At 35.5% G+C, this 230,686-nt stretch carries 246 protein-coding genes, 1 tRNA gene and 2 pseudogenes; 109 read left to right on the top strand and 140 right to left on the bottom strand.

The genetic code is table 11. From position 1 onward, the window contains the following. Window positions 1-86: 86 nt before the first annotated feature. The 14 genes from FOL89_RS07085 to FOL89_RS07020 all read left to right on the top strand — a co-directional run bounded on the left by FOL89_RS07085 (window position 87) and on the right by FOL89_RS07020 (window position 15,549). Window positions 87-1,058, top strand: coding sequence for a toprim domain-containing protein (locus FOL89_RS07085; protein ID WP_144282121.1), 972 nt, complete (start codon window positions 87-89; stop codon window positions 1,056-1,058). A gap of 260 nt (window positions 1,059-1,318) precedes the next feature. Further along, window positions 1,319-1,792 carry a plasmid mobilization protein gene (locus FOL89_RS07080; protein WP_144282120.1) on the top strand — a complete coding sequence of 158 codons (474 nt, stop codon included), beginning with the start codon at window positions 1,319-1,321 and terminating at the stop codon, window positions 1,790-1,792. Continuing rightward, a complete protein-coding gene (locus tag FOL89_RS07075; protein ID WP_144282119.1) occupies window positions 1,785-2,696 on the top strand; it encodes a relaxase/mobilization nuclease domain-containing protein in 912 nt (303 codons plus the stop codon). The genes FOL89_RS07080 and FOL89_RS07075 overlap by 8 nt, the downstream gene beginning before the upstream one ends. 1 nt (window position 2,697) lies before the next feature. Next, window positions 2,698-3,297 carry a hypothetical protein gene (locus FOL89_RS07070; RefSeq protein ID WP_144282118.1) on the top strand — a complete coding sequence of 200 codons (600 nt, stop codon included), beginning with the start codon at window positions 2,698-2,700 and terminating at the stop codon, window positions 3,295-3,297. Between the two features lie 206 nt (window positions 3,298-3,503). Continuing rightward, window positions 3,504-4,178: a ComEC/Rec2 family competence protein gene (locus FOL89_RS07065; protein WP_144282117.1), complete on the top strand. Its 675-nt coding sequence runs from the start codon at window positions 3,504-3,506 to the stop codon at window positions 4,176-4,178. A 181-nt stretch (window positions 4,179-4,359) separates the two neighbouring features. Continuing rightward, window positions 4,360-5,469 carry a type ISP restriction/modification enzyme gene (locus FOL89_RS17540; RefSeq protein WP_228444876.1) on the top strand — a complete coding sequence of 370 codons (1,110 nt, stop codon included), beginning with the start codon at window positions 4,360-4,362 and terminating at the stop codon, window positions 5,467-5,469. 143 nt (window positions 5,470-5,612) lie between these two features. Then, window positions 5,613-6,545: an endonuclease domain-containing protein gene (locus tag FOL89_RS07055; protein ID WP_144282116.1), complete on the top strand. Its 933-nt coding sequence runs from the start codon at window positions 5,613-5,615 to the stop codon at window positions 6,543-6,545. A gap of 21 nt (window positions 6,546-6,566) precedes the next feature. Beyond that, window positions 6,567-9,155, top strand: coding sequence for a KAP family P-loop NTPase fold protein (locus FOL89_RS07050; protein ID WP_185146939.1), 2,589 nt, complete (start codon window positions 6,567-6,569; stop codon window positions 9,153-9,155). Window positions 9,156-9,186: 31 nt separating this feature from the next. After that, window positions 9,187-11,232 carry an McrB family protein gene (locus FOL89_RS07045; protein WP_144282114.1) on the top strand — a complete coding sequence of 682 codons (2,046 nt, stop codon included), beginning with the start codon at window positions 9,187-9,189 and terminating at the stop codon, window positions 11,230-11,232. 4 nt (window positions 11,233-11,236) lie between these two features. Continuing rightward, window positions 11,237-12,475 carry an McrC family protein gene (locus FOL89_RS07040; RefSeq protein ID WP_144282113.1) on the top strand — a complete coding sequence of 413 codons (1,239 nt, stop codon included), beginning with the start codon at window positions 11,237-11,239 and terminating at the stop codon, window positions 12,473-12,475. A gap of 205 nt (window positions 12,476-12,680) precedes the next feature. Beyond that, the gene (locus FOL89_RS07035) at window positions 12,681-12,989 is read left to right on the top strand and encodes a helix-turn-helix domain-containing protein (protein WP_144282112.1); all 309 of its coding nucleotides are present in this window, start codon (window positions 12,681-12,683) and stop codon (window positions 12,987-12,989) included. Further along, window positions 12,986-14,215, top strand: coding sequence for a type II toxin-antitoxin system HipA family toxin (locus FOL89_RS07030; RefSeq protein WP_144282111.1), 1,230 nt, complete (start codon window positions 12,986-12,988; stop codon window positions 14,213-14,215). Before FOL89_RS07035 ends, FOL89_RS07030 begins: the two co-directional genes overlap by 4 nt. Before the next feature lie 93 nt (window positions 14,216-14,308). Next, entirely contained in the window at window positions 14,309-15,241 is a 933-nt protein-coding gene (locus tag FOL89_RS07025; protein WP_144282110.1) for a helix-turn-helix transcriptional regulator, read from the top strand. 11 nt (window positions 15,242-15,252) lie between these two features. Then, window positions 15,253-15,549 (top strand): cyclic-phosphate processing receiver domain-containing protein, encoded by a 297-nt coding sequence (locus FOL89_RS07020; protein ID WP_144282109.1) that lies wholly within the window; start codon window positions 15,253-15,255, stop codon window positions 15,547-15,549. 99 nt (window positions 15,550-15,648) lie between these two features. Here the strand turns inward: FOL89_RS07020 and FOL89_RS17535 are convergent, their stop codons facing one another. Continuing rightward, window positions 15,649-15,822: a hypothetical protein gene (locus tag FOL89_RS17535; RefSeq protein ID WP_185146938.1), complete on the bottom strand. Its 174-nt coding sequence runs from the start codon at window positions 15,820-15,822 to the stop codon at window positions 15,649-15,651. 112 nt (window positions 15,823-15,934) lie between these two features. Between FOL89_RS17535 and FOL89_RS07015 the strand changes: the two genes are divergently transcribed. After that, complete coding sequence (locus tag FOL89_RS07015; RefSeq protein ID WP_144282108.1) at window positions 15,935-17,023, top strand: hypothetical protein; 1,089 nt, start codon at window positions 15,935-15,937, stop codon at window positions 17,021-17,023. Beyond that, window positions 17,020-17,934: a WG repeat-containing protein gene (locus FOL89_RS07010; protein WP_144282107.1), complete on the top strand. Its 915-nt coding sequence runs from the start codon at window positions 17,020-17,022 to the stop codon at window positions 17,932-17,934. Before FOL89_RS07015 ends, FOL89_RS07010 begins: the two co-directional genes overlap by 4 nt. On the opposite strand, the gene FOL89_RS07005 is transcribed toward FOL89_RS07010, so the two are convergent. From FOL89_RS07005 to FOL89_RS06985, 5 genes are all read right to left on the bottom strand, one after another. Continuing rightward, window positions 17,931-18,188, bottom strand: coding sequence for a beta propeller repeat protein (locus FOL89_RS07005; protein WP_144282106.1), 258 nt, complete (start codon window positions 18,186-18,188; stop codon window positions 17,931-17,933). The two genes, FOL89_RS07010 and FOL89_RS07005, sit on opposite strands and share 4 nt — an antisense overlap. Then, window positions 18,181-18,681, bottom strand: a complete 501-nt coding sequence (locus FOL89_RS07000; RefSeq protein ID WP_144282105.1) for an RNA methyltransferase — start codon at window positions 18,679-18,681, stop codon at window positions 18,181-18,183. The genes FOL89_RS07005 and FOL89_RS07000 overlap by 8 nt, the downstream gene beginning before the upstream one ends. 89 nt (window positions 18,682-18,770) lie before the next feature. Next, complete coding sequence (locus tag FOL89_RS06995; RefSeq protein WP_144282104.1) at window positions 18,771-19,406, bottom strand: metallophosphoesterase family protein; 636 nt, start codon at window positions 19,404-19,406, stop codon at window positions 18,771-18,773. 48 nt (window positions 19,407-19,454) lie between these two features. Next, window positions 19,455-19,688, bottom strand: coding sequence for a hypothetical protein (locus FOL89_RS06990; RefSeq protein WP_185146937.1), 234 nt, complete (start codon window positions 19,686-19,688; stop codon window positions 19,455-19,457). Window positions 19,689-19,699: 11 nt separating this feature from the next. Next, window positions 19,700-20,980 carry a hypothetical protein gene (locus FOL89_RS06985; protein WP_144282102.1) on the bottom strand — a complete coding sequence of 427 codons (1,281 nt, stop codon included), beginning with the start codon at window positions 20,978-20,980 and terminating at the stop codon, window positions 19,700-19,702. Between the two features lie 450 nt (window positions 20,981-21,430). Here FOL89_RS06985 and FOL89_RS06980 point away from each other — a divergent pair, with 450 nt between their 5' ends. Beyond that, window positions 21,431-21,604 carry a hypothetical protein gene (locus tag FOL89_RS06980; RefSeq protein ID WP_317130097.1) on the top strand — a complete coding sequence of 58 codons (174 nt, stop codon included), beginning with the start codon at window positions 21,431-21,433 and terminating at the stop codon, window positions 21,602-21,604. Here FOL89_RS06980 and FOL89_RS06975 read toward each other — a convergent pair. After that, the gene (locus FOL89_RS06975; protein ID WP_185146936.1) at window positions 21,601-22,533 is read right to left on the bottom strand and encodes a helix-turn-helix transcriptional regulator; all 933 of its coding nucleotides are present in this window, start codon (window positions 22,531-22,533) and stop codon (window positions 21,601-21,603) included. The genes FOL89_RS06980 and FOL89_RS06975 overlap by 4 nt on opposite strands. Before the next feature lie 111 nt (window positions 22,534-22,644). Here FOL89_RS06975 and FOL89_RS06970 point away from each other — a divergent pair, with 111 nt between their 5' ends. Together FOL89_RS06970 and FOL89_RS06965 are read left to right on the top strand one after the other, a co-directional pair. Further along, on the top strand, window positions 22,645-23,817 hold the full coding sequence (locus FOL89_RS06970; protein ID WP_144282100.1) for an FAD-dependent monooxygenase: 1,173 nt from the start codon (window positions 22,645-22,647) through the stop codon (window positions 23,815-23,817). Window positions 23,818-23,820: 3 nt separating this feature from the next. Next, the gene (locus tag FOL89_RS06965; RefSeq protein ID WP_144282099.1) at window positions 23,821-24,222 is read left to right on the top strand and encodes a hypothetical protein; all 402 of its coding nucleotides are present in this window, start codon (window positions 23,821-23,823) and stop codon (window positions 24,220-24,222) included. Between the two features lie 468 nt (window positions 24,223-24,690). Here FOL89_RS06965 and FOL89_RS06960 read toward each other — a convergent pair whose 3' ends face one another. The 5 genes from FOL89_RS06960 to FOL89_RS06940 form a co-directional block, all read right to left on the bottom strand. Next, window positions 24,691-25,518 (bottom strand): GLPGLI family protein, encoded by an 828-nt coding sequence (locus FOL89_RS06960; protein ID WP_144282098.1) that lies wholly within the window; start codon window positions 25,516-25,518, stop codon window positions 24,691-24,693. A gap of 31 nt (window positions 25,519-25,549) precedes the next feature. Next, window positions 25,550-26,194, bottom strand: a complete 645-nt coding sequence (gene lepB / locus FOL89_RS06955) for a signal peptidase I (protein WP_144282097.1) — start codon at window positions 26,192-26,194, stop codon at window positions 25,550-25,552. Then, window positions 26,191-26,751, bottom strand: a complete 561-nt coding sequence (locus tag FOL89_RS06950) for a redoxin domain-containing protein (RefSeq protein WP_144282096.1) — start codon at window positions 26,749-26,751, stop codon at window positions 26,191-26,193. The genes lepB and FOL89_RS06950 overlap by 4 nt, the downstream gene beginning before the upstream one ends. A gap of 2 nt (window positions 26,752-26,753) precedes the next feature. After that, window positions 26,754-27,833 (bottom strand): BF3164 family lipoprotein, encoded by a 1,080-nt coding sequence (locus FOL89_RS06945; protein WP_144282095.1) that lies wholly within the window; start codon window positions 27,831-27,833, stop codon window positions 26,754-26,756. 88 nt (window positions 27,834-27,921) lie between these two features. Next, complete coding sequence (locus FOL89_RS06940; RefSeq protein WP_144282094.1) at window positions 27,922-28,155, bottom strand: hypothetical protein; 234 nt, start codon at window positions 28,153-28,155, stop codon at window positions 27,922-27,924. A 125-nt stretch (window positions 28,156-28,280) separates the two neighbouring features. Between FOL89_RS06940 and FOL89_RS06935 the strand changes: the two genes are divergently transcribed. From FOL89_RS06935 to FOL89_RS06870, 14 genes are all read left to right on the top strand, one after another. Then, window positions 28,281-28,685 (top strand): helix-turn-helix domain-containing protein, encoded by a 405-nt coding sequence (locus FOL89_RS06935; RefSeq protein WP_144282093.1) that lies wholly within the window; start codon window positions 28,281-28,283, stop codon window positions 28,683-28,685. 317 nt (window positions 28,686-29,002) lie between these two features. Then, window positions 29,003-29,395 carry a GNAT family N-acetyltransferase gene (locus FOL89_RS06930; RefSeq protein ID WP_144282092.1) on the top strand — a complete coding sequence of 131 codons (393 nt, stop codon included), beginning with the start codon at window positions 29,003-29,005 and terminating at the stop codon, window positions 29,393-29,395. A gap of 51 nt (window positions 29,396-29,446) precedes the next feature. After that, complete coding sequence (locus FOL89_RS06925; RefSeq protein ID WP_228444875.1) at window positions 29,447-29,773, top strand: hypothetical protein; 327 nt, start codon at window positions 29,447-29,449, stop codon at window positions 29,771-29,773. Window positions 29,774-29,785: 12 nt separating this feature from the next. Next, window positions 29,786-30,337: a DUF1572 family protein gene (locus FOL89_RS06920; protein WP_144282091.1), complete on the top strand. Its 552-nt coding sequence runs from the start codon at window positions 29,786-29,788 to the stop codon at window positions 30,335-30,337. Window positions 30,338-30,742: 405 nt separating this feature from the next. Then, on the top strand, window positions 30,743-31,375 hold the full coding sequence (locus tag FOL89_RS06915; RefSeq protein ID WP_144282090.1) for a Crp/Fnr family transcriptional regulator: 633 nt from the start codon (window positions 30,743-30,745) through the stop codon (window positions 31,373-31,375). A gap of 167 nt (window positions 31,376-31,542) precedes the next feature. Then, entirely contained in the window at window positions 31,543-32,337 is a 795-nt protein-coding gene (locus FOL89_RS06910) for a sulfite exporter TauE/SafE family protein (RefSeq protein WP_144282089.1), read from the top strand. 285 nt (window positions 32,338-32,622) lie between these two features. Next, window positions 32,623-34,035, top strand: a complete 1,413-nt coding sequence (locus FOL89_RS06905; protein WP_144282088.1) for an MBL fold metallo-hydrolase — start codon at window positions 32,623-32,625, stop codon at window positions 34,033-34,035. A 319-nt stretch (window positions 34,036-34,354) separates the two neighbouring features. Then, window positions 34,355-34,918 carry a YeeE/YedE family protein gene (locus tag FOL89_RS06900; RefSeq protein WP_144282087.1) on the top strand — a complete coding sequence of 188 codons (564 nt, stop codon included), beginning with the start codon at window positions 34,355-34,357 and terminating at the stop codon, window positions 34,916-34,918. Window positions 34,919-34,927: 9 nt separating this feature from the next. After that, entirely contained in the window at window positions 34,928-35,410 is a 483-nt protein-coding gene (locus FOL89_RS06895; RefSeq protein WP_144282086.1) for a DUF6691 family protein, read from the top strand. 28 nt (window positions 35,411-35,438) lie between these two features. Further along, window positions 35,439-35,675: a hypothetical protein gene (locus tag FOL89_RS06890; RefSeq protein WP_144282085.1), complete on the top strand. Its 237-nt coding sequence runs from the start codon at window positions 35,439-35,441 to the stop codon at window positions 35,673-35,675. Window positions 35,676-35,685: 10 nt separating this feature from the next. Further along, entirely contained in the window at window positions 35,686-35,982 is a 297-nt protein-coding gene (trxA, locus tag FOL89_RS06885; protein WP_144282084.1) for a thioredoxin, read from the top strand. A 1-nt stretch (window position 35,983) separates the two neighbouring features. Continuing rightward, window positions 35,984-36,697, top strand: a complete 714-nt coding sequence (locus tag FOL89_RS06880; protein WP_144282083.1) for a thioredoxin domain-containing protein — start codon at window positions 35,984-35,986, stop codon at window positions 36,695-36,697. A 4-nt stretch (window positions 36,698-36,701) separates the two neighbouring features. Beyond that, window positions 36,702-37,304 carry a TlpA family protein disulfide reductase gene (locus FOL89_RS06875; protein ID WP_144282082.1) on the top strand — a complete coding sequence of 201 codons (603 nt, stop codon included), beginning with the start codon at window positions 36,702-36,704 and terminating at the stop codon, window positions 37,302-37,304. 69 nt (window positions 37,305-37,373) lie between these two features. Continuing rightward, complete coding sequence (locus FOL89_RS06870) at window positions 37,374-38,291, top strand: acyltransferase family protein (RefSeq protein ID WP_144282081.1); 918 nt, start codon at window positions 37,374-37,376, stop codon at window positions 38,289-38,291. Window positions 38,292-38,417: 126 nt separating this feature from the next. Here the strand turns inward: FOL89_RS06870 and FOL89_RS06865 are convergent, their stop codons facing one another. From FOL89_RS06865 to rbfA, 3 genes are read right to left on the bottom strand one after another with little or no spacing between them, the layout of a single operon-like run. After that, on the bottom strand, window positions 38,418-40,187 hold the full coding sequence (locus tag FOL89_RS06865) for an endonuclease (protein ID WP_144282080.1): 1,770 nt from the start codon (window positions 40,185-40,187) through the stop codon (window positions 38,418-38,420). Between the two features lie 49 nt (window positions 40,188-40,236). Beyond that, window positions 40,237-41,442, bottom strand: coding sequence for an ABC transporter permease (locus tag FOL89_RS06860; RefSeq protein WP_144282079.1), 1,206 nt, complete (start codon window positions 41,440-41,442; stop codon window positions 40,237-40,239). 6 nt (window positions 41,443-41,448) lie between these two features. After that, window positions 41,449-41,808 (bottom strand): 30S ribosome-binding factor RbfA, encoded by a 360-nt coding sequence (gene rbfA / locus FOL89_RS06855; RefSeq protein ID WP_144282078.1) that lies wholly within the window; start codon window positions 41,806-41,808, stop codon window positions 41,449-41,451. 145 nt (window positions 41,809-41,953) lie between these two features. On the opposite strand from rbfA, the gene mce reads away from it, so the two are divergent. Further along, entirely contained in the window at window positions 41,954-42,349 is a 396-nt protein-coding gene (mce, locus tag FOL89_RS06850; RefSeq protein WP_144282077.1) for a methylmalonyl-CoA epimerase, read from the top strand. Window positions 42,350-42,413: 64 nt separating this feature from the next. After that, window positions 42,414-42,487, top strand: a tRNA-Ile gene (locus tag FOL89_RS06845). Window positions 42,488-43,626: 1,139 nt separating this feature from the next. On the opposite strand, the gene FOL89_RS17795 is transcribed toward FOL89_RS06845, so the two are convergent. Continuing rightward, window positions 43,627-43,839: a transposase gene (locus tag FOL89_RS17795; RefSeq protein WP_394344714.1), complete on the bottom strand. Its 213-nt coding sequence runs from the start codon at window positions 43,837-43,839 to the stop codon at window positions 43,627-43,629. Window positions 43,840-44,234: 395 nt separating this feature from the next. On the opposite strand from FOL89_RS17795, the gene FOL89_RS06830 reads away from it, so the two are divergent. Continuing rightward, window positions 44,235-45,533 carry a T9SS type A sorting domain-containing protein gene (locus FOL89_RS06830; protein WP_144282074.1) on the top strand — a complete coding sequence of 433 codons (1,299 nt, stop codon included), beginning with the start codon at window positions 44,235-44,237 and terminating at the stop codon, window positions 45,531-45,533. Window positions 45,534-45,701: 168 nt separating this feature from the next. On the opposite strand, the gene FOL89_RS06825 is transcribed toward FOL89_RS06830, so the two are convergent. Next, window positions 45,702-47,309 (bottom strand): helix-turn-helix domain-containing protein, encoded by a 1,608-nt coding sequence (locus FOL89_RS06825; protein WP_185146934.1) that lies wholly within the window; start codon window positions 47,307-47,309, stop codon window positions 45,702-45,704. Between the two features lie 385 nt (window positions 47,310-47,694). Here FOL89_RS06825 and FOL89_RS06820 point away from each other — a divergent pair, with 385 nt between their 5' ends. The 13 genes from FOL89_RS06820 to FOL89_RS06760 all read left to right on the top strand — a co-directional run bounded on the left by FOL89_RS06820 (window position 47,695) and on the right by FOL89_RS06760 (window position 61,557). After that, the gene (locus FOL89_RS06820) at window positions 47,695-48,297 is read left to right on the top strand and encodes a hypothetical protein (RefSeq protein WP_144282072.1); all 603 of its coding nucleotides are present in this window, start codon (window positions 47,695-47,697) and stop codon (window positions 48,295-48,297) included. Window positions 48,298-48,499: 202 nt separating this feature from the next. Then, on the top strand, window positions 48,500-50,905 hold the full coding sequence (locus FOL89_RS06815) for a hypothetical protein (protein WP_144282071.1): 2,406 nt from the start codon (window positions 48,500-48,502) through the stop codon (window positions 50,903-50,905). Between the two features lie 18 nt (window positions 50,906-50,923). After that, a complete protein-coding gene (locus FOL89_RS06810) occupies window positions 50,924-51,850 on the top strand; it encodes a hypothetical protein (RefSeq protein WP_144282070.1) in 927 nt (308 codons plus the stop codon). Between the two features lie 9 nt (window positions 51,851-51,859). Beyond that, window positions 51,860-52,723, top strand: a complete 864-nt coding sequence (locus FOL89_RS06805; protein ID WP_144282069.1) for a hypothetical protein — start codon at window positions 51,860-51,862, stop codon at window positions 52,721-52,723. 10 nt (window positions 52,724-52,733) lie between these two features. Further along, window positions 52,734-53,651, top strand: coding sequence for a hypothetical protein (locus FOL89_RS06800; protein ID WP_144282068.1), 918 nt, complete (start codon window positions 52,734-52,736; stop codon window positions 53,649-53,651). Between the two features lie 116 nt (window positions 53,652-53,767). Further along, a complete protein-coding gene (locus tag FOL89_RS06795; protein WP_144282067.1) occupies window positions 53,768-54,040 on the top strand; it encodes a hypothetical protein in 273 nt (90 codons plus the stop codon). Next, a complete protein-coding gene (locus tag FOL89_RS06790; protein ID WP_144282066.1) occupies window positions 54,016-54,246 on the top strand; it encodes a hypothetical protein in 231 nt (76 codons plus the stop codon). Before FOL89_RS06795 ends, FOL89_RS06790 begins: the two co-directional genes overlap by 25 nt. Window positions 54,247-54,593: 347 nt before the next feature. After that, window positions 54,594-58,433 (top strand): hypothetical protein, encoded by a 3,840-nt coding sequence (locus FOL89_RS06785; RefSeq protein WP_144282065.1) that lies wholly within the window; start codon window positions 54,594-54,596, stop codon window positions 58,431-58,433. A 78-nt stretch (window positions 58,434-58,511) separates the two neighbouring features. Continuing rightward, window positions 58,512-59,144: a hypothetical protein gene (locus FOL89_RS06780; RefSeq protein WP_144282064.1), complete on the top strand. Its 633-nt coding sequence runs from the start codon at window positions 58,512-58,514 to the stop codon at window positions 59,142-59,144. 292 nt (window positions 59,145-59,436) lie between these two features. Further along, entirely contained in the window at window positions 59,437-59,739 is a 303-nt protein-coding gene (locus tag FOL89_RS06775) for a hypothetical protein (protein ID WP_144282063.1), read from the top strand. 255 nt (window positions 59,740-59,994) lie between these two features. Continuing rightward, window positions 59,995-60,369 (top strand): hypothetical protein, encoded by a 375-nt coding sequence (locus FOL89_RS06770; RefSeq protein ID WP_144282062.1) that lies wholly within the window; start codon window positions 59,995-59,997, stop codon window positions 60,367-60,369. 65 nt (window positions 60,370-60,434) lie between these two features. Then, window positions 60,435-60,875, top strand: coding sequence for a transposase (locus FOL89_RS06765; protein WP_394344712.1), 441 nt, complete (start codon window positions 60,435-60,437; stop codon window positions 60,873-60,875). 355 nt (window positions 60,876-61,230) lie between these two features. After that, window positions 61,231-61,557 carry a helix-turn-helix domain-containing protein gene (locus FOL89_RS06760; RefSeq protein WP_144282061.1) on the top strand — a complete coding sequence of 109 codons (327 nt, stop codon included), beginning with the start codon at window positions 61,231-61,233 and terminating at the stop codon, window positions 61,555-61,557. Between the two features lie 309 nt (window positions 61,558-61,866). Here the strand turns inward: FOL89_RS06760 and FOL89_RS06755 are convergent, their stop codons facing one another. Both FOL89_RS06755 and FOL89_RS06750 read right to left on the bottom strand, forming a co-directional pair. Next, entirely contained in the window at window positions 61,867-63,093 is a 1,227-nt protein-coding gene (locus FOL89_RS06755) for a hypothetical protein (protein WP_144282060.1), read from the bottom strand. 416 nt (window positions 63,094-63,509) lie between these two features. After that, on the bottom strand, window positions 63,510-63,728 hold the full coding sequence (locus FOL89_RS06750; protein WP_185146933.1) for a hypothetical protein: 219 nt from the start codon (window positions 63,726-63,728) through the stop codon (window positions 63,510-63,512). Between the two features lie 302 nt (window positions 63,729-64,030). Here FOL89_RS06750 and FOL89_RS06745 point away from each other — a divergent pair, with 302 nt between their 5' ends. Then, the gene (locus FOL89_RS06745) at window positions 64,031-65,629 is read left to right on the top strand and encodes a helix-turn-helix domain-containing protein (RefSeq protein ID WP_185146932.1); all 1,599 of its coding nucleotides are present in this window, start codon (window positions 64,031-64,033) and stop codon (window positions 65,627-65,629) included. 97 nt (window positions 65,630-65,726) lie between these two features. On the opposite strand, the gene FOL89_RS06740 is transcribed toward FOL89_RS06745, so the two are convergent. The 13 genes and pseudogenes from FOL89_RS06740 to FOL89_RS06690 all read right to left on the bottom strand — a co-directional run bounded on the left by FOL89_RS06740 (window position 65,727) and on the right by FOL89_RS06690 (window position 75,280). Further along, window positions 65,727-66,470 (bottom strand): hypothetical protein, encoded by a 744-nt coding sequence (locus FOL89_RS06740; protein ID WP_228444874.1) that lies wholly within the window; start codon window positions 66,468-66,470, stop codon window positions 65,727-65,729. A 13-nt stretch (window positions 66,471-66,483) separates the two neighbouring features. Further along, the gene (locus tag FOL89_RS06735) at window positions 66,484-67,500 is read right to left on the bottom strand and encodes a bestrophin family protein (RefSeq protein ID WP_144282057.1); all 1,017 of its coding nucleotides are present in this window, start codon (window positions 67,498-67,500) and stop codon (window positions 66,484-66,486) included. Next, the gene (locus FOL89_RS06730) at window positions 67,501-68,178 is read right to left on the bottom strand and encodes a potassium channel family protein (RefSeq protein WP_144282056.1); all 678 of its coding nucleotides are present in this window, start codon (window positions 68,176-68,178) and stop codon (window positions 67,501-67,503) included. 99 nt (window positions 68,179-68,277) lie between these two features. Next, window positions 68,278-68,598 (bottom strand): nuclear transport factor 2-like protein, encoded by a 321-nt coding sequence (locus FOL89_RS06725; protein WP_228444873.1) that lies wholly within the window; start codon window positions 68,596-68,598, stop codon window positions 68,278-68,280. Between the two features lie 172 nt (window positions 68,599-68,770). After that, the gene (locus tag FOL89_RS06720; protein ID WP_144282055.1) at window positions 68,771-69,118 is read right to left on the bottom strand and encodes a DoxX family protein; all 348 of its coding nucleotides are present in this window, start codon (window positions 69,116-69,118) and stop codon (window positions 68,771-68,773) included. A gap of 199 nt (window positions 69,119-69,317) precedes the next feature. Continuing rightward, window positions 69,318-70,691: an aldehyde dehydrogenase family protein gene (locus FOL89_RS06715; RefSeq protein ID WP_144282054.1), complete on the bottom strand. Its 1,374-nt coding sequence runs from the start codon at window positions 70,689-70,691 to the stop codon at window positions 69,318-69,320. Between the two features lie 157 nt (window positions 70,692-70,848). After that, window positions 70,849-71,148: an SDR family NAD(P)-dependent oxidoreductase gene (locus tag FOL89_RS17690; RefSeq protein ID WP_262710787.1), complete on the bottom strand. Its 300-nt coding sequence runs from the start codon at window positions 71,146-71,148 to the stop codon at window positions 70,849-70,851. Beyond that, window positions 71,141-71,284: a hypothetical protein gene (locus tag FOL89_RS17685; RefSeq protein WP_228444871.1), complete on the bottom strand. Its 144-nt coding sequence runs from the start codon at window positions 71,282-71,284 to the stop codon at window positions 71,141-71,143. Before FOL89_RS17685 ends, FOL89_RS17690 begins: the two co-directional genes overlap by 8 nt. 141 nt (window positions 71,285-71,425) lie before the next feature. Beyond that, window positions 71,426-72,181, bottom strand: a pseudogene (locus tag FOL89_RS06705) (SDR family oxidoreductase). 720 nt (window positions 72,182-72,901) lie between these two features. Then, the gene (locus FOL89_RS17530) at window positions 72,902-73,051 is read right to left on the bottom strand and encodes a hypothetical protein (protein ID WP_185146931.1); all 150 of its coding nucleotides are present in this window, start codon (window positions 73,049-73,051) and stop codon (window positions 72,902-72,904) included. 391 nt (window positions 73,052-73,442) lie between these two features. After that, window positions 73,443-74,006, bottom strand: coding sequence for a hypothetical protein (locus FOL89_RS06700; RefSeq protein ID WP_144282053.1), 564 nt, complete (start codon window positions 74,004-74,006; stop codon window positions 73,443-73,445). Window positions 74,007-74,022: 16 nt separating this feature from the next. Beyond that, window positions 74,023-74,934, bottom strand: a complete 912-nt coding sequence (locus FOL89_RS06695) for a TIGR01777 family oxidoreductase (protein ID WP_144282052.1) — start codon at window positions 74,932-74,934, stop codon at window positions 74,023-74,025. Between the two features lie 7 nt (window positions 74,935-74,941). Beyond that, on the bottom strand, window positions 74,942-75,280 hold the full coding sequence (locus FOL89_RS06690; RefSeq protein ID WP_144282051.1) for a hypothetical protein: 339 nt from the start codon (window positions 75,278-75,280) through the stop codon (window positions 74,942-74,944). Window positions 75,281-75,812: 532 nt separating this feature from the next. Between FOL89_RS06690 and pnuC the strand changes: the two genes are divergently transcribed. Together pnuC and FOL89_RS06680 are read left to right on the top strand one after the other, a co-directional pair. Then, window positions 75,813-76,406 carry a nicotinamide riboside transporter PnuC gene (gene pnuC, locus FOL89_RS06685; protein ID WP_144282050.1) on the top strand — a complete coding sequence of 198 codons (594 nt, stop codon included), beginning with the start codon at window positions 75,813-75,815 and terminating at the stop codon, window positions 76,404-76,406. 269 nt (window positions 76,407-76,675) lie between these two features. Then, entirely contained in the window at window positions 76,676-77,686 is a 1,011-nt protein-coding gene (locus FOL89_RS06680) for an acyl-CoA dehydrogenase family protein (protein WP_144282049.1), read from the top strand. Between the two features lie 448 nt (window positions 77,687-78,134). Here the strand turns inward: FOL89_RS06680 and FOL89_RS06675 are convergent, their stop codons facing one another. The 6 genes from FOL89_RS06675 to FOL89_RS06650 form a co-directional block, all read right to left on the bottom strand. Continuing rightward, window positions 78,135-78,617 carry a hypothetical protein gene (locus FOL89_RS06675; RefSeq protein WP_228444870.1) on the bottom strand — a complete coding sequence of 161 codons (483 nt, stop codon included), beginning with the start codon at window positions 78,615-78,617 and terminating at the stop codon, window positions 78,135-78,137. Window positions 78,618-78,854: 237 nt separating this feature from the next. Continuing rightward, a complete protein-coding gene (locus tag FOL89_RS06670) occupies window positions 78,855-79,358 on the bottom strand; it encodes a hypothetical protein (protein ID WP_144282047.1) in 504 nt (167 codons plus the stop codon). Between the two features lie 170 nt (window positions 79,359-79,528). Further along, window positions 79,529-80,818, bottom strand: coding sequence for a hypothetical protein (locus FOL89_RS06665; protein WP_144282046.1), 1,290 nt, complete (start codon window positions 80,816-80,818; stop codon window positions 79,529-79,531). A gap of 194 nt (window positions 80,819-81,012) precedes the next feature. Beyond that, window positions 81,013-81,612 carry a hypothetical protein gene (locus tag FOL89_RS06660; protein WP_144282045.1) on the bottom strand — a complete coding sequence of 200 codons (600 nt, stop codon included), beginning with the start codon at window positions 81,610-81,612 and terminating at the stop codon, window positions 81,013-81,015. Between the two features lie 219 nt (window positions 81,613-81,831). Continuing rightward, entirely contained in the window at window positions 81,832-82,512 is a 681-nt protein-coding gene (locus FOL89_RS06655) for a hypothetical protein (RefSeq protein WP_144282044.1), read from the bottom strand. A gap of 166 nt (window positions 82,513-82,678) precedes the next feature. Beyond that, window positions 82,679-83,194: a hypothetical protein gene (locus tag FOL89_RS06650; RefSeq protein WP_144282043.1), complete on the bottom strand. Its 516-nt coding sequence runs from the start codon at window positions 83,192-83,194 to the stop codon at window positions 82,679-82,681. Between the two features lie 246 nt (window positions 83,195-83,440). On the opposite strand from FOL89_RS06650, the gene FOL89_RS06645 reads away from it, so the two are divergent. The 6 genes from FOL89_RS06645 (at window position 83,441) to FOL89_RS06620 (ending at window position 88,476) form a co-directional block, all read left to right on the top strand. Then, window positions 83,441-83,773 carry a single-stranded DNA-binding protein gene (locus FOL89_RS06645; RefSeq protein WP_144282042.1) on the top strand — a complete coding sequence of 111 codons (333 nt, stop codon included), beginning with the start codon at window positions 83,441-83,443 and terminating at the stop codon, window positions 83,771-83,773. A gap of 26 nt (window positions 83,774-83,799) precedes the next feature. Next, the gene (locus tag FOL89_RS06640; RefSeq protein WP_144282041.1) at window positions 83,800-84,258 is read left to right on the top strand and encodes an HRDC domain-containing protein; all 459 of its coding nucleotides are present in this window, start codon (window positions 83,800-83,802) and stop codon (window positions 84,256-84,258) included. A gap of 233 nt (window positions 84,259-84,491) precedes the next feature. Next, window positions 84,492-85,859, top strand: coding sequence for a histidine--tRNA ligase (gene hisS / locus FOL89_RS06635; RefSeq protein WP_144282040.1), 1,368 nt, complete (start codon window positions 84,492-84,494; stop codon window positions 85,857-85,859). A gap of 135 nt (window positions 85,860-85,994) precedes the next feature. Then, window positions 85,995-86,987, top strand: a complete 993-nt coding sequence (locus FOL89_RS06630; protein WP_144282039.1) for an aldo/keto reductase — start codon at window positions 85,995-85,997, stop codon at window positions 86,985-86,987. Between the two features lie 246 nt (window positions 86,988-87,233). Then, window positions 87,234-87,617, top strand: a complete 384-nt coding sequence (locus FOL89_RS06625) for a hypothetical protein (protein WP_144282038.1) — start codon at window positions 87,234-87,236, stop codon at window positions 87,615-87,617. Window positions 87,618-87,876: 259 nt separating this feature from the next. Beyond that, window positions 87,877-88,476 (top strand): hypothetical protein, encoded by a 600-nt coding sequence (locus FOL89_RS06620; RefSeq protein ID WP_144282037.1) that lies wholly within the window; start codon window positions 87,877-87,879, stop codon window positions 88,474-88,476. Between the two features lie 170 nt (window positions 88,477-88,646). On the opposite strand, the gene FOL89_RS06615 is transcribed toward FOL89_RS06620, so the two are convergent. Continuing rightward, on the bottom strand, window positions 88,647-89,054 hold the full coding sequence (locus FOL89_RS06615; RefSeq protein ID WP_144282036.1) for a hypothetical protein: 408 nt from the start codon (window positions 89,052-89,054) through the stop codon (window positions 88,647-88,649). Between the two features lie 23 nt (window positions 89,055-89,077). Continuing rightward, window positions 89,078-90,343 carry an NAD(P)/FAD-dependent oxidoreductase gene (locus tag FOL89_RS06610; protein WP_144282035.1) on the bottom strand — a complete coding sequence of 422 codons (1,266 nt, stop codon included), beginning with the start codon at window positions 90,341-90,343 and terminating at the stop codon, window positions 89,078-89,080. Window positions 90,344-90,610: 267 nt separating this feature from the next. On the opposite strand from FOL89_RS06610, the gene FOL89_RS06605 reads away from it, so the two are divergent. Continuing rightward, window positions 90,611-91,222 (top strand): DUF4142 domain-containing protein, encoded by a 612-nt coding sequence (locus FOL89_RS06605; RefSeq protein WP_144282034.1) that lies wholly within the window; start codon window positions 90,611-90,613, stop codon window positions 91,220-91,222. A 67-nt stretch (window positions 91,223-91,289) separates the two neighbouring features. Here the strand turns inward: FOL89_RS06605 and FOL89_RS06600 are convergent, their stop codons facing one another. From FOL89_RS06600 to FOL89_RS06565, 8 genes are all read right to left on the bottom strand, one after another. Beyond that, complete coding sequence (locus tag FOL89_RS06600; protein WP_144282033.1) at window positions 91,290-91,937, bottom strand: MarR family winged helix-turn-helix transcriptional regulator; 648 nt, start codon at window positions 91,935-91,937, stop codon at window positions 91,290-91,292. Window positions 91,938-92,056: 119 nt separating this feature from the next. Further along, window positions 92,057-92,755, bottom strand: a complete 699-nt coding sequence (locus FOL89_RS06595; protein WP_144282032.1) for an SDR family NAD(P)-dependent oxidoreductase — start codon at window positions 92,753-92,755, stop codon at window positions 92,057-92,059. Between the two features lie 7 nt (window positions 92,756-92,762). Next, window positions 92,763-93,044 (bottom strand): TIGR03643 family protein, encoded by a 282-nt coding sequence (locus tag FOL89_RS06590; RefSeq protein ID WP_144282031.1) that lies wholly within the window; start codon window positions 93,042-93,044, stop codon window positions 92,763-92,765. 146 nt (window positions 93,045-93,190) lie between these two features. Continuing rightward, window positions 93,191-94,666 (bottom strand): cryptochrome/photolyase family protein, encoded by a 1,476-nt coding sequence (locus FOL89_RS06585; RefSeq protein ID WP_144282030.1) that lies wholly within the window; start codon window positions 94,664-94,666, stop codon window positions 93,191-93,193. Beyond that, a complete protein-coding gene (locus FOL89_RS06580) occupies window positions 94,651-95,949 on the bottom strand; it encodes a DASH family cryptochrome (protein ID WP_144282029.1) in 1,299 nt (432 codons plus the stop codon). Before FOL89_RS06580 ends, FOL89_RS06585 begins: the two co-directional genes overlap by 16 nt. After that, on the bottom strand, window positions 95,901-96,056 hold the full coding sequence (locus FOL89_RS06575; protein ID WP_143883645.1) for a DUF2256 domain-containing protein: 156 nt from the start codon (window positions 96,054-96,056) through the stop codon (window positions 95,901-95,903). Before FOL89_RS06575 ends, FOL89_RS06580 begins: the two co-directional genes overlap by 49 nt. A 143-nt stretch (window positions 96,057-96,199) precedes the next feature. Next, window positions 96,200-97,516 (bottom strand): ABC1 kinase family protein, encoded by a 1,317-nt coding sequence (locus tag FOL89_RS06570; protein WP_144282028.1) that lies wholly within the window; start codon window positions 97,514-97,516, stop codon window positions 96,200-96,202. A gap of 158 nt (window positions 97,517-97,674) precedes the next feature. Next, window positions 97,675-98,334, bottom strand: coding sequence for a TetR family transcriptional regulator C-terminal domain-containing protein (locus FOL89_RS06565; protein ID WP_144282027.1), 660 nt, complete (start codon window positions 98,332-98,334; stop codon window positions 97,675-97,677). A gap of 97 nt (window positions 98,335-98,431) precedes the next feature. Here FOL89_RS06565 and ribA point away from each other — a divergent pair, with 97 nt between their 5' ends. Further along, window positions 98,432-99,022, top strand: a complete 591-nt coding sequence (gene ribA, locus FOL89_RS06560) for a GTP cyclohydrolase II (protein ID WP_144282026.1) — start codon at window positions 98,432-98,434, stop codon at window positions 99,020-99,022. A 47-nt stretch (window positions 99,023-99,069) separates the two neighbouring features. Then, window positions 99,070-100,500, top strand: coding sequence for an SDR family oxidoreductase (locus tag FOL89_RS06555; RefSeq protein WP_144282025.1), 1,431 nt, complete (start codon window positions 99,070-99,072; stop codon window positions 100,498-100,500). Window positions 100,501-100,567: 67 nt separating this feature from the next. Here FOL89_RS06555 and FOL89_RS06550 read toward each other — a convergent pair whose 3' ends face one another. The 13 genes from FOL89_RS06550 to FOL89_RS06485 all read right to left on the bottom strand — a co-directional run bounded on the left by FOL89_RS06550 (window position 100,568) and on the right by FOL89_RS06485 (window position 119,792). Further along, a complete protein-coding gene (locus tag FOL89_RS06550) occupies window positions 100,568-101,452 on the bottom strand; it encodes a Ppx/GppA phosphatase family protein (protein ID WP_144282024.1) in 885 nt (294 codons plus the stop codon). Between the two features lie 481 nt (window positions 101,453-101,933). After that, window positions 101,934-102,650 (bottom strand): abortive infection family protein, encoded by a 717-nt coding sequence (locus tag FOL89_RS06545; RefSeq protein ID WP_144282023.1) that lies wholly within the window; start codon window positions 102,648-102,650, stop codon window positions 101,934-101,936. Between the two features lie 1,033 nt (window positions 102,651-103,683). Continuing rightward, window positions 103,684-104,811, bottom strand: coding sequence for an SAVED domain-containing protein (locus tag FOL89_RS06535; RefSeq protein ID WP_144282022.1), 1,128 nt, complete (start codon window positions 104,809-104,811; stop codon window positions 103,684-103,686). Between the two features lie 16 nt (window positions 104,812-104,827). After that, window positions 104,828-105,280 (bottom strand): hypothetical protein, encoded by a 453-nt coding sequence (locus FOL89_RS06530; RefSeq protein ID WP_228444869.1) that lies wholly within the window; start codon window positions 105,278-105,280, stop codon window positions 104,828-104,830. Then, the gene (locus tag FOL89_RS06525; RefSeq protein WP_144282021.1) at window positions 105,258-106,544 is read right to left on the bottom strand and encodes a nucleotidyltransferase domain-containing protein; all 1,287 of its coding nucleotides are present in this window, start codon (window positions 106,542-106,544) and stop codon (window positions 105,258-105,260) included. The genes FOL89_RS06530 and FOL89_RS06525 overlap by 23 nt, the downstream gene beginning before the upstream one ends. Before the next feature lie 384 nt (window positions 106,545-106,928). Next, window positions 106,929-110,411, bottom strand: coding sequence for a DEAD/DEAH box helicase family protein (locus FOL89_RS06520; RefSeq protein ID WP_144282020.1), 3,483 nt, complete (start codon window positions 110,409-110,411; stop codon window positions 106,929-106,931). A gap of 30 nt (window positions 110,412-110,441) precedes the next feature. Further along, window positions 110,442-111,569, bottom strand: coding sequence for a PDDEXK nuclease domain-containing protein (locus FOL89_RS06515; protein ID WP_144282019.1), 1,128 nt, complete (start codon window positions 111,567-111,569; stop codon window positions 110,442-110,444). Window positions 111,570-111,768: 199 nt separating this feature from the next. Then, complete coding sequence (locus FOL89_RS06510) at window positions 111,769-112,953, bottom strand: restriction endonuclease subunit S (protein WP_144282018.1); 1,185 nt, start codon at window positions 112,951-112,953, stop codon at window positions 111,769-111,771. Continuing rightward, window positions 112,954-114,591, bottom strand: a complete 1,638-nt coding sequence (locus FOL89_RS06505; protein ID WP_144282017.1) for a type I restriction-modification system subunit M — start codon at window positions 114,589-114,591, stop codon at window positions 112,954-112,956. It abuts the gene before it with no gap. 18 nt (window positions 114,592-114,609) lie between these two features. Then, window positions 114,610-115,791, bottom strand: a complete 1,182-nt coding sequence (locus FOL89_RS06500; RefSeq protein ID WP_144282016.1) for a hypothetical protein — start codon at window positions 115,789-115,791, stop codon at window positions 114,610-114,612. A gap of 2 nt (window positions 115,792-115,793) precedes the next feature. Next, window positions 115,794-118,319, bottom strand: coding sequence for an N-6 DNA methylase (locus FOL89_RS06495; protein ID WP_144282015.1), 2,526 nt, complete (start codon window positions 118,317-118,319; stop codon window positions 115,794-115,796). A gap of 60 nt (window positions 118,320-118,379) precedes the next feature. Continuing rightward, entirely contained in the window at window positions 118,380-119,369 is a 990-nt protein-coding gene (locus tag FOL89_RS06490) for a helix-turn-helix transcriptional regulator (RefSeq protein WP_144282014.1), read from the bottom strand. A 180-nt stretch (window positions 119,370-119,549) separates the two neighbouring features. After that, entirely contained in the window at window positions 119,550-119,792 is a 243-nt protein-coding gene (locus tag FOL89_RS06485; protein ID WP_144282013.1) for a helix-turn-helix transcriptional regulator, read from the bottom strand. Between the two features lie 364 nt (window positions 119,793-120,156). On the opposite strand from FOL89_RS06485, the gene FOL89_RS06480 reads away from it, so the two are divergent. The 8 genes from FOL89_RS06480 (at window position 120,157) to FOL89_RS06445 (ending at window position 128,792) form a co-directional block, all read left to right on the top strand. Then, on the top strand, window positions 120,157-120,969 hold the full coding sequence (locus FOL89_RS06480) for an RNA polymerase sigma factor (RefSeq protein WP_144282012.1): 813 nt from the start codon (window positions 120,157-120,159) through the stop codon (window positions 120,967-120,969). Between the two features lies 1 nt (window position 120,970). Further along, a complete protein-coding gene (locus FOL89_RS06475; RefSeq protein ID WP_144282011.1) occupies window positions 120,971-122,065 on the top strand; it encodes a hypothetical protein in 1,095 nt (364 codons plus the stop codon). Between the two features lie 424 nt (window positions 122,066-122,489). After that, window positions 122,490-123,335, top strand: coding sequence for an RteC domain-containing protein (locus FOL89_RS06470; RefSeq protein WP_144282010.1), 846 nt, complete (start codon window positions 122,490-122,492; stop codon window positions 123,333-123,335). Between the two features lie 249 nt (window positions 123,336-123,584). Beyond that, the gene (locus FOL89_RS06465; protein ID WP_080779245.1) at window positions 123,585-123,938 is read left to right on the top strand and encodes a helix-turn-helix domain-containing protein; all 354 of its coding nucleotides are present in this window, start codon (window positions 123,585-123,587) and stop codon (window positions 123,936-123,938) included. Between the two features lie 26 nt (window positions 123,939-123,964). After that, entirely contained in the window at window positions 123,965-124,255 is a 291-nt protein-coding gene (locus tag FOL89_RS06460; protein ID WP_074745793.1) for a helix-turn-helix domain-containing protein, read from the top strand. Between the two features lie 98 nt (window positions 124,256-124,353). Then, a complete protein-coding gene (locus tag FOL89_RS06455) occupies window positions 124,354-125,820 on the top strand; it encodes a DUF3945 domain-containing protein (RefSeq protein ID WP_144282009.1) in 1,467 nt (488 codons plus the stop codon). A 6-nt stretch (window positions 125,821-125,826) separates the two neighbouring features. Then, the gene (locus FOL89_RS06450; protein WP_144282008.1) at window positions 125,827-127,911 is read left to right on the top strand and encodes a type IA DNA topoisomerase; all 2,085 of its coding nucleotides are present in this window, start codon (window positions 125,827-125,829) and stop codon (window positions 127,909-127,911) included. Then, entirely contained in the window at window positions 127,911-128,792 is an 882-nt protein-coding gene (locus tag FOL89_RS06445; RefSeq protein WP_144282007.1) for an ORF6N domain-containing protein, read from the top strand. The genes FOL89_RS06450 and FOL89_RS06445 overlap by 1 nt, the downstream gene beginning before the upstream one ends. Window positions 128,793-128,825: 33 nt before the next feature. Here FOL89_RS06445 and FOL89_RS06440 read toward each other — a convergent pair whose 3' ends face one another. Next, the gene (locus FOL89_RS06440) at window positions 128,826-130,439 is read right to left on the bottom strand and encodes a hypothetical protein (RefSeq protein WP_144282006.1); all 1,614 of its coding nucleotides are present in this window, start codon (window positions 130,437-130,439) and stop codon (window positions 128,826-128,828) included. Between the two features lie 180 nt (window positions 130,440-130,619). Here FOL89_RS06440 and FOL89_RS06435 point away from each other — a divergent pair, with 180 nt between their 5' ends. Next, the gene (locus FOL89_RS06435) at window positions 130,620-131,057 is read left to right on the top strand and encodes a DUF1896 domain-containing protein (RefSeq protein WP_144282005.1); all 438 of its coding nucleotides are present in this window, start codon (window positions 130,620-130,622) and stop codon (window positions 131,055-131,057) included. Then, a pseudogene (locus FOL89_RS06430) lies at window positions 131,044-136,486 on the top strand (N-6 DNA methylase). Before FOL89_RS06435 ends, FOL89_RS06430 begins: the two are co-directional and overlap by 14 nt. 3 nt (window positions 136,487-136,489) lie before the next feature. Here FOL89_RS06430 and FOL89_RS06425 read toward each other — a convergent pair. The 37 genes from FOL89_RS06425 to FOL89_RS06245 all read right to left on the bottom strand — a co-directional run bounded on the left by FOL89_RS06425 (window position 136,490) and on the right by FOL89_RS06245 (window position 159,558). Further along, a complete protein-coding gene (locus FOL89_RS06425) occupies window positions 136,490-137,314 on the bottom strand; it encodes an RteC domain-containing protein (protein WP_144282004.1) in 825 nt (274 codons plus the stop codon). Between the two features lie 67 nt (window positions 137,315-137,381). Further along, a complete protein-coding gene (locus FOL89_RS06420) occupies window positions 137,382-138,122 on the bottom strand; it encodes a DNA alkylation repair protein (RefSeq protein WP_144282003.1) in 741 nt (246 codons plus the stop codon). Between the two features lie 241 nt (window positions 138,123-138,363). Further along, window positions 138,364-138,738: a DoxX family protein gene (locus FOL89_RS06415; protein WP_144282002.1), complete on the bottom strand. Its 375-nt coding sequence runs from the start codon at window positions 138,736-138,738 to the stop codon at window positions 138,364-138,366. 3 nt (window positions 138,739-138,741) lie between these two features. Continuing rightward, complete coding sequence (locus FOL89_RS06410; RefSeq protein WP_144282001.1) at window positions 138,742-139,182, bottom strand: YdeI/OmpD-associated family protein; 441 nt, start codon at window positions 139,180-139,182, stop codon at window positions 138,742-138,744. Window positions 139,183-139,215: 33 nt separating this feature from the next. After that, on the bottom strand, window positions 139,216-139,881 hold the full coding sequence (locus FOL89_RS06405) for a DUF2306 domain-containing protein (RefSeq protein ID WP_144282000.1): 666 nt from the start codon (window positions 139,879-139,881) through the stop codon (window positions 139,216-139,218). A gap of 100 nt (window positions 139,882-139,981) precedes the next feature. Then, complete coding sequence (gene arr / locus FOL89_RS06400; protein ID WP_228444868.1) at window positions 139,982-140,404, bottom strand: NAD(+)--rifampin ADP-ribosyltransferase; 423 nt, start codon at window positions 140,402-140,404, stop codon at window positions 139,982-139,984. A gap of 102 nt (window positions 140,405-140,506) precedes the next feature. Next, a complete protein-coding gene (locus FOL89_RS06395) occupies window positions 140,507-140,896 on the bottom strand; it encodes a hypothetical protein (protein WP_144281999.1) in 390 nt (129 codons plus the stop codon). Between the two features lie 215 nt (window positions 140,897-141,111). Next, window positions 141,112-141,567 (bottom strand): VOC family protein, encoded by a 456-nt coding sequence (locus FOL89_RS06390; protein ID WP_144281998.1) that lies wholly within the window; start codon window positions 141,565-141,567, stop codon window positions 141,112-141,114. Window positions 141,568-141,579: 12 nt separating this feature from the next. Continuing rightward, window positions 141,580-141,957 carry a VOC family protein gene (locus FOL89_RS06385; protein WP_080780697.1) on the bottom strand — a complete coding sequence of 126 codons (378 nt, stop codon included), beginning with the start codon at window positions 141,955-141,957 and terminating at the stop codon, window positions 141,580-141,582. Between the two features lie 201 nt (window positions 141,958-142,158). Beyond that, window positions 142,159-143,181 carry an alpha/beta fold hydrolase gene (locus FOL89_RS06380; protein ID WP_144281997.1) on the bottom strand — a complete coding sequence of 341 codons (1,023 nt, stop codon included), beginning with the start codon at window positions 143,179-143,181 and terminating at the stop codon, window positions 142,159-142,161. Between the two features lie 4 nt (window positions 143,182-143,185). Then, complete coding sequence (locus tag FOL89_RS06375) at window positions 143,186-144,094, bottom strand: DinB family protein (protein ID WP_185146930.1); 909 nt, start codon at window positions 144,092-144,094, stop codon at window positions 143,186-143,188. A 31-nt stretch (window positions 144,095-144,125) separates the two neighbouring features. Then, window positions 144,126-144,857 (bottom strand): bifunctional demethylmenaquinone methyltransferase/2-methoxy-6-polyprenyl-1,4-benzoquinol methylase UbiE, encoded by a 732-nt coding sequence (gene ubiE, locus FOL89_RS06370; RefSeq protein ID WP_144281995.1) that lies wholly within the window; start codon window positions 144,855-144,857, stop codon window positions 144,126-144,128. A 417-nt stretch (window positions 144,858-145,274) separates the two neighbouring features. Then, window positions 145,275-145,724, bottom strand: coding sequence for an LIC_13387 family protein (locus FOL89_RS06365; RefSeq protein WP_065719276.1), 450 nt, complete (start codon window positions 145,722-145,724; stop codon window positions 145,275-145,277). 53 nt (window positions 145,725-145,777) lie between these two features. Next, window positions 145,778-146,221, bottom strand: coding sequence for a carboxymuconolactone decarboxylase family protein (locus FOL89_RS06360; protein ID WP_065719275.1), 444 nt, complete (start codon window positions 146,219-146,221; stop codon window positions 145,778-145,780). A 191-nt stretch (window positions 146,222-146,412) separates the two neighbouring features. Then, complete coding sequence (locus FOL89_RS06355) at window positions 146,413-146,625, bottom strand: hypothetical protein (RefSeq protein WP_144281994.1); 213 nt, start codon at window positions 146,623-146,625, stop codon at window positions 146,413-146,415. Window positions 146,626-147,010: 385 nt separating this feature from the next. Beyond that, window positions 147,011-147,829 carry an AraC family transcriptional regulator gene (locus FOL89_RS06350; RefSeq protein WP_228444867.1) on the bottom strand — a complete coding sequence of 273 codons (819 nt, stop codon included), beginning with the start codon at window positions 147,827-147,829 and terminating at the stop codon, window positions 147,011-147,013. 131 nt (window positions 147,830-147,960) lie between these two features. Beyond that, a complete protein-coding gene (locus FOL89_RS06345) occupies window positions 147,961-148,782 on the bottom strand; it encodes an RteC domain-containing protein (RefSeq protein WP_080779269.1) in 822 nt (273 codons plus the stop codon). Window positions 148,783-148,835: 53 nt separating this feature from the next. Next, window positions 148,836-149,357 carry a glycosyl-4,4'-diaponeurosporenoate acyltransferase CrtO family protein gene (locus FOL89_RS06340; protein ID WP_144281993.1) on the bottom strand — a complete coding sequence of 174 codons (522 nt, stop codon included), beginning with the start codon at window positions 149,355-149,357 and terminating at the stop codon, window positions 148,836-148,838. 12 nt (window positions 149,358-149,369) lie between these two features. Further along, window positions 149,370-149,720 carry a YciI family protein gene (locus FOL89_RS06335; RefSeq protein ID WP_144281992.1) on the bottom strand — a complete coding sequence of 117 codons (351 nt, stop codon included), beginning with the start codon at window positions 149,718-149,720 and terminating at the stop codon, window positions 149,370-149,372. Between the two features lie 4 nt (window positions 149,721-149,724). Further along, the gene (locus FOL89_RS06330; RefSeq protein WP_185146929.1) at window positions 149,725-150,153 is read right to left on the bottom strand and encodes a DUF1761 domain-containing protein; all 429 of its coding nucleotides are present in this window, start codon (window positions 150,151-150,153) and stop codon (window positions 149,725-149,727) included. A gap of 71 nt (window positions 150,154-150,224) precedes the next feature. After that, entirely contained in the window at window positions 150,225-150,791 is a 567-nt protein-coding gene (locus tag FOL89_RS06325) for a Crp/Fnr family transcriptional regulator (RefSeq protein WP_099365238.1), read from the bottom strand. A 35-nt stretch (window positions 150,792-150,826) separates the two neighbouring features. Then, on the bottom strand, window positions 150,827-151,393 hold the full coding sequence (locus tag FOL89_RS06320; protein ID WP_144281990.1) for a dihydrofolate reductase family protein: 567 nt from the start codon (window positions 151,391-151,393) through the stop codon (window positions 150,827-150,829). Between the two features lie 97 nt (window positions 151,394-151,490). Then, window positions 151,491-151,841: a DUF4180 domain-containing protein gene (locus FOL89_RS06315; protein WP_144281989.1), complete on the bottom strand. Its 351-nt coding sequence runs from the start codon at window positions 151,839-151,841 to the stop codon at window positions 151,491-151,493. A gap of 47 nt (window positions 151,842-151,888) precedes the next feature. Beyond that, a complete protein-coding gene (locus FOL89_RS06310; protein WP_394344713.1) occupies window positions 151,889-152,239 on the bottom strand; it encodes a nuclear transport factor 2 family protein in 351 nt (116 codons plus the stop codon). Between the two features lie 35 nt (window positions 152,240-152,274). After that, on the bottom strand, window positions 152,275-152,787 hold the full coding sequence (locus tag FOL89_RS06305; RefSeq protein WP_144281987.1) for a GNAT family N-acetyltransferase: 513 nt from the start codon (window positions 152,785-152,787) through the stop codon (window positions 152,275-152,277). Window positions 152,788-152,799: 12 nt separating this feature from the next. Further along, window positions 152,800-153,159: an MmcQ/YjbR family DNA-binding protein gene (locus FOL89_RS06300; RefSeq protein ID WP_144281986.1), complete on the bottom strand. Its 360-nt coding sequence runs from the start codon at window positions 153,157-153,159 to the stop codon at window positions 152,800-152,802. A gap of 6 nt (window positions 153,160-153,165) precedes the next feature. Beyond that, a complete protein-coding gene (locus tag FOL89_RS06295) occupies window positions 153,166-153,546 on the bottom strand; it encodes a nuclear transport factor 2 family protein (RefSeq protein ID WP_144281985.1) in 381 nt (126 codons plus the stop codon). A gap of 72 nt (window positions 153,547-153,618) precedes the next feature. After that, the gene (locus tag FOL89_RS06290) at window positions 153,619-154,401 is read right to left on the bottom strand and encodes a MerR family transcriptional regulator (RefSeq protein WP_144281984.1); all 783 of its coding nucleotides are present in this window, start codon (window positions 154,399-154,401) and stop codon (window positions 153,619-153,621) included. Between the two features lie 317 nt (window positions 154,402-154,718). After that, on the bottom strand, window positions 154,719-155,561 hold the full coding sequence (locus FOL89_RS06285; RefSeq protein ID WP_144281983.1) for an alpha/beta hydrolase: 843 nt from the start codon (window positions 155,559-155,561) through the stop codon (window positions 154,719-154,721). 11 nt (window positions 155,562-155,572) lie between these two features. Then, window positions 155,573-155,995, bottom strand: a complete 423-nt coding sequence (locus FOL89_RS06280; protein WP_144281982.1) for an SRPBCC family protein — start codon at window positions 155,993-155,995, stop codon at window positions 155,573-155,575. A 67-nt stretch (window positions 155,996-156,062) separates the two neighbouring features. Next, a complete protein-coding gene (locus FOL89_RS06275) occupies window positions 156,063-156,434 on the bottom strand; it encodes a hypothetical protein (protein WP_144281981.1) in 372 nt (123 codons plus the stop codon). A gap of 11 nt (window positions 156,435-156,445) precedes the next feature. After that, complete coding sequence (locus tag FOL89_RS06270; protein ID WP_144281980.1) at window positions 156,446-156,829, bottom strand: VOC family protein; 384 nt, start codon at window positions 156,827-156,829, stop codon at window positions 156,446-156,448. Window positions 156,830-156,852: 23 nt separating this feature from the next. Beyond that, on the bottom strand, window positions 156,853-157,293 hold the full coding sequence (locus FOL89_RS06265) for a class I SAM-dependent methyltransferase (protein WP_144281979.1): 441 nt from the start codon (window positions 157,291-157,293) through the stop codon (window positions 156,853-156,855). A gap of 17 nt (window positions 157,294-157,310) precedes the next feature. Then, window positions 157,311-157,754 carry an SRPBCC family protein gene (locus FOL89_RS06260; protein ID WP_144281978.1) on the bottom strand — a complete coding sequence of 148 codons (444 nt, stop codon included), beginning with the start codon at window positions 157,752-157,754 and terminating at the stop codon, window positions 157,311-157,313. Window positions 157,755-157,759: 5 nt separating this feature from the next. Further along, window positions 157,760-158,170: a cupin domain-containing protein gene (locus tag FOL89_RS06255; protein ID WP_144281977.1), complete on the bottom strand. Its 411-nt coding sequence runs from the start codon at window positions 158,168-158,170 to the stop codon at window positions 157,760-157,762. 67 nt (window positions 158,171-158,237) lie between these two features. Next, window positions 158,238-158,768 carry a GNAT family N-acetyltransferase gene (locus FOL89_RS06250; protein ID WP_144281976.1) on the bottom strand — a complete coding sequence of 177 codons (531 nt, stop codon included), beginning with the start codon at window positions 158,766-158,768 and terminating at the stop codon, window positions 158,238-158,240. 16 nt (window positions 158,769-158,784) lie between these two features. Beyond that, a complete protein-coding gene (locus FOL89_RS06245; protein ID WP_185146928.1) occupies window positions 158,785-159,558 on the bottom strand; it encodes a PD40 domain-containing protein in 774 nt (257 codons plus the stop codon). Between the two features lie 52 nt (window positions 159,559-159,610). Here FOL89_RS06245 and FOL89_RS17525 point away from each other — a divergent pair, with 52 nt between their 5' ends. Then, the gene (locus FOL89_RS17525; protein WP_185146927.1) at window positions 159,611-159,766 is read left to right on the top strand and encodes a hypothetical protein; all 156 of its coding nucleotides are present in this window, start codon (window positions 159,611-159,613) and stop codon (window positions 159,764-159,766) included. A 19-nt stretch (window positions 159,767-159,785) separates the two neighbouring features. Here the strand turns inward: FOL89_RS17525 and FOL89_RS06240 are convergent, their stop codons facing one another. The 3 genes from FOL89_RS06240 to FOL89_RS06230 form a co-directional block, all read right to left on the bottom strand. Beyond that, window positions 159,786-160,244 (bottom strand): SRPBCC family protein, encoded by a 459-nt coding sequence (locus FOL89_RS06240; protein WP_144281974.1) that lies wholly within the window; start codon window positions 160,242-160,244, stop codon window positions 159,786-159,788. Further along, window positions 160,237-160,752, bottom strand: a complete 516-nt coding sequence (locus tag FOL89_RS06235; protein ID WP_144281973.1) for a DinB family protein — start codon at window positions 160,750-160,752, stop codon at window positions 160,237-160,239. The genes FOL89_RS06240 and FOL89_RS06235 overlap by 8 nt, the downstream gene beginning before the upstream one ends. 151 nt (window positions 160,753-160,903) lie before the next feature. After that, on the bottom strand, window positions 160,904-161,380 hold the full coding sequence (locus tag FOL89_RS06230) for a hypothetical protein (RefSeq protein WP_144281972.1): 477 nt from the start codon (window positions 161,378-161,380) through the stop codon (window positions 160,904-160,906). 251 nt (window positions 161,381-161,631) lie between these two features. On the opposite strand from FOL89_RS06230, the gene FOL89_RS06225 reads away from it, so the two are divergent. Continuing rightward, on the top strand, window positions 161,632-162,279 hold the full coding sequence (locus tag FOL89_RS06225; protein ID WP_144281971.1) for a CGNR zinc finger domain-containing protein: 648 nt from the start codon (window positions 161,632-161,634) through the stop codon (window positions 162,277-162,279). 124 nt (window positions 162,280-162,403) lie between these two features. Here the strand turns inward: FOL89_RS06225 and mobC are convergent, their stop codons facing one another. The 6 genes from mobC to mobA form a co-directional block, all read right to left on the bottom strand. Further along, window positions 162,404-164,398 carry a conjugal transfer protein MobC gene (mobC, locus tag FOL89_RS06220; protein ID WP_144281970.1) on the bottom strand — a complete coding sequence of 665 codons (1,995 nt, stop codon included), beginning with the start codon at window positions 164,396-164,398 and terminating at the stop codon, window positions 162,404-162,406. 197 nt (window positions 164,399-164,595) lie between these two features. Next, window positions 164,596-164,802, bottom strand: a complete 207-nt coding sequence (locus FOL89_RS06215; protein WP_069796431.1) for a GDCCVxC domain-containing (seleno)protein — start codon at window positions 164,800-164,802, stop codon at window positions 164,596-164,598. Between the two features lies 1 nt (window position 164,803). Further along, on the bottom strand, window positions 164,804-165,403 hold the full coding sequence (merTP, locus tag FOL89_RS06210) for a mercuric transport protein MerTP (RefSeq protein ID WP_144281969.1): 600 nt from the start codon (window positions 165,401-165,403) through the stop codon (window positions 164,804-164,806). Continuing rightward, complete coding sequence (locus tag FOL89_RS06205) at window positions 165,400-165,774, bottom strand: ArsR/SmtB family transcription factor (RefSeq protein ID WP_002978466.1); 375 nt, start codon at window positions 165,772-165,774, stop codon at window positions 165,400-165,402. Before FOL89_RS06205 ends, merTP begins: the two co-directional genes overlap by 4 nt. 128 nt (window positions 165,775-165,902) lie before the next feature. After that, entirely contained in the window at window positions 165,903-167,180 is a 1,278-nt protein-coding gene (mobB, locus tag FOL89_RS06200; protein ID WP_144281968.1) for a conjugal transfer protein MobB, read from the bottom strand. A gap of 8 nt (window positions 167,181-167,188) precedes the next feature. Continuing rightward, window positions 167,189-167,620, bottom strand: a complete 432-nt coding sequence (mobA, locus tag FOL89_RS06195; protein ID WP_034727191.1) for a conjugal transfer protein MobA — start codon at window positions 167,618-167,620, stop codon at window positions 167,189-167,191. Window positions 167,621-168,305: 685 nt separating this feature from the next. On the opposite strand from mobA, the gene FOL89_RS06190 reads away from it, so the two are divergent. The 3 genes from FOL89_RS06190 to FOL89_RS06180 are packed head-to-tail and all read left to right on the top strand — an operon-like array spanning window position 168,306 to window position 170,161. Then, the gene (locus tag FOL89_RS06190; protein ID WP_144281967.1) at window positions 168,306-169,073 is read left to right on the top strand and encodes a ParA family protein; all 768 of its coding nucleotides are present in this window, start codon (window positions 168,306-168,308) and stop codon (window positions 169,071-169,073) included. Between the two features lie 6 nt (window positions 169,074-169,079). Continuing rightward, a complete protein-coding gene (locus FOL89_RS06185) occupies window positions 169,080-169,514 on the top strand; it encodes a DUF3408 domain-containing protein (protein ID WP_144281966.1) in 435 nt (144 codons plus the stop codon). 11 nt (window positions 169,515-169,525) lie between these two features. Next, complete coding sequence (locus FOL89_RS06180; protein ID WP_144281965.1) at window positions 169,526-170,161, top strand: conjugal transfer protein TraD; 636 nt, start codon at window positions 169,526-169,528, stop codon at window positions 170,159-170,161. A 13-nt stretch (window positions 170,162-170,174) separates the two neighbouring features. On the opposite strand, the gene ubiE (FOL89_RS06175) is transcribed toward FOL89_RS06180, so the two are convergent. After that, on the bottom strand, window positions 170,175-170,912 hold the full coding sequence (gene ubiE, locus FOL89_RS06175; protein ID WP_144281964.1) for a bifunctional demethylmenaquinone methyltransferase/2-methoxy-6-polyprenyl-1,4-benzoquinol methylase UbiE: 738 nt from the start codon (window positions 170,910-170,912) through the stop codon (window positions 170,175-170,177). Window positions 170,913-171,168: 256 nt separating this feature from the next. Here ubiE (FOL89_RS06175) and FOL89_RS06170 point away from each other — a divergent pair, with 256 nt between their 5' ends. The 21 genes from FOL89_RS06170 (at window position 171,169) to FOL89_RS06065 (ending at window position 187,836) form a co-directional block, all read left to right on the top strand. After that, window positions 171,169-171,600, top strand: a complete 432-nt coding sequence (locus FOL89_RS06170; protein WP_144281963.1) for a carboxymuconolactone decarboxylase family protein — start codon at window positions 171,169-171,171, stop codon at window positions 171,598-171,600. A 3-nt stretch (window positions 171,601-171,603) separates the two neighbouring features. Continuing rightward, on the top strand, window positions 171,604-172,044 hold the full coding sequence (locus tag FOL89_RS06165) for an LIC_13387 family protein (protein WP_144281962.1): 441 nt from the start codon (window positions 171,604-171,606) through the stop codon (window positions 172,042-172,044). A 57-nt stretch (window positions 172,045-172,101) separates the two neighbouring features. Next, window positions 172,102-172,755 carry an ankyrin repeat domain-containing protein gene (locus FOL89_RS06160; protein ID WP_144281961.1) on the top strand — a complete coding sequence of 218 codons (654 nt, stop codon included), beginning with the start codon at window positions 172,102-172,104 and terminating at the stop codon, window positions 172,753-172,755. Between the two features lie 349 nt (window positions 172,756-173,104). Then, window positions 173,105-173,410, top strand: coding sequence for a DUF4134 domain-containing protein (locus FOL89_RS06155; RefSeq protein ID WP_144281960.1), 306 nt, complete (start codon window positions 173,105-173,107; stop codon window positions 173,408-173,410). Between the two features lie 11 nt (window positions 173,411-173,421). Then, window positions 173,422-173,751, top strand: a complete 330-nt coding sequence (locus FOL89_RS06150) for a DUF4133 domain-containing protein (RefSeq protein WP_013632619.1) — start codon at window positions 173,422-173,424, stop codon at window positions 173,749-173,751. Further along, the gene (locus FOL89_RS06145; RefSeq protein ID WP_144281959.1) at window positions 173,748-176,252 is read left to right on the top strand and encodes a TraG family conjugative transposon ATPase; all 2,505 of its coding nucleotides are present in this window, start codon (window positions 173,748-173,750) and stop codon (window positions 176,250-176,252) included. The genes FOL89_RS06150 and FOL89_RS06145 overlap by 4 nt, the downstream gene beginning before the upstream one ends. Before the next feature lie 26 nt (window positions 176,253-176,278). Continuing rightward, a complete protein-coding gene (locus FOL89_RS06140) occupies window positions 176,279-176,911 on the top strand; it encodes a DUF4141 domain-containing protein (protein WP_002978496.1) in 633 nt (210 codons plus the stop codon). Window positions 176,912-176,913: 2 nt separating this feature from the next. Then, window positions 176,914-177,909, top strand: a complete 996-nt coding sequence (gene traJ, locus FOL89_RS06135; protein ID WP_002978499.1) for a conjugative transposon protein TraJ — start codon at window positions 176,914-176,916, stop codon at window positions 177,907-177,909. 19 nt (window positions 177,910-177,928) lie between these two features. Next, window positions 177,929-178,552 (top strand): conjugative transposon protein TraK, encoded by a 624-nt coding sequence (traK, locus tag FOL89_RS06130; RefSeq protein WP_013632616.1) that lies wholly within the window; start codon window positions 177,929-177,931, stop codon window positions 178,550-178,552. A 12-nt stretch (window positions 178,553-178,564) separates the two neighbouring features. Further along, window positions 178,565-178,993, top strand: coding sequence for a hypothetical protein (locus FOL89_RS06125; RefSeq protein ID WP_013632615.1), 429 nt, complete (start codon window positions 178,565-178,567; stop codon window positions 178,991-178,993). Window positions 178,994-179,011: 18 nt separating this feature from the next. Continuing rightward, on the top strand, window positions 179,012-179,296 hold the full coding sequence (locus FOL89_RS06120; protein ID WP_013632614.1) for a hypothetical protein: 285 nt from the start codon (window positions 179,012-179,014) through the stop codon (window positions 179,294-179,296). Then, a complete protein-coding gene (gene traM / locus FOL89_RS06115) occupies window positions 179,283-180,623 on the top strand; it encodes a conjugative transposon protein TraM (protein ID WP_144281958.1) in 1,341 nt (446 codons plus the stop codon). Before FOL89_RS06120 ends, traM begins: the two co-directional genes overlap by 14 nt. Window positions 180,624-180,648: 25 nt before the next feature. After that, a complete protein-coding gene (traN, locus tag FOL89_RS06110; protein WP_144281957.1) occupies window positions 180,649-181,548 on the top strand; it encodes a conjugative transposon protein TraN in 900 nt (299 codons plus the stop codon). A gap of 20 nt (window positions 181,549-181,568) precedes the next feature. Next, a complete protein-coding gene (locus FOL89_RS06105; RefSeq protein ID WP_013632611.1) occupies window positions 181,569-182,129 on the top strand; it encodes a conjugal transfer protein TraO in 561 nt (186 codons plus the stop codon). Window positions 182,130-182,141: 12 nt separating this feature from the next. After that, entirely contained in the window at window positions 182,142-182,591 is a 450-nt protein-coding gene (locus tag FOL89_RS06100) for a DUF3872 domain-containing protein (protein ID WP_144281956.1), read from the top strand. Between the two features lie 133 nt (window positions 182,592-182,724). Next, on the top strand, window positions 182,725-182,997 hold the full coding sequence (locus FOL89_RS06095) for a molybdenum ABC transporter permease (RefSeq protein WP_066436434.1): 273 nt from the start codon (window positions 182,725-182,727) through the stop codon (window positions 182,995-182,997). A gap of 473 nt (window positions 182,998-183,470) precedes the next feature. Next, on the top strand, window positions 183,471-185,642 hold the full coding sequence (locus FOL89_RS06085) for a TonB-dependent receptor (RefSeq protein ID WP_144281955.1): 2,172 nt from the start codon (window positions 183,471-183,473) through the stop codon (window positions 185,640-185,642). Between the two features lie 4 nt (window positions 185,643-185,646). Beyond that, window positions 185,647-186,441, top strand: a complete 795-nt coding sequence (locus FOL89_RS06080) for a cation transporter (protein WP_013632606.1) — start codon at window positions 185,647-185,649, stop codon at window positions 186,439-186,441. Window positions 186,442-186,599: 158 nt separating this feature from the next. Further along, window positions 186,600-186,911: a helix-turn-helix domain-containing protein gene (locus tag FOL89_RS06075; RefSeq protein WP_144281954.1), complete on the top strand. Its 312-nt coding sequence runs from the start codon at window positions 186,600-186,602 to the stop codon at window positions 186,909-186,911. A 22-nt stretch (window positions 186,912-186,933) separates the two neighbouring features. Continuing rightward, complete coding sequence (locus FOL89_RS06070) at window positions 186,934-187,179, top strand: helix-turn-helix domain-containing protein (RefSeq protein ID WP_430807834.1); 246 nt, start codon at window positions 186,934-186,936, stop codon at window positions 187,177-187,179. A gap of 279 nt (window positions 187,180-187,458) precedes the next feature. Continuing rightward, window positions 187,459-187,836: a response regulator gene (locus FOL89_RS06065; protein WP_144281952.1), complete on the top strand. Its 378-nt coding sequence runs from the start codon at window positions 187,459-187,461 to the stop codon at window positions 187,834-187,836. A 38-nt stretch (window positions 187,837-187,874) separates the two neighbouring features. On the opposite strand, the gene FOL89_RS06060 is transcribed toward FOL89_RS06065, so the two are convergent. The 22 genes from FOL89_RS06060 to FOL89_RS05950 form a co-directional block, all read right to left on the bottom strand. Beyond that, complete coding sequence (locus FOL89_RS06060) at window positions 187,875-188,864, bottom strand: hypothetical protein (protein WP_144281951.1); 990 nt, start codon at window positions 188,862-188,864, stop codon at window positions 187,875-187,877. Window positions 188,865-188,917: 53 nt separating this feature from the next. Further along, window positions 188,918-189,604, bottom strand: a complete 687-nt coding sequence (locus tag FOL89_RS06055) for a hypothetical protein (RefSeq protein ID WP_144281950.1) — start codon at window positions 189,602-189,604, stop codon at window positions 188,918-188,920. A gap of 23 nt (window positions 189,605-189,627) precedes the next feature. Further along, the gene (locus FOL89_RS06050; protein WP_144281949.1) at window positions 189,628-192,036 is read right to left on the bottom strand and encodes an NACHT domain-containing protein; all 2,409 of its coding nucleotides are present in this window, start codon (window positions 192,034-192,036) and stop codon (window positions 189,628-189,630) included. Window positions 192,037-192,382: 346 nt separating this feature from the next. After that, window positions 192,383-193,189, bottom strand: a complete 807-nt coding sequence (locus tag FOL89_RS06045; protein WP_144281948.1) for a PRTRC system ThiF family protein — start codon at window positions 193,187-193,189, stop codon at window positions 192,383-192,385. Continuing rightward, window positions 193,189-193,902, bottom strand: coding sequence for a PRTRC system protein B (locus FOL89_RS06040; RefSeq protein WP_144281947.1), 714 nt, complete (start codon window positions 193,900-193,902; stop codon window positions 193,189-193,191). Before FOL89_RS06040 ends, FOL89_RS06045 begins: the two co-directional genes overlap by 1 nt. 10 nt (window positions 193,903-193,912) lie before the next feature. Next, window positions 193,913-195,067, bottom strand: coding sequence for a hypothetical protein (locus FOL89_RS06035; RefSeq protein ID WP_144281946.1), 1,155 nt, complete (start codon window positions 195,065-195,067; stop codon window positions 193,913-193,915). A 17-nt stretch (window positions 195,068-195,084) separates the two neighbouring features. After that, window positions 195,085-195,303 carry a PRTRC system protein C gene (locus tag FOL89_RS06030; RefSeq protein WP_125202218.1) on the bottom strand — a complete coding sequence of 73 codons (219 nt, stop codon included), beginning with the start codon at window positions 195,301-195,303 and terminating at the stop codon, window positions 195,085-195,087. Between the two features lie 30 nt (window positions 195,304-195,333). Continuing rightward, window positions 195,334-195,858 carry a PRTRC system protein E gene (locus FOL89_RS06025; protein ID WP_144281945.1) on the bottom strand — a complete coding sequence of 175 codons (525 nt, stop codon included), beginning with the start codon at window positions 195,856-195,858 and terminating at the stop codon, window positions 195,334-195,336. After that, window positions 195,855-196,064, bottom strand: coding sequence for a hypothetical protein (locus FOL89_RS06020; protein ID WP_047478781.1), 210 nt, complete (start codon window positions 196,062-196,064; stop codon window positions 195,855-195,857). The genes FOL89_RS06025 and FOL89_RS06020 overlap by 4 nt, the downstream gene beginning before the upstream one ends. Window positions 196,065-196,069: 5 nt before the next feature. Then, window positions 196,070-196,537 (bottom strand): DUF1281 family ferredoxin-like fold protein, encoded by a 468-nt coding sequence (locus FOL89_RS06015; RefSeq protein WP_144281944.1) that lies wholly within the window; start codon window positions 196,535-196,537, stop codon window positions 196,070-196,072. 52 nt (window positions 196,538-196,589) lie between these two features. Further along, complete coding sequence (locus FOL89_RS06010; protein ID WP_144281943.1) at window positions 196,590-197,663, bottom strand: DUF932 domain-containing protein; 1,074 nt, start codon at window positions 197,661-197,663, stop codon at window positions 196,590-196,592. A gap of 34 nt (window positions 197,664-197,697) precedes the next feature. Continuing rightward, window positions 197,698-198,075 (bottom strand): single-stranded DNA-binding protein, encoded by a 378-nt coding sequence (locus FOL89_RS06005; RefSeq protein WP_059136894.1) that lies wholly within the window; start codon window positions 198,073-198,075, stop codon window positions 197,698-197,700. Window positions 198,076-198,710: 635 nt separating this feature from the next. Beyond that, window positions 198,711-199,961: a site-specific integrase gene (locus tag FOL89_RS05995; RefSeq protein ID WP_144281941.1), complete on the bottom strand. Its 1,251-nt coding sequence runs from the start codon at window positions 199,959-199,961 to the stop codon at window positions 198,711-198,713. A gap of 448 nt (window positions 199,962-200,409) precedes the next feature. Beyond that, complete coding sequence (locus FOL89_RS05990) at window positions 200,410-201,570, bottom strand: hypothetical protein (RefSeq protein WP_144281940.1); 1,161 nt, start codon at window positions 201,568-201,570, stop codon at window positions 200,410-200,412. 278 nt (window positions 201,571-201,848) lie between these two features. Beyond that, window positions 201,849-202,832 (bottom strand): toprim domain-containing protein, encoded by a 984-nt coding sequence (locus FOL89_RS05985; RefSeq protein ID WP_144281939.1) that lies wholly within the window; start codon window positions 202,830-202,832, stop codon window positions 201,849-201,851. Window positions 202,833-203,053: 221 nt separating this feature from the next. Further along, the gene (locus FOL89_RS05980; RefSeq protein ID WP_144281938.1) at window positions 203,054-204,283 is read right to left on the bottom strand and encodes a primase-helicase family protein; all 1,230 of its coding nucleotides are present in this window, start codon (window positions 204,281-204,283) and stop codon (window positions 203,054-203,056) included. Further along, window positions 204,280-204,657 carry a helix-turn-helix domain-containing protein gene (locus tag FOL89_RS05975; protein WP_144281937.1) on the bottom strand — a complete coding sequence of 126 codons (378 nt, stop codon included), beginning with the start codon at window positions 204,655-204,657 and terminating at the stop codon, window positions 204,280-204,282. Before FOL89_RS05975 ends, FOL89_RS05980 begins: the two co-directional genes overlap by 4 nt. Before the next feature lie 122 nt (window positions 204,658-204,779). After that, window positions 204,780-205,562, bottom strand: coding sequence for a mobilization protein (locus FOL89_RS05970; protein WP_144281936.1), 783 nt, complete (start codon window positions 205,560-205,562; stop codon window positions 204,780-204,782). Continuing rightward, entirely contained in the window at window positions 205,559-206,806 is a 1,248-nt protein-coding gene (locus FOL89_RS05965; protein WP_144281935.1) for a site-specific integrase, read from the bottom strand. Before FOL89_RS05965 ends, FOL89_RS05970 begins: the two co-directional genes overlap by 4 nt. Further along, window positions 206,803-207,372, bottom strand: a complete 570-nt coding sequence (locus FOL89_RS05960; protein WP_144281934.1) for a helix-turn-helix domain-containing protein — start codon at window positions 207,370-207,372, stop codon at window positions 206,803-206,805. Before FOL89_RS05960 ends, FOL89_RS05965 begins: the two co-directional genes overlap by 4 nt. Window positions 207,373-207,610: 238 nt before the next feature. After that, window positions 207,611-209,503 (bottom strand): molecular chaperone DnaK, encoded by a 1,893-nt coding sequence (dnaK, locus tag FOL89_RS05955; RefSeq protein WP_144281933.1) that lies wholly within the window; start codon window positions 209,501-209,503, stop codon window positions 207,611-207,613. Window positions 209,504-209,690: 187 nt separating this feature from the next. Beyond that, entirely contained in the window at window positions 209,691-211,067 is a 1,377-nt protein-coding gene (locus FOL89_RS05950) for a M43 family zinc metalloprotease (protein WP_144281932.1), read from the bottom strand. Between the two features lie 192 nt (window positions 211,068-211,259). On the opposite strand from FOL89_RS05950, the gene ppk1 reads away from it, so the two are divergent. Together ppk1 and FOL89_RS05940 are read left to right on the top strand one after the other, a co-directional pair. Beyond that, the gene (gene ppk1, locus FOL89_RS05945) at window positions 211,260-213,344 is read left to right on the top strand and encodes a polyphosphate kinase 1 (protein WP_144281931.1); all 2,085 of its coding nucleotides are present in this window, start codon (window positions 211,260-211,262) and stop codon (window positions 213,342-213,344) included. Window positions 213,345-213,478: 134 nt separating this feature from the next. Then, window positions 213,479-213,700, top strand: a complete 222-nt coding sequence (locus FOL89_RS05940) for a hypothetical protein (RefSeq protein ID WP_144281930.1) — start codon at window positions 213,479-213,481, stop codon at window positions 213,698-213,700. Between the two features lie 115 nt (window positions 213,701-213,815). Here the strand turns inward: FOL89_RS05940 and FOL89_RS05935 are convergent, their stop codons facing one another. After that, window positions 213,816-213,986: a lmo0937 family membrane protein gene (locus FOL89_RS05935; protein WP_144281929.1), complete on the bottom strand. Its 171-nt coding sequence runs from the start codon at window positions 213,984-213,986 to the stop codon at window positions 213,816-213,818. Between the two features lie 216 nt (window positions 213,987-214,202). On the opposite strand from FOL89_RS05935, the gene FOL89_RS05930 reads away from it, so the two are divergent. The 6 genes from FOL89_RS05930 (at window position 214,203) to FOL89_RS05905 (ending at window position 218,276) form a co-directional block, all read left to right on the top strand. Beyond that, window positions 214,203-214,799: a Crp/Fnr family transcriptional regulator gene (locus FOL89_RS05930; RefSeq protein WP_144281928.1), complete on the top strand. Its 597-nt coding sequence runs from the start codon at window positions 214,203-214,205 to the stop codon at window positions 214,797-214,799. A 105-nt stretch (window positions 214,800-214,904) separates the two neighbouring features. Next, window positions 214,905-215,357, top strand: coding sequence for a ferritin-like domain-containing protein (locus FOL89_RS05925; RefSeq protein ID WP_144281927.1), 453 nt, complete (start codon window positions 214,905-214,907; stop codon window positions 215,355-215,357). A gap of 111 nt (window positions 215,358-215,468) precedes the next feature. Then, the gene (locus FOL89_RS05920) at window positions 215,469-215,726 is read left to right on the top strand and encodes a hypothetical protein (RefSeq protein WP_144281926.1); all 258 of its coding nucleotides are present in this window, start codon (window positions 215,469-215,471) and stop codon (window positions 215,724-215,726) included. 47 nt (window positions 215,727-215,773) lie between these two features. Next, window positions 215,774-215,983 carry a hypothetical protein gene (locus FOL89_RS05915; RefSeq protein ID WP_144281925.1) on the top strand — a complete coding sequence of 70 codons (210 nt, stop codon included), beginning with the start codon at window positions 215,774-215,776 and terminating at the stop codon, window positions 215,981-215,983. 293 nt (window positions 215,984-216,276) lie between these two features. Continuing rightward, entirely contained in the window at window positions 216,277-217,740 is a 1,464-nt protein-coding gene (locus tag FOL89_RS05910; protein WP_144281924.1) for an OmpA family protein, read from the top strand. Between the two features lie 158 nt (window positions 217,741-217,898). Continuing rightward, window positions 217,899-218,276: a response regulator gene (locus FOL89_RS05905; protein WP_144281923.1), complete on the top strand. Its 378-nt coding sequence runs from the start codon at window positions 217,899-217,901 to the stop codon at window positions 218,274-218,276. Between the two features lie 56 nt (window positions 218,277-218,332). Here the strand turns inward: FOL89_RS05905 and FOL89_RS05900 are convergent, their stop codons facing one another. Genes FOL89_RS05900 through FOL89_RS05890 form a run of 3 tightly spaced genes read right to left on the bottom strand, consistent with a single transcriptional unit; the run spans window position 218,333 to window position 219,685 of the window. Continuing rightward, complete coding sequence (locus tag FOL89_RS05900) at window positions 218,333-218,920, bottom strand: YciE/YciF ferroxidase family protein (RefSeq protein WP_144281922.1); 588 nt, start codon at window positions 218,918-218,920, stop codon at window positions 218,333-218,335. A 55-nt stretch (window positions 218,921-218,975) separates the two neighbouring features. Beyond that, window positions 218,976-219,200: a hypothetical protein gene (locus FOL89_RS05895; RefSeq protein ID WP_144281921.1), complete on the bottom strand. Its 225-nt coding sequence runs from the start codon at window positions 219,198-219,200 to the stop codon at window positions 218,976-218,978. A gap of 20 nt (window positions 219,201-219,220) precedes the next feature. Then, complete coding sequence (locus FOL89_RS05890; protein WP_144281920.1) at window positions 219,221-219,685, bottom strand: PA2169 family four-helix-bundle protein; 465 nt, start codon at window positions 219,683-219,685, stop codon at window positions 219,221-219,223. Between the two features lie 429 nt (window positions 219,686-220,114). Here FOL89_RS05890 and FOL89_RS05885 point away from each other — a divergent pair, with 429 nt between their 5' ends. Then, window positions 220,115-220,330, top strand: coding sequence for a hypothetical protein (locus FOL89_RS05885; protein WP_144281919.1), 216 nt, complete (start codon window positions 220,115-220,117; stop codon window positions 220,328-220,330). 175 nt (window positions 220,331-220,505) lie between these two features. Next, complete coding sequence (locus tag FOL89_RS05880; RefSeq protein ID WP_144281918.1) at window positions 220,506-222,647, top strand: catalase; 2,142 nt, start codon at window positions 220,506-220,508, stop codon at window positions 222,645-222,647. 116 nt (window positions 222,648-222,763) lie between these two features. Here FOL89_RS05880 and FOL89_RS05875 read toward each other — a convergent pair whose 3' ends face one another. The 3 genes from FOL89_RS05875 to FOL89_RS05865 all read right to left on the bottom strand — a co-directional run bounded on the left by FOL89_RS05875 (window position 222,764) and on the right by FOL89_RS05865 (window position 224,446). Continuing rightward, window positions 222,764-222,997, bottom strand: a complete 234-nt coding sequence (locus FOL89_RS05875) for a hypothetical protein (protein ID WP_144281917.1) — start codon at window positions 222,995-222,997, stop codon at window positions 222,764-222,766. Between the two features lie 162 nt (window positions 222,998-223,159). Next, window positions 223,160-223,726 (bottom strand): GNAT family N-acetyltransferase, encoded by a 567-nt coding sequence (locus FOL89_RS05870; protein ID WP_317130095.1) that lies wholly within the window; start codon window positions 223,724-223,726, stop codon window positions 223,160-223,162. Between the two features lie 30 nt (window positions 223,727-223,756). Continuing rightward, window positions 223,757-224,446, bottom strand: coding sequence for a GNAT family N-acetyltransferase (locus tag FOL89_RS05865; protein ID WP_144282199.1), 690 nt, complete (start codon window positions 224,444-224,446; stop codon window positions 223,757-223,759). 292 nt (window positions 224,447-224,738) lie between these two features. Here FOL89_RS05865 and FOL89_RS05860 point away from each other — a divergent pair, with 292 nt between their 5' ends. Next, window positions 224,739-224,915 (top strand): histone H1, encoded by a 177-nt coding sequence (locus FOL89_RS05860; protein WP_089744483.1) that lies wholly within the window; start codon window positions 224,739-224,741, stop codon window positions 224,913-224,915. Between the two features lie 61 nt (window positions 224,916-224,976). Here FOL89_RS05860 and FOL89_RS05855 read toward each other — a convergent pair whose 3' ends face one another. Both FOL89_RS05855 and FOL89_RS05850 read right to left on the bottom strand, forming a co-directional pair. Beyond that, a complete protein-coding gene (locus FOL89_RS05855) occupies window positions 224,977-225,561 on the bottom strand; it encodes an RDD family protein (protein WP_144281916.1) in 585 nt (194 codons plus the stop codon). A 10-nt stretch (window positions 225,562-225,571) separates the two neighbouring features. Beyond that, the gene (locus FOL89_RS05850) at window positions 225,572-227,695 is read right to left on the bottom strand and encodes a Tex family protein (protein ID WP_144281915.1); all 2,124 of its coding nucleotides are present in this window, start codon (window positions 227,693-227,695) and stop codon (window positions 225,572-225,574) included. Between the two features lie 389 nt (window positions 227,696-228,084). Between FOL89_RS05850 and FOL89_RS05845 the strand changes: the two genes are divergently transcribed. Further along, window positions 228,085-230,686, top strand: a 2,602-nt coding sequence (locus FOL89_RS05845) for a fibronectin type III domain-containing protein (RefSeq protein ID WP_144281914.1), incomplete at its 3' end; no start/stop codon positions are given.

Below are 230,686 nucleotides of genomic sequence, written 5' to 3'. Positions count from 1 at the left end.
CAACACTTTCTGCTAAAGGCTTAGGTAAGAAGGTAGGTAAAAACACCAAAAAACTTTATAAAACAAAACACAAAAATCCCAACATTATGAATTGCAAACAAGCCAACGAAAATATCAGTATCAGGGAAATCTTGGAGAGCTTTTCTCTTTTCCCGAGCAAAGACAACCGAAGAACCGCTTTTTATCTTGCATTTGACCGTGAAGAAAAAACGCCAAGTCTTTCGGTGAATTTTGAAAAGAACACCGCATTTGATTTTGGAACAGGAGCGAAATACGATAATGTTTCCCTAGTTCAAGGCATCAAAAAATGTTCAGTTTCCGAAGCGTTGGAATATCTGAAGAGATTTGATTATTCAATTCCAACAATGAAGAAAATCGAAAATGAAGATTTTAAACCAAAATTAGGATATCAGATTTTGGAAATGAAAGAAGTGGAACATCCAAGTTTGATTGAATATTTAAAAACAAGAAAACTTGCTTCCCTGAAATCCGAACTCAAAGAAATCCATTACGAACTGAACGGAAGGAATTATTTCGGTTTGGGATTCAAAAACGATTCGGATGGATATGAAATTAGAAATCCATACATCAAACTTTGTCTTGGTAAAAAAGACCTCACTTCGATAAATAATCAATCCAATATGTTAAGAATTTTTGAAGGATTTGCAGATTATCTTTCATTCAAAATTTTGGAAAAATCACTCGAAAAAGAACCTTCGGATTACATCATATTGAATTCCGTTACGATGATTTCAAAGGTCAAAAATCAACTCGAATATTATCAAAATATTGAACTCTTTTTGGACAATGACAGGACAGGAGATTCTGTTACCGAAATCCTCAAAAAACAAAATTCCAAGGTTTCTGACGAACGGATTTTATTCAAAAATCACAAGGACTTAAATGAGTTTTTAATCAATGGGAACTTGCGCAAAAGAGATACAGGTGGCATGCTCAAAATAGATACAGGTATAGAGGAAACAGACCTGCGTAAAATAGATACAGGTGTCGAAAGTGAAGAGGTCGGTAAAATAACTACGCGCAAAATCGGCAGATAGTTAGTGCAAAAAGTACCCAATGTTTACAATAAGCGTGTCCGATCATCGTAAAATTGGAACATTTTGGTTTTCTCCTATCGTCGAAAACTATAAAACAGAACGCTGATTTAGGAAAAAAAATCAGACAAAATTTCAGTTGAAATTCAGGGGAATTTTCAATCAAAATTCAAAGAGAATCTCAATAAATAATCAGACAAAATTCAAAAAATATTAACAGCAAAAAATAGAAATTTTTGCTTCAGAAAAGAAAAAAATATCAAATGGAAAATGATCAAATAAAACAATTTGTACAGCAAATTTCAAGAGAACAAGAAAAGAAAATTGCACAGGAAAAACGAAGAAATTACTTCAAAGAAATTGGCAGAAAAGGTGGGTTGAAAAAGAAGACTTCCAACCAATTCACCAAAGTGGTTTCGACGAGATTGACCCAAAAAGAGTTTGATGAAGCCATACAAGAAGCGAAGCGATACAATCTCAAATTTTCAAAATATACTCGACTAAAAATTACAAATGGCGAACTAAGGATAAAAGAGTTTGTGGATGACAAAACTTTGCTCGAATATGGAAATAACTTCATCAGAATAAAAAATATGTTTCGGCGCAGTGAGTTTTCACAATTGGATCACACCAAAGTGATTCTAAGAGAAGTTGAAATTGTTACGAAACTGATTTACGATTATCTCTACAATAAAATGAACGCAAGAACGGAAGCGGAATTTCAAGAAGATGAATAACAGTGCAACCACAAGACGAATTTCCAAAATCGCTGTGGAATACAACGGAAACGACAAAGGAACTGCGGAGATGGTTTACGGCAATAATCTTTTGAGCGAGGATCCCGAAATACAATTCAAGGAAATGAAAGCAGTCGCCAACAGAAATAAAAATGTAAAAAATTGGGCATTAACAGGATATATCTCTCCGGAGAAATCTATTGGCGATAAGCTGACAAATGAAGAACTGACTGATTTAGCCTTGAGAGCATTAAAAAAAGTCGGAGTTACGGATGATAATCAAATTCGTTTGGATATTCATTCTTCCACGAAGCAAAAGCACATTCACTTCATTGTAAACCGAGTGAACACTTTTGGCGAGAACACGATTACCGCACACAAAATCGGAGAAAACTTTGGTAAAGCAGTCCGAGAAGTTTGTCAGAAACTGAATCTGAAAACAGATATCGAGATTGGAAAAGAGAAGAAACAGATGATGTATTATGCTTTGACAAACTCTTTGAAATACGCTAAAAACTTCGATGATCTTGTAATGAAAATGCATCTAAAAGGTTATCGAGTAACTCTTTCACAAAATGTGAAAGACGGAATTTCGGGAATGCGGATTGTGCGATATGAAGACATCAACTACCAAACCGAACGACAATACAAACCCGGCTATAAACTTTCAGAAATTACCAACAAACTGAAAATTGCAGATATCAAGACAACTTTGAATTCCAACTTCGAGAGGGCTGAACATATTCAAACCTTGCTTGAGCAAATGCGAGAAAATGAAGAAACGGAAATTTCAAGAACCAATATCTCCAAAGAGATTGGAAAAACGGTTGATGAGTTTTTAAAACCAACGTACACCGCTCCCGACGATGAATTATTAAAACGAAAAAAACGAAAATTTAGATAAAATGGAACATCAAAACACAGCACCAAACGAACCACAAATCGATATTTATGAACTGCTGAAAAAGGTGGTTGAAACAAATGAAGAAAGCATTAAATCTGCTAATCAAGCAGAGACAATTCATTTAGAAGCACGTAATTTTTATCAATCTGCACAGAATGCGATTATTGGTTCAACCAATATGATGCAGAAAGCGATTCAGTTTGTTAGAACAGAACTTGATTCTATTTGGGATTACAAAACATCAATTCCTGAAAGCATTCCTGCGCATCTGTCGGAAACCACGGTCAACTTTTTTGAAAGAATTGAAAAACACATCAAATTTATTTTTCCAGGAAGCATCGGTATTTTGTCCTTGGCGGGAATTATTACATTTGGTTCTGGACATATTGCATTCAAATGGTACTCCGAAAGCATCCGAGCCAAAAGTGAAATTCGGCAGGAAATTTTGGATGAAATCAAGAAAGATGGAAAAGTTATTTTCGAAATCAGAGACTATGACCAATTGAAGTACAATACAGATTTAATGAACAAATGGATGAAGAAGAATCCAAAAGATGGTGAGAAATTTATGAAATTTAAGGAGGGGTTTGAGAGTAAATAACTTCGCCAAAGTTTTATTATCTTTACAAAACATTGACGCACTGCTAAGCTTGGCAACGAGTATTGAATGAGAACAAAAGTTCTCATTCTTTTTTTGCTTTAATTTAAGTATTAGAATTCCCCATAATCATTTTGTTTTCTTTAAGTAGTGCTGAAAGTATTGAACAAGGAGATATACTTTACAACTATTTAAAAAGTATCGACAAAATGCCAAGTTTGGATTATACAAACTATTCTGAGCAAATAGATATTGCAGGTATGAAAATTACTTTTCTATCTCCTACGATTGGCAAACTTAAAAACTTAAGAGATAAATATAATATTGTCACTTCAAAACCTTTTGAATTAATAGAAGATGAATCAATAAGTGAAGCTGTAGGGGTAGTTAAAAATGATTATCAGACAAAAATAATTGATTTTGATATAGATAAATGGAAAGAAGACGTAAATATTGAAAATGGTAGTAGTATTTCATTTATAACAGAAATGGGAGGAAAAAAAGTTTTATGGCTTGCAGATTCCCATCCATCAGATGTAGTGAAGTCTCTTCTTAACTTTGGATATTCGTCTGAAAATAAACTCAAATGTGAATTAGTAAAAGTAACTCATCACGGCAGTAAGGGAAATAATAGTAATGCATTGTATGAATTAATTGATTGTGATAATTACATATTCAGCGCAAATGGAGAGAATAAATCTAAACTTCCAACAAAGGAATCTATAGCACGGATATTGAGAAGCAAAAATAGAAGTATTACAAGAAAATACAAATTGTACTTTAATTATGACAATGATACATTACGAAGTATTTTTACTTCAGAAGATAATACCATATTTGACCTTCTAAATTTTAAAGTGTTTTTTTGTAATGACCCCGAATGAAATTTAATATTTATTAATAAAATAATATTAAAAATTTTAATGACTTATTCTCAGTTACCACAGTCATTGAACCTAGACACAAAAAACAACAAACAAATATGGGTGTAAAAATGGGTGGCTTATATTTAATTATTTGATATTCAACATGTAATTAAGTTCATTTAAGAAGTATGATGCAGGAATAAATCCAACCGAATTATTTAAGGTTAATGTAATGGGATTCCAAACTCATAGAGACCATTTCTGTATGGACGATGATAAAACAGTTCTTGAAAAGCGATTATCAAATTTTTCATCATCAAGCGAGAGCGAGAGCGAAATTTCATTGAAATATGGAGTTAAATCTTCATCAGATTTTAATATTAATGATGCGAAAAATTTCATTTCTAAACTTTCAATTAAGGATGAAATTTCAATTTGTTCTTATCGTCCGTTTGAAAACAAATACATTTTATTTGATAGAATAGTTGTTGATAGACCTCGAAAGGAATTAATCAATCATTCAAAAAATAGAGATAATTTACTTTTGGGTATGGGAAGACAAGGACTTGCCGTTGGTGATATTGAATGGTGTTTGGCAACTGTATCTAGAAATCCAACTGATGCAAATATGTTTAGACGAGGTGGCGTTAATTTATTTCCACTATACTTATACCCTGAAACAAAAGGACAGATTTCCGACGAAATTTTAGAAAGAGTTCCAAATCTAAACATGGAAATTGTGGACAAAATTGCAAATAGTCTTGGATTATACTTCGCACCGGAACGACCAAATTATTCTGAACAAACAGAAGAGACCAATCAATTTTATCCTGAAGATATTCTAGATTACATTTATGCTGTTCTTCATTCGCCGTCATACCGCGAGAAGTACAAAGAATTTTTGAATATTGATTTTCCGAGAATTCCATATCCAACCGATAAGAAATCTTTTTGGATATTAGTAGAATTAGGAAAACAGATAAGGGAAATTCATCTGCTCGAAAGTCCAAATGTAGAGCAATTTATTACACAATATCCCATAGATGGAGATAATGTTGTTGAAAAATCTATGTATAAAAACGGAAATGTTTATATTAACGCAAATCAATATTTCGCCAACGTTCCCGAAATTGCTTGGAATTTTTACATAGGAGGTTATCAACCCGCACAAAAATGGCTGAAAGACCGAAAAGGAAGAGCCTTAGATTTTGAAGACATACTGCATTATCAAAAAATTATTGTGGCTTTGACGGAGACGGATAGGTTGATGAAGGAGGTGGATAATGTAGTTGAAGGTTTTCTTAATTAAAAGTTTTTACCAGAAAAGTGATTACGAATCGACCGGAATTCCTAATTAGGAACTTGCCTCACTATAAAAATTTCCCAAAAAGGAAAAGCCTTAAAGTAGATTTAAGTAATCTTCCTTTACTGTTGAATCTTGACTTTAATTATTTGGATGGTATTCAGCCAATTACAAAATCAAGAATAAATTATTTGTTAAGTCACAACGTTCCTCCGATTATTCATGCAAATCCAAGTGAAACTGAACTTGAATATTATGAAAGTATGGGAGTAAAGGAATTTCAATGCGTCAAAATCGTTCTAAATTTTTATGTAATAAAAGACATTGATGAAAATACGATTGAAGGGATTCCTTATAATGTGTCACTAATGCCAATGCTTAAAAGAGGTAAAATTGATACGTTTTCGATTGAAAATTTTAAAATTTTTGATTTGCAAAAAGTCAATGAAAACTCAAATTTGGTATATACCGAATTCAATCCATTTCAAAAGTGGAATCAAGGAATGGGCATGAGCTATGAGATCTTTGCAGAAATAGGATATAACAACTTTATTGATTCATTAGGCTTCAATTGGGGGATGTTCTTTTTGTCACCAATTTTCGATAAAAGAGATGTTCAATTACCAGAAAATGAAGATTACACTAATGAAATGAACGCAAAGTTTAGAAGATATAAAACCAATTTATATTTCAAAAACTTCAAAAATTCAGTTCCACGTAGAGTATTTGGTTGTGGATCTCCAATAGAATTATTTTTATTACAAGGTTTATATGTTAAAAATCTTACACCAAATATGCAAACAAGTATTTTTAAAACGGGTGAAATAGTTTCAAATTATTTTGATATGCAAAGAGATGAACTTTGGTTAGGTCAAGAGCGACTGATTACCGAGGTAGATCTGTATTTTCCTGAAAAAAAACTCGCAATTTTTTGTGATGGCAAAGAATTTCATGATGCTGAAAAGGATCGAAGAATTGTTAAAGAATTGGAGCAACTTGGCATTCAGAGTCTAAGATTTAGCGGAAAACAAATCACCGAAAATTTGGAAGCGGTTTTAAATTCTATTGAAAGACAATATTGACATTGATTAAATAATTAAATGATGGACACAAAAGAAGTAGGTAAATACAGAGATTTTCTATTATTTCTAATTTTCGTAATTGTTTTGACGGCACTTACTCCCTTAATTGAGAAGTTTTTCTTAGAGCATTTAGTTCATAATACTATGGATCAAGTGAAATCTACTTTTTTTCTTGATTTTATCTTAATCGTTGCGGTGATAATTTATAGTGCTCTACAGATGAATTTTTGTAATTCTGTAAAGCCAAAAGCCACAATGACTTTTGTTTTACTGCTTTTGACTGGTTTGTATACTTATGAAAGAGCGTTTAATGATTTTTTTACTTTTATAACCTTCAGATTAAGTAGCAGTATTGCGTATCTTGATACAATTTTTTTAGTTTTAATGTTTCATTTGGGAGGTTATCTAAAATTTTTGCAGACTAAGAAAACTATACAAAAACATAATCAACTATTTGAAGATGCTCCAATTTCTGATCCTGTAGATGATAAGTTAGACGGATTGTTTGATCTGGCATCTAAAAAAATAGCAAAGATTATCTCTAAAAATAGTTTTGAGACATCATTTACAATAGGCTTAAATGGAGAATGGGGAGATGGTAAAACTTCAGTCCTCAATTTTGTAAAAAATAATTTAGAGGGAGAAAATACAATTGTTTTTGACTTTAATCCATGGATGGGATATGACAAAAAAGTTTTAATAAAAGATTTTTTTAATTCCTTTTCGGATGCATTGGGTAGAGATTTATCTGATGATTTTTCAATCTATTCGGAAGAATTATTAGATAATGGGAACAGTTTGACTTTTTACCGTTTCTTTCGTAATATTTTCTATAGAAAGCAGAGTATACAAACTATTTTTGAAAAACTAAATGAAAAAATAGGTCTTGTAAATAAAAAAATTATTGTTTTTATAGATGATGTAGACCGATTGGATAAAGAGGAAATCTTTGAACTTTTAAAGTTGATTAGAAAAACCGCAAATTTTAAAAATACATTCTTCGTACTGGCATATGACCGTAATTACGTAAATGAAAGTATTAAAGGTCAGAGTGCGGAGTCCACAATAAAATATCTTGATAAAATTATTAATGTAGAAATAAATTTACCATATTTTGAGAAAAATATATTAAAAGATTATTTTCAAGAAAGTTTGCGTGAGGTTTTGCCTGCAAACGTTTCTTTTAAAATAGATAATTTCTTGAGAAGTTACGATCAAGATCCTACAATCTGGGATTTAGGATTTAGAGAAAATGACCTCTTTTTATTTTGGCTCAATAATTTTAGAGAAATAAAGAAAGTAATTAATTCCATTATTGTAAACTATGAAGGAATATATTTAAATCTAAATTTCTTAGATGTAGTTCACCTGGAAATTCTAAGATTAAAGCATCCTTATCTTTATAGACTTTTATTTACAAAGAAAGACGAACTCTTTAAAGAAGACACCAATACCGGAGTCTATTATTTTAGGCCGATAGATGAAACCAAAGCAGCGGCTAAACAATTTGCAAAATTTTTAGAGAGAAATAATAAATCTGGAATGGATAGTTCCGAAAAAGAAATTACAGTATTAGATTACTACTTGTCTGAATATGTTGAAATAAATTGTATCGACGATATTGAAAAGGAAAAGATTAATGATTTAATTCATCGCCTTTTTCCTAGATATGAAAATAATTCATTTAGTTATGATGTTGATAGCAAAATTTTGGAAGGAGAACTGTCTGTGAGATATGCCACCAAATTCGAAAGATATTTTTCTCAAACGATTTTCAGGAATAATATTGATGAAAAAACCTTTTTGGATTTTATTGAAGGAGATTATATGCAAATAGATTCTCAAATCCATAAATGGATTGAAGAGAAAAAAATCAAAGATTTATCAACAAGACTTAACAAGATTACTCATTTCAAAAATGGAAAAGCATATGAAAACACAATAAAAGCCTCGTTGGAGATTTTGGGCAAAGACGTTAAAGGTAATCTGATTGATTTTCAGAAACTTTCCTATAAATTGATGGAATGGGAGGATGTTGCTAAATTTTACAGCAATGTTACTGATGGGAAGAACTTCTTAATATCAGTATTTGAAGAAGATTCAGGAAATATTCAAAGTAAGGCCAACCTTCTTCATGATCTCAAATTAAAAAATAGAAGAAGGGGAGAAACTGTGAACAAATTCCCTCTCACAGAGGAGGAGATTTACGGAATTCAGAAAGGCTATCTTTTGAAATTTATAGGAGAAGAAACTGAATTTACCGAAGGGTTTTGGAATTTGTATTTCAAAAATGTAAAACAAAAAGATGATGGCGAAAAATATGTTGATGCTGATATTAATGAAAAAGTAAAGTCAATATTAAATTCTTGTAATTCAAAAGAAAATTTTTTACTAAGTCTGATAAATAATGTTGGATACTACGAAACCTCGATAAAGAAAGAGGGGATTAAGTTGCTATTTGGCAAATCTGAAGATTTTGAAGATTTTTTCTTTAGAGAAATTTGTTCTGATATATTACAAGAGTTCGCCGATTTTTATGAAAAAGTTAAAGGGAATAGTTGGAATTCTGTAGATTTTCAGTTTTCACATATTAAATTACCTCATGATTAATATAATTTGAATAAATTTAGAAAAATAAACTATGAACAAAATCAACTATAAAGCATTACAGCAGGAAGTTTTTGACTGGCTAAAATCAAAGTACGACAAAAACCACAACTTTACTTTTTCGGTAAGGCAGAAAGCAAATAAAGGTGCGGAACTGAATTATTTTATTGGAACGGAAAAATCAAAATACTTTTCCACAACGTTTTGGTTTATTCCGGTTGCATATCCCGGTTCTTCGGGGGATTTAATTAACCTTGTTTTTGATTTACGCCCAAAGTCGGGAATGGAATTTTTCATTCAGTTCAATCAGACAAAAAAACCTCACGATGAACAGAATGCTTTAGCACTTGAGTTAATCCGAAACATTAAAAAAAGGGTTGAAGGGAAGTTTGAACATATGTACATTGGTTCCGATACCAATAAAATGGAATTTTTTGGAGTGTATTCCACACCTAAATTTCAGAGTTTTGATGAAGCAAAAGAAGAACTGGAAATAATGATGAATGCAATTATTCCAATTGTTGATGAGGAAATTACTTTGCTGAAATCTCAACATCCCGAATTTATTGCACATCGTTTTACTGCGGATGAGCAGGAGAAAATGTTCCAGAAAATGGAAGAACGATTCAATAAATATAAAATTGTAGAGCAGTTGGATGAAGAACTTGATGCTGAAGAAGAAACAATTTTTATTTCTGCGGAAACAGAAGATTTTCGTCCTCCTTTAAACCAAATTCTGTTTGGCCCTCCCGGAACCGGGAAAACATACAGCACGATTACAAAAGCAGTCCGCATCGCAAACCCTCAATTTAATATCAATCTGGATAGATCTAAAATAAAGGAAGAATATCAAAGGTTGGTGAACGCGGGGCAGATAATGTTTACGACTTTTCATCAAAGTATGTCTTATGAAGATTTTGTTGAAGGGATAAAACCACTTGTCGAAGAAGACGAAAAAGGCGAAAAGAAAGTAATTTATGAAGTTCAGAAAGGATTATTTAGAAAAATTTGTGACCAAGCGAAAAAGCAACATTATGAGGTATCAGAAGTAGTTCAGGAATACAGTTTTGAAGATGCTTATCCCCAACTTATTTCAGAGGTTTTGGAACATCTGGAAGAAAATAATCCACTTGTTTTGCCATTGCGAACTTCAGGCATGGGTATGAAGTGTGTGGATGTGTCCAGCAACGGAAATTTAATTGTCCAGCCAGCAAATACGGTAGATGCCAGAGAATATACTGTTTCCTATTCAAGAGCGGAAAAACTGCAAAAAGCATTTCCGGATCTAAGCATAGTTAGAAATATCGATAAAGAATTTCGGGAAGTAATTGGAGGTTCTAATTCATCGGCATATTGGGCAGTAATAAACTATATTAATCAGAAAATTAAGCACAACAATTCGACAAAAACTGAGAATAAACTTTTACCACAAAAACCTCATGTCCTGATTATTGACGAAATAAACCGTGGCAATGTTTCGCAAATATTTGGAGAACTGATTACACTCCTCGAAGAAGATAAAAGAAAAGGAAATGACGAAGAACTTGAGGTCGTTTTAGCTTACAGTAAGGAAACATTTAGTGTTCCTGCGAATCTGCATGTTATTGGAACAATGAATACCGCTGACAGAAGTGTTGAAGCTTTGGATTCGGCATTGAGAAGGAGATTTGTGTTTGAAGAGATTGCACCAGATTACGACTTACCAGAGTTAGATTACAAGCTTTATGACTTTAAAGTAGCTGAGGTTTTAGAAAAAATAAACTTGCGAATTGAAAAATTATTAGATCAGGAACACATAATTGGTCATGCCTATTTCATAGGAAAAGATGAATCCACAATTATAGATTCTTTTTACAGAAATATTATTCCATTACTTCAAGAATATTTCTTTGGTGATTTTGGTAAGATTGGTTTGGTTTTAGGAAAAGGTTTCGTATCCCGGAAAACGCAAAATTCTGTTTTTGCTTCGTTTGATTACGATAATTCGGCACAATATGACGAAACTGAAATTTTTGAAATAACTGATTTAAGAGACAATCACGCCGGTTTTAGTGAAGCACTTCAATTGCTGATGAACTAAATTAATGAAAATAGATAATAATAGAATAGTAACTTTCGAACATTGCAAGTTAGTTTTTGACCTTTCAAACAAGGATCAAAAATTAATTCATGATGCTTTAGAAAACTATTATGGAAGTTACTCACCGTATTTCAGTTTGATAAAAAATGGCGTTCAGTTTAATTCTTTTGTTGGAGTGCTTCAGGTGGGAAAAACAACCATTGAAGTCTTGCCAAAAGCAGATTATAATAATGAAATCGTTTGGCGGAATATTCTTATTGATATGCTGAGAACTGTTTGGGGATTCAATGTTCACAGTACAGGAAATTCATCGTTAAAACTAAAAAGTAATTCCTTGCTCGATCTTTACATTGAAATTTTTATTACTGAAATTGAAACCTTACTCAGAAAGGGTTTAGTAAAAAAATATATTATAAAAGAGGATAATTGCAATGCTTTAAAAGGCTCCATTCATTTTGCAAAGCATATCACAAAAAACTGTATTCATCACGAAAAATTCTATGTTAGGAAAACAGAATACAATAAAGAACATAAAATCCATCAAATACTCTATAAAGCGGTAAAATTTCTTCCGAGGATTAATTTTAATTTAAGATTGAAAAGTAGAATTTCAAATCTTCAATTATCTTTTCCGGAAATGCAGGATATTAGAGTTAGAGAATCTGATTTTGAGCAAATTCATTATGATCGTAAGAATAATCCCTACAAAACTTCGCTTGACATAGCAAAACTGATTCTTTTGAATTATCATCCAGATGTTACCAAAGGAAAAAACGATGTTTTAGCTCTGATGTTCGATATGAACGATTTGTGGGAGCGGTTTATATTAGTTACTCTAAGAAAAAGAATGGTAAATTATACGGTATCTGCACAAATACCTAAACAATTTTGGAAACCTGAGTTTGGAAAAAATTCTACAATGCGACCGGATATCATTTTGAAAAATAATACAACACAGGAAATTGCAGTTTTAGATACCAAATGGAAAAACCTGAATGGCTACAATCCTTCTCCTGAAGATTTACGACAAATGTATGTATATCACAAATTTTATAGAGCAAAGAAAACTGCACTACTTTATCCTGGCATTGAAAGTTATACCACAAAAGGAAAATATTTTTCGTCGATTGATAAAGAGTTGCTTTCTGCAAAAGAATGTTCGGTTATTCAACTTAGAACAAATAAAAACATACAGAATTGGCAAAGTGATATTTGCTCGGAGGTCAGTAATTTTCTTAACTAGATAAGGGTATCAGGTTTAATTAATTAAATATTATATGTTGAGTCGTTCAACATGTAAATCTCTTTATGCTCTCTTCTAACTTTACTGAAAATAACGAAATTACTTTAAAAATCAAAAGTAACAGGAACATCATATTTGAATGATTTTAGTATATTTGTAATACAATAATACTAATTAGATAGAAAAAATATAATTAAATACTATCATGATGTTATTTATTTCTCTTTCAAAAGCACACCAAAAACTCGTAGAGAATATCCGTGAACGAAGATTGCAGATGGATCTTACTCAGGAAGGTTTAGCAGAAAGGTGCGGTGTTCCATTATCAACTTTGAGAAAGTTTGAACAGACTGGAATGGTTTCTTTAGAGTCTTTTTTGAAAATTCTTTCTATTGTTGGTGGCTTAGAAGAGATGATTGAAGGTTTAAAGCCAATTACACCTGCTTTTAAATCGATAGGCGAAGTCTTAAAGAGTGATGAAAAATCTGTAAAAAAAAGAGGAAGTAAGAAATGAGAACATCAATTAAAGAATTAAAAGTAGGATTGAATTTGGGATCAGAAATTCAAAAAGTAGGACGATTAGCGATTCGTGATGGAATCATCTATTTTGAATACGACAATGCTTTTCTTGAAACTAATTTAGAAATTTCACCAATAAAACTTCCACTACAACGTGGAGTAATAGAACTTCCTAGAACACCTTTTGAAGGATTGGCAGGAGTTTTCAATGACAGTTTGCCCGACGGTTGGGGAAGATTACTTTTTGACAGGATGTTGAGAGCTGAAGGCATTTTACCGAATGAAGTTACTGCTTTAGATCGCTTAGCGTACGTTGGATTAAATGGAATGGGAGCTTTGGTTTATGAACCAGATGAAAGTCCTAACCATTACGATGAAAAAATTAACCTTGACGTTTTGGCTTCGCAAACTGAGCGAGTTTTGGAAGGCGAATCTGGAGAAGTCATAAATGAACTTTTGGCATTGAACGGATCTTCTGCCGGAGCGAGACCAAAAGCATTAATTGGGGTTGATTCAGAAAGGAAAAACATTTCTCACGGTACAGGTGAATTGAGCGAAGGTTTTGAACATTGGATTGTGAAATTTCCGAACACCCAAGATGGAAACGATTCAGGAGCTATTGAGTATGTTTACTCGATTATGGCGGCAAATGCAGGATTAGAAATGCCTGCAACACACTTATTTCCTTCACAAAAAGGGAGTGGATATTTTGCCGTAAAAAGATTTGACAGAGATAAAAATAAGCGCTTCCACATGCACACTGTAAGCGGATTGATCCATAGTAATTACAGGTTTCCATCTCATGATTATGAAGATTTATTGGCTTTAACTAGTGCGATTACCAAAGATATTCGAGAGGTTGAAAAAATGTTTCGATTGGCTGTTTTCAATGTAATGGCACACAATCGAGACGACCATGCTAAAAATTTCAGCTTCTTAATGGATGAATCTGGCGAATGGAAATTGTCACCCGCATACGATCTCACATTTTCAAATGGACCAGGTGGAGAACAAAGTACGATGGTTATGGGAGAAGGACGAAATATTACTCGAACTCACATTGAAAAATTAGGTTTGGAAGCAAAACTTTCAAAGGCATTTATAGATGAAGTCATTCAAAATACAATTGCTGCATTGGGAAATTGGAAAAATTTAGCGAAGGGAAATGGTGTTAAGATTGAAAATATTGAGTTGATTGAGAAGCGTTTTCTAATGTTTTAGATGTCCGTTAGTATGAAAATTTATAATCGCATCAATTAGATAGTCATCATTTGTCCGTTTGCTTGTTTATCTTTGACCTATAAAATTTAAACAATGGCAAAAAGAGACCAAATGTTGCGTTTGATTCATATTTCAAACTTGCTACAATCCAAGAAAAATGTAGGTGCGACTTATGATGAAGTACTTAATTACTTGGAAGAAAAACATTATTCAAATGGTTTCGATAATGATTTGGCGTTCAGTGAAAAAACATTCAAGCGTGATAGGGATTTACTTTGGGAACTTTTCGGAATTGAAATCCAATTCAAGCGATCGACCATGACTTACCAAATTGTTGAAGATGAAAACTTGGAGCAATCCAAAGGTGTTTTCGATAATTTACTGTTAGTAAACGCTTACCGACAAACCGCTGATCATTCTAAAATAATGCTTTTTGAAAAGCGTCAAGCATCTGGATTACACAATCTAGAGGGACTTATTTATGCGATTAAGAACTCGAAACTCATCAGTTTTAATTACACCAAATATTGGGATGGAATTCCTCAAAGAAAAGTCGTAGAATCTTATGCAGTGAAAGAATTCCGAAATCGCTGGTATTTGTTGGCGAATGAAAATGAAGGAAAAGGTTTTTTCATAAAAACCTACGGTTTAGATCGACTCACCGATTTGGAAATTCATAATAAAACTTTCAAAAATATTGAAACAGATATTGAAAAACTCTTTGTTAACTCATTCGGAATTGTTTCTACACCTGGTGAAACACCAAGGAAAATTGTTCTTTCATTTGATCCGTGGCAAGGAAAATTTGTAAAGTCGCTGCCAATCCATCATTCACAAAAAACATTGGTTGAAAACGACGAAGAATTTCGAATTGAATTAACATTAGTTCCCACCTACGATTTCTATCAGGAATTGCTTACACATGCGGAAAGATTGCGAATTATGGAACCGAAAAGTGTTAGGGAAGAATATTTGAAATTTCTTTCTGTGGCGCTGGAAATGAATGAAAAAGATAAGAAATTTTGAGCAAGAAAATTATGAATCTATATCTGGATGACCTTCGTTCTACTCCTGAAAATTTTGAAAGAGTTTATGACTATGATGAATTTGTAAACTTCATCAACAAAAATGGTGTTCCTGAGTTCATCAGTTTCGATCATGATTTAGGAGAAGGAAAAACAGGTTTCGATTGTGCGAAGTTTTTGGTTGAATTCTGTTTGGACAATGGAGTTTCGGACATCAATTTTCAAGTCCATAGCCAAAATCCTGTGGGAAAAGAGAATATTGAGAAATTGCTTGATAATTTTAACAGATTAAAAAATCAGAATCATTAAAAGATGAAAATTTTGTCGCAAAATTAGTAGATATTTGCGACAAAATTTCGTTTTTTTCCATTTTGACAATCGTTAAACTGATGATTCTTATTAATTTCATCAGACCGGAATATCAAGTGATAAAATAAAAGCGACGATAAAAACTACGACTAAAAATAGCAGACTAAAACCTAATCGCTTCAAAATTATTTTTCTTTCTTCATAATGTTTCTTTTCAATTTCTTCTGTAACTTCTTCGAAGAAATGATTTCTAATTTTTATTAAAATGCTCATATTTTTTTTCAAAGATAAGTGCTGATGAAGACAAACCGCGACTATGAAAAATATTTTTGAGGGACTTGTTTTGACGGTTTAATGGACTAAATTTGTATGAAATATAAATTATATGAAAGAAAAATATCCGAAAAAATTGATTGATTGGGCTGAAAAAGTTATCAATTTATGTACGCCAATCGCACAAAAATTTAATTTAGAATATTATCCCCTACAGTCAAAAGCAAAATTAAATCCTGATATACTTTTTATTGGATTAAATCCAGGAGGAGGATATGGTTATGAATGTCAGATAAATAATCCTGATTGGGAATTTGACAAGATAAATTCAAGATTAACCGCTGATAGAATCTTAAATGGGAATCCTTCATTTGATAGAGAATTTTTAGCAGGCAAATGGAAATATGGAAATGGATTAAGAAAAATAGATTTTTTTAAAAATTCAATTGATAAGTATGATTTTGTATTTACAAATTATGTTTTTTATAGTTCAAGGAGATTCTCTGAAATAAACAAAAATGAATTTAAGGAAGCGATTCAAGAAAATATTAAACTTACACTTGAGTTAATTGATATTATTAATCCAAAGAACATCATAATCTTGGGAACAGGTAGTGGCATAGATCAAATTTCAAAAAAAAATAAATTAATACTTCAAGGTTTCCGAAAGAGATTGCTTGTTCAGGGTGAGATTAATGGAAAAATCGTTTATGGAATTCCGCATCCTTCTTATAATAATTTTTCTGAAGAAGATGAAGCAATTAGTGATACTCTAGAAAAGCTTTTGAATGGTGAACCTATTGAACCTTTTTCTCTTTCCACAATGCATCCACAAAAAAATATTATTCATTCAAAAAAATCAAACTTTGACACTGATGAATTTTTAAAGCATTTTGCGAAATACAACCCAAAAAAACATAAAAAATGGATTGATATTAATGTTGATGGAATAGGCAATGATGAAATACTAATCAGAATAAATCCTAATTACAAGGAATTTGGTGTTAGAAATATGCAAAAAGATAAGTTTAAAACATTCGAAAATGAAATGGTTTATGACCAGTTTTTTGATAATTCTTTTGATCGAACAAATAACAGTTGGTTTATAAGAAAAGAATTTAAGTATTTTACTAATTTAAATACTGAAATTATAGAGGCTGTAGAAGGGTTTTTATTACATATAGAATCAGAAAGAAAATGAAAAAAATCCACCCTTGGCAAGCCAATGATTTAGCCGGAGATTACGAAGAAAGAGGTTTCCATCCAACTGATTGGGAAGAAGTAACAGATTTTGATGAAGAAGGATATGGTTGGGTTTGTACCGATGATGGTTTTGGCTTTGTAAACAGAGAGGGATATCTTATTATTCCCGATGAATACCAAAGTATTTCCTATCCTTTCTTTCAAAACGGATATTGTGTAGCAAGGAAAAATGACAAATATGGAATTTTCGACCGCCAAAATAATCCTCTAATACCGTTTATTTACGACAATATTTCTGCTGACCTTTCATCCGAGAGTCCACGAATTGCACTTTGCTTTGATGGAAAGTGGAAAATCATCGACATTGATGGAAACCTTATTCTGCATTTGAATTATGATGATTTTTATAGTTTCAACGAAGATTTGATCATTGTTGGTAATGACGATAAATACGGAATAATTGATTTTGATCAAAATGTTATCATGGATTTTGAATGGGATCATTTGGAGTTTGTTGGTGACAATTTTTGTGCAGGAAAAACTGTGGATGTATTCTTTGATAGAGAAAAATTGGAATTAGAAGGCGTTCATTATAATAATTATTTCAAATACTTTAACAAAAATTTTCAGAAAATAAAGTTCGGAATTATCGACATTCATAAGAATATCCTTTTCCCTTTTGTTTCTGATTCACCAGTTCGAGAATTCAATCCCAAAAATGGTCGAGCAAGAATCATAAAAAATTATTGGGAAAATCCTGATTTGGATGATGATGATTTGTGTTTTGTTGCAGATTCTGAAGGAAACAAAATTCCTTTTTCACCATCTTTGACGAAAGAAGAAAGAAGCAAAAACTTTCATAAAAGATGCCACGAACTTATCTTTGGAGAAGGAACATTCCCATATTAAATCTGCATCCAATACGAACCAGAATCCACCGACCGAAACCTTCCTTTTGAAGTCGTTGCATAAATTGTTTCGCCTCTTCGGAAAATATCCCAAAATTCTCCTACTTCGGTCGAGCCATTAAATCTGATTTGCCAAGAAATCCCTGCGTTATCAGAAATTTCGAGCAAAAAAGGATTGGATTTTGAAATGCGGATGAGTTTTATTCCCATCGAAATAATTTGAGCCATAATGAGTTTTTTTGAAAATTCAGACATTCTGTTTCATTTTTGATAATATATCCTGCTTCATCAAACGATCATACATAACGATTGAACCAGCAACTGAAACATTCAGCGATAGTTTTCCAGGCAATTGCACAATTTGATCACAGTGATTTTTTGCATCCTCGGATAAGCCTTTTAATTCAGACCCTAATAAATAAACGGCTTGGTTCGGATGTTTGAAATCACTAATCGGAATGCTATTTTCAGCCAATTCAATTCCGATAAGTTTACTTTCCATCGGAAGCGATTTGTAGAAATCTTCAAAAGTTTCAAAGTAGAACAGAGGAATATGGCGATAGGAAGCAATGGTGTCGGTCTTCATTCTTTTATACTGACCACCAATGACAAAAATAAAATCAGCTCCCATAATTTGTGCTGAACGCCAAATAGTTCCGATGTTTTGGGTTTGCATTGCAGTTTCAATTCCGATTCCGAAAAACCCTTTTGTTTTCGGATAATCAATCGCATTAGGATAATCTTTCATTGTAATTTTTGTAAAAATAAACAGGCAATGCGACAAAAGATGTCCGTTTATTGTTTCAAAAAAAAAATTATAAATACGGCGATTGAGGGTTATTTTTCGATATCAAAAACAATCGGAGCGTTCACAAGTTCATAGCGCTCATTAAGAACACTTCCATTAATGAAAGTAGTTTGTCCATTTTTGAAAATGCCATAATCTTCATGAATATGACCGAACAAGTGGTATTTCGGTTTTACTTCTTCAATCTTTTTTATTAATTCTTCGCAACCAACATTTAAACCCGAAATTGTTCTGTCTAAAACTCCAAATGATGGACCGTGCGTTACTAAAATATCGGTATCAATCGGAATGTTCTTCCAAACTTCGGAAATGTCTTTTCCACGGTCAAGATTAAATGCCCAATTGAAAAATGTTGGAGTATATGGAGATCCCCAAATTTTAATGCCTTCAATTTCAACAGAAGAATTATGAAGATAAATCGTATTTTCATTTAGAAAACGCTTGATGCTTTTAGGGGTTTCGTTTTCAAAAAAGAAATCGTGGTTACCTGCAATAAATATTTTGTGAGGATTATCCAACGCACAAAACCACCGCATGAAATCCTCCACTTCATGATCTCTTCCCATTTTTGAAATATCTCCACTATGAATTACAATATCTGCATTCGGCAAATCTTTCAGTTTTCGGTGCTGACTATGAGTGTCGGATAGAAAGAGGATTTTCATTTGGTTATATAAAGAAGTGAAATTAATTCAAATTTTTCAAATCTCCTGTTAATCTTTAGACTTTTCAAACATTCTTGCAAATGGATTGTACACAACTTGACAAGTAATTAATCCTTCTTCCTCCTGAATTAGTGTTGTGTGATTTTCAGTAACCAGTTCTGCAGGTTCTTCAATTAAATAAGTTTCGTTGATTAAATCAAGGTTGATTACTTTTTTTGTCTTTGTAATAAAGTGTCCATTGTTTGAAGATGGAGCGATGTTAATTTTCATTTCAGTTTTCATGATATAAATTTTTAGAATTCGTAAGTCATTTTTGCAAAATATTCATCACCAGAAATTTTGGAATATTCAGTGATTTCTTTTAGAGATTTTAGCTTTTGATAACCTTCTTCAGTAAAAGTGGTAAAGAATCGCTCACCTTGTCTTGAGATGCTTTTTATATCGTTTTTCACTATTGTTGGAATTTGATACAATGAAGCAATTGCATTTTTTGCCGATTTGTATTTTGGCTCAACTCCAAGAAAAAACATTCTGTCAGTTGAAGGGCAGTAACATTGAACAAAAGCAACACTGATTCGATTGATTTTCCCTCTGTAAAGCGTGTAAACACCGATGTTCATTCCTTTGGTTGTTCCTTCTAAAAAACTATCTTTCTTTTTATCAATGTAAACATCAGTTTCAGTAAGATAAGACTTGAAAAAATTACAAATTCCGATTTCACCATCTCTTTGCTGAATGAAAGAAATAATTGCTGACTTAATTTCTTCGTTCTTTTCATTGGCAAAATCTTCCAAAGTATATTTTCTTTCTTTTATTTTAATGTATAAATCTTCAGGCAATTCAATGCCGTTGATGTAATAATGTCCTGTTCCATCAATCCACTCAAAAGCTTTTCCAGAAATTGAATTTAGTCTTCCTTGATTGTCTCTACAAATATTTTTGGGAGGGTGAATTGCAAGAACGAAATTTCCACAATCGTAAACTTGGAAAAATCCAGAATTTATTAATTTTTTGAAATTTCCAAAAATATCATTTTCAAAAGTTTCAATTTTCTCTAAAAAATCTGATCCTATTAATAAATAAAAATATAATTGGATGTTCTCGAACTGAGATTCTTTTCTATGAAAATCGAGAATGTTAGTTTCAAAGTTTTGATCAATTCCAGAAATGCGATAAGATTTCCAAACGGTACGCCAAGTTTGATTAATTATTGAAATATTTACCGACTCTTTAATTATTTCTCGAATACACTTCTGGACAGATGTGTCAACAGAATTTTTTAAAGTTTCATTAAAATGCCTTGTAAGAAAAGTCCATAGAGAAGGAGATATAGTATTCTCATATGAATTTTCTTGATGCTTTAATTTATCAATTTTAGAAAGTGCATCGAACCAACTGTTGCAATAAATTATTTCAGGATTATCCCTTTTCAAAATTTCGGAATAAAGCCAATTAATTCCTCCTTCAAAATGAGTTATATTTATTTGTTGAGAAAAAAGGAATTTTTCAATTCTTTTTTGAACTATGTTAGACAATAATTCTGTTTGCGCTTGATTTAACTTTTGAATTTTCATTTTGATAATTTTTTAAAGATAAAACAAAAGTAAGCAGCTAATAAGACGAAAGATGTCTGTTTAAAATAGTGATTATGAAATGTTCCTGAAGATTACTAAATTTGGAACTAATTCGTCGGGAAGTATTAATTTCAAAAAGTTCGTCGGGAAGTATTATCTGATTGACTATTAATGAAATACATTGTTTTCTGGGTACAAAAGTAGTACAAAAGTGTTAAAATTTTCAATTATTTCACTACTTCAAAATGAAAAAACCTTTGTTAATGGTGCTTTGCAAAGACGAAAATGTTGACGGTATCTACACCCAAAAGATGTTGCAGCACCTTGGAACTGTACTACTTTAGTACTACATGATTTAACGTAAAAGCTTATTAATAAAGGAAAGTTAAGATACTGCATCGGGAAGTAGTTTTCCTATATTTGTGATAATATCAAATGATACTATCATAAATGAGACCACCTTATACCATTACCGATAAAATTGTAGCGTTAGTTGCTTCTATTTCAGAAAAGATAGGAGAAATTAACGCTACTCATTTATATAAACCCGCTACTGAATTACGAAAGAAAAATAGAATCAAAACCATTCAATCATCTTTAGAAATTGAGGGCAATACTTTTTAGATTCTATTTTTATCACTCCACTTCTTTGGTTTTAATCCAAAGTGTTTTTCAAATAACCTCCCGAAATAACTCAAATTGCTAAATCCTAATTGATAGCCGACTTCTGAAACTGATAGATCTCCTTGTCTTAATAGTCTTGCCGCCTTTTGCATCCGTAAATGATTATAATATTCGTAAATTCCCTTGCCAAAAACTTGTGTAAATATCCTTCTTAGTTTTAGCTCATTCATTCCACTAAGTTTTACCAGTTCATCTTTTGTAAGTGGTTTTTCCAGATTTGATTCTATCATATTTCGAACCAAATAAACTGCATCAATTTCAGCATTGCTAAGATGATGGTGCTCTGTTTTTTCTCTTTTTAATAAATTGCTGAAAAGCAAATAAATAAGTTCAAGTGCTTTTAACCGGTAAAAGGCTTGCGATAAAATGTTTTCTGTTGAAAGATTGGCCAGTTGAGCAACCAAATCAGACATTTCAGGTGACATAAATTCTTCTATCCAAAAAGTTTTTTCTACATCAAAAAGATAAGATAGTTTATCGGCATCGTTTCCTACAAAACGTTTCAGATATTCCAGTTCAACTAAAATGGTGATTTGCTGTACGTGAACATCTCCAGGAAATAGCACTTCGCTTTCTAAGTGCGAAGGCATCATGCGAACATGTGGCTGATTGTTCAATACTCTTTTACCAATTGCTTTATCCGTTTCTTCCGTAAGAAAAATATTTTGAAATGAAATGAACAATCCTTTTTCTATGACCCCGATTGGTTTTCTTTTATAAGCAAAAGTCTGGCTGGCAATTAAGGAGCGAACCATTAGCAACATCTCGGGCATCAAGTCCACAATGTTCAATTGGTTGAAATGCAAAAGCTTTATCTCTTCTTCAATAGAAGATAGGGAGAGGCCGAGTTTTTCAGCGAGTCGTTTCATTTTAAGCTTTTCATTAAACATGATTTTTTGGACTATTATTGGTTTAATTTGGGCTATTTTATCTGTAAATATAAAAATAAATTTGCAGTATAAAATTAAAGTTTAGAAACAATGAAAAAAAATATTGTGATTTCAGGAGGAGGCATCGCCGGATTAACTGCAGCAAAACTATTGAGCAAACAAGGTCATAAAGTGACTGTTTTGGAAAGAGCTGCATCATTCAGCAAATCGGGGTTTCTTATTTCTCTCAAGAGTTTTGGGGTTCGTATTATGGACGAATTAGGATTAGCAGAACAATTGCAGCAAGCATCATCACCATCGGAATTTGTAAATTTCAGGGAATCAAACGATGCAATTATACAAGGTCTTAGCTATGATAAAATGAACGAGAATATTGAACGTTCGGTATTGATAACACGAGGCGGACTGCATCACGTTTTATATAACGACCTAAAGGATGACGTGGATATTCTTTTTTCATCTTCTGTTGAAAAACTAATGCATGATGAAAACAAAGTCAACATCTTACTCAACAACGGAACCGTGTTGGAAGCCGACCTTCTTATCGTTTCAGAAGGATTACGCTCTACAACAAGACAGAATTATTTTCCCGAAAGTACACTGGAGGATTTTAATGTGCTTTATATGGGCGGACGATTGAAAGAGCATCATTCTTATGAGGTGGGCAAATTCAATATTTATATTGATGTGAATAAGATGCTTTCTATTTATCCCATTGCTTCCGATGAAATAGCCATTCAGTGTTATATACACGACAAAGGAGATTTAGCATCCATTCAAAATAAAGCCGATGAAATACTCAGAACATCTTTTACTGGATACAATAAAGATGTACAGCATTTGTTGGATCGTTTCGTGAATAATGGTCTTATGTTTATTGATAAAATGGGGATGATAAATTCACCCACTTTAGTAAACCGAAATGTAGTTTTATTGGGAGATGCGGGCTACTGTCCTACTGCACTTTCAGGAATGGGGGCATCGTTATCTATTTACGGAGCAAAAGCCTTGGCTCATTTTATTTACGAAAATCCCAATGATTTAAAAACGGCTTGTGCCAACTATGATACGATCATGCAACCTATGATTCAGAAATTTCAGGGAAATGCAAAAAATAATGCGGCATCATTTATCCCTGATAATGAAGAAAAATTAAACAGGTTTGTCTATTCATTCAGAGCTGCATCTGATGCAGATGTACAAAAAATAATGACTGATCCAATTGTATTAACGGAAGACCAATTGAATTTTAAAATAAATTAAATCATGAATTACATAAAGATACTTTCCGTCATAGTAGGATTCTTAACGATAGGATTATTGAGTTCTCTTTTTGCCAAGGTACAAGGGTGGTTGTTCGCATCATCTTTGGAAATGTTTATCAATCAGGAATTAGCTGTCACCAATATTTCTCAATTTATCATCAAACTTTTTTGTGTCTGGGTTAGCTGTTTTTTAGGAGGATTAACTACCACAAAGATCGGAGGCAAAGCAAGAGAAAATCTGATAGTTGGTAGTTTAATCATGCTGGTTGTGGGTTGGCTATGGTTGTCGGCTGTGAACCCTATCTGGTTTTGGGTGTTAATGATTTTAGGTGTTTTACCCTGCGTATTTTTAGGATATAAAGTAACTTCTGCCATGTCTAAAAATAATAACTATTTTACCTAATTATTCTTTCTCTGGCGTTTCCTTTTCTTCCTCATCTTATTGGCAAAATCCTGTTCTTCGTAATCTTCGCCCCAGACTTCGGACAATAAACCGCCAATGCTTCAATCAGACCGTATTCGTGTTTTTCCTTAATGTGAAATTTCTTTAAGAGACTATTTCGGGAAGAAAAAATAAGCTGGCAAAATGTGTATTATTTTTTTAATAAATGGAGTAAGGACGGCAGTTTTAGGAACCACTTTAGTATCCGCAAAGTATGCGGAGAACAATTAGTTTATTTACTGCATTAATTAGAAAACTAGGTTAATTTTCAATGAAATAAACAAGATTTTATTTTTCTATTAAGCGAGGCTAGATAACTGCAAGGCAAATTTAGGCAAAATTGAAATCCTTGATTTTGAATTGAAAGATAAAGCCAATTTAGAAGCATTGATTTTTGAGATATTTTAAATTAACAATATCAATTAATTCTTATGGTGTAATAGCTTGAGTTTTGGGATAAGGTATGGCGTTATTGATCTCTATCGGCAAATAATATTCTTTTATACCTTCTTGCAGAGATTTTTTTCTTTGCCTGATTTCTTCAGCAGAGTTGATTTCTTCTTTAGAGGCTATTGTACCCCCTTTTTTGGCAAAATCAGTGAGTTCTTCTATAACATTATGATAAGAATCCAGCTTTACTTTATGATATTGTTTCAAGCTAACAGCAATGGGTTTTTTACCATAGTGAGTTTCTAAAAAATCATTAGTATCAAATGCTTCGGAAAGTTTAGTACTTTTTATCAATGTATAATGAAAAATATTTTCGGAATCGGATATTTCAAAAATTAAACCTGATAATCCTCGAAATTTGTAAGGGCCTTCTTGAAAAGGAATTTCTGGACTGAACCAAGCTGTCCATTTTCTTCCACCAAAGTTAGCTGTTGCTTTTTGAAGTGTATAATCCTGTACGTTTTTTGTTTCTTTTTCTAATTTCCAGTCAATTTTATCTGTTGATTTAATCACAAAATAATCATATCCGTGGGAGAAAAACATTCTGTTATCAAAACTGTTTGGTTTTCTTAACAACATCTGATCAGATTCAGAAAAATATTGCGAATTTTTTCCTGATTTTCTGATTGAATCTCGTCTTACAAATTCATAATCATAGAACTTAACGGAACTTTTATTAATATCCAATGCCATTTTTGTTTTTATGACATCATCATTTTTATTGATTTTCAGTTCGTAAATAAATCTGTGTGTCTGAGCTGATGATAGACTAAATATGAATAATAAACTTAATAATATCGTTTTCATTTTATATCTTATTTTAATTAACATTGAATAATTACCAAATTTTAAGAATAACTTTTCCTATAATATCATTCTCTTTAACAGGTCCAAAAAACCTTGAATCTACGGACTCTGTTCTGTTATCTCCAATTAAAAAGTAAAAATTGCTAGTAAAAATATACTCATTTTCTTTGGAATTTTCATTTACTTTAAAATTATCACTTATACTATTCTCAATAAGTTTTTTGTAAAGTAAAATATTTTCAGAATTTAATGAAACCTTTGTTCCGGTTTTTGGAATTAAATAGGGTCCAAAATTATATAATGTCCAATCATTTTTTTTATAAGTATGATAAATTTCTGCCTTCGCAATTGCATCGGCTTCCGAAATATTTCTATTTATAGCTTTGTTTGGCATTGGGAGTATTATATCATCGCAGTAAGTCTTTCCTTCAATTATTTTAAACGTATTTCCTGGTAATCCGACACAACGTTTAATCATTTTTTTGTTGAAATGTTTAAATACCAAAATATCATTATAATCTACGGAATATAAATTTTTTATAATCAACACTTTATCACCTGATTTGTAAGTGTTGTTCATCGAGTTTTGATTAATAGTATATATCTCGAAAAAAAATAATCTTAAAACAATTAAAATAAGAAGAAAAAGAGCAGCAGAGATAATTTTTTTTCTCATAAATTACATTCAATTATTTTTGAAAAAAAAGACTTTGCCTTGTCATTATCATAAAATGCACCGAATAAAATTACTTCTTGGTTATCGTTGAGAAGCATTGTATTATAAAGATCATTCGAAACAGGTAATTGATTAGTTGTCTTGAATGAATAGTATTCTTTTTCGTAATATATTGGATAAGGAAAATTTACTTTTTTTATTGCTTCCGATACATATATTTTGGTTGGTGCACTTGCAATAAAAATATAATTTATCTTTGATTTTTCAGGCAAATTTTGAATTGATTTTTTAATAGCCTTCAATTCATTTATACACTTATCACAATCTGCAGTAAAAAAATGGACAATTGTATATCCTTTCAAGTGTGAAAAATCACTCGTATTATTATTTATTATGGGGCTATTCGTAAGCATTTCCATATCTTTTGGGAAAATTATCTTTTTCCGATACCAGTTTTTCATCATGTTCTTTATTTCCTGCTCTGTGTTTTCACACTTATTTTTACACGAAGTAATCGTAATAAAACAACAAAATAACAATATTGTGAATAATTTCATTATTAAAATTTTACTTGAATTGAAAAAATACTTTTTATTTGATCATCATAACAATAAAGAGTTTCTGTGATCGGGTTTATGCAAATTTTGCTTACCTTTCGATCTAAAGAAAGTTCATTGATAAAATTACCTTCCCAGTCATATACTAAAATCTTATCTGAAGAAGTGTTGCCATTTTTATCTCCTGAAAAAAGACAATAAATGCGATCTTTCGTATGAGCAACAGATAAATAAGCATAAATTGTTTTTGCATAATCTTCAACAGAAAATCCTTTTTTGAGTTTTGTTACATACATTTTTGGATTAAATTTACTTTTATAATGTATAGCTTGTGAAAGCTTGTCATTTGAGTAGAATTCGGCTCTATTTGTTTTATTATAAAAAATTGCAACTTTATTATCTATGGGATGTTTAATACTTATTGCTTTAAATATATAAGCTCTGTTCGGAAATTTTGTATTAGGCTGATCTTCAAGAAACTCATCATTAGTTATATCAGGAAGCTTTCCCACTTTCTTTTTTATTTTATTAAAATCTGTATATAAATATCTAAAATCATCAAATGAGTAAGTAGTAGCTAATACCAAACTGTCATTTATTATACTAGGTGAAACTATATTTTTCAATTTTGGAGCTAAACTTATCTCTTTTTGTATAAGACCAATATTTTTGGAACTATCAATATTAATCTGGAACAACTTGCTTAAGGTAATATCATATATCCATACTGATCGATTACTCCCGACAAATATATTGGCTATTGATAATCCTTCATTTTGAGCATTGCCTCTACTTATAATCTTATTTATCAACTTATTGCTATTTAATGAATAAATATTGATAAGTTTTTCAGATCTTAAATTTCCGCATATCAATAAACTGTCAACAACTGCTATATCTGTAAATATGCCTTGAATATTTGTTGGTTTTAAAGTAATATGCTGTGTTCTATCCTCATCCAAATAATTGACGCTATTACTTTTGTCTTGAATTTTGAATTCAACATATTTGTCACTGCTTTGTTTACAATTGAATAAAATTAATAGAATTAGAACGTAAACAAAATTTGAAATATATTTCATAAATATGGTTATTAAAAAAGTAAAAGGAGATAAATCTCCTTTTTTAATGAAACAAAGTGTATTCTAAAGAATACACTTTCAGATAATCTTATGGCTGTAAACCCATTCCCAATTCCGTTCCCCCAATTGTTTGTGCTTTATAGCCAGTATAAATTTGCCCCGTTGAAGCAGATCTGCAATCACTATTTGTTGCTTCTACACATTTGGTTCCGGCATTAGCACTAAGACTCTCTAAAGAGGAATCTTTTAAAGTTAATGTGAAAGCTAAAGCAGTAGCAACTACTGCAAATCCTGAAAAAAGAATCGTTTTAATGTTTTTCATAATAAAAATATTTTGTTTTGTGCTATTATTAGCATTGCTAAATTAAAAACACTTTTTAAACTTTGAAATGCAATTAAAAACATATATATTGCAAATCACAACATATTATTTTTTAAGTACACCAAATGCTAAAACAAAAATTAATAGATAAAAGACTAGAAAAAAAATTTACTCAAGAAGAATTGGCTTATAAAATAGGTATAGAAACTTCAAGCTATAACAGAAGAGAAAATGGCGTTACCAAAATATCAAAAAAAGAATGGGTTAAGTTAGCAAAAGAATTAGATGTTAAATTAGAAGAAATTTATGAGCCTGAGGACGGAATTTATTTTTTTCAAAATGAAAATACAGCCAAAAACCCCGTAAATATTACAGAATATGGCTTGCAAACAATGAAAAAGTACATTACTAAATTAGAAGAAGAGAACAAATATCTCAGAGAAGAAAATAAATTATTAAGAGAAACATCTGTAGATATGTCATCAGGAAAGGCAGAAAAGAAATTTCCGCAGATGAAACCTCCACACTAAAACCTGTGCTGTCTTGGTCAAAACTAAAATCAATATCAGAATGCTAATTAAAAAAAATCAAGTTGAGAATCCTTTTAAAGCTTATTAATCGAAAATAAGAGAATTAAAAGGAGAGTTGACAAATGATTTTTACTAATTATGATACTCCTATTTTGTAAACCTGCATAGACAGGAAGTAGTCTGTTTTCTATATCGAATTGCGAATATAAAAAAAACGATTACAAATGGTCTCTATTTGGTACAAATCAAAAACTTAAAAAACAAATACAATAGAAGTAGATAATCAAATAATTAAAATAAAAAACGGTTTTCAAAACATGGATATCAAAGCCATTCATCAATTTTTAAGTACAGAAAGCTATTGGGCAAAAGGTATTCCGTTGGAAACAGTAAGTGCCGCATTGAAAAATTCTTTTTGCATAGGATTATTTGAAGATGAAAAACAAATTGGCTTTGCCCGTTTGATAACGGATTATGCCACTTTTGGTTACTTGGCAGATGTGTATATTTTGAAAGAATACAGAGGTAACGGATTATCAAAAATGATGATGAAATACATTATGGAATTGGATTTTGTAAAGGGTTTGCGAAGAACACTATTAGCCACATTAGATGCTCACTCGCTTTACCGTCAGTTTGGATTTCAATCTCCTGAAAACCCGGAAAGATTGATGGAAATAAAAAATAATAACTTATACAATGCAGATTGATTTCAATATAGTAAAAAATATTCAGATTATGAAAATCAATTTTACACAGGAATGACCCAATGCCTGAAACAGTCACAACTTGGAAGCCCTAATGAAACATTACAGCGAAAATATAGATTTTGTTTCGCCCATTATTCAGCAAATAGGATAACCGCAGAAGGCAAAATTTCCAACAAAAGAGATTTAAGAGATTACTTTTCAAGAGCCCTGCAAAAATACCCCAATCTGGATTTCGAGCTTTATCACGAACTCAAAGAAGTTAATTCATCCGTTTTGTTTTACCGAAGCGTAAATAATTCATTTTCGGCAGAATATATGGAATTGAACAATGAAAGAAAAGCAAGTAAAGTCAGGGTACATTATAAGTTTGAACATTAAAATCTTAAAAAAATGGACAGCTATTTAGAAAGTATCAAAAAACAATTTCTGTATTACAAAATGCTTGGAGAAAAAGCAATGGAACAATTACAGGAAGAACAATTATTTTGGCAGTATAACCAGGAAAGCAACAGTATTGCTATTCTGGTCAATCATATTGCAGGAAATATGTTGTCGAGGTTTACCGAATTTCTGACCGCAGACGGAGAAAAGTCCTGGCGAAACCGTGATGCGGAATTTACCAACCCTTTTCAAAACAAAGAAGAACTGATGATACATTGGAATAATGGTTGGGATTGCCTGATGAATGCTTTAAATCAACTTACGGAAGCAGATTTAGAGAGAATAATTTATATCCGAAATGACGGTCATACTGTAATTGAGGCCATCAACCGCCAATTGGCTCACTATCCGTATCATATTGGTCAGTTGGTTTTTGTAGCCAAAATGCTGAAAAATGAAGACTGGCATACTTTATCCATTGCCCGTAACAAATCGGCAGATTATAACAACCAAAAATTTTCGCAGGAAAAAGACAGACGACATTATACTGACGATTTATAAAGAACTCTGTTATGATTATAAGTAAACCCAATCATTATCTGTTTTCCAAACAACTGCTTAACGTATAATGATGGGAGAGACTACCATAGTTTTTAAGGATACGGTGGAAATGTTACCACAAAACATCTGGTTACATTAGGAAATGAAGCTAAACTATCAATAGAATCCATAGAGAATATTTTTGATCAAACAATTTTCGCCTTAGTAAGTTAGTAAATCTAACAAAGAATTGATATAGATGAATTAAAACATTTTAATTTAAAAATTTAACTTTCCTTTTTAGAATTTTAACCCTATTTTAGTCCAAAAAATTAGATGAAAATTGAGGTTTACTGGCAACATACAACAATGATCACAACTGCAGTCGGGAAATAAATTTTTTAAATTAATACATTAATATAAACCATGCAACCATCCATACTTACTTCAGAATTTACTTCTTCGCCTGAATTGGTTGAGAAGCTTTACAAATACGGAGTGACGAAAACCTATCAGGAAGGAGATATCATTTTGGATGAAAATTCTTCTATCCGCTCGATTCCGATTGTGATGAAAGGGATGATGAAAGTCATCCGTACTGAGGAAGACGGGCGTGAAATTCTTCTGTATTACATCAAGGCAGGAGAAAGCTGCATCATGTCTTTTCTGGGCGGAATGCACAACGAAAAAAGTATCGTAAAAGCCGAAGTAGAGGAGGATACGGAGATTCTGTTTTTGCCGGTTGATAAAGTATCTCTGTTCATTAAAGAATATCCGGAATGGCTGGATTATATTTTCAGGCTGTATCACAAACGCTTCGAAGAATTGTTGGATATTATCAATGCCATTGCTTTTAAAAAAGTAGATGAAAGACTGCTGAATCTTCTCCATAAAAAATCTGAAATTCTTAAGTCCAAAACCATTGTCATTACCCACGAACAACTTGCTAACGAACTTGGAACAGCCAGAGTTGTTGTTTCCCGACTCTTGAAACAGCTGGAGGATTCCGGTAAACTACAGCTTGGAAGAAATAAGATTACGATTTTAGAGGATCTGTAAAACCCTTTTCTCACTGCTTTGCAAACTTAAAAATCAACAAAATTTTAAAAAAAAGAAAACTTTGCGCTCTTTGCACCAAAATAATTCATAGCTAAGTTGTCTTCTGTAACAAAAGTAGCGGTACATCTTTTCCGATATGTTCAATTTTGCAACATAAAGTTGAGAATATGGAAGTTTTTGGATATATTGCATCGGTTTTAATAGGAGTTTCATTGGGCTTAATTGGCGGTGGCGGAAGCATTCTTACCGTTCCCGTTCTGGTCTATCTTTTCGGATTAGACGCATTTCTGGCAACAGAATATTCACTTTTTATTGTCGGAATCAGCAGTATGGTCGGCTCAGTTTCTTACTTCAAAAAGGGCTTGGTAAATTTCAAAACGGCTCTCGTTTTTGGAATTCCGTCCATTATCTCCATTTTTCTTACGCGCAACTATATCTTACCTTTAATTCCGGATAAAGTAGTCACAGTCAGTGATTTTGTGGTGACGAAAGATATTTTGCTTCTCCTGATTTTTGCGGGATTAATGATTTTGGCTTCCTATAAAATGATTCAGAAAAATACAGAATGTGCCGTTGAGTCACTTAACTTACACAAAAATAATACACTTTTGGCAGCAGGAGAGGGCTCGGTTGTCGGAGTTTTAACAGGCTTAGTCGGTGCAGGAGGCGGGTTTATGATCATTCCCGCACTTGTCAATCTCCTCAAAACTCCAATGAAAGTTGCCATTGGGACATCGCTTGTCATCATCTCGCTCAATTCACTTATCGGATTTTTCTCTTCTATGAATCATGTGGAAATCGACTGGAAGTTACTGGCTACCATCTCATCAATTGCAATCGTCGGGATCATCATCGGGTCAAAATTATCCAAAAAAATTGACGGGAAAAAGCTAAAGCCTGCTTTTGGCTGGTTCATTCTTTTGATGGGAATTTACATCATTATAAAAGAAATTTTCTTGTAGATTTTTTTGGGCAGCTATTTCCGTCCTCCGTTCCCGCTTTTTTGTTCCGTTTCACTTCACAAAAAGAGCTCCACTCAGGCCGGGCTGCGATAAATTTATTCAAAGAAAGTATCAAATTCATCTAGAAGAATCAGTATAAAGGCAAGCAACTCTTTTTCTAAGTATTAGCAGAATTTGCAATTAAAAAAATTAAAGTTGTTTATGTAACAAAAGTAGCGGTACACAAAATCTCAAACTCAGAAATTTGTATCAATAAAAAATAATTAAAATTTAAAATTCATAAAAATGAAAATAGAACAGATTTATACAGGATGTCTTGCACAAGGTGCATATTATATCGTTTCAAATGGTGAAGCAGCTATTATAGATCCATTAAGAGAAACTCAGCCCTACATTGAAAGACTGGAAAAAGATGATGTTACCCTTAAATATATTTTTGAAACTCATTTTCACGCAGATTTTGTAAGCGGACATTTGGATTTAAGCAGAAAAACAAAAGCACCTATTGTCTACGGACCAACCGCAAAACCAGAATTTGAAGCCATCATTGCAGAAGACAATCAAATTTTCGAAGTAGGAAATGTTACGATAAAAGTCCTTCATACGCCCGGACATACGATGGAAAGCTCATCTTTTCTTCTTATTGACGAACATGGCAAAGAAAAAGCATTATTTAGCGGAGATACTTTATTTTTAGGAGATGTCGGTCGTCCTGATTTAGCACAGAAAGCAGCAAATATGACACAGGAAGAACTGGCTGGTTTGCTGTACGATAGTTTATATCAGAAGATTTTGCCTCTGGATGATGATATTACCGTTTATCCGGCTCACGGAGCGGGGTCAGCTTGCGGAAAAAATATGCAGAAAGAAACAGTAGACTCATTGGGAAATCAAAAGAAAACTAATTATGCGCTGAATCAGAAGGATAAGGAAAGTTTCATCAAAGCTGTTACAGACGGACTTCTTCCGCCACCTGCTTACTTTGGAATGAACGTGGCAATGAATAAAAAAGGCTACGATAGTTTTGATGAGGTTTTGTCAAAAGGTTTACAGGCACTTTCTCCCGAAGAGTTTGAAGAAATGGCTGAACATTCCGGAGCTTTGATTTTGGATGTAAGAAATAATGAAGATTTTGCAAAAGGTTTTATTCCGCAGTCTATTAATATTGGTTTGAATGGGGATTTTGCACCTTGGGTCGGAGCCTTGATTGTGGATGTAAAACAGCCGATTCTTCTCATTACCAACGAAAATGAAGAAGAGGAAACGGTGACCCGATTAAGTCGTGTAGGATTCGACAATGTTCTCGGATTTTTAAAGGGCGGATTTAAAGCGTGGAAGAATAGCGGAAAGGAATACGATTCTGTGAAAAGAATTTCAGCACAGCAATTCGAAGATGAAATTAAAGGAAAAGAAGTCAAAATTATTGATGTCCGAAAAGAAAGCGAGTACAATGCAGAACACGTAGATGAAGCCTACAATAAACCTTTAGCTTATATCAATGATTGGATACATCACATCAGCCCCGAAGAACATTTTTACCTGCATTGTGCGGGAGGTTACAGAAGTATGATGGCGGCAAGTATTCTTCAGGCAAGAGGTTACAGAAATTTTACCGAAATAGAAGGCGGTTTCAATGAGATTTTTAAAACAGGACTTCCGAAAAGTGATTTTGTTTGCCAAAGTAAAGTTTTGAAGTAGTTTCAAAAATTAAGAATCTTACTTGTTATTTGAATTTTTGTCATTCTGAATAAAATTTTGCCAAGCATTATGAAATGAAGGATCTAATTAGTTTAGTTTTATATTTCCTATATTTTATAATCCTAAAGTTTATGTTCAGAATGACCATTTATAAATTGGAACAAAGCATATCATCTTAAAATAAAACAGTTAATAAAAATTGAATATCCGTAATAAATCATCGTAAAAATCTTTGTGGACTTTGTGTTAAAACATTTTTTAATAGGATTAAAAGCGGACAATCACAATAAGAATATAAATAGTTTAAATATAATAATCAATGTTAGAAATTATAAAAGAACCTTGGCCGTGGTATGTTGCAGGTCCTTTGATCGGGCTTACGGTTCCGGTTTTGCTGATTCTAGGAAATAAATCTTTCGGAATCAGCTCGTCACTCAGGCATATCTGTGCCGCTTGTGTTCCTGCCAATATCGGATTTTTCAAATATGACTGGAAAAAGGAATTATGGAACTTATTTTTTGTTTTCGGAATCTTATTAGGCGGAATAATCGCTTCTCAGTTTTTAATCAACCCGGGAGAAATTTCTGTTAATCCAGAGCTGAGAACCGAATTGTCAACCTACGGAATTACAGACTACAGCAATTTGGTTCCGGTACAGCTGATGAATTTCACCAGTCTTTTTACCTTAAAAGGTTTCATTGTAATGGTTGTTGGCGGATTCCTGGTTGGTTTCGGAACACGTTATGCGGGCGGGTGTACAAGTGGACATGCTATTATGGGATTGTCTAATTTACAGTTACCATCACTTATTGCAACAATATGCTTTATGGCAGGAGGTTTTTTAATGGCGAATGTGATTCTGCCAATTATTCTTTCACTTTAATTTAATAAAATGACAAAAGAAAAAGACATACGACATCAAGACAGTATCTGCACCAATGAAAGTCACCTTAAGCATCAATGGTATCATCATTTAAAATATCTTATAGTAGGAGTTTTATTTGGAATTGTATTCGTAAAAGCGGAAATTATCAGCTGGTTTAGGATTCAGGAAATGTTCAGACTGCAATCATTCTTTATGTATGGTGTGATTGGAAGCGCGGTGGTTACCGGGATGATCTCAGTATTGATCATTAAAAAATTCAATATAAAAACCATTTACGGAGAAAAAATTTCTATTGCTCCGAAAACCTTTAATAAAGGGCAAATTTACGGCGGATTGATTTTTGGCTTTGGTTGGGCAATTACAGGAGCCTGTCCGGGACCCCTTTTTGCACAGATCGGAACCGGAGCTTTGGCGATTGTGATTACTTTAATCAGTGCTATTTTTGGAACCTGGGTTTACGGTTATTTCAGGGATAAATTACCGCATTAAATCAGAGTTATAATAAATATTTTTTAAAATGATGCGTAATCTCTTTAAAAATTGGAACTTTGTAAGGTTGCTGCGTTTGGCAATGGGAATCTTCCTTGTGGTAGAAGCAGTAAAATCAGAAATATGGTTTCTGATAGCAGTTGGAGCAGTTTTTGTTGCGATGTCTGTATTGAATATCGGTTGTTGTGCCGCAGGAAATTGTTCTGTGACAACACGCAGTTCAGAGAAAACTAATGATGAAATAGAGTATGAGGAAATCAAATAAAATCAATACAATGAATAAGTTTCAGGAAATAATAAGTCAGGACAAACCTGTTTTGGTAGATTTTTTTGCAGAATGGTGCGGTCCATGCAAAATGCAGGCTCCCATTCTTCAGGATTTGAAAAAGAAAATAGGAGATACAGCCAATATCATTAAAATTGATGTTGATAAAAATCAGGCAGTGGCAGCTCAGTTCGGTATTCGAAGTGTTCCGACACTAATGATTTTTAAAAACGGAGAAGTAAAATGGAAACAGTCCGGTGTTTTTCAGGCAGATGAATTGGAAAGATTAATCAAGCAAAACAGTTAATATGTATAAAAATATCATCGTTGCATTCTTTCTGATCATACTTACAGCCTGTGGTAAAGCACAGAATAATAAACATGAAAGCAGTCTTTCTGTTTCTGAATTTTCCGAAAAATTAAATAAGACCAAAGACGTTCAGCTGGTAGATGTAAGAACATCTGGTGAATTTCGGAACGGACATCTGAAAAATGCAATGAATATTGACTGGAATGCAGGTGATTTCAGTGAAAAAGCAAAAGCTCTCGACAAAGACAAACCTGTTTTCGTATATTGTATGAGTGGTCCCAGAAGTACGGCTGCGGCTGCCAAACTTCAGGAAATGGGTTTTGAAAATGTTTATGAAATGCAGGGTGGAATGATGAAATGGAGAAACGCCGGTCTTCCGGAAATCAAAGCTTCAACTTCTGCCGGAATGAGTCTTATACAATACAACGAACTTTTAAAAAATGAAACACCTGTCTTGGTAGATTTCTACGCTGAATGGTGCGCTCCGTGCAAAAAAATGGAGCCTTATCTCAATAAAATGGCTGCTGAAATGCCCGATAAAGTAAAAGTTGTAAGAATTAATGCTGATGAAAATACCAAGCTTTGTAAAGAGCTGAATGTTTCTGCACTTCCGGTTCTTAAACTATATAAAAATAACGATCTAGTTTGGGATAATCTCGGTTTTGCGAGTGAAGAAGAAGTGAAAAAGCAAATATCAGAAATTAACAATTAAACATTTGGAAAAATTTAAAATATGGCTCCGTAAAAACTGGAGCACCATGCTTTTAGTTGTAATGTTTCTGATATTGCTGATAAGTCCGGACGCAAAAGCCTGGCTGATGCGCCAGATTCTTTCCACGGGATTGCTCAATTCAAAGATAGAGGAAAGAAAAAGCGAAAGAAATTTACCTGAAAATAATTCTGTTTCTGTACAAAACTTTAGTGTTATTGATGATAAGGGTAAAATTATCAATATTTCCGACCTAAAAGGCAAAGTAGTATTTATTAATTTTTGGGCATCGTGGTGTCCGCCTTGTCGTGCAGAGTTTCCTTCTATTCAGAAATTTTATAATCAATACAAAGGAAACGAAAATGTGGTATTTTTTACCGTGAACCTTGATGATGAAACAGCCAAAGGGAAAGAATATCTTTTAAAAGAAGAACTTAGCATTCCGTTTTTGATTCCTGCAGGAAACATTCCGAAAGAATATTTTGGAGGTTCGCTTCCGACAACTGTTGTTTTGGATAAGTCCGGAAAAATAAGAATGCACCATGCAGGAATGGCAGATTACAGCAAAGATTCTTTTTATCAACAAATCAATGATTTACTGAATGAATAGAAGGGGTCTAAAATAAAGATAAACCATAGAATAATTTTTCGCAAATTTGCGGATATTTATTCCAAATATATGGGTAGAAATTTATCAATAGATGTACTGAAAATTATTCTTGCTTTTTTTGTTGTCTTTCTGCATATGAATTTCCTTAAGGAAAGCAATCCGGTCTTGAGCTATGTTTTGGTTAACGGGCTTTTCAGGGTTGCAGTTCCTGTTTTTTTAATTATTACCGGATTTTATTTTCTTCATATTGATACTACACAAAAGCTTAAAAAATGGCTTTTCAGAACAATTGTTCTGTACATTATATGGATGGCGGTGTATTATTCTTTCTGGAAAAGCAGCGAAAATGTTTTCCTCACTCTTATTTTCGGTTATCATCATTTGTGGTATCTTGTTGGAACTTTTTTTTCAGGAATGATACTTTATTTTTTAAGAAAATGCTCTTCTGCTATTTTGTTGAGCATTGCTCTGGGTTTATTTCTCATAGGTTATGTCGTTCAGATCTTAGGTAATCTTCATTATTTTGATAAGGAAAATGACTCTTTACTTAATAATTACTTGATGTACCGTAATTTTCTGTTTGTATGTTTGCCGTTTTTAAGTATTGGTTTTTTAATTCATAAAGAAAAAATAAACCTTTCCCAAATCAAAAGTTCTACAGGCGTGATGATTTTTTCTTGTGCTTTGGTAATTGCTGAAGCGTATTTTAACTATCAAAAAATCAGTAAAGAAAGCACCGATATTCTACTGTCGCTTTTTTTAGCAAGTCCCGTTCTGTTTTTGTACGGACAGGAAAAATATATCAAAAGCAGTTCAAAAATTTTAGCAACATTATCTACAGCTATTTATTTTATACATCCTTTTCTGATGAAATCTGAATGGTTTTCAAAAATAGAATCTTGCAAAGTTTTAGTTTTTATTGCAGTTCTTATTCCTGTAAGTTTAGGATTGGTTTTAATCAATAAAAAAATCAAATATTTATTGTAATTAAATAATATCGAAGCCTGTTTAATGAAATTTAAACTCATATAATAATCCCGACAAAATGAAACACTCATCCATAAAAAAAGACCGGAACAATCATTCCGGTCTTTTTTTGTATTCACTAATGTATTAATCTACAATAAACTTAGTAGAAAAACGCTCTGTTTTCAAAATATATACCCCTTTTACAATTCCGTGTAAATTGATTTTATTAGAATGTCTGAAAGGATTTTCAATACTTTTGATCATTTTTCCAGAGAGATCGTAGATTTCAGCTTTTGTAATGCTTGTCAGATTTTCGCCTTTCACAGACAACTCCTGATTTTTTACAGGATTAGGATAGACCACAAAATCTTTTTCTCTTGAAACTTCCGAGGTAGAAAGTGTTGCACATGTCCAGCTAAGGTCATCAATTGCTACTCTGTTGGTTGTTATTGGATTTACCAATGTTATCACAATATTTCCTGAAACATTAATGTTGCTGATGGTGGTTGTAGTAACCGCTGTACTGTAAGGAACTGTTCCTACCAAAACACCATTTACCAATACATTCAGATTTCCAGATGTTCCGGAATATTTTAACTGTGTTGTAACAGTAAGATTTTGAATTCCGCCTAAAATTGAAGAACTTGTTAAACTTCCGTTTCTTATTGTAACTGCTTTTCCGTTGATTGTTTCGTCAATTCTTGCATCCGTGGCTGTCCATGTTATATTATTGTTTGTCCAGGTCTGTGTACTGTAAGTTGGATTGCTTGTGGCAGGAATGTTAGAAAAATCTTCTGTACCGCAAGTTCCGCTGCCACCTCCTGCAAGGGTAGTTTCTGTGGCAGTATTGCTCTGAACGGAAGAATTTCCGGCTGCATCTTTAGCAATGATATAGAAACTGTACGTTGTAGACGGATTCAGGTTTGGAATAGTTGCAGATGTTGTCGTAACAGTAGAATTTAAAATTCCGTTTACATAAATTGAATAGCCTGTAACGCCTACATTATCGGTAGAAGCTGTCCAGCTAAGAGATATTGTGCTTGAAGTAGGGTTGTTTGCAATCAGATTCGAAGGAGCTGTCGGAGCCTGTGTATCTGTTGTAGGGGTTCCCCAAACTAAATTGACATAATTAGGATTGTCAATATAAGGATTTCTGTTTCCCTGATATGCATAGGAAGCATTATTTCGACCAACTTCAGCAGGTGAAACAGGATCCATAGTATGCCACGCCATCAATTGATCTAACTGCCATTGCTGAAGTCCCGGATAAGCAGAATTTCCAAGCATATTTCCTGAACTGAAACCAGATAACTGTGTTTCATATCTGGTCACAAAATAGAAAATCATTCGGGCAACATCTCCTTTAAACTCATCAATAGGTTCAAAAACAACGCCCGCATAACCTGGTGAAACAGAGCTTCCTCTTTTTGATCCGTTATTTGAAATGTAATTGGTAACACCTACTTTCCCAAAAGGCAGACTTCCCCTCATATTGTTTACATAACCATCTGTAGCACGTATAAAATGCACATCAGAAACCATCGGTGACGCTTCATTAAACAAACTTTGAGGAACGATGTGCTCTCTGTTGTAGCAATCGGCTTCGCTATTGTAGTTACCGCATTGGTTAGCTCCTACAGTATAATTGTAGGTATCTGCAGCAGTAGGGTTTTCAGAATAAATATCTAAAATTGTTCCGTCATTTTCGTAGTAATAATCACGGTCTGTGGTTTGATAAGCTGTCCATAAGCCGTTATAAGAACCCGGATTATGTCCTGCGGTAATAATGTTTTTCAACTGGGTTTTCAGAGTAGCTCCTGTCCCGGTTGCTGTGGTGTAATAATTAGCAGGAGCCTGAGCTGATGCACCCACTGCTAACAGACCTAAAAGAAAAGAATAAAAAATTTGCTTCATTTTTTTTTAATTGGACGGCAAATTTACGAATATTCTTAGTATATAAATGTTAATTTTTAATAATATAACTTTTACTTATTTTTGAAAAAAACCATGAGATTACAACTCCAAATAGAGCAGCAATTGCCGCTACAATAAAGTAATTTTTTGTAACAATTTTCACCGGAAACGGTAAATCTTCTACGGCTTTAAACAATTCGGTATAAATCTGGAAATAGCAAAGTGCTGTTCCTAGAAGTAATCCTGTGACGATCCCCGTAACAACGATCAGAAGACCGGTATAGAAATAGGTCATTCTAAGATGGCTCAGCGGAAATCCTAACGAAATCAACGATTTTGCCTGCTCTTTTTTATCCAGCTGAAGAATAATAATGGCTCCCGCAAGATTAAAAGTCGTAATGAAAATAACCAGAGCAAAAATAAGATAGATAAACAGTTTTTCGGTGTTAATCATCTTCCAGAATGCTGCATTTTCTTCTTCTTTTGTTTTGATTTCAATGTTTCCTCCGATTTTTTTCAGTAATTTTTGCTTTACAGAATCTGCGTTTTGAGGATTTTTTAATTTAATAACTATTTGATAAGCTGAGTTTTCCGGAAGATTTAGAAGTTCTTCTGTAAGTTCAACAGGAGCAATGATATAATTGTTAAGTTGTTCATTTCCAGGAAAAATACCAGTAACGATGATTTCTCTTTTATTATAAATATCTTCTTCTTTATTGATGATTCCCGTTCCTGATTTAGGCATAAATACAGTGGCGAAATCAGTGTCGGAATCTATAGCTATTCCCAGCCTGTTCTGGAGACTGTGTTCCATAATAACCTCGTTGGTATATTCGAAAGAAGGGTATTTACCGTAGAAAATATTTTTGTTAACAGGGTTTACTTTGATGTAATTGGTGTCTACACCGCGCAAATAAGCTATATCGCCTTTACCGTTAAAATTCACGTAAGTTTTCTCCTCAATTACTCTGGAGAAGTTTGTGATTTCTTTTTCGTTCTTTAAAATTTCATTGATTTTGCTGAAATTTTTAATGCTTTTTCCTGATGTACTTTTGATGGTAAGGTCAGCATGTAGATTCGAAATAAGATTTTTATTAAAATCTTCAAGTCCTGAAAATACAGAAATAATAACAAACATCGCAGCAACTGCGACACTCATCGCCACGGCAGCAAGCCAAGTAATAAATGTTACAGCAGTGCTTCCTTTTTTCGATAAAAGGTAGCGTGAGGCAATATAGAAGGCAATGTTTTTCAAAGCAGCTTATAAAACCGGGTTTTCTCCTTCTCCACGCAGCTCTTTCTCAATTCTCTCCACATCATCCAATGTTGTATCAAGATAGAAATTCAATTGTGGAATAATACGAACTTGTTTTGCCATTTTCTGACCAATAAAGTTTCGGTATTGTGCTTTGTTTTCTTCAATCTCTTTCATTACAGCATTACGAAATTCCTGCGGAAAAATACTGAGATAAATTTTGGCAATCCCAAGATCAGGAGTTACTTTTACATCAGAAACAGAAACAAGAATGTTTTGTTTACTTTCTGATGACTGCTTTCGGAAAAGTTCTGCGAAATCTTCCTGAATAATCTGTGCTACTTTTCTTTGTCTGTTACTTTCCATAATTTATGCAAATTTAGTACTTTTGTTTGAATTGGTCGGCTGAAATTAAGCATAAGATAATAATAAAATTTTAGTTTATCTAATCAGCATTATTTGAAGAAGAGGCTGTGATAATAAATAATATTTAAAAGAAATAAAATAACGTATGAAATTAGAGCATATTGGTATTGCTGTGAAATCTTTGGGAGTTTCTGATGAACTTTTTGCCAGACTTTTAGGAAAAGAATCTTACAAAAAGGAAACGGTAGAAAGGGAGGGCGTAATTACGTCGTTTTACGAAACAGGTGAAAGTAAAATTGAACTTCTGGAAGCGAGTAAAGAAGAAAGTCCCATCTCAAAATTTATTGACAAAAAAGGAGAGGGTATTCATCATTTGGCATTTGGCGTTGAAAATATCGCAGAAGAAATAAAAAGATTAAAAAAAGAAGGGTTTCAATTTATTTCAGAAGAGCCTAAAGAAGGTGCTGATAATAAATTAGTTGTCTTTCTGCATCCTAAATCTACGAATGGAGTGCTGGTAGAACTTTGTCAAGAAAAGTAAGAAAAAATTTTGTAGAGAAATAAATTTTACTATTTTTGCAAACACAAAATTCAACCAATTTTGCGGTCCTATAGCTCAGTTGGTTAGAGCACCTGACTCATAATCAGGTGGTCCCTGGTTCGAGCCCAGGTGGGACCACCCAACTGACAAAGTCGCCAATTTGGCGACTTTGTTGTTTTTAACTATTTGATAAACAGATATATCCGCTTGCAAACGGTTTCGAGAAGTCCAAAATAAAATTACAGATTTTTTTGAGGCAATTCTCGAGCTGTTCTCTTAATTAGTGTGTATTTATTAATCAATGAGTTATTGGTATTTGGGGATTCCCATTAATTTGGCAACCAACTTTTTTTTCTTCACTTCCTGTTGTAGAAAAAACGAAGTAACGGTAAACTATACTTTCAAGAATTTCATTTTTCATTTTGTCCCTCTTACTTTGTATAGTTTCCTTTTTGTGATACTCATATCCGTCAACTTCTATAGCTAATACAGGGTTTTTACCCAGTTTATTGTAAATAATCACTCCTTAACAATAAATATATTTTGATTTATCAGAAATCGGGGTTTTAAATGTCCGATGATAGGTTCTATTACCGCTCTGATTCTGAATTTCTTGCGCTCTTTTGGGAAGTTGTTGAACATTATTTTCCATTTGTTCCAAAAGCGGTTCTATAGTGTGACCATCGTAAGGCGTTTGTAAAAATGCCCGAGTATAATTTTCTTGGTGGTTATCAAGCCTACTTTATTACCAAATTGTTCACAATAGTTTTTATTTTGATTTTTGTGTTCACGAATACTTCGTATTTCATACTGTTTATGGGCTTTTCCTTTGGCAATACATAGGGTAAAGGGTTTGTGAATGCTGTAAATTTTATCGGTATCATTTCTTTTTTGCGTGACAACCTTGGTGTAAAGTATCATTAAATCTTTATAAAATTCTTGCTGTTATGCATTAAAATTCCTTTGCAATTCACGAATCAGTCTCATGGCGATGGTTTTGAGTAGTCGCCCAAACTTTCTTGCAATTTTTGTTCGCTTGGGATGTTTGCCATTGTAGGTTTTCTAAACCATTTGTTTGCTGATTTTCGTGTAACGCTGCCTTTGTTTTATGTCTTCATTTTTGGCTATTTTGTTACAATAATCAATTACTTTTTTTGCATAATTTTGCATCGGTTGGAAAAGTGGTTTTGTTTTCCTGAACAGTGGTATCAGACAAAACAAAATTCAAAGTATTGGTCTTTGCATCGTGCATTTTTATATTGTAGGAAAAGATTTTTTCAATCCCATTTTCGCCAATTCTTTTTCGGAAATGAACAAAATTTACTCGGATCACACGGAAACTTGTGTTCAAAGAAAACTCTCCCACAAAAGTACTCCACGTAAGGATTTATGATCCAAGCTTTTTCTAAAGTCTCATCGCCCAAATTATACAGGTGCTTCAGTAGTAAACAGCCCACCATAAAACCAATCTGATGACTAGCCTTACCTATTTTGGAGTACAGGGGAGAAAATTCCTGCTCAAAATAGTTTCAGTATATTTTTTCTGAAAGTAAAACGAGTCCATGCTTATTATCAATAAAATCAACCAACATCAGGCTGAATAATTGGCTTCACAGCACCGCTACGTTAGGTTTTGGCTTCTTTTCTGGATTTTTTTTCAACATATTTGCAACGTTTTAAAGTTCTTTTGTATGAAATCCTGCAAGAAAATACTAACAATTTTAAATTCAAAATATTAATAATCAATACTTTAAATACTTTTTAAGGAGTGGCTAATTATACGATGTGATAAAGAAATTGTAAAAGAATTTCTGAATTTCTCGCATAAAAAATTTTTATTGGTGACATAAATTACGCAATTTTGACTTAACAAAATTTTATTACCATGAAAAATGTTTATTTACTTACAGTCTTTTTGTTTTTAAGCGCCCTGAATGCTCAGACTAATCTAAGGCTTCTCACCGGTTGGGGAACACGTCTTTATGACATCAATAGTAATGGAAATGCCGTGCATTCCGGAGGTTATTATAACTACAATACAAATGCAAGTACAGCGATAGAACCAGTTGCTGATGCAACAAACCGACTGAATAACATAGAAAACATAGCAGGAAGCATGCCTTTTACTGCTGTTGATGGTTCTAATCTAAGTCAGGCTGCTTACCGTAAAAATGGAGTCTGGAATCCTATTGGATATTTTCCCGGAGATATACCTGGAAACAGTTGGTTCGGAGATGCAAAAGGAATTTCTGCAAACAGTACGTATGTTACCGGGCAAATGACATCAGGTAATGCAGGAAGCAGTTATCCATATATTTTTAATACAGTCACTAATACACTCACCAAGCTTACTGGCGACCTTCTTTATACTAACGGTCGCGGAGCAGATGTAAATGATAATGGCGTTGTAGCTGGTTGGGTAGATCGAGAAGATATATTCGGAACCGGAACTTTTCGAGTGCCTGCATATTTTGATGCATCTGGCGTTTTACATTATATTGATTTTAGTACTCCGGAATATGGTGAAGCCGGTGATGTGAACAATGCAGGGCAAGTTGTAGGCTATAAAGGAAGTAAAGCCTTTATTTATAATATTAATACTAATGTTTATCAATCCTTCAATGCACCTGCAGGATATACCGATGCGGTATTTGTGTCAGTTTCAGAAAATGGTGTTGCTGTAGGATATTGCGGAATGATCGGAGATAGAGAAACAATCATTTATCATCCATCCTTAGGGGCAAATCCCATTTTACTTACTGATCTTTTAACTTCTCAAAATATTCAGGTAACTACTTTTGATACAAAACTCGGCACCGGAATGGGAGTTTCGCCAAACGGTATGTACATCTGTGGGTTTGATAATTCTGTTCCTCCAATATTTGCGGCAGGATGGGTTGTTAAATTAGACAATTCAATACTTTCTACAACCGATATAAAAGACAATACTTTCAAATTTAATATTTATCCAAACCCAGTACATGATATTCTCAATATTTCAAGTGAAATAATAATAAAGTCAGTATCAATATATGATGCAAACGGGAAAATGGTTATCGGAGATCTGCCAATTAATAAAATAAATGCTAAAATTGATGTATCTATGTTGAATACAGGTATGTATCTTGGAAGCGCAACTTTAAATGATAGAACTATTAAAACTTTTAAGATCATAAAAAAATAGATTTATTATCTGATTTTTTTAAGTAAGTATTTAAAAAAGCGATCATTAAGGGATACTTGTAAATACTTGTGAAATACTAAAAAGGGATATTTGAAATTTTAAATATCCCTTTTTGATAAAGTCAATTTTTCAAATGAAAATTTATACTACTGGCAAATCCGGTAGAAACTACACTTCCTCTTGTTTTTCGTTTCTCAGGTTTGATATAAAATACGAAGGACTTACCCCTGTTTCTTTTTTGAAAACCGTGGCGAAAACTTCTCTTGAGGCAAAACCGCAAACTTCTGCTAAATAGCTGATTTTGTATTCTCTGTATTTAGGTTCTTTATAGAGTAGCTCTGTTATGTAATTGATTCTAAGTCCATTAATGTAGTTGTTGAAGCTCTTGCCGGTGTGTTGTTTGATGATTTCTGAAAGATACTTTGTATTGGTGTTAAGAGAATTTGCTAAGTAAACATGGCTTATATCTTCCCGGATAAATTCTTGTTCTTCTTCAAATTTAGATAATTTTTCCAGTAAAATAGCACTTGTCTTAGAAGTAATATGAACGCTGTTGTCGTGAATAATTTTATTACTATCACCATCATTTATGGTCTTTAGCTTTGCTTCCTCTTTATTCTTAATAGATTCTATAATTATTTCATATTTCCTGTGAAGTAAAATTTTATTTCGTCGCCAGAAAAACCAGCCTGTTATGATAAGGAGGATAAAAAGTAATGAAGATATTATAATAATTTTTTGAATATTACTCTTATTGATCTTCCTTTGTTCATCTACCATATGCTTGGAGGGAGTATTTATTGTCTTTTTTTCCGCATTTACCAGACTGTCGTTCAGACTTGTATATAGATTCATGTATTTTGAGGACTCTTCTTTTTTTCCCATTTCCACTTGTGCTTTGAATAGAACTTCGTAAATATCCCTTCTGATATAAGGCTTGCTAATTTGCCTTTCAAGTTTTTCTGCTTCTACTGCATTGCTTATTGCCTTATCATATTTTTTTTGATCATAAAACAACCAGGCAAACTCATTCAGAGTAGTTACTTCTAGATCTTTACCTACAGTATACTTCGGGTTTCTGCATATTTGCAAAGCTTTGAGAAAATACATTTCTGCATCTTTTACATTTTTCGAAGCATTACTTGTCATTCCCAAATTAATATATGCCAATGTCAAATTATGATATTTCTTATTCAAAAAATCTTCACTATCATCCATTTTAATTGCTGTTTCCAAACTTTTTTTCTGATAGTAAATTACTGAGTCTAGTGGTGCATTGATATGAGCATTATAAGAAGCTAATCCTACGTAAATGAGTGATTTTTGGTAAAATTTATAATTTTTACGTTCTATTTTATCGGCAACAGCAAGAGCTTTTAAAAATTCTTTATAACTATCATCATTAAAACCCAATTCCGTAAAAGAAGATGCTCTTAGTCTGTAAGAATTGGAGAGAATTTCATAATCATCAGTTTCTAAGGATAATTTTTCTGCATCTTTACTAATTTCAATAACTTTTTTAAAATTTCCGGCATCGAAATATTTTGCCATCAGAATATTGCCGCTTTTCTTCATCCCGTTTTTATAATCTATAATTTTAGAAAGGCGGTATGCATTGTTAGAAATGGCTATTGCTTTTGTAGGATTTGTTGCCGATAATTTTCCTGCTTCTTCTATATAGTAATCAATTTTTGCTTTTGTAATGAGTTTCTCAGAGTTTTGGGAATAAGTGATTCCGAAAATCATACAGAATAGTAAATAATAAAGATTTTTCATAAGGTGCATTTTATGTGTTTTTAAATTAATAGCATGCAGAAATGCAAGGCAGAAATTACTGATATTAGTAGTCTGCAATTTATCACAAATAAAATTATAATGTAAATATAACGATAATAAATTTTGTATAAAAGCACCTGTTTTTAAGCAGTGTGTATTTGCGAGATCTGGATTTTCTGTAAGATATTATTTGAATATTATTGTTTTTTTATCCATTGATAATCAGTGGTTTATTCTGTCTTTAATTCGTTTTTCGGATAGCCTCGTTGTTAGCTTTTCGGAAAACCTTACATACTATTCTTTCAGCTGCAAGAATTAAGCTATAATATTGCTTTATTATTTGATGATATACAAGAGTTGTATTCTCCTCTTTTATTAAATCCAAATGAAGAAAATTTATTTATTTAACAGCAAAACTTATGTTGCATTTTGTGCAAGGGTTTTGCTGTTTCCCATTTTCTTCGCTTCTACAATTTTAATATTTGCACATCCAAGTGCAAATGTTGAGGTAGAAAATACAGAAAATAAAATTTCAGAATCTTTACAAGACACTCTTTCCCTGAAATCGAAGGTTGAGACTGCAAAAATCTATATATCAGAAGGTACTACTTTTTACAACACTCAGGAGATCCACGGAAATGTAGAGATTGTAAAAACAGCAAAAAATAATACAGGACATCAGCTTGCAAAAGCTCTTCCAAAAAAGCAAACCATTGCTAAACCCAAAATAGAAGGAGAAAAATATACGGTTAAAGCCAGGTTCACGTATCTTCCTTTTGAGTCTAATACTATTTTCTCAGGAAGCGGAGAAAATAGTATAACGGTACCTACCACAAATTCACAATTCAGATTTGTGGCATTAACGGTACAGTATCAAATTTCTTTCTATATTCCTTTCCGGGAAAAACACAATTCTAAATATATAATGTCTTTTGCCAATGAAATTTGTCATTGGCAAATGCACATTCGCCCGCCACCAAAGGCTTAGAAGCAATAGCAAATATAAATTCTCAAAAAAACACATCCTTCATTCAATTGCAATGTTGTTCAGAGCAAATTGAAGCAAAGGGAGTGCGGTTCGGCGTAGCCAATCTTAATTAACAGATAAACTATTTGTGTGTTCGTGTGTAAAACAAAGCAGATACCGTGAATGCACTAATTAACAATTTTTTAAAAAAAACAATTTTAAAATGAAAAAAAATATCATTTTTTTAGGAGCTTTATTATTAAGCTCAGCAGCTTACTCGCAGGTAGGTATTAACAATGAAACCCCGAAAGCAACTTTAGACGTTACGGCAAAAACTACAAACGGTACAAAACCCGAAGGGATCATTGCTCCTAGACTTACAGGAGACCAAATAAAATCGGCAGATACCCAGTATGATACCCCTCAGATCGGAACCATCGTCTATGCAACCGCAGCAGTTGGTACATCAACTCCTAAAACCGTAAATATTACATCACCGGGTTATTATTATTTTGATAACAATTTAGTTTGGCAAAAATTTGGAAGCGGTACAGCAGCAGTTGATACAGAACCTTGGTACATACAGAATACAAGCACACAAGCTACAACCAATTCAGAAAATATCTACCAACAAGGAAAAGTAGCCGTAGGTTTCTCTGATACTGACGCGGTATCCGGGAAGCAATTCGAGGTAAAAGGGGATGTAAAGTCAGTTGTGAATAATGCAGGCACATACAGCATTTTAGAAACCAATAATACCGATTTTTTTGGAATACCTATAAATTTAATGGGTTCTGCTGATAACACAGACGTATTGGCTGCTAATAATTATGGCTTATTATCTTCATACTCTGGTTCTACTGGTAGCGGGACTACAATAGAGGCGAAAGGAGCCGAAGGAACAGCAAGCGTGGGCGCTAATGTTACTCCCGGACCCGGATCAAGAGCAGAAATGAGAACAGGCAATTCCACTGTAACAAATGCGGTCATCGTAGGAAGCAATGGCGCAACTGATGGAAATGAAAAGGTGGTATTGCTTAGCGAAAACACTGCAGCAATCACAGCAACCAGACTGCATGTCGATAAAACAAATGGAGTAACCCTTAAATATGGAGGTATTATGTCTCCGTCAGGCAATTATACCTTCCCGCAAAACAATGGTACAGCGGGCCAGGTGTTGGTAACCGATGGTGCTTTACCTACACTAACTACGGGAGCACAGCTTTCGTGGCAAAATGTTTCAGACCTGATACAAAATAACGATTGGCATATTACAGGTAATACAGATATTGTTGCAGGAACCAATTTCTTAGGTACTACAAGTGCAAATAAAGTAGCTTTAGAGTTTAGGGTAAATGGCGAAAGGGCTGGATATATTGGCGATGATAATACCAATACAGTTGGTGCTCAAGGTCTATACAAAACCACTTTAGGGTATCAGGCAGGTATGGGCACTACGGGCGATAGAGTAACTGCCATTGGTAACCATGCGTTAAGCCAGAATACAGCACAAAACAACACCGCTATAGGTGCATTTGCATTGCAAAAAAATGTCACAGGACAGAATAATATGGCAGTGGGTGATAATACTTTGGTTGAAAACACAGGAAGACGAAATGCGGCTATTGGTTCTAATGCATTAAATAGTAATACAACAGGTGAAGGTAATACGGCAATTGGTTACCGTGCTAATGCATCTAACGTAGCAGGGTCTTTCAATACTTTTATAGGATCGCAGGCAGGGGAAGGGGTTTTAGCAACTGGTGCAGTAACAGATGCCAACTCCAGTATTGCTATAGGTCGTGGTACTACTATGGGTGCTGGATTAACGAATGCCATGGTTATAGGTGCTTATGGATCAGTAACCCAAAGCAACAGTATGGTATTAGGAGCCTTACCGGGTACCTATGCTGGCGTAACTGTAGGAGCCACAAAAGTAGGTATTGGTACAACAGCACCAAGTAATACTTTGCACATTGTAGCTACGGCTGACCCTTTAAAATTAGAAGGTTTACAAGCAGGTACCGCAACCGATGAGGTTTTGGTAGTAAACAATAATGTTGTGAAAAAAGTTACAGCAGGAAGTTTAGCATCATCGTTAGAACCATGGCAAAACCAAAGTGATGCGACAAAAGCAACTTCTAATACTGCTGCTATCTATCAGACTGGAAATGTTTCCATAGGTTCACAAACACCTATTGCTCCTTTTACATCCAACGGTTCCACTATCACTCCAAAATTATCGGTTACCGGTGATGTGGCTTCTACAGGGGCATTTTATACCAATACAAGTAAATATGCTGACTACGTTTTTGAAGATTATTTTGACGGTTCATCTACGATCAATGAAGATTATAAATTCAAATCATTAGCAGAAACAGCTGCTTACATTAAAGAAAACAAACACTTACCAGGCGTGACTTCTATCAAAGATGTTCTGAAAACTGAAAACGGCTACACCGTTAACCTTTCAGAATTATCGATCCAGCAATTAGAAAAAATAGAAGAATTGTATCTACATACCATTGAGCAGCAAGAGGAGATTGCTAAACAAAAAGTAGAGATCAGCGATCTGAAATCCCGTATGGAGAAGCTGGAAAAACTTCTGTTAAAAGAAAATAATAAGTAATTCAAATTCCTTTAAAAAATGAAAAATAAGTATAAAGGAATCAACACAATATTGGCAATGTCAATATGGTGTTGCTCAGTCGGTTTGGTCTCTGCTCAGACAGGGCAAACCGGGGTTGGCACCAGAAACCCACAGGGAGCGCTGCACGTAGATGGAGCCAAGGATAATGATGCTACTGCACCCACAGCACCTACTGCAACGCAGGCAGCCAATGATGTGATTGTAGATAAAACGACAGGCTTTATTGGTGTGGGTGTTTCAGCTCCTACAATACCTCTCGATATGAGATCTACAGTAAATACAGATAATGCTTTGGGTATTGGTACTACCACAATGACAGCCGCAGCCGCAGCCGCTGGTGCTGTACGTTATGATGAAGTTAATGTACCGGTTGGTGCAAAAATTGAGGTGTCAGACGGTTCCGTTTGGAACAAATTATACGTTGCCCCACAAAAAGCTGTAGTGGTAGCTCGTAAAATTTCGACTAAAGCAATAGGAACATCAGCTACTGTTATTGACGGTTGGAATGAGATATACGATTTGAGTAATAGTTTTACTCCTGCAACAGGTGTTTTTATGGCACCACGAGCAGGAACGTACACTTTTCTATTAACTTTTAACCTTGTGAATACTGTGATTGCTGATGCTACTCGAGTAGAATCGCAATTTTATAAAACTTCTGGAACGCCTGCCATTTTGGCAAGGGTGTATAAAACATTCGCTCAGTCGATGACCGGTACTCCGGATGATGCTAATGCAAGTAAACAGACACAGGCAGGAGGATCAAGCACTGTTACATTAACCTTGGCTCAAGGAGATACTGTAGTGCCTAGATTATTACATAATTTAACAGGAGGCAATATTAATTTGAGGGTAACCACTAATTCTTCCGATCCTGCAAACCCGGATGACGGATTTAATAATTTAACCATTATAGAACATTAAAAGTAGATTATGAAAAAGAAAATGATATATCAGTTGCTGGCTTGTACTCTTATTTTTTCTACAGGTACTATAGCGGCACAAACAGGGGTGCTTACCCAAAACCCGTCTACTCCTTTGCATATAGATGCGGCAGATGATAATGCGGCTACTGTTACTACTGGTCAGGCAGCAAATGATGTGGTGGTAACAGCGGCAGGTAATCTGGGAGTGGGAGTTTTGGCTCCTGTTACCAAGGTAGATCTCCGCTCTGCAGATCAAAAGGGGATTATTGGCGTAGGCACAAATACACAAACTGCTAGTGTAGCCGGTGCTGGTGCTATACGATATTTTGTAGGAGATGACCCTAATACTCCTGCTGTAGAAGTTGGTTATTTAGAATATTCTGATGGCGAAAAATGGGTGGCTTTGTCAACTGCGCCGCCAATCAAAGCTCTCGTAAATGCTAATAAAAATTCTGCTCTAGCCATTGCTAACGATTCAGAAACATACATAACGAGTTGGACGAATGAAGATGTTGATACAGGTAACGATTTTGATTTAGCTACGGGTACATTTAAAGCACCTCGTACTGGGTTTTACCTGGTGGCTTTCAATATTACTTTAGATACTGGACCTATTAATAGAAATACCTTTATTGAAACGATAATTGAAAGCACGGGAACTACCAATAATATTCCGGTGTATAAAACAATAAATTCTTTTCCGGCATTTCAGGCTACTATAAGAAGCAATTTTGTAAGTGGTAACTGTAATGCTATTTTTAACCTTGTAGCAGGTGAAACGATAAGGTTTAAAGTGAGACATACCTTGGGGAGTAGTAGAAACACCCTTAATGACGGAACTTTAAACAATATTAGCATTAGCGAATTATAAAAGTATAACAATGAGAATATTACAACATAAAATAAAAAGCTTGGCGTCTACTTGTTTACCAGTGGTATTGTTTATAACACAGGCAAATGCCCAAATGGGAGTAGGCACAAAAAACTCTACAAATGCTACCGAAATTGTTACTACGGCAGGTAATGTAATTGTAGACAATACAGGCAAAGTAGGGGTGTTGGTTGCAAGCCCAAAGGTAGCAATGGATTTGCGAAGCGGCGGTACAAACGGTTCTGTAGCCATAGGAAATACCACCCAAACAGCGGCAGCTGCCGGTAAAGGCGCATTGCGATATGTTAATAGCCCCGCAATTGGGGTAAAGGGCTATCTGGAATATTCTGACGGTACCAAATGGATAAGTTTTTTCCCATATGGCAAACCTCGTATAGTGGTAATGGCCAATAAAACAACACAGAATACTGAAGTGTTTGAAGGAGCAGATTCAGGTCCGAAAGCAGGTTTAATGCAACGTCGTTCGTCTTATTTAACGAACTGGACAGAGAAATTAGATTCTGATTCTGGCGTACCAACAGCCAATTTCAATCCTACTACGGGTGAGTTTGTAGCGCCAAGAGCAGGGGTATATTTTGCCACGTTTACCTATGCACTCTTAAACCAATTTGTACAATCAGTAAGTAGCACTACCAACCAAACAGAAGCTATTTGGGAAGTAAGGAATTCAGCCAATGTTATTACTCAAAGGGTAAAGACGAATAATGGGTATGCTTCAGATTCCGGAAATGCTACGGGTAATAAATTACCGGTAGGGTCTGCATGTACGGTAAGTGTTTATTTAAACCAAGGGGATAAGTTAAGACCTTTTTCTTGGATTTCAACAGAATTTTCCGACACCTATCTTAGCCAGTTCAATACTGCAGATAGTGGGGTTTACAATGCCCTTACCATTGTAGAGCAATAAGGATATAAGATGATGGATGATAGCAAAAATGTTGTCATCCATCACTTTTGCCTTTTAGAGCATAGTAAAGAAACCGAACTGGTTCTCAATTCAATAACCATTAAAATAATTAATCTATGCCTTTTTTAAATTTTGAAAGCCGTCATTTTTCCGAAGCAGAAAAAGCGGCAATAAGTACAGCATTACAAGATTTGCAAACAGCATTGTCGGGAAAGGTAGCAACGCTAACAGTTGTAAGTATCAACGAGCAAAACAAACAGATAGTAAACAAAATGAAGGATTATAGAGATAGTGATCCTCAGCTTTCCAGCCCAGAAGTAGATTGGGAAGAGTTCGGAAAAGATTGTGACATCCGCCGTGGCTTTTGCAATCACTTACAAATACTTTGACAGAACTAAGCAGAGGACTGGGGAATGCAAAAATCCTGCATGATTGGGACAACTATCAGGCTTCTTTGATAGATTACCAATATTCTGTATATCGCAATGATTCCGGCAGCACCGGTTTCCATACCAAAGTAGAGGAGATCAAACAATTCTTCAACCGTACAGGCAGTGGCAGCGGCAACACGACACCTTCTAAACCTACCGAATAGCTGATAATTCTCATTTGATGTCCTGAAGTGCACAGTCCCAAATTTGGGGTTCAAAGCGCCAAAAAAGTTCTTTATCTAAAAAATGACTTTTTTCAGCGTCAAATTTTGTGCTGTATAACTCCAAACTTGAAGTTAAGGAAGGCAAAAATAAGGTTTCAAACCTCAAAAATGGACTTTTGAACTCAAAGGGTTCAAAATATTAAGTACTTGAAATAATCGGTGCTTTGATTTATAACCAATAGCTTACTCAATAGGCTTAGGCGTAACCTGTGTATGGAATGTAACAATAGCCTATCGAGAGATTTATAATTTATTAAAAAAACAAATAATCTCAAAATGAAATATTTATGAAGAATCTAAACGATTTAAAGCAGAAAGGAAGTACCTTTCTCAGAAAAGCCGCCCTGCTTTTGGCTTTGGCAGGAAGCATTACTGCTTTCTCCCAGGATGCGGCAGTAGCCCCCACCAATGGCTACGCTGATAACTCACTATTTCCAGCCGAAGTTTTTAAAATCCCATGGATAACGGGCGGTGGTAATGGTATCGGTGGTAGTGCCGTTCATTTTGGTACGGTAACGCCCACCGTAACTGGAACAGGAAACGGAACCTGGACTAACCTAGGTAATATAATCAACAGTGGTCTTACAGATTTTGCCACAAACACAGTGGCTGTTCCCACAACACTTGGTACACTATATACCACTAGTCCAGTTAGTGTAAGTGATGGCAATACCTACAATACCACACCATTTACAGGGTATCGTGTGGGAGTAAAGGTAAGCAGAAGCACCACCGGTGCTACCGCTGCTAGCTTAGGTAATATTATTATAAAGACGTATTTGGGAGCCAATCCTGTAGAAACCAGCCCTGCTTTTGGGTGGGCGCTGACAGGAACTACAGATGTAGGTTTTTTTGTCCAACAACCATTTGACAGGGTGGAGATTATTCTTTCTTCAACAGGCTCAGGTTTTGGTGGTGGTACACTGCTCCAAAATATACAACAGATTTACCTGCAGCGCTACACCCGTACCGGTGGCGGTTATGATACCGTCGGCGACAAAGTTTCCACCTGCAACGCTCAGATACCGCTTACAGGTAGGGGAGTAACAGCAGGAGGATATGCAGCAGTCGCAATACCGGTACCACCGTTCATTGTTCTAATTCCTGCAGCTTCTTGGCCTACTTTGGTACCTAATCTGGAAGACGAAGACCCTGTAAGCCACGGTACGATTCCTTTTATCAGTCTTGGCTTGGCAACTTATAGGGGTACCTTAAAAGATGAGGGTGTAATTTACCCAGCCGGTACTTTTGGTGGCGGTGTTTACCAGCTGAACGCCGTATCCGGAGGAGTAAATGTGACAAAAAGGCTCAGGTTCTATTTAGATGGTGTTCAGCAAGGTTCAGATGTAGTGAATGAAGAATTTCTAAGTGCCTCTGCCAGTGGCGGTCTTCTGACAGTAGGTGCAGTTTCTGACCTTCCGTTTGATGCCATAGAATTTGAAATTCAGATGAATGTAACAGCAGCTGTTGGCGCACTAGAGATTTATTACCCTATCGTTCAGCGTTTTTGTGATGCTGTCATTACGTGTGGTGCACCAGTAAGTCTTATTGCCGGAGAGATTAGCCCAAATGGTGTACAAAACCACCCAGTCTATACAAGAGCCCTTGGTACCAGTATACTTACTGCTTCTCTTGGAAACCCGGGTATTACCAACGTACAAAATGTGATAGACACAAATTTGAATAGTTATGCAGAAATAGGTGCTGCCACAGGTGCATCGCTATTTTCTAACTATGGTATCTCGGTTATTTCGCGACAAAAATTGAATCCTGGTGACCCGGATAATACTACTAACCGTGGTTACCCGGATGGTACTTTTGCCGGTTTCGAAATTCAGGACGACAGTTTTGCAACAGCAAGTGCTGGTAAGAATTTCATCATCAGTACTTATAAAAATGGAATAGAAGTAGATAGATATAGCACCACAAATGTATTAGCAGCTAATCTCTTCACGCCCAATAATGGAAAATATATTATAGGCTTTAAAAGCCCCGCTTTTGACGAGGTAAGAATTACTGTAGAACTGATAGCGGGTGCGTCTGCTGGCTCCAGTACAAAAGTTTACCGTGCTGTAATAGAAACGTTTTGTGTAGTACCTGCTCAGGCTTGTAATACTGTTACAAATCTTAAAAGACCAGTTTATCCTGTATTTATAGATGCTGCAAACACAGGCGTAGAAGGTGTAGCGACAGGGAATACTTATTTTGAGGATTTGGACAATCTTGTAGCAAATACCAATCAGCCAGCTAAATTGTATACTGCCATAGGTGGCATAACCAATGCTTCGGTAGCGGTACAAGATGGTAGTAAAGCAATTGGTGTCCCGGGAGATGCTACTTATGAGTTGTATCCTGCTGGTACTTTTGCCGGTTTTGACGTAGCTTTTCCTACACTTGTTGCAGCAGAATTGGCAGGTAGTACTATAACTATTTCAACTTTAAATGCAGACGGAACAGTTGCAGACTCAGCTGTGATGAATTCAAGTTTCTTCGGTTTACATACATCTATTCTTAATGGGACTGCTAATCGTCAGATATTAGGTTTTGCTTCTGATGCTCCATTTACAGGTGTTAAGCTTACGGTAAATAAAGCTGCAAGTACCAGTGCAGGTGTTTTGGAAATCTATTCGGCAGTTATTGAAAGATTCTGTGCAACGCCTGTTATTAAGTGTGATGAGATAGAAAACATAAGCGTTCCTAAATATCCATTATATGTAAATGGAGAAAGAACTGGGGTTACTGCTTTTATAGATGGCAATAGCTCTATCAGCCTTTCTCAGAATGCCATAGATAATGACCCAAACAGTTATGCAGCAATGCAGCTTGGTGCTAGTGTAGGTTCAGGATTAGGTTTCAGTGTGGCTAATGGCTTTGGCGATTTTCCTAAAGATACTTATATCGGTTTCGATATTAGCACATTAGATATAGCGCAGGCAAGTGCTTTTGAAAGTAATAAAATAGAATTATACAAAGACGGTGGTCTGGTACAGACCAGTACAGGTACCCAGCTTGCCGGCGGATTAAGTACAGCTGCAGTTGTAGGAGGCTTCCAACGTTTGGTAATAGGAACAGTGGCTCACGTACCATTTGATGAGGTGCGTTATGTGATAACCCGTGCTGCGGGTGCTTCTGCTGGTGAGATTAGAATCCACAATGTAGTAGCAAGAGATTTCAGCCCTACTTCTTCTACTACATGTCCGTTAGTTTTACAATGTGATGGTACTTATGTACTTACAGATGGTCCTAATGTAATAACTTCTCCGCGAATCCCTGCGGTAATAGAATATGCCAATACAGGATATGAAGGTTTGGCATCTGCAGGATATGGTATTGATAATGTATGGAATGCGGTAAGCTCAGACCCATCAGATTTTGCAACGATACATTTGCCTGCATCAGGAGCCGCAATTGGGTCTATCTCTGTAGCTATTCCCAAAGTAACTTTACCGGCAGGCACATTTGCAGGATTTACGGTAGATAAAGCGAACTTTCCTTTTTCCGGTGGATTTTTAACAAATGTTAAGATAACTACATATCTAGATGGACAAGAACAAGAGTTTAAAAACGGTAGTGCACTGGCAGATTTTTCTTTCTTTGGGCAATGGTTTGGTACTCCTGCAAACATCTATACACCAGGTTTCCAAACAACAAAACCGTTTGACGAAGTGAAAATCTCTATCGGAAGTCTTGCCTCATTAGGAGACCAAACATTGAGGGTGTATTCTGCATATATACGTACAGTACCATCAACTACTACCACGCTTCCTGGTGGTGGTACCACAACACCTATTACCTGTATTAATGGCGCTTGCTACAAACCGGGAGCAACCGGCGGTACAGTGTTGGAAACTAAGCATGGGATTACCGCACTAAGCAGAGCCGGGTCGTCTGATAGTGATAACTGGCCAATGGTAAGAAACGGCGCTTGGACAGTTCTGGAATCCAAAGAAAAAGGATTTGTAATCAATAGAGTGGCATTAACAGCAAATCTATCTTCAATTACAAACCCAATAGAAGGGATGATGGTATATGACGAAGAAGCAGATTGCCTGAAAATATATACCATCAAAGACGGTGATACTACAGCAGCTTGGCATTGTTTCAATACACAGGCGTGTCCTGATTAACATTAAATAGAAGATAGCGGGGGTGAGCTAAAATATAAGGTCACCTCCAAATCTTTACAATAACAAAAAATAAAAACTATGAAAAAGTTTACAACAATACTATCAGTATTATTTGCTATGACTGCATTTTCGCAGGTGGCAATAGGCAAAAGTTCTACCACAGCAGGTTCAGCTGTTTCACTCGAGTTCTATGATTCTCCAGACAATGCAAAAGGCATCATAATACCATGGGTATCTACAGTGGCAGACAATCCTGTAACTTATAATTCTACCTCAGGTGCGGGTTACAGAGGTATGCAGGGAACAATTTCCGATGGTACTATTATCTTTGATCTCTCTGATAAAAAAGTAAAATATAGAAAGGCAGGGGTGTGGTTTGATCTTACAGGAAGTCCTACCTTTCCTTTAGTAGTAAAAAATTCATCTAATCAGGATGTTACTTTTACTCAATTCAATAGTATAGATTCTTCAATACAAGATAACAAGAAAGAGTTGGAAAATGCAAAAGCGGCGATAGGAACTAACGGAGTTACAGATACTACTAATGGCATTCTGGTACTCACAGATGCCGATAAAGCAATGGTTTTGCCAAAGGTGGTAAGCCCACATCTCACTATTCAGGATCCTGCGCCGGGAATGATGGTGTATGATACTGCCAAAAGACAGTTAGCAGTGTATAACGGAACGGTCTGGAGCTTTTGGAAGCCTTGATATTGAGTTAGTTATTTCTTCAACCAGGTGAATTTTTTAATTAAAAGTCAGTTTTCAGTCACAATATTCAAAATAAGCATTCTTTTGTCATCCGTTGGAATCTATATGATTTTATTTTAGAGTTTTTGAGATTCTTTCGGAATGACAAAAATTCTGCTAAGACTAAATTATTACCGATTGTGGGCATTCAAATTTTTTATTATTTCATCATAAGTTTTTTTTTCAGTTTACTCTGGTTGGAGATTTTTTCATCGCTTTCTTTTATTAGTAAAAGGAATTTCATATTACACAAATGGATAAGAAAACACAAAAGCTACAGGACTATATGGACAAATATTTGGAAAAGACATATCTGCAAATTGTTGCAGAATTGGGAGTTCCAATTGCAAAATATGATAATAAAACTTTACATTATGATAAATTCTATAAGTTAGTATTCAAAGATGAAATTACCTTTTTTCTGGAAGATGGTATTGTCTCAGATATCGTTATTACCGAATTTTTTCTTGGGTTTGGTATAAGAAATATATTCTATTTCAAAAACGAAAATCCTGAGTATAAAGTTGCAAAGATATTTAATAGAAAAAAAAATTAAAAACCAAATAATAAAAATATCTGATTTAGAACCTGAACAAAAAAAAATAATAATTGATGTTATGCTTGTAGAATATATAGGAATTATAAACGTAAAATCTTAAATTTTGATAAAATGGAGAAACGTATATTCCACGACGAGAAACCAATATAGTCTTGATAATGGGATAAAACCCCATCAAAAGCGAGAAAATAAATTGACTACCAAATTCAATTGGTAAAACAGTATAACAAATGAAACAAACGATGTAAAAAAATGAATAACAACCAAACAGTTTATTTTTATTCTGTAATATTGATGTTGCTTCAGGTGTTTTTAGCCTTCTCGGGAGCTGTTCTATTCCTGCTAAAACCTACAACTTTCTATCTCCCTTTTTCACTGATATGTTTTATAGGATTTATCTTAGTTTTTTATGCATCTCTAGAGATGAAGACATTTGAATACGAAAATACTATGCAGTTTATATCCATAAAACAGTCTTATTTCTGGAAATTGAACAGAACTATCATTCCTATAGAATTTCCCAATTATAAGTTGATAGGTTTTAGTATAGATAAAATAGTATTCACCACATTACTGGTGCTCGTTGTAAAATCAAAAGAGCAGAAAATCAAAAAAACTGTATTGTAAGATAATAGGACTTAGTAACGAGCAGATTTTTGAGTTGAAACAATCACTCCAATACACACAAGATTATGATGAAAATAGATATTAAAGAAATTCATCTCGGAGTTATAATCCGTCAAGGGGTTATAGAAAATAATATAGAAACATCTCGTATCTGTAATTTTTTTAAGTGTTCTGAGAAAGACATTGAGGAAATGTATGAATCAAAAAGTTTGGATACCGAAATATTGCTACGATGGTCTAAACTTTTAGAATATGATTTTTTCAGGATCTATACACAACATCTTATTTTGTATGCACCACAAGGAAATACACAATCCAAAGATGTATCAGATGAAAAAAAATCTCAACTTCCACAATTCAGAAAAAACGTATATACCAAAGAATTGATAGACTTTATTCTTGAAAGAATAAAAAATGGAGAGATGACAAAGCTTCAGGTAATTAATGAGTATAAAATACCAAAAACAACTTTATACAAATGGATAGAAAAGTACAGTTCAAAGTAAAATTAGTAATACTTTGTAGGAATTTCTGATTATAGAATTGACACAATGGAAAGATTAGATTATAAATATTCAGATGAATAGGTTTTGTGTTTCGAAGATTTTTTTTTTTCGGATTGCTACAAAAATATTTTTTCAAAAGTGATAGTTTGGAATCACATCACCATTTAATTAAAAATACTTACATCATCTGTTAGCAAAAAGTAAGAAAGGAATTTTGTGAGACTTTAAGGAAGAGTTTCGCTTTTATCCATCAGAAACCTAGACATATATTATGTATACCAATTAGTTTGAAAGGCAAATCGTGCTTTTGTTTTTTTAAAACGAATGGTGAAACTTATTAAAATAAAAAAATACTATGGAAAAATTGACCCCAGATTATAAGCGCATTTATTCTGATATTATTAATATAAAATACCCGAATAAGAAAGCAGAATGTCAGATTTTATTAGCAAAATCAAATCTGTCCGTATTTGACATAATAGAACTTAATCGAATAATTTTTGGTAGTACGAAGGAAAAAGATACAGAAAAAGTCAATCAAAAACATCGCTCATATCAAAAATCTGATATTCTAAAAATGCTAAATTATCAGAAAAAAAATAAACTAAATAATTCTCAATTAGCAAGTCATTTTAATCTAAGTAGAAATTCTATAGCCAAATGGAAGAAAATGTTTGTGTAAGTTTTTATTACTCCCACAAATTTTTAAATTGTTTATTTTCAAAGTAAAACGTACAAAATTCTATTTATCAAAAGTCGTATTTAGCGTTCGGAAAGCTATTATTTTATTAGTAACTGTTTTATATTTAATGTTTTCGAAAGGCACTCTATAAGCAAAAAACAAAATGTTTTTTAAGGCAATATTATATTTAAAAAGATTATTTTAAACACCTGCCTGATTTTGAAGATCTGTCAGGTGTTTGTTTAAATGTAAGATTAATTAAGCTGCGAGATTAATCTTACATTTATAATTAATAAGATTTCATGTATTTTACGGTTTCACACGTAAGTCATTACCAACTCTGTACAAACCTCCGCTTGGAAATGCTGCAGGTACAGCGCCGTCCGATCCATAACTTGGTAAACTTTCTATAATTACAGGAGTAAGACTTGCTGAGGTAGCATGTTTTAAAATATGTAAAGGTGCTTGTGGATTGGCTTGTCCAACTCCAAAATTTCCTCCTTGATTGCCGCTGTTCACAACTACTTGAGCTGCAGCAGTAGTATCATTACCGTTGATCACTAACCTGTTGCTTCCAACCACATAAGCTATATTTGATCGCAAAGCACTGGCGCTTTTAAAATCGATATAAACATTATTGTTACTTGCACCTATTTCCACACTACTTCCAGTACCAGAACCATTTTTGAAACTCGCTGCGGCAATCCCTGATGCGGCATCTGCACCTACTACCTGTAACCTGTTTGTTATTGTATTTGAACCGGTACCGATACCCAAATTACCATCCGGATCAAGTCTCATTTTCTCCGCGGCTGTTGTACTTGCTGTGGTGAAAAATCGAAGGTCATTTCTACGGTTTGTACCGTCTCCTAGATAATTGGACATAATTTTTGAGCCGTCACCGTTTGTAAAGCCAGTTGGCGAATAATAATCAAAAAGGTAAGATGCGATCACATCTCCATTCTGTAAAGGTTGCTCACCGCCTTTTGATCCTCTTGAACTTCTAAGATTAATTTGAGCTCCTTTATTACCTACCGTACCAACATATTCCGTTAGCATTATTCCTGAATTTGGCCCCCCGGTAGTTGTTCGTTCTATCTCCAAAGGTCTTCCCGGCGTTGTTGTACCTATTCCCACATTCCCCATTTGATAAATATTCTGTGTGTTAGATATAGCCTGTGTATTGGTAGCTGCATCGTACCAAGGTTCTGTGTTTGCAGCACTAAATTTTTGCCAGATGGCACCATCAAAATAATAGTAACCTTCTGCCGTGATATTTGCTGTTTTGACAGAAGGTGTACCAACAGCTGATGTTGCATATACAATAGCTCCTTTTTGATCTGCAAGATATTGTCCATCTTTTCCTTTAATATCATCACCCGATAGTCTCGGAGCGATAATTCCTTCTGCTGCTGTACTGGGTGTTTTTGCAGAAACGTCTAAAGTTGCTTTCGGAGTTTCGTTGTTAATACCCACCTGTGAGTAAGCCAATGAACTTACTACTAAAGCACCTAAAAGAATAATGTTTTTTTTCATTTTAAAATGGTTTTTGCTTAAATTTTTAAATATTGTTTTTTATAATTTCCGTTTACATTCCTCCCATTTGGAAAGGTGCAACTCGCCTTTGGAGATATTGGTTGGTGATTTCCTTTTCGTGGTTTTTGTTTTTTTTAAAAATATCTTTCAGGTATCTCGTCAAAAACCACCCACCAATGGACGGGAATTTTTATACACCCCTTATCCCAATTTTTAGATCTTAGAACCTCATTTTTGAGATTGGTAACGTAAAAAATGGGGGCTTCAAGCTTCAATGCCGTATCTCAGAACTCCCCATTCCCGAAACACAAAATCGGATATCCGTTATTTTCAGAAAACAAAGAGAAACAACTTACCGAATACAAGCAACATATTAGCAGATATAATTCGGAATTTTGTAGATCATTTTCCTATTGCTAAAACTCATTTTTAACCTTTCCATAATATTTTCTGATGACAATCTTTTTTACGGTTTTATCTTCAAAAAAAAGATACAACACAGTTTTCTTGCCCAGCCAAGTGGTATGGAGAATGTACGTCCAAACTTCTGCAGGATAGTAATTGAAATCCTGACCCATTTCTTCCAAAATTTCTTCCTTGCTCTTTCCTGCCAAATGCTGTAATGTATTCTTCATTATACGTTTGGGTTTGCTATAAAGTATCTTAGATTGTTGAGCCATGTAAAATTTCCTCTAAAATTGGTACAAATGGATCGCTTTTACAATTACTGTAGGTACAGAATCCTGTAATTCGCCTACATAATTCCGAATTATGTAGATGTATTTATTGGATAAGATATCGAATCGGAATGTTGTTATTTATCTTATAATCAATACTTTAGTAATCGAAAGGATATCTTTAAATTAATATAAACTGTTATGAATTTCTTCTCTAGAAATCGGATTGTAATATCCTAATGTTATACATTTGTGGTATTATGAAAACACAAGTACTTCTTTCCTTTGCATTTCTGCTGATCTATTCTCTGTCTTTTGCACAGATCGTCGAGATTCCCAAATCTTATCAGATAAAAATAGGACAATATCAGGAGGAGCTGAAAACCCAGCCGGAAGCAGCACAGAAAAAATTATTGACTCTGATAGACGAAGCCGAAAAAAAAGGGCTCCATCTCGTGAGCATCCGTAGTTATGAAGCCATTACCTATCATTACTCTACAAGAGATGACAGTCAAAATGCACTGAAATATGCAAAATCAGCTGCGGAACTTGCAGAGCAACACAATTATCCCGCAGAAGCTGCGGTGATGTATGGCGTTATCGGGCAGCAATATGGCAGAATGGGGATGGATGATGATGCTAAAGAATATATGCAAAAAGGCATCAACCTCATCAAAAAACCTAAGAATGATGCCGAAAAGCATCATCTGGGAAATCTGTACACCTATCGTCTTTATACAAAAGAAACAGGAAAAGACAGCACACAGATTTATATGAATTATGCCAAACTTGCCCTTGAAACCTATCTTACCATAAAAAATAAGGAGCTGCGCGAAAAGACCAGTGCATTGGGATACGGAAATGTTGGGATGTGTTATATTGATCTGAAGGAGTATGATTCTGCTCTTGTAGCGCTAAACAAGTCACTCATTTTAAATAAGGGAAAGAACATCTACATATCCGGAAATCTGTATTTACAGAAGGGAATACTTTTTCTAAAAAAGAAAGAACTGGATTCGGCTGAGGTCAATCTAAAAAAAAATGAACAAATTTTCTTGGGAAAAGGATTCATCAATGAAGAAAAGGAACTGTACTCCCACTTTATAAAACTGTATGAGCTAAAAGGAGACCTCAATAAACTGAAAGAGTATAAATCTGCTTACCTAGAGCTTGAAAACCGCCAACAGAAATCAAGACTTGGAACCGCCACCGAATTGTTGAAAAATGAAAATAAGGAGAAAAAAACAGTGATTTCCAATTTCTACAAAGTTGCTGTGGGACTTGGTATTGTCATCATCTCATTGCTCATTATATTGGGTATCCAGAGAATAAAGTACAGAAGAGAAAAAGCAGCTTTTGATGCATTTCGGTATAAAAAAATGTCAGAAGAGAAATATTCTGCCGGAGACAATTTAAAAGAAAATAATTCTGAAATCAACGTAACCCCGGAAGAAGTGCCAAAAAATGATGGCCTTAACGAAGAAACCGAAATCAGATTGTTACACGGTCTAGAAAAATTTGAAAAAGCACACGGCTATAACGAAAAAGGAATTTCACTTGGGAAAATTGCATCTCAACTTAATACCAATACCAAATACCTTTCTATCATTATCAAAAATCACAAAGCCGATAATTTCAGCAATTATATCAATACCCTACGCATCAATTATATCATAAATAAAATAGAAAATATTTCGGATTACAGGAAATACAAGCTGAGTTATCTGGCAGAAGAAACGGGTTTTTCATCAGCCAATGCTTTTTCCAAAGTTTTTAAAGATTTCACGGGAGTTTCGCCATCGTCATACATTAACTTACTTAGTAAGGAAAAAGAAAATAACAAGATCATCGCACCATAGAATAGGGCTGCCTAATCAGACAGCCCATTTATTTTTATTTTATACCATATTTGTTCAACTTTGTTGGAGAAATATTTAAATATTAAATCTTATTTACTTACAAAAATTCACTCATCAAACTCGTTGTTTTTCGGGTTTCTAAGTCTATATAGTCAAATCGCTTGTACGAACAAAAGGAACCCATATCCTTATCACCATTAATGAAAATTGCGCCAATAAGAATCACATATTTGCAAGGATAATTGGCTTTACTTACCAATGTTTCAATACGTTCGTTGATGGCTTCATACATTACCTCAGTGGCTTCAAAAATTTGGTTTTCGGCTGATCTTATCCTCTCTTCTTGTTTCAGGAATATTTGTTCGATGGTGTTCATTTGATAATCCAAATCGGTAATGTTTCCTGCTTCAATTTGGTTGTTCAATAATTTGCCTAATGCTCCTTTTGCTGCTCCGCAACAAGCAGAATTTTCGCTTTGCCCAATTCTATGGATTTCACCAATGGTTCCGTCTTTTGTAATCCCGATATGTGGTGCATAAAACACTACAACCGCACCATCTTCCGGAACGTGATGTGCGAAGGCATTCATCCCTGTGATCCCTGCAAACGGATAACCGTTTAAACCACCCATATGAAAAGGGCCTAACATTTCGTATGCTCTTGGCGGATATTGGATGGCATTCACATCATCACAACACATACTGTCGGCGTGCATCAGTAAGTTAGGTTTTAAACCTAATTTGTTTTCGATAACGTCTAATAATTTGTTTATGGTATCTTCTGTTGTTTTAGCGTTGGGATACCATTTTTGTACTGTTTGTAAGTGTAAATTGTTCATCATAATCTGATTTTTTTTATAAAATAATATTGTTTTGAGGTTGAATTGCTGGTGGTAAATCTTTTTCGCCCAGCATTTCTTTTAAATCAACTTCTATATTTCTACTGATCTGTGTAATCGGAATATCGTTTGCACTGCCTTCAAACGGATTTTCGGTGCTTTCGCCTATCTGTTCCAAAACCAAAAATACCCAGCCCAAAATAATGCTGAAAGGAATGGTCAGCCAAACAATATTTTCGCCAAATTTTTCTATTAATTTTGAAAATTCACCAATGAACCCAAACGGCAACAGGATACAAAATAAGTTGGTGAAATAAATATTGATGCTCGAAAACTGGCGTGGATATGGGAAGTTTTTAATACGTTCGCACTTGCCTTGCTGGTCATACAAATCTTTTAATTGAGCTTCCATTGATACATAATTGTAATCGGAAATCACGCCAGTTTCATTCAATTTTTTGAATATGGATGATTGTTGGGCAATGATTTGAGTGGCTCTGTTTTTGGTAGCTAAAATATATTGACGTTCTTCTTCATTTAAAAACGGTTTTAATTCTTCATCCAAACTGCTTTCCCACTCCGGTACTTTATAATAATTGAGATATTCACGATTGTAACTTTTGGTTTTTATATTTTCCCAACTTTTTGTTTCACGAAGTTGAAATCTCAAAGCCGTAAGCCAGGCAAAATGACGGTAAATAATTTCCTGATGAAGTTGATTTTCGAGTGCTTTATCTTCTGAACGGATAAAATCTTTCACCATAATTCCAAAAGCTCTGCTGCTGTTGATGATGGCACCATAAATTTGCCTGGCTTCCCAACTACGGTTGTAGGTTTGGGTATTTTTGAACCCCGAAATGAAAGCGGTTGCCGTACCCAACAATGCCACTGGAACCCACGGAATTGCCAACCATTTTACATCTAAAAAATAGAATAATGCAGTTGGAATAATGCTTAACAAAAGCATTTTGTAAATCTTTGTTCTCGTCCACGGTATAAAATGTAAGAGTTTGTAATGGCTTGATATGTTCATTTATTTATTATTTGAAGAAAATTTACTTAAAAGAATACCCACCAAAATAACGCTGTAAAACTGTCCGGCAATGCCGATAAAAGAAGTGATGAGCTTGGTAACGTGATTATTGGGTGTAATGTCGCCAAAGCCAATGCTGGTAAAGGTTATCGAACAGAAATAAACCAAATCCGTATAGATGGAAGCAGAGGATGAGGTATCAATTCCTTTAAAAGATTGCGGGTTTTGGTACATAAAATACTGCAACATGAAAACGGAAATCTCTATCAATAAAAAATAACCGCAAACAGATGCCGAAATAATATCGGTGTTGATGTATCCTGGTTTTAGCAAGAATCTTAACAATTCTATAAACAGAAAAGCAAAAAATATTACATAATTAATATTCAGCAAAGTAAAATACCACGGAATATCTTTAAAAAACGGTATCCCGATAGGCAACAATAGCACCACCATAAATTGGATATTACGGAACCAATGTCTCCAGCTGTGTTTTCCCGTAAACATAAAAATGCTTCCCAGTCCCAAAACTAACATATTGATGGGCCAGACAACCCGTGTATAAAACTCGAGATCTGTAATAAAAATACCGATAAACAGATGCTGAGCTAGTGCAAAAAGTAATAATTCGTACTTGTATTTTTGAAGAATAGCAATGGTTTTATTCACTTCATTCATTTGTTTTTTTGTTTGATTTTTTTTAATGCCACAGATGCACAGATTTTTGTATCGTTTTTAATCTATGCATCTGTAGCAAAAAATTTTGTGGTAAAACTTTTAGTTTGCCTGTCCAATATCTAACTTTTCAAATTTCCCATCGGCATTTTGGTGGAATTTAAAAAAGACAGGAAAAGTACCCCATTGTCCGGCTTTGAAGTTTCCTTTGATATCCTTTCCGTCGTTTGTTACAGTGTCAATGGTTAAGAAAATTTCTTTTCCGCAGGCTTCTTTAACAAAGCTTTGAAAATTTCGTGGATTTCCGTCATCGGTCATTGTAGCATCGGAAGTAAATAATGAAAGAAAAGTTTTGCTGTCGCCGGTTTGCCATGCATCGAACGCTTTTTTTACAGTTTCGTTTGTCAATTTACTTGTGTCCATTTTGTTGTTTTTTTGAATTATTTTTGTTTCTGATTTCGGTTCTGATTTTAGGATTTTGTTTTGTCCGCAAGCTGTAAACGATGAACAAATCAAGAAGAAAATAATTGTTTTTAATTTCATTTTAGTAATATTTTATGTGCCATAAATGCACTAATAATTAATCTCTTAAGTATTAGTTTTTCAGTGGATGCTGTAGGTAAATGATAACCAGATTTAGCAAAAGAAAAGGTAATTCGATTGCCACACCTTTTAAATCTTTATCTAATAAATGAAGGCAGATGATTAATAAAATGCCTGTTGCCATTAAGAAATTACCATAAACAAACGTTTTTGGAAACAGAATTAAGATGGCTGAAATGATGGTAACCGCTCCGTTTATCATCAGTGCAGTTTTGGAGAAATTCCATTTGCTGAACATTTCTACCATTTCAGGCTTGCCCGAAAGCATTGCATAGCCTTGTTTGAAGCTCATAAAAACGGCTACGAGAATTAAGGCGGAGTTAATAATTTTTAGTATCATAGTTTTTGAATTTTATTGTTTATTATGAGTTGTTTTTATTAGATTAATATCACGGATGCACGAATATTTTTATAAAATCTAAAGCCTTGTTTATTTGCGTTCGTGACTAATTTTATTTTTTTGCCACGATTTTTTTTCTTTTCGCAAGGATACAAAGATGTTTTTATTAAATCTCATTCGTACATCTGTGGTAATTTAATCACCCAAAAACACTTAAATTTTTAGCAATATCTTTTCCTTCATAAGGCGGAAAAACATCCAGTTCCAAATCGGGATTGCCTATCAACATTGCTTTTGTATTGCTCAATGCATCAAAACCTGCTTTACCATAATATTTGCCCATTCCGGCATAACCCACACCGCCAAAAGGCAAGCTGTCTATCCAGCAATGCAGATTGGTTTGGTTGATACAACCACCACCAAAAGAAACCGAATTGATGAAATAATCGATATTCGCCTGATTTTTGCTGAAGAAATATGCCGCCAAAGATTTGGGTTTGCGTTTGATGATTTCTACAATTTCCTTTAAATCGTTATACACCAAAATTGGAAATACCGGACCGAAAATTTCTTGTTGCATCGCCGGATCTTCCCAAGTACTCGGATACAAAATGGTGGGTTCCACATATCTGGCTTTCACATCGTATCTTCCACCCAAAACCACTTTTTCTGGAATAATGTAAGATGCCACTCTTTCGGTATCGTGCTCGCTTATCATCCTTGCAAAATCGGGACTTTGGCTTGGATCTTTGCCATACATTTTAATAGTTGCTTTTTTCAGCTTATCAATAAATTCATCAGCGATATTTTCGTGAACATACACATAACCTGGAGCGATGCACCATTGCCCTGAAATTGCCATATGTGCCCAAAGAATTCGGTCAACTGCAATGTCAAGATTTGCCGTTTCATCTACAACCGTCGGGTTTTGACCACCCAATTCTAAAACGATTGGTGTTAGGTTTTCGGCAGCAGCTCGCATTACCACTTTGCCCACGGCAGAACTTCCTGTAAAGAAGATGAAATCAAAAGGCAACTCCAATAATGCCGTGATTTCCTCTCTTCCTCCGGTAACGATGTTTACGGCTTCCGGTTCAAAATATTTTGGAATTAAATCTTGAAAAAGTGCAGCGACAGTAGGTGTTGTATTGGCTGGTTTCAGAATAACCGGATTTCCTGCCGCCAAAGCAGCAATTGCAGGGTCGAGCAACAATAAAATGGGAGCATTGAAAGGTCCAATAACCAAGGTTACGCCAAAAGGTTCTTTGTAAATAACACCTTTGTTGCCCGTTTCTTCCAAACCGTTTGGGATAGCAACTTGTTCAGGAGCCATGAGTTGTTTCAGGTTTTCCTTGTAATATTTAATATTGCTCAAGGGAACCGTAATTTCAAACAATTGCTCAAATGGCGGTTTATTAAAATCAGTTTTTAATGCCTGGCAAAATACTTTCTGGTTTTCGGCAAGCATTTTTTCCAGTCGGTTGAGCTGGTCTATACGCCATTCGTAGGTTTTAGAAAGATCGGTATAAAAAAACTCTTTTTGTGTGTCGAAAATTGATTGGTATTTGTTCATAATTTTATGTTTTTTGAATTAATTTAGGTTTAAGCAGATCCACCATTTATCCCAATATTTTGTGCAGTAATCCACTATGCTTCATCAGAAATTAAAAATGCAATCATATTTGCAATATCATCTGTTTCGCCAATGCGGTTAAATGCCGGCATTGGTGCTAATCTGCCAATCGGGTTGAGGATTCTCTCATTGTATTGAAAGTGCCTTTTACGTTGATGCTGAAAATCCGGGCGAAATCTTCATCAGTGGTATCTTTAATTGATTTATAAATGGTAATTCCTGCATTATTAATCAATACATCTACTTTTCCAAAATGATCAATGGTAGCACAAAAAAGATGTTTTATTTCTTCCGTTTTGCTTATGTCGGCTTTTATGGCAATTGCTTTTCCTTCGTTATTTATAATTTCGGTTATTACATTATTGGCATCAATTTTTGAAGAGGTATAGTTAATCAACAATGTAGCACCTTTTGAGCGTTTTGGCAATGGTAGCTCCGATATCTTTGGATGAGCCTGCGATGATGCTGTGCTGTGCCGAAAAAACAAAAAGCATCATACTGAATGCTAATGTTTTAAATGGTTTTAAATTCATTTTAATTGAATTATATGCCACCAATGCACGAGTTTTTTCACCTATAAATTTATTATTCGTGCATTGGTGGCATTTAATAACTTAAATTGAAAAGTGTAAAAAGACAACTAAACATTCTTAGCTGCCTTTTTCAGATTATCATTATCTTGTAGTGTAACCACCATTTGCAAAAATGGTTTGTCCGGTAATCCACCATCCATCAGTTACTAAAAACTCTACCAATGGTGCAATGTCTTGAATATTAGTAAGACCTCCTAAAGCCGAAGCCGATTTGTGATATGCAACTGCATCTGCACTTTCCTGTCCGTAGAAGAAAGGAGTATCCATCGGACCAGGAGCAACTGCTGTTACAGAAATTCCACGTTCGCCAAATTCTTTAGAGGCTGCTCTGGTAAAATGTTCTACCGGAGCTTTTGCACCTGCATATGTAGAATATAAACCTGTGTAAGCTGCCAATAGTGAAGTAACTATCGTACAAATTTTGGCATTGTCATTCACTTTTTTACCTGCTTCTTGCAAGAAGAAATAAGCCGCTTAGGAGTTGATGCCAAACATAGTATCATACTCTTCTTCTGTTGTTTCTGCGAAAGGTTTTTTCAATACCATCCCAACAGTGTTGATTGCGATATCTATACCTCCAAATTTCGCAATGGTTTCATCAAAAAACTTGGTAATGTTTTCTACTTTGGTTAAATCGCCTTGAAACAAAAATGCTTCTGCACCCAAAGCTTGCACTTCTGCTAAGGTTTTTTCGCTTTCAGCTCTTGAACCTTCACTGTTATAGTGTATTGCCAATTTTGCACCTTTTGCTGCAAAATCTCTGCTTAATAATCCGCCTAGGTTTTTACCACCTCCCGCAATTAGAACTACTTTTCCTTTTACATCGTGTTTACTCATTTGTATAAATTTTTAAATGTTATTCTACAAAAATCAACAATGAAAGTCATATTTGTATGATGAAGTTTTGATTAGGTGTTAGAATTTCGGAAATTCTCTTTTAAAAAATAAATATAAAATACATTATAATTGTTGCTTTGTGGCTACATCATTGAACATTAGAAACAAATTGTATTATTGTAAAAATCTGTGAAAAGATTTTCTTATACGATGGTTTTGGAAGTATTAATATACTTAACGAAATTTTCCAGCAGATAATCTTACTGAATTTTCTATTGGTATTAATGTATTTTTTGAACAACTTAAAGTTGGAATTAGTTATTCAGCGGTCTTACCTTGAGTTGTGAATTTTGCATCTAACACAGCAAAATACTTTTTTGCCGAATGATAGAATTTATACATTAATTTGAAATCTAAAAAAGATTGCTTGATCTGCATTTTCTGGATCCCTCTATTCAACACGCCCAAAAATAAACGAGTAAAATAATACGAGTAATTCTCTATCAATTCATTCAAAACTTCAAATTACGTCTTATAGAGTAAAAGGGGATTTTTTTCAAAAAGAATTCGGAAGAAAAAGTATGTTTAATGGTTTGATTTTCAGTTAAATTCAAAAATAAAAAAAGTTCATCGGTAATAATGATTCGATTATTAGAAATAGGAGGGAAGAGGTGTGAAATTTTTAGATTTTCGTACTAAGCCGAAATCTTACAACAAAAATTACGGTTCTCTCCAGCCTTGCTGGTTAGATTTTTCTAAGACGAGTTTGAAATTTGCAAGTTCGGGATTGTCGTGGACTTCATTTGGGGTATAGTATCTTGTGTTTATAACATGGGCATTATTGTTATAACCTTCGATGAAAAATTTCACTTCTTGATAAATCACAGTAGACAATATTTCTTTGGAGCGGAAGTATAGGATTTCATAATCTTGTAAGGATGGATCTTCTACAATGGAATTGGAAAAGGTAACATCTTTGTATTTTCTAAACTATTCGAATCCGAGACTCTAATGTTTCGAGCCCTGTAAGGTTTGAGAATTAGTGTAATGTATTGATTTATATTGTTATATGGTTCGATATTGTGACTAAAGGGACCACTACAAAAACTCGACAAGCCCTTATTTATGGGGCTTTTTTATTTCCAAAAACCACAACGCTGAAATATACGCTTTTAAACGGTAGTGTCTTCTGTAATTTCATAAATGCTGCTTTTCGTTTTTATAATTGTTTTTACAGATTATTAATGTGAAAAGCCTAAATTTAATTTCCGATATATGAAAGTTTTGATCCCTCAATAAACGTTTCCAAAGGCATTTGTTTTGTCGCTGAATTATTAATCAATTCAAAATAATAAACAGAATTTACTTTAAGGCGACGGTCTCTGAAGTTAGTTTTAAACCTCTTTACTTTTATATTGTTATTTCCGTTGATAATTTCTGAGGTTTCACTCAGTTCAATATTATTCACATCAAAGGCTGCTCTCGGATCTTTTTGTAGTTTAAAAAATCTTCTCTGAGTTTTATCCGTATTTTCATCCAAAAATTTCTGCATTTGATAATCGGTAAGGAGCTGTGGATAAATTAGACCCTGTTTCAAAACAGAGGTAATGATTTTATCTTTTTTATCGTAAAAAATTGTTTTGTTGTCAAAAACAATCACATTTTCCTGAAAATTTATTTTTCCGGAAAAACGGTTATAATTTTTCTTTTTGTAATGGTTTTTAAAATGTTCAGTTGCTTTTTTATCATTTGTAATTTCTGTCTTTTGAGCATAAAAAAATAGTGACAGCAAAATACACAATATCATCACACATTTGTTTTTCATAACAATTCAATTACTTTTATGTTTTACTTTTTAACAAATCTTCTAATGCTTTTTTCAAATCCTGAAATTTGAATTCATAGCCTGCTTTCTGTATTTTTTCCGAGGATGCTCTTGAACCTTCAAGTAGTACCTTTGAAAGTTCACCAAAAATTAATTTTAAGACAAAACCGGGAATATTTGGCATAAATAATGGTCTTTTAAGGACATCTGCAATCATTCTTGTGAACATTTTATTGGTTGCATGTTGTGGTGATGAAGCATTAAAAGCTCCTTCCATATCAGGATTTTTTAGGGCAAACTCATAAATACCGCAAATGTCATCAATGTGTATCCAAGGCATGTATTGCTTACCGCTTCCAATGGGCGAACCAAATCCGAATTGTATCGGAGCCATCATTTTATTGAGCGCACCATCATTTTTAGATAAAACAACCGCAGTACGGATTTTCACAACACGCTCTGCAATATTTTCGGCTTTGAAACGGTCTGCAGCATTTTCCCATACAACTACAACATTGCTGAGAAAATCATGTCCTGCAGGATCATTTTCCACAAATATTTTTTCGGAAGTTGTTGTTCCGTAATAATTAATTCCGGATGCGGAAATAAATGATTTTAATCTGATGTTTTTCTGTTTTAAATATTCCAGAATAAGATTTGCAGAGTTTACCCTGCTCTCAATGAGTTCTTTTTTCCGGTCTTCGCTCCATCTTTTTTCAGAAATATTGGCTCCTGCAAGATGGATGATGTGATCTACATTTTCAAAAGCTTTTTCATCTGCAATATTATTTTCCAGATCCCATTCAAACTCGTTTTCAGCCTCTTTTTTCCGGGTAAGAAACCGTATAGAATAGGTGTTTTCCAATTTTTTTGAAAGTGCTTTTGCAATAGCTCCGCTCGCTCCTGTAATGAGTACAATTTCTTTCATTGCAAACTTAATTTTTAACGATTAAGACAAAATCTTCTTCCAGTATTTTGTATCCCTGGTCGTAGATAAATTTGTATTCCGAACCGTTTTTGTAAATTTTTATATTGGTAAAGTAGTTAAAATCAAAACCTAAGCCATCAAGCTTCTTTTTTTGGATTTTTGTTTTCCCTTCTGTATTGATTTCGCTCAAAATTCGGTAGTTTTTGCGCAGTTTATTATTTATGTTGCGCATCAGGTTGGTAGAATCTTTATTTTGTTTGTTATTGTAAGCGTTTCTGCATGCATCGTTACAGAATTTTTTATCAGATCTTCCGATAATTTTTTCGCCGCATTCCATACATTCCATAGTCATTAATTTTTCAATTTGTGTTGATGATTCTTTCTAATTTTAGAAGTTTTCAGTACTTTTTTCAATACTTATTTTAGCTTAAAGATACAAAATATCCATTTGTAAATGTTTGTTATTAAACATTTTTATTGCAAAACACGTGGGGATTTTCAACGTAATCAATGCTAAGATTTTTCTATGGTTGAGAATACTTTTCATTTGCAAAAGGTATTTGACTATGTCGAATCTTCGATTTCACTCATTCATGAACACGATCAGCCTTTGCTGGATGAAGTGTTCATGTGAACGAAGAGTGTTTTCAATTGATATAAATTAATCTTGCGCTCATTGCGCTAAATAAGATAATTATATTTAAAAATATGAAAGATTTTTATTTTTCAGAAAAAAGTCTCACATTTGCGCTATCAATGGGGTGCTGCAATAGCGGCTGAGATGATACCCGGGAAATTTTTCCACACCTGATTCGGATAATGCCGACGTAGGGATTTTTTAGATTTATCATCTCATCATTTAATTTATATAAGTTAATTTGATGCAGGAAATTTTACAACAGACTACATGGCAGGAATGGCTGGGTGTTGTCTTTTCAGTATTTCAGGTGTTATTGGCACGAAAAAACAACTCCAATAACTATATTTTCGGAATTGCCGGAATTTCACTTTCGCTTTATGTCATGTTTTCTGCAAAACTTTATGCAGAGTTTACCTTAAGTCTGTATTATCTCGTGATGAGTATCTACGGATGGCTGTACTGGAAGTTTGGAAAACGGAAAAATGAAACACCCATTTCTGAAACCACTCGTCTGGAAAAACTAATTTCTTCAGGAATTGTAGTAGGAACATTCAGCCTTTTTTGTTTTTTTTTAACGCAGTTTACAGATTCTGATGTTCCGGTCTGGGATTCTCTGGTCAGTGCTTTTGCATGGTCGGGAATGTGGCTGATGGCCCGAAGAAAAGTTGAAAACTGGATTTTACTCAATATGAGCAACATTATTGCAATTCCGCTGCTGATCCATAAAGGTCTTTATTTGTACGCTATTCTAACAGCTTTTTTATTTATTGTCGCTGTTTCTGCTTATCTGGAATGGCGGAAAATTATTAAATCGAAAGTGGTCGTTGTGTAATCTTTAAATGAATAAAAATAATTAAACACAAAGATTTAAAATAAAAACTACAAATTTTAAGAAGCAAAGATTGAGACACGTCGCTTTATGAAGCTTGAAAATAGACGCACGCTTAAAATCAATTTTATTGATTATCCTTTGCTGACTGGAATAAGCAGAGTGTAAAATAAATCTTTGCGTTTAAAATAATTAAAGTCAAGCACGGATTTTATTAATCATAAAAATTTTCAAAAAAATGATTAAAATCCATCCATACTAATTTAAAAGAAATGTTGATACCTCAGGAAATCAGAATTAAAATGCAACAAGTTTCAGAAGTTCCTGCTGAAATTATTGAGCAAATTCATCAGGAAAGACTGCTTCAGATTTGGGTTCCCAAAATATATGGCGGATTGGGATTACGCTTGAATCAGGGTTTAAAAGTGCTTTTCAATTGGTCAAAAATTGATGGAAGTCTGGGTTGGATGCTGACTTTATGTTCGGGAGCTAATTTTTTTTCAAGAAATTTAAAACCTCATATCGCAAGCAAACTTTTTGCTGATGTTACCACCTGTTTCGGAGGAAGCGGAATGATTGGCGGAACTGCCGAAAAACAAACTGACGGAACTTTTTTAATCAGCGGACTTTGGCATTTTGCAACCGGAGCGCCACATTTAAGCCATTTTACACTGAATGCAAAGCTTACCGAGAATGGAATTCCTTTGCTGGATGAATCAGGAAACGAAATGATCAGATCATTTATTATTTCTAAAAATCAGGCTGAAATTATCCCGAATTGGAAATCAATGGGCATGAAAGCGACCGGAACATATTCTTTTAAAATTGAAAATGTAAAAGTTTCCGAAGATTACAGTTTTGTGTACGATGAGTTTTTTACGGATGATGTTTTAGATAAAATTCCGTTCAGGATTTTTGCGGATCTGACTTTATTGGTCAACTATCTTGGAATGGCTTCTCACTTTGCAGAAGAAGCGGTTAAAATTCGACCACATCTAAACTTAGATTTATTTAATAAAAAAATAGAAGAAGCAATGGAACAGGTTTTTGCATTTGCGGATGAAATTGAATTTTTGTTAAATAACTCTAAGTTAATTATTTCTGAAAAACAAGATGAAATTCACACTTATTCATCCGATTTGGTTGAAAGTTTATCGCATCAGTTTTTGGACATTTATTTTCAGTTAGGAATTAAGGCGAGTCATACGGATTCTGCGGTTTATCAGGTTTTTTGTGATTATTTTACCGCAACGCAGCATGCTAATTTCAGGAGAGAGTTTTAAAAGGGATTAAGTCATTTAAAATTTTGCATTACATTTTGTGGATATATTTATTGATTTACTAATTCTATCCAATAATTTATTAGATCCTCTTTAGAAAAAAGTTTGGAAATATCTTTTTGAATATTTATACTTTGTCCACTTGTATTCAGTATTTCATCTTGAAAAGGTTTACTTATTGAATAATACCATTGTTTTTCAATCAGGAGCTCTTTTGCTGGAAATTCTTTAATTGAACCAACAATTTTATATGAATCAACGATGATTGTGTCAAATTGTAAATCTTCATACGAGCTCTCTATTTCGATTAAATCATTATGTAATACTTCTTTTGCAATTTCTCGATCTGTAAGATTTTTATAAGAAAATAAATAACAAATTTTTACTTTTCATATACGTTTAGGAATATAGTTTTTATGTTTTAACGTTTCGTGGAAAGTTTTTAATCTAACTAAAATGTTTTGATATTTTTTTTAGTCCCATCATTATTTATAAATTTAAATTCATAGTCTTGATTGATAATTTCTCCGCCTGCTTGCAAAAAGCTTTCAAACAAATCTCGCCAATCCTCAAAGTCATTTTCTTTTTCAGTATCCCATCTAATTAAACCATATTCATTTCTGCCATCACTTTTATCTATTATAACACCAAATTTATTATGAAGTAAAACTTTTGTTCCTAATAAGAAGTCTTGGTTTCTTTTCCACTGGTCAGTAATACGAAAAACATTGCGTCCAATTTTTTGTCCTTTATCACCAAGCAAAATTTCCCATTCTTTTGCGGGTTTAAACCATTCCCAAATTCTTGTGAAGTCTGCAACATTATCTCCTTCAATTTCATATAGCTCTTCAATAAATTCGTTCTTGAATTTAATGAGTTCGTCATTATTTTTTTTATCTAAAATATCAATCAGAAAATTTTCTGCTTTATGCAACTCGTCAAACAATTCAAATATCTCCCATTTTTTCCAATATTCAATTTTGGAAATTCCGTCAGATTTACGTTTTTGAAAAAATCGTTTGTGCATAATGTTGATTTTTAAGCTTGCTAACGGTTCTCGGCTTTGCTAGGTTGCGAAGTCTGGAATCGATTGATTTCTGCGAAAAATAAAATTTCTTGCGAAATGTAAACGTGAATTTACCACAAAATTCGCAATCTTGCCAAACGCCTGTTATACGATGTATTTTACAATTCCTTCTTTAAATTCTTCGTAATGATTATGAATATGGTCAAAGCCTTTATTTACTATCCATTTTTTACCATTATATAAAAAAGAAACAAAATAATTAATGTAAGGTCGTATAATTTTACCATTTATGTTTTCTATTACATATTGAATTTCCATTCTTATTTCATCATTTTCATTAGGTTCATATTCAAAATCAAAAACAAAATCATCATTAAGAAACTTTGCGATTTTTTCCGCTGTTATTTCATCTGTTAGTCTATCTTTTGCCGACATTGGAGTGAAATCTAAACCATCATATATCACAGGTCTGATATATTTTCTTAGTCGCCAAGAGATTTTAGTTTCTTCACATTCTTCCTTACTTAATACGATTTTAGTTTTATGGCGACGAGAATTTTTGTAATGAATAATTGGTTTCAGTACATCAAATAAGTCATTTTGTGTGTTGACTGTAATTAATTCAAATTGAAAATTTTCTATATTCATTTTCTTATGATGTCGTTTTTTAATATATTGTATAACGTTTTCTGGCTTTGCGTTCGGGCAGGAAATCGAAGCACAAAAGCTGATATTATATAAAGCTCATTTGAAAAACTACACTTGAATTTTGCATCTCATCCAGCCTGATGCAAAAAACCTTATTAGCTGCAGTTTTTTTAAAGTTTATGAAATTTATCAATCATAGCTTTTAGATTTATGTTATTAGGAAACTTTTTCTCTATATTAATTAAATAATTATCAATTTCCGTTTCATTACTTTTCTTTACGCTTTGAAATATTAACTTGTAATATTCGTTGAATTTTGTACTAGAAATATCTTCTTTTAAAATATCCCTAAAATAGGTAAAATGGTTTTCAAGATTTGCTCTTTGATCTATTGAAAAAATATCAATTATTTTTATTAAGAATTTAGTTAGATAAACATTTGGATTTTGATTGTAAATGATCTCTTTATTCTCAATAAGTGCATCAATATACGCATACTTTGGACCCACCGCTCCAGGAAATTTATTTATCGTATTTTCAATTTTTTTTAGATTGAGTATAAAATCAGAGTAATTTTTTACCTTTTTGGGACTTGGATTCTTTTCCACAGTTGCTAAATTTAATCCTTCATTCCATTCTCCATAATAAAATGGATTAGTTTGTAAAAAAGCTATGTATTTTTTGTTGTCACTTCCAACTATATCCTGAATAGGATTACCATACATTACAAATAAATAATCTTCAAAAATTTCATCGTTTGGTTCATCTTCATTTGTGAGTTCAAAATAGTGAGCAGAATTATTAGATTTAAGTTTGAAATTAATTTTGGCATATTTATCATTAAAAAAGGATTTGTAACTTTTCCAAAAATTTGAATATTCATTCATAATTTTGTTTCTTACAGTCTTCATAGATTCGGTATCTGTATTTTCATAATATTCACAATCTAATTTTAATAAGTTAAAAAGAATTTCATCATTCTTAGAAAGCTTATTATTAACAATTATTTTATTAATATTTTGTATTATATTTGAAAAATCAATCTCTGTATGAATTAAATCCTGACGATCTTGTAATTGTTTTCTTATTTCGATTTTCTTTAACTCAATGTCATTCGGATATTTATTTTGATTTTCATATAATTTTTTATCAAAGTCATCATCGTTCTTAGTTACTGAAAATAACCACAATTTTAAAACATCTCTTTCTTTTTCGGATAATTGAGATTTTTCTATATTTTCAAATGTAGCCACTTTCCCTTCGGTTTGAAAATTAATTAAATATTGTAGATAGTTTAGATTTTTTGGATTGTTCTTTAGATTATCATTTTGCTGGAACTTTAATGCTTCCTCAAGGCTCCCATCTTTAGGATTACATAAACTAACTCCATAATTTAAAAAATAATTGTCATTAATAGAATCAGAAAACAAAGGAAACCTAAGATTAAGTTGCGCATTCACAAAAGTTGAAATTGAACAAAATATGATTAATGAAAATTTATACATTCTTTATATGGTGATTAATATAAAATTAAAGGTTTCGGGGTCTTGCGGAGCAGCATCTTTAAAGTTAAGATTAATGTTTATTCGGAGCAGAAAAGTTTCTGTCACCACGAACGCCTGTTTTTGCCAATACAATGTTAGGCGATGTTTTTTTAATAGACTATGCAATCTCCCCTTTTTAAATAAAATCCTAAATCTTTTAATTTATTCAGTTTTCCATTTTTATCCACTGTTACAATATAACTTTGTTTTGTCTCTGGACAACTATTATAAATCATCACTTTGAGTTTGTATCCATATTTAGTTTTTTCAAACCCATTCCCTTTTGAATTTGAATCGATATCATAATCATTAATCCTTGCAATTAGAAATGCTTCGTATTCATTATCAATTTTATTAATGAATTCTTTTAATTCATTTTTATTCTGAACAAAATTCCATTTATTATTTTCGATATATAAAATTCTATAATTACAATATAAAGGTTGACATCCAGTAAAAAATCCTCCTAGATTTTGATTTTCAGGTTTCGGAATCTGTTTACTCAATTTTATATTTCCACTTGAAAAAATCTTATCTGGAGTAAATCCAGTAACATAATCTATTTGCCAATATTGAATTTTTGAATTGGGTTTTATTTGCTTTAATAAATATTCATCACTCCTGTATTTTTCAGGCAGTTTTTCAAAATTTTCCTTGCAAGAAATTAAAGAAAATAAAATTGTTACAAAATACAGAATTTGTTTTAACATACGCTTTGGTAAAATATCGCCTAACGGAAAAGTATTTGCGAAGGGCGGGCTTTTTATAACCGAGATTTCAAAAGAAGCACTTCACGAAGCAAAAATTTTTCTCTTTTTCAAACTTACTAATTTCTTTGAAAAAGGTGGGAATTTTTTACGACTATTTTCACTAAACGCTCAAAGAAGTTCTTTAACCCCGCTTTTTTGGCAATACTATTTTATCTGCAGTTATACTATAATATGTTTTTGTAACATATCATATATATCTTGTCTAATTTTATTTTCAATTTCGTATTGAATTTTATAATGTTCTAATTTTTTATCATTTAATTCTTTATAATAATCTGATCGTTGTTTATATAATTCTTTAATCTTTTCTTTTTGCTCACTTAATGAAACTAATTTTAGAACACTTCTTACTTCTATGAAAAGTTTTTCAATATTGCCGATATATTCGGAAATCAAACTATTGTATTTAATTGTTTGTAATTTTAATTCACGGGTTTTTTGGATAAACTCAAAATTATCAATCAAAAGTTCAATTTTTGCTGAAGCCATATCATAATCTGATTTATATTGCTCAATTTTTTCTTCTATGTTTCTAATTTTTTCTTCATTGTTTTCGTATATCCCAACTAAAGTCACATCTGAAAGATAATTCTGAAACTGATAGTATTTTTCATAATACTCAATAAGAGATTTTTTTTCTTCTGATTTTAAACTTATTTTGTTTTGAGTTGAATAGTTTAAATCAGTCTTAATTTTTTCTACCTTTTGTGTTATTTCTTCTATATCCTCTTTAGTCGCAATATTTTTTCCTTTTTCTTGAAAATATGATTTAAATAATGCTAAATAGAATCCGATTAGTATTAATAAAAATTGAAGAAGTATTTGTATAAAGTCAATCATATACCCTAATTTTAAATAATTGCTGATAACATTTCGGGGCTTTGCGATGGTGGGGCAATCGAAGCACAAAACTTCAATTTTCCACAAAAGTTGAACCGAAGAACAACCGTTGAACTTTGCAGTTTCGCCCCACTATTGCAAAACCCTTGTTGTAGCCAGTACTTTTTTACTTTATTTTTAGTTTTTCAAAATTATATAATGTAATAAAGTCAATCTTGTGTGCCCAAATTTCGTTCGTTTTAGCATTTGGAAAAGCGCCAACAATACTTGTGTTTTCAAAATCTTCTTTAAAATAATATTTAATGTCAGCTTTGTAATTTATTGGGCTTTTTATATTATTCCTCATCATCAAAAGCGATTTCCAATCTTTATCTTCTTTTCCATCATTGTAATATGCTCCCATAAAATAAATTTCAACAGTGTTTTCTTTTGGTTTTTCGTCAAATAAATTTTTATCAGCTTCAAAAGAATAATAACCATCAATTTTTTCAATGCTTATTACGCTATACTCATATTTTCCATTCTTTTTTTCTTTGAGTTCTAATAAAATTTTTGAACCCAAAGGGAAAGTAAAGCTATTTTCAAAATTTGTCGGAAACCTTTCTGGAACATTCAATTTTTGTTGTGCTTGAATGTTTAAACAGATAAAATTCATTAATAAAATTAGTAATAGTTTTTTCATACGTTTGTTTCTTTTAGTATTGGCTACAACATCCAAATTTACGCAATTCACTATAAATATCAATAATTACAAATTAATTTTAATCAACACATATTCAAATTAATATCCGTTTTCAAACGACTACAAGCGAATTTAAATAGTTTTCTACCGAATAAATTTCCCAGGCTAATGAATCTTTGCAACAGAGATTTGAGAAAGCAAGTGAACGTCTCTTATCTGAATTGTTAATCTTAAAAAATAAAAGTTATGTCACTAAGAAACAAAGTAACCTTAATCGGGTTCACAGGAAAAGAAGTTGAAAAGGTAACCTTCGAAAACGGAGGAATGAAAATTTCAGTTTCTCTCGCTACAAACGATCATTACACCAACGCAAAAGGTGAAAAAGTAGAAGAAACGCAATGGCATAATCTGGTGGCTTTCGGAAAGACTGCGGAGATTTTTCAGAAATATGTCACCAAAGGAAAAGAAATCGCTATTGAAGGGAAACTGACGTACAGATCATACGAAGATAAAGATGACGTGAAAAGATATATTACTGAAATAAGAGTAGATGAGCTTCTGCTTTTAGGAAGTAAATAATTGCTCGGCTTAAAAAATGATTGGAGATGAAAATAAAAGTTTTAAAAATCAGAATTGCAGATGAATTTCTGCATGAAGACCAAAAAGTGATTGATCAGTTTCTGGAAAATCACGAAATCATTAAAACTGAAACAGCATTTGTTCATGATGAGCAGTTTTGGTCGGTGGTTTTGTATTTTAATGACATCGAATCTTCTATTAGCAAGACAAGTGTAAAAGATTCCAAAGCAGCAAAATATTCTGCGGAAGATGAATCGTTAACCAATGATGAAGCAGCTATTTTAGAGGCATTGAAATTGTGGCGTTCCGAAAAAGCAAAAGAACAAAATCTTCCGACTTATTTTATCGCCACCAATAAAGAACTGATTTCTGTTGCTAAATTTAAGCCTGCCAAAAAACAGGAACTTTTGGAAATAAAAGGATTCGGGAAGCATAAAATAGAAAACTACGGCGAAGAAATTCTTGAGATTTTAGAAAATGTTTAATTTTTATTGAATATCTGCAATGAGTCCTAATAAAAGTCTTTGTAGACTTTTCGTTAAAAAATTTCAATATTATTAAAAGTGGATAATTATAGAATTTTTAATTAAAATAAACACAGATGATGATATAAAGCTGGAGAAATTACAGTCTTCGGCTTTTATTGATTTAAAAGTCTTTTCAAATCCTTATTTTTGCAGTCTATATCATTTATCAAACATCAATTATCATTCATCAAATGAAGCCGAGCTTAGCAAAAGGAACAAGAGATTTTACATCTTTGGAAGTCTCAAGAAGAAAATATATTATCAACATTTTACAGAAAAATTTTGAATTGTTTGGTTTTCAGCCTTTGGAAACGCCAAGCTTTGAAAATCTTTCTACTTTGACAGGAAAATACGGGGAAGAAGGGGATCGTCTGATTTTTAAGATTTTGAATTCCAGTATAAATGAGGCGAAAGAGGACAAAAAAACTCAAATGCTGAATGATTTTCAGAAAGCTTTAGACAAGCCTTTCAGTTCAGAAAATCTTACGGATAAAGCTCTTCGTTATGATTTAACCGTACCTTTTGCAAGATTTGTAGCGATGAATCACGGGAAGCTTACTTTTCCGTACAAACGCTATCAGATCCAGCCGGTTTGGAGAGCAGACCGTCCGCAGAAAGGAAGATTCAGAGAATTTTATCAGTGTGATGCCGATGTGGTGGGAAGCGAGAGTCTTTGGCAGGAAGTAGAATTGGTGCAATTATATTTGAAATCTTTCGCGGAGCTGAAAGTTTCCGTAACAATTCACATCAACAACAGAAAAATTCTTTCCGGATTAGCAGAATATGCCGGAATTACAGATAAATTAATTGATTTTACAGTTGCATTAGACAAGCTGGATAAAATCGGGAAAGATGGAGTAGTAAAGGAGCTTTTAGAAAGAGAAATTTCTCAGCAATCTATTGATAAACTTGATTTCTTATTTACTCAATCTGATGATGCTCTGGAAAATCTTCTTTTGCTTAAAGAAAAGTTTGCGGGAAATGAAATCGGTTTGAAAGGTGTTGAAGAATTGGAATTCGTCATTACCCAATCATTAAATCTTGGCGTTGATATTCAGAATCTTGTTTTTGACATTACTTTGGCGCGTGGATTAGATTATTACACCGGAGCAATTTTTGAAGTAAAAGCGGATGAGGTACAGATGGGATCTATTGGCGGTGGTGGAAGATATGATAATCTTACCGAAGTTTTCGGGGTAAAAAATGTTCCGGGAATCGGGATTTCTTTTGGTCTGGACCGTATTTATCTGGTGATGGAAGAGTTAAATCTTTTCCCTGAGGAGGCAATATCAAAAGTAGAATATCTGTTTGCGAATTTTGGAGGCGAAGAGACTTTGGAAGCATTAAAACTTATCATACAGCTGAGAGAGAAGGGGATTTCTGCTGAACTTTACCCCGAAAATGCAAAAATAGCAAAACAGTTTACGTATGCTGAAAAAAAAGGTATCAAAAATCTGGTCTTTTTGGGTGAAGAAGAGATAAAAAATAAAACAGTTACTTTTAAAAATCTTGAAGCAGGAGAGCAGAAAACAATTTCTCTGGAAGAGTTTTTAGGATAATTTATCTGAACTGATATACAATATTATAAATCGCTGGTTTTTACGCTGGCGATTTTTTTATTATCTGTAAACAAAACATCAATTCTAAAACTCTGCATGAAGTTTGTACTATTTCTGCATCACAAAAAATATAATATGAGTAACAGTATTTTAAAAAAAGAACATGAACTGGGGTTGGGAGGTGTTGCCATCGGAACCGCTTTTGAAAAATTAACAGATGAGCAGTCACACAAAATTCTGGAAAAAGCTTGGGATGAAGGAATCAGGTATTATGATACATCTCCATGGTATGGTCTTACTAAAAGTGAGAGAAGATTTGGTGATTTTTTAAATAAAAAAAACAGGGAAGATTTTGTATTTTCAACAAAAGTAGGAAGGCTTTTCAAAGAAGTTTCTTCTTCTGAAGTTCCTGAAACCATGTGGAAAGATCCCCTTAATTTTGATTTTGAACACAATTATACAGCAGATGCCATCAAAAGATCTATAACAGACAGTTTACAACGAACTGGTCTTGGATATATTGATATTGTTTATGTTCATGATCTATCTGAGGATCAGGTAGGTGACAGGTATCCTTACTTCCTGGAGCAGGCAAAAAAAGGAGCATTCAAAGTATTGTCCGAATTGCGTGATGAAGGGTTAATAAAAGCTTGGGGAATGGGTGTTAATAAAATAGAACCGATTTTAGATTGTCTGGAATTTTCCGATCTAGATATCTGCCTTTCGGCAACCCAATATTCTATTTTGGAGCATGAAGATGCAGTTGACAGATTACTTCCGGCAGTGAAAAAAGCAGGAGTAAAACTTGTTTCAGGCGCAGGATACAATTCGGGATTCATCAATGGCAGAGACCGATACAATTATAAAGAGGTTATTCCTAAAGGAATGCCCGAAAAAAGAGATAAAATAGCAGCAATAGCTTCTAAATATGATATTGATATTGTAGATGCAGCTCTACAGTTTGTTCTTGCTGCAGATGAGTTTGTTTCTATCATTCCCGGTGCAAGTAAACCCGATCAGGTTACAGACAATATCAGTGCCTGGAAAAAAGAAATACCTAAAGAATTTTGGCGTGAGCTTCAGGAACAAGGTCTTGTTTATGAAAAAGCACAGTTGCCATTGTACTGAATTATATTTATATTGAAAAATACCCCTTTGCGAAGGGGTATTTTAGTTACTTTGGATTAAATCCAGAAATTATCATTATAATGAAATACTTTTATTGAAGAAATTACATAATCAGATGTTTATCAGATTTTATTTACCTGCAGATAAGCTATAAATGATTCACATTTGTAATAATAGGAATTTGTTTTAGTAAAAGCATTTGTATGGCATGCATTCTGTAATATAATAGCCAAGCAAATATTATTTATGGAACAAATCAACATTAAGGTAGCACTCTGCCTGCAATGCGGAGGTTATCATTCATCGGCACCTGCTGATTTTAGTCAGATTAATGATCCTGAAGTTACTGATCATTTTTTGTATCATGGAGAACCGTGGTTTACATTAGATAAAGAGACTTTTGAAAAATCTATGATGCTTGAGGACACAATTGTAAAAACAGTGAGTTTATCAGATCATAAAATGCATGAGAAGAAATATTGTAAATGCAGCAGACCAACAAATCCGGTCAATAAAATACAAGTTTATTCATTTCCGGTTTCTGATGATATTTTAATGAATAAAAATCAGGTTTCAGATAATGATCTTTATTTTACAGAAGTATACAGACTTTGTTACAACTTTCATTAAGCTTAAGTAAATTTATGATCTAATACATTAAAGTATTTTCGCTATTCTACATTGGGAATACTTAAATACCAATATAATAATCAAAACATCTGAGGCTTATATATTTAGAATAATCCGTCTTGCAAAATAATACAGGTGGATTATTTATTTTTCCCACAAATTTTTTGTTGGAAATTTTTACATAAGAATGATTATTGAGTATTCATCTGAATTTTTTTTAAACATTACACTTTCGGACAATCATTTAATATAAAAAGCTATGAAACCTAAAAATATTTCAGGAGTTCCCAAACATAATAAGGGAAGCTTTCACGATACCGAAAGTGTAAGATATATTGAAAAGCAGGAAAATCTTGATTTTCAGTTTAATATTCTCAAGCAACGTCTTTTTGAAATTAATAGCTGGCGAAAATGCTGTCCTGAAAGCAAAACTGACTTTAAACTCTTTGATTCCCGAGGAATTAATATAGAACGGGTTCCTGAAGTGGGAGATTACATCAGAATCAATATTCCCGGAGCGGGAGGAATTGAGGGCAGATATTTCGACTGGGTGAAAATTGTTATGCTGGATGTGGCAAGTGAGAGTAAAGTACTGATGCAGTGCAGACCTTCTCATAATCCTGAAACGTCTGAGAGCAGAAAAATTGCCCACTTCTATTCTAATGCAGCAACTTCCACTTTTATTGTTTCAAAACATAAAGGGTTTATTAAGGTAGGTATTTATGGTAGAAATGAACTTCCTAATCTTAATTCTGGTTTTTTTAACAGCTTAAGAAATCTATTTGTAGCTTTCGGAGGAATGCTTGGATTTTCAAAGATTCAATGGAAATGTCTTAGTAAAGGTCTTATTGATTTCTAATAGCGAATAATTTCTAAACTCACCATCATAGTTTACTTTTAAATAGGCTTGCCGAAAATCTGTGATTTTCTTGATAATTTTTCATTTTAATCAACCCTTGATTAATAAAAATAAAAAGGAACTTTAAGACTAACCCTTATTTGGAGTAAATCTTAAAGTTCCTTTATAATTTATTTTATTCTGTTGTATATCAATTTAGTAACAATGGCTCCAAATGTATAATATCCTATTGTCATTAGCTTTTTCTTGTTATTTTCAGCAACAGGTGTATCGTCTAACCCTAATTTTTCAGGAAGCATAATAGCTCCTACACCTGCCGCAATACCGCTGATCACTTCGTGGTTGGTTGCTGTTCCTGCATAATACATAGCATTACTGATCACATCACCTGCTAACGTAGCTGCGTAAATAGTATCAGGATCAGATAATTGTATATCATTGGCTTCTGCAGCTTTTTGCAATGCCTCTTCACCGACTTCATTAATATGCGGAACGTCTTCAAAGTTTTTTCTGATGACTTCGTGCAGAATATTGAGGGCAATAGCTCCTCCCAGTCCTGCGATTAATTTTTTGACCATAATATTTATTTTAAGTTTAATTTTTATGATTGATTGTTCTTTCCGGGTTGCATAATCATTCTAATAGAGGGATTATTGGTAATAAATAGTCTGAACCATTCTAATGCCAGTCTTATTTTGTTTCTGAATCCGGTTAAAGGAATGATATGAACAAAAAGCCAGGTAATCCATGCAAAAAATCCGGTGTAAGAAAAATTCGGCAGATCTACAACTGCTTTGAATTTAGAAATAATAGCCATACTTCCTTTATTTTTATAGATAAATGGTTGCATTTTTTGTCTATTTCGCAATTTTTGAATGTTTTCAGCAGCAAGATTAGCCTGCTGAATGGCAACCTGGGCAACTTGTGGATGTCCTTTAGGGTATTCTTTATCGTTTAGTTGGAGACAGATGTCGCCTAATGCAAATATGTTATCAAAACCAGCAACACGGTTATACTCATCCACCAAAATTCTTCTTCCTTTTCCTAAAGAATCTTCAGGAATACCTGGAACCTCTCGTCCGATAACACCCGAAGTCCAGATCAAGCTTTCTGTTTGGATTTTTTTGCCGTCAGACAAAATGACATTTCCGTCAACATAATCTTTTACGGAGACATTCAAAAGAATATTCACGCCCAGTTTTTTTAGATTTTCATAAGCTGATCTTTGTGCCTTGTCACTCATTGGGGATAATAAAGTGGGAAGCGCATCTACAAGATAGAGATGAGATAGACTAAGCGGAATCTCCGGATATTCTTTTTCTGCAATATAAGATCCCATTTCTGCAATCATTCCGGCAAGCTCAACTCCGGTAGGTCCGCCACCTGCAATCACGATATTCTGCAGACGCTCTGCATTTTCTGTATTTTTGTTTCTGGATGCTTCTTCTAAGGTTAACAAAATATGATTTCTAAGATATAACGCTTCATGAATGGTTTTCATCGGAAGAGCACATTTTTTTACATTCTCCAGACCAAAAAAATTGGTTTCGGTTCCCATACAGATGACAAGATAATCATAATCTATGCTGCCGTTATCGGTTTCAATAGTCTTGGTTTCAGAATTAATTTTTTTCAGACTTCCCATATGAAAATTAAAGTTATCATACTCCGCAAAAAGCTTTCTGAATGGGTAACTGATGTGCGAAGGTTCAATAAAGGCTGTGGCAACCTGATAAATGAGGGGAGGGAAGAAATGGTAATTATTTCTGTCTACCAGAGTTATTTTAAAATTTTTATTATTGGCAATATTTTTTATCAAATTAATTCCGGCAAAACCTCCTCCAAGTATAACAATATGGTTTTTCATAAAATAAGAAATAAATGTGAGTAGTGTATTATTACCGATTCAATAATAAGACCAAAGAAGACAACTTTATTATCATTTTTGCATTATAAAATAATGATTTGAATTTTCATTATTCAATAATAGAACAGTAATTTATTTCATTTATCTTATTTTTATATATGTTAATGTGTTATAATAATTGATTATTTTTATAATTCTGATAATTTGGCAGTGAAATTGATAATAAAACACAAAACAAATTACATTAATCAACCAAATCAAAATATTATGAAAAATTCAATTCTTACAGTTCTGGCCATTTCGGCTATGGTTTCGTGCAACAAAAAAGAAACAACTACAGCAGACAATTCTACAGATACTATGATGATGACCGATTCTGATTCTATGACAACTCTAAATGATTCGGCAGCCGCAGCAGGTACAATGGGAACAGAAAACTCAATGCTTAGTTCGCAGGACAAAATGTTTGCAGATGCGGCAGCAAGCGGAGGAATGATGGAAGTAATGATGGGTAAATTAGCACAAACCAATGCTTCCAGTGAGACTGCAAAATCTTTAGGAGCAATGATGGTAAAAGATCATAGTGCGGCTAATGAAGAGCTTAAAAAATGGGCAGCAGCAAATAATTATACATTGCCGACTTCAATGAAAGCAGAACATCAAAAAAAATATGATGAACTGAAAATGAAGAAAGGAGCGGAATTTGACAAAATGTACGCTGACATGATGGTTACAGATCACAAGAAAGATATTGCTGAATTTAAAAAGCAAGCTGCTGAAGGAACTGAATCATCTCTTAAAAAATTTGCAAGTAATACTGTTTCTACTTTAGAACATCATTTGATGGAAGCTGAAAAAGCAAAATCTATGTTAAAATAATTTTAATCACACTATAAAAAAAACCGTTATTCAAATATATTGGATGACGGTTTTTTACGTTTTTAATTTATTTCATTATTTCATTAATTTTAGAAATATTTTCATTTTTATATTCCGAATATACATGAGAATGAAAATCATTTAGTTTTCTGAGTAACTCCAGAAGTTCGGTTTTTTCTTTGTTTTCCAGTTTTCCGGCAAGAATTCTCGACGTCATATTGACTTTTTCAACGGAACGGTGGAAATAATCTTCACCTTTTTCGGTGATGTTGAGACGCTTGCTTCTTTTGTCTTCGATGTCATTTTTTTCTTCAATTAAACCATATTCCAAAAGACGTTTGATGATTTGGGTTCCGGTTTGTTTTTCGTGTCCGTTTCTTTCAATCAGCTGAATTTTAGTCAGATTCGGTTCATCTTTCAATCGGTAGAGATAGGTAAATTCTTCATTGGCGAGTTCGGGAAAATCATTCAATCCTTTTCTAATCAATTGTTTGGAATATCGTCCCAAAAGCAGAACCTGTTTGCAGATTTCATTTTCTGTGAAAGAAACATGATGCTGTTCATTTTTAAAAAGCTTGGTTGGGCTCTCTTTTCTGTATTTTTTATCATTCAGCCAAAGTCGGAAATCCTCAACGTTGGAGTGAGGTTTATAAGCTTCGGAATTTTCAAATTCTTTAACCTGATGCAGCAAATCAATGAAAAAATCAGTATTCATAGCGCAAATTTAATCTAAGTATTTTTAATAATGTAATAATTTATCAGTGTAACAATGTAACAGTCTAACAATGTAATAACTCAAAAACCCTGAAATTCTCAAACTCTCTCTCAATAAAGTTAAAGTTTCACACTCCCCATTCCGCCATCAATTCCGAAAACCTGTCCTGTGATCCACGAAGATTTATCCGAAACAAGAAAAGCCGTCATTTCCGCAATTTCTTCAGCCGTTCCCACTCTTTGTAACGGATGCCTTTTCGCGGAAGCTTCTCTTTTCTCGGGTGTTGCCAATAGCTGTGAAGATAAATTCGTGTCCGTTAGAGAAGGTGCAATCGCATTGACCCTGATTTTCTGAGCCGAAAATTCCGCCGCCAGACTTTTTGTAAGACCTTCCACCGCATTTTTACTTGCCGCAATCGAAGCGTGAAAAGGCATTCCCAGTTTTGCCGCCACGGAACTGAAAAGCACAACAGAGGCAGTTTCCGACTTTTTAAGATTCGGCAACAGTTTCTGAATCATTTTAACCGCTCCCAAAACATTGATTTCAAAATCATTCTTAAAATCATCCACAGAAAGTCGATTAAATGGTTTCAAATTAATGCTTCCCGGTGCGTAAATCAATCCGTCCACAACTTCCGGAAAGCTGATTTCATTTAAATTTCCCGAAAGAATATCCATTGTATGGAATTCAATATTCGGATGATTCAATTCTGGATTTTCCGTTTTGGAAATTCCAATGATTTTGTGTTGTTCTGCAAGAATTTTTGCTGTTGCTAATCCGATTCCCTTTCCGCAACCTATGATGACGATATTTTTCATATTCAATTTATCTTTTAGAAATTTTATTATTGCTGATAACTCTCTGTCTGCTGCATTTAAAGCGATTAATTTCTTCGCTTCTTTTTTTCAGATGTTTCTGGCTCACTCCCGAATTCACTCTTTTTCTCCAAAGCTTAAAGCTCGATTCTTTCAGTTCCAAACGCATCAGTCTAATCACTTCCGATTCACTGACTCCGAACTGAAATTGTATCGCTTCAAACGGCGTTCGGTCTTCCCACGCCATTTCGATGATTCTGTCGATTTGTTGTATGTTGAGGTTTTTGTTCATTTTTATAGCTTTTTTCGTGAGATCCTTCGACAAGCTCAGGATGACATCTCTAATACTAACTTTACTTTGCTTTGTCAGGCTGAGCTTGTCGAAGCCTTTTTAATTTTGAAAAACTTTATATTCAAACAATTCTTTGTGGTTAAAAATCATTTCAGATTTCCAGTAAACTCTTTTGCCATTTTAAAATGCTGTTTTCGTTTTTCTTCCGGCATTTTCTCCAGCGTTCTCAGCATTCCCAACCTTGGATTTTTGGCAAAAAATTCTTGATGGTCATTGATAAAATTCCAAAACAGCGCATCCCATTGTTCCGCCCATCCTCCGTCTTGATAATCACTCATTTTTTTAATATAATTGCTTCCGCTGATGTACGGTTTCGTACTCATTTTTCCGCCGTCCGAAAAACTGCTCATTCCATACACATTTGGAACCATCACCCAATCGTAAGAATCGATGAACATTTCCATAAACCATTGGTACACTTCATCAGGATTGAACTGACACAGATTCATAAAATTGACAAAAATCATCAGTCGTTCGATGTGATGCGCATAACCGGTTTTCAGAATTTTACGGAGCGAACTGTCAATCGGGCGGATTCCCGTTTTGGCGGTATAAAAAGATTTTGGAAGTTTTTGCTTGTGTTTCCAGTAATTTTTATTCCGCTGATACGTTCCCTGATAAATGTAAACACCACGCACAAATTCTCGCCAACCCAAAATCTGGCGGACAAAACCTTCCAGAGAATTCACCGGAATATCGTTTTCTTTTGCAAACGAAATGGCTTTTTCCAACACATTTTCAGGCGTTAAAAGCCCAACATTCATCAACGGAGAAAGCACACTGTGATGCAGAAAATGCTCCTTTTCCACGATGCTGTCTTCGTAAACGCCAAATTCCAGAAAACGGTTTTCAAGAAACTGTTCCAGCCATTGTTCCGCTTCTTTAAAAGTCGTCGGGTAGAGCTGTTCATCCGTAAGTGCTCCGTAATTCTTGGCAAAATGCTTTTCGGTATATTGTTTTGCTTCCTCGTAAAATTCATTGTTTTTCGGGAAATGAATGGGAGGTCCTTGTTTATTTTTCGGATATTTTTTTCGGTTTTCGGTGTCGTAAGTCCATTTTCCGCCCAACGGTTTTCCTGCTTTCATCAGGATATTTCGGGTTATTCTTTGCTGCTTGTAAAAATCAGTCTGATGATAGGCTTTTTTATCTTCAAAATAATCTTTCAGGTCTTCTTTGCTGTTGATGAAAAGCGAACTATCCTGAATTTCGAGTTTCAATTTTGTTTCCTTTAATCTTTTTTCCAGCCAATTGTCGCAAACATCCGTTGTTTTTATGGTTGTAAAATTTTCTTTTTCAAGCTTCGGAATTAAATTCCGGATGTCCGACAATTTCGATGAACTTTCAATATATTCAACCTCAAAACCTGCCTTTTTTAATTCATTTTCATAAAATTTCATTGTCGCACGATGAAACGCAATCTTCTGTTGATGAAACGAATACTGCCTGAAAAAAAGAAATTCCTCTATCAAAAATACAGGCTGACTTTTATCCAGATAATCCGTATCCTCAAAAAGCTGATGCGGAAAGATCAATTGGGCGGTATGTTTTACTGCTTTAGCCATAATTTTCTGAATTCTTTATTAGAATCATACATTTCTGCCTGTTTTTCAGGGTTGAAAGTCCGGTCACGGTTGTCATTTCCGACTCCGGCGAGATACATCCAATTGCCATAATTGCTGTGAACATCGTAATCAATCAGCATTTCCTCAAAATAAGCCGCTCCGATTCTCCAGTCTTGTTTCAGGATTTTGCAGAAGTAGGAAGCTACATTTTGACGCCCTCGGTTGCTCATCCAGCCTGTATTTTTCAGTTCGAGCATATTCGCATTCACGAAATCGGAATCGGTTTCTCCATCTTTCCATTTTTGAATCAATGTTTTATTGTTTTCTGCGAAATATTTTTGATGATTAATTCCGCTTTTCCAGAAAATCAAATCTTTATACTGTAAAGAAATATATCTGAAAAAATCCCGCCAGAGTAACTCAAAAATTAACCAATAAGTCGAATCATTGGCTCCAAATTCTTCCTCATATTTTTTTATTTCGTGGTAAATCGTTACCGCAGAAAGACTTCCGTCCGACAACCAAGAGGAAAATTTCGAACTGTAATCTGTTCCCACTAAACCGTTTCGGGTTTGTTTATATTGACTCAGATTTTGCGTTTCTGAAAAATAATGATGCAATCTTTTCAATGCTTCATTTTCTCCTCCCGAAAAAGGGAAAGCTGTTCTTTCGTCTGTTTCAAAATCTTCAAAACCCAACGATTTTAATGAAATGGTATCACTTTTAAAATGAATTTCCGATTTGTTGTACATCAAATCATTTGATTCAAATTCTGGGCGAATCAATAAATTTTTTTCAATTTTTTGTCTAAAACTGGTAAAAAGGATCGGAATTTTATCCAAAGTTTTAAACACAAAAAGCGGATGAACCAGAAATTGTGAATACGATTTTTCCCAAACGGCAGCCGGAATCACACTTCGGATTTTAGTCTGAATTTCGGTTTCTTCCTTCGTCCATTCTTCCTGACAGTAAATCTTCACGATTTCAAATTCTTCGGAAATGTCTTTGAAAACTTCTTCCGTTTTGCCGCATTTAACTAAAAAAGGAATCTTCTGTTTCGCTAAATTCTGCTTTAAATTTTCTACACTTTCCAGCAAAAATTTTGTACGGTATTTTCCGGTTTTTCTGAAACCGAACTGTTTTTGAATAAAAAATTCAGAGTCAAAAACATACAAGGCTATAAATGGCAAATCTTCCTGCATCACTTTGTATAAGGATTCTGAATCTCTCGTTCTCAAATCTTTGGTGAACCAGAGGATGTTGATTTTTTGTTTTTCCGGCATCTTTCGCTGCAATATTTTACTTCGTCCCAGTTTTTCTTCCACTTTTTGCGCCAGTTGAATGGCAGTCCGCAGACTTCACAGATTTTGGAAGGTAATTGTGAAGGCATATTATTAGGTTTTTATTTTTGAACTTAGCTTTTAGTGATTCTAAAGACCCTTCGACAAGCTCAGGGTGACATCACTAATACTAACCGTAAGTTTTTTCATTGTCAGGCTGAGCTTGTCGAAGCCTTTTGTAGTTTATTATAAATCAACCACAGTAATTTTTAAAATTATTAATTTTCACATCTTTCGCTTTCAAATCGTGCATCATATTATACAAACCAAAAAACGTTCGGTTCAGATAAATAAAATGTCGGGAACCGCGGTTGGTATTCATTCCTTTCATATCACTTGCTTTCGCATATTTCTGCCCCAAATCGGCAATTTCCTGAAAGAACGACTCATCTGAAAAATTAAATTTTTCCTGATTAAATGGTCTTGTAAACAGTTCCAGCAATTCGTAGAATAATTTGGCAAAAAACTCTTTTTCTTTTTCTGAATCTTCTGCTCGAAGAATTTCCAAGGTGAATAATTTCTCACGGAAAATCTCAGGATTTTTTAAATTTTCTTCTTTCGCCAGTTCGAAATACGGAATGTAGAAATCTTCCGGAATCTCTTTGATACAGCCAAAATCAATAACCAATAATTCCTTATTTTCCGAAATCAGGAAATTTCCCGGATGCGGGTCGGCGTGAACTTTTTTCAGAATATGCATCTGATACATATAAAAATCCCAAAGCGTCTGTCCGATTTTGTTCAAATCCTCCTGCGAATTCTGTTTTTTGGTAAATTCCGAAAAATGAATTCCCGACATCCAGTCCATCGTGATGATCTTCTCACATGAAAATTCAGGATAATAATGCGGAAATTTCACATTCGGAAGATGTTGACATTCTTCTGCAAAATGCTGACTGCGTTTCAGTTCCAGATTATAATCGGTTTCTTCAAATAATTTATCTTCCACTTCCTGAAAATAAGATTCCGAACCCTCTTTTTTGATGTTGAACATCTTCATCGCAATCGGTTTTACCATTTTAAGATCGCTCGAAATACTTTCTCTTACGCCAGGATACTGGATTTTGACTGCCAGTTTTTTGCTATTTTTTTTCGCAGTATGAACCTGTCCGATACTCGCTGCATTAACCGATTCGGCGGAAAATTCATAAAAAATCTCTTCCGGATTTTTCCCGAAATATTTTCGGAATGTTTTTTTCACCAAAGCTCCCGACAAGGGCGGAACCGAAAACTGCGAAAGTGAAAATTTCTCCACATATTCCACCGGAAGAATATTTTTTTCCATACTCAGCATTTGAGCAACTTTCAAAGCAGAACCTTTTAATTCTTTAAGCGAGTCATAAATGTCTGTTGCATTGTCTTCGTTCAGAATTTTGCGGGCTTCCTCTTCGTCTTTCGTGATTTTATTTCCGTAATATTTCAGGTAATTGACACCGACTTTCGCTCCGGCTTTGAGCAGGCTGCTTGTCCGTTCCATTTTTCCTGTTGGGATTTTATTTAATGTTTTCATTTTAAATTTTGTTTGTTTTCTTAAACACGAAGTGCGCAAAGATTTTTTTAATTGCTAACTGTTTTTAAGTTCGCAAGGTCGTTGTACTCAGCAAAGTCGTAATTGCAAACAATTGGATGTTTTCTAGATGCCAAAAGCTAAAAGCCAATCGCCATTCATCAACTCATTTTAAACTTTTCCTTCCAAATGAATTTTCCAAGGTCAAATACTTTTCTCAATGGTTCGTTGTCCATTAATTCAAAGCCGGTGTCAATGGTTTTTTCGATGAAAATATCAGTTTTTTCGAAGTCGGGAGAAGTGTCTTTTTTCCAGAAGTCAATGACGGAAACCAAATGAAGCCAAAGTATTTCCTGTCTTGATTTTTCGTTGAATTTTCGGATGTCTTGCTTCGCTTTTTCAATCATTTCCCATTCGTTGAAATCCAAAGTATTGACAAATTGTTTATGGGTTTCCCTAAGATTCTGAAGTGTTTTAATACTTTGAATTTTATTGTTTCCCAGAATTGATAACACCAATGAACGGTTCATTGTCAGATTTTCAAAGAAAATGTAATAGACGTTCAGGAGTTTTTCTTTTGTTGTGATTTCGCTCGAAGAATTCACTTCTGAAGCGAGTTCCAAAGATTTTGTAAAAAGATGGTTCAATATTTCTCTTTCAATCTGCTCAAATCCTGAGAAATAATGATAAAACTCTTTCTCTTCAAAATTATTTTCTTTAGCAAACAGATAAACGTTTTTCGGCTTTTCTCCGTGATTCAAAAGATAATCTCCGTGTAATTCAAATATTTTTTCCTGCGTGATATTGGCTTGTTCTTGCATAATAGAATTTATTTATTGACAAATTTAGTAAATAATTTTATTTTTAATTAAATTAAAGTATAAATTTGTACTATATAAATCATTTAATTTTTGAATCATGTTGACAATACAGGCACAATCAAATATCCCTACAGATTATGGAATGTTTACTGTTTATGCATTCTCAGACCACGAAGATGACTGGAGTCCTCATTTAATTTGGGTGGCAGAAAATACGGATTTCAGCAAAACGGTGAATGTTCGTTTTCACTCGGAGTGTATTACAGGCGAGATTTTTCATTCTAAAAAATGTGAATGCGGACAACAGTTGGATGCAGCAATGAAATATATGTCGGAAAACGGCGGAATGATTATCTATCTTCGACAGGAAGGTCGTAATATCGGGATAATCAATAAATTAAGAGCGTATGCGCTTCAGGAAAAAGGTTTTGATACGGTGGAAGCCAACTTAATGTTGGGTTTACCTGCAGACGGAAGAAATTTTAATGTGGCTGTTGAAATGCTTAATATTCTGAATGTAAAAGAAATTAATTTACTAACCAATAATCCGGATAAGCTTAAGTCTCTGGAAAACAGCGGAATTATTCTGAATCATAGAGTTCCTTTGGAAATAGAATCGAATGGAGTGAATGAAAGTTACCTTTCAAAAAAGAAAGATTATTTCGGACATCTGTTGGAAAAGGTATAATTTTCTCATTTGCTGATAAATAATTTCACACACCAAATTCAAATCTTATGCAAAAAATTCTGCTTACCGGAGCCACCGGATACATCGGGAAACGAATGATTAATGTAATCGCTGCACAGGGATATCAGGTAATCTGCTGTTGCAGAGATAAAAACCGTTTTTCTAAAAGTGTTGATATTGACGATGCTCAGATTGAGGTGGTAGAAGTGGATTTTCTGAAACCGGAAACCCTGGAAAACATTGCGAAAGATATTTCAGGAGCGTATTATCTGATGCATTCGATGAGCAACAGCAATGATTATGCAGAAATCGAAAGGCAATGCGCTGTTAATTTCTCAAATTATATTGAAAAAACTGATTGCAAACACATCATTTATCTGTCGGGTTTGGCGAATGAGAAAGAATTATCAAAACATTTAAGTTCAAGGTTTGAGGTTGAAAAAATCCTGATGAATTGTAAAGTTCCGGCAACAGTTTTAAGAGCAGGAATTATTATTGGTTCAGGAAGTGCATCTTTTGAAATCATCAGAGATTTAGTAGAAAAATTACCGGTGATGGTTGCTCCGAAATGGCTTCACACCAAATGTCAGCCAATAGGAATTGCCAATGTTCTTGATTTTCTGATTTTCACTTTATTTAAAGAACAGGCGTATCGCAAAAATTTTGATATTGGATGCGATAATGTTTTGACTTATAAAGAAATGCTTCTAGAGTTTGCTAGAATAAGAGGACTGAAAAGAAAGATTTTCACAGTTCCTGTAATGACTCCGAAATTGTCTTCGTACTGGTTGTATTTCATTACTTCAACATCGTATAATTTAGCTTCTGCTTTGGTTGGAAGTATGAAAATTGAAGTCATCTGCAGACCGGAAAGTCTTGCGGAAATCAAACAGATTACAGGAGTTCAGCCATTTTCCTATGATATGGCTTTGAGAAGAACTCTGGCTAAAATTCAGGACAACGAAATTGCTTCAAGCTGGAAAGACAGTTTTATCAGCAGCAGAAGCGATTCCAGTCTGAAAGATTATCTTGATGTTCCGAAATACGGCTGTTTTGTAGATTTAAGAACCGAAGAATATGATGACCGTGAAAAATGTCTCGACAGAGTTTTTTCTTTGGGTGGTGCCAACGGATGGTACGGTCAAAGCCTTTGGAAAGTTCGCGGATTTATGGATTTGTTGGTTGGCGGACCGGGATTGAGACGCGGAAGAACACATCCCGACAAGCTTCACGAAGGTGATGCACTGGATTTCTGGCGTGTTTTGTACGCCAACAAAGAAGAGGGAAAACTGATTCTCTTCGCAGAAATGAAACTTCCCGGTGAAGCGTGGCTGATGTTTAAAGTGTATAAAGGTAAGTTGTGGCAAAAAGCGGTTTTCCGACCTCACGGATTGACAGGAAGACTGTATTGGTATTCTGTTTTGCCGTTTCACGGGATTATTTTTAAAGGAATGGTGAGGAAGTTGGCAGGAAAATAATAATATTTTAATATGATGCAGCAAAACTATTAAGATATTACTAAAACTGATCAATGTTTTTAATAAATTATTTTGAAGCAATTACTTTATTGTAAATATGGTGGATTAAACCATCTGCAACAGATATTTTCGGCACAAAAATTTTGGTAATTTCAGACCAGGTCATCACATTGTTGTAAATTTTGAGAGCATGAACCAAAACATCGGCTCTGTCTTGTCTGAAGCCATATTTTGTCATTCTTTCTTGCACCGTAAGCTCGTTAAACTCTTTATAAACTTTTTTAAGGTGAGCCGAAGAAATAGGTTTGCCATCTTTTGTTTTGCTCATCGAAAAAACTTTGTTGATATTTCCGCCGGATCCAATCGCTACGATTGGTTTTTTGCTGGAAATATTTTTCTTTATTTCTTCCTTCATTTCTTTCCAATTGCTTTCTGTAACCAGATTATTCAGCAATCTTATGGTTCCGATATTGAAAGATCTTTCATAGATCATTTTGCCGTTTTCGTAAAAGGTAAGTTCTGTGGAACCGCCGCCAACATCTACATAAAGATAGGCGAAATTTTTATCAAGTCCTTCTGCAACATGGTTTTCGTAGATTAGCGTAGCCTCTTCGTCACCTGAAATAATTTCAATATCTATTTCTGAAGTCTGTTTTACCTGCTGTATAATTTCCTGACCATTAACGGCATCACGCATCGCACTTGTGGCGCACGCTCTGTAATGATCTACTTTATAAATTCGCATCAGATCACTGAAAATCTTCATAGAGTCAATGACCATTTTTTTTCTTTCATCACCAATTTTTCCGATGGTGAAAACATCCATTCCCAATCTCAAAGGAATTCTGAGCAGATTAAGTTTGATAAACTCAGGTTTACCGTTCTGAATTTTCACTTCGTTGATTAAAAGTCTGGCTGCATTACTTCCTATGTCTATCGCTGCAATGATCATATCTGATGATGAATTTTATTGAAAACTTTAAATATTGCACAAATATAGGATAAATGATGAAAAGATTATTGTGACGATATTCTTTAAAATAATTAATAACATAAAAAATCCCCAAGCTTTCGCTCAGGGATCATATTTAATAAGTTTTAAACTTTTTATTTTACTTCTTCAAAAATAACATACATTGATTATCAGAACATTATAAATATATGACACAAATACGATACAGATATTCTAGCGATTTGAGAATATATACTGAACATAAACTTTTTTATCATTTATTATTATTCATTATAAATTAAAACATAAGTAATCTGTATTTTTACAGATTTCATTTTATCAGGCTAACTCCATGCAATATGTTAAGATAAGCCCTTTTAAAGTCCATAGTAATTGCTGATCCTATGAATTTTTGTGTTTCCTCTTAATCAATTTTACTCTTACCTTTTTTATATGACAGGTATAAATATTCAGCTATTGTCTAGGAAAGATTAACAATTAAAATTGCATGTCTTTCATCAATTTTATAAGAATTTCTCGGCGAATTGCCATGAGCATCACTAAAGTTATTTCTTAATCCAGAAACTCCATTAATAATACTAAAAACACCAGATAATATTTGCTTAATGTATTCGTCAGAATGATCAGCTGGTACCATATTCAAACATTGACTGACATCCTTATAAAGTTTTAACAAATTTCCTTTGTAATCATAATCCCCTACTTTTACTTCATAAATATATAAACAAATCGATTCTATTAGAGTTCTTGAATTTGTGACGGCTCCTTCAAAGTCTTTTTCTATAATTTTTATATTGCATTTGTTTATTTGTTCCTGAATATATTCAAAATCTATATTCGCAAGGGATTTTGTTTCAATAATTTCATAATCTTCTTCCAAATCAAAATCTGGATAAAACTCAATATCTACGATTTCAACCTCATTCTCTTTTATAGGATAAATAAGTAATATTGCATTAAGTAATTTGGATTTATCTTCATCTGATAGAAGAATTAATTTTTCGTTTAATCTCACAGGAGAATGAATTTCAAAATAACTGATGACTGAGTACCACATAGTGCCATAGGTAGAAGATTCTCGAATATTTGACCGAGAATTTTTTAGTAAGTTAGATAAATGCCTCAGTTTTCTGTATTTTAAGACTTTTCTCAGTCTACTAATATCGCTATCTTCCATTCTATTATTTTAGAAAAATTTTCTTATATTTTTGATAAGTTGTTCAAATTAGTCAAATTTACGAGTAGTTTCTACTTATAGTTTCTAAATCGCTTATTTACAAAGTGTTTTATTGCGTTTATCCCAATATTCATGTAATTCATTTCGAGTTGTAATAATTAGGTTCATAATCTCTTTTAAAGAAGTTTCAGCAAACTGAATATATTCTTCTTCCATTCCTTTGCTTGAAATTTTCAAGTTTACATAAGTTTAACCATCAACATCGGTATTTACCCAATCAGCATGTAGGTAATCTGCCACTTTCTCGAAGATCTGTTATTAATTTTTGATATCCTTCAACCTTGAAATTGCAACCAAAATGGAAATCTTCACTAAATCTTAAATAAATCAACTTTGGTAGAGTATGACATCTTGTGTAATACCATTAACCCCTTGAATCTGATCTATCAGTGAATATCTCACATATTTTACTATCTAACGATTTCTCGAGACAAATAAAATACATTACTATCAGGCCTATTAAGGGGAAAGAGCTTTCAAGATACTCTTCTTTTTTTTCCTCATCTTCTATTTCATGATATAAATGTTGTTCAAATATTTTACTTTTTTGTTTCATATTACTAAAAATAATTAGCAAACATATTTATTCCGATTAAGCGATCAATTTGCTTATTTTATTTAATTTAAATTACCATATTTATAATTTCCTAGTTTCAATTATTATACAAAAAATTTTAGCATACCTAGAAAATGTTGCCCTTGTCAATCCAAAAGGTTTATAAAAAAAGTATTATTTATGTTACCTTTCTGTATTCTCATCCTTTTTTAAGATCATCTTTAAATATCTACTAAGTATTTTGATAATTACTTTCCAGCTTCCCCAGTCAATGTCGGGAATAACAAATCAGTTTCTTCAAAATTGTATTTTTTTTCCAAGAATATATGCTTTAAAGCATTTTTAATAGTTGACTTTTTAAAGTTTTAATTAACATCGTACAAATAGCAATTACATTGTTTATTAAATAAAAGACAATTAAAAATGTGTAATTTTGAAAGCCTCAGAAAATCCTCCCGAAACATAATTCTGATCAACGATTCTCATAGATAAATCTGCTTTTGGCATCCAAACCCTGCCTAATTGTACAGCTAAAGAAATGGGCATTGCAGGGAAAACATTTAAAATCATATCCTGTCCATGTATTTTCTTTATTTCTCTAAATGCTTCTTTCATTTTCTCACCAAAATCAATAATCTGTTTCCTTGATTTTACAAAATCATTATCCTGATTTCCTATACTTAGACTGTGTATTGAAACATCCTCACCCAATATTGTTATAATCCTCTCGTCAGCAATTGCAGCACTTAATTCGATTTTTAAGGCAACCTGCTTTTTTACTTCTTGTGATAATAAAAGATTGTAATCTGTATGTAGATCTTCATCAAATTTCCATGTATCAGGATTCCTTCTTTTTTGACGAACATCTATTTGCTGAATATCATTGAGATATGTACCCAATTTAATTAATAATGGGATTGGAGCCATCGCAAATAAAGATAAATGTGACAGTTCTGATTTTCTTAGTCTAGGCAATATCTGATCTCTAAATTGATCGTCTAGATTTTCTAATTGAAGTTCCCAAAATGTTTTTCTTGAATCAACAGAGGTAGAATTCGATAGACTTAAATCTGTTGCTGCATTACGAGTTGGATACTTTTCTGGAATTATAAATTCTTTTAAAGAATCATAAGTCATCATTACAGGATTATTACCAATACTCGCCTTATAAATGATAATTTCACTCTTTAAATTATGACTTATCCCTGCTATCAGATCAATTCTGTCCTCATGCTCTTTTTTCATTGTTAGTAAGACTTCTTCTGGATGATTTTCTATTTCGACTCTGTCTACTAATCTATGATGAGTATCACATAAAAGCATTAAATTATTTAAACTTTGCTTGAGTTCTTCTGATCTGGTAATGTGTCCACGAGGACCATTAGGACTATCTGCAACAATATGTGCAATGTAGCACTGGTTAAATTCCGCCTGAGTTAAATCATCTCTATATAACGAAGTGTTGCAACCTCTGTATTGACAACGACCCGCAGATTTCCCCCATAAGAGAATTTTTATTTTTTCTGGTATGTAACTTACGCTCATTTATATTTTTTAATTGTTAGTTTTTCATTTTGTTTCTATTACTAGCTGAAGTTGGGTGTTTTCCACCACCTAGCCATTCACTGGTAATTAGCCAAATTTCATAGTGATATAGCCATTCTATTGTCCATGGAATAATTGTGCTGGCAATTATTTTTGAATCATTCCATTGAGACCCGTCAGGATAAAATAGACATAACTTCTGATTCTCTTGACTATATACATGTTCCAATTTCGTTCTACCTTCAGCCAATTTTAATTTTGCTGGATCAAATACATAAACGGCAGGTGAACATTTTTTTCCAAAAACTACTTTAATCTTGTACGTATCGCCCAAAGGAGAGGATTTTAATTCTCCTAACCAAGTAAATCCCTTATTTTTGTTTAGCAGAATTTGGCTATCCGGAAAATAATTTTGTAAGACTCGGATTTGATCAGAAATCGAAATTTTATTCTTCTTGGTTTGTGCCATAAAAATCATGTTTTTTTACTGTGTTGAGAGAAGTTAATCCTGCAGTAGCGAGCCCAACAAGGCCATTACTGCGATCAATATTATTATTGCCACTATTAGTTAAATCTCTCATTTGATTTGCCATTTGACTAAAAGCAGCTTCTACTGGTTTTCTACCAAATGACGCTGAAAGTGATTCCGAAATATTTTTTAAGCCAGTTTTGTTTTCTGCATCATTAAGGTCAATACTTAATTGATCTAACCAGCGATAAAAATTGCTTTTACGGTAAGAGCCTTTATCATTCCATCTGTCTGCAAAATTTTCTGTAGCGTTTACAGGATTTGATATCCACTCTACTTCTTTTCCATACTCTGCAACGTATTTAAATTCTATCTCACCTTTCATTCGATTAATAACTCCCCATATTGCATCAATCAATTGAGCTTCACCGCGGTAAGCTCTTGCTGCCAAGGTTGTTATAATGCACGAGATTGGTTTTTGTTTTCTAATATCATCATTTTGCTCCTTAGAAAAATAAATATCTCTATGTCTTTTAAGAAGCTGCACAACTCTTTGCAACGGTAGCCTTTCTTCCTGATAATCTGGAGTTGGTTTTACTGATTCATTTAGAGAGTATAAATTTTTGAATTCTATTCCTACTGATAAAGCTTTTTTCATAAACCATTTGGCATAACCGTACGGGTTACTTTGCAACCACTCTTCAGGAAATGTAGATACACAGTAATTGTTTTTCTCTTTGTCAGTAATACTAAGCTGTAGCTTTTCATAATCTTCAGCCATTAAGTTTTTGAATGAGTTTTCAAGAATAAACGAGTATCCATCTGTAACTATTGCAGGAAGAATATCCATGTGATATCTTTGGTTTTTTAATCCTTCTTCGCGATATTTTAGAGTCCAACATCTTCTACCTTCCTCATCTAAAAGCTTAACATAAGTTCCATGTGCTTTTAAATGATCTCCCACTGCGTTCTTTAAATGATATTGCGTCCAAGTCGTTTTTTTTCTTTTAAATTCACACACCACGTCTAAATCAATATCTCCATCTTCTTCAATAGATTGGATTGTTGTTCCAATAATAAAAGAACCTTGTGGCTGTAAGTGTGGTTCGTATTGCGAAAGAGGAGAATATTCGGAAGACAGATACTTCCCTACAGCTTTATAGCTTTCTACTGCAGCTTCATGCTGTGATCTTGTGATACTTAAGTTTGTTGATAATTTTTTCAACAAATCTTCAAATTGAATTTTTTGACTAGATATTAACATATGCTTATAATTTTATTATTTGAAAATTATCTTTGACAGCTATGTAACTGTCAGTTTAGCATCAAAACCCATATTTAATTTCTTCTCTTACACATTCTTAAAACAGTGTAAAGAATAATTTTGAAACGGCATTATTTGATATTTCTTCTAAACTTTGAAACAAATTTAGATGCTACGTGCGCAATGTATCTGCACAGCAAAAAATAATTTATCTTTAGCTATATTTTGATCAATTTTTTCGACCCGTGAATTTATACATGCTTACTTTAAATGAAGCAATATTGTATTTTAAGAATAGATGTATTTAAAATATTTCGTTTCTAAAATTTATTCGAACTTCTAAATGATTTCGCACTAGACTAATATATATATCAATGTCATTTTTTAATTCGCCTGTCTCTCATTAAAATGCTCGATAATACTGAAAATATTATCGGCTTGCTCATTGTTGAAAACACCGTCTATGCCTTGATTGTGGAAGGTTTTGAATGGCGATTCGTAGAGTTTTTCGGGGTCTATTTTTCCGTTTTTGGTAAGAAACAGTTTGAGAGTGTCCAAAAACTGAATCTGAACCGCCGAAAGTTGGTACTGGTTGATAAATTCTGAAAAGGCGCTATTCACTTTATCTGCAGAAAGACCAATCAAATCGATAATAAAGGATTTTAAATCCAGAGGCTGTCCAATTTCATTCTCTACCTGCTCCTTTTCCATCTGATCCGAGAAAAGAATCTGTTCCAAAGACTGCAGCTCAGCTTCAGTGATAATTTCTCCGTTTTGAATTCTTTTGATGGTAATGTTACTTTGATTCTCTCTTACCAGCTTTTCCAAACGATGGGTGTTGTTGGTGAAAGGGCTTTCGTAAGGTGCTCTCTCATCACCTAGACTTCCGGTTTTTATATCACTTTCCAGAATAGCATCTTCAAAATTGGTAGTGGCGTATTTTTGGTCGGCAGGATCCAGATATTTTACCAGTTCCCGAATTCCCGTTCTTATTTTTTCAAGATGTTTCAATCCGTCATTTTTCCAGAATGTTTCCTGTAATGGAAGCTTTACAAGTTCTTCATTGTCTTTAACTTCGGGAACGGATGTCTTTTTTAAAAGTTTCTTAGAAATAGTTGCTACTTTACTGATAGGCACCGTCAGCTTTGCCAAAAACTCTTCAGTATTTGGTGTTTCAATGCGTTTCAGCATCAAGGCATAAATCATTTTATCATAAAAACGAGCCAAGTCGGTATCCGATTGAGTGGGACGAACCAATGGCGCCAAAACATCCTGAATCTTTTTTACATCGCCTTTTTCCAGATGATTCCAAACTTCACGGTTTTGATAGTTCATCACGGTTTCGAGTTTCATTTTTACATCAAAACGTTCTTTGTTCAAGTCTGCAACCGACTGATGCAATTCGTCGAGCAACCTTTCGCTGTAGTTTTTCAGTTCTTCATCAGCACTGAAGTTTTCTCCTTTCAGATATAAAGCTAGTTGCAGTTTTAAACCAAAAACAATTTCGTTTAAACTTTTTTGTGAACTTGCCTCTGTGCCTTTCGGATTCTGATTAAAAAATTCAAAATTTTGGTAGAGGTCAAAAATTAGAAAATGTTGTTTGTCTAAACCTTCCCCAAAAAGATCTTTTCGCAAACGGGAGCCACGGCCAATCATCTGCCAGAATTTAGCATAGGATTTTACCGGTTTGTAAAACATCAGATTTACACAGCTTGGTGCATCAATCCCTGTATCCATCATATCTACCGAGATGACGATTTGCGGAAGTCTGTCTTTTTCCTCATCACAGAAGCGGTCTATAAATTCTTCCGCTTTTGGTTCTCCGTGGGTGATGACTTTTACATATTCATTACCATAAAGTTCAGGATCAAGCTCCAGAAACATATCTTTCAGAAACTGAGCGTGCTTTTTGTTTCGGGCAAAAATAATGGTTTTGCCAAGCTCGCTGCCATCTCTTTTTTTAATGCCGTTGTCTACGAGATATTGTAGCGTTTTCAGTGCCGTGTCTTTGTTAAAAAGCCAGTTATTAAGTTCATTGGCTTCTACCACCTCTTCTCCTGAAGCTTCGTCGCCGTCCAGAATTTCTTCTTCAAATTCTTCTTTTTCTGATTCCGACAGTTCATCGTAACGGATACCAGTCCTCATAAACTTGGTAGGTAATTCTATGGAATGATACGGAACCAAATGTTTATTGGCAACTGCTTCCGGAAAAGTATAGGCATCGGTAGGCGATTTGTCTGGCAAACCAAACATCGCATACGTACTTTTATCAACTTTATCAATCGGTGTGGCTGTTAATCCTAAGAATAAGGCATCGAAATAATCAAAAATCGCCTGATATTTTTTATAAATCGAGCGGTGAGCTTCATCGATGATGATTAAATCAAAATGTCCCACACCATAAAAACGTTTGTCGTTTTCCTTGGAACCGTCTATTAAACCCATCATGGTGGGATAGGTAGAGAAGGCAATTCTGGCTTCGGGGTTGTCTTTTTCTGTGAGAAGATTCACGCTGGTATGTTCGGGCATCAGCTTTACAAAGTTGTTTTTTGCCTGTCTTACCAAACTTCTTCGGTCGGCCAAAAACAAAATTCTTTTTGCCCAGTTGGCTTCCAGCAACAACTTAGAAATGGCAATACTGATTCTTGTTTTCCCGGTTCCTGTGGCCAAAACCAACAAAGCGCCACGATGCGTGCCGATAAGCTTGCCAGAAGTTTTATCATTTCCTGCAAAACGCTCGGCTACCGAACGGATGGCTCTCAGCTGATACGCTCTGTCGGTAATGGTCTGGTCTATCGTTGTCGTTCTGATATCCTTTCTGTTGGTTCTGCGGAACATCAAAGTCTGCAGTTCTTTTTTGGTGTAAAAACCGTGAACGAGTCTTGACTTTTTATAAAACTGATCATCCCAGAGATAGATTTCAAAACCGTTGGTGTAGTACATCACGGGGCGGCGGCCAGACATTTTTTCCATAGCTTCTGCGTAGAGTTGTGCCTGATTTTCACCTTTGGAAGCATTCTCCATCGTTTTTTTGGCTTCAACTACAGCTAATGGCAAACCGTCATCGTCCCAAAGCACATAATCTACATAGCCTGTTTCTGAAATATTGGTGGAAGAAGGCATATACTGCACTTTGAATTCTTTGTCTTTGCTTCCCGACAAATCCCAGCCTGCTTCACGCAACGAAACATCGATGAAGTACTTTCGTGTTTCGTACTCGTTTCTTGGGTGTGTAATTTCGTCGGCTTCGTTGGCTGCTTTTTTGTTGGCTTCAATCTGTGCCTGTTGCTCTTCAATTCGTCTTTGATACAGCTCGCTTTTCTCAGCCAGCTCCGCATATTTTTTGGAGGCTTCTTCTAATTTATTTTTATACTGATTAAGATGACCTTCAAATTGCGTCTGCTGTTTTTCAAGCTCTTTTTTAGATAATGCATCGGCTCCATCGGTAGGTATAAAATCCCAGTCGAAAAATCCTAAATCACCTAAATCATTTTCAGAGTATGACTTTGCAAACCATTTAGCAAAATAGAATAAATGATCGATAATGTTTCGGGAGTCGTAATCGGAAACTTGTTTGTTGTGAATAGCAAGATTTCCGGTTTTACGGATGAGATCAATTTCTGTATAAAATTTCTGTTGAAACTGATCCTGGAAACTTCCCTGCTTCATCAAAGAGTTGAGTGAAGTATCAAAAGGCAATTCCAATTCTTCATCGTGGCTGAACATCCAGTTTACCGCCAGTTCCAGTGCCGATCTTGCAATCATCAATGAAGTACGTGGATCGGTAATGACGAATTTTTCTGCTTTCACGCATCGGTCAAAAAATTCGGGCCATTCTTGGGCTAGAAACTGGAAATTGGTGTTCATAGTTTATGTTTTTATATTAAGATGAAGCTTTTATACTTCTCCATCAAATAATTCATGTAATTTTTGTTGCAATACTTTCTTATCCGGCAGCTGGGTTTTGTATTCTGAAACCATGGTGGGAGAAAGACTTCTGCTTAAAGCGAACTCTACCACTTCAGTGTCTTTGTCTTTGCACAATAAAATCCCGATACTTGGGTTTTCGTTGTCGTTTTTTACGTTTCGGTCTAAGGCTTCGAGATAAAAATTAAGTTGCCCCAAATGTTCAGGTTTAAATTTATCTGCCTTCAGTTCAAAAGCTACCAAACACTGCAACCCACGATGGTAAAATAAAAGATCGATATAAAAATCTGAATTTCCTACCTGCACTTTATATTCTTCTCCGATGAAAAGAAAATCTCTTCCCAGTTCCAGAATAAAATTTTTCATCTGCTTCAGCAAACCTTTCTGAAGATCAGATTCGCTGTGGATTTCAGGTAAATTAAGAAACTCGAATACGTAACTGTCTTTAAATACCTTAGTAACATCAGCCTTCAATTCAGTAGGCAATGTAGAAACTTGGGCATCGCTAATCATGGTACGCTCAAAAACCGCTGCGTTGATCTGTCTTTCCAGCTCACGCACACTGTAATTTTCTTTGATGCTTAAACGGATGTAGAATTCTCTTTCTTCCTCGGTTTTGCAACGTGAAAAAATCGTGCGGTGATGCGTCCAACTAAGCTGGGCAAGAATGGTTTTTCTGATGTCCTGCAACTCAACCGGAAATTGTCGCCCCGGTGCGGCGACAATTTCAGGATCTTTATTATCCGTATTTTCTGATTGTCGCCTCAGTGAGGCGACAATTGTAGATTCTTGATTTTCTGAACTTTGTAATTGTGTCCGCGCTGAGGACACAAAATGTACTGAAGCATAGGTATCATAAAACTGAATCATTCTAAACAAACCAGCTCGGTTAAAACCTTTGAGCTCGGGATTGTTTTTCTGAATAAAAACGGCCAACTCGTCTACGGTTTTATCGCCCCATTCTGCTACGGACAGTTTTTGCTTGATGTAAGCACCAACATTCCAGTAGAGATTGATGAGCTCGATATTGACGGCTTTGATTGCCGTTGCCCGAGACTGCGTGATGAGTGCGACGATGTCTGAAAACCTTTGCTCCATTGGTTATTTTGGGGTTTTATTTACAATTCTCCAAGATAGTGATTTATTGTAATATTATTTTATTTTTTTTGTCATTGCGAGCGAAGCGAAGCAATCTGTTCGACTGGTGCGTCATTGCGAGGCACGAAGCAATCTGTTGAACTGGTACGCCACATTCAAAGGATTGCCGCGTCGTTCCTTTGTCTCTCCTCGCAATGACTTATGCTAATTCTCCTTTGAAGGCTTTCTGCAACAGGCAATTAAACAAATCTTCGCTTGCTGCGAGCTCCTGTTTTGCCAGCTCTTTTTGCTGCTCTATTAAAGCAATTTTATCGGCATACTCATTTTGTAAACTAAGTGGAGGCTCAAGGAACTTAATTTTCTTTAATGCAACTATTTTTAATTCTGCAAAAGTAGTTCCTGATGCTATATTACTATAATTTGTAAAAAATAATTCCTTTAAAAAAGTTTTTAAATAAAAACTATTGATTTTCAAATTATCTACTTTTATCCATAAAACACGACCATCTTTAAAATAGAAAGGATTATTATCATTTACTCTTAAGATTCTTCCATCGGGGCAAATTGAAGGCAATAATAAATCACCAATATTAGGAACACCAGTTTCTTTTTTTAATTTTTCATAATGCTCCTTCGAAATAAATAACTCAGATTTAATGGATTTGCTTATACTTAATTCACCAATCTCTTTTCCTCTATAAAAAGGAATTCCTCTTTCAACAAGTTCATCAACAAAAACTCGCCTACTAGAACCTATATCACAAATGTCTCCTAACTTCTTGGATTTCCAACCTCTTGGATTTTTCACCGGATCACCAAACATATCCAAAAAGATAGATTGCGCAAGGGCGTCGTATGCTGCGATGAGTTGGGCGGTTTTTTCTCGCAACGCAGCGGCATCGTCTAAAATCTGGGCAATGTGTTTTTGGGTTGCGAGGGGAGGAAGTGGGATTTGGATGTCTTCAATAAATCGAGATAATTGAAGGTTTATAATGCCAGTTGTTTTATTTTGAAACTTTTCTGTGATACCAATTTTGTGGTTTGCAAAAAGTATATAATGCAGATATTTAGAATTGATTAAATCCTTCTTCGGACGAAGAATCGATGTGAAATTATTACAAATATATTCGCCGTCAGTATCAAAAAAAACCACTCTTCCAACTGGCTGTGTAGGACTTCCTCCAGATTTTTCAATTATGATATCACCTCTCAGTAATTTTTTTTGTTCAATTACTTTTTCTGGCACATTCCTCTTAACCACATTTTCAAAATTGATTACACCATTATTCTGAAAATTGGTTGTTCTTAATACATTAACATTTTCTCCTTCAATTCCCCAATCACCACTTATCGGCTTTTCAATTAATTCTTTTAAAGCTATCATTTAGTTTAGATTTATTCTTAATTTTTCAACCAAAGAGTTTCTTTCATTTCCTAAAGAACTAATCCTCTCCAAAATCACATTCGGCGCATCATAAGCTACTTCTTCGTACACGATTTCTTTGTATCGGTTAATCGATAAATCCCAATCGTTGGCTGCAATTTCTTTAAAAGGCACGAGGAAAGACTGTGAAGTACGGTTGCTGTAATCGTGGGTAATGGTTTCAGGCATAAAATGGCTGTAGCCTAAATTTTCAGGCGCATCATTTACCTCTAAAATTTCACCGTTTTTGCCGTGTTTCTTTGCAAAGAAATCACTTTTGTAATAATGGTAATGGTCAATAATCTGGGGAAGGTTAAATTTATCATGCAGTTTTTGCTTGGCTTCCAGATCCATGGTTTCCAAAGCGTTGCCAAAAGAGAACGAGGTAAAGAGGTCTTCATCTACCAAAAGCGAGCGTTTGTCGTCCAAAGATTTTCCGTCGGCTTGCATATCGTAGAACCACACGTTGTCGGTACCGCCGTTTCCGGTTTTGGTAAAGATAATAATGGCGGTGCTTACTCCGGCATAAGGTTTAAACACGCCACTTGGCATAGAAATCACGGCTTCCAGTTTGTTGCCCGAGATAATCTCTTCACGGATGCTTTTGTAGGCTTTTCCGCTTCCGAATAAAACACCATCGGGAACAATCACGGCAGCACGACCACCAATTTTCAGTTGTCTGAGCATCAAGGCTAAAAACAATAATTCTGTTTTGGAAGTATCGGTTACGTTTTTTAGTCCGGGAGCGATGCTTTCTTTGTCAATGGTTCCTTTAAAAGGCGGATTGGCGAGAATTAAGGTATGCTCGTTGGCAATGCTATTGTCTTTAGAAACGGCATCTACATCAATAATGTTGGGTTCTTCTACACCGTGAAGATACAAGTTCATCGAGGCGATACGCAACATGGTAGCATCAAACTCGGTTCCGTTGAACATCTTGGTGTTGATGTGAGCGGAATATTTGTCGAGCTCTGTTACATCGTTGTGTTTGTCGATGTATTCTTTGGCACCGACCAAAAATCCGGCTGTACCTACGGAAGGGTCGCAAATGGTATCTTCTAAAGTAGGCTGCATCAGTTCTACCATCATTTTGATAATATGTCTTGGGGTACGGAACTGACCTGCAGTACCACCACCTTCCAGTTTAGACAAAAGATATTCGTAAATATCTCCTTTGGTGTCTTGGTTAGACATATCGATATTCTCCAGTTTTTCCATCACCTGATCCAAGACTGAAGGTTTAGAAATTCCGAAAGTTGCGCCTTTCATGTGTGTCGCAAAAAGGCTGGTTTCTTTTCCTAATGAACGGATGAAAGGGAAAATACCGTCGACGGTATTGGAAAAAATCTGATGTCTGGAGTTGACATCCATTTCCTTGAGATTTTTCCAACGGAAATTTTGCTGGTCTTCTGTGAAAACCGGGGTGTATTTGAAACCTCGTTTGGCTTTGAGCTCGTTTCTGATTTCCTTTTCATCTAAATCTTTGATGAAAATAAGATAGGTCAACTGCTCTACGATGGTTATGGTGTTGGTAACGCCTCCAGTCCAGAAGGTGTTCCATATTTGGTCTATTTGGGATTTTAATTCTCCGGTGATCATTGATTATTATAATTCTAATTAAATTTTTGTTATGTTTTGTGCAAGGGAGCTGTCTTTAACAACAAATGAAATCTGATCGCCGAGAGATAATCCATTTTGAGTAATTTCATTCTTATGAATACTAACTTTCTTCGTCCTTTTGTTAATTTCAACAGTTCCCCAACCATTTGTAGCAATGCTAATAATAGCTTCGGTTTCGATTTTGTTTCCGTAGGCATCTTTATTAAAACTTTTCCAATAGGATTTATTGGTTGCTACATCACTATTCTTTTTACTGTAACTATCGAACCATATTAACACATCCATTAGTTGAAAGGCTAAAGAATACAAAAGATATGGTGAAATTATTTCATTTCTATATGCTTGTATATCGATATTTTGAGTTACATCTACATTGGAGGTATGAGATGCAGCACCTGTAGTATGAATAATATTTTTTACATTTTGAGCGATTAATTTTGGAAAATGAGTTATTTCACAATTTACAGTCAAATGTCTTGTATCAAAGCCCGATAAAAACAAACAAGACTCTGTTAAATTCACTTGATTATTTCCTTTTTGAACACAATCATCGTGAAGTAATCCAATAGCATTTGCTTTCCTAAATAAATGCTCTAAAATAATTCTTAATTGTGTAAAATATAATTGATCATCAAAGTAATTATTACCTTCTTTTTGATTTCTAAAAAAGGTAATAAATGTATCTCTAACTTCGTTTGGATATTCTTTTAAAATTTTAAAAAGTAATTGATTTTCATGTTTAATTTGAGATACGATTTGATTATCTGCTTCAATCTTGATATTAATTAATAGCTCCTTTACATCTTCTGGATTTTTTTTATTGTAACATCTAATTTTGAAAGCTTCAAGTATGGGATTTGTAACATCAGTAAAGTGAGTTTGCCCAGATAGTACAAAAAATGGAAAAGTTTTTTTACTTCTTAACTCATTTATTTTCTTAATAGCAGAGCCTAAACCGGCAGGATTAGGTGTTTCTGAGGTTTCATCTTCAAAAAAAAGTGCATCAAGCAATATAACATCATAATTATTTATATTTGATTCAAGCGCATAAAAACCTTCTTTAAATGAACCGTATCCTTCTAATTTTATTCCCTCAGATTCGGCTTGAACAAGAAATGGTAATAATGCATCATCATCATGTTCATCATCTATCCAAAGTACATTGTATATTTTACTCATAATTAAATCATTGGTATTAAAAAAGAAATAGTTGAACTATATTTTTGATCTTCAGCGAAAGAAAAAAGATTCAGAGCTTTTCTTCCTTCATTATGTGCTTTTATAATTTCATTCACTTCGTAACCACCCAAACCCCTGTTTGCGTTTTTACCTACAGCAAAATTTTTACGAACATAATCTTCAAGTGTAAAATTTTTCGGGAATCCTTTTCCTGTATTAGAAACTCGAATTTCAACATACGATTTTTTACTGTTAATATTGTAATTCAGAGAATTGGCCTCATCCTCATTACCCGTATATGGCAGGATTTCGATATTTATCTCATTTTCAATCTCTTTATCGATAAAAGCATGGTTTTTAGCATTATCAATTAGATTTATTAATACAATTTTTAGTTTTTGCTCATTACCTAAAATTAGTATTTGTTTTGTCATTTCCTTTATATCTTCATGAATATCAAGAGTTAATTCGATACTGCTAGATAAGCTCTTTCTTTCATTTTTAATAAATTCAGATAAAAATTTCAAGAAATTAACCTCATTCAAATCAAATGAAGAAATACTCATTAACGATGTATTTTTATCTGTTAACTCTTGAATGTATTTTAAATTCTTTGATATAGATTCAAATGCATCGACCATTTTAAACTGCCGACTTTCACTTATGATAATCTCTTTCCAATTGGGATGCAACTTACTTAACGCGCTTTGTATAATTTCTAGGGATGATCCGATGCTTAATAATGGTTTTCCTAGAATATGACTCAAAGATGTCGAGCTTTCCATCTCATTTTTTTTAAGCCCAGTCAATAAATTGTTTTTTTCGATTTCAAACTGTTTAAGTTTTGATGAAAGTTCAACAATTCCACTAACTTTTGCTCTCTGTTCCTCTAGCGAGGGTAATTTAATTTTAACTTCAAGTAAATCAACTTGTCGGATAAACGGAATTGTGGAGCCTAACCGATAAGAATCCAATTGCTGTTTTACATATTCAGACTGCAATTCAGTGATCAAATAAGCTTTTTCTACTTTAAGTTCGTTTACTTTAGCAGCTAATATGTCGGAACTTTTATAAACTGGTGTTTCTTTGTATTCGAAGAGCGTTGGTTTTAGCGTTTTCCATCGAATTGCCATTAACAAACAAGTATCATATATTGGCTGAACATTATTTTTTTTCAACTCTGAGTTTTCTAAAGCATATTCATCCAATAGAAAATCTACATTGTCATCTTTTAAATCTCGAATTCGAATTAATTTTCCTTTTTCAGGAAGATTTGTCTTACGATTAGTTATAACTTCAATGAGATCTCCTAACCTTACACCTTCAGTCTCTTTTTTAAAATATCTTGGCACATTCAGATTATAATCATTCTCACGAACTTCATTTGCATCAATAGTTCGGATTATATTTTCATCTAATATTTCATCATTAAGAAAATTAGTTAATTCTTTAGAATTTAAAACTTTTAATCTCGAATTACTATTTGTGACAAAATTCTTAGCATCAATAAATTTAACTTTCCCGGAATTTGTTTTTGCTTTATTTAAAAGAATAATAGTCAAAGGCATTCCGGAATTTAATAACAATCCTCCTGGGAGTGCTATTATTGTATCAATTAAATCTTCTTCAATTAAAAATTTTCGTAATTGGAAATCATTTCCACCACTAAATAAAGTTTTTGGTGGAATTACAGCAATTAATTTACCTTCATCACTTAATGATTTTATCCCTTCTCTGATTAAGAACTCATCAATTGTTTGTTTACTTGAATACTCACCCCAATGATTAAATCTTGATAATCTGATTCCAAAAGGGGGATTTGATATTATTAAATCAAACTTTTCTATACTATTTGGCCAGTATTCCAATGAATTTTGAAGTAAAAAATTTTCATTTTTCTTCCGATGTGCATGTAGTCTCAGTTTTCCCAGTGCCCATGTTTCAGGATTAAGTTCTTGCGCAAAATATTCTTGTCCGTTTTTCAAAAAAACACCAAAAGAAGCAAGCCCAGCAAAAGGATTGTAAATTTTTGAGTAGCCTTTCAAATTAGCCAAACTTAACATTGCCAAGGTCAGCTCAACGGGTTGAATAAAATTCCCACCTGATTTACCTTGTGCTTCAGCTATTTTGTATAAAATATCATCGAAAATTTCCGCGAAATTCTGTGAGAAATCTGAGTAATTTAATCTGAGTATTGTCTGAAAAACATACCGTAAACTATGATCACTAATTTTATTTATAATTGGCTCGAAGTAGATATAAATATCTCCATACAGGTTTTTAAATTCGTAATAAGAATACGTATCAGAGTTCAATATTTGACGATTAATCCATATACTTAATGGATAATCTTGCCTTAAAAAAAATTCCTCATTTATTAAACCATCTTTATATATGGACAAGAAAAACAGCACAACGTGATAGTCTTCAGGCTTTATATTTTCATGTCGTAAAATATTAAATATGTTCCAAATATCAGATGTAATTGTTTGTAAGTGTGCTTGATTCTGAGAGTTAAAAGTAATCATAAAATATGGTCTAATTTTTCTTATTGCAAATATCCGTTTTTAATGTGCAACCTAACTGCACTAAAAAGCAAATTTAATGTTATCTAGCCTTTTCTTTAAAATTAGAGCTAACTCCTTCGGTTCCAAAACATACATTTTTTCACCATAAGATAAAATTAAAGATTCCAATTCATAATTAAGCTTCACTTGAAGATGTAGTACATTTCCTCTGATCTTTTGTGAACCATGAATAGGTTTCGAGCGGACATATGGAATAATGTTTTCCGAAAGCTCTATTTTAACATCAACAACTTCCTTGGATTCGTCGTTACTAACTCCAATGATATCATCAAAATAATATTTAAAATCAATTTCGCATGTTTTAAATTCTGTTTTAGACGTTTGAATATCAACCATCCTATCTAAAGCTAAATTTTGAATTTTATCATATTTATGATTATGACCGAATAAAAACCATCTATTATTGTATTGTTTTAGATAATAAGGAGATATATTGAAAGTTTTTTCTTTGTCCGAATTAAAACCTTGATATTTGATATCTAAAGCTTGAGTGTTTGCAATATGATGATACAAAGGATTTAGCAGTTCAATACCCTTTAAAAATTCATTATCTTCAAAACTGATGATTTGTCTTTGGTTTTGAGATTGGTTTATACCGGAATTTAATTTTGCCTGCATCGTATTTACCCAATCGAAGCCTGGCAAATTATTTATTCTAGACAGAGTTTCCATCGCCTCATTAAGCGAGTTTAATTCTGATGGATTTAACGGACTATTTAAAATAGAAAATTCTGGATCTGCATACCTATAAAAAACTTTCTTACCATCTTTATAGCTTTCAATAGGTGCACTAAAACCAGCTTCACTGCGCATAAAATTGATATCTGCGAAAATTTGTCTACGAGAAATAGTTGTTTCCCTTACGAAATGTTCTGTTAAAACAAAAGAACAATAATTAATCAGATCTTGTATATAGAATTTCTTGTAAGTATTAGATAAGCATTTATCCAGTGCTTTATATCTGATTACCGCATTTTTATTACTTGCCATAATGTCTTCACGTAAGTTTTCCAAAAATACGAAAAGAAAAAAATATGATTATGGAACTTTTGAATTTTAATACATCGATATCACTAGTAATAGCATCCTAATTTCAAAAAAAATAAAGATTCTGATAAATTTATTTCATTTGCAAACTCTAAAAAATGGCAAGAAAAATTTCTATGATCGTTATGATTCAAAGTCAAAAAAATCCTTCAGGGAAATTCCAATGAGCTTAGAAAATTTTGCTATCGTATAAATAGTTAATCCTCTCTTATTATTTTTACTTTCCCAACGATTTAATATTTGCCTATCAATTTCGAACTTTTTGGCAAATTCAGATTGCGACAAACCAGTACTGGCTCTAAGAAACTTAATTCTGTCAGCAATTTTATTTTTTAATATTATATCTTCCTCGGTGAGTGCGGCCATCTTGCAATTTTGCAAAAAACCATAACTTTATTGTAATCCACTTGGATTACAATAAAGAATTTTTTATATTTGTAAATAACAAAACGCAATTATTCCAATTTAAAAATTGAAGCAATTGCTTAGAATCTCGCATTAGAAAACTGGTAATTTTTATGTGTACGAGAAGATAAGTATCTTTGCCCACGACCGCGGCGTGGGCTCACTTATCGTACACGGGTATACCAGTGCCTCTAATGCTATAAGTTGAGTTCCACGCCGTTTATTTTTCGTAAACTTAAATAAATAGGGTATTGAAAATGAGTAGAATTCTCTTAGTAGATATAAGCATTTACTTCCAGCCATAATTTTGCTAAGTACAATGCTTATGAAAAGAACAAACATTTTATCCCGTAAGTTTACTGAAGATCATTTGTATAAACTGTTAAAAGAAGGTAATCCCTCTGCACTAAATCATATACATTTAAAATACAAAAGGCTGCTGTTTTGGATAGGGAAACAAATGCTTGAAGATGATTTTGTTGTTGAAACCCTAATTCAGGATGTCTTTCTCAAACTATGGTTAAATCGTGATTCCATAGAAACTCCGAATCATATCCTTGGTTTTTTGCGGTTTGTCCTCAAAAGAGATTGCATATCTTATTTCAATACTCCAAAAAACAAATTCGCACGTTTGACAGCTTCGCTTGAAAGTTTTGAGAATTATCAGGATTATCTTGTTGGTTACGATCCAACGGAAGATAAAGAGCATATCTTCAATCAGGAATCTGATCAAAAACATTTTGATGAAGTCCAAAAGGTTTTAAATGTTCTAAATCCTAAAAGAAAACATCTCATCGGGTTGTGTCTTGAGTATGGCTTTCATTACAAACCCATTGCAGAAGCAATGGGAAGCAATGTAAAAGACATTAGCAATGAAGTAAATAGAGCAATTGTTGATCTAAGGAAAATCCTTAATACAAGCTCTTTTGAAGAGCCAAAAAGAAAAAATTCTGATAACATAGAAAAATCTGAACTTAGCAGTCAACAAATTGAAATTATAACCAAAAGATTTGAACAGAAATCTTCATTTGCTGTCATTGCACGGGAACTAAAACTTTCTGAAAAAGAAGTCCATCAGGAGTTTCTTTACGCCTATCAATATTTACAGAATCAAAACAACTCTGAAATACATATTTGATATGGAAAAATCGACGATGACACTTACCCGAAAAATTCAGTTGCTGATTGACGTTCCATCAGATCAAAAAAATGAAATATGGGAAAAACTCTATCGATATCAAAACCGATGTTTCCGAGCGGCCAACTTAATAGCTTCTCATTTGTATGTTCAGGAAATGATTAAAGACTTCTTTTACCTTTCAGAAGAAATCCAATACAAGTTGGCTGATGAAAAAAAAGATGAGATGGGAATGTTTAACCGTTCGAAAACCGGAACCACCGCAAGAATGGTCTTTGACCGTTTCAAAGGAGAGATTCCGACCGACATTCTAGGGAGCCTTAACAATACGATTCAATCTACTTTTTCTAAAAATAAAGCCGACTATTGGCAGGGAACAAAATCATTGAGAAATTTTAAAAAAGATATTCCTATTCCGCTTCCTGTTAAATGTATCAGCAAGATGAGATATGAAGAAGAAATAAAAGCCTTTTGCTTCAATATGTTTGCAATACCTGTCAAAACATACTTAGGTAATGACTACACTGATAAACGAACAATCATGGAGCGCTTACTAAAAGAAGAGATAAAACTTTGCACTTCGCAGATCCAACTGAAAGACAGGAAAATCTTTTGGCTTGCGGTTTTTGAATTCGAAAAAGAGGAAAACCTTTTAAAACCTGAAATCATTGCGGAAGCTTCGCTTTCTTTGGAACATCCCATAGTTGCAAAAGCTAACAACGTAAGAATCAATATTGGGTCAAAAGAAGAATTCTTGTACCGCAGGCTTGCAATTCAGGCAAGTCAAAAAAGAATTGAAGACTGTATATCGTATGCCCGTTCTGGAAATGGAGTAAAACGAAAACAGAAGGCATTACACAAAACAAAGAATTTGGAAAGCAGATACGTAAGTAATCGTCTTCACGTGTACAGTCGACAGCTTATAGATTTCTGCATCCGTCAACAAGCAGGCACACTTATTCTTAAAAATCACGAAGAAAAAATAGGCATTGCAAAAGAAAATGAATTTGTTCTTCGCAATTGGAGTTATTATGAATTGCAGACCAAAATCAAATACAAGGCTGAAAAAGCTGGCATTGAGTTGATCATTGGATAAAAAATTAATGAGGGTGCTTGTACACCCGTAGGGTGAGGTCTTGAAATACTCACTAAATACTTAATTGTATATACAACGGCGTGGGCTTTTTTTCAAAAAAAGATTAATATAGCCCAAAGCGGCTAATAAAGAGTAGTTTACAAGAGTGGAAAACACTATCGGTAACGATTTAGTAATGGTGCTTACTGCACTTATTTTCATTTGATTACCTTGTAAATCAATATTGCAAATATAAAAAATAAAGGGTAAAGAGTATTGGTTCTTTATCCTTTATTTTTACCCTTTCCTTCTACTTAATAACAAATAAAATCTCCCCACTGGGGAGAAACTGTGATAATAGTTTCAATATTATTCCCAAATTTTGACATATCAACAATAGATGCAACTCCGAAACAAATTGTGAGAACCTCTAAACGACTATGCTATGGAAATCGTGTTGAATAAAATATTATCGCAAATTCATTATCAAGAAGACAAACTATCTTCTCAAATGATGCCAACAGCGAATGAGGCTTATCAAATGACGTTGTTCCTAAAAGAACTGCTCTGTGCCATAAAAATCAAAGTCTTACAAGCCGGATTTAAAGATGAACAACAGGAGATTGAATTTTTCAGGAATATCAAACCGCAAATATTAGGAAAACTAATTTACTACAATAAAGTATTCCGCATAGAAACAACCTGTCCTGTCAATAACGGCAAAATACATCATAGCTACTACGAAAACCTATTAAAAAATCTGAAATCAGAATATAAGGAAAATATTTGTAATGAAGATTTTTATAGATATTACCGTGCTGGTAGAACAGATCGTGACCATACTTATTTCAAACTTGGAAAGATCAATTATCACGATGGTTTGAAAAGTGGCGTATTTGAAATTGACCTCAGCTTCTCAACGTATTATGATAATAAGATTGCACATATTATTGCTAATGAATTACTTTATACTTACATGCTCAGCAAAATCAATCCCGAAGAAAACCCAGACACGATTTTACAGAATTTAGATACAAATAAGGATATTTCATGGACAAATTCTCAAAATGCACTTATTGAGCTCATATACGCTCTCTATGCTTCAAATTCCATTGCATACGGAAAAATAGGGATAAGAAAATTGGCTTTGATTTTTCAAGTGCTGTTTAGAACTCCGTTAAACGATATTCATCATTCTTTCCACCGAATGAAAACAAGAGCAGGTTCAAGAACTGCATTTTTAGACCAGCTTAAAATATCCCTCGAAGAATATATGGATAAAGACCTTTAGCTATATCAAAATAAAGATTTGAAAGCAGTACCCAAAACGTACTGCTTTTTTCTTTGCCCATATCTGCCAATTGGCAAATGTTGATACAACCTCATAATTAAACTCACTCAAATCCCTAAAACCCTTATTAAACAAGGGTTTACCAAATTGTAGAAAATTTCAAAAAACCGCCAAACCAATTGGCAAGCATTGGCAGACAAACACTGCCACCTTTCACAATTTTGCATAAAGAACTTTAAATGATATGCAATGAAAATAATAACCATTGAAGAGGAAGCCTGGCAACAGCTTAACAGCAGTATCAATGCCATTGCCGACTATCTGAAAAGACAGGAAGATAAAAGCTATGATGATCTGTGGCTCAATAACCACGAGGTATGCCAATACCTGCACATCAGCGAGAAAACGCTGTGGCGTATGCGTACCAAAGGCGAGATTGCTTATTCAAAAATCTATGGTCAATATTTCTACACCATAGGAGCAATTAAGGATATGCTCAATGCCAATGCCGTACAGAGCAGTGATGAATTTATGCAGGAGCTTATGGCAAAAGGCAAAAGCTTTATCGAAAAAGGCAGAAAGCTAAAGACAGATAAAAAATAGGTATGAACCCTTAAAAGTATATTCCTATGAATATTGACAGAATGGAATTTTTGGCGTGGATGGAACGCTTAATGGGTCGCTTGGATATGCTGGGCGACAATATAGATGAACTGCAAAAGAAACGCAACAGCATAGACGGCGAGGAATTGCTGGATAATCAGGATTTGCTTCAAATGCTTAAAATCAGCAACCGCTCCCTGCAACGGTATCGCTCCATCGGTAAGCTGCCCTATTATACCATAAGCGGAAAATTGTATTACAAGCTATCCGATGTACATCAGTTCATTAGAGAGAGTTTTAATCCACCCTCAAAATGAACGCCAATGAAAGACAAAGACTGCCTTTGAGTGCCACATTGGGCAATACAGCCAACGCTTAATTTACATTCGGCGGTAAACTTTAAATTTTTCAGATTATGAGCGAAGAAACAACAAATAAGCAGGAAATGCCCGAACAATTATCGGACATATTATTGGTGCTGGATAAAGAAAAAATGAAAATCCAAGCCGTAAAGAGTATTGACGAGAACGGGAAAATGGAAACCGTTGACCCCACTAAGAAAAACCAAAACCAGTTTATGCGTGTGGATAAAAGCGGTGATTTTTTTTCCAACTTCTTCTCTAATTTTTTCAGCCAGTTAAAGAACCCTACCAATTTTTCATTCTTCAAAGTGCCTGCACCTATTGCGGTTGAAAAAGCACAGGAAATGCAAAAGCAGGTTGATAAGCCCACTCCCGAAGGTGAAAAAGTGATGAAAGAACACGAAGTAAAAACAGAACCGCAACAGGATAAAAAACAAGAAAATCAAAATAATATGGCAACAACACAAACAACACCGGAAGCCAGCGAGTACCGCTACAAACCGGAGCAGATTGATTGGGACACAATGAAAAACCTCGGATTAAGCAAGGAGTATCTTGAAAAAAGAAACCTGCTTGACCCTTTGTTACGAGGTTATAAAACCAATGAACTTTTGCCGATAGGCGTTAATTTCGGCGGTACTATTCTCCGCACAGATGCCCGATTGTCTTTACAGCAAGCCGAAGATGGAAATGTTATTGTAGCAATACACGGCATCAAAAAAGAACCAAACCTCCATTTTGAGTTTTTCGGACACAAGTTTACCGATGAGGACAAAAAGAACCTGCTCGAAACAGGTAATATGGGGCGTGTAGTTAACCTGACCAATACCAAAACGGGCGAACTGATGCCGTCCATTATCAGTATAGACAGGCTAACAAATGATGTAATTGCGTTGCGGACGGATTTCATAAAAATTCCCGATGAAATTAAAGGCGTGAAACTGAACGATGAGCAAAAGCAAACTTTAATAGAGGGTAAACCACTAAAGTTAGAGGGTATGATTTCCACCAAAGGAACGGAGTTTTCGGCAACGGTACAGTTCAATGCAGACAAGCGTTATGTTGAGTTCCTGTTTGACCGCAATAACTCCAACAGGCAGACCCAAAGCAATGGGCAAACTCAAAACAACGGACAAAGTAATCAGCAAAGCCAGCCGCAGGAAGCTCCAAAAACATTCAGGGGCAAAGAACTGACCGATGAGCAGCATAAGGATTTCAAAGCCGGGCAAACCGTTTACATTGACGGATTGAAAGATAAGAAAGGGCAACCGTATCAGGGTTATATCACTTTCAATGCAGAAACAGGAAAAACGAACTTCCAATTTCCAAGCCAGGTTAAAGCACAGGCAAAACCTGCCGAAGCCCACAAAACGCAAACCGCCGTCAATTCAGAGGGCAAGACCAACGAAGCGACCAAAAATATCAACGAGCCTTTAAAATCTGGGCAACAAAGACCGAAAAACAAACAACAGCAGGAAAAATCCGAAACACCTGCAAAGTCCAAAGGCAGAAAAATGTAGTAAAGTATGAAAACAATAATCGCAGAAAAACCAAGCGTAGCAAGGGAAATAGCCGGACTTTTGGGAGCATCCGATAAAAAGGACGGCTACCTGACAGGTAACGGCTATTTTGTTACGTGGGCATTCGGTCATTTAATAGGATTGGGAATGCCCGAAGATTACGGGATTTCGGGATTTGACAAAGCAGCTTTGCCAATACTCCCAAACCCGTTTTTGCTGACCGTCCGAAAGGTCAAAAAAGACAAAGGTTATACAGCGGATACGGGTGCATTAAAGCAACTGAAAGTCATTGAACAGCTTTTTAACCGTAGTAACAGCATCATTGTAGCCACCGATGCAGGACGTGAAGGCGAACTCATTTTCAGGTACATTTATGAATACCTGAAATGCAACAAGCCCTTTGAGCGGCTTTGGATTAGTTCGCTTACCGAAAAAGCCATTAAGCAGGGGTTTGATAACCTCAAAGACGGAAAAGAATTTGATGGATTGTATCAGGCGGCACAAGGAAGAAGCCGTGCCGATTGGCTCGTGGGCATCAATGCTACACAGGCGTTGAGCATAGCCGCAGGAAATGGCATTTATTCGCTCGGAAGAGTGCAAACGCCTACACTGGTTTTGATATGCAAACGCTATTTGGAAAATAAAAATTTCTCGGTAAAGAAATACTGGCAGATACAGTTATCGCACAACAAAGAACTGATAGATTTTAAAAGCATTTCCAAAACCAAATGGGAAGACCAAAAACTTGCCGATGATACGCTGAAATCCATTCAGCGAAGTAAAACGGCAACGGTTACATCGGTGGAAACCAAAAGTATTACAGAGCAACCGCCTCTATTGTTCGACCTTACTGGCTTGCAAAAAGAAGCCAACAAAAAGCTGAACCTTTCTGCGGAAGAAACGCTCAATATTGCCCAAAGCCTTTATGAAAGGAAGTTTATCACATACCCACGCACCGGAAGCAAGTACATTCCTGAAGATATGTGGGCAGAAATCCCCAACCTCGTAAGGGCTTTGCAGGACAGCGAAACCTGCAAGCAAGCCGTAGGGAAATTGATATGGGGACGGTTCAATAAACGTATTGTAAACGATTTGCGTGTTACCGACCACCACGGATTATTGATTACTGATAAAATCCCATCAGCCCTGAACGCAAAGGAAAACTCCGTTTATGATATGATTGCCTTTCGATTGCTCGAAGCCCTTTCACAAGCCTGCATCAAAGAGATAACCGATGTGGGTTTACAGGCGTTGCATTATGATTTTACGGCAAAGGGTTGTAAGGTTATAGAAGCGGGCTGGCGTTCCATCAAAGGCAGTTTCTCCGATGATGATACCGAGCCTGTACAGGATTTGCCCGAACTGAAAAAAGGCGATGAACTTAAAATAAAAGAAGCCTCCGTTTTGGAAAAAAAAACCAAACCGCCTGTATTATATACCGAAGCAGGGCTTTTGTCGGCTATGGAAAGTGCAGGAAAGGAAATCGAAAATGAAGACGAACGGAAAGCCCTGCAAAATATCGGTATTGGCACTCCGGCTACAAGAGCCTCAATAATTGAAACCCTGTTTACCCGCAACTATGTACAACGTGAAAAGAAATCCTTAATCCCTACCGAAAAAGGATTGCAGGTGTACGAATTGGTCAAAGACCGCAAAATTGCAGACGTGGCAATGACTGCCGAATGGGAATTGGCTTTACAAAAAATCGAAAATAACGAAGCCGATGCAGGGGCATTTCAAAAAGAAATGGAAACTTACGCTTCATCTATTACCAATGAACTGTTGCAAACTTCGATTGCTCAAAATAACCTGCCAAAATTGGTTTGCCCGAAATGTAAAAGCCAGCAACTCATTATCCGTGATAAAATAGTGAAGTGTCCTGATGAGGTTTGTAATTGGGTGCAGTTCCGCAATGTGTGTGGGATACAAATCGGCATAGCCGATATTGAAAACCTTGTTAATAAAAGGAAAACTTCACTTATCAAAGGGATGAAAAGCAAGGCAGGAAAGAAATTCGATGCGTATATCGTATTGAAAGAGGATTGTACAACCTCTTTTGAGTTTGATAAAAATAAAAGCTACAAAAAGTAATGGAAAATAAGCCTACCAGTAGCACAATGGAAATCAAGAACCTGATTTATTCTATACGTGGAAAGCAAGTGATGCTGGATAGCGACCTCGCTTCCTTATATCAAGTGGAAACAAAAAACCTCAACAAAGCCGTAAAAAGAAATATTGAGCGGTTTCCTGCTTCTTTTTGCTTTCAACTGACCGAAGAGGAAGTTGAAAACTTGAGGTTCCAAATTGGAACCTCAAGTTTGAGCTACGGCGGAAGACGTTATCTGCCCTATGTTTTTACCGAACAAGGGGTCGCAATGGCTTCTGCCATACTCCGTTCAGATATAGCGGTTAAAGTCAGTGTTGAAATTATGGAAGCCTTTGTAGAAATGCGGAGAATGCTTGCCAGCAATGCCTCTCTTTTTCATCGTTTGGATAAGATTGAATTGAAACAATTAGAAGCCGACCAAAGATTTGAAGAGATTTTTAAGGCACTGGAAAGCGACAAGCTCCACAGCGAAAAAGGTATCTTTTACAACGGACAGATTTTTGATGCCTACGCCTTTGTATGTGATATTATCCGAAATGCAAAAACCTCCATTATCCTGCTGGATAATTATGTAGATGATACGGTATTGACTTTATTGGGTAAACGGAATAATAATGCAACTACCACTATCTATACCAAAAACATCAGTAATCAGCTACGGCTGGATGTACAACGGTACAACAGCCAATATCCTCGGATTGAAATTAAGATTTTTTCCGATGCTCACGACCGCTTTTTGATTATTGACGATGTGGAACTTTACCATATCGGAGCATCACTAAAAGACCTGGGCAAAAAATGGTTTGCCTTTTCGAGAATGGATATTGAGGTGGGCAGAATGCTCCAATTACTGAATAGAGTTTAATTAAATCCCTGTTTTTGACAGGGATTTAAAATTCTAATTTCTTCTTGTCCAACTTAAATTAGCAGATATTAATTCAACTATTAGGGTTTCCAGTATTTCGTTTACCCATTCTAATTCAAAAATCAAATTGTTCTTAGCGAACCTAAAAGTTAAATCTTGCTTTTCTGCGTGGAATATCTTATTCCGTAAATAGTAACAGTATTTAATACAGATGAATACAGTAATTTCTAATTCGGTATTTGTTACAGGATTTTTAACCTTGTCCTCCAAATATCCAGTAATCCTTTTAAAGATTATTTCGCTGTCAGTTGAGGACTTATTATTGTGATAAAGGTCTTTGATATAGTCGAACTTATTAAACTTATTTTCAACCTTATCCACATTGAAAATATCTTTTAAATCAGCTTCAAAATAACTGATATTATCAAGCAGATTTTTACAAATAATCTTATTTTGATACCTGAAGATAAATGCAATAAAGGAAACTATCTTTTCTTTAGTATCATAATCATTACTTAGTAGCTCATTGAAACGAACTTTTTCTCGAAGTTCTTTAGCTGTAATATTTCTTGCTCTATGCAGTGATTTTGGAAACAATGTTGGATTAGTAATTATGAAATTTCGCATTAATCGGTGGCATTCATTTTCGTTTGCACCATTTCCAAAATAATAATAGATTGAATTAAAAGATTTCCATAACTTTTCAAACCGCTCACTTTCTTCATTGGTAATTTTAGATTTCATAAGATAGGTTAAAGCATACTGAATTGCTTTAGATTTATCATTAATCTTGAATATGTCGTTGATATTGGCAGTTGAAATGTCAATACCTGAAAATTTATCGTTCAATATTTGCTCTATACCAATTTTTGAAGTTGGTAAGGCAAGCATTGTTTCTTCTCCTGTTTGCTTTATTCGGTTAATAGAGATATGCTGTATAGGAACGAAGCGGTTTACTCGGATGTAATAGTAAATCAGAGATTTTATAATCTGATTATGAATTGAACTGCTTTCTGAAAAAACAATATTTATGAGATTGATTTTTGCAGTTCTATTGCACTTTATTGTTAGTGTATCATTCTCAATCACTAATTCGTCATTTGTATCTGAACTTCCTTTATACTCCATTCCAAATACTTCCCGAGAAATTGAAATGTCAGGAGCATCAAAACGTATATTTATGGAATAATTGTGCTTTATTTTATTTTTTGCGAATGTCTTAATGGAGCTTGTTATAAAACTGTCAAACCTTGATTTCTTTTCATAATTATAAATATCATAAACGTCGGGATATAAATCCTTAAACTTTATCTTGAAATCTGTTAATGTATAAGGGTCGCCATTAAATGAATTGTGCAAAATCAAAAGTTTATCATTTATAGTTTTAACTGGCTTTCCTTTCTTTTTTTTGGTCAATCTAACATCTTCGCCAAAATTTTGCAAGGCTCTAAAGGCTTGCTCCTTAACTTCAAATATTCTATCCGTTTTCATCAAACGATACAATTCCCTTTTGCTTTCAAAGCATTTATACTTTGAAAGGAAGTCTATTGCGTTCAACCTATTCCGGTAGTCTGATATATCATTTGCAAGGTTTACATACTCTACAATGTTATTTGGTTTCTTATTGTCAAAATCCTTGTTAGCCATATTCTTCCTCACATAGTTTAATCGTCAAATTTAATCAAAACCAATCTGTATTCCGTTGCTTAACCGATTATGTTTACGACAAATCCTACCTCTTAAAGCCAAACCCTGCCACTTCTGCAAAGTGGCTTATCTACTGCTATAATTTTAGGCTTCAAATAAAATTCTAAACAAAATTATAGTATGGATACACAACAAAAAGACCTATCGTATTTCAGGTTACGACTGCAAGAATTATTAAACTCCAGCTTTCCCGAAAAAGCCAACGACCAGAAATTTATTGAGCAGCGTTCCTCGTGGGCTGCCAATGCCTACGAAGGGGCTTTTAGTTCGGGAAACGCTATTGAGCAATGCAACGAAATAGTCAATTACATACTTTTTGAGGGCTTGCATTTCTCCAAATTCGACACCGTGTTTCAGGTGGTATGCAATGAGTTTGATACCCTAATGGCAGACGAGGAACTGCGGCCCTTTGCTCTAAAAATGTTCCCTGTTTGTGAGCCTGTTTTCTCCGGCTATGAACTAACCGATGACTTCGCATACGGTTATGAGTTTGATTTACTCTATACCGAAATAACCGGAACCATCGCAATATGGATAGAGGAAAATGGGCTTCAGTAAAAAGCAACATCTCCAACAGAACATTGATGCCCTGCGAATTGCTTTTAAACTAGAAAAGGAGAACCGAAAAGCCACCGAAGGTGAAAGACTGCTAATGATGCAATACAGCGGATTTGGCGGTCTTAAGTTTGTGCTGAACCCCGTAGAAAACGAAATAGACATCAATCATTGGAGAAAAACAGAACACGACCTTTTTCCATTCACACAGGAACTCCATCAATTACTCAAAGAAAATTCAGAAGACGAAAAACAATACCGCAGGTATATAGATAGTATGAAAAGCTCTGTTCTGACGGCTTTTTATACACCGCCACAGGTCATAGATGCGATTTCCGCAACTTTGCGTGAAAGCGGTCTGAACATTGATAAATTCCTTGAACCCTCCGCAGGTATAGGGTCATTCATACAATCCTTTTCGGAAAATCAATCGGCAAATGTTACCGCTTATGAAAAAGACTTGCTGACAGGCAAGATTTTAAAACAGCTTTATCCCGAAAGCAATATCCGTGTAAGTGGTTTTGAGGAAATTTCCGAAAAGGAACAAAACAGTTATGATGTCGTTGCAAGTAACATTCCGTTTGGCGATACTTCCGTATTCGACCTTTCCTATTCCCGAAGCAAGGACACTGCAAAAGTACAGGCAGCCCGAAGCATACACAATTACTTCTTTCTGAAAGGTGCTGATATGCTCCGTGAGGGCGGTTTGCTAGCTTACATTACTTCACAGGGCATTCTCAACAGCCCAAAGAACGAACCGATACGCAGGGTGTTGATGCAGGATAATAATTTGGTTTCGGTTGTCCGCTTACCCAACAACCTGTTTACGGAATATGCAGGAACGGAAGTCGGCAGTGATTTGATTATCCTGCAAAAGAATACGGCAAAACAAAACTTGACCGAAGCGGAAGAACTGTTTTACCAAAGCAGGCAAACGGAATATAATACTCCGGGCAATGCACTCTTTCAGGACAGCACAAGAATTGTGCATACCGACCGCAAATTAGATACCGACCCTTACGGACAACCTGCCCTAATCTATACGCATAAAGGAGGCGTTGAGAGCATTGCCAAAGACCTCAAACAAATGCTTTCAGAAGATTTTGGAAAGCACCTGAATTTGAATTTATATAAAGGCGAACTAAACGATGAGCCTGTATTACAAGTTCCTGTTACACCAACACCAAAGGTTACACCTCCGGTTATCGAACCTGTAACCATTCAACCGGAAATACAATCTTTATCTGCTCCTATAATCAATCGGGAAAGTCCGCAGGAATTAAAGCAACTAAGCATTTTCGACTTGTTTGAAAATGCGGACGAACCTGTAATGGTTGCTGCTCCGCCCAAAAGAACGACACAAGTTAAAAGGCAAAGCACCAACAAAAGAAGAGGTGCAATAGGTCGCCAACCTGACCTGTTCAGCAGTGCGATGCAGCAACCTTATACGCCCCCTGTTATTAATAGAGCTACCAATGGAAATACATCTAATAACGGTAAAAAACAGGAAGCTATCGGCGACCTGTTTTCACAAATAAACGGGAATGGCCAAACTGATAAGCCAGCCGTTCCCAATACCATTCCCGAACCTGCCCCTTATAGTGGCAAACTGCAATCGTACCAACCGTAACGATTGTCTTGTTGTGGATAATGGTTGGGTCGGTTATCTGCAAGATGTAGATACATCAGACGGTACGGCAGTTTTCCACCCTTTAACTTTACCGACCTTACAGAAAGCAAGAGCCGAAGCGTACATTGCTGTACGTGATGTTTACCAAGACCTTTATAATAAAGAGGCAAAGTTTCAGACCGAATACAAGGAAGAAAGGGAAACGCTTAACCGCCTTTACGATGCCTTTGTCAAAAGGTACGGAAATCTCAACAGTGCCGATAATATCAAGCTCATCAAAACGGATAGCTCAGGTAAGGAAATCCCTTATTTGGAACGTGTCGTTGGTGGCGTGGTACACAAAGCGGATATATTCAGCCGTCCTGTAAGTTTCTCCACCTTAACAATAGCAACGGACAATCCCGAAGAAGCGTTAGCGGCTTCGCTGAACAAATACGGAAGCGTGGATTTGGAGTATATGTCCGAAATCAGCGGTATGACGGACGATGCTTTGAAAGAAGCATTGCACGGTCGTATTTACTACAATCCTCTGCAACAGGAATATGAAATATCCGAACGCTGGATTGCAGGGAATGTAGTAGAGAAAGCCCAAGAGGTCAAAGCGTATCTCGAACGCAATCCCGATGATGCCGAAGCCAAAGCAAGCCTTACAGTCATAGAAGAAGTCCGACCAAGGCGTATCGAATTTGAGGAACTCGATTTTAATTTGGGCGAACGCTGGATACCCACAGGTATTTATGCCCGATTTGCTTCACATCTTTTTGATACGGACGTACTCGTTCATTACTCTGAAAGCTCCGATGACTTTTCAGTAAAGTGCGGCCGTAAGAATTTGCATATATGGGAGAAATATGCTGTCAAAGCTGAAAGCCGGACGTTTGATGGGATTGCCCTGTTCAAACACGCCCTTGTCAATACCACGCCTGATATTACCAAAAAAATTACGGTTGGCGACCAAGAGGTCAAGGTGCGGGATAAGGAAGCCATACAAATGGCGAATACCAAGATTGATGAAATCCGTACCGCCTTTACCGAATGGCTTCATGCCCAAAATGGTGAATTTAAGACAAGACTTACCGACCAATACAACGATACGTTTAACTGCTTCGTCCGACCGAACTATGACGGAAGCCATCAGGACTTTCCGGGCTTAGACCGTAAGGCGTTGGGCATTGAAGACCTGTATTCAAGCCAAAAGGATGCCGTTTGGATGATAAAGCTGAACAACGGGGCAATTTGTGACCACGAAGTAGGTGCAGGAAAAACCCTTGTGATGTGTACCGCAGCACAGGAAATGAAACGTTTGGGATTGGCCCATAAGCCGATGATTATCGGGCTGAAAAGCAATGTTCACGAAATTGCCGAAGCCTACCGCACCGCTTACCCACACGCCAAAATACTGTTTCCGGGCAAAGAAGATTTTACGCCCCAAAAACGTCTGCGGATTTTTGGCGATATTAAAAACAACGATTGGGATTGTGTTATTCTCACACACGACCAATTCGGAATGATACCGCAATCGCCCGAAATGCAAAAGGAAATTCTCCAAATCGAGTTAGATAGCGTAGAACGAAACCTCGATGCGCTGCAATCGCAAGGCAAAGAAATTACCAGAGGAATGCTTGCAGGAGTAATCAAGCGAAAAGAAAACCTCGAAGTGAAGCTCAAAACCTTGCAACACGATATTGATAACCGCAAAGATGATGTGGTTGATTTTAAGATGATGGGCATTGACCATTTGTTTGTGGACGAAAGCCATCAATTCAAAAATCTGATGTTTAACACAAGGCATTCAAGAGTTGCGGGATTGGGTAATGTTGACGGAAGCCTAAAAGCTATGAACCTACTTTTTGCCATTCGTACCATTCAGGAACGCATCAATGCGGATATGGGAGCAACTTTCCTTTCGGGTACAACTATCAGTAATTCGCTGACGGAACTGTATCTGCTATTTAAGTACCTGCGACCACGGGCAATAGAAAAACAGGGTATTCACTCTTTTGATGCGTGGGCAGCTATTTATGCAAGGAAAACGACCGATTATGAATTTTCGGTTGCTAACAACATTGTAGCAAAAGAGCGTTTCCGCTACTTTATCAAAGTGCCGGAGCTGGCGCAATTCTACTCGGAAATCACAGATTACCGAACCGCAAAGGATATAGGCATTGACCGACCGAATAAGAATGAGATATTGTATAATATTCCGCCCACTCCAGACCAGTCTGCATTTATTCAAAAATTGATGGATTTTGCAAAAACGGGAAATGCCGAGTTGCTCGGAAGACCACCGTTGTCGCAAAGCGAAGAAAAGGCGAAGATGCTCATTGCTACGGATTACGCCCGCAAAATGTCACTCGATATGCGGATGGTAAATGGAAAATATGAAGACCATCCCGATAGCAAAGCTTCGCATTGTGCAGTAAACATTGCTAAGTACTACAACCAATACAACTCACAAAAAGGAACGCAGTTTGTTTTCTCGGATTTGGGAACCTACAAGCCAGGCGAATGGAATGTGTATTCAGAAATCAAACGCAAACTTGTGGAAGACCACGGCATTCCGGCTCATGAAGTCCGCTTTATACAAGAAGCAAAAAATGATAAGCAACGTAAGGAGCTTATCAAAGGGATGAACGAAGGCAAAATCCGTGTACTGTTCGGTTCAACCAGTATGTTGGGTACTGGTGTGAATGCACAAAAAAAATCCGTTGCCGTTCATCATCTCGATACGCCGTGGCGACCAAGCGACCTTGCCCAAAGGGACGGAAGAGCTGTTCGTAAAGGCAATGAGATCGCCAAGTTTTTTGCAGAAAATAAAGTAGATGTAATCATTTATGCCGTAGAAAAATCATTGGACAGCTATAAATTTAACCTGCTGTATAATAAGCAACTTTTTATAGACCAATTAAAAAAAAACAATCTCGGCAAACGAACCATTGACGAGGGCAGTATGGACGAAAAATCGGGAATGAATTTTTCGGAATATGTGGCCATCCTATCAGGAAATACAGACCTGTTGGATAAAGCCAAGTTAGAAAAACAAATTGCTGGACTGGAAAGCGAAAAACAGGCGTTCAACCGTTCTAAATTCAGTGCCAAATCCAAACTGCAAGATTATACGGAAGAGTTGGATAGTACGCAATCCCGTTTCAACCGAATGAGCCTCGATTGGGAAAACTTGCAGCAACGCATACAAAAACATTCGGACGGTACAATTGCAAATCCTGTGCAGTTGGACGGAGTACCGCCCAATGCGGATATGAAACAAATCGGTGCAAAGCTCAACCAGCTTGCGGACAAAGCCCGCACCGGAGGTCAGTACGAAGAAATAGGAAGCCTGTACGGTTTTACGCTGTTGGTCAAAACTGAAATGTCCGAAAAAGAGGATGTGGATATTCGGGTAAACCGTTTTTTTGTACAGGGCGAGGGTAATATCAAATATACCTACAACAACGGTATCATCGCCAAAGATGAAAAGCTGGCTGCTACGAACTTCCTTAATGCACTGGAGAAATTGCCCGGCTATATCGAACAGGAGCAAAAGAAAATTGTGGAAATACAAAAGGATTTACCTGTTCTTCAGGAAGTTCTTAACGGTACATGGAGTAAGGAGAACCGATTGAGCGAACTCAAAACGGAGTTAGCTTCCGTTGAACGGAAGATACTGCTATCTATGAAAAAATCTAAAGAAGACCCCAACGATGAAGCCGAAAATAAAGTTGAGAAACAAGAGCATACACCCATTGTTGCTGGTAGTATTATTCAGACAAAAGGTACTCATCTGCCAAGAGGGATAATATAAACACTACCTCTCGTCCTGTTCATCCATTTTCTTTATCAGAGCTTCACACAAACTGTCAAGGAATTTGGTACGGTTTATTTTTCGGGCTTTCAACTCCATAAACGTATGATAGAAATCGCCCAAATCTATATTAAAAGCACTTTCAAATGTCTTCGCAATAAGTTTTATCTCTGCATTTCCTCTGTCAAATACACCCTGTGAATGAAGTGCATAAATAAGTTCCGTCAATGCAGTTTTGCTTGCTGTCCAGGTCAAAGGAGATTTTCGATGTACCCGTTTATAGTGTCTATTATTTAATTGATCTTCAAGATAAACCTGTATTAAATCGTTAGCAAGTATTTTAGCAGCTTTGTAATCGGCAACAGTGGAGAAGGAATGGTCTGTTTCAAAATAGATTGTGTCCAAATTTAACTTAATGTCATACTTACCCCGAACAAAAAGCTGATCATCAATAAAGGTATTATTAGTACGATAATACTTATAAAATTCAAGATTATTATCAAAAAACCTTTTGAGTTTTTTCAATTCAGTATGAATGTACTTCTTTGCAGACTTTGTTTCATTTGGTTTTTTACTCTCTATTTTATAAATGGCATTATAATAAATTAGTTTGGAAACAATGACAGGCTTCTGATGTTTGAAAAAGCGAATTTCTTCTTCCGTATTATTAAATCCTCTTTTTTGGATATACTCCTTTAATTTTGATAAACACTTAACTATTTCGTGTATAACAGTTTCTATCTTTTGGATCCGACAATCGGCTTCAATTTCCAATTTGTCGATTTCCATTTCCAATTCGTAAAGCAATTCGTTGTAAAAATTATCCATTCACAAATTATAATTTCCGTATTCATTTTTTCTGCAATAATGTTATCGACCAATACTCATATAATAATTAAGCCTTGATTTTTCGGGTCGCATATCTCACGATCCATTGTGTATTAGGGTTAGGGGATTTACTCCATTCCCGAATTAATGTTGATACTTGTTCCTTGTTAACCTTTAGCCAATCAGTCAGGTGGTTAGCGACAGATTTTTTAACAAATTTCACATCATCTTCTCTCAATAAATCTAAAATCTCGAAAACTGGCTGAGGTGTATCATTAAATGTATCAAGTTTGGAAGCCCAAGGTAATTTTGGCCGCAGTCCCTCACTTGCCAATCTACGTAGATGAAAATCGTGTGATTTTGCCCATTCTGACATCTTAGCCAATACTTCTTTAGGGTACTTTCTTATATATGGTCTAATGGCATATTCACCTGTATTTCTTTTAGTGATTTCTTCAATGGATTTCAGTGATATTTCGAGATCTTCCAAACCAAATTTTTCTACAAACTTTCCGATAGGCATCAACCAATAGTAATACGTAAACATTCCTGTTTCATTTGGATTAGGTTCTCCCAAAATCTGCATCAAAACCGAAAGTGCTTTAGGATAACTTTGTGGTAAATATTTGTACAACAGATCTGCAATAGCATCAATCCGTTGTGTATATGATTTCCCTATAACTGCAAGATCTACATCATTTATAAAATTTTCATTGGGAAATTGTGGAAATACTATACTAATCTTTTCTGCAAGCAATTCTGCCAACTCTTTGCCAAATTTTTCAGTAATACTGAATGTTGTACCCATTTCTATGTGATTAATATTTTGTAATATTTTTCCTCAAAGGAATTTTGCTTTGTGTTTCTACGGTATGATATTTTTTACAATATCAATCCCAATCCTGTTAGGCTCTTAAAAAAAAGTACCTTCCGTAATCAGTAAGCAATTGATGATTACTATGATGTTCATCTACCGATAAATTTTTGGAATGAGAAAAGTTAATATGGATTTTTCTAACTATAATTCCTTTAAAAAATTGGCTCGATTGCTAATTCAATTGCAAAGCCTTTCTGAAACTGTCGTTAAGAAAATATTCTGCAATAACTGCAAGCAAACCAAAAACAAGCGGAAACAAAAAGGATAAACTATCCGGTTTAGATGAGTACATAATAGCAACTGCTCCTCCAAGATAGGTTACTACTAAAAGCAATCCGCAAAAAGAAGTTTTAGGAAAAGCATATAGTGCAGTTGCTATTAATAAAATCGCTCCAATAAACTGTACGCAATTTGGTGGCAAACCAAGTTGAACTGTGGCATCTACTGAACTTTTGCTCTTGATAACTTTCATTATGGCATCAAAAAGAAAAAACAGGCAAATAAGAATTTTAAGAATTTTTCCAATCCAAAGTAGGGTTGTTGTCATATTTTAATTTTTTAAAGAGTTAATAGCTTTTTCAATCCGTTTTTTTCTTGTTTCATCGGTTTTGGCTTCGTTGATTGAAAGCACCATTGCTTTTTTCCGACTTGGCGCAAGTTTCTCAAATGCTGATTTGGCATCCTCGTTATTGTCAAATTCGTCTTGAAGCTCTTTAGGGAGTTCTACTGTTCGTTGTTCGGTGTCCAATTCGAGGATTACTTCTAACGTCTGACCGCCTTGTACATTAGCGTTCGCCCTGTTTTCAGCACTCAAACTAATCATAAATTCGCCATCCATTTTTCCTACTGCACTGCGGTAGGTATAGCCATTTAAAGTTACTTTCACGAGCGGCTTTTTGCCTCCGTTTAGTTGTTCGAGAATACCTTCAGAAACCTGAATACCTGTTGTATTTCCCCTTTGAACAATTGTTGTGTTGTATTTTACTTGCATAATCAGTAATTAATTGATTTATAACAAAATATTTTATGATAATGATTTCATCTTCTTTCCAGATCCACTACGGGTATATCTGATCCATATTTCTGCAATACCTACGTTTAAGATAAAAGCTATCCAAAATGATATCCCGAAAAAAGTATGGAATGGAATAGCGGTAAAGCTAAAGAAAAGTCCGGTCAACGGTCGTATGGTAGCTACTGCCAAGCCTATACTATACGCTCTTATCATCCATTCTCTATGCAATGTGAACTGCTTTCTCCTAATACACCAATAGGCTTTTAGGAGGGCATATAGGAAAAACAAGCCGAAAACTATGGATGCTGATGCTTCCGCCATACCTCCAAAACTTAACTTTATTCCCATTGCTATTCCGGTAATTCCTATTACCAACCCCAAGACGATATATATCCTGCCATTCCATCGATGAACGTGAATAAGGCGATTTCTAATTGGACGTATGAACTGCCAAGCACCCGAAAGCATAAAGAAACATCCCGGCAGGATATGCAGGAACGTTAAAACTGGGTTTTGCACGTATCCGATATCAATGGTGCCGACAGCAGGGATTTCGCCGTAATTTAAGGAATGTGTTACCCTGGCCAATCGTATGCAGGAAGAAACCAATAACGTCACAACCATTATAAAAACGCCTGCCCATAGAATAGTTCTGTAAAATGCTATTCGTTTCATTGTTTCTGATGCTTAATAGGTTTTTTTTTTACTTCTATAACGATGTTCTGAATACAAAGCCTTCGTCTATTCTTATTTTGAAGACTATTTGGTGCTACCCTCAATCAATAATAAGGTTATGCCCTTGCTCTTTCAGCCTGCGAAGACCATCTTGCATCACTTGAATTTCCTCTGCCGAATGAGGTTGCCAAGTTCCCAATTCTCCAATGACTTTAAAAGGTTTCGAAGACCTGTACGACATCGTAGGGTTGCCAGGCATTTTTTTATCCGTAACATTTGGGTCATTTTCAATTTCTCCGGTAGCTTCGACTAAGTAAATCTGCTGCTGCGCATCGCCTAAAGCCAACTCTGCACCCCATATTGCTGCCGTCAATGTAGATGCCACATATACGTGGTTCAATTTTCTGTTTTCCATATAATTGCATTGATGCCCCGGATAAATATGATCGCCGATTTTTAAGTCGGCTTTAGTTCCGTGGAAGAACGTTTGTGCAAATGGATTATGCTTAGGGTTTTCGGGCACTAATTTATTTTCAATATGCTCCATACATTTTTGTTTTGTTTTCAAAATTTCATTCGTTTTCTATGTGCTTATTTAAAAAATATCAAAGCAATAAATCTTTAATTAGACACCGAAATAAATCAGTCCGCTTAATATCAGGAACAATGCCCATTGGCATAGTTTCAGAAATTTTTGAGGCAATTTGCCTGACACCGTTATCACAATAAAGAAAAAGATAGCATACAACAGACAGTAGATGCTCATAATCATTAGGAGAATTGTTCGATGTTGATTTAATAGGTCTGTGAAATTTATCAAAGTAAGTCCGGCAGTAATCATCAGCATATCCACTGAAACAGCGTGGAATGCGCCTCTTGCCATTATCCAGTTTTCAAATTTTTTATGCTCGAAAATGTCCGGTTCAATCAACTTAATATCTTTATCTCCCCAAAATATATGGAAAATGACCGATGCCAGTACTACTACATTCGCTATAATCAAAAGGGTATTCATCTTAATTCTTTTACAAAATCCGCACTTGAAACAATTGGCGATATGTTGCAGTGAATAACGAAACTCACATTGCAAATTAATTACAAAGCGTTTGCAAATCATTGTATAAAACGGACAATGTTGTGAAAGGAAGTTTATTGATAATGGTGTAAGTAAAGGTTGATTACTTCCACAAAAAGAGTTGCATAAAAAAGCCCCTGTTAACGGGGCTTTAGCTACAAATCTCTATTAATTTTTTCAAAAAGCCCAATAAGAAGTCCCTCCACACCACGGATATAACAAAGTCGGTAAATATCCTCATAGTTGACTATTTCATCAACGAGTTCGGCACCGTGTTTTGATAGCCTGGACATAACCTCGTCTATGTCGTCCACTTCAAACATTACTCTCAAATATCCCAACGAATTAACCGGTGCAGTTCTATGGTCTGAAACGGTTTCCGGTATTATAAAACGCGAAAGTTCAAGTCGGCTTTGTCCGTCCGGGGTAACCATCATCGCTATTTCTGCTGATTGGTTTCCAAGCCCTGTTACCCTTCCTGCCCATTTGCCATCAACAATATCCCGTCCTTCAAGTGTCATTCCTAACTCCTTGAAAAATGAAATCGTATCATCAAGATTTTCTACAACGATACCTACGTTGTTCATTTTTAGTAATCCTTTATTTGTCATATCTTTTATCTTCTATTGAGGTGCTGAATATTTTACGATGTCTATACCAATGCCATTTGGGTCTTTAATTGCAAAATGCCTGTCGCCCCACGGTTCGTTACGTATGTCTATTTCGATTTTGACACCTTTCTGCTTTAATTCTTGATAGATCTTATCCACATCATCCACTTCAATGGTAAGATACATTCCCTGCCCCTGAAAGGGCTTTTGAAAGAATGGTTGCTGGCTTGGGTGGTTGGGCAATAGAAAGCTTATTTCCGCTTCTTTGCCGGGCGTGTGCAATAATATGTAAAACTCGTTTTCAAAGCTTACACCAAAACCCAATGTTTTAAGATAAAAGGCTTTTGTTTCTTCCAATTTTTCTGTTAGGATACCAGCGTTCAATTTCATTTTGATTTCTTTTTTAGTGGTTGAATTTGTTTGTGAATAGACATTTGCAGTTATGCAGAATGCCATAATGATTAAAACTACTTTTCTCATTGTTATTGAATTTATTCGATCGTTCAAAGTTGGCAGAAGAAAACCTTTTGGGATAGTAAAAAACGGACAAAATTTACTGTTTGACGGTTTTTTACTTTATAAGGGTATGGGTTATAATTTTTCATTCGCTAAAATTTCATCCAATAAAAGCCTATTGAACTTTTCAGCTTCTACAAATGGTGCGTAATGCCCGGAATTTTCAAACCAAATGAATGTTTTAGATGGTGCTTTTAGTTTCTTGTAAAACTTAAATGCAAGCTTAGATGGCGCATTGTAGTCGCACCTACCTGCAATAAAATAAACCGGAACTTTTAACTCCTTTGCCGTTCTAAACAAGTCAACTTTCATCACTTCTGCCCACATAGCTTCCATCGTGAATGATTGCCCTTTCGCAATCAGGCTATCGTTGTAATGTTGTTTGGCAAACGTGTCCATATTCTTATAGAGCTGTCCTACGCTTGTGCCTTTGCAAAAATCGCCGTGGAAGTGCCTAAGCCATTTCCGTGATAAATAAAGGTCTTGCAGGTCATTTTTCGTTTGCGAGGGGTAACGCTTTTGGAGTTCCTGCAATTGTGATAAAGCTGTGATATCTTTCTGTAATTTTGCCTGCTGGATTGAATAGCTAAGCGAAGTCTTTTCGTTCAGATACAAGTTTGTGACCTGACCAACACCTATATACGCATAAAACAATGATGGGTGTTTTTTGACAAGATTGACACCTGTGATAGTACCTGCAGAGTAGCCCACAAGAAAGATCTTATCTTTTTTGAACCGTTCTTTCAATATATTGATCAAACTCAAAGCATCTCTTTCAAGTTGGTCAAATGTCATACTTTCAGGAGCAACCGCATCATTGTAGGATAACCCTGTTCCTCTTTGATCGTATGTGACGACAGTGTAACGTCGCTCTAAATCCTTGTTATGGGTTTGCCAAAAATAAAAATCTGAAAAGCCGGGGCCACCGTGCAGGATGAGTAAGACCGGATTTTTGACGTTATTGCTTTTGATGAATACACCATGTTCCACACCATTCAGTACGATACGATTGTATTCGTTGACCGAATTGGCCTGCGCATTACAAATTTGCCAACTGAAAGGTAATGTCATCAGCGCTATCAGGAATTTTTGGACCATAATATTACCTATAAGATTTCAGTTGATCCTTATGACGCAAAATGTGGAATACGGAAAAATTTAACCACTCGTATATGCTCATAAACCCAAATGGCGGCATATCAGTTATTCCGCATTTATCTTCAAAATCCAATGTTGCGATGCAATCATTTATTTCTGCCTGCAAGTTTAGCAGTAACTCACGATGTTCATTCATATCGTATTGCTTTGTGGCAGGAATTAAAAAATCAGGAGCTTGATACTTAACATCATTGTTAGACATAAAATCCCGTATCGCCTGAACATTATAATCAAAAGGAATATCCGAAGTGTAAGGTACTTCCGTTAAGAATTGCTTCATCCCTGTATTGCCCATAATAATATGCTCAACAATTTGAGCTGGGTTCCAATTTCCTGATGTTTCAGCATTGTATTTTTCGGCGGGAATTGTTGCTATAATCGAAACAAGCTCGTTGAAAACCGCATTGCTAACTAACGTCAATCCATCTTTTTCAGATAGATATTTAAGTGTTTGGCTACTGTTTTTCCAAAACTCCACGGTATCGTCATAATGAACTTGGTCCCTAAACCCGACTTGTTTAATCGTAAACTCGCAGCTATGTTCATCTAACTGTTTTACCGTGTACGAAATGTCGCAATATTCTTCTGGAACGTCTTCAGCTTTCCAAAAAGAACTCCAGTAAGTAAACTTCAGAAAGCTATTCTCAATGTGTTCTCTAATTATGCCCTTATCTACGTACTCAACATCCTCCCAAGTCCCTGTAAATTGAATTATCGAGCCTGTTTGCCACGTCGTAGAAAGTGCAGCACCCCACGATATTTGATAAAATTCATCTGATAAAACGGTTTTCCAAACCGTTTCCTTTGAGGCATATATTTTTATGCTTTGTGAAAATTTTATTTTCTTGTTCATTGTATAAAATCTGATAAGGTTATATTTATTTCTATTTTTCTGCATAGTAGATGGTTGAAGCTCCAAAGAATTGCGGGTATAAGCTCACGCTTTTGAAACCTGCATTTTGAATGATTGTTTTTAACTCCGAGCCGTATGGAAAATTGATTGCCGATTTAGATAAATATTGATAGGCATATTTATCTTTTGAAACAATCTTTGCAATACATGGCATTAGTATCCTTGTGTATAGTAGATAAAAAGCTCGTAGAAAACGGTTGGTAGGTTGCGATGTTTCAAGAATAACAATTATGCCATTCTTATTCAACACCCTGTGTATTTCTGATAATCCATTTGACAGATTTTCAAAGTTCCTGATACCATATATTACTGATGCAACGTCGAATGTACTATCCTTAAAGCTTAAATTCTCCGCATTGCTGAGTTCTGTTGTAATTCTCTTTTGCAGATTTTCTTTCATTATTTTTTTGTTGGCTACTTCTAGCATACCTTTTGAAATGTCAACACTAACAATGCTTTTTGCATTTGTTTTTGAAAATAGAATTGCCATATCCCCCGTACCCGTTGCAACATCAATAATGTTTTCCGGATTGCTCTTCTTCACAAGCTCTAAAACATTGTTCCGCCATTTTCTATCCATTCCAAATGTTATCAGTCGGTTCAGAAAATCGTAATTTTTAGAAATGTCGTTGAACATTTTTTCAACCTGTGCCGATTTGCCCTTGTTGGAGGTTTTGTACGGTACTATAACCTGTTTGTTCATTGTTTTTTTATAAATAGTTTGTAAGCTTTAATTTTACCGGTTTGCTCAATTCTACATATTTAAGAATACATCAGCCCTTAAAAGCTTATCTAATTTTTAATATTTGTTTGAAACGATTTTCTAAATGAAATAATAGTTGTTGCCGAAATAATCAAGCTTAAAACATACACTTGAATTTCTGGTACTGCAATGCACAAGAAGAAAATAAATAATGCAGTTGCAACATTACATAGATTGGCAATCCTCTGGATCATTTTTAATGTGCTGTTGGAATTAATGTAATTGATTGAAAAAATCAATAGCATTGAAAGCCCACCGGAATGATACCACATCAGTTCTTCATCAAATTGAAACGTATCAAAAAATGGATAAACGAAATGCAGAACAGCAAAGGCAAACAATAGCCAATTGCATATTTTATATAATTTGATCATTATTGAAATATTTAAACCTTATTAATAAAAAACCTGTTGCATAAAGCAAGAATGGAATGGCCATGCTGATAGTAAAAGCAGCGATCATATATCGGTTCCCAATCCATATTAAATAGCCATTGGAAAATATGGTCAATAACAATATAAAACGATTGCTCACCAATGTCTTGAATTGTTTTACCGAAAAGTATAAATTAATAGCGCCGATGAAAATTAGTCCAAGACTAAACATGGCATTAAAGCCTATCCACAGGTTCCAGAAGTTTCCGGTTTTATCCATTTTTATATGAGTTGATTGCAGGGCATCCAGTAGGCTCGCATCTTCAGGATGAAGATCCGTTGAGTAAAATGTGCCGTGTAAATGCAGCAAGCCAAAAAACAGTAAAACTGCTGAAGCGGTTATTAGGATTATTCTAGCCAAATTATTTTTCATATCAAAATATTCAATTTGTTACGGAATTAATTTCCTTTCAATTCTTACTGTTTTCAATGCGTTGGGGCACTTTTAAATGAAACAACAAGCCTGTTCCAGGCATTGATGGTAATGACAACCATAACGATTTGTACCGTCTGCTTTTGCCCAAAAAATAATTCTGTTTTGCGATACAAATCATCACTCAAGCCTTTTTCGTTTATCAAGGTTATTTCTTCGGTAACTGCAAGTAACAATTGTTCTTCTTCTGAAAAGGAATTGGTATTATTTCTCCAATTACTAATCAAATCAATGCGCTCTGGCATTTCTCCAAATTCTAAGGCGTGTCTGGAGTGCATATCTATACAGTAGGTACAGCCGTTAATTTGCGAGGCCCGGATTTTTATCAAATATTGATTAGTTTTTGAAACCGAAACGGTATCTAAGTATTGTTCCAACTTCAACAAAACATTAATTGCGGATGGCTCAATGTTCTCAATTATTAATCTTTGTGACATAATGCTCATTTTTCCATGTACAAAAAACAAACAATTGAAGTTTCTGGCATAGTAAAAAACGGACAAAATACCGGAGAGGATTAATCAATAGCTATTAATTATATTAGTATTACTAAAATTCTAATTAGCGTTTTAGATTTTTTTGGTTATTAGGTTTTGTTGGCATTTTGTGACTTCCCGCTACTAAATTTTTATCCTTCTAATACTTCACATCGATGCCCCATTTTATGCAATTGCTCTGAAATTTCGAGGTTGCTGAAATTAAAACCGCATACCCTAAGAATTTTATCGCAGTCTTCCAGATCAAAATTTACTTCTAAATCAGGATATTTTGACAATATCACTTCAATTATGCTTTTTGCCTCGGTTGCTTCAATCACATTTGTTCTAAAAATTTCAATCATTAATTTTAAAGCTTCAATAGATGTTTTTTTATCGCAATTTTAATTACCAATTCGCTTCTCTGTGGTTTATACTCAACCAACTCAATTAAAATTCTATTTTCGACACAAATCTGTAAGAAAAAATAATTATACAATAGTACAAAACGGACACATTGGAGTTCGGATGAAATTAAGTATAAGAAAGACCTGTTTTCGAGATTTCTCAAAACTTACCTAGCACTAAGAAATAAACTTATCTCAGTTTAGTTTTTGCAAATAATTTAATTGTTTAGTGCAGGAATACAGCAAATTTAGGCTGTGGCTGTCCCTATCAATAAATCTATACAAGTTTACAACCTACAATCGCTTTACTAGAATAATGTCCATTGAATGACACTATATCAACCTAATAATTCTCAAATGCTTTGCCGGGAGTAACACCGTAAAAGCTCTTGAACTCTTTTATAAAGTGCGATTGATCATAATAACCCGCATCGAAAAAAAGCTTGTTTTTCCGAAGGCTCTGGGTGGATGGTTTAGCGTTGAGGATATTCTGAAAACGAACTACTTTACTGAATGTTTTGGCAGTATCGCCTACATAAAATTCAAAAAGTCTTCTTAATTGTCTTGCACTGATCCCAGTGTTCAGTCCATTTTGGACATCAAGGGTTCCACAGTTCTTTAATATGATATCAATAGCTTCATATAATCGATTATCACCGTCAAAGGTTACTTTGGAAAAAAGTTTGACGAAGTAGCTATCGAGAATGGCAACAACTTCGTCTATGTTTTGATTTTCATTAATATTGTGCGCAATAAACCGGGATATATAAGGAATTATCAACTGGAGTTCTACAAGCCTGTTGCTCACTTCCAAAGCATTTAATCGGAATATTTGGGGAAACATTGTAGGCAGAAAGCGGATACCAATCTTATTGAAGCTACCGATTAGAGGAAACTCATTGTACGTGTTGCAAAAGCCCATTACATAGCTGTCTTCAGGATCGTCAAGGCTGAAAACAATATCTATGCAACCATCAGCAACCACACGATAACTGTATTCAGAAAAAAGAGGTTTTGTTGTTCTAAGCTGCCAATAACAATAGATGTAAGGTTGTAAACTTATATGGGGCAGAAATTCGTTGTACATCACATCTCCATCCGATTGCTTTACAGCCGGCTGAATGGGTTTATAAAGTTTTCTTATTTCTGCTGCAATCTTCAATTTACATCTTGAGCTATTAACGAGTTGTAAATTTACGCAAAAAATTTAATTGGGTAATGAATTAATCCTTAGTAGCAAATAATAGAATTGTTATAAATAGAATTTATTAATCAGTCTGCCTTATGCGATCTTTACTTCTCGTCTTGCTCGTCCATTTTCTTTACCAGTGCTTCACATAGGCTGTTAAGAAATTTCGTTCGGTTTATCTTACGGGCTTCCAATTCCATAAACGTGTGGTAAAAATCGCCTAACTCAATATTAAAAGCATCTTCAAAAGTTTTGGCAATCAATTTTATGTCTGTATTCCCATTGTTAAATACACCGTGGGCGTACAATGCATAAATAAGCTCTATGAGTGCTGTTTTGCTTCCTGTCCAATTGAGTGAAGAATTGTCAGAAATCTTGGTATGATTACTATTTAACTGGTCTTCAAGATAAACTTGTATGAGATCATTGGCAATTATTTTAGCAACTTTATAATCGTGTGAAGTAGAAAAACGGTGGTCTGCTTCAAAATAAAAGGTGTCCAGCCACAATCTTATATCGTGTTTTCCCCGCACAAAAAATTTATCGTCAAGAAAGGAGTTATTACTCCGGTAATATTTGTAGAAATCAATATTGTTATCGAAAAACTTTTTGAGTTTAATTAATTCTTTGTTCAGGAATTTTTTTATTTGCTTATCTCCATAGGGCTTCTTTGCTTCTATCTTATAGACAGAATTATAGTATATCAATTTGGCAACAATGATTGGTTTTTGATATTTGAAAAAATGGATTTCATCATCCGTATTCTTAAATCCTTTTGCTAAGACAAACTGTTTTAATTCTAATAAACTTTTTATAATTAAGTCAATAACTGTTTCTATACGCTGTATTGAGTAGTCTGTCTCAATCTCCAAATCTTGGATTGCCGTTTCAAGTTTACACAGTATTTCATTATAAAATTTAGTCATTTTAAAATCTTGAAGTCTTAATTATTAAGTGGAAAAGTCAGTACTTTTTCCATTTAGTCATTAAGTAGTTTTTTTAATCTGATCATATTGTACTGTTGCAATAATATTGGACAGAAATTATACAATATGTTGGCAATTAATATTAATATACCGAATTTAATATGACCGCTGACGAAACAATATAATGTAGTAAGAAGAAAAAAGGTGAGGCAGATCCAATGATATCTTTCATACATGGCAATGGTTTTCAGGTAAGTTTTTAATTGACCTTTTCGCTTTGTGAAAACATTTCCTCCTGCATTATCTATCGAATTGATGACATCCCCGTTTTGAACAAATTTACGGATGAATTTCACACCAAGTCTTTCATAAAAATTTTTATAAGGGCTTAATGTTAGTGCGTCCAATATTTTCGGAGGTAATGCACCAATTAAAAGCGCAACTCCCAGAAATAAGTAAAAGTATATGTTATTAATACCTTCATCGAACCAAAACCAGAAAATGGGTGCAATACAAAGTATTGACCAGAAAAAATTAATAACCTGATTGAAAATTTCACGTTTCTGTATCGTCATAGGTAAGCTATTTTACCCTGGCTGGGCTGTCTCTCTTATTTCCACACTCGTGTTTTGTCCATTCAGTATCGGGCATTTCTGAGCTATTTTTGTTGCACCTTCCATGCTATCAGCTAATATAATTATGTATCCTGCCACAGATATATCATCCGCAGTAAAGGGTTTCTCGATAATTTCGCTATTAGGCTTTAATACTCGACCTTCTCGTGAGAAATGGTTTCCGCCATCGGCAAGTTGACCATTTTCCTCAATTTCATTAATCCACGCCATCCACTGTTGCATGTATATATCCATCTGCTCTTTAGTAGGTTGAGCTTGCTGATTGGTGATGTCCATTCTGAACAGTAATACAAATTCTTTCATTTTATTAAACTTTTAATGATGTTGTTTTTCTTTTAAGCCATTTGGTCAACACAATTCCCATGAATGTCATTTTCATTAACCAGTCGCCAGCATGGACAGCACCTAACTGCCATTGCATGTGATCCCATAAAACTGCTCCCGCCATTCCAACAGCATGGAAGGAAATCCACAATAGAAAAACCAGCTTTAAGGTGTCCTTATATTGTGATAAATTCAATAGCAGAGTTAATTTCGCCAGCACATATGAAACAATCAATTCTCTTAAGGGAGCAAACGCCATCGTCCATCTGGGTATTTCGGGGTTTGGTGGGTTTCGGTATGTCTCCCATATTTCGCCGAAAACCATCGGGCTGTACCAAATTCCACTGAGAACAAATGCTATCAATCCCGTTGCGATTATCGTCCAATAATTGTGTTGTGTAAGTTTTTCCATTGCATTGCGTTTTGTAAATGCAAAAATGCTTAGTCTCACACATATTGCTATTGACATAGGTCAAAATCGTTCTATTTTGATTTAAGCCTACTTAAAGTTTCTTCCCGGATATCCAGATAAGACGCCAATATCTTGTTGGATACCTGTTGAACTAAAGCAGGATTTTCATTCAAAATAATTTCATATCGTTGCTTCGCTGTTAGGGTTACCCTTTGCTCAATTTTCCTGTTTTGAAACGAATAAGCCATTTCCAAAATTCGCTGATAAAAATTTCTCCAATTATCCATTTGGCTATTCAGACGATAAAAATCCGCATGACTGATTGCTAAAAGCTCGGTATCTTCAAGAGCTTCTATCATTTCTACGGAGGGCTTTTGAGAAATGAAACTTGTTAAAGCTGTTCCAATATGATTATCGAGCATAATGTATCTTGTCTTTTCATGCCCGTTTTTATCTACAAAAAATATACGGACACAACCGGTTTTCACAAAGTAAAATTCTTTACAAATACTTCCCTCATGCAATAAAACATCATTTTTGCTGACGGATTTTCGCTTAAAAGAACTTAATATTCTAACCAGCTCGTTTTCGTCAAAGTCGGAAAACATTTTGAGCACTGATTGTAACTTCTCTGACATTTCTCTTTGTTATAAGATGGTTAACATGAAGGATGTCATTGGCCATTTGTAGCGCTTTTCGTTGTCGGTTCATAGTAAAGCATTACGGCTCCATTGCCGAATATTTTTGTTTTATTGAGCTTAAAAACAGTTCTGTCTATGTCTTCAAACAACGGCAAACCGCCTCCTGCCACCATAGGGTGAATACAGAGCTGGTATTGGTCAATCAAATCAAGTTTCATCAGTTGTAAAATCAGGCTTCGGCTACCAATAAGGATGTCGTTCCCCGGTTGCTGTTTAAGCTCTAATATCACTTTTTCTATATTCTGATCTGCCAACCTTGCACTTTTCCAGTTTACGCTTTCGAGGGTTCGGGAAAAAACAATTTTTGGGATATTATCTATAACCGCGGCAAAGTCGTCCATTGATTTTTCGCCGGAGGGTTTTTCAACTAAAGTCCGCCAAAATTCCATAAGCTGATACGTTACCCTCCCAAACAGAATAGCATCCGCATGGCGCAGTAAATCTGTGTAATGTTGATGTATTTCATCATCAGGAATTCCTGCGGTATGGTCGCAAACCGCGTCTAGTGTGGTGTTGATTGCTGCAATTACTTTTCTCATCGTATTTTATTTACATGTTTTTCATTTTTTTTGCTGTGTTTCACTTTCGAAATCAGATTTCTTTTCTTAAAATGGCAAATCCCAAAGAACCGATGAGTTATCGTTTTATTGCTTCCGACAGAGAGCCAACGAAATTGATCTGTCGGCCTTTGTTGCTTTCGTAAATGAAGTCCGTTAAACTTTGGGTTTCACATTTTGAAAAATCACCTATAATGATTAAAGGCATTCGGTACTGAGCAAATTTTTGGAGTATCTCACCTGCAATTTTGGTTTTTAAATCAAAAAAATCGGGCGTAATGTTTTTTTCATGAATAAGAATCTTATCAAATCCCTGATAGTATAGATCGCCCAATAGATCCAATCCGTCTTCGACAGATCTTAAAATAATTTCGTCAGAAATAATTTCAGCTATTTTTAAACTGTTGGTATGGTGTGTTTCAATTGTCATTGTCAGATCAATTTTTTAAATGGTTCGTATCTGTACCGCTTACTAAGCTATTCGATTAACTCAACAATTTGATCCTCAGAAAATTTGAATATGGATCTTCCGCTTAAATCAATTTGCTCGCCTTTTTTTAATCCGTTGGGAAGATCAGAAGCTAAAGTTGCAATGTAATCTATTTCAATTTCGGTGGTATCGCCCTTATGCTTGAAAGATTTTATGGTTTGCAGCCGGCTTTCAAAATAGGATTTTGCCTGGTCAGCTTGTTTTCTAAACGCTTCAATCCCGTTTAACACCATCGTAACCTCATCATTATTGATGTTTTTAAAAATGATAGCTTCGTTAAAATCCCGGACCATCTTGTCAATGTCGAATGCATTATAGCCGTCAACATAATTTTTTATAATTTCTTCACGTTTTGTAATTGTTCGGTATTAAATCAATTCGCCAAAAAATCTAATAAATCTTTTTCTAACAGTACATTGTTTTCCATAGTTCCTGCTATTCTGAAACCTAGTTTTTCGGCGAATTTTAATGCGTTTATATTTTCAGCGGTTGTATTCGCTACGACTTTGTTTACTGCATAGATCTGTTGCGCATAGGGGATCAATAAGAGAAAGGCTGTTGCCATCAAACCTTTTCCCCAATATTCGGGAAGCAGTGAGCCGCCGATTTCAATTTCGTTCCTCAGTTTGTCCCAATGGTGCAATGCGCAATCTCCAATGATTTTTTCTGGGTTTACGGTGGTGCGTATTGTGAAAATATCATTGCATTGTGAAATGATATTTTCAGTAAACTCGAAAGCAGCTCTGCTGTTCTTCTTTGATTCGACTTTTTCACTTTCCTGCCCGTCTTTTTGGAAATACAAACTGTGAAATGCAATAGCATCTTTTTCAGTTAGCCGTTTTAATAGTAGCTTTTGGTCGCTTATATCAGTAAATTCAATGGCCATGAAAGCGTATATTTAGTTATTTAGTCCATTTTTATCTGATCTAACTAAGGCGCCTAGTTTTTCGGGTGCGACTTCGCAGAACGCCGTTGTCAAAACTTCAACGAAAAGCTCCCTACTTACCATTTCGAGCTCTATTATAGTCCAGCCCTGCTTGCCCCACTTGTTTTTAACCGGATAAATGGCAGATTTATCTGCGGAAGAAAAAATATCCTGATCTATTTCTGATAACTTGACGGTAACTCTTTTTAGCTTATCATCATACGTTGCAAATATTTTTTTCTTCACCCTGAAAGAAGTCTTTTCGAAGTGGGGCTCTTCCGTCGTTTCGGGAAAGGAAAGTGCCAGTTTCCGCAATTTTTCAACTGTTACCATAACTAATTATTTTTTTACCGGGGTCAAATGGGTCAGTACACACAACCATTCGTCTCCGTCTTTTTTGTACACATCTGTAATCCATTCATCAGCTTCCATTGGTTCTCCTTGCCAGGTTCCGGTATTTTGCCCCCGGCCAGTTACCAGTGCTACACCTCTGTACATTTTTACCCGCAACACTTCTTTGCTCATCGCCGAATGGGATAGCAACCCTTGTTTCAGAACTTCAAAAAACCGCTCTTGTGGTATTATTCCACCTTGACTGTCTACCAACACCCAATCGGATGTGATACATTTTTTTATTTCTGCGATGTCATTTGTGACAACCGCCCGGTTGAAGTTGTCTTCAATGTGTTGAAATTCCTTAATTAGATCTATTTCATTCATATTTCAATCTTTTATTAGGATAAGGGAAAGCCCGATGTTATCAGGACTTTCCCTAACTGTTTTTTGCTTACATTATTTTTCCAAATTATTTTCAGCAAAATATTTCATTGCTTTCTGCAAGAACAGCGCAAATTCAGGTTGCGGATTTCCGTCTGTAACATTAGCTAAATAGCGCTCGTCATTTACTAAAAGATCACCAAGCCCCGCATAAGCACAAGCTTTTTGATCTGGCACAACTGAATTGCCCCAAAATTTGCTAATTATCCCATAATGCCTTTCAATGTGCTGCTGTACGATGTCCGATTCCGGACAGTCGTTTCTCAGTGCAAATAGTTCGCTGAAAACGTTTTCCATTTCCTTTTGAAGCGCTTCAACACCCGACTTACCAAGCTTCATCAGCTCTTTTTCAGATTGTTCAACGGTTTGTGCGCCGTACTTATTAATTGCTTCTTTTCTGTAGGCCGTTCCAACTTCTTTGGGAAAACCTTTATACAATTCTTCTGGATCTTTCATCATTTCTCCTTTTTTAAGATTATTAATAGTGATGTCGATCGTTCTCAATAAGTCAGAAATTCTTCTTTTGCGGTTGAGCAGTGCCGACTTGTGCTGCATCAGCGCTTTAACCAGATCGTAGTCAGGCTCGTCCATCATTTCCAGAATATCCTTGAGTGGAAAGTCCAGTTCACGGAAAAACAGAATTTGCTGCAAGCGCAATAGCTCGTCATTTCCATAAAGCCTGTATTTCTTCTCAGTTCTTACTGATGGACGGAGCAGGCCGATCTGGTCATAATAATGAAGTGTGCGTACGCTCACACCTGATATTTCCGCCAATTTTTTAACTGTAAGAGTTTTCATTCTTTCTTATCCTTATCGACTGTACAAAGGTAGGCTATGACGTAACGTTAGAGTCAAATGTTTTTTGAAATTATTTTTAAAAAATATTATAAACATCTGAAAATAAGGTGAATAATTTTTGTTTCAACCTCTAAACACACTCTTCTCGAACAGTTGGTCACTGCAATTTTCTCATAAAATGTCAAGAATTTTCTAAAATATCTTCTGTTGTTTGCTCAGCAAGTTTTCCGGCCAGTCCAACCAGAAGCTGAAAGATGTTTTCAAAGTGCTATCGGAACCATTTTATAGTTGTTTTTTAATTAATATACGATTTGTAATTATCGGTATACGAGTTTGAAAGCATTAAATACAGCCTGATGCATTATTGTTGCGTGGTTTTCCTGCGGCAGAAAATCAAAATAGACATTTACGTTTCTGCTTTTCAGGTTTCTGCTTTTGTCGGCTAAAACATTGGCATCTACTTCCATAACACGGGCAATTTTAGTGGGAGCCAAACCCTCTTTTCCAACTCCGATATAGATATCTGTATGCTCAAAACGGGCAAAGGGCTGGTTTAATAATGAGCCATTATCCCACCACAAACTGGGGCTGACAATGATATACTTGTTAAAAAGTTCCGGTTTTTTAAACAGGATTTCAGTTGCCAAAAGCCCACCTAACGATTGTCCAATAATAGTTTTTGAAGAACTCGTTTTATACTTTTCCTGTATATATGGTTGCAGCTCTTTTTCAATGAACGATATAAACCTATGGGAATGCCCTGAGGTCGGATTTGCACTTCTATCTTCTACCACAGTGGTAGGGAATGTGAAATCCCTTCTCCTGTCTACCGTCCCGATACCAACCACTATCGACTTTGGAACCTTATTGACCCATTCAAAACTATTGAACTGCGTAAGCCCCACGATATGGATAAAATCCTCATCTGCCGAACCGTCAAGCAAATAGATGACCGGATAGCGTACCGTGTCCTTAGGATTATAGCCTTCGGGCAGATAGATGTTTAAAATCCTTTTTTCGTTAAGCTCTTTCGACTGGATTTCATCAATTACACCAAGGATAAAAGGTTTGGAAACTCCTGTTTGTTCGGGTATTGGCTTCTGTCCAAAAGTTAATGTTGTAGAAAAAACTAAGAATAAGAGGTTCAGTGAAATCTTCATCTATAATTCTTTTATTCAATAAGTTTTTTTAGTCCGTCTATCACCACGCCCCAATTCTCGGCAGAATGTTGTGCCTTTTCTTCATCATAGTTTGATTGCGTAATTATTAGTTCGGTTCCGCTTTCAGTTTCGCCTACTTCATAAGAAACCAATAAATAATTTTCAGGCTTATCGTCCAATCCACTCCAACTGCTTAAATAACTATGCGAAAGTTTCTTGTTGGGCACATACTCCAAAACTATACCTTTGTCTATGTAGGTTGTTCCTTCATATTCCCCTGTCCACAGGATTTTACTGCCAACCTTCCAATCTGTTTCCTGGTTAGAACCGAAGAAATATTGCTTTACGATTTCGGGATTGGTTAATGCATCCCACACTTTATCAATGGGTGCCTTGATGATGGTCTGATACTTTGATTGATGTTTTGTTTGCATATCGATTTTATTTAATTTGTTAATATCTGTTTATTTGATGGTGTTCAAGAGTTAAAAACTAAATATTTCATTTTTTTATGGGCAAATAGGCTTTCCATGTCAGAAACACGCCGATTAAAATGAGAATAACTTCTATAATCATAATTGGCTTATCATTTTTGAATGCCGTTTTTTGTATTTCCGGGAAAAGCATTCTCAGTAAACCGATCAGCATACATGCATATCCAATTATTGTTACTATGGTCTGCCAACCGTAAACCCAAATATGATGATTGCTTATGATTGCTAATCCAGCCACAAAAAGTATCATTCCGTTCAGATAAATAAGAGGTACAATCTGTGTATCATAAAGCGTCGGGTTCCAAAACCGCATTTCGGAAAAAACCATTACAGTCAATGTCGGTCCAACAATTTTTGCAATTGATCGTGATTTTTCCATCTTAATCTTATTTACGTATTGGCTTGTGTGCTTACCGACCAATAGTTTCCGGCAAAATCGTAAAATGAACCTCTTGTATCTCCATCTTTATTCACTGGTTTTTCTATGATTTCGCAACCACTTTCAATGGCTTTGTTAAACGCTGCAAAAACATCAGGCACATACATGTGCAGCATTGTTTTGTTAGCCGCATATTGGTCGGTACTATCGCTGATCATCATCACGCTGTCGTCCAAAAGAAGCTCTATGTGCATAATTTTTCCGTCTTCACGGTCATAGCGTCTGAGTTCTTTAGCATCGAAAATTGTTTTCAGCAAGTCTACTAACCTTTGGGCATTATCTACGATGAGATAGGGCGAAAGGGAATTGTAATGTTGGGGTTTAAAATTTTCCATTGTAATAAGGTTTTATTGTAAATTTATGTTCTATATTCATCAAGATGTATTTCTTTTAAGGGATTTCCTCCGTCGATAAATAGTTTTCCCGATTTAGTCAGGGATCGAGCAATTTTCTGCAGTGCCTGCTTTTCAATTTCCGGGTGTCTTCCATCCAAAGCTCCAACCCTTATCGCTACAGCCATATCAAAAGGTTTTTCATCGGCATCCATCTCAAAATCTTCTATAGCAACTTGCCTGAACGTGAGCTTTCCACTTTCCAATGCATTGGTTGAACTGGCAATGGCTTGACGAATGGCTTTCGCAGAGCGATCGATGGCGAGCACATACCCATTTTTTACTTGTCTGGATATTTCCCTTGCCATTGCTCCCGATCCGCAACCTATTTCTAAAATCCGACTACCATCATGTATTGGAAGTGCAACTACAATTGCAGCAAGCCTGTCTGATAACTTATTTTTCATACATCCACCTATGATGTTTATGCTCGATATGGATTTCCTTTTCCTGTTTCGACAAATTCTTTGAGGCTGTTTGTAAACTGTTGCCAGCCATTTGTACAAATGTCGTAACACTCCACATTAGGGTTTAGACCGATATGGGTAAGGTGCAGTTCCGTACTGTTCCCTTTCTCCGTTATTTCCCAAACGATTGTAGTGTCAATCCATTCGGTTTGTTTTTTTAATCCGGGAACGGCTATCAATGATTTTTCTACATACCAAACCACATTGGAATTGTGCACTAATTCTTCTACACACATTGTTTTGTAAACATTGTCGCCAAAACGAACAGTAAAACTGCTGCCTTCTCTGTTTGCAGATCCTTCAAACATTTCAGTCCACCAGAGCGGAATTTCGTTGGTTAGGGCGTTGAAAACCTTGTCTGTTGTGGCCTTGAGCTGAATGGTATTGCTATAATTTTCCATAAAGATTATTTTTCGTTTTCTTCAAACCATTTGACTATGGCGGGCATATTTCTTTCAAATCCGCCCGGAATGAAAAAATTAAGTACGCCTGTTTCTTCGCCTGTCCTATTTGCAAAATCATGTGTGGTTTTTGCAGGTATACGTATAAAAGTTCCTTTTTCCGCATCTATCCATTTGTCGCCAACAAGAATAGCTATTGTTCCTTCCAGCACATAAAAAATTTCGTCGTTGTCTTCATGCCGGTGTGCTCCGGGACCATCAGAGTTCGGTTCCAGCCACCACTCGGAAATGCTGTATTTTTCATTGGTTTCATTTTCATCAGCCTTAAAAACTGCGGTCATCGTTCCGCAGTTGTAGGTTCTTCCTTCTCCGGCAGAAAGTATCAGTGCATTGGCATTATTCTTCGATTGGTCCATCCGTCTACGTTTATATTATAAAATTAGTACAACTTCCTTTAGGTAAGGTTACCGTATGACAAGAATTTCATACTTCATTTCCTGTTTTCAGCAACTTGGAAAGCAATTCTCCTTTTGATGCTCTATATACACCCAAAATATTATTGTCATGATCAATTGTTTTTTCAAAGGTCAGACCGAGTTTTTCAATCAGTTTAATGGATGCACCATTTTCCTTAAGACTGATCGCCAGGATATCTTCCAATAGATTGTTGTTGATCAAATACAGCAAAACAGCTTTTGTGGCTTCAAATGCATATCCCTTATTAATAAATTGGGGAAGCAAGGCAAAACCGACATCGTTAAATTGTAGATAGTCCCGCTTTATCAAGGTTACCAGACCGATTGCTACGCGTTCCAATTTTAACTTTACCGTCCAATAGGTAATATGGGGATTGTCCGTCACTTTTTTGATGTACTCCCTCGCATCCTTTTCCGAACGGATGTTTCGGTCTCCAATATTTTTTATCCATCCATCAGTATTTAAAAGTTCAGCAACAAAAGCTGCGTCTTTCTCGGAAAATGACGATAGGGTAAGTCTTTCAGTAGCTATTCTCATTTTACTTTTACTTTATTTATTTAAATAGTTTTTCGTCCTGGGAATACTTTTGGAAATCAATCCAAAAAATATTACCAAGCCCATTTAGGGGAGAGTTTAATATATCGAGGTATTCCTTTGTGGTCATTGGTTCTTTGCTATTATAAGGTTGACCATCCCTAAAAGAAGTAAAGAACAGGTATTTGCCATCAGTTGATAACATCGGGCATTGATCCATATGCAAGGAATTGACTTGCTTTCCCATATTCCTTCCTCTTTCCCAGTGACCATTTTTATTAAAGCTTATATAGAGGTCGCCACTTCCATAGCTATCTCCGTATCCCATTCCCGTGTAGATGATATATTTTTCATCCGGATCAACAAATGCATCAAATTCAATATTCTTCGTATTAAGGAAGCCCTCCAAACTTACCCGTTGCAAAAACTTACCGTTGTTATATTTAGAAACTATTATATCGTATCCGTTTTCACCATTTTCAGCAGAAAAAAATAAATTCCCTTTTTTTGATATAACTGGATAAAGTTCGTCTTTATCCGAATTGATTTCATTGCCCAAATGCTTTGGTTTACTGAAATCTCCATTTGCATAGTCTACCCACCAAATGTCAAAGTCCGACTTTAGCACTCCTGGTGTTACTGGTCTTGTTGAAATAAAGTAGAGTTTATTACTGTTGGGATCGAAGAATGGATCAGCATCGCTAAATTGCCCGGAAAATTCAGCGATTTCTGGCTTTGTCCATTTGTCTTGCATCATTTTTGAAATGAAAATTGTATAGAACCTGTTTGCCATAGTATTATTTGCAATGGTAAACAGAACCATTTGCCCATTAGGTGAAAATGTTATGTTATACTCATTTAAATGGGTCGAAATAATTCCGTTAGCGAATAAGGATGCTGTATCTTTTGATGGCTTTTCTGAATTGAAATACATGTTTGCACTGTATCTTTTACCACATGATAAAAGCACCAATAATAATACGATAACAGACGTTCCGTAAAGTTTCATTTTGATTTTTATTAGATGTCCCTTGCTACCTTTCTGATAGCGTTAACCACTTTTTCTATGGAACCGATTTCGTCACTTGCTTTGTAAGAACGATACCATGATGAACCTTCCGGATCTATGGAAAGATCCCCTAAGAGAAATTTGATTAGTGTGCCATTTTTCGCTTCTGCGAGATGAAATTCGTATGTTACACTATCTTTAGGAACGGTTTGCTCCCAACTGATATCCTTTAATGAAATAACCAGTTTTGTATTTGGAACAAATGCTATGACTTCACCTTCAAGGTAAACCATGTCATTATCATCAGTCCAATAAATTTTACTTCCTAATTCGATGGCTTTTTCGTCTTCAGCTTTTGCTGGTACAAGCATCCAATCTTTAAAATATTTAGGAGTTGTGATAACTTCCCAAATTTCCTGCTGCGTTGCGTCTATTACCTTTTCTTTGTTGACGATAAGTGGCTTATTCATCTATACCATTTAAAATGTTTAAAATCTTCGCTAATTGGTTAATATGTCTTTGAGTATGTACAACATAAAAATGTAACCATTCAAACCGGGTCATGTATCCTAAGGTTGGAAATTCAAAATCTAAACACAGCATTCTAAGATCGTGTCGACATGAGAAGTTGATAATATCGTCACATATTGCCCGTATATTTAAGATCAAATCTTCCTTTCCAATATATCCATCTGAGGGATAGATAAAATCCGAAGGCTCTGCGCTTAGTTTTGTTTTGAAATCCAAAAAAAGCTCATTTAGTGCTTTGCAATTCTCATTATATGGTCTGTCAGCAAACACTGTTGCTCCTTTGAAAATTTTCCAAGAGCCATACGATTTTAAAAGATGATCACCTACCTGACCTGCTGTCCAACTGTTTGGAAAAGGAATTGTATTGAACTGTTTAGTATTAAAAGTCTCTAACATTTCCGTTAACTCCTCAATAGTATGTTGAAACTTGTTTAGGGTTGTTTCCATTTAATTAAAGTGTTCAGTGAAGTTTTATAGTTTAAGTAGGCAGGTACATCTATACTTCTTAGTCTTAATATTCGTCAGGTCAATTTTGTAGTTTTAAATTGAGACCTGACGAATGTTACTATTACATTGAATATGATTTATAGATTAAATTTTACTTGGTTGTAATAGATCCATTAGGATTTAGTGATTTGTCCTGTTTTTTTGAACCATTAGCTACATTGAAGATAAAATCTTTAGGATCGTACTTTCCAATGACCTTGCTGAGATTGATGTTTATGTCAAATTGTTTTTCTGTGCCACAGTCTTGTTCAGATTTGTTGTAAAGCACAAGATTGATCTGCCCTAGGCTGGAAAACATAATCGACCCGTCCCAAATGATATGAAAGTCGTCTTGTTTACAACCGCCTTTTACGGTAATGGTAAGCATATTAGCTTCTCTTTTTATGTTTTCAATCGAGAAGTTTCCGGCTCCACTATTCCTTGTTTGTACCAATGCCGCATATTTGTCGGCACTCTTAAGCAGGTTGTTTTCAAGAACTGCTTCCGGATTGCTGTCAGATTTTTCACAAGAAATGAAAGCAAAGCAGAAAAGCAATGCGAAGGCTACATAAATTAAATTTGTCTTCATTTTTAAAGTTTTAAAGTGAGTAAATTTTTTAGACTTAATACGAGCGGGTAAACGAGAACGCTACAATCAACCTTAAAATTTTTACTATTTATTTTGATTTAGGTAGTAAATTTACATATTTTTATAATACAGGCAATAGTATTGGCAAAAAATCTATTCCATTTATATAAATTTTGTTTTCAGATGTTTATATAGCTTAATAATTGAGACGGTATGTTTCGGTTAAAAATTAAATAGCATAACTTTGTAATATGGGAAAATTTCGTAGCATAGGAACATTAGTCATTGATAGTAATATCTTATGCTGCAATTTTGTAAATACGGTCAGTTCTTGGAAAACAGAAGAAAACTATGATTATTTTGCAACGTACTTGGATTTTGTCGACTGGTGTTCAAAATTGAAAATTTCTAATCCGCATCTCCTTCAGACGCTTCGTGAACTTGCAGAGAGACAACCAGAAGAAGCCTTAGCAGCCCTAAACCGCATTAAGGAAATCCGTAGGATTTTACAAGGGCTTATTTCTGCGGTTGCCGAAAAAGATGATGATAAAAAACAAATATTTTTGCCTGCAACAAATCTTTTGATTGTTGATGCATTTTCGAGACAGCGTTTACAGTTTGCAGAAGATAAATTCTTTTTGGATCACATAGAGGCTTCCGGCGATCTTATCTTTCCTGTTTGGAAAGTATTGCATTCATTGGTAAACCTGCTAACGCAACATAGCTTGGAAAGGGTAAAACAGTGTCCCAAGTGCGGGTGGGTTTTTCTGGATGAAACAAGAAATGGTAGCCGAAAATGGTGTAATCCAAAATATTGTGGCACTTCTGATAAAATGAAACGCTATAATAAAAAGAAGAGTGGAAAATCATCGGAAAACAAGGACGGCAGCAAAGAATGACATTTACCATCTAATGTTAATTAAATAGTAAACCATATATTAGTCTATCAAAAGTCAAAAAAGATTGGTTTACAGATACTTTCTAAATCTCAAATAATGTTTAATATCAGTGTTTGAAGCGTTGCTATTGTAACAGGTGCTGTAAATTAGGATCATTCTTGATGCGCTCCATTTCGCTCACAACAATATTCAGGATGTCTGATTTTATCTTTTTGTAATTGGTTTCAATTTCTTGCTTCATTTTATCCTCGCCCTGCTCATTTACAAAAGATAAGATCTGCGGTATTTGCTGATAGGCTTTGCTTTCTGCTGCGACCTTTTCATTATCCACCACGATTTCGGCGTGAAATATTTTTTGTTCGATACGTTCATCAAAGTTATCCGATACAGAACCGACAAACATACCCTGTGTCAATGTTGAGATTTTGGAAGCCGGAATAAGGCTGTCTAACTGTGTGGAGATAGAGGTAGATTTATCGTTGCGGTTAATCGTCATACTCTGACGTTTTTGCAATACTTTACCGAAACGTTCCGAAAGGCTCTTTGCTGTTTCTCCAACTACCTGTCCACTAAAAATATTACCGACTGTGTTTTGAATAACCTTAGCCTCTTTGTCGCCATAATCACGTATCAACTGCGAAAAATCCTGAAAGCCCAGGCATACAGCCACCTTATTACTTCTCGCAGTTGCGATAAGATTATCCAGTCCCCTGAAGTAAATCGTAGGCAACTCATCTATGATAACCGAACTCTTTAATTGTCCTTTTTTGTTAATCAGCTTTACAATCCTCGAATTATACAAGCCTAGTGCGGCAGAGTAAATATTTTGGCGGTCGGGATTGTTACCCACGCACAAAATCTTAGGGGCTTCCGGGTTGTTGATGTCTAACGAAAAATCATCGCCGGTCATTACCCAATACAATTGCGGGCTAATCATTCTTGACAAAGGAATTTTAGCCGATGCTATCTGCCCCTGTAATTGGTCTTGTGCGCCTCCCTGCCAAGCATCCATAAAGGGCGATAAGTAATTTTCTAAATCAGGATAGGAAGTTAAAATCGTGAATACGTCCGAATACTTTTTATTCAGCAATTCAATGGCGTGTGGGAATGTGCAATATTTACCATTATCGTAAATTTTCAAATACCAAATAATGGCAGCTAAAAGGATTATTGGGCTCTCTACGAAAAAATCCCCTTGCTTCTGTATCCAGCTTCGATTGAGGTTCAGCATTATGGTATAAGCGGCCTCGTAAGCATCCGAAATGTCCGTCATAAAGTCGGGATTAAGGGGATTGCAACGGTGGCTCTGGCGTGGGTCGTCGAAATTTATCACATAGAATTTGGGTTGTACTTTGTACTTATCCCGATGCTTTAGTAAGTGGTTGTAGGCTATTGTCGAAAGGTCATCAAACTTGAAATCGTAGATGTACATACTAAAGCCTTTTTCAATCTGCTGCTTGATGTAGTTGTTTACGATGGCATAAGATTTACCGGAACCCGGAGTACCCAACACGATTGATGCCCTGAAAGGATTTACAATGTTTATCCAACCGTTGTTCCATTTGCCTTTGTAGTAAAATTTGGTGGGCAGGTTAACGGAATATTCATTTTCCATCAGCTTTGTTTCCTGTTGAAAGCTCTCGTTCTCGTTGTTGAAAACATCGTCCATTAAGTTGGTACGAAGCAAGCGGCTCATCCATACGCCCGCCATCAGCAAAGCAATATAACCTAACGAGATAGTAAGGATATACAGAAATGTGCCTATTACCGGAGATAGCTTTAACAACGGCGTGTTCAGAAAGAACAGCACAAAACCAACGCCCAAAGCCACGTAGATTTTAGCCCAGGTTATCTTCTCATTCTTTACGCCTTTCGTTCCCAAACAACTCAAAGCAAGCAAAACCAAAGCGAACGCCTTGGTATAAAGGGTATGTGAAAACAAGCCCGCCGTCCGGTCGAAATTGCCTAATATCTTGTTGATTATTTCCAACGTCCAACCACGTTCTAAAAAGAACCCGTAGCAGAACCAATAAAGGTGCATCAGCACCAAAAGAATACTGACTGCCCGCATAAAAGCCATTATTTTGGCTAAACCTCTTAAATCGTCTTCTCCCTGCATTCTTTTTTAGTTTTAATGTTCGGGCGTGAATTTAAAGGCTCTACACAGCGGCTATAAGAATGTGGCAGTCAATGGCGGTGCGTGGCAGTGTTTGGCGAAGTGATAAGAGTTGTAGCTTCTATGATCCTTTTGTATCGTAACATTTATGAAGCATCCAAATAAAAAATACTTTTAGTTGCTCTTCTGTTTTCTGTCCGTCAGCAACATTTTTTGTCCTGCTGAATTGGTGGACAAGCAACACTTCCGTAACTACAATAAACACAGCAGTCGCCTTGTTTTGGTTTTAGAACTTGTTTGCATTTTTCACATTCGTAAAAATATTGACAAGCGTCTGTCGGCATTGTTTCTTCTTTCTTGTGTCCGCAGTTGGGACAAGTGATTGTTGATTGTAATTTGATTTCCATTTTAATTTTCTTTTTTGTCGGTTACAGAATATCCTGTTGAGTTTATTGCTTTTTCGATTTCAGAAATATTTGTTTTTGAGTTGTCAAATTCTACGATTGCATTTCCATTTTCATAAGAAGCGTTTGAACTTATTATTCCTGTCAATTTATTTACTTCGTGATTTACGTGTTCGCCACAACTTGCACAAGTCATTCCGCTAATCGTAAATTCTACTTTTTGAATATTGGATTTGTCCACTACTATGATTTGCTTTTCTGTCTTTGGGTAGAAAATGCTTGAGTAGTATGGAAAGGCAAGCATTACGATTGCAAATGCTGTTACTATTCCTAAAAACATTTTTGACTGAATGAATTTTGGTTTTTCTTCTGTTTCACAATTGCAATCTATCTGCTTTCTGGGTTTCAACTTTTGATTCCAAGCAAAACCAAGAACCAAAATTGTCAACCCGATAAAATAGGGTCGAAAAGGTTCAAGCCAAGAAAAAGTGGAAGCAAGACCGCTTGTTCCTGCAATAAGAGCCAATACTGGTGTGATGCAACAAAGAGAAGCTGCAATTGTAGTCAAAAGTCCTGCACCAATTAATTTTTTGTCAGTTTTCATATTGTTTCTAATATTTTGTTTTCGTCAAGTATTTTGAAAAATGGTTTCAGCATTTTTTCATACTCTTTAGTCAGTGAGTGAAAAATAGTTTGAGCTTCTCGTTCGGTTTCAATAAGTTTTCTGTCTTTGAGTTTCCGCAAGTGTTGTGAAACCGCTGAAATTGTCATACCAAGAATATCACTTATATCACAAACACAAAGTCGTTTTTCTTCATAAAGTAGAAAGAGTATTTTCAGTCTTACATTGTTTCCCGCTAATTCAAGTCCGTTCGATAAATAGTCAAAAGAACCGTTGAGTTCTGAAACTCGGTCTTTACAGCGGTTTATTTGTTTAATGTCTGCTTGTTGTCGTATGCAAGAATTATTGTCCATAGCACAAAGATAGTCAATTTGTTTATTTAAGCAATTACTTAAATACAACTCAAATTCTTTCAGAATTATAAAGTGACAGCTCAATAAATCTTTTTAAAAACAGATTTTTAATTCCAAAATCTGACCTCTTACAGTCTTCTTTTTTTTTTCTTCTTCATTTTGTTAGCAAAATCCTGTTCCTCATAATCTTCGCCCTGGGCTTCGGGTAGTAAGCCGCCCAGTGCTTCAATCAAACCGTCTTCGTGTTTGTCGGTAGTTAAGAAGTCGAACAAATGGTGTGGTTCTTCCGCAGGAAGATCCGCACCATTTGATGTGGATAGTTTGGGTTGTAAAACGGCAGGTTCTTTAATATCCGGTTTGATGTTACTGTTCCAATAATCATTAAAGGTGTTGGCAGAAAGTTCTGTTGCCAAACGTGAACCGTTCCATACCGCTTTGGAATTGTGGTCAATAAATGTGATGCCATAAACACGCCCTGTATCATTCCGGCGCACCACAACATTAATGCCTTGTTCCGCCAACTGCTTTTTAAAAGCCTGTTCATCGCTGGTGGTTTTCAGGGCAATGGTAACAGCAGATTTTAGGGTCTGCTTGGTGGGGCTATCTTTCAAAGTCGTTTTGCATTTCGCAAAATGCAATTCCAAAGCCGGAAGCCCTGCGCTCTTTCCGAACAGCGAAGCCTTGAACGGATGCCCGGCTCTTTCGCCTTTTTCATTTAGCGGAATATATAATAAGCCCTGCTGCATCTTTCCCTGCAATTCGCCCTCTATTTTCTCGGCGGTAATGTTGAACAGGGAAAGCAGGGCATTGTACTCGCCCAAAGTTTGGTACTGGTAGTAGTTCGGCAGGTGGCGAACGACCGAAGCGATTTGGCTTTTTACATCGCCTGCCCGATAATCTACCGGACGGAAAACCTTATCCGTTTGATTGCGCTCCTTATCTGTTGCGGGTATCAACCCGTGTTGTCTTTCCAGTTCACGGCATACATTCATAGACCGCATTTTCTCGAATTTATCCGAAATCTTTTTGCCCTGCTCGTCCACGCAAACCGATACAATATGTATATGGCTGCGGTCAATATCCGTATGTTTGAATACCACAAAAGGCTGTTCGCCGTAGCCCATTTCCCGCATATACTGTTCTGCGATTTCCCGAAACCTCCCATCGCTTACTTTGTCGTTCGGGTCGGGATTGAGCGAAATATGCAACGTATGCTTTTCCGTATTGCGGTTGGCAATCAGGTAAGGTGCAAAAGATTGTGCTAATTGTGCAACAGTATATGCTCCAGTTGGCGTTTCGATTATCTTATTTGCGAACAGAATTTTCCCGTTTTCATTCTCTACTTTGAGCTGATTGTACGCCAATGCACCGTATAAATTCCCGCTTCTGCCAATCTTTGCTATCATCTGTACTGCTATTTTTTCAGGTTCTTTGCTTCAAATTCTTCGGTTATCTGAATGATTTTTTGGCATAGCATCGCCATTTCAGCCGTTTGTTTTTCCAATTTGTACAGGAACGCTGCGGCTTTTTTCTCCGAAAAATTCTTGTACAACAGCTTTACAATCTGGTTATAGTTTACACCTATGGAGCGAAACTGGCTGTGAAAAGAAGTCAGTCGCATATAAAAATCAACTGTTCCTTTGTCAATTTTAACCGATTTCATTTCCTTACTAAACAGCAGGGAAATAATAAACTTTGCTTTATTGGGCATTCCCGATGCTTCAAAAAGCGATAAAAGTTTGGCGTTTTCTTCGTCTGTAAGGCGGAAAACGTGGCGATGGATGCTTGGGTCGGTCTTAGCTCTCCGTCCGCCCTTATTCTGTTTTTTGTTATTGTTCTCGTTCATCACTAATCCATTTTTAAATCCACACAAAACGCTGACTTCGGAAGACGTTTTTTAAGCTCCCAGCAGGGCAAGTTGTTTTGAGGCACTAACTCGGTTTCGAGTGCCTCAAAACACAACTTGCCGTGTTCCGGTGAACACAATAATCCGTCCGCCAGTTGGCGGAACCGGATTAAAAGTAACAGGGAAAAACGGCTCGATGCCGTTGCTGTTACCTCCGATTTGTCAAAAGACTTTTGCATAAATCCGTTAATAAAAATTACAATACAAAGTAAAGCCCTCTTTCTGAAAGGATTGTGCTGCACAAGAGTGCCAAACACTGCCTTTGAACGCCAAACACTGCCACATTGAAAGAACTACTTGTTTATCTCTTTTTATTTGTACCAACAAAAGGATGTAAGTGTGTAGATAACTATGCAGGTAACAACATAAGTACCTAACTACCGAGTTAGGCAATCAAGCAAACAGGTACATAGAAAAGTACCTGTTCAGCTACCTGATTATATAGTACGGTACGGACAAATGCAGGCACATAAGTAAATGTGTATTTAAGTGCATAGACAATTTGGCACATAGGTAGATAAGTACCTGCACAAGTGCATCGGTGCAGAGCAACGTGCCTAAACATATAAGTGCATAAACACTTACGCACATAGGTAATGAAGTAAGCCACTAAATAAGTAGAGATATGAGTACAAAACAAAAAACAGTATTTATCGCCTTTTCTTCCCAAAAAGGCGGTGTCGGCAAGAGTACATTCACAACGCTTGTAGCGAGTACCCTGCATTATCGTTTGGGCTACAATGTAGCCGTATTCGACACGGATTTTCCACAGCACAGCCTGATGAAAATGAAAGAACGTGATTTGAAAATGGTAATGGAAAACGAAGTCCTGAAAAAACAGGCGTACAACCAGTTTATGACCATCAACAAAAAGGCGTATGAGATTATACAGCACAGGGCGGACAGTGTACTGGAAAAAGCCGAAGAATATGTAGATGCTTCTCCTATTCCGATTGATGTCGTGTTCTTCGACCTGCCCGGAACGGTGAATACGCCCGGCATTCTGAAGGCATTAGCAGGAATGCACCACATTTTCACACCCATTACGGCAGACCGTGTGGTAATGGAAAGTACCCTTGTTTTCACGCAACTTTTGCAGGACGTGATTATGAAACAAGGGGAAACTTCCATTGACACCATTAACCTGTTTTGGAACCAAGTCGATGGTAGGGAAAGCACACCATTATACGAGGTATATAACAGCCTTATCCACCAGTTAGGGTTAAGCCTGATGCAGAGCCAAATCAAGAGTAGTACACGCTTTCGCAAAGAAAGCGAAGTGAACAGTAAAGCCGTTTTCCGTTCCACTTTGTTGCCCCCTGATGAACGGCTGATGAAAACCTGTCAGTTAGACCTGTTTATGAACGAATTTTTAAAAATCATTCAATTATAAGCCAATATGGAAAAAGGAAACAAGAAAAAAGTTACTCCCGATATTAACGAGGAACTGATGATGAGCCTGATGGTGGACGGTGTGAAAAAAGACGGCATACAGCTTCCTCCCGAACCAACGCCCGAAGCTACTGAAAAGGAAGATAAACCTAAAGAACCACTAAATGATAAACCTGTGGTTAGGGAAAAGAGCCGGACAAAGCGTACCACTGAAACCGATTATGAAAGTACATTTTTCAAAAAATCGGAAACGAATGCCCGTGATGGAAAAACGGTCTATATCAGACCGGAGTTTCACGAAAAGCTGACACGCATTATTCAAGTGATTGGCGAGGACAAGATTAGCATATACGCTTATCTGGATAATCTGCTCGATTACCATTTTCAGGAATTTGGCGAACAGATTACCAAGAGCTATAACGATAAGTATAAACCTATTTAATAATTAGGGATATGGAAACTGTAATTGTAATATGCTTGCTCATAGTCATTGCCCTGCTTATACAGGACAAGATAGTCATCAAAAAAAGGTCGGAGCAAAAGCCGAAACAGGAAAAAGTAAATCCAAACCTGTACGATATAATGGGTCAGCCAAAGCCTGTAAGAAGCCAATCAGTGCCAAACAGTGCCAATGAAAGCCAAATCGAGAAACAGGAGATAAATCCCGATAATTTAGACATCGAATACGACGAAAACGAAATTGTCGGTATTCAAATTCCGCAGGAAGAGCTGGACGAAGTTTTCAGTAATATGCCTGATTTGAAAGATGAGGAAGAAGAATGGAACAGGTATGGGATTTCCGGTGGCGATGACAGTCTTGCCCAAGGGGTTACCTATGACGAACTAACAGCCGTAGGGGAATTGCTCCAAAAAGAACATTTGGAACAACCCCAAAAAGAAAAGGCGATAGCGTTAGTTCAAAAATTGCAGGGGACTGAATTATTCAGCCTGATGGAAAATTCAATTGAGGGTGCTACCCGAAAAATTGCCGAGCTTTTTGATAGTACGCTCACTACTGACACGGAAGCCAGTTCTTCCAATTTGCGGAAAATTGATTATGGAGATTTTGACATTAACCAATTTGTATAAATCCTCTGTATGGCTAATACTTTTTTTTAGCGTAATAGATTGTTGAAGCTCCAAAAAACTGTGGCTTCATAATAATATCTGAATAACCTGCTTTTTCAAGAATTGTCTTCATCCTTTCCCCGTGAGGGAAGTTGGTTGCCGAATTGGTTAAATAGCGATAAGCATCGGTATTTTCAGAAAATGCCGATGCAATCAATGGAATTATATACCGGGTGTAAAATGAATAACCTGCTTTGATCACTTTGTTTGTCGGAACCGAAGTTTCTAATATAACAAGAACACCTTCTTTTTTCGTCACTCTGCATATTTCAGAAAGACCTTTGTCAAGATTTTCAAAATTTCTAATTCCATAGGAGACAGACACAGCATCAAACAACTCATCTGGAAACTTTAGGTTTTCCGCATCTTGCCTCTCAAATTTTATCCTATCCGTCAATTCCATTACCTCCGCTTTATCACGAGCGTATTTTAGCATCCCCTCACTGATGTCAGTACCGACTATTAAGTTGGCATTTGTCTTTGAAAAAAGAATAGCCATATCGCCAGTTCCGGTGGCGATGTCCAAGATACTTTCAGGATTGTTCTGCTTGATAATAGCTAACACTTTGTTACGCCATTTTTTGTCCATTCCAAAAGTGAAAATCCGATTTAGAAAGTCGTATTTTTTTGAAACCTTGTCGAACATTTTCTCTACTTGAACTCGTTTACTTTCCTTTAGATGTTCATAGGGAACTATATTTTTATCGACCATACTATACTATTTATGCAACGTTGATAAGATTTTAAATTTGCTAATCTGAATTGCGTTTGTTATTGGGCTATGCAAAGTTCAAAAATAGCAATTTGGCGACTTTAAAAATTGTAGAAATCGGACATTCGGCTATGTTATCAAATCGAAGCTGATGATTTAAGAGGACTATCTTTATAGGTACCTTAATTTTGTCCGATTTTTACAATCATTCAAACACTATTCGTGTCTAATTTTGAGGATTGAAATATTAAATGAAATGAAACAGCGATACAACTTGCCCGATACAGATCCGGACGGCTTTAATGAACTATTGAAATTAGAAACCTTTATGGAGAAGATCGAATGGATTGCTCCTTACAAGTATTTAATTAAAATCAGAGCTTCGCAATTGAATAAATGTGCATACTGTCTAAATATGCACTCCAAAGAGGCACTGGAAAATGGCGAAACTGCCAACAGAATTATCTTACTCAATGCTTGGAAAGAAGCTACTGTATTTGGTGAAAAAGAAAAGATCGTACTGGAATTTACGGAACATTTCACTTTAGTTAGTCAAGCTGAATTTAATGAGGGATTATTCCAACAAGCATCAGATCATTTTGACAATAAGCAGGTAGCTCAATTGGTTATGGCAATTGGAATGATAAATTTATGGAACAGGATAGTTATTTGTTCAGGAATTAAATAGGATATGAAAACATCATTGAAACACAAATTATTCCGGATTTTTTGGTCTATCGGAGCGGTATTATTGTTAATATCTGGTGTACTTCACTTTTATAGCATCTTCTACAATCAAGATTTATATCCGAGTGATGCTTCCTTAGTTGAGGTTCTAAAAACTACAAGTATCCAAATGGATGAAAGTGGAACGATGTGGAATTTATGGATAGGGTTTCACGCTATGTTTGGGCTATGTTTAATATTTATAGGGCTTTCCATAATTTATTTTGCTATCAAGCATCACGAATTATTTTCACGGCAAAGATTTTTATTGGTCATAACGATTTTAATGATAGCAGCTTTTGTAGTAATCGGTCATTTTTATTTAATAAGCGATTTCGTGTTTGGTATGGCTATTGCACTTATACTATTTACTGCCGGATTTCTGCTGACTTTTAAAAAAACATAACAACAACAGAGTTGGTTGCAACTCTAAAAGACCGTTACACTTCAAAGATTTTAAACTATGGGACAAACTGTAAAAAAACTTATTGAGCAAAAGGACAATAGCGGTTTGCAAAAATTACTTGCCGACAAACCTATTCTTGCCAATGAAGGCATTACAATTCCTTACAATTTTTTTTGTTTGACAAAAGCTCATCCGTTACATCGGATTTGTGATGCTGTTTTTGCAGGTAAAATGACAGACGAAGAAGCCATAACTCTTGCAACCACATTTTTAGAAAACGGAGCTAACATTGACGGTGACAGAATTGGCGGAACACCACTTTTAGCAGCAGCAAGCCTTCACGCAGAACTGTTGGGTATTTTTTACATTGATAACGGTGCAGACATTAACTTTACTGATGAAAACGATAACGCTTCGGCTTTGCATTGGGCAGCCTTTTGTGGGCGAGACAAATTGGCGGACAAGCTCATAAAATCAAAAGCCATATTTGACGAGCCCGACAAATCCTATAATTCCACACCTCTTGCTTGGGCTATTCATAGTTTAATGTCAGACGACAAGGACAACAAACACAATCAAACCGCTTGTATTAAACTTCTATTACAAGCAGGAGCAGATATCAAAAAACTTAGTGCAGACCATAGTAAATATTTAAAAGCAGTTGCCGAAGACGACAGAGAACTTAACGACTTATTGCAACAAAATGGCTAAAAAAAGACGAGTAACAACAAGCAGTTTTGCGTTATAGCGGCTGACGGCAGTAATTCAACAGTAGTGCTACTATTGAACTTTTGTGCTAATGTTTTTCAAATGCCGCCACAAACGCCAAGCTGCCGGACAATATAAAGCTATAAAATCATTAACAAACGTTGATTTTTTTGAAACGTCAAACCCTAAAAAGTTTGGCGTTTTTTTATGCTCACTCATATAATGCAAAGCCACCTACAGCCAAACACTTCCTTTGACTGCCACTTTGTTATCACGCCCTGATTTCTGAAGCACCTTTGTCCCGAAAGCCCGCAAGGTGCGGGATAACAGTAACAATTAATGTGTTTCAATTATGGAAAAACAAAGTAAAAAAGTTTTGCTGGCAGCCGTGGCAATACTGTCAGGAATTGGTGCGTTCGCACAGGGAAACGGCTCGGCAGGTATCAACGAGGCTACCCAAATGGTAACAAGTTATTTCGACCCCGCAACGCAATTAATCTACGCCATCGGTGCGGTAGTCGGGTTAATCGGGGGCGTTAAGGTGTACAACAAATTCAGTTCCGGCGACCCCGACACGAGTAAGACCGCAGCTTCGTGGTTTGGTGCGTGTATCTTCTTGATTGTTGCCGCTACTATCCTGCGTTCATTCTTCCTTTAATCCGTTGCCTTATGAATTACAATATCAACAAAGGCATCGGCAGGACGGTGGAATTTAAAGGGCTAAAAGCGCAATACCTGTTCATTTTCGCAGGTGGGCTGCTCGGTACGCTTATCCTCGTGATGATACTGTATATGGCAGGCGTAAACTCTTACATCTGCCTGTTCCTCGGAGCAGGCGGTGCTTCGCTCATTGTATGGCAGACCTTTTCGCTGAACAGGAAGTACGGCGAACACGGACTGATGAAAATTGCAGCCAATAAAAGGCATCCCCGCTACATCATCTGCCGCAAGCCTGTAAACCGCTATTTAAAATTCACACCTAAACAGAATGCCGTATGAGAAATGTAGCAAAGACCACCACACTGGAAAACAAATTTCCCTTGTTGGCAGTAGAGAACAACTGCATCTTATCCAAAGATGCGGACATTACCGCTTGTTTTGAAGTGCGTTTGCCGGAACTGTTCACGGTAGCTTCTGCGGAATACGAAGCCATTCACTCCGCCTGGCACAAGGCGATTAAAACCCTCCCTGATTTTACGGTCATTCACAAACAGGATTGGTACATTAAGGAAAGCTATGCACCTGATTTGGCAATCGAAGACCAGAGTTTTTTATCGAAGTCTTATCAACGTCATTTCAACGAGCGACCGTTCCTGAACCATTATTGCTACCTGTTTCTGACAAAGACTACTAAGGAAAGAATGCGGATGCAAAGCAACTTTAGTTCGCTTTGCAAAGGTACACTGATACCAAAGGAAATCAGGAACAAGGAAACGATACACCGCTTTATGGAGGCGGTCGCCCAGTTTGAACGTATCGTGAACGATAGCGGTTTTGTCAGCCTGCGGCGTTTGACCGAAGAGGACATTATCGGAACGGAAGATACACAGGGATTACTGGAACAGTACCTCACGTTATCGAGGGGAGCAGGAACACCAATGCAGGACATCGCACTCGGAAACGAAGAGGTGCGCATTGGCAACAAAAGGTTAAGCCTGCATACCCTTTCAGATACGGATGACCTGCCCGGAACGGTATCGGCAGATACCCGTTTTGAAAAGCTATCTACCGACCGTAGCGACTGCCGTCTGTCATTCGCCGCACCTGTGGGCTTGCTATTAAGCTGCAACCACATATACAACCAGTACATTTTTTTGGATAACAGCGAAGACAACCTGCAAAAGTTTGAGAAGTCTGCAAGGAATATGCACTCACTGGCAAGGTACAGTCGTGCCAACCAAATCAATAAAGAGTGGATAGAAAAGTACCTGAACGAAGCCCACAGCTTCGGATTGTCCTCCATCCGTGCGCACTACAACATTATGGCGTGGTCGGAAGACCCTGCGGAACTGAAGCAGTTAAAGAATGATTGCGGTAGTGCATTGGCATTGATGGAGTGTAAGCCACGCCACAACACTACGGACGTAGCAACATTCTACTGGGCAGGAATGCCGGGCAATGCGGGCGACTTTCCCAGTGAAGAAAGTTTTTACACTTTTATTGAGCCTGCCTTGTGCTTCTTCACGGAAGAAACCAACTACCACAATTCGCCCTCGCCGTTCGGTATCAAGATGGCTGACAGGCTTACAGGAAAACCTATCCATTTGGATATTTCCGACCTGCCTATGAAACGGGGTATCATCACGAACCGAAACAAGTTTATACTTGGTCCGTCGGGTTCGGGTAAATCGTTCTTCACTAACCATATGGTACGCCAGTATTACGAACAGGGCGCACACGTACTGTTGGTAGATACGGGTAACTCTTATCAGGGCTTATGCGAACTCATCAAAGGAAAGACCAAAGGCGAAGACGGTGTTTACTTCACATATACCGAAGATAACCCGATTGCCTTTAACCCTTTCTATACCGATGATGGCGTATTCGACATTGAGAAGCGGGAAAGTATCAAAACCCTGATACTGACCTTATGGAAACGTGATGATGAGCCGCCAACCCGTTCTGAAGAAGTTGCCCTGTCCAATGCGGTAAGCGGTTATATCGAACGTATCAAAACGGAAGATGTGTACTCCTCATTCGACGGTTTCTATGAGTATGTAAAAGGCGACTACCGCAAGGTACTGGAGGAAAAGCAGGTAAGGGAAAAAGACTTTGACATTGCCAACTTCCTGAACGTACTCGAACCTTATTACAAAGGAGGGGAATACGATTACCTGTTGAACTCCGACAAACAGTTAGACCTGCTTTCTAAACGCTTTATCGTGTTTGAGATTGATGCGATTAAAGACCACAAAATCCTCTTTCCCATTGTGACCATCATCATTATGGAGGTGTTTATCAACAAAATGCGCCGATTGAAAGGTATTCGCAAGCTCATCCTGATTGAAGAGGCTTGGAAAGCGATTGCCAAATACGGAATGGCGGAATACATCAAGTACCTGTTTAAAACTGTCCGCAAATTCTTCGGAGAAGCAATTGTCGTAACGCAAGAGGTCGATGATATTATCCAATCGCCTATTGTGAAAGAAAGTATCATCAACAATTCCGACTGTAAAATCCTGCTTGACCAACGCAAGTATATGAACAAGTTCGATGATATACAGGCGATGCTCGGACTTACGGACAAAGAGAAAGGGCAGGTACTTTCCATCAATATGAACAACGATGCAAGCCGACTGTACAAAGAGGTTTGGATTGGCTTAGGTGGTACGCACTCGGCAGTCTATGCCACTGAAGTTAGTTTGGAGGAATACCTCGCTTACACAACCGAAGAAACCGAAAAAATGGAAGTAATGCAGCTTGCTTCCGAACTGGACGGTAATGTAGAACTCGCCATTAAGCATATCGCAATGCAAAGGCGGGACAAAGTAAATCAATAGTCATTAACATTTTAAAATCAGAAACAATGAAAAAAGTATTGTATCTGGTGTGTACGGCATTAATGCTCGCCGTAGCACCGTCAGCAAAAGCCCAGTTTGTAGTTACTGACCCTGCAAACCTGGCTTCAGGAATTATCAACTCTGCGAACGAAATCATACAGACTTCTTCGACCGTGAGCAATGTGATAAAGAACTTCAACGAAGTGAAGAAAGTGTACGACCAGGGTAAGGAATATTATGACAAGCTGAAAGCTATCAACAATCTTGTGAAAGATGCCCGTAAGGTGCAACAAACGGTATTGTTGGTGGGCGATGTGTCCGAAATGTACGTGCAAAATTTTGGTAAAATGATGAACGACCCAAATTTCACACCGCAGGAATTGGTCGCTATCGGTAATGGCTATTCGGCACTGCTCAATGAAAGTACCGAACTGCTGAAAGAATTGAAGCAGATTATAACCTCATCAAGCCTTTCGCTGAATGACAAAGAGCGTATGGATATTATCGACAGAGTGTACAAAGAGGTAAAGGATTACCACAGCCTTGTACGCTACTACACCAATAAGAACATTTCTGTAAGCTACCTAAGAGCGAAAAAGAAAAACGATGCCCAAAGAGTGCTTCAACTCTACGGAACTGCTAACCAAAAATACTGGTAAAAATGGAATGGGATAATCTTCACGAACTCCTGCGTTCGCTTTATGACGATATGATGCCGCTTGCAGGCGATATGGCGGCAGTAGCTAAGGGTTTGGCGGGATTGGGAGCATTGTTCTATGTGGCATTAAAGGTTTGGCAGGCTTTAAGCCGTGCCGAACCTATTGATATGTTCCCTTTGCTGCGCCCGTTCGCTTTAGGGCTTTGTATTATGTTCTTCCCGACCATCGTACTGGGAACCATCAATGCGGTACTTAGCCCGGTGGTAGTAGGAACCCACCAAATACTGGAAGACCAGGTGCTTGACCTGAACAAACTGCAACAGCAGAAAGACCAGTTGGAATATGAGGCAATGGTCAGGAACCCCGAAACCGCCTATATGGTATCAGACGAAGAGTTTGATAAAAAACTGGACGAACTGGGTTGGTCGCCCTCTGACATTGGAACAATGGCGGGTATGTATATGGACAGGCAAGCCTATAAGATTGAAAAAGCCATAAAGGATTGGTTTCGTAATCTATTGGAAATTCTCTTTCAGGCGGCGGCTTTGGTCATTGATACCATACGAACGTTTTTCCTGATAGTCCTCTCCATACTCGGACCAATAGCCTTTGCTATTTCCGTGTGGGACGGCTTTCAGTCCACGCTCTCGCAATGGCTCACGAGGTACGTCAGCGTTTACCTATGGCTTCCCGTTTCGGATTTGTTCAGCTCAATGTTGGCAAGAATACAATCCCTCATTTTAGAACGGGATATAGCAATGCTTGCCGACCCTACCTATATACCTGATACAAGCAATACCGTGTACATCATCTTTATGATTATCGGCATCATCGGGTACTTCACTATCCCGACAGTAACAGGTTGGGTAATCCAAGCCGGAGGCGCAGGAAACTTTACCCGCAATGTAAACTCCACAGCAATGAAAGCCGGAAACATCGCCGGAGCAGGCGCAGGTTCAACAGTTGGAAACATCGGCGGTAAACTGATGAATAAATAATCATTAATCATTCTAAAAAATGGAATTTAAAACGCTAAGAAATATCGAAAACAGCTTTAGGCAGATAAGATTATATGCCATTGTGTTTGCGGTTCTCTGCATTAGCGTGGTAGGTTACACCGTATGGCGTTCCTACCGCTTTGCAGAAGAACAACGCCAAAAAATCTATGTACTGGATAACGGCAAATCCCTGATGCTTGCCTTATCGCAGGATGCGAGCATCAACCGCCCGGTTGAGGCAAGGGAACACGTAAGGAGATTTCACGAACTGTTCTTTACGCTTGCGCCCGACAAGAACGCTATTGAAAGCAATATGAGCAGGGCATTCAACCTTGCCGATAAAAGTGCTTTTGATTACTACAAAGACTTGTCGGAAAAGGGCTATTACAGCCGTATCATTTCGGGGAACGTGCAGCAACGCATCGAGGTGGATAGTGTCTTGTGCAATTTCGACAACTACCCTTATGCAGTGCGTACTTATGCCAAACAGTTCATTATCCGGTCAAGCAACGTAACCAGGCGTAACCTGATTACTTCCTGCTATCTCGTCAACTCCGTTCGTTCCGACAATAATCCGCAGGGCTTCAATATTGAAAAATTTGCAGTCGTGGAAAATAAGGATATAGAGGTCATCGAACGCTAAAAAAACAATCTTATGGAAGCATTATCAGATTTAAGCACGTTCGCAAAAATCCTTACCGACAAAGGATATAACGGGTATTTCCATACGCAGGGAGCGTATGCCGGAAAGCTGAAAGACAGCATCAGCGAATACCTCGAAAGCTGCCAAAAAGGTGCAGACAGTTTGCCTAAGCAGGACTTACTGCTGACAGGCTACCTACAATGGTCGGGCGATGACAAGCCCTGTGTAGAATGCAATATGTGGGTAAAATACCTGAATGGAAAATTCTCTCTTAGCCGAATGGAAATAGCCAAGAAAGACGGCTTTGGGCAATTACTCAAAAAAACGGAACTGGCAAACCTGTCCGTAATGTCCGCACCCAAATTAACGGAAGCGGTCGCACTGGTTAACGATGCGCCGAAGCAACAGGCGGGTAAAAGTCCTAAGCGTTTCAAGCTGTAACACAGAAATAGTAAGGCTATGAAAAAATTAAGAGCAAATATGGACAGATACTTTGACAAGTTGGACGAACGTTGGCGGGCGTTGCCCTTGCGCAAACAGCACCGATATACGCTGTACTTCTTTGTGGGTTATCTGCTGCTTACCGTAGCGGTCATTGGCAAAGTGATGTACGATACCTCAAAGTCCGGTAACGGTATGGTCATAGAGCATATCGAGAACCCTGTCCTTAAAAGTAAAAATCCTGCAAGGTTGCAGGATAGTGTATCAACAATTTTAAAAAATCAGATTTATGAAAGAAAATGAAAAAAGGGTCAGCTTTCTCGTTGAGGGAGAAGACCAAAACGGAGCATCAAATCTGCCGGATAATAAAAAGAGCAATAAGGATAAGCTCAAAAAGCCAATCATATTCCTTTTGATGGGCGTGGTATTTCTCGGCTGTATGTACCTCATATTTAAACCGTCGAAAGATAAAAAAGCGGTTGAAAATATCGGGTTGAACGATGCTGTACCGCAGGCTACCGGAGCAGGGATGCCCGATGATAAAAGCAAGGCGTATGAGCAGGAAATGCTCGAACGCAAAGAGCAGGAAAAGCGGAATGCGCTAACCACGCTTTCTGATTATTGGAATACTGAAGACAGTGCATCTGCTGACAATGAAGAAAACTTACCTGAAGAAGATGAAGAAAGCAACGGCTTTGGCGGTGGTGGCAGAAATTCGGGACGAAACGGAAATTCTGCATTGAATAGTTACCGTAATGCACAAAGCACACTGGGTTCATTCTATCAGGACAACAATTCGGAAACAATGGAATTGCGTAAGCAAGTGGACGAACTTAAAGCAAAGTTGTCGGAAAAAGATGTGCCACCTGTGGCCACCGTTGACGACCAACTCAAATTAATGGAGAAATCCTATGAAATGGCAGCAAAGTATCTTCCGCAAAACAACAATGCCGGAAATGCTGCTCCTGCCAATGGTGCTGCTCCGGGTGCTGCGGGTGCAAATCAAAAAGAGCAATTTGTATCGTTCATACCAACAAGAAAGAATATTGTTTCAGCCCTATACCGTGAACCGTCAGACAGTGCCTTTGCAGCCGATTGGAGCCAAACAAAAAACCGTGGGTTTTATACCGCAGGTTCAATTGAACAGGCGGTACAGCCTAAAAACAGTATCAAAGCCTGTGTACACGAAGCCCAAACGGTAGTTGGCGAAACGGGTGTGCGTTTACGACTGTTAGAGCCTGCCAAAACCCCGCAACGTACCATCCCCAAAGGAACGATTGTAACAGCTAATGCCAAATTTCAGAATGGCAGGCTGCAATTAAAAGTTACCTCCGTAGAACTGGAGGGCAACATCATCCCGGTAGATATAACCATTTACGATTTGGACGGACAGCAAGGCTTGTACGTTCCGTATTCGCCGGAAATGAACGCCCTTACCGAAATGGCGGGTAATATGAGCCAAACCGGAGGAACAAGCGTAATGCTCACGCAGAATGCCGGGCAACAGGTAGCTGCTGATTTAAGCCGTGGCGTGGTACAGGGTATTTCGGGCTACTTCGCCAAGAAAGTAAGAACGCCAAAGGTTACGCTGAAAGCGGGCTATCAGGTCTTCCTCGTATCGAAAAAATAATGTTTAACTCAAATATTTAAAGACAATGAAAAATCATTTAAAAAACTTTTGGGCTTTTGCCCTGATACTCGGCTTTGCCGTAACAACGTATGCACAGGATAGTGCAACTGCAAAAACACCGCTTGCGTTGGGCAAGATAGAACCGTACCGAATGGAAGTTACCTACGATAAAACGTCACACCTGATTTTCCCGACCGCCATTCGTTACGTGGATTTGGGTAGCGAATACCTGATTGCAGGTAAAGCCGACGATGCGGAAAACGTGTTGCGTGTAAAAGCATCTGTAAGGGACTTTGAGCCGGAAACGAATTTCTCCGTTATCACGAATGACGGGCGTTTTTACAGCTTCAACGTGTATTACAGTTCCTACCCGGAGGCAACGAGCTATGACCTGCTCACGATGCAAAAAGCGGTGGATAAAGCCAAAGGTAACGATGTGCTTTTTGAAGAACTGGGCAACAATTCGCCGTCACTGGCAGGCTTGCTTTTGGAAACCATTTACAAGAAAGACAAACGCATTGTAAAGCATATCGGTGCTAAGAGTTTCGGCATTCAGTTTATCCTAAAAGGGATTTACATACATAACGGCAAATACTATTTCCATACTGAATTGAGAAACCGTGCCAATGTTCCTTTCGAGATTGATTTCATCAATTTCAAAGTAGTGGATAAAAAGGTAGCTAAACGCACCGTAGTCCAGGAACGCCCTTTAACTCCTTTGAGAACTTACAAGCCATTGGACGGTATTTCCGGAAAATCGACCGAACAAAATGTGTTCCTGTTAGACCAGTTTACCATTGCCGATGATAAGGTACTGCTGATTGAGATTTTCGAGAAAAACGGTGGCAGGCATCAAACATTGCAGGTCGAAAATTCCGATTTAATCAAAGCCCGTTTGATTGACGATATGCACCTGAAATTTTAATAACCCTTTAAAGCAAGAATATGAAAAAGTATATCTATACCGTGCTGTTTGTCCTGATAGGCATCACGGCTGCACAGGCGCAAAGAATGCTGCCGAAGCAGAAAGGATTGGAAATAAGTGCAGGTGTATTGTCCGATGATAAGATTGGCAATGATTACTACATCAGCGCAGCAATGACGGTAAACGGTAAGAATGGTAACTATCAGCTTTGGGCGTTGGAATATACCCACCAGTACCACGGGTATAAAGACCTCCGCATACCGCAGGAAACCTATTCCGCAGAGGGCGGTTACAGCTTCTTTTTGTTGGGTGATGCCCGTAAGAACATCACGCTGAATTTCGCCGTAACAGGTGTGGTCGGTTACGAAACCATCAACCGGGGCGAAACAATGTTGTACGACGGTGCGAAGATATTGAGCGAAGATAATTTTATCTACGGTGCAGGCGGTCGCCTCACTTTTGAAACGTACCTGTCCGACCGTTTTGTATTAGTCCTGCAAGGGCGTACAAAAATCCTTTGGGGTACGGATTTACAACAGTTCCGACCGTCAGCAGGTGTGGGATTAAGGTTTAACTTTTAAAACGTAAAAACGATGATAGCAATATTCAATAAATTCAGAACGGGGCTACTGCCACTATATGTATTCCTGACAATCCTCACAGCTTCGGTTACGTTGGTATCTTGCAGCAAAGATGATGAACTCGAAATACAGAACAATTTTCCTTTCGAGGTCAATGTAATGCCAGTGCCTAAAGATGTTGCAAACGGGCAGACCGTAGAAATACGCATTACCATACAGCGTACAGGCAATTACAGCAATACGCAGTATTTCCTCCGTTACTTTCAATTTGACGGGCAGGGAACGTTGCAATACTACAATGAACCGCCTTATCAGCCCAATGACCTGTACCAGTTACCAACGGAGCAGTTCAGGTTGTATTACACTTCAACATCTGCCGTATCACAGTCCTTTGATGTTTGGATTTCGGACAGTTTCGGGAATGAAAAGCAGATAACTTTTCAATTTAACAGTAGCGATTAAGAGCAGTATTTCAATTGATAAAAAAAACGGTTTATCTGATCGGTAAGCCGTTTTTGCATTTGGTACACATCGGTTACAGGCTGAAACAAATATTTTTCGTAAATTCAAACAGTGGAAATAAAGTGTTTTTGTTATGGTCGCATCATTGGTTATAGGTATCATATTTTTGGTTGCAGGCTTGGGACTTCGCTACTGGATTAACCGTAGAAAGTTTTATAGGCGTAGTCCTATGGGAGCAGAGGGTTTCTCATCTTATGAAAGTTCGGTTTTCATTAAATTGATTGAAAGGGTTGGTAAATGGATAGCTTACGCACTGATTATTTTCGGTTTGTTGTCACTGTGGGTTTATTCCCGTGAGAAAAAGGAAAAACAGCAGCCTGAAGTAAAAACCGAACAATCTCGATAAAAAAACTATTCGCTTTAACTACCTCCACAAGATTTGTGAGCTAACGCAATTAATTTTTATTTAACTTTGTATGGTGAAGTTTATATCTTTAATATTAGCCGCCTATGTATTGCTTTTATCAGCAGTACCGACTTTTATTGAGGATAAATGTATGCAGAAGCATACTACCGAACAAGGACAAAACGGACAGGATGACCAAGATTGTAATAAGGGATGTTGCTCGCCTTTTTTTAGTTGCAACACCTGTACAGGATTTGTTTTAACTACTTTTCATTTCTCTATTGTCCATTCAGTAAAAGAACCGCAACGGAAGTTAGGAAATATGCTGACCCCACCTGTTTCTGATTTTCCATTTTCCATTTGGCGTCCCCCGCAACTTGCTTAATGTATAATGCTTTCAGCACAAATTAATTAAAAAGCGATGTCTTTGCATCGTCATAGCTTATTTATATACATTAAGTATCATTTTTACAATGAAAAAAATACTCATTGTGTCATTTTTTATGGCACTCAACCTTTGTGTATATGCACAAAATACATTAAACATTGTTGTAAAAAACAGTGAAACAAAAGAACCCTGGATTGGTGTAACAACATCTATAAAAGGCACCTCAATTGGAGGAACCTCGAACGAAAAAGGACAGATTATATTATCGAATATTCCTGATGGAATACAGGAGATACATTTTAGCTACGTAGGCTTTGAAGAGTTTATTGAAAAAATAGAATTTCCACTAAAGGATACCAATGTTATTGAAATTCTGCTCAAAGAAAATTCAGAGGAATTAGAGGGTGTTGTAATTACATCTACCCGAAGTACAAGAAGCATACAAAATATTCCTACACGTATTGAGTTTATTGGAAGTGAGGAGTTGGGAGAAAAAGGGAATATGAAACCGGGAGATATTCGTATGCTTTTGGCAGAAAGTACAGGTATTCACGTACAAACTACGTCGCCCACAAGTGCCAATGCGAGTATCCGTATTCAGGGACTTGACGGACGATATACACAAATCCTTAAAGACGGTTTTCCGATTTATTCGGGAGCTTCAAGTGGTTTGGGCTTATTACAAATTCCGCCACTTGATTTAAAGCAGGTTGAAGTTATCAAAGGCTCAACTTCTACACTTTACGGAGGTGGAGCAATAGCAGGATTAGTCAACTTGATTTCCAAAACGCCAACTGATGAAAGAGATTTACGCTTTCATATCAACGGAACATCAGGGAGAGGTTTAGACATTAATGGTTTTTATGGGCAAAAATTCAATAAAATTGGAACAACTATTTTCGCTTCGCACAACAGAAACGGAGCTTATGACCCTGCAAAAATTGGTTTTTCCGCCATTCCAAAGTTTGAACGCTTCGTATTGAACCCTAAATTATTTGTTTACTTCAATGATAAAACGAAACTGAATTTTGGCATCAATACAACCATAGAGAACCGTTTGGGCGGCGATATACTTTACATCAAGGGCAAAGGGGATAATACGCATCAATATTTTGAAGAAAACAAAACACAACGCTATTCCACACAATTTGTTTTTGACCATTTAATTAATGAAAACAGTTCTTTTCAAATCAAAAACAGTGTAAGTTATTTTAACCGCAATACGGCTATTCCCACTTACGAGTTTGAGGGAACGCAAACAGCCACTTTTACGGAAGCTAATTATACTTACAGCAAAGAAAAGTCAGAATGGGTAACAGGCGTTAATATTTGGACGGACAATTTTAAAGAAAAGCAGATTACAGTATTTCCGTTAAGAGATTATAGCCAAACCACATTTGGGGCTTTCGTCCAAAATAATTTTAAAGCTACGGATTGGCTTCAATTGGAAGCAGGTTTAAGAACGGATTATGTTATAGATTATGGGGCTGTATTCTTGCCAAGAGTATCGGCGCTATTCCATATTGCAAACGGATTAACATCAAGGATTGGCGGCGGATTTGGATATAAAACACCCACTATCTTTACCGAAGAAAGCGAACGCTTACAATATCAAAACGTAATGCCAATTAACAATAAAACCAATAAACTGGAAAAAAGTTATGGTGGAAATGCAGATATAAATTACCGCACTAATATTGGCGATGGTTGGTCATTCAGTATCAATCAATTATTCTTTTATACCTATTTGAATAATCCTCTATTACTTGAAAATCCATCAGCTAATCTCTATCAATTTGTAAACTCTACTGGTTACATCCATACAAAAGGAACAGAAACCAATATCAAAATCGGTTACGATGATGTGAAATTATTTTTAGGGTACACTTATACAGATGCACAGTTACACCAAAATGCAACAACTACCGAAAGCCCGTTAACCCCAAAACACCGTATTAACTCGGTTTTAATGTATGAAATCGAAGACAAATGGAAAGTTGGTTTAGAAGCCTACTATTTCAGCCCGCAAAAGCTGAACGATGGAACAACAGGAAAAGACTATTGGACTTGTGGATTTATGGCTGAAAAGATTTGGGAAAGGTTTTCGTTATATGTCAATTTTGAAAATTTCCTTGATACAAGGCAGACACGTTTTGGCAACATTTATACAGGTACAATTAGTAATCCTATATTTAAAGACATTTATGCACCATTGGACGGATTTGTCATTAATGGCGGAATAAAATTTAGACTTTAAGAAGATGAATAAAACCATATTCAATATAACTAAAATGGATTGCCCAAGTGAGGAGCAATTAATCCGTATGAAATTGCAGGATTTCGATATGGTAAAGTCATTGGAATTTGATATTCCCAGTAGAAAACTAAATGTTTACCATAGTGGAAAACCAGAGCCGATTTTTTCGGCTTTGGAAACATTAAACCTGAATACGTCATTGATTTCAACTGAAGAAAGCAATGCAGTTCTTGAAACAGATACAAGCAATGACCAACGGAAACTACTTTGGACTGTACTGATTATCAATTTCGTTTTCTTTGGATTGGAAATGTTGTTCGGTATTTTTTCCAATTCAATGGGATTGATAGCAGACAGCTTGGATATGCTTGCAGACAGTATTGTTTACGCTTTGGCATTGTTTGCTGTTGGGGGTACGATTGCAAGAAAAAACAATATCGCCAAATTTGCAGGTTACTTTCAAATTCTGTTAGCCGTTATCGGTTTTGTTGAAGTTATCAGACGTTTTATCGGAATAGAAGCGATGCCTGATTTCAAAACAATGATTGTTGTTTCTGTTTTGGCGTTGATTGCAAACGTACTTTGTCTTTATCTATTACAAAAGAACAAAAGCAAAGAAGCCCATATGCAGGCTTCGATGATTTTCACTTCCAACGATGTTATAATCAATTCGGGTGTTATCATTGCGGGATTATTGGTCAATTGGCTCAATTCGAGTTATCCGGATTTGATTATTGGGGCAATTGTATTCGTGATTGTGGCAAGAGGTGCATATAGAATACTGAAGTTGGCAAAATAAAATAGCAGCAAATCATAGCCCCGAAATTCGGGGCTTTTTTTGTACCAAATCTTACTACTAACGCCAAACGCTGCCTTTCAAAGCCAAATCCTGCAGCATTCTCCAACGCTGCAATAAGCCTTTATAAATTCGACTTCCACAGCAAAATTGAGCAAACTATGGAAGTAATCACAATACAAAAGTCCGTACTGGAGGGAATGAAAAATGAGCTGAAAGCACTTTTGGAACTGACCGAAAATGCTACGAAAAAATACATGCCAATTTTTAAAGAGGAACAATGGCTCGATAACCAGGAAGTGTGCCTGATGATGAACATTACCAAGCGGACTTTACAGAACTTCAAAAGCAAAGGACTTTTACCGTATTCAAAACTGAACCGCAAAAATTATTATAAACGCTCGGATGTACAGACTTTGCTCGAAGCCGGACAGCCGGACAATACTACTCAAAATGGATTTATTCACGAATGACGAAATCATTGCCCATCAGGAAATGATAACGCTGCTAAGAACCCGTATCGAAAGTATATTGAAAAATTACCGTCCTGTAATGAACGGGGAAATATACCTGTCGGGCGAAGATGTGTGTAAGCTGCTCCATATCAGCAAACGAACTTTACAGCAATACCGTGATGACAATATCCTGCCGTATATACAGATAGGCGGTAAGATTATTTATAAGGAAAGCGATATTCTGACAATACTTGAACAGAATTATATTTCACAAAAAACAGTTTGACTGTAATCTTTTTTGTACTATATGCAGTCAAAAAGGCACGAGTTTAGTATCTTTGCTATGTAAAATATAGAAATACTTAAAGTGTTTTTGCTTTAAGTCCCACATTGAAAACTGGTAATTTTTAGACAACGGGACGATAAGGAAGAACGCTCATGCCATAGGCGTGGGCGCTCGCTTATTCGTTGTCGGGTATACCAGTACCTCAATGTGCGGTAAGTGTAGTTGCCTGCGCTTTCTTTTTGTGCAGGAACTTCATCTAACTCAAAAAAAGGTAACGATATGAAAACTGGTACTGTACAAGAAACAATCTCCCTGTCTTTTATCAATGACAAAAGCCCTATAACTGATAGCATCTGTAATGACCTTGCTGCATCAGGAATGGAAGTCCTGTGCCGGGCAGAAAGCATTGAAAATGGGCTATCACAGTTGTCTTCATTGAACAAAATCCCCAAAGTCTGTATTGTTGACTTGGATTTTTACGATCAAAATGTGCTTAAACAGCTTCAAGAATTAAGGATAAAATATCCTGCAATCAAACTGGTTGCCCATAGTGATATCGATGATGAGAAAGTTGGGAAATCCCTTTTAGACATTGGATTTTCAAGTTATCTGCTACTTGGTAGCGATGTTGATGATTTTAAAAGAGCAATAGAATGACCATACACACGTATTAAGTAATTTCAGCCAATAGCTGACTAATATTCATATAGAATATTGACAATTTTTTTATCATTTAATACAAATTTTATCTGCTCGTATTTTTGTGTAGGGTTCATATTATGTTCTGTAGCTGGCGGAAAATATTTGACACCAATAGTCACATTTGGTAAGTTAAAAGCCCAAGATGATCGAATTTTAAAATTCTTCCCACACAATTGTTGTTCGGATGAGTTCAAATATTCTTTGAATTTTGAAAGACCTTCAGTTTCAAATATAGTTTTCCAGTTTTTGCGCCCTTCAAAAGCGATATTTTCGTCAAGATTTTTCACGATACTACTATCGTCGGAAGCGTTACAAGCATTTATAAAATCCCTGATGATTTTTCGTGGTAGTTTCTGAATTGCCCTGTTTTCCTTCTTTTTGTTTTCAATGTAAGCACTAAAATCCTTATCTACTAATTGAGACAACTTATAGTATCCTGAATTAAAGGCTTCTAAAGGAGATTTATACAATCTATCCTTAAAAAATGTTGCTTCATCAGTTTCATTGGTTTTAAAATGATCCAAAAGTAAAAACCCTTTTTCTTCAGTAGCACTGTTAACACCATCCACAATATTTACAAAGTAGTACTGCTCTTTATCTTCAAATAGAACTTTGATTTGAGGATTGAATTTTTCAGGTTTACTTACCGATTCTTTTACAAGATATTTAGTTTCATCTAAAGGATTTTCAATTCTTCTTCCCCAGCCATCAGTTGATAATTCTGATTGGTATCGGGAAATCTGAACTCGTATTTCTTTACGCCCTTTTTCAAGGTCAGTAGTAAATTCATATCCGGGAAAAGAATTGAGAATGGCAGTGTCTAATTCCCATTCCTCATAATCACTTGTAAAATCTATTTGATAGCTAAATTCATATTCCCGAATGTAAACCGGAAATTGGAACTTGTTCCCTATAATTGTTTGCTCTAATAAGGTAATATCGGATTTCCTGTTTACGGCTATTGATATGTTTGTTTCTACCATCTAATAAATTATATTGATTCGAATTATTAAATAGAATGTCATTGATTACACTCTTAAAATATTTTATCTAAATACTGTTCGTAATTAGGTTGGTTCTCTAGAATCACAAAATATTTTACAAAACCTTTTATTGCTCTCTTGAATTCATAAAAATTATCAGCTAAAAGTTCTTTTCGTGTTTTTCTAGTATTTGTGTAAATATTGTCTAAATCAACAATTTTATAATCGATACATGAAGTATCTGAGTCTCTTCGGGTTCCAAAAAAATATGAATCAAATTCAATTAAAACATCTCTCTCTGTAGCAAGCGATAGATCAATTTTTACCCCTTTAATAAACTCGTCAAAATTTGTGATTTCTTTCAACTTGTTTCTATATCTAAATTCTTCATACTCTGGAGATTTTTTGTTTTCATCTATTTTAATGAAGTTCTGACTTAACATATCTACTAGCTTTTTAGAGTCGCTATATAGGCTATTGTATGTAACATATATCCATTCCTTTTGGTAGTTCAAATCTTCTGTTTTTATTCCTATTCGATTCTCAGATTCAAATTCTTCAACAGTTTTTAAGGTTGGAAGACCTATGCTCTTTATGATTTGATAATTAATGATGTAGGATTTTGTTTTGGTGTTACTAAAATTCATTTTGGGTAATCGAACAATGAAAGCTTCAGATGTTTCATTGCCAATAATTCTATAAATTTCCCAATTCCCAGTACTGTTAGATATTAATTCCAATTTGTTTTATTTGATTTTCTTACTTATTCATTATCTTGATCTTTCGTCTTTAACTTCAAAAGTTTAAGTCTCAATTTTTCTCTTTCATCTAGGTCTTCAACATCTTTTGAAAGAAATTCAGCCATAAAAGAATTGAAATATTCATTAAATTTCGCTACATAATCTTTCGCAATCTTTGCCAATTTAGAGTCGGTATAATTTGTCATGGTTCTTAGCGCCAAGTATATCCGATAAAGTAGATTGATATTATTCTCTTTAAATCCTCTTTCATACAACTTTACTATTTCTTCAGGAATAGAAAGGAAACATTTTAAAATAGACTGTACTATAGGCTCTATGATTCCCTCATGCCCGCTAATCAAATGTCCTACGCCTTCCCAATCAAAGCTTTCCAAAGACTTCATGTTTTCCCATGATCTAACATCAGCCCTGCGAAGAAATTCCTTGCTGGAGCCGACTTCATACATCAAATAAAGATGAAAGGCATATAAAGAGTATTTTTCATTGTCTACTAACCCTAAAGGGTATGAAGCGATTTGAGATAGTATTGCATAAGGAAGAAAATCTGCTACAAACCCACCTTCATCCATATCATCTTCAAAGTTAATTTGGATATGACCTATACCTTCGGAATACATTAGGACTTTAGTTCCGCCTTCGACTTTTTCAAAACGTGGAGGAGTTTTTAGAAGTTGTTGTATTAACTCCGAGAATAGATCTACTTCATTCCTTTTTGCTATTTCCATAAGAACACCAGTAGCAACAATATCACAGTATGGAATTGGGGTTACGGTATCGATTAGCAGTTTACATAACTCTTCATATGATTTACCTTTATTACTTTCTTGAATCAAAAGGTTACTGATTAAAGGAATAGAATGTGTGGCTACTAATTCTTGGAATTTGGGATAGATAATAGTCATCCCGTTCCTGATATCTCTGAATACAACGACCGATGATTTGATCAATGTCTCAAAATCATCTGAAAAAAATCTCTTAAAAGTATTGGTTGTTATAGCTCCACTTCCAGAAGCCATTATACTCAAATCGGCATTACTCTTGCGTAGTTCTTTTTCGGCAAAGAAACAGAATACAATTTTATTATATAGATCCTTAATCTGCTTAGTATAAGTCTTATTGGATGAAAAAGCATACAAAAGATTAACATTAGGAACTGCATCTATTTTCGTAAACTTTTCTTTATCCACTTCTCCTTCTTCACGATATAGAGAAATCAAATGCCTTAATATCCTTGGCTCACGATATTCTGGTGTATAGTGTCCTCCATGCTCAATAGCTATTCTATATTCGTCAAAGAGAAGTTGATTAGTCGCATTGTATTCGTCATCGCTAAGTTCATCAAGTTGTATCAACTGACTCTGTTCGCCTATAATTGTTTTATACTGTCTGTTTTCTACATAAGCAACTCTTTTGTAATTAAATTCATCAATTGTATAAAGTGTATGATGATTTACACCTTTGAAAATATCGATTAATTCGATTATTTCACTTTTGATCGCTTCAGGAATATCATTATTAAAATTATCAAGCAATAAGTAAAATTTACCTTCAGGTAAGTCGGTAAGTGAATTTATGAGCCATTCTCGTATTTTATCCTTAGAAATTGATATTTTGGCATTTTGAGTAAAATGATTTGCTAGTTGCTGAAATATAGAATAGTTATGATCACTACAATCAAGATAGAGGAGAAAATCTTTATTACTCTTTACTTTTAGAAAGAATTGATACAGCAAGTTAGTTTTACCGGAAAATGCAGAGCCAATTATACCGACCAGTGCTGAACCTTTTGAAAAATGAGATAATACTTTGGCTATGCTCTGCCTTTCTATAAGAAAATCAGGGGAAATAGATTTTGTAAAATCATCTAGGTCTCCCAACATCCTCCCAAACTTTGTTTCCGTTATCTGGTTGATGACTTTGGAAAAAAGTTCCGGCTCACGATTTAATAGGAGATTAACAGCATTCTTAAAATCATTTGTGGCGAGGGAAAAGGAATTATTCGTTAGTTTATGGATAAAATCAAAATCAACACTGGTTGTTTCAATTTTTTCTTTTGTGTATGTATTATAAAATTGGTTATCCAAGCCATTAGAAATCAAGGTTAATGGAGGCATAGGATGTACAAGCCTTGCATAAGAAATACCTTGTAAGACATCTTCTTCCATAAGTGTCAATTCTTCTCTTTTGAGTTCCAGCAGGATAATATTTTTTCCTTCAATGGTTAAGAGAATGTCAAAGATTGCTCTTGAAGGATAGTTGGATGGTTCTTTTAAATCAACATCAACATTATGATGTCCAAATTTTATGCTGAAAGATTTTTGGTGCTCAACCTTGACTTCTTTGAAAGTAGGAAAAACTGTAGCCAAAACTCTATCTAACCTAGCTTGTAGTGTAGCTTCATTAATTGCCATGAATGATTATGTTTTTTATTATTCTCTGTAAGCAACTTATTTAAGAAACAAAAGAATAATCGATTGTTAATTCATAGCGAATTTACTAAAATATAAACGTTAGTCTAACCAAGCGGCGTTCTTTTGCTTCTTTTCTTTGGTCGCCAATGTGGCAAGAAAAGAAGTTCCCTAAAACAACAAAAGGGATAATGAATATCCCTCAAATAATGTCGCAAACTGTTTGGTAAAATGTGCCGGAATGAATGGTGGGTAGGTATTCCATTTTACCAAGAGGTTGCTCCGATTTATGCAAAAAGACTGTCCCGATCATCGGGAGGGAGTGTCTTTTTGCCGCCCGATTTTCCAATCAGGCGACTTTTATAGGATGGGTTCGGAAATCTTTCAGGTTGTGAAAAAATCCCCTGTATGGTGTCAAACCATTCCTAAACATACCCCATAACAGTGAACAACCCATCTGCACCAATGAGGAATTGATAAACAAGTCCTGTTTTTCCAAGGCTTCGGCAAGGGAACAGCTCGGTGTGTCGTCTTCCAGTTCGGACTGTTTGAGCAGTTCGCCAAATTCATCCGTAACCATTGGCAGGCTCGCCACCGTTTCGTATTTCTCTGAATTGGGTTGGCGAATTTTCCCTATGGTGGATAGTAAAACTTGCCCTGTATGTTTGCTGTTGCCAAATTCTAACCAATAGCGTGGGCGGTTGGAATAGGCTCTTCCGTTGCTCAATTCACTCAATATATCTGCAATTTCAAATCTTGCTTTTACGCTATCTACACAGGAAATATAAATACTTGCTCCGACGTTATCGGGAAATTTGCCGTTATTGTCTTTTCCAAATTTCCTTGCTTCCGCTTTCCAGTTCGTACCTGAGAAGCGGTTTATGCGATTAATGATAGCAACGGATTTGTACAAACCGACCTCACTTTCTGCAAAACGCTGTCTTCCTAAATTGGCTTGGGTAATTATATCATTATCCCAAAGACGAATAAACAACCCTGCGTGTCCTAACTCGTTTAGGCTGTGGTTCATTTCAAGCAAGGCAGTCATTACTTTTGAGCCTGTACCACCTGCACCGATTACGTTTACTGTTATCGGGTTGGTAGGGTTTATCAAATCGCTGTCCGTAAAATGGACTTTTAAAATTTCTTTGCTCATTACAATATCGTTTTTATGGTCTTGTTTGTATTTTTCAATACATCTTTAGGAAAGGCTTTGTCTGTGCCGATGAGGTCTTTCCAAAGGCTTACACAGTTTCCTTTTACGGGGTTGTGTTCGTTTACCAAGTGGCTGAAATAGCTGTTAAAAAAGTAGCTTTCCCACGCTTGCATAAATTCTTCAACCGAAGCAGAATTTTTGATATTGATATCTACAGTTCCCATACATACGTGTCCGTCCTCGTAAACATTGAAAAATGGTGCGTGAAACAATGCGGTTTTCTCGGTAGGTCTGTGGTCTTTATCAAGGGCAAAAACAACTACACTCTGCTTGCTTGCATACCAAAGCATTGAGGGTACTTGTGCCGTACCGTTTGGTATTTCAAGACTTTCAGTAAAGTACATTTTTACTTTTCGTGGCTTGGTGTACCAAAGTACCGTACCGTTTTCACTCGGATTAATGTGCAGGACGTTGGTAGGCAGAATGCCGTTAGATTTTAAAAATGCCTTGCTCTTTTCCTTTTTGGTATTGAGTGCTTTTGCCAATACTTTGGCTTCTCTTTCGGTCAAAGGATGGGCGTTGATAGGATTACCGTTCTTGTCCATATCAAAATGTTCTACATAGGTGTATTTATTATTCCCTTTGGTTTGGTAAAAAACCAAAGCCGATAAAGGGTGGTAAAGCGTTCCGAAGTCTTGTGTTATATCTTTCATGTTTGTGTATCTAAAAGTTATTCAGTATGTATATCAATTCCTCAATTAAGGCAAAAACACGGTTTTCAAATTCAAGGGTATTGGTCGTAATGTCACTACCATCAAACTGTTTTACAATGGTGGGTTCTTCCATCTGTCCGTATTCCTGCAACTCGGTGTTCACGCTGTCGAAAAGTGTTTGGAACAAAATACCTTTTGCATCGGCACAGAACGAAACGTACTTTTCCATACCTATACTATTTTCCATATCTTCTTCGCAAGCTTCTCCGTTTGGCAGGGCATTGCGTTTTATGGTGGCATCTGGGTATTTTTCATACAGGGCAAAGGCTTCACTTGCCAGTTTGTAGCAATCTTGGTCAAAGCTATCTTTGATTTTAAAGGAATTTAAACGGAGGGCAAATCGGCTCAAATTGTGCTTGTTGTAAATTTTCTGTTCCATGCGTTCGCCTATCTGTTCTGATTGCCTAATCTCGCTTAAATACGTTGTCGTGTCCTCATTCTCGTCATCGCTTACAATCCACTCTGTTACCATTTCATACATCCAATACAGATAACTGTTTTCCTGTCGATAGTAAGGAACATCTGCAATGTGGTATAGGTACGCACACACCGACTGCAATAGCTGTACGGCTTGCTTGCGATTGGGATGCTTAGATAGTCGGTACAATGGCACTACGGGAATGTAATACAGGGTTGCACCTGTACTGTACCGTTCTTCACTTACGAAATACGTTTTCTTACTATCCTGTATCAAACGGAGTTCTTCCCAATCACGAAACTTCTTTCTTAACTGTTCCTCTGTGGCATCCAAAGCTAAAGCGATATTGTAGGGATAGCCGTATTGCCTGGACTGCATAGGTTGTATACCGTAATGCCCTGCAAGTTTGGAAAGGGACTGATAGAAATCCCTTTCCGTCTTTTCCGATTTTCCACAAGCCTGTACGGTTTGTGCTTCTTGCAGTTTAGGCAGAAATGAGCATTTTAGAAAACCATTGGTAGTACCGCTATGGGTACCGATTTCAGTTTGTCTTTTCTTATTTCGTCTGCGTTCTTTGGTCTTTGCATCCAATCTGCGAACTCGCCCAACTGTTTGTGCAAAGTCCGCTGTTTGGGTTGCTGTGGGGTTTTGATGATGCCCGATATGATATTGCGTTGCATAATTCATTTTTTTTGATTTTTGGTTTAACCTTTCGTTCCCATTACACTCTCAAATCGGTACTGTATTGTATCGTCACGGATAACAGGGGCAGATACTTTGGCAGTGGTCAGTATCGGATAAGAATTTGCATAGAAATTCATTACGGCTTCCACGCTCCATTTTGGTTCGGGGTCGGTCAGTTTAATTTGTTGTCCTTTATCGTTGAGTATAAATACCCTCTCTAATTGCGTTGCTAATAACATAATGTTCGTTTTAAGTGTTAAACAATTGGTTTACTCTGCTCCGAAAAGGCTCGGTGTTGAAAACTTCTCCGATAATTCCGTTTTGCGTTTACGGATTTCGTCCGCTTTTTCGGGGAACTCCGTTATATCGGGTACTTTCATCCACGCATCACGGAATTTGCCGTCTTTCTCCAGTTCGTCAGCCTTTGCCATCCCGTCTTTGAACTTCTTGTCTTTGGTTTCTTTTTCCTTTTTTTCTTTATCGGCTTTTTCTTTTTCCATTGCCGATTGCTTTTTGGCTTCTTCCATTTGTTTAAGGAACTTTTCCATATCTACCATTAAACCCGATACCTTTTGTACAGGTGTTTTTATCTGCTCAAAAAATCCCTCGTCAAACTCCTGTGGTGTGGCGTTAAATGTCAATGGGGGAATGAGGTTTTTGGCGTTATCTCCGCATTGCTCGTTGTTGAGTATTACTGATACAATTAGGTTGCTTTCTGCTCCTTTAGCTATGTTTAGTTGTAAAATTCCTGTAAAGTCCAACTGTGCTATCTGATTGAAAAAATTTGCGTTCATAGTTCTGAAATTTTAATTGTTGTTGTTTTTTCCTTTGCTTTTTCTAGTTTCTCGTGCATATCTGCCCAATAGGCTTTTTGTCGTTTGTCAAACTCGGAGAAACTTTTATCCTCGTGGCGGTACTCTTTGTATTGCCTTGCTATTTCAATAGCTTCTTTGAGGTTCGTTATCTCAATAAGACAACCGTTCAAGTCTGTTATTTTCATAACAATTATAGTTTTCGTTCTAAAAGTGTTTCTAGTATCTCACAATCGCTATCGAATGTTTCCCCCTCGAAATGGTACGTATCTGTTTCTTCATTGAAATTGTATTGCTCAAAATCCTCGTCTTCTAAATAAATATCCGTGAGTACCTTGTCATAAAATGTTGCTCTGCCATATACTAGATTGCCTATTTCTTCATAGTCGTGTGTGAAATTCACATCGTAATGTTCCGCTATCTTTTGAATGATTTCTATATTAGGCGACCACCTTGTTTCATACTGAAATTGTCCTTCATCGCCCTCGTTCCAATAGATATTGAAGAAATAACCGCCATTGTCTTTAGAAATAAATTCGGGTAATTGTCCTTCTTCTGTTTCTTCTTCCTTTTCCTTCATTAAATGAAAAAGTTCCTGTATTGCTGTGATTGTTTCAGGTTTCCCCTCGAATACAACCGTATTACTGCACCAATTTGCCATAATGAATATTTTTAGTAGGCTACCACCGACTAAAGCGGTAGCCTGTTGTTATTTAATTAAGATTAAAGATTTCTGCTCCGTCTAATGCAAAGCCATTACACAATTCAAATGCTTTCTGTGACTTGAGTTGAGCAGTTCCACCCAGTACAATACTCTGTAACTTGGCTTCATCGTCTTTGTACTTTCTTACGTTCTGATAGTAGCCAGTAACCGCATTATACGCTCCGAACAATGTGCCTTTGGTAGTGTCCATTTGTTGGGTGTCGCTTATCATTGCGTATGCAAAGGCATCCTCTACGGTGTTTTTGAACACGGTGGAAATTTCATCTTCTGCACCTTTTTTAAGTAGGTCAAGCGTTTCCTTATTCGGGCAAAGTGCCAATTGGATTAGCTTTTTAACTTCACGGTCTGTTACCTTTACTTTTGCCCATTCGTTGAAAATCCCCTCTAATTGGTCGCTCAATGTGTTGGCAAGTCCCATAATCTTGTGAGCGTTCTCGATACGTTGTTTTGCTCCCGAAGTGTGCTTGATACGAACAACATTGGTCATATTGCGTAATGAAGCGTTTAAGGTGTTTTGGCAAACAATACGGATTGGTGTAAATGCGGCTGTGATACTTCCGCTACCATCGTGCGAAGTGGTTAAGAAAATGTACTTTTCCGTAACATCATCGCCATTACCCACACGAATATAGTCGGGCAGTTTGGCTGTGATGAAAATGCGTTCTCCGTTGCCTAATGCTCCTGCGGTTTCGTACAGAATGCCCTCGTCACCGCCTACAATAGCATCAAAGAAATTAAAGGCTTCACGGTTTTGTACAATGTGGTAATCCTTGCCGACTACTCCCAATACTTTATTGTTATCGGTGCGAATGTTAGCGTAATAATTAGGCACTTCTAATTCAGTACTGCCTATCTCTATGCCATTGGTGGTTTCCATAATGTCCGAACCTTTTGTAAACAATGGAGATTTTACGACTTCATAATCTAACCCTGCATATTTGATAGCTTCCTCGCTTGTAGGGTATTGCTCCACGATTTGCCCTAAACCGTGCCACGCTTTTTGTTGTACGCTAAAGAATGAATAACGTCCTGTTCTCTCGTTGAAATTGATATTATGTGCCATGATAAATGATTTTAAATGTTTGAAATATTTGTCGTTAAAATGGGAGGTCTTCCTCATCCTTGTTGTTGCTCGTTCCTGTGATAGTTTGTGCGGTTTCTGATTTCTTGCCCCCTCCGTGCAGTTTGATGTTTGAGGTATGGAAATTTAATCCTGCGTGTGCTTCTCCGTCATTACCTGTCCACGCCCTAGCACTTACCCTGCCTGTCAGCTCTACCAATGTGCCTTTAGTGAGTATCTTCGCTACATTCGGGCTTATCCAGTATGAGCAATAGAAATAGGTAGTTTGCTCTATGCGTTCGCCCTGTTTGTTACGGTAGCTGTCGTTGGTTGCTATCGAAAAGTTTACTACTTGTTTTTCCTGTGACGTTGTGCGTACTTCCGCATCCCTTGTCAGTCTTCCTGTGATGTTCATATTCTTTAATTTTGAGTTATTATTTTTTAGATTTATTCGGCAATGAGAGGAGGTGCTGTTTCGTTTCATTACCATTTCCAATATTTTTAATCTTTCTGTCTGACATTTTTTTTATTCGTTTAAAGAGCCGGAGTATGCTATGTTTCGTTTCACGAGCATAAAAGGTTCGTGTTTAGCAGCACCAAGGTTTTGGAAAAAAATACTACCCAAAGGGTGGAGATTATTTTCCAAACTTGCCTGACCTTTGTGGTGCGTTAAGAACACGGAAATACCTTTGCTCTTGAAATGGGACAAAAAAGCATACGGGTCTTTGGATAAAATGAATGTGGAAGCCAAGAAGATGGCATTGAGAAATGGTTTACAGTGAATTGAAATAACACTTCCAATTCGCTGAATTTTTAAAACACTTTTTCAAAGCTGTGTGGCTATTAGAGCCACACTTATGGAGGATTAAAAATTATTTTGTATGGGAGAAGTTGATGGCAATATTTTTTAATCTTCTGTTCCAGGAGTAGCCGAAAAGCTCTTTTATAGTAGGGGAATAGGAAAGTAAAGTAAATGTGCTTTGGCTACAAAAAGTATGGGCATAAAAAAAGCAGAACCGATAAGTTCTGCTCGTTATTGATAGAAGTTAATTATAAGACTGTCAAAAATGCGTCTTCAATCTCCTTAAATTTAGGTGCCACCAAATCCATATCCTTGCTGATTTTTTGATTTGTAATCTTGGCGTAAATCTGTGTGGTAGAAATATTTTTATGTCCCATCATTTTGCTAAGGCTTTCAAGTGGAACACCTTCGGTCAGGAACATGGTAGCAAATGTGTGGCGTGCAGTATGAAATGTTATTTTCTGTTCTGTAACAATTTCTGCTTCTTCTATCATTTTCTTTACATGGCTATTGCAGGTAGCATTGGAAGGAACCGGAAAAACATAATCGTTACGTGTAAGTCCCCTGTATTTTTCAATTATAAGTTTCGGAATTTCCAATAGGCGGACGTTTGAAGCAACATCTGATTTTTTTCTTCTGCTGATGATCCATTGGTGACCATCAAAAAAGGACTGTATGTTGCTCCATTTCAGCTTTTGAATATCAATATAAGAAAGCCCTGTAAAGCAACTGAAAATGAAAATATCTTTTACAAATTCATATTTGTCCTTAGACGGTTTTAGAAGCATTAGCTTTTCTACATTCTCCTTTAAAAGATAGCTGCGATCAGTTTCTTCCATACTGATTTCGTAATCTTCAAAAGGGTTTTGGCGTATAAGGCCTTTTTTAATCGCAAGATCAGCCAAAGCAATGACCGGCATGGTATAAACCCAAACCGTATTATGTGTACATTCTTTATCTATTCGTAGAAAGAAATCGAACTCCCGGATAAAGTCTGAGGTAAGTTCCCGAAATGCCAAATCTTCCCTGTGATAGCGTTCCTTGATAAATTCATTAAGATGGTTGTATACAGTCTTGTATTTATTGTAAGTATTCTGAGAACGTTTTCCTTTGCTGACCATCCTTTCAAAATCCTCATTCTGGTCTTTAAATACTTTAAGGATGGCATCATCCATTACACCAACCCCTAAAAAGGACAGCTTTACTTTTTGTGCAGTTGTAAAGCCTTCATCCTTGAGCATATCATCGTAAATCTTCTTGATACGCACCCGTATATTGTCCAATTTGAGATTGGTACCCAGGGCCTGGGCACTTTTACCTAAAACTCTTCCGTGCTTTAAATCCCAATTATTGGGGTTGATGTCCAGTTTGGTACTAAAGGATTTTGGTATTCCGTCAATAGTGATACGTCCCATAACAGGCACGTTTCCGTTCTTCTTAGGTTCATTCTTCTTTAGGTAGAAAAGCAGTTTGAACGTGGATCTTTTCTCTTGTTCCATAACTCAATTGTTTAACGTTTAAAATTAAATTTTATTGAGTTACAAGGGGATATGAAAACAAGTGCAAATGACTGAAATATAACGTATTATATCGCTATCGATTAGATGATAGTCAGTAACGATTTAGTAACCTAACCTTGTCATTTTAAGCTCAAAACCTGTCGGACACCTACTTCCAAATTTTCCCTCACGTTTTATAAACTACTGTATATGAATGGTCTTAACCATTTTGCTTATTTTTGCTTCCTTCTAATATTTTTTTTAAAAAAAAATAAAAAACATTTCTTTAAAATGCAAAATGTTGAAAAATAGGAGATTCCACTACATAAAAGATGCGATCAATCAAATTAGCGCAATAGCTTGCTTGATTGGTTGCTTCCTTGATTTCTTGAATCCTTGCTTCCTTGCTGGTAAACCAAAGAAACCACTCTGCAACAAATTGTGGTTATTAGTTTCTTTTTCTACTTCTTTTCTTATATATTGGAATATCCTCAGCCTCATAATTTTTATTGTTATTACCAAAGAGTAAGGAACTGAAAAGCTGATTTGAAATTTCATTGTCTTTAAAAATCTCATTAATAGCGGAGAATGGGATATTATTTTCTTTACAAATTTTTTCTGCAATCTGCCCCATTTCCGATATTAGCTTTTGCTTATCTGTTCTATCTAAGTTTGGACTTCTATATCTTGAAAATTTTATCTCTCTTTCAAGAATATTGGTGACAGAATCTAAATATTTTTTCTTTTCAGAAGCAAAAATGGTCGGATTGGACAATAGAACAGCGTTTGTGTTTTTAAATAGATGTATTTGTTTTTTTAAATCATCAACCTTTGTATTGAGCTCAATAATTTGTTTTGACTTAGAATCTAACTCAGTTTTATTTTGTAGAATTGTGCTTTTGTAAGTTCTAAGTGCTTTTTCATAATTCGCAATTGTTTTGTCCGTTTTAATTTTTTTAAAACCTAAAAAATCATTTTCCTTAACTATCAGCTCTTCGGATTTTTTGGAACTTATCTCAGATTTCATAGTACTGAATCTTTCTTCCAAAACTTTAAGATCTTCTTCCTTTTGCTGAATTTTAAATTCAATAGCCTCTAATCTTCCTTTCGATCCAGAAATTCCCCTTTCCATATTCAGACATTCAGCTGTCAGATCCTGCATTTTTGAATAGTGGTAAGATTGATGTTTTAATGTTTTTCCTGTTTCCAAATTCTGCCAATCCGCTACTAAATGAGCGTGATAGTTTGGTTTCCATTCGTTAGTATCTTTGTCATAATGACCTTCGTCTTTGTGAATGGCAATCTGAAAAACTCTTATTTTCAATTCTTCTTCCAGTCTCTTCGCCAAGTTTTGAAGTTCCAACATGGTTGTGTCTTCTTTAATAACAACTACAGCTTCCCGAACTGGCATTGCATTTTTCTGTAATTTTCTTCCGGACTTTTCTTTACAATACCCTTCGATCTGTTGGTTTCGGTCAGCTATTTTCTGCTCCATCCAATATTCATTCTTTGATGTCAGATCTTTACGGATATAGTCGAAAGTTTTCTTTCTGAAATTATGAGTTTCAGAATCCGATTTGACAGCTTTAAAATTAATTGAAGTCTTCATTATTATTCATCTTTAAAAGTTTATCAAAGATTTCTTTGATTAAAATTGCTGTAAAATATTATACAGAATTCCAATTTACCTGTGCATATTTTGCACACTTTTGAAATAGACCTGTGTGCTTTTTACACAGGTTTTTACCAGTCAACCTTAGTCTATTTTACTCAGGTTAAAAGCCTCGCAGAGCGTATTTGAAACTTTGTTGGGAGGCACGACCTTCAAAGTTGCGAATGCGCTCCTAACTTCTGCGGGTAGTTGGTAAAAACATACAGCACGCTTTATCAACGTTTCATTTTAAAACCATTTGAGTTTCTAATTTCTGGTTCCGGCTTTATCTCTTCTATTTTATCAGCTTCAGAAAATTTTATAGAATTCGTACCTATGTTAATCGCAACATCTTTATTTATCCGTTGTATCAAAAATTCGTTCAGATCTTTATGGTTTGAATAGATATCGGAATGATCTTTTGCTTCCGGAAAAGATTTTATGATTAAAGTCTTACATTTGATTCCTGCATTATCATTGTCTAAAAAAAGATTGATATCAGAATAGTTTTTCAAATGTTCTATGGATTTGTTTAAAAGAGCAATGGAATTCATTACGAGAATATCTCCAGAGAAAGATTTCTGCATTTCTATAAAAGACAAGGCATCCATAAAACCTTCAAAAACTGCTACAGCTTTAATATTTTGATCTTTAAAATTTGATACACCCTGTACATTACTATTGAGATTAATTATTGAAATATTCTTTTTCAACAATGAACCTTTATAAAAAGAATTACGAAGCTCAAAGCCTCCGGATAAATTTTCGAAGCCAATTGCATAGAGTTTTTTTTCTCCGATTGTAAATCGTACCTCTTTTATGTACTCGTAGGTTTTAGAACTTAATCCACGTCCCTGCAAATATTTTTTTAGGTTTGGATTCTGGAGATCAAGTATTTCATCAATTTTGTAATTTGGTTCTGACTTTCTCACCTGTGCCTGCTGATGAAAAGAAGAAAAATTTTGTTTTTTGGCCCAGTCCAGAACTTCATTTACCGAGGTCTTTAAATATTTCTTCATAAAATCGGTGTTATTACCACCTATGCCTTCTGAATGAAGATACCACGCATTAAGTCTTTTATTTAATTTAAAAGAGGCTTGGGATTCGATGGCAAAGGGGTTGAGATACCAAGCTTCTTTTTCATTTTGTTTCGTGGGAAGGTGTCCGAGAGAAAGGAGGACTTCTTCCAACGATATGCTGTTAAATTGTTTACAGTTCATAGCGTTAAATTTTCCGTGTTTTGAATGAGATATTTTTTGTTGAATTGTTGAGTAAACATTGTAACCTATTGATTAAATACAATTTGGATATTCAACAAAGCCTCAACGATTCAACAAACTAGAGTTTCAGCACTCAACAGACATTCAACAAAAAGTTGGATTTTAAAGTTTGTTGAGGATTTTGTTGACTGTTAAGTATTTGATTTTATTTTCATTATCAGTTAATTCAACAGTTCAACATATTTACTAAGGATAAAATCCTTTTTTATGGTGAAAAACCGTCCAACTGAATTATTCTGGTAAAAGATTCCAGCAAAATCAATATCGTATCTGATATAAGTCAAACCATTAGTTTGTGGAACTAATTTCCAAGTTTCTTTGAGTAGATTTCGAATATCATTTCTTGTCCAATACGTTGGTCTGAACATTCGATTCATCATATTCAGTAAATCCTGTGGAACAACATTGATCTGTTCATCATTATTGCTTTCAAAAAACTCATACAGCAACTCAATTATCTTAGATTCCAGTTTATTATTATTCTTGAAAACTAATTTTTGAAGTGCTTTAGTTCTTATTTCATCGGCAGAAAACCACATTCGTGTTTTCTTCTCCGTTGAAAATGCTCGATCAATTAAAAACCGAAGAAAGTAGGGGATCTCTGCAATGAGATTGCTGAGAAACTCGGTATTTTCAGTTTTAATAGGATTAATTTTTAGAATCCAGAATCGGATTTCATTTTCATCAATTTGAATGAAATTTTCTTCGTTATTGGAACACAAAATAAACTTGGCGAAAAAATCGATTTCTTCTCTGTCTTTTCCTTTGGCTTCGAGTTTATCTTTATTGGTTGTCGATAAATATTTTAATCGCTCGGTAATTTCTTTTTTATCGAAGAAAACTTCATCTATAGCCACCACTAACATTGCTGCCCAATCAGAATTAAATTGACTTCCAAAAGAATCACCTTTAATGTAGGTCATATTCAAACCGAAAATCTCTTTCAACCATTTGATGAATGTAGATTTTCCGGTTGATCTTTCTTTAGAAACTAAACATAAAATTGGTAGAATTTGCGTTGGAAATTGTAAAAGAATTTTCAAATAATCCAAGCCCATTTCTAGCTGTTCGCCGAAAATATGGTCGACAAACTTTAACGAGAAAGGAATCAAGTTTTTTAAATCGCCCTTTTCACAAGAAGGAGCAAAAGGAATTTCATTATAAATATTATAAAAACCTTTAACGATTTGTTGATAATCTAAATGTTCCGGAATACAGCAAAACCCATCATACTTCGGAATATCCCCAATAAAACTTTTTCCGTGGTCGTTGATAATTGTTTCCCGATTCCAACGAACCAAAACCGAAGTTGTATCACCAGAGATTAAGGGCTTTTCTATGTTTTTATAGTAAGTGGTTCCAACTCTCAAATAAGGGGATTTCTTGCTCATCTTGACAGATTTTGATTAGAACCAATATTTGACTGTCGTGAATTTTTCTTAAAGCTGGCTTCCGCTTCCGATTGAATTTCCTGTAACGTTTTCTTTTTACCTTTGGAAATCCAGTCTAAAAGTTCATCTTCAAAAAAGTAGAGTTTCTTCCCATTTTTATAACAGGGAATTTTTCGGGTTCTGACCAATGTGTAGACAGTTGGTTTTGCCTTACCAATTAATTGGCAAGCTGCATCAATGTCAATCGGAACTCTCTTTTGAGAAATCACAGGAACTTCTTTTCTTTCTACAAGAAACTTAATCTCAGCGATTTCGCTAACTAAATGTGCGACTGCCCGTGGCAGGTTTTCAAATGAAATTTCTTTACTATCCATAACTAATTGTTTTTAATTGTTATGGTGCAAAGAAAAAAAGTGATTCCTCCGTGATAGCCGTAAACACGCAATCACAGAGGAATCACTTTACAAACACTATGTTTTGTAATTTTTTATAAGTTTTATTGGTTGGTCAAATTCTCTTGAATTTTAATTATGCCTTTTTTAGGCTCGTCCTTTAAATGTGATTTAATGGTATCAACATCAATGTCATCAAGCGAAACGAACACAGTTTTTAATAATTTCGAAACCTTTTCTTGTTTTATAGGCTTAAAATGATTCCAAATATTCCAGCCAAAGTGATAGAGATCAAGATTTGAAAGTTCTTTGGTAACGACTGAAGTTTGATGTGGAATTTCTTCTTGTTTTGAATAGAGGGTTATTAATTTGCAAATTTCAGCAAGATTTTCGTCAGTAACATATAAAGCAAATTGATTACGGGTATAATCAATAGCTATTTGTAATTTTTGATTTTCAATCTGTTCCTTTTCTTCAAGTTGAACTTTTCTTATAGACTCCAAATTTACCAATGCAGAAGTTTGAGCTAAATTATTTTCCTGTGAATCTTCGTTGAAATGAATTGATGAATTATCATTGATTACTACTTCTTGCTCCTCAATTTTTTCATCTAGATTATTAGCTGGAACTGATTTTATCACGTTGTTTTTTGAATTCTTCCGTTTCTGTATAAATTTTTTAATACCTACTAAAATTACATCTAGAAATAAAATAATAATGCCATAAATTAAAACACTGAAAGCGGTAATTGACCAAAAAACAATATTCGCAGTATATTCATCTCCTCCTTTATGAAGAAAAGAAAGTCTTGCCAATGTTCCTGCAACTACACAAACGAGCAGAACCGAAAGATAAATAACAATATATTCGAAATATTTCAAATTCATTTTTGTAAGTTCTTTAGATGAATGGCTTGTGAAGCTTTATTTTTCTTTTCATCTACCACTTTTGCGTAAACTTGAGTAGTTTTTACATTTGTATGACCAAGCATTTTACTCACGGTGTAAATATCTGTTCCACTTGAAAGCTGTAGAGTAGCAAAAGTATGTCTAAAATTATGAAAAGTTATTTTTTTGGTAATTCCTGCACTTTCAATCCACTTTTTAAGTGGTCGAGAAATCCAAGCTGGATTAGTCAGATTTTTAAAAATCAAATCAGTCGGAAGACCTACTTCACCACAAAGTTGTAATGCTTGTTTAGAAATCGGCATGTATTCTACACCTTTTGTTTTTTTCTGAGTGAAATTGATTTTTGCTTGCTCATTTTCAATACTCATTTCGTTCCAAGTTAGTTTTTGGATATCAGAATGCCGTAGACCGGTTAAAGCTGAAAATAGCGCTGCACGTTTAAGAACATCAAGTTCGCAAGGCGTTTCAACCAAGGTATTAAGTTCTTCCAGAGTTAAATATTCTCGTCTTGATTCCTCATTTGGAATCGATTTTACTTTAGCAGAAATATCAGATGTAAAGTAACCATCAATAAAAGCTTCTTTTAACGCAGCTTTAAAAACAGAAAAATATGTTGAAGCGGTATTCTGAGAAATAGTATTTTTCTTGTTACTTCCACTTTTTGCAGTCAAAAGATAAGATTTAAATTTTTCACAGAATTTTGTATTTATCTGTGAAAAGGTAATTTTTTCACCTCCAAAATCTTTTAGAAATTTAATGGAGCGATACCAATTTATTTGTATAGATTCAGAACTGTTTTTATGCCTCTTAGTCACTAGCAAATCAAAATATCTGACAAAATCCTCCTGAGATTTTTCTTTTTCTTCAGCCTTTATTGCGTCAAGTTCACTGTAGAGTTCTATATTATCATATTCTCTTTGACGTAATTTACGAAGAGAATCTGCGTAAATCATTGTTTCTCGGTCATTTTCACTTTTACAAACTATGATTCCGTTATCATCTCTTTTAGGTTTAAATGAAACTGAATCTTGCGTAGTTCTTGCAGGCCTTTTTTTGTCAAAATCTACAGTTGTGACACTTCGGTTCAAATATTCCCGAACTCGTTGTGCTTTCTCTTTACCAGGCAAAATCACAGGATAACTTTCCAAATAAATGAACCATTCTTTTCGGAACTCGGCCTTTCGCAATCTTACTGTAACTTTAGTTTTCAATAATTCTTTCATTTTCCGTCAAAAATTTTATCGATTAAATTTTTAGGCACATACACGAAACTTCCAACTTTTTTTGTAGGAATCTTGTTTCTTTTAATAACATTTGAAACCGTGCTAGGATTAGCATTGAACTTCTCGATGACTTCTGAAATCGTGTAGCAATTACCGACTTCAAAATTGGGTTTCTCAATTACTATTTCTTTTTTCTCAGGTACTTCAACAGCTGAAAACAAAGCTTCCAAATCTGACCGCTTCACACGGGTCAGTCTTGTTCCTAAGTTAGTTCCAGTAATTATTCCTCTTTTTATATACCTGTGAATAGTATCTTTAGATATTCCAAACATAACTGTAGCTTCAGCAACAGAAATAAATTCCCTTGTTTGTACTTCAGCAATCTTGTTTTTATATTTTAGTAAAAGAATTTCTTTTTCAAGTTTTTCTTTTTCAAGTTTTTTCTTTGCCTTTAACGATTTATTGTTACAAGAAGTAGAACAAAAACGACTTGTAACTGTCTTTGCTTCAAAAGGTTTTGAGCAATGCTCACAGACCCTCGGTATTTTTAATTTACTAAATCCCATTCTGAAATAAAATCCTGCACATTTTCTGTTTTTTGGCTTCTAAAATAAAATAAGACGCATAAGACGCACATACTATCCAGATAACGAGCGGTACAAATAAGAGACAAAAATACAATAAAAAATGATTAAAATCAACTACTACCAAAAAATTACAAAAACAAAAAAATCGCTGTAAATATTACATTTACAGCGATTTGCTAATTTATTTCAATCGATGTTAATCGATGATAATTGCAACTTATTTGACTTCTTCGAAGTCTGCATCCTGTACATCTTCTGCACCTCCTGCATTTCCTGCGTTCTGTGCTCCTGCATCAGCTCCCGGTTGTTGACCTGCTGCATACAATTCTTCTGAAGCTGCCATCCAAGCTGCATCTAAAGCTTCTGTTTTAGCTTTTACGTCATCTGCATTTTTAGCTTCGAAAGCTGTTTTCAATTCTCCGTGAGCAGTTTCGATAGCTGCTTTTTTATCCGCAGATAATTTTTCACCAAACTCTTTCAATTGTTTTTCAGTCTGGAAGATCAATCCGTCTGCTTTGTTGAAGATTTCAACTTCTTCTTTTCTTTTAGCATCAGCGGCAGAGTTTTCCTGAGCTTCTTTCTTCATTCTTTCGATTTCTTCATCAGAAAGACCTGAAGAAGCCTGAATTTTGATAGACTGTTCTTTACCGGTTCCTTTATCTTTAGCAGAAACACTTAGGATACCGTTGGCGTCAATATCGAATGTTACTTCGATTTGAGGAACTCCTCTTGGTGCAGGTGGAATATCGGTAAGGTCAAATCTACCGATTTCTTTGTTATCGTTGAACATTGGTCTTTCACCTTGTCCCACTCTGATGCTTACAGCCGGCTGATTGTCAGAAGCTGTAGAGAATACTTCAGATTTTTTAGTTGGGATGGTTGTGTTTGCTTCAATTAATTTAGTGAAAACAGAACCCATTGTTTCGATACCTAAAGAAAGTGGTGTAACGTCTAATAGAAGAACATCTTTTACATCACCTGTCAATACACCTCCCTGAATTGCAGCACCAATTGCCACTACTTCATCCGGATTAACTCCTTTAGATGGTTTTTTACCGAAGAATTTCTCAACTTCTTCCTGAATGATCGGGATTCTTGTAGATCCACCCACCAAGATTACTTCATCAATATCAGAAGTGGATAAACCTGCATCTTTCAATGCTTTAGCAACAGGTTCCATAGATCTTCTTACCAAATCTGCAGATAACTGCTCGAATTTAGCTTTTGTTAAAGTTTTTACTAAGTGTTTTGGACCTGTAGCGGTAGCGGTGATATATGGAAGGTTGATTTCAGTTTGTGGAGAAGAAGACAATTCGATTTTTGCTTTCTCAGCCGCTTCTTTCAATCTTTGTAATGCAATTGCATCAGATTTTAAATCTACTCCTTCTTCAGATTTGAATTCGTCTGCCATCCAGTTGATGATTACATCATCAAAGTCATCACCTCCTAAGTGCGTATCACCGTTTGTAGACAATACTTCAAATACACCGTCTCCCAAATCAAGGATAGAGATATCGAAAGTACCACCTCCTAAATCATATACTGCGATTTTTTGATCTTTATGACTCTTATCCAAACCGTAAGCCAATGCTGCAGCAGTAGGCTCGTTGATGATTCTTTCTACTTTAAGACCTGCAATTTCGCCAGCTTCTTTCGTAGCCTGTCTCTGAGCATCGTTGAAGTATGCAGGAACGGTGATTACCGCTCTTGTCACTTCCTGACCAAGATAATCCTCAGCCGTTTTCTTCATTTTCTGAAGCGTCATGGCAGAAATTTCCTGCGGTGTATATTCTCTGTCGTCGATTTTTACTTTTACCGTATCGTTAGGACCAGCCACCACTTTGTATGGTACTCTTGAGATTTCAGAAGCATCATCCTTAAAGTGTGTTCCGATAAATCTTTTGATTGAATAAACAGTTTTTGTAGGGTTGGTTACCGCCTGTCTTTTTGCAGGATCTCCCACTTTTCTTTCACCATCTTCCGTAAATGCCACGATAGAAGGAGTTGTTCTCTTACCTTCTGCGTTAGGAATTACAACAGGGTCTTTTCCCTCCATTACAGCAACACAAGAGTTGGTTGTTCCTAAGTCAATTCCAATTATTTTACTCATAATATTTTTTATTTTTTCTATTTTTAAATTTAATTTACACTCTCATTTTCTCAATATTTGTACCATTCGTTTTTTTGTGACAAATTGACATATTAAAAAACAAAAACCGCCTAAATAAGCGGTTTAAATATTGTTTTTTGATCCTTAAATAGTATCATAACTTTCAACTTGACATATTAAAAATGTCTTATTCTACAATAAATTTAAAATTCTTAAATCCTGTTTCTGTATAAATTGTTATAATAAAGAATCCTGTGCCTAATTTTTCTTTGCTTATTCTAAGGTCTGATTCTGATTGTATCTCTTTTTTTAAAACTTCTTGTCCTAAAGCGTTGTAGATAGAATATCGGGTAAGCTTAGTTCCTTTTTGAGCATAGATATTCAGGTAATCTTTCACGGGATTAGGATAGATATTTATTTCGTTTTTCAAAGTACCCGATTCGTTTACAGAAAGAGGATCATTGCAAACTGTGGAAGTGGTGAGCGTTGATCTTCTCGGTGAATTTTGTAATACCGCCAGGATTCTGCTTTTTTGATTCTGCGTAAAAATATTCATACAGCTATCATTAGAATAATCCATGTAGTTTTCTGTCATATCATTACCGGGATTGGATGGACAGGTATCATATATTGAAAAACAATCGTAATGTTCTGTATTCTGAGCAGGAGTATCAGGACAATAATCCTTAAAGCTGTCTGTTGCATTTACAGAACAACTTGCGTTGTCTCCCCAAATATGTCTCAAGCCAAAAGCATGACCAATTTCGTGGGTTGTTGTTCTCCCTTTATCAATACCTTGAAAATAGCTACCACCAACATAATCACTTGAGCCAAATGCTCTCCAGTCTATAATAACACCATCTGTAGTATTATTAAATGATGGAGGAAGCCCACCCAAACCAGATGATTCTGGAAATTGTGCATATCCTAACACACCACCAAGATCACCACCAAACTGGCATACCCAAATATTGAAATATCTTGTAGGATCCCATATTGTCTGGGGCTTTAAAACATTTTCCACATCACTTTCGCCCCATGTTGTAGGACTGGCAATATTTACGCGGTCAATTCCATTGGTTGCACCACCAGTCGGATTGACTTTTGCAAGACAAAATTCCACTTCAATATCTGCACCTACAGGATTATTGTTATATCCTGGAGTTCCGAGCATACGTCTGAAATCCTGATTTAATACTGTGATTTGTGATAAAACTCTTTCGTTTGTAATATTTCTTGTATTATTTGAGATTGGTTGTCCTGAATGAATAATATGTACTACGACAGGAATTGTTACGACTACTTTCTTAGAAACATTCATTTCCTGAAGCTTCTTTATTTCTTCAACTTTTGGAGCAAGCCAACTTTCAAATTGTTCTTTACTTTCCTTTCGTGAATTTTGTTGAAGGAAGTAGGTGTACTCATCAGTAGCACATCTTATAATTCCTGTTGCAGGGTTGGTTTTATACTCGCTTTTCTGTTTACCGAAAAGAAATTCTGTTGATTGCCCGTAACTCAATAGGGCAGTAAACAAAAATGCTAAGGTGATTAAGCTTTTAGCCATAATTATTTTAATTTAAAAAAGTCAACAAATTTACGGAAAATTTCAGATTTTTATATTTATTTTTTGTTTTTTTTAATGATATGGTACGACTGATAGTTTAATTCGTATTAATTGTGAAATAATAATATTAACAAGAAGTAATATTCTATATTTATATTTATTGCATATTTTTGAAATCTATTATTTATAATTATGTCATTACACTTCAATCCCAGAGATATTACATGGCTGGCTTTTAATGAAAGAGTTTTGCAGGAAGCAATGGACGAAAATGTGCCTCTTCATCTTCGGATCCGTTTTTTGGGTATTTTTTCTAATAATCTTGATGAATTTTTCCGGGTAAGGGTTGCGGGACTTAAACGTGCAATGGATTTTAAAGAGAAAATAATTTCTGAATCATTTTATCAGCCGCCTTCAAAAATTCTGCAAAAAATAAATGATATTGTCATCACCCAGCAACAGCAGTTTGATAAAACCTGGAAAAAAATTCAGGCAGAAATGGCGGAGCAGAATATATTGATCAAAACTTCAAAAAATATTTCTGCTAAACAAAAAGAATTTGTAAGAAAATATTTTGATGAAGTGGTAGAATCTAATGTGATCCCTATTCTCATGCATGAAAATACTCCCATGCCATATATGAGGGATAAAAGCCTTTACTTGGGTGTTGCCATGAGAAAAAAAGACTGGAACTATCAAAGCAATTATGCCATCATAGAAATTCCTTCTCGTTTTGTAGGAAGATTTGTCCTGTTGCCCACAGAAAATCCTGAGGAGAAAAATGTCATGCTTTTAGAAGATGTCATTACTTTCAATCTGCCGCATATTTTCTCTTATTTTGGGTATGATGAGTTTGCTGCACATGCATTTAAGGTAACTAAAGATGCCGAAATGGATTTGGATAATGATATCAGAACCAATTTTGCGGAAAAAATAGAGAAAGGTCTCAAAAACAGAAGAAAAGGGAAGCCTACAAGATTTGTTTTTGATAAAGATATGGATAAAGCTTTGCTGGAATTATTGATCAGAAAGCTGAATTTGAGCAAAAAAGACAGTATTATTCCGGGAGGAAAGATTCATAATTTTAAACATTTTATGGATTTTCCCGATGTGTTTGAAAAATACGAAAAACCTATTGAAAGAACCTCGTTTACTCATCCCGATTTTGAACACGGTGAAAGGGTTACTGATGTTATTCTGAAGAACGACGTGCTTCTTACTTTTCCGTATCATACTTACACTCCGGTGATTGATCTTCTCCGTGAAGCTGCGATGGATCCTGATGTAAAATCTATCCAGATTACAGCATACCGTTTGGCAGATAATTCTAAGATAAGCAATGCGCTGATCTATGCAGCAAGAAACGGTAAAGAAGTGACTGTAATGCTTGAGCTTCAGGCAAGATTTGATGAAGAATCTAATCTGAAATGGAAGGAAATGTTTGAGCCAGAAGGAATTAATGTTCTTGTAGGAATTCCCAACAAAAAAGTACACGCCAAACTTTGTGTTATCAAGAAAAGAAACAATAATAAAACGCTTCAGTATGGGTTTGTAAGTACCGGAAATTTTAACGAAAAAACAGCAAAAATTTACGGAGATCATCTTTTGATGACTTCAGACAGGGGAATAATGGCCGATATTAATAAAGTTTTCAATGCTTTAAAAAAGCCAAAAGAAGACTATTTGCCTGTCCTAAAGACCTGTAAAAGTCTATTGATCTGCCCGGAATTTATGCGGGAAAAGATAGAACATCATATTGATAAAGAAATTGAAGAAGCTAAAGCTGGAAGAAAGGCGGAAATGATTATTAAAGCTAATTCGGTAAGTGACCGGATCTTGATCAGTAGACTTTATGAGGCTGCTAAAGCAGGGGTCGTGATCAAAATGATTGTGAGAGGTATTTACTGTGCAGTTAATCAAAAAGATTTTAAAGAAAAAATAAAAGCTATAAGTATTGTAGATGAGTATCTGGAACATGCGCGTGTAATGTATTTTTACAATAAAGGTGCGGAAGATATGTATATTTCTTCTGCTGACTGGATGACAAGAAACCTTGATTACAGAATTGAGGCGGCGGCAAAAATCACCGATAAAAATCTTAAGAAAGAATTGAAAGATATTTTAGATATTCAGCTTAAAGATAATGTAAAAGCCAGAATTCTAGATAAAAAGCTGAGAAATGAATATATACACGATGAGAAAAAAGAATGTCGCTCACAAATTGAAACTTACAACTATTTAAAATCTAAAACATCAGAAAATTTTGAAGGTATTTAATTCGTGATATTATATCTTAAGTAGATTATTTTTCGGAAATGTGAGTGTTAAGTTTTTTTACAACCTAAAATTTCATAACAATTTGGTAAAGAAATTGTATAGGTGATAATAATTAAGTAACAAAATTAACAGCTATGAATATTTCTTTCTACGATTTTAAAAACCTTCCTAATCAAACTCAATGGGATATTGCTGTAAATGAAGGCAGAGTGATGAACGAAAGAATTTTGGATTCACTTAAATATGTATTGTATGAATTGTCTCATTTTACAGTTGAGATCATCTACAACACAGCAAAAAATAAAATGGAAGGGGTGAATGTTTATCCCAAGCAGACAGTTTACGCAAGTTTTTAGAAACACAGTAAGCTGTTTAATCATAATTTAAAGAGAGTTTTCAGGCTCTCTTTTTCTATTTTTTATGCAAAAAAAACAGCCGATTAACAGCTGTTTATTTTTTTAATGTTTAGTTTTAATTAAGTGGTTTTCGTCCTGTAAGTAAATTAATCAGGATTACAATAACTGCAATAACCAATAAAGCATGTACTAAACTACCTGTGTCCATTCCGGGAATAACTCCCAACATTCCTAAAAGCCACGCAATAATACAAATAACGGCTACAAGCCACAAAATACTTCTCATAATATATAATTTTTATTTGGTTGTACTTATATCATACACTTTTTATGCCTTTATTTATTTTTGGCTAAAAAAAGTTAATTTTTTTAGATAAAAACTAAAAAAATACACTGTTTATTAAGCAAAAACACCTTGTCCTATTGGAATAATTGTTGTTAGATTCATATAATAATCAATATATTCTCTGAATTACTTTAGTTAAACCAAAAATATTAAACCATGCTGATACCCGAAGAACTTCTTATAAAATACGGAGCCGAAGCCGAAACCTTTCAGCCGTCACATATTATTTTTAGTGAAGGAGATGTTCCGCGCAACTATTATCAGATTGTAGATGGAAGGATTAAACTCAACAATTATAACGAAGAAGGGAAAGAACTTATTTTTGCAATTCTGGAAAAAGGATTAAGTGTCTGTGAGCTTTTGCTTTTTATTGATAAAACATATCCTGTAAATGCAATCACATTTGAAGAATGTAAAATTTTAAAACTATCCAAACCGCGGTTTGAAATGTTATTGGATGAAAATCCTCAGGTTTCAAGAGATATTAATAAGTTTCTTTCGGAAAGACTTTATTATAAATATATAATGCTCGACAATAATTCTTCTCTAAGACCATCGGTAAGAGTAAAAGGGGCTTTAGATTACTATAAAAGTTATAAAGAAGATTCAGAAAAATTTGAATATGAAATACCTCTTACTCGCCAACAGCTGGCTTCATTAACGGCATTGCGCGTAGAGACGGTAATTCGCACTGTGAAGCAACTCGAAAAAGAAAATTTCCTGAAAATTATCAACCGTAAAATTTTTGTTTAAGATCAATTTGGTAGAAATATACCACATCTTTAAGATTTCAGGTGTGAAATACTTCCAATGGTATGGTCGTTGCAAGAAAGTAAGCACATCACAAAAAAATATTTTATGCAAAACGAAAAAACAGTTTCAGTATTAAACGATTTACTGAACATTACGAACGACAGAATTGAAGGATTTACTAAAGTAGAAGACAAAGTTTGGGAAACATACTCTCCTTTGAAAGCAGATTACGATCAGATGGTAAGTCAGTCGCAAACGATGAAGTCTGAATTGATGGGACTTATTAGAGAAAGAGGTGGAGATCCGGACAATACTACAAGCACTGCGGGAGCTATTCACAGAGCATGGATTGATGTTAAAAACTCATTTTCCGGAGACAAAACAGAATCTACTTTAGAAAATGTTGTGTTCGGAGAAGAAGCTGCGATAGATGCTTATCAGGATGCTTTAGACAGTGGCGATCTATGCCCGGAAAGTTCAAGGGTTGTTAGTGGCCAACTTCACCATTTAAAATCTTCTTATAACAAATTCAGTACATTAAATGAAATGAAAAATTAGAATTTAAGTTCTGGTTTTTGATTTTATGAATGTATCACATCTATTACAATTTAACAATCCTAAAGAGCAATTTTTAGGATTGTTTATTTTTCATATTTAATAAATAATCTTATGGAGATAACTTTTGAAATTAAAAAAGAATTTATTGATCGTTCCGCATTCATTCAAAATGTAAAAGTTCTTTACAAAAAAAGAAAGGTGATTGAAGGTAAGCCTGAAGTTATTGCTCATGATCCTTTTGAGGTCATCCTGTTTAATCTTAATGATCAAGATGATGATAATGCAAGTCATTTAATTGATTTTGAATCTGCTATTGAAATTACCATTATTTTTCATGATAAATCTATAAAAGTTTTTAAAGACGAGTAAATCGTGTGGCATACTGATTGCAAAGGGAAATAGACCAATCAGAATATATGAAAGCATCTACTATTAATAATCAGGAAATTTCGGTTACACTTGCTCTCCTAGATAACGATCTTCAGCAGATACTGCATTACTGTAAAAAGCACAACTGGAAATTTGAGATGATTAATTCTAATAATATCCAGCTTTTTCTTCCATCAAATTCTTTACATCTTTTATTCTATCTCGGTCGTGAAATTTTTTCAAAATCTTACGCCTAAATAAAATTGTCATAAATTTAGTATTATTCTATATTTATTGAATAATATTCAAATTAAATTTTTGGAAAAATTTTAATCAATAATCAATTTTTATAATTGATATTATTTCAATAATCAATTTATGGTTGAAATAATGCTGTTAAAATGATGTTTTTGTTTGTTTGGTATGGTAATTGGATGTAACACGACGAAAATACTTATGTTAATTTTATGAGACTTTATCATAAATTTTATAATTACAATTGCTCAGTATTTTCAACATTTAACATTAAATAATTAAATAAATAAATTATATGAAATCAAAACTAGCAATCTTATCGCTTGCCATTGCAGTTCCAACGGCAGCTCTGGCACAGGATTCTTTACAGGCAGTAAACAATACGGAATATCCCAACACATTCAGTTCGGGCTCTGCCAATGTACAACGATTTAATCAGTCTTCTAAAAGATTCAACGACTGGTCAATCTCATTTGGAGCTGGTGTACCGCTAATGCAGTCTGCAGATCTTACTTCAATTAAAAACGGAAACGGTAAAAACCTATTTGGTTATTCGGCTTATTTCAGTGTTGATAAGGCAATTACTCATGCTTTTGGACTAAAATTGCAATATGACAGAGGAGAAACAAGACAAGGCTGGTTCAACACCAAAGATGATGCACCAGCAAATGCTTCTGTAACACAGCAGGTAGGAGCCAGAACGCAGTATGATGCAATATCTTTATTGGGAGATATAAATTTCTCTAATCTTTTAAGAAGAGTTGATAATAAATCTCCTTACAGATGGGCATTACACGGATACGCAGGTATCGGAACTTTAGCTTACAGAGCATATCAGAAAGACGAGTTCGGACAAAGATTAATGACTGAAGTAAAACCTTTCAGTGGTTTTTCATTTTTCGGACAAGCGGGAGCGGGTCTTAAATACAAAATAAGCAACAGAGTAGATCTTGAAGGTAGAGTAATGTATGTTGTAACTACAGATGATCAGTTTGATGGAGGAGGAGCACAGTATAGTGCTATCAACAGAAGAGAAGATCAGGTTTCAGACAACTTTTTTAATACAACATTAGGTCTTAGTATCAATTTAGGAAAACATGATTCTCATTTAATGTGGCATGATCCGCTACAGGAAATTTATTACAAAATGGATGTTCTTGAATCTAAAGTAAATGATCTTGAAGTATGTAAAAGCGGTGATGCTGATAACGACGGGGTTTGCGATGACTGGGACAGACAGCTTGATACTCCTGCCGGAGCAAGAGTTGATGGAGCAGGGGTTGCTTTGGATGTAGATATGGATGGAGTGATTGATTTATATGATAAATGTGTAACTGTTCCTGGACCGGTTGAAAACCAAGGATGTCCTACAGGACCAGCAAACAATACAGGTGGAATGGTTTCTGAAGCTGAAACTAAATTAGACGGGATAGAATTTGATCTTAACTCAGATAAAATCTTGCCTTCCAATACGCCAATTTTGAATAATGCTGTCAATTACATCAATTCTTCAAGTGGAAATTATACGGTAATTGGGGCAACAGATACAAGAGGAACAGAAGCATACAACCAAAATTTATCTGAAAAAAGAGCTAGAAATGTAAAAGATTATTTAGTAAGAAACGGGGTAGAAGCTTCTAAGCTTAATTCTAAAGGAAATGGAAAAAAAGATTTGAAATATCCTGAATGTGACCCGGCTTCTAAATGTCCGGAGTGGAAAAACAGAGCTAATAGAAGAGTGTATTTTGAAGCAAAATAAAAATAATTACTTCTAAATCTGAGACCGCCGTATAAAATGGCGGTCTTTTTGTTGCTGTTATTTATCTGCTATAAAAAAATTATTTGTATTAAAACATTACTCAAATCATAATATAATATTTTGTTTAGGGAGTAATTTTGAAGTGAAATATTTGAGATATGAAAAAAAAGATTCTAATTTTTGATGACGATCAGTCCATTCTTGATGTTTTCAAAATTATTTTTGCGGAGAACGGATATGAGGTACAAATCTCACAAACATCTCAGGATATTCTGGATCGGGTACGTGCTTTTATTCCGGATTTGATTCTAATGGATAACTGGATTCCCGAGATTGGCGGGATAGAAGCGTTAAAGCTTTTAAAAAATGAAGATGATTATAAAAATATCCCGGTAATTTATATGACAGCCAACAGCGATATCAGTTCGCTGGCAAAAAAGGCTCAGGCGGATGATTTTATTGCTAAACCATTTGATCTGAATAAGCTGGAAAGAATGGTAGAAAAATATCTCTCCGCAGGAAAATTCAGCCAATAAAAAATATCCTTCATATAATCAATGAAGGATATTTTTTTAATATTTTAAAATCTAATCTATTTCATTGCCTTTGAATTAAGATTGGTATCAGCAATTTTGGTAAGAAGATTATTGCAGTTTTTTTCTTCGTCGAGGGTCTCAATAAGATATTTTAGACAGTCTTTTTCTTTAAGTATTTTGGCGTATGCAGCTAAAGTTCCGTAAGTAGCAATTTCATAATGCTCAACTTTTTGTGCGGCTGCAATAATTCCGGCATCTCTTACTGCACCGGGTTCTGTTTCTTCCATGATGCTTTTGCCTTCATCCAGCAATCCTTGCATTGCATCACATTTTTTTGCCTGTGCTTTCTTTTTTAATGCTTTAAAGCAACCTTCAAGACGTGCAATCTGCTCCTTGGTTTCTTTCAGGTGATCGCCGATTGCTTTTTTTAGTTTAGGATGGGTTGCATTTTTTTGCATTTTTGGCAGTGCTTTAGAAAGTGCTTTTTCTGCCCAGTAAATGTCTTTTAGAGAATCTTCAAATAAATCTTTCAGATCTTTTGCAGCATCTTTTTTTGCAGAGGTCTTCGATGATGAAGATTTTGAAGTGTTTTTGGTGTTTTTTTTCATTGTGCTTTTCTTAGCAGTTGCATTTTTTGTTTCCATAATAATATTTTAAGTTGTTTGTTAAAGTCAATAATTGTAAGAGCCTGAGAAGTTATTAGTTTTCTTTTTTAAAGCTCATCACTTCATATTCATCATCAGAGCAATATTTTTTACAGCTTTTATCATCAAAATCATTGGGCTTTTTCAGATAATCATCCATAAATTTTTTAGCATCATCAGTATTAGCAGGAGCAATAACGAGATGAAACATATCTAAAACATTTTTGTTAGCATTTTTTAGTGATTCTTTTTTATGGGCTAAAGCTTCCTGATAATTCATTTTATTTTTATTATTTAAAATTAATCCTCTTTACTTTTATATTTTTCAATCTCGCTGAATTGTTGATAAGATACTTGAAGGCTGTTGAGCTGATCAGAAATTATTTTGTGACTTTCATTATCAAGGTCTCCGCTTTTTAAAGCTTCGTCATATATTTTAAGAGCATTTTTTTCACCAAAAACAACATTCTGAAGGGTTTCAATATCTTTATTACTTGTGGGCAGCGAATTTTTAATATCAATCCAGGTTCTGTGAAGATTGCCTGCTACTGTAGTGCTGTCATTGGGATTTCCTCCTCTTTCTGTGATGAGATTGATGATTTCATTTTTCATCATTTTAGAGTGAGAAATCATTCTGTCATATTCACCTTTTAATCCTGAGTAATTTTCCCAGACTTTTCCTTCCACTTTTTCAAAACCTTTTATTCTGTCATTGGTGATTTGTAATAGGTCATTTAAAATATTTACGCTTTCTGCTTTTTCCATTGTATACTTTTACAATGAAGTTACAATTTGTATGCCTCTGAGATTGTTTGTGGTATGGGATGTATTATTTTATAAGTTTAACTAATGAGGTTTGTTAAATGGTTATTTAATGATCAGAACGGTTAAATTTAAGTTATAAAAATAAACTTGCCCACTACTAGCAGGCAAGTTGATTTCATAATAATATATTTGGTGATAGTGTATCCCATGTATTGCAAGCTGTATGCCAAGCATAATATGTGTGGTATATAAAATCAAAACATTTCTTTTAAAAAATCGTATCCTAAGCTTCAGAAATATGATCTCTGAAAATATAATTTCAGTTTAACATAACCCTAAGCTAAATAAAACTTTATATGACTGAAGTCATAACATGCAAGTGGTTTTTAGAGTAAATTTGAATAACCAAAACCAATAAATATTACTTATATGAAAACGTATTTTTTTTCTGCCCTTATTCTTGGGCTTACGGTAATCAGCTGTTCAAAAGAAAAAACGCAGGTAGACAATCAGACTGATACCATGACTTCAGCAGATACATCTATGGCGCTTCCGCTCTCCGATACTGCGACATTAAATGTACAAGGAAGACCGGACTCATCGCAAATGATGAGAGATAGTATCGCTTCTCCTAATCATCGTTAAAAAAAGTTTTATAATTTAAAAATCATTAATCCTTCACAGTATTTTTGCGGATGTATGTGGCGGATCAATACTTTATACTTTAGTTGAACGCATCATTCAGCTAAATTTTACTTTATACTTACCCGACAGAGTTTTTCCGCAGGGTATTCTTTTGAATATAATCATCAATATTTTTATGAAAAAAAATAATCAAAACAACGCTAAAATTAGTCAGTTACAACAACATACCACCGATAACTCGGAAGAGAAACTGACCACAAACCAAGGACTAAAAATCCAGAATAATCAGGATTCACTCAAATCTCATGACAGAGGGGCGACGCTTTTGGAAGATTTTATTCTGAGAGAAAAAATAACGCATTTTGATCATGAGAGAATCCCTGAAAGAATCGTACATGCAAGAGGGTCGGGTGCACATGGTGTTTTCAGACTTTCAAAAAGCATGGAAAAATACACCAAAGCAAAATTTTTGTCAGAAGCGGGAAAAGAAACTCCTGTTTTCGTGAGATTTTCAACAGTTGCAGGAAGCAGAGGAAGTACAGATCTAGCCAGAGATGTAAGAGGCTTTGCCATAAAATTTTATACAGAAGAAGGAAACTATGATTTGGTAGGCAACAATATGCCTGTATTCTTTATTCAGGATGCTATCAAGTTTCCAGACTTGATACATGCCGTGAAGCCGGAGCCTGATAATGAAATTCCTCAGGCTGCATCAGCCCACGATACATTCTGGGATTTCATCTCGTTAATGCCCGAAAGTATGCACATGGTCATGTGGCTGATGAGCGACAGAGCTATCCCACGAAGTTACCGAATGATGGAAGGTTTTGGTGTTCACAGTTTTAGATTTGTTAATAGTGAAGGTGTTGCTTTTTTTGTTAAATTTCACTTAAAACCAAAATTGGGAGTCCATTCTGTAGCATGGCCGGAAGCTCAGAAAATTTCAGGAATTGATCCCGATTTTCACCGTCGTGATCTTTGGGAAGCAATAGAAAAAGGAGCTTATCCGGAATGGGACTTCGGAGTACAGATCATACCAGAAGAGAATGAGTTCGATTTTGATTTCGATCTGTTGGATCCTACTAAAATTATCCCGGAAGAGGCTGTTCCTGTAGAGATTATAGGTACATTGACTTTAAACAGAAATCCTGATAACTTTTTTGCTGAAACCGAACAAATTGCTTTCCATCCGGGACATATCGTTCCGGGAATAGATTTTACCAATGATCCTCTCCTTCAGGGAAGATTATTTTCTTATACAGATACTCAGCTATCCAGACTGGGATCACCAAATTTCCATGAAATTCCTATCAACAGATCCGTCAATGTAGTTCACAACAATCAGCGTGACGGCCATATGAGGCAGCAGATAGTGAAAGGAAAAGTAAGCTATGAACCCAATTCTATCGGTGGAGGCTGTCCTTTTCAGGCAATGATGAAAGATGGTGGTTTTTCTTCTTATGGCGAAAAAATAAGCGGAACGAAGATCAGAGCGAGAAGTGAATCGTTCGTTGATCATTATTCTCAGGCAAAACTATTCTATAACAGCCAGTCAGATTATGAAAAAGAGCATTTACAAAAAGCTTTGGTTTTTGAATTAACTAAGGTTACGATTCCGGCAATCCGTGAAAGAATGGTAAGTCAGCTTAACTTTATTGATAAGGAATTAGCACAAAAAACAGCTGCAAAACTGGGCGTAGAAGTAAAAACACTGGAAAGACCCAACGGAAGTATTCCCGCAGATGCTGATCCAGAATCATTACAAAGTAAAGAACGTGAGCCTCAAACAAAAGTTTCTGAAGCACTAAGCAAGGCAAATACCGTAAAAGATTCTATTAAAAGTAGAAAAATTGCTTTCCTGATTGCAGACGGCTTTGATGACGAAAGTGTTTCCGGTCTTAAAAATAAATTAGAAGAAGAGGGTGGGGTGGTAGAGTTTGTAGCTCCGGAAATGACTTTAGTAAAAGGGAAAAACAGCATTAGTTTTATGCCTGATCATTCCATTACCAGTACAGCAAGTGTTTGTTTTGATGCAGTGTATGTCGTTTCGGGAGAAGATTCTACTCATCATTGGCTTCAGCCTGATTATAGAAACGGTGCGCTGGATTTCATCAACGAAGCTTACCGTCATTGTAAAGCAATTTATTTTGGGAATAACACCGAGCTTATTTACGATCATACGGACATTTATACCAAAAAGCATGATGATTATGCAATAATTCTCGAGGAAAATAACAGCGGAGATCAGAACTTTATTTCTGCAATTGCTTCCCACAGAGCTTGGAAACTGGAAAAACAAAGAAACGGAATGAAATAATATCGTAAATCCACTAAAATAAAAAACAAGACCACGCGAGAAAGTTATTTTAGATCCGTAGTCATAGAATCTGATATTTTTGATACCAAAAGCACTTTGTATTTTACAAAGTGCTTTTAGTTTTTATCTGTCAAAGCAAAATAAATTACATAGAGCCAGCCCAAAATTCCGTGGAGAATAGCCCACAAAATAGATCTGTTTCTATCCCAGGATACTACAACGGCGATCACAGAACCTAAACCAATTCCGGATTGTGTAACGGTATGAGTTATATCTGTATTGTCTGAATTTGTCTGAGCTAAGCTGAGGGTAAAGGCAAAAAGAAAAATGAAAAGGAGTTTTGTTTTCATATAATATTTTTTATGAGTTGTAAATTTTGATGATAAAATTATGCATTTTTCCTATTAATGAAAATACTATTGTTTAGATACAGAAAAATTTCCTTTACGTTGTCAGATTTACTTTTGTTTTTAGCAAAATTTTTTAATTTTCACACGACAATATGGTGTATTTTATTGAATTTCTTTTTCAAAGCAAATACTACTTTCTATGTGAGTGTACTGTCCGTAGTTTGGTATAATTACAAAATTATTTTTCTTGTACAAGCCAATTGCTTCTACCATTTTGTCTCCTGTCTCTAAAACACATTTTCTATAACCCAATTCTTTCGCCCAAATTTGCAATTCAGCTAATATTTTTCCGGCTATTCCCTTACCACGTTTTTCAGTTTGGACAAACATTCTTTTAATCTCCATAATCCCATCTTCATATTCTTTTATTGCTCCGCAGCCAACGGCTTGGTCTGCTTCATATACAACAACAACATTTTTGATAAGGTCAATTTTGTTATATTTAGCAAAAAAATCATTCGTTTCTCCATTTTTGAATGCCAAATCTTTATCAAGTTCAAAAACTAACTTTTGAAAATCTAAATTGTCAGAATTTGTACGTTTAGTAGTATACATTTTTCTTAAGTTTTCTCTGTTGGGATTTGCTAAAGTTATTATTAACGTTTCGGTGCTTGGCGAAGTGGCAGGAAATCGAAGAAGAAAGTTTCGATTTAGCTTTAAACCCGCCATTTTGCAAAACTCTTGTAGGCAGTTCGTTGCTTATTTGATATCATTCGTAACAAAATTCCAAAAGCTAATTTTGCGCCTTGTCCCAAAACCAAGCTTTTCATATAATCTTATGGCGCCAACATTTGTATCTGCAACGTGCAAATATGGAATTTTGTTTTCACTGAATATTTGACTGCACGTATGAGCTATTAATTGTTTCGCATAACCTTTTCCTATGTGTTCAGGATGTGTAACAACCGCACTTATTTCTGTGTATTCATTCATTTTCATACGTTCTCCTGTAACAGCAATTAATTTGTCATTTTTATAGATTCCGTAATATTTTCCGAGTTCTGAGGTATTGCTCATAAAATAACCAGGTTGAACTAAATTAACAAGTTCAAACAAATCATCTTTTTGGTTTGTTGTTTTAAGTTCAGTTACCTGTTCAGATATTTCTATGTCAATGGGTTCGTTAAGTAACATTTGATTACAAACTAATTCCTTGACTAGTTTTACTTTATCGCTAAAGTCTGGTCTATTTCCAACAACATAAAAATTGTTTGTCAATAAAGAGTACTTGTCAATTCCTGTTTCAATTGTATCTTGCTCAATAAAACCTCCAAAAGGACAATATTGCGGTTTATAGAATTTAACGCTGTTGTTATAATCAACAGCAAAATCTTTGTGTGTTTCAACCAAAGAATACCAAGTTGGATTGTCTAATTTTCTTCTTTCCATTTCTTTTAGTGCAAAAATTTCTATACAATGACCGCTAACTTCTACATTCACGCATTGCGTAAATCCAAATTATAATATATCAAATATAAAAAAAACAACTTAACAAAAATTAGTGTTTTCCATAATTAAAATTTCCATTCTGTTGAATGGTTGAAATGCGCTTTTCACACTTAAATACCATTGACGGTTAAATAAAATACCATAAATATTCATTTTACAAGGTTTTTTTCTTTTTGATGTTAGGCGGAAAGCATCTGAAAGCATATATTTGCATCCTAAAATTATTATGAACATGAAAGAACTTATCGAAAAAATCAACGCAGAATTTGAAGCGTTTACAACAGAAGCAAACCAACAAGCAGAAAAAGGTAACAAAGCAGCAGGAACAAGAGCTCGTAAATCAGCCTTGGAATTAAGCAAATTGTTCAAAGAATTCAGAAAAGTTTCTGTTGAAGAATCAAAAAAATAATCATGAAGCCGGCTTTTAGAGCCGGCTCTGTTTTTATTGAGCAACATTTCTTCAGAATATTCTAATTGCTTCCGATACGTTGATTATGATTTGCTGAGCGGTTATCTTCAAGAAGGGTTCTTATTTCCTCCATTTTACTTTCTTTGATAATATATGTTGTACACATTGTATTGTTTAAATGCATACTAAAGTGCATTTGTACTGTTGTGCGCCTTCCCATGGCGATACTTTTGGAGGTTACTTCAGAAAAAGTAGGATACAAATTAGCCAGACATAGGATATTTCTTTTAAATGAAGTCCGTAATTCAGGATTGTTTCCTTCATCATCAATAACTTTTAGCCTGAATATCTTTTTTCCTAAAGTAGTACCAAAATAAAATTCGGACATCGCTCCTGAAATAATGACGCAAATTATTGACAGCAATATGCCTGCAAGGATTTGTATATTAAATACATAATAAAAGATTACAGCAAATAATGCTATATCTATCCATTTTGCGAACAGCCTCTGAGTTTCATTTCCTTTAAATCCCGGATTATAAGGTAAATAATATTCGTAAGAATGATAAATTCTTTTTCCGTACTCATTAAAACTGAGCGTAGGTCTGTGGATAATTTTTCTTTCCTTTATTTCTGAAATTCTCAATTGAAATGTATTACAAAATCATACTCAGCTGGATTCTTTTTCTGGCTTCATCCACTTCGGTTACTTTCACCTGAACGTGCTGATGAAGCTTTACCACTTCATTGACATCCGAAACGAAACCGTCTTTCAGCTGGGAAATATGAACCAAACCCCTTTCTTTAATTCCCAAATCCACAAAACAGCCAAATGCGGTAATATTATTGACAATTCCCGGAAGAATCATCCCAATCTTCAGATCTGAAATTTTCTTGACGGTAGGATCAAATTCAAACACTTTGGCAGCTTTTCTGGGATCAAGACCTGGTTTTTCCAGCTCTTTCAGGATATCTTTTATTCCTAAAATTCCGATTTGATCGCTAACGTATTTTTCAGGTTTAATCTCTGCAATTTTCTCTTTATTTGAAATAAGATCTTCGGTTTTCAAACCTAGATCTTTTGCCATTTTTTCCACTAAACTGTAAGCTTCCGGATGAACGGCAGAATTGTCTAAAGGGTTTTTAGAATTTGCAATCCGGATGAAAGCTGCTGCTTGCTGAAACGCTTTTTCACCCAGTCTCGGAACTTTTTTCAGTTGTTTCCGGTCTTCAAATGCACCGTTTTCTGCACGGTAATTCACAATGTTTTCAGCCATTTTTTCACCGATTCCCGAAACGTAGCTCAGTAAAGATTTGCTGGCTGTATTCAGATTGATTCCGACCGAATTAACGCATTTCATCACCGTAGAATCCAGTTCGTTTTTTAGTAAAGTCTGATCTACATCATGTTGATATTGCCCGACCCCGATTGATTTTGCATCAATTTTTACCAGTTCAGCCAAAGGATCAGAAAGTCTTCGTCCGATAGAAACAGCTCCGCGAACGGTAACATCGAAACTCGGAAATTCATCTCTTGCAATTTTGCTTGCAGAATAAACCGATGCGCCCGCTTCTGAAACTACAAAAACCTGAATAGGCTTTTCAAAACCGATTTTTTTGATGAAAAACTCCGTTTCCCGGCTTGCCGTTCCGTTTCCGATGGAAATTGCCTGAATGTTATAAGCGTTTACCATAGAGCGGATCTTTTTCATTGCCATTCCGCTTTCGTTTTGCGGAGCATGAGGATAAATGGTTTCGTTGTGCAGCAAATCACCTTTCTCATCCAGACAAACCACTTTGCAGCCGCTTTTATAGCCCGGATCTATTGCTAAAATTCTTTTTTCTCCCAATGGCGGAGCCAATAGAAGCTGGGATAGATTTTCCGAAAAAATTTCGATGGCTTTTTTGTCTGCTTTTTCTTTGGCTTCCTGTAGGGTTTCATTAGAAATGGCGGGTTCCAGCAATCTTTTATAGCTGTCTTTGATGGCTAAGGAAATCTGCTCAGAACATTCGTTGTCAGACTTTATGATGGCATTTTCAATAAATTCTAATGCTTCATCTTTGTCAATACCGATGTTGGTTCTTACAAAACCTTCCGCTTCCGCTCTCAGCATTGCCAAAAGCCGATGAGAAGGAGTTCTGTTGAGACTTTCTTCCCATTCAAAGTATTGAGAAAATTTTTGTGCAGCTTCTTCATCTTTTTTTGCTTTTACAACTCTGGAAGTGATTATTGCTTTCCGCTGAAAGAGCCTGCGCAGATTTTTACGAACATACATATTTTCGTTAATCCATTCTGCCATAATATCTCTTGCACCCTGCAAAGCTTCTTCTTGGGAAGATACATTTTCATTCAGATATTTTGAGGCTAAAAACTGCACATCATCTGCTTTTTGGCTCATGATAATTTTAGCCAGAGGTTCCAACCCTTTCTCTTTGGCAGCATCAGCTTTTGTTTTTTTGCGTTTTTTGAAGGGTAAATATAAGTCTTCAATTTCCTGAAGATCAAAACTTTGTTCAATTTTCTGTTTCAGTTCTGGGGTTAAAGAATTTTGCTCTTCAATAGACTTCAGAACCGCTTCTTTTCTTTTGACGATATCTTCGAACTGTTTATTGAGTTTTAAAATATGCTCAATTTGGGTTTCATCTAAATTTCCTGTTGCATCTTTCCGGTATCTTGCAATAAAAGGGATGGTGCAATCTTCTGAAAGAAGTTTGATTGTTGCGGTTATGCTTTTCTCCGGTATATTGATGAGGTTTTTTATGTAGTCTATTGCGTTCATTGTCATTTTTAGAATGGCTAAAATACTTGTTTTTTTACAAATATTTTTTAGATAATACAATACCTTCAGATTTGTCATTATGAGATGTAAAAAGATAAATGAATTTTTTTAATATCAAATTTTTAATATTTTGTTTTAATGATTATTAAGTAAACTAATGTCTTTTAATGTTATTTTGATAAATTTTATTTTTTTATGATACATTAAACATTCTAGTGTTATGATATACTGATAATTAAAATAAAAAACCTATATTTGGTTTCAATAATAAATAAATTATCGCCTATGGAGAAAACCTCTACTATTTTTATTTCTATTACGAAAAATTTAAAATTTCTTGGTCGAAGAAATTTTTTAAACAAATTACTAATCCATCATTCTAAACAATTATGAACAGATTTCTAATGATTCTGGGACTCCTGCTGTGTATGCAGTTTGAGGTTTCGGCACAAACCTGTGCGCCGTTACCCGTCCCGTTTTTACAGTCGTTCAGCACAGGATCACTTCCTGCGTGCTGGATCAATCAAAATCCCACAACAACATCCACCAGTGCAAACGCAAGATGGAAATTTAGCGGTTCTGCAGGTTACGGAGCCACCGGAAACGGAGGTAAACCTGCGGGAACTTTTGCGTGGGTAGATGCAAGCTCGCCTTATACCAACGAGCATAATGTTGAGCTTATCAGTCCGCAGATTAATCTTACCGGACTTGCCAATCCGTATGTGAAATTTGAATGGTTTAAAAATCATCTTACTTCATCTACAGGAACGCTTCCTAATTACTCAAACAACGAACTCAAACTCGCTGTTAATGATGGTAGTGGTTGGGTTCAGATTTGGTCTGACAACAGCAATGACCCTACTTGGAGAACAGTAGGCGTTGCGTTGGCTGCAAGTTATGTAGGAGCTACTATCCAGCTAAAATTCACAGTTGACAAAGATGTAGCAGCCGATGGATATTTTTATGATGATTTACTTTTGGATGAAGTTCAGGTAATTCAGGCTCCTAGTTGTTTTGAACCTGTGACTCTGCCTGTATCAAATGTACAGCCTACTTCCGCTACTTTAAATTGGGGAGCTCCATTGTCTCCTGCTCCTGCTCCTGCAGGGGGTTATGAATATTTCTATTCTACAACTAATACGCCTCCAACAGGCGCAACTGCCGGAACTATAGTTCCGGGAACATCCGCTCCAATTTCTCCATTGGTTCCTGGAACAACCTATTACTGGTGGGTGAGATCAGTATGTTCTCCTACAGATAAATCTATCTGGGTTGAAGGGGAATCATTTACACCGGGTCAGATTGGTGGCGGAACTGCCACCCATGCATTTCTTCCGGTTTACTCATGTTCAGGATTTAATTATTCTCAGCAAATCTATACAGGTGCTGAAGTTTCGGCTGCGGTAGGAACTAATAATTATATTACTTCAATCAGGTTTTTTGTATCCAGCACAGCTTCAACGCAAGGAAATTATAATCAATGGGTGGTTTACATGGGTAATACTGCTCAAAATGATTTTCCTACCACTACCAGCTGGATTTCTTCAGGGGCTATGACTCAGGTTTATTCAGGAACTCTTCCTGCAATGACTGCCGGGACTTGGGTTGAGATTCCGCTTAGTACACCATTTCTTTGGGATGGTACAAGTAATGTAGTAGTTGCGGTTGATGAAAATTCTACAGGCACGTCATGTACTGCCAACTGGGGAAGTTACAGTGCAGGAGCTAACAGAGGGATGCTTTATTATAATACAACTAATAATCCTGATCCTGCCAATCCGCCAACTGCAACCAGCAGATATTCGGTTCTTCCGAGACTTCAGTTGGTAGGAACTGTTTTGTCACCATGTACTAATGCGCCTCCTGCGAATGTTACGGTTAATAATGTTACCGCTACATCGGCTTCGGTTTCATGGACTGCAAGTCAGGGAGCAACTTATGTTGTACGGTACAGAGTGCTGCCTTCAGGACCTTGGCAAACGATCAATATTACCACCCCTTTTGTAAATAACGTAACACTTCCTGGATTGATAGAGCAGACGCAATATCAGGTGGAAGTAGCAACAATATGCGGAACTCAGGGAGCTTTTTCTACACCTGTTGACTTTACTACACCTGCTCTTACGTATTGTGGGTCGGGAACAGCAACGGTAACGAATGGTTATATCAGTAATATTTCTATGATAGGTACTTATTTATCCCCTACTAATAATCCTTCGGGACCAAGTACTTATACAGATTATTCAACAGATCCAACAAAAACAATTACTTTAATAAGAGGAACTAATAATAATACACTTTCTGTAGGAAGGTCTATTGCTTCGGGAACATATTCTACATATGCGTGGATTGATTTTAACGGAGATGGAATATTTAATAACAATCCTGTCGGAACACCAGGAGGAGAGAGAATTATGAATTTGGGATATTCTAATACCACTCCTGTGACGGCAAATTTTTCAGTTCCTATAGATGCCTATTCAGGACCAAGTAAGATTAAGATGCGTGTAATCGTATATTTTCTTACCCCTTCTGATGCATGTGCTAATTTAACAAGCAATGGCGAGGTAGAAGATTATGAAATTAAATTTATTGATCTTTTACCTTGTACAACAGCGCCTCCAACTCCTATTAATGTAACTCCAGGCTTTAATACAGCTTTTGTTTCCTGGACACCGACTTTAGGAGCCAATTATGTTATCAGATGGAGACTGAGTCCAAACGGACCATGGCTGCCATCTGCAACGGGACAGGCTTTACCAACAGGAACTCCTACCGGTCAGAGTTTTTATACAATTACAGGACTTACCGAGCAGACGGTTTATCAGGTTCAGGTGCAGACGATCTGTAACGGAACAACGGGAGCTTTTGGTCCTTCTGTCAACTTTACCACACCACCACTGTCTTACTGCCCAATGGTAGGAACAGGCACCAATGATTATATTGCTAATGTAACGGTAACGCCTGTTAACTTCCCAGTGGTAAGCAATA

It is taken from the genome of Chryseobacterium echinoideorum, assembly GCF_007474535.1.
GTDB lineage: Bacteria > Bacteroidota > Bacteroidia > Flavobacteriales > Weeksellaceae > Chryseobacterium > Chryseobacterium echinoideorum.
The sequence above is the reverse complement of the archived record's forward strand: the minus strand, read 5'-3'. Positions and strand labels throughout refer to the sequence as shown.

Excerpts from the sequence above, each read along its gene's own strand:
- FOL89_RS07085 (WP_144282121.1), top strand. The coding sequence starts at position 87 with ATGAATTGCAAACAAGCCAACGAAAATATCAGTATCAGGGAAATCTTG.
- FOL89_RS07080 (WP_144282120.1), top strand. The coding sequence starts at position 1,319 with ATGGAAAATGATCAAATAAAACAATTTGTACAGCAAATTTCAAGAGAA.
- FOL89_RS07075 (WP_144282119.1), top strand. The coding sequence starts at position 1,785 with ATGAATAACAGTGCAACCACAAGACGAATTTCCAAAATCGCTGTGGAA.
- FOL89_RS07070 (WP_144282118.1), top strand. The coding sequence starts at position 2,698 with ATGGAACATCAAAACACAGCACCAAACGAACCACAAATCGATATTTAT.
- FOL89_RS07065 (WP_144282117.1), top strand. The coding sequence starts at position 3,504 with ATGCCAAGTTTGGATTATACAAACTATTCTGAGCAAATAGATATTGCA.
- FOL89_RS07050 (WP_185146939.1), top strand. The coding sequence starts at position 6,567 with ATGGACACAAAAGAAGTAGGTAAATACAGAGATTTTCTATTATTTCTA.
- FOL89_RS07045 (WP_144282114.1), top strand. The coding sequence starts at position 9,187 with ATGAACAAAATCAACTATAAAGCATTACAGCAGGAAGTTTTTGACTGG.
- FOL89_RS07040 (WP_144282113.1), top strand. The coding sequence starts at position 11,237 with ATGAAAATAGATAATAATAGAATAGTAACTTTCGAACATTGCAAGTTA.
- FOL89_RS07035 (WP_144282112.1), top strand. The coding sequence starts at position 12,681 with ATGATGTTATTTATTTCTCTTTCAAAAGCACACCAAAAACTCGTAGAG.
- FOL89_RS07030 (WP_144282111.1), top strand. The coding sequence starts at position 12,986 with ATGAGAACATCAATTAAAGAATTAAAAGTAGGATTGAATTTGGGATCA.
- FOL89_RS07025 (WP_144282110.1), top strand. The coding sequence starts at position 14,309 with ATGGCAAAAAGAGACCAAATGTTGCGTTTGATTCATATTTCAAACTTG.
- FOL89_RS07020 (WP_144282109.1), top strand. The coding sequence starts at position 15,253 with ATGAATCTATATCTGGATGACCTTCGTTCTACTCCTGAAAATTTTGAA.
- FOL89_RS17535 (WP_185146938.1), bottom strand. The coding sequence starts at position 15,822 with ATGAGCATTTTAATAAAAATTAGAAATCATTTCTTCGAAGAAGTTACA.
- FOL89_RS07015 (WP_144282108.1), top strand. The coding sequence starts at position 15,935 with ATGAAAGAAAAATATCCGAAAAAATTGATTGATTGGGCTGAAAAAGTT.
- FOL89_RS07010 (WP_144282107.1), top strand. The coding sequence starts at position 17,020 with ATGAAAAAAATCCACCCTTGGCAAGCCAATGATTTAGCCGGAGATTAC.
- FOL89_RS07005 (WP_144282106.1), bottom strand. The coding sequence starts at position 18,188 with ATGTCTGAATTTTCAAAAAAACTCATTATGGCTCAAATTATTTCGATG.
- FOL89_RS07000 (WP_144282105.1), bottom strand. The coding sequence starts at position 18,681 with ATGAAAGATTATCCTAATGCGATTGATTATCCGAAAACAAAAGGGTTT.
- FOL89_RS06995 (WP_144282104.1), bottom strand. The coding sequence starts at position 19,406 with ATGAAAATCCTCTTTCTATCCGACACTCATAGTCAGCACCGAAAACTG.
- FOL89_RS06990 (WP_185146937.1), bottom strand. The coding sequence starts at position 19,688 with ATGAAAACTGAAATGAAAATTAACATCGCTCCATCTTCAAACAATGGA.
- FOL89_RS06985 (WP_144282102.1), bottom strand. The coding sequence starts at position 20,980 with ATGAAAATTCAAAAGTTAAATCAAGCGCAAACAGAATTATTGTCTAAC.
- FOL89_RS06980 (WP_317130097.1), top strand. The coding sequence starts at position 21,431 with ATGAGACCACCTTATACCATTACCGATAAAATTGTAGCGTTAGTTGCT.
- FOL89_RS06975 (WP_185146936.1), bottom strand. The coding sequence starts at position 22,533 with ATGAAACGACTCGCTGAAAAACTCGGCCTCTCCCTATCTTCTATTGAA.
- FOL89_RS06970 (WP_144282100.1), top strand. The coding sequence starts at position 22,645 with ATGAAAAAAAATATTGTGATTTCAGGAGGAGGCATCGCCGGATTAACT.
- FOL89_RS06965 (WP_144282099.1), top strand. The coding sequence starts at position 23,821 with ATGAATTACATAAAGATACTTTCCGTCATAGTAGGATTCTTAACGATA.
- FOL89_RS06960 (WP_144282098.1), bottom strand. The coding sequence starts at position 25,518 with ATGAAAACGATATTATTAAGTTTATTATTCATATTTAGTCTATCATCA.
- lepB (WP_144282097.1), bottom strand. The coding sequence starts at position 26,194 with ATGAGAAAAAAAATTATCTCTGCTGCTCTTTTTCTTCTTATTTTAATT.
- FOL89_RS06950 (WP_144282096.1), bottom strand. The coding sequence starts at position 26,751 with ATGAAATTATTCACAATATTGTTATTTTGTTGTTTTATTACGATTACT.
- FOL89_RS06945 (WP_144282095.1), bottom strand. The coding sequence starts at position 27,833 with ATGAAATATATTTCAAATTTTGTTTACGTTCTAATTCTATTAATTTTA.
- FOL89_RS06940 (WP_144282094.1), bottom strand. The coding sequence starts at position 28,155 with ATGAAAAACATTAAAACGATTCTTTTTTCAGGATTTGCAGTAGTTGCT.
- FOL89_RS06935 (WP_144282093.1), top strand. The coding sequence starts at position 28,281 with ATGCTAAAACAAAAATTAATAGATAAAAGACTAGAAAAAAAATTTACT.
- FOL89_RS06930 (WP_144282092.1), top strand. The coding sequence starts at position 29,003 with ATGGATATCAAAGCCATTCATCAATTTTTAAGTACAGAAAGCTATTGG.
- FOL89_RS06925 (WP_228444875.1), top strand. The coding sequence starts at position 29,447 with ATGACCCAATGCCTGAAACAGTCACAACTTGGAAGCCCTAATGAAACA.
- FOL89_RS06920 (WP_144282091.1), top strand. The coding sequence starts at position 29,786 with ATGGACAGCTATTTAGAAAGTATCAAAAAACAATTTCTGTATTACAAA.
- FOL89_RS06915 (WP_144282090.1), top strand. The coding sequence starts at position 30,743 with ATGCAACCATCCATACTTACTTCAGAATTTACTTCTTCGCCTGAATTG.
- FOL89_RS06910 (WP_144282089.1), top strand. The coding sequence starts at position 31,543 with ATGGAAGTTTTTGGATATATTGCATCGGTTTTAATAGGAGTTTCATTG.
- FOL89_RS06905 (WP_144282088.1), top strand. The coding sequence starts at position 32,623 with ATGAAAATAGAACAGATTTATACAGGATGTCTTGCACAAGGTGCATAT.
- FOL89_RS06900 (WP_144282087.1), top strand. The coding sequence starts at position 34,355 with ATGTTAGAAATTATAAAAGAACCTTGGCCGTGGTATGTTGCAGGTCCT.
- FOL89_RS06895 (WP_144282086.1), top strand. The coding sequence starts at position 34,928 with ATGACAAAAGAAAAAGACATACGACATCAAGACAGTATCTGCACCAAT.
- FOL89_RS06890 (WP_144282085.1), top strand. The coding sequence starts at position 35,439 with ATGATGCGTAATCTCTTTAAAAATTGGAACTTTGTAAGGTTGCTGCGT.
- trxA (WP_144282084.1), top strand. The coding sequence starts at position 35,686 with ATGAATAAGTTTCAGGAAATAATAAGTCAGGACAAACCTGTTTTGGTA.
- FOL89_RS06880 (WP_144282083.1), top strand. The coding sequence starts at position 35,984 with ATGTATAAAAATATCATCGTTGCATTCTTTCTGATCATACTTACAGCC.
- FOL89_RS06870 (WP_144282081.1), top strand. The coding sequence starts at position 37,374 with ATGGGTAGAAATTTATCAATAGATGTACTGAAAATTATTCTTGCTTTT.
- FOL89_RS06865 (WP_144282080.1), bottom strand. The coding sequence starts at position 40,187 with ATGAAGCAAATTTTTTATTCTTTTCTTTTAGGTCTGTTAGCAGTGGGT.
- rbfA (WP_144282078.1), bottom strand. The coding sequence starts at position 41,808 with ATGGAAAGTAACAGACAAAGAAAAGTAGCACAGATTATTCAGGAAGAT.
- mce (WP_144282077.1), top strand. The coding sequence starts at position 41,954 with ATGAAATTAGAGCATATTGGTATTGCTGTGAAATCTTTGGGAGTTTCT.
- FOL89_RS06830 (WP_144282074.1), top strand. The coding sequence starts at position 44,235 with ATGAAAAATGTTTATTTACTTACAGTCTTTTTGTTTTTAAGCGCCCTG.
- FOL89_RS06825 (WP_185146934.1), bottom strand. The coding sequence starts at position 47,309 with ATGAAAAATCTTTATTATTTACTATTCTGTATGATTTTCGGAATCACT.
- FOL89_RS06820 (WP_144282072.1), top strand. The coding sequence starts at position 47,695 with ATGAAGAAAATTTATTTATTTAACAGCAAAACTTATGTTGCATTTTGT.
- FOL89_RS06815 (WP_144282071.1), top strand. The coding sequence starts at position 48,500 with ATGAAAAAAAATATCATTTTTTTAGGAGCTTTATTATTAAGCTCAGCA.
- FOL89_RS06810 (WP_144282070.1), top strand. The coding sequence starts at position 50,924 with ATGAAAAATAAGTATAAAGGAATCAACACAATATTGGCAATGTCAATA.
- FOL89_RS06805 (WP_144282069.1), top strand. The coding sequence starts at position 51,860 with ATGAAAAAGAAAATGATATATCAGTTGCTGGCTTGTACTCTTATTTTT.
- FOL89_RS06800 (WP_144282068.1), top strand. The coding sequence starts at position 52,734 with ATGAGAATATTACAACATAAAATAAAAAGCTTGGCGTCTACTTGTTTA.
- FOL89_RS06795 (WP_144282067.1), top strand. The coding sequence starts at position 53,768 with ATGCCTTTTTTAAATTTTGAAAGCCGTCATTTTTCCGAAGCAGAAAAA.
- FOL89_RS06785 (WP_144282065.1), top strand. The coding sequence starts at position 54,594 with ATGAAGAATCTAAACGATTTAAAGCAGAAAGGAAGTACCTTTCTCAGA.
- FOL89_RS06780 (WP_144282064.1), top strand. The coding sequence starts at position 58,512 with ATGAAAAAGTTTACAACAATACTATCAGTATTATTTGCTATGACTGCA.
- FOL89_RS06775 (WP_144282063.1), top strand. The coding sequence starts at position 59,437 with ATGGATAAGAAAACACAAAAGCTACAGGACTATATGGACAAATATTTG.
- FOL89_RS06770 (WP_144282062.1), top strand. The coding sequence starts at position 59,995 with ATGAATAACAACCAAACAGTTTATTTTTATTCTGTAATATTGATGTTG.
- FOL89_RS06765 (WP_394344712.1), top strand. The coding sequence starts at position 60,435 with ATGATGAAAATAGATATTAAAGAAATTCATCTCGGAGTTATAATCCGT.
- FOL89_RS06760 (WP_144282061.1), top strand. The coding sequence starts at position 61,231 with ATGGAAAAATTGACCCCAGATTATAAGCGCATTTATTCTGATATTATT.
- FOL89_RS06755 (WP_144282060.1), bottom strand. The coding sequence starts at position 63,093 with ATGAAAAAAAACATTATTCTTTTAGGTGCTTTAGTAGTAAGTTCATTG.
- FOL89_RS06750 (WP_185146933.1), bottom strand. The coding sequence starts at position 63,728 with ATGAAGAATACATTACAGCATTTGGCAGGAAAGAGCAAGGAAGAAATT.
- FOL89_RS06745 (WP_185146932.1), top strand. The coding sequence starts at position 64,031 with ATGAAAACACAAGTACTTCTTTCCTTTGCATTTCTGCTGATCTATTCT.
- FOL89_RS06740 (WP_228444874.1), bottom strand. The coding sequence starts at position 66,470 with ATGATGAACAATTTACACTTACAAACAGTACAAAAATGGTATCCCAAC.
- FOL89_RS06735 (WP_144282057.1), bottom strand. The coding sequence starts at position 67,500 with ATGAACATATCAAGCCATTACAAACTCTTACATTTTATACCGTGGACG.
- FOL89_RS06730 (WP_144282056.1), bottom strand. The coding sequence starts at position 68,178 with ATGAATGAAGTGAATAAAACCATTGCTATTCTTCAAAAATACAAGTAC.
- FOL89_RS06725 (WP_228444873.1), bottom strand. The coding sequence starts at position 68,598 with ATGGACACAAGTAAATTGACAAACGAAACTGTAAAAAAAGCGTTCGAT.
- FOL89_RS06720 (WP_144282055.1), bottom strand. The coding sequence starts at position 69,118 with ATGATACTAAAAATTATTAACTCCGCCTTAATTCTCGTAGCCGTTTTT.
- FOL89_RS06715 (WP_144282054.1), bottom strand. The coding sequence starts at position 70,691 with ATGAACAAATACCAATCAATTTTCGACACACAAAAAGAGTTTTTTTAT.
- FOL89_RS17685 (WP_228444871.1), bottom strand. The coding sequence starts at position 71,284 with ATGAATTTAAAACCATTTAAAACATTAGCATTCAGTATGATGCTTTTT.
- FOL89_RS06700 (WP_144282053.1), bottom strand. The coding sequence starts at position 74,006 with ATGAAAAACAAATGTGTGATGATATTGTGTATTTTGCTGTCACTATTT.
- FOL89_RS06695 (WP_144282052.1), bottom strand. The coding sequence starts at position 74,934 with ATGAAAGAAATTGTACTCATTACAGGAGCGAGCGGAGCTATTGCAAAA.
- FOL89_RS06690 (WP_144282051.1), bottom strand. The coding sequence starts at position 75,280 with ATGGAATGTATGGAATGCGGCGAAAAAATTATCGGAAGATCTGATAAA.
- FOL89_RS06680 (WP_144282049.1), top strand. The coding sequence starts at position 76,676 with ATGTTGATACCTCAGGAAATCAGAATTAAAATGCAACAAGTTTCAGAA.
- FOL89_RS06670 (WP_144282047.1), bottom strand. The coding sequence starts at position 79,358 with ATGAATATAGAAAATTTTCAATTTGAATTAATTACAGTCAACACACAA.
- FOL89_RS06660 (WP_144282045.1), bottom strand. The coding sequence starts at position 81,612 with ATGTTAAAACAAATTCTGTATTTTGTAACAATTTTATTTTCTTTAATT.
- FOL89_RS06655 (WP_144282044.1), bottom strand. The coding sequence starts at position 82,512 with ATGATTGACTTTATACAAATACTTCTTCAATTTTTATTAATACTAATC.
- FOL89_RS06650 (WP_144282043.1), bottom strand. The coding sequence starts at position 83,194 with ATGAAAAAACTATTACTAATTTTATTAATGAATTTTATCTGTTTAAAC.
- FOL89_RS06645 (WP_144282042.1), top strand. The coding sequence starts at position 83,441 with ATGTCACTAAGAAACAAAGTAACCTTAATCGGGTTCACAGGAAAAGAA.
- FOL89_RS06640 (WP_144282041.1), top strand. The coding sequence starts at position 83,800 with ATGAAAATAAAAGTTTTAAAAATCAGAATTGCAGATGAATTTCTGCAT.
- hisS (WP_144282040.1), top strand. The coding sequence starts at position 84,492 with ATGAAGCCGAGCTTAGCAAAAGGAACAAGAGATTTTACATCTTTGGAA.
- FOL89_RS06630 (WP_144282039.1), top strand. The coding sequence starts at position 85,995 with ATGAGTAACAGTATTTTAAAAAAAGAACATGAACTGGGGTTGGGAGGT.
- FOL89_RS06625 (WP_144282038.1), top strand. The coding sequence starts at position 87,234 with ATGGAACAAATCAACATTAAGGTAGCACTCTGCCTGCAATGCGGAGGT.
- FOL89_RS06620 (WP_144282037.1), top strand. The coding sequence starts at position 87,877 with ATGAAACCTAAAAATATTTCAGGAGTTCCCAAACATAATAAGGGAAGC.
- FOL89_RS06615 (WP_144282036.1), bottom strand. The coding sequence starts at position 89,054 with ATGGTCAAAAAATTAATCGCAGGACTGGGAGGAGCTATTGCCCTCAAT.
- FOL89_RS06610 (WP_144282035.1), bottom strand. The coding sequence starts at position 90,343 with ATGAAAAACCATATTGTTATACTTGGAGGAGGTTTTGCCGGAATTAAT.
- FOL89_RS06605 (WP_144282034.1), top strand. The coding sequence starts at position 90,611 with ATGAAAAATTCAATTCTTACAGTTCTGGCCATTTCGGCTATGGTTTCG.
- FOL89_RS06600 (WP_144282033.1), bottom strand. The coding sequence starts at position 91,937 with ATGAATACTGATTTTTTCATTGATTTGCTGCATCAGGTTAAAGAATTT.
- FOL89_RS06595 (WP_144282032.1), bottom strand. The coding sequence starts at position 92,755 with ATGAAAAATATCGTCATCATAGGTTGCGGAAAGGGAATCGGATTAGCA.
- FOL89_RS06590 (WP_144282031.1), bottom strand. The coding sequence starts at position 93,044 with ATGAACAAAAACCTCAACATACAACAAATCGACAGAATCATCGAAATG.
- FOL89_RS06585 (WP_144282030.1), bottom strand. The coding sequence starts at position 94,666 with ATGGCTAAAGCAGTAAAACATACCGCCCAATTGATCTTTCCGCATCAG.
- FOL89_RS06580 (WP_144282029.1), bottom strand. The coding sequence starts at position 95,949 with ATGCCGGAAAAACAAAAAATCAACATCCTCTGGTTCACCAAAGATTTG.
- FOL89_RS06575 (WP_143883645.1), bottom strand. The coding sequence starts at position 96,056 with ATGCCTTCACAATTACCTTCCAAAATCTGTGAAGTCTGCGGACTGCCA.
- FOL89_RS06570 (WP_144282028.1), bottom strand. The coding sequence starts at position 97,516 with ATGAAAACATTAAATAAAATCCCAACAGGAAAAATGGAACGGACAAGC.
- FOL89_RS06565 (WP_144282027.1), bottom strand. The coding sequence starts at position 98,334 with ATGCAAGAACAAGCCAATATCACGCAGGAAAAAATATTTGAATTACAC.
- ribA (WP_144282026.1), top strand. The coding sequence starts at position 98,432 with ATGTTGACAATACAGGCACAATCAAATATCCCTACAGATTATGGAATG.
- FOL89_RS06555 (WP_144282025.1), top strand. The coding sequence starts at position 99,070 with ATGCAAAAAATTCTGCTTACCGGAGCCACCGGATACATCGGGAAACGA.
- FOL89_RS06550 (WP_144282024.1), bottom strand. The coding sequence starts at position 101,452 with ATGATCATTGCAGCGATAGACATAGGAAGTAATGCAGCCAGACTTTTA.
- FOL89_RS06545 (WP_144282023.1), bottom strand. The coding sequence starts at position 102,650 with ATGGAAGATAGCGATATTAGTAGACTGAGAAAAGTCTTAAAATACAGA.
- FOL89_RS06535 (WP_144282022.1), bottom strand. The coding sequence starts at position 104,811 with ATGAGCGTAAGTTACATACCAGAAAAAATAAAAATTCTCTTATGGGGG.
- FOL89_RS06530 (WP_228444869.1), bottom strand. The coding sequence starts at position 105,280 with ATGGCACAAACCAAGAAGAATAAAATTTCGATTTCTGATCAAATCCGA.
- FOL89_RS06525 (WP_144282021.1), bottom strand. The coding sequence starts at position 106,544 with ATGTTAATATCTAGTCAAAAAATTCAATTTGAAGATTTGTTGAAAAAA.
- FOL89_RS06520 (WP_144282020.1), bottom strand. The coding sequence starts at position 110,411 with ATGAACACCAATTTCCAGTTTCTAGCCCAAGAATGGCCCGAATTTTTT.
- FOL89_RS06515 (WP_144282019.1), bottom strand. The coding sequence starts at position 111,569 with ATGGAGCAAAGGTTTTCAGACATCGTCGCACTCATCACGCAGTCTCGG.
- FOL89_RS06510 (WP_144282018.1), bottom strand. The coding sequence starts at position 112,953 with ATGATAGCTTTAAAAGAATTAATTGAAAAGCCGATAAGTGGTGATTGG.
- FOL89_RS06505 (WP_144282017.1), bottom strand. The coding sequence starts at position 114,591 with ATGATCACCGGAGAATTAAAATCCCAAATAGACCAAATATGGAACACC.
- FOL89_RS06500 (WP_144282016.1), bottom strand. The coding sequence starts at position 115,791 with ATGAGTAAAATATACAATGTACTTTGGATAGATGATGAACATGATGAT.
- FOL89_RS06495 (WP_144282015.1), bottom strand. The coding sequence starts at position 118,319 with ATGATTACTTTTAACTCTCAGAATCAAGCACACTTACAAACAATTACA.
- FOL89_RS06490 (WP_144282014.1), bottom strand. The coding sequence starts at position 119,369 with ATGGCAAGTAATAAAAATGCGGTAATCAGATATAAAGCACTGGATAAA.
- FOL89_RS06485 (WP_144282013.1), bottom strand. The coding sequence starts at position 119,792 with ATGGCCGCACTCACCGAGGAAGATATAATATTAAAAAATAAAATTGCT.
- FOL89_RS06480 (WP_144282012.1), top strand. The coding sequence starts at position 120,157 with ATGAAAAGAACAAACATTTTATCCCGTAAGTTTACTGAAGATCATTTG.
- FOL89_RS06475 (WP_144282011.1), top strand. The coding sequence starts at position 120,971 with ATGGAAAAATCGACGATGACACTTACCCGAAAAATTCAGTTGCTGATT.
- FOL89_RS06470 (WP_144282010.1), top strand. The coding sequence starts at position 122,490 with ATGGAAATCGTGTTGAATAAAATATTATCGCAAATTCATTATCAAGAA.
- FOL89_RS06465 (WP_080779245.1), top strand. The coding sequence starts at position 123,585 with ATGAAAATAATAACCATTGAAGAGGAAGCCTGGCAACAGCTTAACAGC.
- FOL89_RS06460 (WP_074745793.1), top strand. The coding sequence starts at position 123,965 with ATGAATATTGACAGAATGGAATTTTTGGCGTGGATGGAACGCTTAATG.
- FOL89_RS06455 (WP_144282009.1), top strand. The coding sequence starts at position 124,354 with ATGAGCGAAGAAACAACAAATAAGCAGGAAATGCCCGAACAATTATCG.
- FOL89_RS06450 (WP_144282008.1), top strand. The coding sequence starts at position 125,827 with ATGAAAACAATAATCGCAGAAAAACCAAGCGTAGCAAGGGAAATAGCC.
- FOL89_RS06445 (WP_144282007.1), top strand. The coding sequence starts at position 127,911 with ATGGAAAATAAGCCTACCAGTAGCACAATGGAAATCAAGAACCTGATT.
- FOL89_RS06440 (WP_144282006.1), bottom strand. The coding sequence starts at position 130,439 with ATGGCTAACAAGGATTTTGACAATAAGAAACCAAATAACATTGTAGAG.
- FOL89_RS06435 (WP_144282005.1), top strand. The coding sequence starts at position 130,620 with ATGGATACACAACAAAAAGACCTATCGTATTTCAGGTTACGACTGCAA.
- FOL89_RS06425 (WP_144282004.1), bottom strand. The coding sequence starts at position 137,314 with ATGGATAATTTTTACAACGAATTGCTTTACGAATTGGAAATGGAAATC.
- FOL89_RS06420 (WP_144282003.1), bottom strand. The coding sequence starts at position 138,122 with ATGGGTACAACATTCAGTATTACTGAAAAATTTGGCAAAGAGTTGGCA.
- FOL89_RS06415 (WP_144282002.1), bottom strand. The coding sequence starts at position 138,738 with ATGACAACAACCCTACTTTGGATTGGAAAAATTCTTAAAATTCTTATT.
- FOL89_RS06410 (WP_144282001.1), bottom strand. The coding sequence starts at position 139,182 with ATGCAAGTAAAATACAACACAACAATTGTTCAAAGGGGAAATACAACA.
- FOL89_RS06405 (WP_144282000.1), bottom strand. The coding sequence starts at position 139,881 with ATGAAACGAATAGCATTTTACAGAACTATTCTATGGGCAGGCGTTTTT.
- FOL89_RS06395 (WP_144281999.1), bottom strand. The coding sequence starts at position 140,896 with ATGAATACCCTTTTGATTATAGCGAATGTAGTAGTACTGGCATCGGTC.
- FOL89_RS06390 (WP_144281998.1), bottom strand. The coding sequence starts at position 141,567 with ATGACAAATAAAGGATTACTAAAAATGAACAACGTAGGTATCGTTGTA.
- FOL89_RS06385 (WP_080780697.1), bottom strand. The coding sequence starts at position 141,957 with ATGAAATTGAACGCTGGTATCCTAACAGAAAAATTGGAAGAAACAAAA.
- FOL89_RS06380 (WP_144281997.1), bottom strand. The coding sequence starts at position 143,181 with ATGGTCCAAAAATTCCTGATAGCGCTGATGACATTACCTTTCAGTTGG.
- FOL89_RS06375 (WP_185146930.1), bottom strand. The coding sequence starts at position 144,094 with ATGAACAAGAAAATAAAATTTTCACAAAGCATAAAAATATATGCCTCA.
- ubiE (WP_144281995.1), bottom strand. The coding sequence starts at position 144,857 with ATGAACAAACAGGTTATAGTACCGTACAAAACCTCCAACAAGGGCAAA.
- FOL89_RS06365 (WP_065719276.1), bottom strand. The coding sequence starts at position 145,724 with ATGAAAAATAATTTGGCTAGAATAATCCTAATAACCGCTTCAGCAGTT.
- FOL89_RS06360 (WP_065719275.1), bottom strand. The coding sequence starts at position 146,221 with ATGTCACAAAGATTAATAATTGAGAACATTGAGCCATCCGCAATTAAT.
- FOL89_RS06355 (WP_144281994.1), bottom strand. The coding sequence starts at position 146,625 with ATGATTGAAATTTTTAGAACAAATGTGATTGAAGCAACCGAGGCAAAA.
- FOL89_RS06345 (WP_080779269.1), bottom strand. The coding sequence starts at position 148,782 with ATGACTAAATTTTATAATGAAATACTGTGTAAACTTGAAACGGCAATC.
- FOL89_RS06340 (WP_144281993.1), bottom strand. The coding sequence starts at position 149,357 with ATGACGATACAGAAACGTGAAATTTTCAATCAGGTTATTAATTTTTTC.
- FOL89_RS06335 (WP_144281992.1), bottom strand. The coding sequence starts at position 149,720 with ATGAAAGAATTTGTATTACTGTTCAGAATGGACATCACCAATCAGCAA.
- FOL89_RS06330 (WP_185146929.1), bottom strand. The coding sequence starts at position 150,153 with ATGGAAAAACTTACACAACACAATTATTGGACGATAATCGCAACGGGA.
- FOL89_RS06325 (WP_099365238.1), bottom strand. The coding sequence starts at position 150,791 with ATGTCAGAGAAGTTACAATCAGTGCTCAAAATGTTTTCCGACTTTGAC.
- FOL89_RS06320 (WP_144281990.1), bottom strand. The coding sequence starts at position 151,393 with ATGAGAAAAGTAATTGCAGCAATCAACACCACACTAGACGCGGTTTGC.
- FOL89_RS06315 (WP_144281989.1), bottom strand. The coding sequence starts at position 151,841 with ATGACAATTGAAACACACCATACCAACAGTTTAAAAATAGCTGAAATT.
- FOL89_RS06305 (WP_144281987.1), bottom strand. The coding sequence starts at position 152,787 with ATGGCCATTGAATTTACTGATATAAGCGACCAAAAGCTACTATTAAAA.
- FOL89_RS06300 (WP_144281986.1), bottom strand. The coding sequence starts at position 153,159 with ATGGTAACAGTTGAAAAATTGCGGAAACTGGCACTTTCCTTTCCCGAA.
- FOL89_RS06295 (WP_144281985.1), bottom strand. The coding sequence starts at position 153,546 with ATGAATGAAATAGATCTAATTAAGGAATTTCAACACATTGAAGACAAC.
- FOL89_RS06290 (WP_144281984.1), bottom strand. The coding sequence starts at position 154,401 with ATGAAAACTCTTACAGTTAAAAAATTGGCGGAAATATCAGGTGTGAGC.
- FOL89_RS06285 (WP_144281983.1), bottom strand. The coding sequence starts at position 155,561 with ATGAAGATTTCACTGAACCTCTTATTCTTAGTTTTTTCTACAACATTA.
- FOL89_RS06280 (WP_144281982.1), bottom strand. The coding sequence starts at position 155,995 with ATGCAAACAAAACATCAATCAAAGTATCAGACCATCATCAAGGCACCC.
- FOL89_RS06275 (WP_144281981.1), bottom strand. The coding sequence starts at position 156,434 with ATGGAAAAATCACGATCAATTGCAAAAATTGTTGGACCGACATTGACT.
- FOL89_RS06270 (WP_144281980.1), bottom strand. The coding sequence starts at position 156,829 with ATGGAAAATTTTAAACCCCAACATTACAATTCCCTTTCGCCCTATCTC.
- FOL89_RS06265 (WP_144281979.1), bottom strand. The coding sequence starts at position 157,293 with ATGAAAAATAAGTTATCAGACAGGCTTGCTGCAATTGTAGTTGCACTT.
- FOL89_RS06260 (WP_144281978.1), bottom strand. The coding sequence starts at position 157,754 with ATGGAAAATTATAGCAATACCATTCAGCTCAAGGCCACAACAGACAAG.
- FOL89_RS06255 (WP_144281977.1), bottom strand. The coding sequence starts at position 158,170 with ATGGACCAATCGAAGAATAATGCCAATGCACTGATACTTTCTGCCGGA.
- FOL89_RS06250 (WP_144281976.1), bottom strand. The coding sequence starts at position 158,768 with ATGAGAATAGCTACTGAAAGACTTACCCTATCGTCATTTTCCGAGAAA.
- FOL89_RS06245 (WP_185146928.1), bottom strand. The coding sequence starts at position 159,558 with ATGGCAAACAGGTTCTATACAATTTTCATTTCAAAAATGATGCAAGAC.
- FOL89_RS17525 (WP_185146927.1), top strand. The coding sequence starts at position 159,611 with ATGTTATACTCATTTAAATGGGTCGAAATAATTCCGTTAGCGAATAAG.
- FOL89_RS06240 (WP_144281974.1), bottom strand. The coding sequence starts at position 160,244 with ATGAATAAGCCACTTATCGTCAACAAAGAAAAGGTAATAGACGCAACG.
- FOL89_RS06235 (WP_144281973.1), bottom strand. The coding sequence starts at position 160,752 with ATGGAAACAACCCTAAACAAGTTTCAACATACTATTGAGGAGTTAACG.
- FOL89_RS06230 (WP_144281972.1), bottom strand. The coding sequence starts at position 161,380 with ATGAAGACAAATTTAATTTATGTAGCCTTCGCATTGCTTTTCTGCTTT.
- FOL89_RS06225 (WP_144281971.1), top strand. The coding sequence starts at position 161,632 with ATGGGAAAATTTCGTAGCATAGGAACATTAGTCATTGATAGTAATATC.
- mobC (WP_144281970.1), bottom strand. The coding sequence starts at position 164,398 with ATGCAGGGAGAAGACGATTTAAGAGGTTTAGCCAAAATAATGGCTTTT.
- FOL89_RS06215 (WP_069796431.1), bottom strand. The coding sequence starts at position 164,802 with ATGGAAATCAAATTACAATCAACAATCACTTGTCCCAACTGCGGACAC.
- merTP (WP_144281969.1), bottom strand. The coding sequence starts at position 165,403 with ATGAAAACTGACAAAAAATTAATTGGTGCAGGACTTTTGACTACAATT.
- FOL89_RS06205 (WP_002978466.1), bottom strand. The coding sequence starts at position 165,774 with ATGGACAATAATTCTTGCATACGACAACAAGCAGACATTAAACAAATA.
- mobB (WP_144281968.1), bottom strand. The coding sequence starts at position 167,180 with ATGATAGCAAAGATTGGCAGAAGCGGGAATTTATACGGTGCATTGGCG.
- mobA (WP_034727191.1), bottom strand. The coding sequence starts at position 167,620 with ATGAACGAGAACAATAACAAAAAACAGAATAAGGGCGGACGGAGAGCT.
- FOL89_RS06190 (WP_144281967.1), top strand. The coding sequence starts at position 168,306 with ATGAGTACAAAACAAAAAACAGTATTTATCGCCTTTTCTTCCCAAAAA.
- FOL89_RS06185 (WP_144281966.1), top strand. The coding sequence starts at position 169,080 with ATGGAAAAAGGAAACAAGAAAAAAGTTACTCCCGATATTAACGAGGAA.
- FOL89_RS06180 (WP_144281965.1), top strand. The coding sequence starts at position 169,526 with ATGGAAACTGTAATTGTAATATGCTTGCTCATAGTCATTGCCCTGCTT.
- ubiE (WP_144281964.1), bottom strand. The coding sequence starts at position 170,912 with ATGGTCGATAAAAATATAGTTCCCTATGAACATCTAAAGGAAAGTAAA.
- FOL89_RS06170 (WP_144281963.1), top strand. The coding sequence starts at position 171,169 with ATGAAACAGCGATACAACTTGCCCGATACAGATCCGGACGGCTTTAAT.
- FOL89_RS06165 (WP_144281962.1), top strand. The coding sequence starts at position 171,604 with ATGAAAACATCATTGAAACACAAATTATTCCGGATTTTTTGGTCTATC.
- FOL89_RS06160 (WP_144281961.1), top strand. The coding sequence starts at position 172,102 with ATGGGACAAACTGTAAAAAAACTTATTGAGCAAAAGGACAATAGCGGT.
- FOL89_RS06155 (WP_144281960.1), top strand. The coding sequence starts at position 173,105 with ATGGAAAAACAAAGTAAAAAAGTTTTGCTGGCAGCCGTGGCAATACTG.
- FOL89_RS06150 (WP_013632619.1), top strand. The coding sequence starts at position 173,422 with ATGAATTACAATATCAACAAAGGCATCGGCAGGACGGTGGAATTTAAA.
- FOL89_RS06145 (WP_144281959.1), top strand. The coding sequence starts at position 173,748 with ATGAGAAATGTAGCAAAGACCACCACACTGGAAAACAAATTTCCCTTG.
- FOL89_RS06140 (WP_002978496.1), top strand. The coding sequence starts at position 176,279 with ATGAAAAAAGTATTGTATCTGGTGTGTACGGCATTAATGCTCGCCGTA.
- traJ (WP_002978499.1), top strand. The coding sequence starts at position 176,914 with ATGGAATGGGATAATCTTCACGAACTCCTGCGTTCGCTTTATGACGAT.
- traK (WP_013632616.1), top strand. The coding sequence starts at position 177,929 with ATGGAATTTAAAACGCTAAGAAATATCGAAAACAGCTTTAGGCAGATA.
- FOL89_RS06125 (WP_013632615.1), top strand. The coding sequence starts at position 178,565 with ATGGAAGCATTATCAGATTTAAGCACGTTCGCAAAAATCCTTACCGAC.
- FOL89_RS06120 (WP_013632614.1), top strand. The coding sequence starts at position 179,012 with ATGAAAAAATTAAGAGCAAATATGGACAGATACTTTGACAAGTTGGAC.
- traM (WP_144281958.1), top strand. The coding sequence starts at position 179,283 with ATGAAAGAAAATGAAAAAAGGGTCAGCTTTCTCGTTGAGGGAGAAGAC.
- traN (WP_144281957.1), top strand. The coding sequence starts at position 180,649 with ATGAAAAATCATTTAAAAAACTTTTGGGCTTTTGCCCTGATACTCGGC.
- FOL89_RS06105 (WP_013632611.1), top strand. The coding sequence starts at position 181,569 with ATGAAAAAGTATATCTATACCGTGCTGTTTGTCCTGATAGGCATCACG.
- FOL89_RS06100 (WP_144281956.1), top strand. The coding sequence starts at position 182,142 with ATGATAGCAATATTCAATAAATTCAGAACGGGGCTACTGCCACTATAT.
- FOL89_RS06095 (WP_066436434.1), top strand. The coding sequence starts at position 182,725 with ATGGTCGCATCATTGGTTATAGGTATCATATTTTTGGTTGCAGGCTTG.
- FOL89_RS06085 (WP_144281955.1), top strand. The coding sequence starts at position 183,471 with ATGAAAAAAATACTCATTGTGTCATTTTTTATGGCACTCAACCTTTGT.
- FOL89_RS06080 (WP_013632606.1), top strand. The coding sequence starts at position 185,647 with ATGAATAAAACCATATTCAATATAACTAAAATGGATTGCCCAAGTGAG.
- FOL89_RS06075 (WP_144281954.1), top strand. The coding sequence starts at position 186,600 with ATGGAAGTAATCACAATACAAAAGTCCGTACTGGAGGGAATGAAAAAT.
- FOL89_RS06070 (WP_430807834.1), top strand. The coding sequence starts at position 186,934 with ATGATAACGCTGCTAAGAACCCGTATCGAAAGTATATTGAAAAATTAC.
- FOL89_RS06065 (WP_144281952.1), top strand. The coding sequence starts at position 187,459 with ATGAAAACTGGTACTGTACAAGAAACAATCTCCCTGTCTTTTATCAAT.
- FOL89_RS06060 (WP_144281951.1), bottom strand. The coding sequence starts at position 188,864 with ATGGTAGAAACAAACATATCAATAGCCGTAAACAGGAAATCCGATATT.
- FOL89_RS06050 (WP_144281949.1), bottom strand. The coding sequence starts at position 192,036 with ATGGCAATTAATGAAGCTACACTACAAGCTAGGTTAGATAGAGTTTTG.
- FOL89_RS06045 (WP_144281948.1), bottom strand. The coding sequence starts at position 193,189 with ATGAGCAAAGAAATTTTAAAAGTCCATTTTACGGACAGCGATTTGATA.
- FOL89_RS06040 (WP_144281947.1), bottom strand. The coding sequence starts at position 193,902 with ATGAAAGATATAACACAAGACTTCGGAACGCTTTACCACCCTTTATCG.
- FOL89_RS06035 (WP_144281946.1), bottom strand. The coding sequence starts at position 195,067 with ATGAATTATGCAACGCAATATCATATCGGGCATCATCAAAACCCCACA.
- FOL89_RS06030 (WP_125202218.1), bottom strand. The coding sequence starts at position 195,303 with ATGTTATTAGCAACGCAATTAGAGAGGGTATTTATACTCAACGATAAA.
- FOL89_RS06025 (WP_144281945.1), bottom strand. The coding sequence starts at position 195,858 with ATGAACGCAAATTTTTTCAATCAGATAGCACAGTTGGACTTTACAGGA.
- FOL89_RS06020 (WP_047478781.1), bottom strand. The coding sequence starts at position 196,064 with ATGAAAATAACAGACTTGAACGGTTGTCTTATTGAGATAACGAACCTC.
- FOL89_RS06015 (WP_144281944.1), bottom strand. The coding sequence starts at position 196,537 with ATGGCAAATTGGTGCAGTAATACGGTTGTATTCGAGGGGAAACCTGAA.
- FOL89_RS06010 (WP_144281943.1), bottom strand. The coding sequence starts at position 197,663 with ATGGCACATAATATCAATTTCAACGAGAGAACAGGACGTTATTCATTC.
- FOL89_RS06005 (WP_059136894.1), bottom strand. The coding sequence starts at position 198,075 with ATGAACATCACAGGAAGACTGACAAGGGATGCGGAAGTACGCACAACG.
- FOL89_RS05995 (WP_144281941.1), bottom strand. The coding sequence starts at position 199,961 with ATGGAACAAGAGAAAAGATCCACGTTCAAACTGCTTTTCTACCTAAAG.
- FOL89_RS05990 (WP_144281940.1), bottom strand. The coding sequence starts at position 201,570 with ATGAAGACTTCAATTAATTTTAAAGCTGTCAAATCGGATTCTGAAACT.
- FOL89_RS05985 (WP_144281939.1), bottom strand. The coding sequence starts at position 202,832 with ATGAACTGTAAACAATTTAACAGCATATCGTTGGAAGAAGTCCTCCTT.
- FOL89_RS05980 (WP_144281938.1), bottom strand. The coding sequence starts at position 204,283 with ATGAGCAAGAAATCCCCTTATTTGAGAGTTGGAACCACTTACTATAAA.
- FOL89_RS05975 (WP_144281937.1), bottom strand. The coding sequence starts at position 204,657 with ATGGATAGTAAAGAAATTTCATTTGAAAACCTGCCACGGGCAGTCGCA.
- FOL89_RS05970 (WP_144281936.1), bottom strand. The coding sequence starts at position 205,562 with ATGAATTTGAAATATTTCGAATATATTGTTATTTATCTTTCGGTTCTG.
- FOL89_RS05965 (WP_144281935.1), bottom strand. The coding sequence starts at position 206,806 with ATGAAAGAATTATTGAAAACTAAAGTTACAGTAAGATTGCGAAAGGCC.
- FOL89_RS05960 (WP_144281934.1), bottom strand. The coding sequence starts at position 207,372 with ATGGGATTTAGTAAATTAAAAATACCGAGGGTCTGTGAGCATTGCTCA.
- dnaK (WP_144281933.1), bottom strand. The coding sequence starts at position 209,503 with ATGAGTAAAATAATTGGAATTGACTTAGGAACAACCAACTCTTGTGTT.
- FOL89_RS05950 (WP_144281932.1), bottom strand. The coding sequence starts at position 211,067 with ATGGCTAAAAGCTTAATCACCTTAGCATTTTTGTTTACTGCCCTATTG.
- ppk1 (WP_144281931.1), top strand. The coding sequence starts at position 211,260 with ATGTCATTACACTTCAATCCCAGAGATATTACATGGCTGGCTTTTAAT.
- FOL89_RS05940 (WP_144281930.1), top strand. The coding sequence starts at position 213,479 with ATGAATATTTCTTTCTACGATTTTAAAAACCTTCCTAATCAAACTCAA.
- FOL89_RS05935 (WP_144281929.1), bottom strand. The coding sequence starts at position 213,986 with ATGAGAAGTATTTTGTGGCTTGTAGCCGTTATTTGTATTATTGCGTGG.
- FOL89_RS05930 (WP_144281928.1), top strand. The coding sequence starts at position 214,203 with ATGCTGATACCCGAAGAACTTCTTATAAAATACGGAGCCGAAGCCGAA.
- FOL89_RS05925 (WP_144281927.1), top strand. The coding sequence starts at position 214,905 with ATGCAAAACGAAAAAACAGTTTCAGTATTAAACGATTTACTGAACATT.
- FOL89_RS05920 (WP_144281926.1), top strand. The coding sequence starts at position 215,469 with ATGGAGATAACTTTTGAAATTAAAAAAGAATTTATTGATCGTTCCGCA.
- FOL89_RS05915 (WP_144281925.1), top strand. The coding sequence starts at position 215,774 with ATGAAAGCATCTACTATTAATAATCAGGAAATTTCGGTTACACTTGCT.
- FOL89_RS05910 (WP_144281924.1), top strand. The coding sequence starts at position 216,277 with ATGAAATCAAAACTAGCAATCTTATCGCTTGCCATTGCAGTTCCAACG.
- FOL89_RS05905 (WP_144281923.1), top strand. The coding sequence starts at position 217,899 with ATGAAAAAAAAGATTCTAATTTTTGATGACGATCAGTCCATTCTTGAT.
- FOL89_RS05900 (WP_144281922.1), bottom strand. The coding sequence starts at position 218,920 with ATGGAAACAAAAAATGCAACTGCTAAGAAAAGCACAATGAAAAAAAAC.
- FOL89_RS05895 (WP_144281921.1), bottom strand. The coding sequence starts at position 219,200 with ATGAATTATCAGGAAGCTTTAGCCCATAAAAAAGAATCACTAAAAAAT.
- FOL89_RS05890 (WP_144281920.1), bottom strand. The coding sequence starts at position 219,685 with ATGGAAAAAGCAGAAAGCGTAAATATTTTAAATGACCTATTACAAATC.
- FOL89_RS05885 (WP_144281919.1), top strand. The coding sequence starts at position 220,115 with ATGAAAACGTATTTTTTTTCTGCCCTTATTCTTGGGCTTACGGTAATC.
- FOL89_RS05880 (WP_144281918.1), top strand. The coding sequence starts at position 220,506 with ATGAAAAAAAATAATCAAAACAACGCTAAAATTAGTCAGTTACAACAA.
- FOL89_RS05875 (WP_144281917.1), bottom strand. The coding sequence starts at position 222,997 with ATGAAAACAAAACTCCTTTTCATTTTTCTTTTTGCCTTTACCCTCAGC.
- FOL89_RS05870 (WP_317130095.1), bottom strand. The coding sequence starts at position 223,726 with ATGGCGGGTTTAAAGCTAAATCGAAACTTTCTTCTTCGATTTCCTGCC.
- FOL89_RS05865 (WP_144282199.1), bottom strand. The coding sequence starts at position 224,446 with ATGGAAAGAAGAAAATTAGACAATCCAACTTGGTATTCTTTGGTTGAA.
- FOL89_RS05860 (WP_089744483.1), top strand. The coding sequence starts at position 224,739 with ATGAAAGAACTTATCGAAAAAATCAACGCAGAATTTGAAGCGTTTACA.
- FOL89_RS05850 (WP_144281915.1), bottom strand. The coding sequence starts at position 227,695 with ATGAACGCAATAGACTACATAAAAAACCTCATCAATATACCGGAGAAA.